Source organism: Enterobacter chengduensis (assembly GCF_001984825.2).
In the GTDB taxonomy this organism is placed as follows: domain Bacteria; phylum Pseudomonadota; class Gammaproteobacteria; order Enterobacterales; family Enterobacteriaceae; genus Enterobacter; species Enterobacter chengduensis.
The window spans coordinates 1,309,775-1,540,460 of record NZ_CP043318.1; the positions used below are offsets into that span (position 1 = coordinate 1,309,775).

General features: G+C 57.7%; 207 protein-coding genes, 8 tRNA genes, 4 pseudogenes and 1 other annotated feature (2 of these 220 cut by a window edge). Of the genes and pseudogenes, 93 read left to right on the plus strand and 126 right to left on the minus strand.

All coding sequences use genetic code 11. The features are described 5' to 3' along the window. From dnaX to FY206_RS06545, 7 genes are all read left to right on the plus strand, one after another. Nucleotides 1–906, plus strand: the 3' portion of a protein-coding gene (gene dnaX, locus FY206_RS06515; protein WP_032638556.1) for a DNA polymerase III subunit gamma/tau. 1,023 nt of this gene lie to the left of the window's left edge; only the last 906 of its 1,929 coding nucleotides appear in the window; the start codon falls outside the window, past its left edge; its stop codon occupies nucleotides 904–906. Continuing rightward, nucleotides 236–300, plus strand: a sequence feature (DnaX frameshifting element). (Overlaps the previous gene by 65 nt.) Before the next feature lie 54 nt (nucleotides 907–960). Continuing rightward, complete coding sequence (locus FY206_RS06520; RefSeq protein ID WP_003858972.1) at nucleotides 961–1,293, plus strand: YbaB/EbfC family nucleoid-associated protein; 333 nt, start codon at nucleotides 961–963, stop codon at nucleotides 1,291–1,293. Then, nucleotides 1,293–1,898: a recombination mediator RecR gene (gene recR, locus FY206_RS06525; RefSeq protein WP_006809843.1), complete on the plus strand. Its 606-nt coding sequence runs from the start codon at nucleotides 1,293–1,295 to the stop codon at nucleotides 1,896–1,898. The genes FY206_RS06520 and recR overlap by 1 nt, the downstream gene beginning before the upstream one ends. A gap of 110 nt (nucleotides 1,899–2,008) precedes the next feature. Beyond that, nucleotides 2,009–3,883 carry a molecular chaperone HtpG gene (gene htpG, locus FY206_RS06530; RefSeq protein ID WP_032638558.1) on the plus strand — a complete coding sequence of 625 codons (1,875 nt, stop codon included), beginning with the start codon at nucleotides 2,009–2,011 and terminating at the stop codon, nucleotides 3,881–3,883. A gap of 229 nt (nucleotides 3,884–4,112) precedes the next feature. Beyond that, nucleotides 4,113–4,757, plus strand: coding sequence for an adenylate kinase (adk, locus tag FY206_RS06535; RefSeq protein WP_006809841.1), 645 nt, complete (start codon nucleotides 4,113–4,115; stop codon nucleotides 4,755–4,757). Between the two features lie 124 nt (nucleotides 4,758–4,881). Next, nucleotides 4,882–5,844: a ferrochelatase gene (gene hemH / locus FY206_RS06540; RefSeq protein ID WP_032638560.1), complete on the plus strand. Its 963-nt coding sequence runs from the start codon at nucleotides 4,882–4,884 to the stop codon at nucleotides 5,842–5,844. A 62-nt stretch (nucleotides 5,845–5,906) separates the two neighbouring features. After that, nucleotides 5,907–7,211, plus strand: a complete 1,305-nt coding sequence (locus FY206_RS06545) for an inosine/guanosine kinase (RefSeq protein WP_032638561.1) — start codon at nucleotides 5,907–5,909, stop codon at nucleotides 7,209–7,211. Nucleotides 7,212–7,316: 105 nt separating this feature from the next. Here the strand turns inward: FY206_RS06545 and ybaL are convergent, their stop codons facing one another. Both ybaL and FY206_RS06555 read right to left on the minus strand, forming a co-directional pair. Then, nucleotides 7,317–8,993, minus strand: a complete 1,677-nt coding sequence (gene ybaL / locus FY206_RS06550) for a YbaL family putative K(+) efflux transporter (RefSeq protein WP_032638567.1) — start codon at nucleotides 8,991–8,993, stop codon at nucleotides 7,317–7,319. Nucleotides 8,994–9,225: 232 nt separating this feature from the next. Continuing rightward, nucleotides 9,226–10,428 (minus strand): MFS transporter, encoded by a 1,203-nt coding sequence (locus tag FY206_RS06555; protein ID WP_032638569.1) that lies wholly within the window; start codon nucleotides 10,426–10,428, stop codon nucleotides 9,226–9,228. Between the two features lie 169 nt (nucleotides 10,429–10,597). On the opposite strand from FY206_RS06555, the gene ushA reads away from it, so the two are divergent. Further along, the gene (ushA, locus tag FY206_RS06560) at nucleotides 10,598–12,250 is read left to right on the plus strand and encodes a bifunctional UDP-sugar hydrolase/5'-nucleotidase UshA (RefSeq protein ID WP_077064106.1); all 1,653 of its coding nucleotides are present in this window, start codon (nucleotides 10,598–10,600) and stop codon (nucleotides 12,248–12,250) included. 121 nt (nucleotides 12,251–12,371) lie between these two features. On the opposite strand, the gene ybaK is transcribed toward ushA, so the two are convergent. The 3 genes from ybaK to copA all read right to left on the minus strand — a co-directional run bounded on the left by ybaK (nucleotide 12,372) and on the right by copA (nucleotide 16,394). Continuing rightward, on the minus strand, nucleotides 12,372–12,851 hold the full coding sequence (ybaK, locus tag FY206_RS06565) for a Cys-tRNA(Pro)/Cys-tRNA(Cys) deacylase YbaK (RefSeq protein ID WP_023343509.1): 480 nt from the start codon (nucleotides 12,849–12,851) through the stop codon (nucleotides 12,372–12,374). A gap of 199 nt (nucleotides 12,852–13,050) precedes the next feature. After that, the gene (locus tag FY206_RS06570; RefSeq protein ID WP_032638574.1) at nucleotides 13,051–13,845 is read right to left on the minus strand and encodes a TraB/GumN family protein; all 795 of its coding nucleotides are present in this window, start codon (nucleotides 13,843–13,845) and stop codon (nucleotides 13,051–13,053) included. A 50-nt stretch (nucleotides 13,846–13,895) separates the two neighbouring features. Continuing rightward, nucleotides 13,896–16,394, minus strand: a complete 2,499-nt coding sequence (copA, locus tag FY206_RS06575; protein WP_032638576.1) for a copper-exporting P-type ATPase CopA — start codon at nucleotides 16,392–16,394, stop codon at nucleotides 13,896–13,898. A 108-nt stretch (nucleotides 16,395–16,502) separates the two neighbouring features. On the opposite strand from copA, the gene cueR reads away from it, so the two are divergent. Then, a complete protein-coding gene (gene cueR, locus FY206_RS06580; RefSeq protein WP_032638578.1) occupies nucleotides 16,503–16,913 on the plus strand; it encodes a Cu(I)-responsive transcriptional regulator in 411 nt (136 codons plus the stop codon). Here cueR and FY206_RS06585 read toward each other — a convergent pair. After that, nucleotides 16,910–17,362, minus strand: coding sequence for an NfeD family protein (locus FY206_RS06585; RefSeq protein ID WP_032638581.1), 453 nt, complete (start codon nucleotides 17,360–17,362; stop codon nucleotides 16,910–16,912). The genes cueR and FY206_RS06585 overlap by 4 nt on opposite strands. Further along, nucleotides 17,359–18,273, minus strand: a complete 915-nt coding sequence (locus tag FY206_RS06590; protein ID WP_008499312.1) for an SPFH domain-containing protein — start codon at nucleotides 18,271–18,273, stop codon at nucleotides 17,359–17,361. The genes FY206_RS06585 and FY206_RS06590 overlap by 4 nt, the downstream gene beginning before the upstream one ends. Nucleotides 18,274–18,409: 136 nt before the next feature. Between FY206_RS06590 and fetA the strand changes: the two genes are divergently transcribed. After that, entirely contained in the window at nucleotides 18,410–19,087 is a 678-nt protein-coding gene (gene fetA / locus FY206_RS06595) for an iron efflux ABC transporter ATP-binding subunit FetA (RefSeq protein ID WP_032638583.1), read from the plus strand. Beyond that, a complete protein-coding gene (fetB, locus tag FY206_RS06600; protein ID WP_032638584.1) occupies nucleotides 19,074–19,856 on the plus strand; it encodes an iron efflux ABC transporter permease subunit FetB in 783 nt (260 codons plus the stop codon). The genes fetA and fetB overlap by 14 nt, the downstream gene beginning before the upstream one ends. A gap of 49 nt (nucleotides 19,857–19,905) precedes the next feature. On the opposite strand, the gene FY206_RS06605 is transcribed toward fetB, so the two are convergent. From FY206_RS06605 to tesA, 3 genes are read right to left on the minus strand one after another with little or no spacing between them, the layout of a single operon-like run. Then, nucleotides 19,906–20,760 carry a co-chaperone YbbN gene (locus FY206_RS06605; RefSeq protein ID WP_023310624.1) on the minus strand — a complete coding sequence of 285 codons (855 nt, stop codon included), beginning with the start codon at nucleotides 20,758–20,760 and terminating at the stop codon, nucleotides 19,906–19,908. 58 nt (nucleotides 20,761–20,818) lie between these two features. Beyond that, nucleotides 20,819–21,589: an SDR family oxidoreductase gene (locus FY206_RS06610; RefSeq protein WP_032638587.1), complete on the minus strand. Its 771-nt coding sequence runs from the start codon at nucleotides 21,587–21,589 to the stop codon at nucleotides 20,819–20,821. Nucleotides 21,590–21,617: 28 nt separating this feature from the next. Next, nucleotides 21,618–22,241 (minus strand): multifunctional acyl-CoA thioesterase I/protease I/lysophospholipase L1, encoded by a 624-nt coding sequence (tesA, locus tag FY206_RS06615; protein WP_032638589.1) that lies wholly within the window; start codon nucleotides 22,239–22,241, stop codon nucleotides 21,618–21,620. Between tesA and ybbA the strand changes: the two genes are divergently transcribed. The 3 genes from ybbA to FY206_RS06630 all read left to right on the plus strand — a co-directional run bounded on the left by ybbA (nucleotide 22,212) and on the right by FY206_RS06630 (nucleotide 26,638). Continuing rightward, a complete protein-coding gene (gene ybbA, locus FY206_RS06620) occupies nucleotides 22,212–22,898 on the plus strand; it encodes a putative ABC transporter ATP-binding protein YbbA (protein WP_032638591.1) in 687 nt (228 codons plus the stop codon). The genes tesA and ybbA overlap by 30 nt on opposite strands. Further along, nucleotides 22,895–25,309: a putative ABC transporter permease subunit YbbP gene (gene ybbP / locus FY206_RS06625; RefSeq protein ID WP_032638593.1), complete on the plus strand. Its 2,415-nt coding sequence runs from the start codon at nucleotides 22,895–22,897 to the stop codon at nucleotides 25,307–25,309. The genes ybbA and ybbP overlap by 4 nt, the downstream gene beginning before the upstream one ends. A 183-nt stretch (nucleotides 25,310–25,492) precedes the next feature. Beyond that, nucleotides 25,493–26,638, plus strand: a complete 1,146-nt coding sequence (locus FY206_RS06630; RefSeq protein WP_032638595.1) for a porin — start codon at nucleotides 25,493–25,495, stop codon at nucleotides 26,636–26,638. Nucleotides 26,639–26,731: 93 nt separating this feature from the next. Here the strand turns inward: FY206_RS06630 and mnmH are convergent, their stop codons facing one another. The 5 genes from mnmH to ppiB all read right to left on the minus strand — a co-directional run bounded on the left by mnmH (nucleotide 26,732) and on the right by ppiB (nucleotide 30,799). Beyond that, nucleotides 26,732–27,802 (minus strand): tRNA 2-selenouridine(34) synthase MnmH, encoded by a 1,071-nt coding sequence (gene mnmH, locus FY206_RS06635; protein WP_032638597.1) that lies wholly within the window; start codon nucleotides 27,800–27,802, stop codon nucleotides 26,732–26,734. 84 nt (nucleotides 27,803–27,886) lie between these two features. Then, the gene (gene purK / locus FY206_RS06640; protein WP_032638599.1) at nucleotides 27,887–28,954 is read right to left on the minus strand and encodes a 5-(carboxyamino)imidazole ribonucleotide synthase; all 1,068 of its coding nucleotides are present in this window, start codon (nucleotides 28,952–28,954) and stop codon (nucleotides 27,887–27,889) included. Next, entirely contained in the window at nucleotides 28,951–29,460 is a 510-nt protein-coding gene (purE, locus tag FY206_RS06645; protein ID WP_032638601.1) for a 5-(carboxyamino)imidazole ribonucleotide mutase, read from the minus strand. Before purE ends, purK begins: the two co-directional genes overlap by 4 nt. Nucleotides 29,461–29,578: 118 nt before the next feature. After that, on the minus strand, nucleotides 29,579–30,301 hold the full coding sequence (lpxH, locus tag FY206_RS06650) for a UDP-2,3-diacylglucosamine diphosphatase (protein ID WP_032638603.1): 723 nt from the start codon (nucleotides 30,299–30,301) through the stop codon (nucleotides 29,579–29,581). A 3-nt stretch (nucleotides 30,302–30,304) separates the two neighbouring features. Then, on the minus strand, nucleotides 30,305–30,799 hold the full coding sequence (gene ppiB / locus FY206_RS06655; protein ID WP_023334762.1) for a peptidylprolyl isomerase B: 495 nt from the start codon (nucleotides 30,797–30,799) through the stop codon (nucleotides 30,305–30,307). A gap of 174 nt (nucleotides 30,800–30,973) precedes the next feature. Between ppiB and cysS the strand changes: the two genes are divergently transcribed. Then, nucleotides 30,974–32,359, plus strand: a complete 1,386-nt coding sequence (gene cysS / locus FY206_RS06660; protein WP_032638605.1) for a cysteine--tRNA ligase — start codon at nucleotides 30,974–30,976, stop codon at nucleotides 32,357–32,359. An 88-nt stretch (nucleotides 32,360–32,447) separates the two neighbouring features. Here the strand turns inward: cysS and FY206_RS06665 are convergent, their stop codons facing one another. From FY206_RS06665 to folD, 5 genes are all read right to left on the minus strand, one after another. After that, nucleotides 32,448–32,975, minus strand: coding sequence for a metal-dependent hydrolase (locus FY206_RS06665; RefSeq protein ID WP_032638607.1), 528 nt, complete (start codon nucleotides 32,973–32,975; stop codon nucleotides 32,448–32,450). Between the two features lie 73 nt (nucleotides 32,976–33,048). Continuing rightward, nucleotides 33,049–34,065, minus strand: coding sequence for a Mal regulon transcriptional regulator MalI (gene malI / locus FY206_RS06670; RefSeq protein ID WP_032638609.1), 1,017 nt, complete (start codon nucleotides 34,063–34,065; stop codon nucleotides 33,049–33,051). Between the two features lie 83 nt (nucleotides 34,066–34,148). Next, nucleotides 34,149–35,648, minus strand: a complete 1,500-nt coding sequence (locus tag FY206_RS06675) for a PTS transporter subunit EIIC (protein ID WP_032638611.1) — start codon at nucleotides 35,646–35,648, stop codon at nucleotides 34,149–34,151. 233 nt (nucleotides 35,649–35,881) lie between these two features. Beyond that, nucleotides 35,882–36,094 carry a ribosome-associated protein YbcJ gene (gene ybcJ, locus FY206_RS06680; RefSeq protein ID WP_004143016.1) on the minus strand — a complete coding sequence of 71 codons (213 nt, stop codon included), beginning with the start codon at nucleotides 36,092–36,094 and terminating at the stop codon, nucleotides 35,882–35,884. Between the two features lies 1 nt (nucleotide 36,095). Continuing rightward, nucleotides 36,096–36,962, minus strand: a complete 867-nt coding sequence (folD, locus tag FY206_RS06685) for a bifunctional methylenetetrahydrofolate dehydrogenase/methenyltetrahydrofolate cyclohydrolase FolD (protein ID WP_032638613.1) — start codon at nucleotides 36,960–36,962, stop codon at nucleotides 36,096–36,098. 310 nt (nucleotides 36,963–37,272) lie between these two features. Here folD and fimA point away from each other — a divergent pair, with 310 nt between their 5' ends. The 6 genes from fimA to sfmF all read left to right on the plus strand — a co-directional run bounded on the left by fimA (nucleotide 37,273) and on the right by sfmF (nucleotide 43,272). Beyond that, entirely contained in the window at nucleotides 37,273–37,824 is a 552-nt protein-coding gene (gene fimA / locus FY206_RS06690; protein WP_032638615.1) for a type 1 fimbrial major subunit FimA, read from the plus strand. Nucleotides 37,825–37,892: 68 nt separating this feature from the next. Then, the gene (fimI, locus tag FY206_RS06695) at nucleotides 37,893–38,438 is read left to right on the plus strand and encodes a type 1 fimbrial protein subunit FimI (RefSeq protein WP_023310642.1); all 546 of its coding nucleotides are present in this window, start codon (nucleotides 37,893–37,895) and stop codon (nucleotides 38,436–38,438) included. 34 nt (nucleotides 38,439–38,472) lie between these two features. Next, nucleotides 38,473–39,165 carry a type 1 fimbria chaperone FimC gene (gene fimC / locus FY206_RS06700; RefSeq protein ID WP_032638617.1) on the plus strand — a complete coding sequence of 231 codons (693 nt, stop codon included), beginning with the start codon at nucleotides 38,473–38,475 and terminating at the stop codon, nucleotides 39,163–39,165. Between the two features lie 14 nt (nucleotides 39,166–39,179). Continuing rightward, the gene (locus FY206_RS06705) at nucleotides 39,180–41,741 is read left to right on the plus strand and encodes a fimbrial biogenesis usher protein (protein ID WP_032638618.1); all 2,562 of its coding nucleotides are present in this window, start codon (nucleotides 39,180–39,182) and stop codon (nucleotides 41,739–41,741) included. Then, a complete protein-coding gene (gene fimH / locus FY206_RS06710; protein WP_032638620.1) occupies nucleotides 41,734–42,741 on the plus strand; it encodes a type 1 fimbria D-mannose specific adhesin FimH in 1,008 nt (335 codons plus the stop codon). Before FY206_RS06705 ends, fimH begins: the two co-directional genes overlap by 8 nt. A 9-nt stretch (nucleotides 42,742–42,750) precedes the next feature. Beyond that, complete coding sequence (gene sfmF, locus FY206_RS06715; RefSeq protein WP_032638622.1) at nucleotides 42,751–43,272, plus strand: fimbria assembly protein; 522 nt, start codon at nucleotides 42,751–42,753, stop codon at nucleotides 43,270–43,272. 51 nt (nucleotides 43,273–43,323) lie between these two features. Here the strand turns inward: sfmF and fimZ are convergent, their stop codons facing one another. From fimZ to FY206_RS06730, 3 genes are all read right to left on the minus strand, one after another. Then, on the minus strand, nucleotides 43,324–43,956 hold the full coding sequence (fimZ, locus tag FY206_RS06720; protein WP_032638624.1) for a fimbria biosynthesis transcriptional regulator FimZ: 633 nt from the start codon (nucleotides 43,954–43,956) through the stop codon (nucleotides 43,324–43,326). Between the two features lie 798 nt (nucleotides 43,957–44,754). Further along, nucleotides 44,755–45,483, minus strand: a complete 729-nt coding sequence (locus tag FY206_RS06725; protein WP_032638626.1) for a helix-turn-helix transcriptional regulator — start codon at nucleotides 45,481–45,483, stop codon at nucleotides 44,755–44,757. 24 nt (nucleotides 45,484–45,507) lie between these two features. After that, nucleotides 45,508–46,206, minus strand: a complete 699-nt coding sequence (locus tag FY206_RS06730; RefSeq protein WP_032638628.1) for an EAL domain-containing protein — start codon at nucleotides 46,204–46,206, stop codon at nucleotides 45,508–45,510. A gap of 277 nt (nucleotides 46,207–46,483) precedes the next feature. On the opposite strand from FY206_RS06730, the gene FY206_RS06735 reads away from it, so the two are divergent. Then, nucleotides 46,484–46,560 (plus strand) — tRNA-Arg (locus tag FY206_RS06735). 15 nt (nucleotides 46,561–46,575) lie between these two features. Here FY206_RS06735 and FY206_RS06740 read toward each other — a convergent pair. From FY206_RS06740 to FY206_RS06750, 3 genes and pseudogenes are all read right to left on the minus strand, one after another. Beyond that, a pseudogene (locus FY206_RS06740) lies at nucleotides 46,576–46,761 on the minus strand (integrase); the annotation flags it as partial. Nucleotides 46,762–47,001: 240 nt separating this feature from the next. Further along, on the minus strand, nucleotides 47,002–47,208 hold the full coding sequence (locus tag FY206_RS06745; protein WP_032638630.1) for a DUF4926 domain-containing protein: 207 nt from the start codon (nucleotides 47,206–47,208) through the stop codon (nucleotides 47,002–47,004). A 10-nt stretch (nucleotides 47,209–47,218) separates the two neighbouring features. Beyond that, complete coding sequence (locus FY206_RS06750; RefSeq protein WP_032638632.1) at nucleotides 47,219–48,313, minus strand: DUF6883 domain-containing protein; 1,095 nt, start codon at nucleotides 48,311–48,313, stop codon at nucleotides 47,219–47,221. 471 nt (nucleotides 48,314–48,784) lie between these two features. On the opposite strand from FY206_RS06750, the gene yahO reads away from it, so the two are divergent. The 8 genes and pseudogenes from yahO (at nucleotide 48,785) to pheP (ending at nucleotide 57,616) form a co-directional block, all read left to right on the plus strand. Next, nucleotides 48,785–49,003 carry a DUF1471 family periplasmic protein YahO gene (gene yahO, locus FY206_RS06755; protein ID WP_032642487.1) on the plus strand — a complete coding sequence of 73 codons (219 nt, stop codon included), beginning with the start codon at nucleotides 48,785–48,787 and terminating at the stop codon, nucleotides 49,001–49,003. 62 nt (nucleotides 49,004–49,065) lie between these two features. After that, nucleotides 49,066–49,212: a transposase gene (locus tag FY206_RS25900; protein ID WP_425535987.1), complete on the plus strand. Its 147-nt coding sequence runs from the start codon at nucleotides 49,066–49,068 to the stop codon at nucleotides 49,210–49,212. A gap of 73 nt (nucleotides 49,213–49,285) precedes the next feature. Beyond that, a pseudogene (locus FY206_RS06760) lies at nucleotides 49,286–49,783 on the plus strand (IS3 family transposase); the annotation flags it as partial. Between the two features lie 336 nt (nucleotides 49,784–50,119). Next, complete coding sequence (locus FY206_RS06765; protein ID WP_032638635.1) at nucleotides 50,120–51,136, plus strand: iron ABC transporter substrate-binding protein; 1,017 nt, start codon at nucleotides 50,120–50,122, stop codon at nucleotides 51,134–51,136. A gap of 24 nt (nucleotides 51,137–51,160) precedes the next feature. Next, nucleotides 51,161–52,735: an ABC transporter permease gene (locus tag FY206_RS06770; RefSeq protein WP_032638638.1), complete on the plus strand. Its 1,575-nt coding sequence runs from the start codon at nucleotides 51,161–51,163 to the stop codon at nucleotides 52,733–52,735. A gap of 1 nt (nucleotide 52,736) precedes the next feature. Continuing rightward, nucleotides 52,737–53,759: an ABC transporter ATP-binding protein gene (locus tag FY206_RS06775; protein WP_032638641.1), complete on the plus strand. Its 1,023-nt coding sequence runs from the start codon at nucleotides 52,737–52,739 to the stop codon at nucleotides 53,757–53,759. 181 nt (nucleotides 53,760–53,940) lie between these two features. Beyond that, nucleotides 53,941–56,124, plus strand: a complete 2,184-nt coding sequence (locus FY206_RS06780; protein WP_045890417.1) for a TonB-dependent receptor — start codon at nucleotides 53,941–53,943, stop codon at nucleotides 56,122–56,124. A gap of 103 nt (nucleotides 56,125–56,227) precedes the next feature. After that, on the plus strand, nucleotides 56,228–57,616 hold the full coding sequence (gene pheP, locus FY206_RS06785; RefSeq protein WP_032638645.1) for a phenylalanine transporter: 1,389 nt from the start codon (nucleotides 56,228–56,230) through the stop codon (nucleotides 57,614–57,616). Nucleotides 57,617–57,708: 92 nt separating this feature from the next. Here pheP and FY206_RS06790 read toward each other — a convergent pair whose 3' ends face one another. Then, nucleotides 57,709–58,953: a mechanosensitive ion channel family protein gene (locus tag FY206_RS06790; protein ID WP_032638648.1), complete on the minus strand. Its 1,245-nt coding sequence runs from the start codon at nucleotides 58,951–58,953 to the stop codon at nucleotides 57,709–57,711. A 65-nt stretch (nucleotides 58,954–59,018) separates the two neighbouring features. Next, nucleotides 59,019–60,455 carry an MFS transporter gene (locus FY206_RS06795; RefSeq protein WP_032638650.1) on the minus strand — a complete coding sequence of 479 codons (1,437 nt, stop codon included), beginning with the start codon at nucleotides 60,453–60,455 and terminating at the stop codon, nucleotides 59,019–59,021. Nucleotides 60,456–60,562: 107 nt separating this feature from the next. Here FY206_RS06795 and FY206_RS06800 point away from each other — a divergent pair, with 107 nt between their 5' ends. Further along, nucleotides 60,563–61,432 carry a helix-turn-helix transcriptional regulator gene (locus FY206_RS06800; RefSeq protein ID WP_032638652.1) on the plus strand — a complete coding sequence of 290 codons (870 nt, stop codon included), beginning with the start codon at nucleotides 60,563–60,565 and terminating at the stop codon, nucleotides 61,430–61,432. A gap of 153 nt (nucleotides 61,433–61,585) precedes the next feature. Next, on the plus strand, nucleotides 61,586–62,188 hold the full coding sequence (locus FY206_RS06805; RefSeq protein WP_032638654.1) for a hypothetical protein: 603 nt from the start codon (nucleotides 61,586–61,588) through the stop codon (nucleotides 62,186–62,188). Nucleotides 62,189–62,215: 27 nt separating this feature from the next. Here FY206_RS06805 and nfsB read toward each other — a convergent pair whose 3' ends face one another. From nfsB to FY206_RS06820, 3 genes are all read right to left on the minus strand, one after another. Beyond that, on the minus strand, nucleotides 62,216–62,869 hold the full coding sequence (gene nfsB / locus FY206_RS06810; RefSeq protein ID WP_024906901.1) for an oxygen-insensitive NAD(P)H nitroreductase: 654 nt from the start codon (nucleotides 62,867–62,869) through the stop codon (nucleotides 62,216–62,218). Between the two features lie 120 nt (nucleotides 62,870–62,989). Further along, the gene (locus FY206_RS06815) at nucleotides 62,990–63,358 is read right to left on the minus strand and encodes an MmcQ/YjbR family DNA-binding protein (RefSeq protein WP_032638657.1); all 369 of its coding nucleotides are present in this window, start codon (nucleotides 63,356–63,358) and stop codon (nucleotides 62,990–62,992) included. Next, entirely contained in the window at nucleotides 63,348–63,938 is a 591-nt protein-coding gene (locus FY206_RS06820; RefSeq protein WP_077064103.1) for a TetR/AcrR family transcriptional regulator, read from the minus strand. Before FY206_RS06820 ends, FY206_RS06815 begins: the two co-directional genes overlap by 11 nt. A 190-nt stretch (nucleotides 63,939–64,128) precedes the next feature. On the opposite strand from FY206_RS06820, the gene FY206_RS06825 reads away from it, so the two are divergent. After that, nucleotides 64,129–65,232, plus strand: a complete 1,104-nt coding sequence (locus tag FY206_RS06825; RefSeq protein WP_032638662.1) for an MBL fold metallo-hydrolase — start codon at nucleotides 64,129–64,131, stop codon at nucleotides 65,230–65,232. 32 nt (nucleotides 65,233–65,264) lie between these two features. Further along, complete coding sequence (locus FY206_RS06830) at nucleotides 65,265–65,606, plus strand: RamA family antibiotic efflux transcriptional regulator (RefSeq protein ID WP_010428317.1); 342 nt, start codon at nucleotides 65,265–65,267, stop codon at nucleotides 65,604–65,606. 54 nt (nucleotides 65,607–65,660) lie between these two features. Here FY206_RS06830 and FY206_RS06835 read toward each other — a convergent pair whose 3' ends face one another. Further along, entirely contained in the window at nucleotides 65,661–65,909 is a 249-nt protein-coding gene (locus FY206_RS06835; protein WP_013097677.1) for a DUF1158 domain-containing protein, read from the minus strand. Nucleotides 65,910–66,386: 477 nt separating this feature from the next. On the opposite strand from FY206_RS06835, the gene FY206_RS06840 reads away from it, so the two are divergent. From FY206_RS06840 to FY206_RS06850, 3 genes are all read left to right on the plus strand, one after another. Beyond that, entirely contained in the window at nucleotides 66,387–69,095 is a 2,709-nt protein-coding gene (locus FY206_RS06840) for a cation-transporting P-type ATPase (protein ID WP_077064101.1), read from the plus strand. 127 nt (nucleotides 69,096–69,222) lie between these two features. After that, nucleotides 69,223–70,287: an efflux RND transporter periplasmic adaptor subunit gene (locus FY206_RS06845; protein WP_032638667.1), complete on the plus strand. Its 1,065-nt coding sequence runs from the start codon at nucleotides 69,223–69,225 to the stop codon at nucleotides 70,285–70,287. A gap of 9 nt (nucleotides 70,288–70,296) precedes the next feature. Beyond that, nucleotides 70,297–73,431, plus strand: coding sequence for an efflux RND transporter permease subunit (locus FY206_RS06850; protein ID WP_032638669.1), 3,135 nt, complete (start codon nucleotides 70,297–70,299; stop codon nucleotides 73,429–73,431). On the opposite strand, the gene FY206_RS06855 is transcribed toward FY206_RS06850, so the two are convergent. Beyond that, the gene (locus FY206_RS06855; protein ID WP_032638670.1) at nucleotides 73,382–74,503 is read right to left on the minus strand and encodes a YbdK family carboxylate-amine ligase; all 1,122 of its coding nucleotides are present in this window, start codon (nucleotides 74,501–74,503) and stop codon (nucleotides 73,382–73,384) included. The genes FY206_RS06850 and FY206_RS06855 overlap by 50 nt on opposite strands. Before the next feature lie 105 nt (nucleotides 74,504–74,608). Between FY206_RS06855 and FY206_RS06860 the strand changes: the two genes are divergently transcribed. From FY206_RS06860 to FY206_RS06875, 4 genes are all read left to right on the plus strand, one after another. Continuing rightward, nucleotides 74,609–75,499, plus strand: coding sequence for an oxidoreductase (locus FY206_RS06860; protein ID WP_032638671.1), 891 nt, complete (start codon nucleotides 74,609–74,611; stop codon nucleotides 75,497–75,499). Between the two features lie 116 nt (nucleotides 75,500–75,615). Beyond that, nucleotides 75,616–76,053, plus strand: coding sequence for a DcrB-related protein (locus tag FY206_RS06865; RefSeq protein WP_032638673.1), 438 nt, complete (start codon nucleotides 75,616–75,618; stop codon nucleotides 76,051–76,053). Nucleotides 76,054–76,070: 17 nt separating this feature from the next. Continuing rightward, complete coding sequence (locus FY206_RS06870; protein WP_032638675.1) at nucleotides 76,071–80,270, plus strand: RHS repeat-associated core domain-containing protein; 4,200 nt, start codon at nucleotides 76,071–76,073, stop codon at nucleotides 80,268–80,270. Between the two features lie 9 nt (nucleotides 80,271–80,279). Next, the gene (locus FY206_RS06875) at nucleotides 80,280–80,657 is read left to right on the plus strand and encodes a hypothetical protein (RefSeq protein WP_077064100.1); all 378 of its coding nucleotides are present in this window, start codon (nucleotides 80,280–80,282) and stop codon (nucleotides 80,655–80,657) included. 156 nt (nucleotides 80,658–80,813) lie between these two features. Here FY206_RS06875 and FY206_RS06880 read toward each other — a convergent pair whose 3' ends face one another. Further along, a complete protein-coding gene (locus FY206_RS06880) occupies nucleotides 80,814–81,233 on the minus strand; it encodes a helix-turn-helix domain-containing protein (RefSeq protein WP_032638679.1) in 420 nt (139 codons plus the stop codon). Continuing rightward, nucleotides 81,230–81,540 (minus strand): annotated as a pseudogene (locus tag FY206_RS25540) (type II toxin-antitoxin system HigB family toxin). Before FY206_RS25540 ends, FY206_RS06880 begins: the two are co-directional and overlap by 4 nt. 441 nt (nucleotides 81,541–81,981) lie before the next feature. Between FY206_RS25540 and FY206_RS06890 the strand changes: the two are divergent. Further along, nucleotides 81,982–83,844: an ATP-dependent nuclease gene (locus FY206_RS06890; protein WP_032638681.1), complete on the plus strand. Its 1,863-nt coding sequence runs from the start codon at nucleotides 81,982–81,984 to the stop codon at nucleotides 83,842–83,844. Nucleotides 83,845–84,008: 164 nt separating this feature from the next. Here FY206_RS06890 and FY206_RS06895 read toward each other — a convergent pair whose 3' ends face one another. Both FY206_RS06895 and FY206_RS06900 read right to left on the minus strand, forming a co-directional pair. Beyond that, nucleotides 84,009–84,464 (minus strand): hypothetical protein, encoded by a 456-nt coding sequence (locus tag FY206_RS06895; protein ID WP_032638683.1) that lies wholly within the window; start codon nucleotides 84,462–84,464, stop codon nucleotides 84,009–84,011. A 229-nt stretch (nucleotides 84,465–84,693) separates the two neighbouring features. Next, nucleotides 84,694–85,575 (minus strand): LysR family transcriptional regulator, encoded by an 882-nt coding sequence (locus tag FY206_RS06900; protein WP_032638685.1) that lies wholly within the window; start codon nucleotides 85,573–85,575, stop codon nucleotides 84,694–84,696. A 108-nt stretch (nucleotides 85,576–85,683) separates the two neighbouring features. Here FY206_RS06900 and budA point away from each other — a divergent pair, with 108 nt between their 5' ends. The 4 genes from budA (at nucleotide 85,684) to FY206_RS06920 (ending at nucleotide 89,556) form a co-directional block, all read left to right on the plus strand. Then, entirely contained in the window at nucleotides 85,684–86,460 is a 777-nt protein-coding gene (budA, locus tag FY206_RS06905; protein WP_032638687.1) for an acetolactate decarboxylase, read from the plus strand. 58 nt (nucleotides 86,461–86,518) lie between these two features. Further along, nucleotides 86,519–88,153 (plus strand): acetolactate synthase AlsS, encoded by a 1,635-nt coding sequence (gene alsS, locus FY206_RS06910; protein WP_229267781.1) that lies wholly within the window; start codon nucleotides 86,519–86,521, stop codon nucleotides 88,151–88,153. Nucleotides 88,154–88,173: 20 nt separating this feature from the next. Then, a complete protein-coding gene (locus FY206_RS06915) occupies nucleotides 88,174–88,944 on the plus strand; it encodes a (S)-acetoin forming diacetyl reductase (RefSeq protein WP_032638691.1) in 771 nt (256 codons plus the stop codon). A gap of 138 nt (nucleotides 88,945–89,082) precedes the next feature. Next, nucleotides 89,083–89,556 carry a cold-shock protein gene (locus FY206_RS06920; RefSeq protein ID WP_032638692.1) on the plus strand — a complete coding sequence of 158 codons (474 nt, stop codon included), beginning with the start codon at nucleotides 89,083–89,085 and terminating at the stop codon, nucleotides 89,554–89,556. 69 nt (nucleotides 89,557–89,625) lie between these two features. Here the strand turns inward: FY206_RS06920 and FY206_RS06925 are convergent, their stop codons facing one another. The 5 genes from FY206_RS06925 to FY206_RS06945 form a co-directional block, all read right to left on the minus strand. Next, on the minus strand, nucleotides 89,626–90,330 hold the full coding sequence (locus FY206_RS06925; RefSeq protein ID WP_077064099.1) for an ABC transporter ATP-binding protein: 705 nt from the start codon (nucleotides 90,328–90,330) through the stop codon (nucleotides 89,626–89,628). Next, entirely contained in the window at nucleotides 90,317–91,153 is an 837-nt protein-coding gene (locus FY206_RS06930) for an ABC transporter ATP-binding protein (protein ID WP_032638695.1), read from the minus strand. Before FY206_RS06930 ends, FY206_RS06925 begins: the two co-directional genes overlap by 14 nt. Further along, nucleotides 91,146–91,979 (minus strand): ABC transporter permease, encoded by an 834-nt coding sequence (locus FY206_RS06935; RefSeq protein WP_032638696.1) that lies wholly within the window; start codon nucleotides 91,977–91,979, stop codon nucleotides 91,146–91,148. The genes FY206_RS06930 and FY206_RS06935 overlap by 8 nt, the downstream gene beginning before the upstream one ends. After that, nucleotides 91,979–92,992: an ABC transporter permease gene (locus tag FY206_RS06940; RefSeq protein ID WP_032638699.1), complete on the minus strand. Its 1,014-nt coding sequence runs from the start codon at nucleotides 92,990–92,992 to the stop codon at nucleotides 91,979–91,981. The genes FY206_RS06935 and FY206_RS06940 overlap by 1 nt, the downstream gene beginning before the upstream one ends. Nucleotides 92,993–93,057: 65 nt before the next feature. Continuing rightward, nucleotides 93,058–94,626 carry an ABC transporter substrate-binding protein gene (locus FY206_RS06945; protein WP_032638702.1) on the minus strand — a complete coding sequence of 523 codons (1,569 nt, stop codon included), beginning with the start codon at nucleotides 94,624–94,626 and terminating at the stop codon, nucleotides 93,058–93,060. Nucleotides 94,627–94,827: 201 nt separating this feature from the next. On the opposite strand from FY206_RS06945, the gene FY206_RS06950 reads away from it, so the two are divergent. Further along, nucleotides 94,828–95,526 (plus strand): GNAT family N-acetyltransferase, encoded by a 699-nt coding sequence (locus FY206_RS06950; RefSeq protein WP_032638704.1) that lies wholly within the window; start codon nucleotides 94,828–94,830, stop codon nucleotides 95,524–95,526. Between the two features lie 33 nt (nucleotides 95,527–95,559). On the opposite strand, the gene FY206_RS06955 is transcribed toward FY206_RS06950, so the two are convergent. From FY206_RS06955 to betI, 8 genes are all read right to left on the minus strand, one after another. After that, the gene (locus FY206_RS06955; protein ID WP_032638707.1) at nucleotides 95,560–97,254 is read right to left on the minus strand and encodes a thiamine pyrophosphate-binding protein; all 1,695 of its coding nucleotides are present in this window, start codon (nucleotides 97,252–97,254) and stop codon (nucleotides 95,560–95,562) included. 33 nt (nucleotides 97,255–97,287) lie between these two features. Next, nucleotides 97,288–97,548 carry an SDR family NAD(P)-dependent oxidoreductase gene (locus FY206_RS06960; protein ID WP_032638709.1) on the minus strand — a complete coding sequence of 87 codons (261 nt, stop codon included), beginning with the start codon at nucleotides 97,546–97,548 and terminating at the stop codon, nucleotides 97,288–97,290. 275 nt (nucleotides 97,549–97,823) lie between these two features. Next, a complete protein-coding gene (locus FY206_RS06965; protein ID WP_032638712.1) occupies nucleotides 97,824–98,471 on the minus strand; it encodes an anti-sigma factor in 648 nt (215 codons plus the stop codon). Further along, nucleotides 98,468–99,022 (minus strand): RNA polymerase sigma factor, encoded by a 555-nt coding sequence (locus FY206_RS06970; protein ID WP_023334832.1) that lies wholly within the window; start codon nucleotides 99,020–99,022, stop codon nucleotides 98,468–98,470. Before FY206_RS06970 ends, FY206_RS06965 begins: the two co-directional genes overlap by 4 nt. Before the next feature lie 43 nt (nucleotides 99,023–99,065). Then, nucleotides 99,066–99,629, minus strand: coding sequence for a fasciclin domain-containing protein (locus tag FY206_RS06975; protein ID WP_023334833.1), 564 nt, complete (start codon nucleotides 99,627–99,629; stop codon nucleotides 99,066–99,068). A 143-nt stretch (nucleotides 99,630–99,772) separates the two neighbouring features. Continuing rightward, nucleotides 99,773–101,437 (minus strand): choline dehydrogenase, encoded by a 1,665-nt coding sequence (gene betA, locus FY206_RS06980; RefSeq protein ID WP_032638714.1) that lies wholly within the window; start codon nucleotides 101,435–101,437, stop codon nucleotides 99,773–99,775. A 13-nt stretch (nucleotides 101,438–101,450) separates the two neighbouring features. Further along, the gene (gene betB, locus FY206_RS06985) at nucleotides 101,451–102,923 is read right to left on the minus strand and encodes a betaine-aldehyde dehydrogenase (RefSeq protein ID WP_032638716.1); all 1,473 of its coding nucleotides are present in this window, start codon (nucleotides 102,921–102,923) and stop codon (nucleotides 101,451–101,453) included. A 13-nt stretch (nucleotides 102,924–102,936) separates the two neighbouring features. Next, nucleotides 102,937–103,524: a transcriptional regulator BetI gene (betI, locus tag FY206_RS06990; RefSeq protein WP_032638719.1), complete on the minus strand. Its 588-nt coding sequence runs from the start codon at nucleotides 103,522–103,524 to the stop codon at nucleotides 102,937–102,939. 128 nt (nucleotides 103,525–103,652) lie between these two features. On the opposite strand from betI, the gene betT reads away from it, so the two are divergent. The 7 genes and pseudogenes from betT to FY206_RS07030 form a co-directional block, all read left to right on the plus strand. After that, complete coding sequence (betT, locus tag FY206_RS06995) at nucleotides 103,653–105,686, plus strand: choline BCCT transporter BetT (protein WP_032638721.1); 2,034 nt, start codon at nucleotides 103,653–103,655, stop codon at nucleotides 105,684–105,686. Between the two features lie 1,058 nt (nucleotides 105,687–106,744). Beyond that, the gene (locus tag FY206_RS07005) at nucleotides 106,745–107,326 is read left to right on the plus strand and encodes a hypothetical protein (protein WP_229267708.1); all 582 of its coding nucleotides are present in this window, start codon (nucleotides 106,745–106,747) and stop codon (nucleotides 107,324–107,326) included. Nucleotides 107,327–107,441: 115 nt separating this feature from the next. Beyond that, a complete protein-coding gene (locus tag FY206_RS07010) occupies nucleotides 107,442–107,996 on the plus strand; it encodes a fimbrial protein (RefSeq protein ID WP_032638725.1) in 555 nt (184 codons plus the stop codon). Nucleotides 107,997–108,056: 60 nt separating this feature from the next. Further along, nucleotides 108,057–108,734, plus strand: a complete 678-nt coding sequence (locus tag FY206_RS07015) for a fimbrial biogenesis chaperone (protein WP_032638727.1) — start codon at nucleotides 108,057–108,059, stop codon at nucleotides 108,732–108,734. A 172-nt stretch (nucleotides 108,735–108,906) separates the two neighbouring features. Then, a complete protein-coding gene (locus FY206_RS07020; protein WP_032638729.1) occupies nucleotides 108,907–111,270 on the plus strand; it encodes a fimbria/pilus outer membrane usher protein in 2,364 nt (787 codons plus the stop codon). A 73-nt stretch (nucleotides 111,271–111,343) separates the two neighbouring features. Then, nucleotides 111,344–112,327 (plus strand): fimbrial protein, encoded by a 984-nt coding sequence (locus tag FY206_RS07025; RefSeq protein ID WP_243144152.1) that lies wholly within the window; start codon nucleotides 111,344–111,346, stop codon nucleotides 112,325–112,327. Nucleotides 112,328–112,351: 24 nt separating this feature from the next. After that, nucleotides 112,352–112,450: pseudogene (locus FY206_RS07030) on the plus strand (metal ABC transporter permease); the annotation flags it as partial. A 21-nt stretch (nucleotides 112,451–112,471) separates the two neighbouring features. Here the strand turns inward: FY206_RS07030 and entD are convergent. Together entD and FY206_RS07040 are read right to left on the minus strand one after the other, a co-directional pair. Beyond that, on the minus strand, nucleotides 112,472–113,137 hold the full coding sequence (entD, locus tag FY206_RS07035) for an enterobactin synthase subunit EntD (RefSeq protein ID WP_032638732.1): 666 nt from the start codon (nucleotides 113,135–113,137) through the stop codon (nucleotides 112,472–112,474). A gap of 480 nt (nucleotides 113,138–113,617) precedes the next feature. Beyond that, nucleotides 113,618–115,867 (minus strand): TonB-dependent siderophore receptor, encoded by a 2,250-nt coding sequence (locus FY206_RS07040; protein ID WP_032638734.1) that lies wholly within the window; start codon nucleotides 115,865–115,867, stop codon nucleotides 113,618–113,620. Between the two features lie 145 nt (nucleotides 115,868–116,012). Here FY206_RS07040 and fes point away from each other — a divergent pair, with 145 nt between their 5' ends. The 3 genes from fes to entF are packed head-to-tail and all read left to right on the plus strand — an operon-like array spanning nucleotide 116,013 to nucleotide 121,286. After that, a complete protein-coding gene (gene fes / locus FY206_RS07045; protein ID WP_032638736.1) occupies nucleotides 116,013–117,209 on the plus strand; it encodes an enterochelin esterase in 1,197 nt (398 codons plus the stop codon). Between the two features lie 10 nt (nucleotides 117,210–117,219). Next, the gene (locus FY206_RS07050) at nucleotides 117,220–117,432 is read left to right on the plus strand and encodes an MbtH family protein (RefSeq protein ID WP_032638738.1); all 213 of its coding nucleotides are present in this window, start codon (nucleotides 117,220–117,222) and stop codon (nucleotides 117,430–117,432) included. Next, a complete protein-coding gene (entF, locus tag FY206_RS07055; protein WP_032638740.1) occupies nucleotides 117,429–121,286 on the plus strand; it encodes an enterobactin non-ribosomal peptide synthetase EntF in 3,858 nt (1,285 codons plus the stop codon). Before FY206_RS07050 ends, entF begins: the two co-directional genes overlap by 4 nt. 86 nt (nucleotides 121,287–121,372) lie before the next feature. On the opposite strand, the gene FY206_RS07060 is transcribed toward entF, so the two are convergent. From FY206_RS07060 to fepD, 4 genes are all read right to left on the minus strand, one after another. Next, nucleotides 121,373–122,515, minus strand: a complete 1,143-nt coding sequence (locus FY206_RS07060; protein WP_032643811.1) for an IS481 family transposase — start codon at nucleotides 122,513–122,515, stop codon at nucleotides 121,373–121,375. 155 nt (nucleotides 122,516–122,670) lie between these two features. Then, nucleotides 122,671–123,471, minus strand: a complete 801-nt coding sequence (fepC, locus tag FY206_RS07065; protein ID WP_032638745.1) for an iron-enterobactin ABC transporter ATP-binding protein — start codon at nucleotides 123,469–123,471, stop codon at nucleotides 122,671–122,673. Beyond that, nucleotides 123,468–124,457, minus strand: coding sequence for an iron-enterobactin ABC transporter permease (gene fepG / locus FY206_RS07070; protein ID WP_077064588.1), 990 nt, complete (start codon nucleotides 124,455–124,457; stop codon nucleotides 123,468–123,470). Before fepG ends, fepC begins: the two co-directional genes overlap by 4 nt. Next, nucleotides 124,457–125,461, minus strand: a complete 1,005-nt coding sequence (fepD, locus tag FY206_RS07075; protein ID WP_032638749.1) for a Fe(3+)-siderophore ABC transporter permease — start codon at nucleotides 125,459–125,461, stop codon at nucleotides 124,457–124,459. Before fepD ends, fepG begins: the two co-directional genes overlap by 1 nt. Nucleotides 125,462–125,569: 108 nt before the next feature. Between fepD and entS the strand changes: the two genes are divergently transcribed. Then, the gene (gene entS / locus FY206_RS07080; RefSeq protein ID WP_032638751.1) at nucleotides 125,570–126,805 is read left to right on the plus strand and encodes an enterobactin transporter EntS; all 1,236 of its coding nucleotides are present in this window, start codon (nucleotides 125,570–125,572) and stop codon (nucleotides 126,803–126,805) included. Nucleotides 126,806–126,888: 83 nt separating this feature from the next. Here the strand turns inward: entS and fepB are convergent, their stop codons facing one another. Then, nucleotides 126,889–127,848 carry a Fe2+-enterobactin ABC transporter substrate-binding protein gene (gene fepB, locus FY206_RS07085; protein WP_032638753.1) on the minus strand — a complete coding sequence of 320 codons (960 nt, stop codon included), beginning with the start codon at nucleotides 127,846–127,848 and terminating at the stop codon, nucleotides 126,889–126,891. 186 nt (nucleotides 127,849–128,034) lie between these two features. Here fepB and entC point away from each other — a divergent pair, with 186 nt between their 5' ends. Genes entC through entH form a run of 5 tightly spaced genes read left to right on the plus strand, consistent with a single transcriptional unit; the run spans nucleotide 128,035 to nucleotide 132,861 of the window. Beyond that, nucleotides 128,035–129,210 carry an isochorismate synthase EntC gene (entC, locus tag FY206_RS07090; protein WP_032638756.1) on the plus strand — a complete coding sequence of 392 codons (1,176 nt, stop codon included), beginning with the start codon at nucleotides 128,035–128,037 and terminating at the stop codon, nucleotides 129,208–129,210. A gap of 9 nt (nucleotides 129,211–129,219) precedes the next feature. Beyond that, a complete protein-coding gene (entE, locus tag FY206_RS07095; RefSeq protein WP_032638758.1) occupies nucleotides 129,220–130,830 on the plus strand; it encodes a (2,3-dihydroxybenzoyl)adenylate synthase EntE in 1,611 nt (536 codons plus the stop codon). 10 nt (nucleotides 130,831–130,840) lie between these two features. Beyond that, complete coding sequence (locus FY206_RS07100) at nucleotides 130,841–131,695, plus strand: isochorismatase (RefSeq protein ID WP_032638760.1); 855 nt, start codon at nucleotides 130,841–130,843, stop codon at nucleotides 131,693–131,695. Further along, nucleotides 131,692–132,447 carry a 2,3-dihydro-2,3-dihydroxybenzoate dehydrogenase EntA gene (gene entA / locus FY206_RS07105; protein ID WP_032638762.1) on the plus strand — a complete coding sequence of 252 codons (756 nt, stop codon included), beginning with the start codon at nucleotides 131,692–131,694 and terminating at the stop codon, nucleotides 132,445–132,447. The genes FY206_RS07100 and entA overlap by 4 nt, the downstream gene beginning before the upstream one ends. Beyond that, nucleotides 132,448–132,861 (plus strand): proofreading thioesterase EntH, encoded by a 414-nt coding sequence (gene entH, locus FY206_RS07110; RefSeq protein ID WP_032638764.1) that lies wholly within the window; start codon nucleotides 132,448–132,450, stop codon nucleotides 132,859–132,861. It begins immediately after the preceding gene. A gap of 90 nt (nucleotides 132,862–132,951) precedes the next feature. Here the strand turns inward: entH and FY206_RS07115 are convergent, their stop codons facing one another. Genes FY206_RS07115 through FY206_RS07125 form a run of 3 tightly spaced genes read right to left on the minus strand, consistent with a single transcriptional unit; the run spans nucleotide 132,952 to nucleotide 135,252 of the window. Beyond that, nucleotides 132,952–134,064: a M20 family metallopeptidase gene (locus FY206_RS07115; RefSeq protein ID WP_077064585.1), complete on the minus strand. Its 1,113-nt coding sequence runs from the start codon at nucleotides 134,062–134,064 to the stop codon at nucleotides 132,952–132,954. Nucleotides 134,065–134,077: 13 nt separating this feature from the next. Further along, nucleotides 134,078–134,542, minus strand: a complete 465-nt coding sequence (locus tag FY206_RS07120; RefSeq protein ID WP_032638769.1) for a YjiG family protein — start codon at nucleotides 134,540–134,542, stop codon at nucleotides 134,078–134,080. Then, complete coding sequence (locus tag FY206_RS07125; RefSeq protein ID WP_032638771.1) at nucleotides 134,539–135,252, minus strand: nucleoside recognition domain-containing protein; 714 nt, start codon at nucleotides 135,250–135,252, stop codon at nucleotides 134,539–134,541. The genes FY206_RS07120 and FY206_RS07125 overlap by 4 nt, the downstream gene beginning before the upstream one ends. A 279-nt stretch (nucleotides 135,253–135,531) precedes the next feature. On the opposite strand from FY206_RS07125, the gene cstA reads away from it, so the two are divergent. Then, the gene (cstA, locus tag FY206_RS07130) at nucleotides 135,532–137,637 is read left to right on the plus strand and encodes a pyruvate/proton symporter CstA (RefSeq protein WP_032638775.1); all 2,106 of its coding nucleotides are present in this window, start codon (nucleotides 135,532–135,534) and stop codon (nucleotides 137,635–137,637) included. Nucleotides 137,638–137,755: 118 nt separating this feature from the next. Beyond that, nucleotides 137,756–137,953: a YbdD/YjiX family protein gene (locus FY206_RS07135; protein WP_014169079.1), complete on the plus strand. Its 198-nt coding sequence runs from the start codon at nucleotides 137,756–137,758 to the stop codon at nucleotides 137,951–137,953. Here the strand turns inward: FY206_RS07135 and FY206_RS07140 are convergent. From FY206_RS07140 to FY206_RS07155, 4 genes are all read right to left on the minus strand, one after another. After that, on the minus strand, nucleotides 137,950–138,354 hold the full coding sequence (locus tag FY206_RS07140; RefSeq protein WP_032638778.1) for a helix-turn-helix domain-containing protein: 405 nt from the start codon (nucleotides 138,352–138,354) through the stop codon (nucleotides 137,950–137,952). The two genes, FY206_RS07135 and FY206_RS07140, sit on opposite strands and share 4 nt — an antisense overlap. Beyond that, complete coding sequence (locus FY206_RS07145; protein ID WP_077064584.1) at nucleotides 138,326–138,631, minus strand: type II toxin-antitoxin system RelE family toxin; 306 nt, start codon at nucleotides 138,629–138,631, stop codon at nucleotides 138,326–138,328. The genes FY206_RS07140 and FY206_RS07145 overlap by 29 nt, the downstream gene beginning before the upstream one ends. A gap of 183 nt (nucleotides 138,632–138,814) precedes the next feature. Further along, entirely contained in the window at nucleotides 138,815–139,558 is a 744-nt protein-coding gene (locus FY206_RS07150) for an SDR family NAD(P)-dependent oxidoreductase (protein WP_032638782.1), read from the minus strand. Nucleotides 139,559–139,614: 56 nt separating this feature from the next. After that, nucleotides 139,615–140,703, minus strand: coding sequence for an oxidoreductase (locus FY206_RS07155; protein ID WP_077064587.1), 1,089 nt, complete (start codon nucleotides 140,701–140,703; stop codon nucleotides 139,615–139,617). A 158-nt stretch (nucleotides 140,704–140,861) separates the two neighbouring features. Here FY206_RS07155 and FY206_RS07160 point away from each other — a divergent pair, with 158 nt between their 5' ends. The 5 genes from FY206_RS07160 to FY206_RS07180 all read left to right on the plus strand — a co-directional run bounded on the left by FY206_RS07160 (nucleotide 140,862) and on the right by FY206_RS07180 (nucleotide 147,034). Then, a complete protein-coding gene (locus tag FY206_RS07160; protein ID WP_077064583.1) occupies nucleotides 140,862–142,364 on the plus strand; it encodes a sugar ABC transporter ATP-binding protein in 1,503 nt (500 codons plus the stop codon). Next, the gene (locus tag FY206_RS07165) at nucleotides 142,361–143,356 is read left to right on the plus strand and encodes an ABC transporter permease (protein WP_032638787.1); all 996 of its coding nucleotides are present in this window, start codon (nucleotides 142,361–142,363) and stop codon (nucleotides 143,354–143,356) included. The genes FY206_RS07160 and FY206_RS07165 overlap by 4 nt, the downstream gene beginning before the upstream one ends. 20 nt (nucleotides 143,357–143,376) lie before the next feature. Next, nucleotides 143,377–144,441, plus strand: coding sequence for a sugar ABC transporter substrate-binding protein (locus tag FY206_RS07170; protein WP_032638790.1), 1,065 nt, complete (start codon nucleotides 143,377–143,379; stop codon nucleotides 144,439–144,441). Nucleotides 144,442–144,524: 83 nt separating this feature from the next. Then, nucleotides 144,525–145,766: an LVIVD repeat-containing protein gene (locus FY206_RS07175; protein ID WP_032638792.1), complete on the plus strand. Its 1,242-nt coding sequence runs from the start codon at nucleotides 144,525–144,527 to the stop codon at nucleotides 145,764–145,766. A gap of 125 nt (nucleotides 145,767–145,891) precedes the next feature. Further along, nucleotides 145,892–147,034 carry an IS481 family transposase gene (locus FY206_RS07180; RefSeq protein WP_032643811.1) on the plus strand — a complete coding sequence of 381 codons (1,143 nt, stop codon included), beginning with the start codon at nucleotides 145,892–145,894 and terminating at the stop codon, nucleotides 147,032–147,034. Between the two features lie 84 nt (nucleotides 147,035–147,118). On the opposite strand, the gene mtnK is transcribed toward FY206_RS07180, so the two are convergent. After that, nucleotides 147,119–148,318 carry an S-methyl-5-thioribose kinase gene (gene mtnK / locus FY206_RS07185; RefSeq protein ID WP_032638794.1) on the minus strand — a complete coding sequence of 400 codons (1,200 nt, stop codon included), beginning with the start codon at nucleotides 148,316–148,318 and terminating at the stop codon, nucleotides 147,119–147,121. A gap of 104 nt (nucleotides 148,319–148,422) precedes the next feature. Here mtnK and mtnA point away from each other — a divergent pair, with 104 nt between their 5' ends. The 3 genes from mtnA (at nucleotide 148,423) to FY206_RS07200 (ending at nucleotide 151,113) form a co-directional block, all read left to right on the plus strand. Further along, on the plus strand, nucleotides 148,423–149,439 hold the full coding sequence (gene mtnA, locus FY206_RS07190) for an S-methyl-5-thioribose-1-phosphate isomerase (RefSeq protein WP_032638796.1): 1,017 nt from the start codon (nucleotides 148,423–148,425) through the stop codon (nucleotides 149,437–149,439). Between the two features lie 42 nt (nucleotides 149,440–149,481). Beyond that, complete coding sequence (locus FY206_RS07195; RefSeq protein WP_032638798.1) at nucleotides 149,482–149,952, plus strand: SRPBCC family protein; 471 nt, start codon at nucleotides 149,482–149,484, stop codon at nucleotides 149,950–149,952. 225 nt (nucleotides 149,953–150,177) lie between these two features. Further along, nucleotides 150,178–151,113, plus strand: a complete 936-nt coding sequence (locus FY206_RS07200) for an IS110 family RNA-guided transposase (protein WP_032638800.1) — start codon at nucleotides 150,178–150,180, stop codon at nucleotides 151,111–151,113. 104 nt (nucleotides 151,114–151,217) lie between these two features. Here FY206_RS07200 and FY206_RS07205 read toward each other — a convergent pair whose 3' ends face one another. The 4 genes from FY206_RS07205 to FY206_RS07220 all read right to left on the minus strand — a co-directional run bounded on the left by FY206_RS07205 (nucleotide 151,218) and on the right by FY206_RS07220 (nucleotide 154,312). Then, nucleotides 151,218–152,360 (minus strand): IS481 family transposase, encoded by a 1,143-nt coding sequence (locus tag FY206_RS07205; RefSeq protein WP_423751906.1) that lies wholly within the window; start codon nucleotides 152,358–152,360, stop codon nucleotides 151,218–151,220. A 112-nt stretch (nucleotides 152,361–152,472) separates the two neighbouring features. Further along, nucleotides 152,473–153,015, minus strand: coding sequence for a 1,2-dihydroxy-3-keto-5-methylthiopentene dioxygenase (locus FY206_RS07210; RefSeq protein WP_032638802.1), 543 nt, complete (start codon nucleotides 153,013–153,015; stop codon nucleotides 152,473–152,475). Further along, nucleotides 153,012–153,701 carry an acireductone synthase gene (gene mtnC, locus FY206_RS07215; RefSeq protein WP_032638804.1) on the minus strand — a complete coding sequence of 230 codons (690 nt, stop codon included), beginning with the start codon at nucleotides 153,699–153,701 and terminating at the stop codon, nucleotides 153,012–153,014. The genes FY206_RS07210 and mtnC overlap by 4 nt, the downstream gene beginning before the upstream one ends. Beyond that, complete coding sequence (locus tag FY206_RS07220) at nucleotides 153,698–154,312, minus strand: methylthioribulose 1-phosphate dehydratase (RefSeq protein WP_032638805.1); 615 nt, start codon at nucleotides 154,310–154,312, stop codon at nucleotides 153,698–153,700. The genes mtnC and FY206_RS07220 overlap by 4 nt, the downstream gene beginning before the upstream one ends. A 247-nt stretch (nucleotides 154,313–154,559) precedes the next feature. On the opposite strand from FY206_RS07220, the gene FY206_RS07225 reads away from it, so the two are divergent. Then, nucleotides 154,560–155,720 carry a pyridoxal phosphate-dependent aminotransferase gene (locus tag FY206_RS07225; protein ID WP_032638807.1) on the plus strand — a complete coding sequence of 387 codons (1,161 nt, stop codon included), beginning with the start codon at nucleotides 154,560–154,562 and terminating at the stop codon, nucleotides 155,718–155,720. Here FY206_RS07225 and FY206_RS07230 read toward each other — a convergent pair whose 3' ends face one another. The 3 genes from FY206_RS07230 to citR form a co-directional block, all read right to left on the minus strand. Beyond that, a complete protein-coding gene (locus FY206_RS07230) occupies nucleotides 155,721–156,347 on the minus strand; it encodes an IbrB-like domain-containing protein (RefSeq protein ID WP_032638809.1) in 627 nt (208 codons plus the stop codon). Further along, nucleotides 156,332–157,555, minus strand: coding sequence for a phosphoadenosine phosphosulfate reductase (locus tag FY206_RS07235; protein ID WP_032638811.1), 1,224 nt, complete (start codon nucleotides 157,553–157,555; stop codon nucleotides 156,332–156,334). Before FY206_RS07235 ends, FY206_RS07230 begins: the two co-directional genes overlap by 16 nt. 174 nt (nucleotides 157,556–157,729) lie before the next feature. Continuing rightward, complete coding sequence (citR, locus tag FY206_RS07240) at nucleotides 157,730–158,629, minus strand: DNA-binding transcriptional repressor CitR (protein WP_032638813.1); 900 nt, start codon at nucleotides 158,627–158,629, stop codon at nucleotides 157,730–157,732. A 640-nt stretch (nucleotides 158,630–159,269) separates the two neighbouring features. On the opposite strand from citR, the gene ahpC reads away from it, so the two are divergent. The 6 genes from ahpC to FY206_RS07270 all read left to right on the plus strand — a co-directional run bounded on the left by ahpC (nucleotide 159,270) and on the right by FY206_RS07270 (nucleotide 165,946). Beyond that, the gene (ahpC, locus tag FY206_RS07245; protein ID WP_077064524.1) at nucleotides 159,270–159,833 is read left to right on the plus strand and encodes an alkyl hydroperoxide reductase subunit C; all 564 of its coding nucleotides are present in this window, start codon (nucleotides 159,270–159,272) and stop codon (nucleotides 159,831–159,833) included. 189 nt (nucleotides 159,834–160,022) lie between these two features. Beyond that, entirely contained in the window at nucleotides 160,023–161,588 is a 1,566-nt protein-coding gene (gene ahpF / locus FY206_RS07250) for an alkyl hydroperoxide reductase subunit F (protein ID WP_032638817.1), read from the plus strand. A gap of 257 nt (nucleotides 161,589–161,845) precedes the next feature. Next, nucleotides 161,846–162,352: a TorD/DmsD family molecular chaperone gene (locus tag FY206_RS07255; protein ID WP_050488769.1), complete on the plus strand. Its 507-nt coding sequence runs from the start codon at nucleotides 161,846–161,848 to the stop codon at nucleotides 162,350–162,352. Then, nucleotides 162,349–164,625, plus strand: a complete 2,277-nt coding sequence (locus tag FY206_RS07260; RefSeq protein WP_032638820.1) for a molybdopterin-dependent oxidoreductase — start codon at nucleotides 162,349–162,351, stop codon at nucleotides 164,623–164,625. Before FY206_RS07255 ends, FY206_RS07260 begins: the two co-directional genes overlap by 4 nt. Further along, complete coding sequence (locus tag FY206_RS07265) at nucleotides 164,622–165,179, plus strand: 4Fe-4S dicluster domain-containing protein (protein WP_032638822.1); 558 nt, start codon at nucleotides 164,622–164,624, stop codon at nucleotides 165,177–165,179. The genes FY206_RS07260 and FY206_RS07265 overlap by 4 nt, the downstream gene beginning before the upstream one ends. After that, a complete protein-coding gene (locus FY206_RS07270; protein ID WP_032638824.1) occupies nucleotides 165,179–165,946 on the plus strand; it encodes a dimethyl sulfoxide reductase anchor subunit family protein in 768 nt (255 codons plus the stop codon). The genes FY206_RS07265 and FY206_RS07270 overlap by 1 nt, the downstream gene beginning before the upstream one ends. Nucleotides 165,947–165,985: 39 nt before the next feature. On the opposite strand, the gene uspG is transcribed toward FY206_RS07270, so the two are convergent. The 3 genes from uspG to rnk form a co-directional block, all read right to left on the minus strand. Continuing rightward, the gene (gene uspG, locus FY206_RS07275; protein ID WP_032638826.1) at nucleotides 165,986–166,414 is read right to left on the minus strand and encodes a universal stress protein UspG; all 429 of its coding nucleotides are present in this window, start codon (nucleotides 166,412–166,414) and stop codon (nucleotides 165,986–165,988) included. A 91-nt stretch (nucleotides 166,415–166,505) separates the two neighbouring features. Then, entirely contained in the window at nucleotides 166,506–166,595 is a 90-nt protein-coding gene (yldA, locus tag FY206_RS25695; RefSeq protein WP_272930168.1) for a small membrane protein YldA, read from the minus strand. Nucleotides 166,596–166,732: 137 nt separating this feature from the next. After that, on the minus strand, nucleotides 166,733–167,143 hold the full coding sequence (gene rnk / locus FY206_RS07280) for a nucleoside diphosphate kinase regulator (protein ID WP_023310734.1): 411 nt from the start codon (nucleotides 167,141–167,143) through the stop codon (nucleotides 166,733–166,735). A gap of 246 nt (nucleotides 167,144–167,389) precedes the next feature. On the opposite strand from rnk, the gene FY206_RS07285 reads away from it, so the two are divergent. After that, nucleotides 167,390–168,007, plus strand: coding sequence for a flavin reductase family protein (locus FY206_RS07285; protein WP_032638828.1), 618 nt, complete (start codon nucleotides 167,390–167,392; stop codon nucleotides 168,005–168,007). Here FY206_RS07285 and rna read toward each other — a convergent pair. Both rna and dcuC read right to left on the minus strand, forming a co-directional pair. Beyond that, nucleotides 168,001–168,774, minus strand: a complete 774-nt coding sequence (gene rna / locus FY206_RS07290) for a ribonuclease I (RefSeq protein ID WP_374206924.1) — start codon at nucleotides 168,772–168,774, stop codon at nucleotides 168,001–168,003. The two genes, FY206_RS07285 and rna, sit on opposite strands and share 7 nt — an antisense overlap. A 130-nt stretch (nucleotides 168,775–168,904) precedes the next feature. After that, nucleotides 168,905–170,272: an anaerobic C4-dicarboxylate transporter DcuC gene (gene dcuC / locus FY206_RS07295; protein WP_032638832.1), complete on the minus strand. Its 1,368-nt coding sequence runs from the start codon at nucleotides 170,270–170,272 to the stop codon at nucleotides 168,905–168,907. A 393-nt stretch (nucleotides 170,273–170,665) separates the two neighbouring features. Between dcuC and pagP the strand changes: the two genes are divergently transcribed. Next, entirely contained in the window at nucleotides 170,666–171,283 is a 618-nt protein-coding gene (gene pagP, locus FY206_RS07300) for a lipid IV(A) palmitoyltransferase PagP (RefSeq protein ID WP_045890469.1), read from the plus strand. Nucleotides 171,284–171,473: 190 nt separating this feature from the next. Beyond that, nucleotides 171,474–171,683, plus strand: coding sequence for a transcription antiterminator/RNA stability regulator CspE (gene cspE, locus FY206_RS07305; protein WP_002439184.1), 210 nt, complete (start codon nucleotides 171,474–171,476; stop codon nucleotides 171,681–171,683). A 219-nt stretch (nucleotides 171,684–171,902) separates the two neighbouring features. Here the strand turns inward: cspE and crcB are convergent, their stop codons facing one another. Continuing rightward, nucleotides 171,903–172,286, minus strand: coding sequence for a fluoride efflux transporter CrcB (gene crcB / locus FY206_RS07310; RefSeq protein WP_032638836.1), 384 nt, complete (start codon nucleotides 172,284–172,286; stop codon nucleotides 171,903–171,905). Nucleotides 172,287–172,353: 67 nt separating this feature from the next. On the opposite strand from crcB, the gene FY206_RS07315 reads away from it, so the two are divergent. Beyond that, nucleotides 172,354–173,142, plus strand: coding sequence for a deaminated glutathione amidase (locus tag FY206_RS07315; RefSeq protein ID WP_032638839.1), 789 nt, complete (start codon nucleotides 172,354–172,356; stop codon nucleotides 173,140–173,142). A gap of 125 nt (nucleotides 173,143–173,267) precedes the next feature. Beyond that, entirely contained in the window at nucleotides 173,268–173,471 is a 204-nt protein-coding gene (gene tatE, locus FY206_RS07320; RefSeq protein WP_023310742.1) for a twin-arginine translocase subunit TatE, read from the plus strand. Between the two features lie 81 nt (nucleotides 173,472–173,552). On the opposite strand, the gene lipA is transcribed toward tatE, so the two are convergent. From lipA to leuS, 14 genes are all read right to left on the minus strand, one after another. Further along, nucleotides 173,553–174,518 carry a lipoyl synthase gene (gene lipA, locus FY206_RS07325; protein ID WP_008501032.1) on the minus strand — a complete coding sequence of 322 codons (966 nt, stop codon included), beginning with the start codon at nucleotides 174,516–174,518 and terminating at the stop codon, nucleotides 173,553–173,555. A 207-nt stretch (nucleotides 174,519–174,725) separates the two neighbouring features. Beyond that, nucleotides 174,726–175,679: a YbeF family transcriptional regulator gene (locus FY206_RS07330; protein ID WP_032638841.1), complete on the minus strand. Its 954-nt coding sequence runs from the start codon at nucleotides 175,677–175,679 to the stop codon at nucleotides 174,726–174,728. A gap of 291 nt (nucleotides 175,680–175,970) precedes the next feature. Continuing rightward, nucleotides 175,971–176,612 (minus strand): lipoyl(octanoyl) transferase LipB, encoded by a 642-nt coding sequence (lipB, locus tag FY206_RS07335; protein ID WP_032638842.1) that lies wholly within the window; start codon nucleotides 176,610–176,612, stop codon nucleotides 175,971–175,973. A 97-nt stretch (nucleotides 176,613–176,709) separates the two neighbouring features. Next, nucleotides 176,710–176,973, minus strand: a complete 264-nt coding sequence (gene ybeD / locus FY206_RS07340) for a DUF493 family protein YbeD (protein ID WP_003858718.1) — start codon at nucleotides 176,971–176,973, stop codon at nucleotides 176,710–176,712. Nucleotides 176,974–177,079: 106 nt separating this feature from the next. Further along, the gene (gene dacA, locus FY206_RS07345; protein ID WP_032638844.1) at nucleotides 177,080–178,291 is read right to left on the minus strand and encodes a D-alanyl-D-alanine carboxypeptidase DacA; all 1,212 of its coding nucleotides are present in this window, start codon (nucleotides 178,289–178,291) and stop codon (nucleotides 177,080–177,082) included. A 139-nt stretch (nucleotides 178,292–178,430) separates the two neighbouring features. Further along, on the minus strand, nucleotides 178,431–179,537 hold the full coding sequence (rlpA, locus tag FY206_RS07350) for an endolytic peptidoglycan transglycosylase RlpA (RefSeq protein WP_032638846.1): 1,107 nt from the start codon (nucleotides 179,535–179,537) through the stop codon (nucleotides 178,431–178,433). A 16-nt stretch (nucleotides 179,538–179,553) separates the two neighbouring features. After that, complete coding sequence (mrdB, locus tag FY206_RS07355) at nucleotides 179,554–180,666, minus strand: peptidoglycan glycosyltransferase MrdB (protein ID WP_008501037.1); 1,113 nt, start codon at nucleotides 180,664–180,666, stop codon at nucleotides 179,554–179,556. 2 nt (nucleotides 180,667–180,668) lie between these two features. Further along, the gene (gene mrdA / locus FY206_RS07360) at nucleotides 180,669–182,570 is read right to left on the minus strand and encodes a peptidoglycan DD-transpeptidase MrdA (protein WP_032638848.1); all 1,902 of its coding nucleotides are present in this window, start codon (nucleotides 182,568–182,570) and stop codon (nucleotides 180,669–180,671) included. 28 nt (nucleotides 182,571–182,598) lie between these two features. Further along, nucleotides 182,599–183,066, minus strand: a complete 468-nt coding sequence (gene rlmH, locus FY206_RS07365) for a 23S rRNA (pseudouridine(1915)-N(3))-methyltransferase RlmH (protein WP_003858701.1) — start codon at nucleotides 183,064–183,066, stop codon at nucleotides 182,599–182,601. A gap of 3 nt (nucleotides 183,067–183,069) precedes the next feature. Beyond that, nucleotides 183,070–183,387, minus strand: a complete 318-nt coding sequence (gene rsfS / locus FY206_RS07370; protein WP_023334893.1) for a ribosome silencing factor — start codon at nucleotides 183,385–183,387, stop codon at nucleotides 183,070–183,072. A gap of 269 nt (nucleotides 183,388–183,656) precedes the next feature. Then, on the minus strand, nucleotides 183,657–184,322 hold the full coding sequence (gene nadD / locus FY206_RS07375) for a nicotinate-nucleotide adenylyltransferase (RefSeq protein ID WP_032638850.1): 666 nt from the start codon (nucleotides 184,320–184,322) through the stop codon (nucleotides 183,657–183,659). After that, the gene (holA, locus tag FY206_RS07380; protein ID WP_032642497.1) at nucleotides 184,315–185,346 is read right to left on the minus strand and encodes a DNA polymerase III subunit delta; all 1,032 of its coding nucleotides are present in this window, start codon (nucleotides 185,344–185,346) and stop codon (nucleotides 184,315–184,317) included. Before holA ends, nadD begins: the two co-directional genes overlap by 8 nt. Continuing rightward, on the minus strand, nucleotides 185,346–185,915 hold the full coding sequence (lptE, locus tag FY206_RS07385) for an LPS assembly lipoprotein LptE (protein ID WP_032638852.1): 570 nt from the start codon (nucleotides 185,913–185,915) through the stop codon (nucleotides 185,346–185,348). Before lptE ends, holA begins: the two co-directional genes overlap by 1 nt. 14 nt (nucleotides 185,916–185,929) lie before the next feature. Then, nucleotides 185,930–188,512: a leucine--tRNA ligase gene (gene leuS, locus FY206_RS07390; protein ID WP_032638854.1), complete on the minus strand. Its 2,583-nt coding sequence runs from the start codon at nucleotides 188,510–188,512 to the stop codon at nucleotides 185,930–185,932. A gap of 214 nt (nucleotides 188,513–188,726) precedes the next feature. On the opposite strand from leuS, the gene FY206_RS07395 reads away from it, so the two are divergent. Next, a complete protein-coding gene (locus FY206_RS07395; protein WP_032642499.1) occupies nucleotides 188,727–189,209 on the plus strand; it encodes a zinc ribbon-containing protein in 483 nt (160 codons plus the stop codon). Between the two features lie 185 nt (nucleotides 189,210–189,394). On the opposite strand, the gene FY206_RS07400 is transcribed toward FY206_RS07395, so the two are convergent. The 11 genes from FY206_RS07400 to miaB all read right to left on the minus strand — a co-directional run bounded on the left by FY206_RS07400 (nucleotide 189,395) and on the right by miaB (nucleotide 200,820). Continuing rightward, entirely contained in the window at nucleotides 189,395–190,330 is a 936-nt protein-coding gene (locus FY206_RS07400) for an IS110 family RNA-guided transposase (RefSeq protein ID WP_032638800.1), read from the minus strand. Between the two features lie 209 nt (nucleotides 190,331–190,539). Continuing rightward, the gene (gene rihA, locus FY206_RS07405; protein ID WP_032638856.1) at nucleotides 190,540–191,481 is read right to left on the minus strand and encodes a pyrimidine-specific ribonucleoside hydrolase RihA; all 942 of its coding nucleotides are present in this window, start codon (nucleotides 191,479–191,481) and stop codon (nucleotides 190,540–190,542) included. A 120-nt stretch (nucleotides 191,482–191,601) separates the two neighbouring features. After that, nucleotides 191,602–192,327: an amino acid ABC transporter ATP-binding protein gene (locus FY206_RS07410; protein WP_010428605.1), complete on the minus strand. Its 726-nt coding sequence runs from the start codon at nucleotides 192,325–192,327 to the stop codon at nucleotides 191,602–191,604. After that, nucleotides 192,327–193,001: a glutamate/aspartate ABC transporter permease GltK gene (gltK, locus tag FY206_RS07415; RefSeq protein WP_032638859.1), complete on the minus strand. Its 675-nt coding sequence runs from the start codon at nucleotides 192,999–193,001 to the stop codon at nucleotides 192,327–192,329. Before gltK ends, FY206_RS07410 begins: the two co-directional genes overlap by 1 nt. Then, nucleotides 193,001–193,741, minus strand: coding sequence for a glutamate/aspartate ABC transporter permease GltJ (gene gltJ, locus FY206_RS07420; protein WP_032638861.1), 741 nt, complete (start codon nucleotides 193,739–193,741; stop codon nucleotides 193,001–193,003). The genes gltK and gltJ overlap by 1 nt, the downstream gene beginning before the upstream one ends. A gap of 154 nt (nucleotides 193,742–193,895) precedes the next feature. Next, nucleotides 193,896–194,801, minus strand: a complete 906-nt coding sequence (locus FY206_RS07425; protein ID WP_008501049.1) for an amino acid ABC transporter substrate-binding protein — start codon at nucleotides 194,799–194,801, stop codon at nucleotides 193,896–193,898. 408 nt (nucleotides 194,802–195,209) lie between these two features. Beyond that, a complete protein-coding gene (gene lnt / locus FY206_RS07435) occupies nucleotides 195,210–196,748 on the minus strand; it encodes an apolipoprotein N-acyltransferase (RefSeq protein ID WP_032638863.1) in 1,539 nt (512 codons plus the stop codon). 5 nt (nucleotides 196,749–196,753) lie between these two features. Next, nucleotides 196,754–197,632 carry a CNNM family magnesium/cobalt transport protein CorC gene (corC, locus tag FY206_RS07440; RefSeq protein ID WP_021242574.1) on the minus strand — a complete coding sequence of 293 codons (879 nt, stop codon included), beginning with the start codon at nucleotides 197,630–197,632 and terminating at the stop codon, nucleotides 196,754–196,756. An 89-nt stretch (nucleotides 197,633–197,721) separates the two neighbouring features. Next, complete coding sequence (gene ybeY, locus FY206_RS07445) at nucleotides 197,722–198,189, minus strand: rRNA maturation RNase YbeY (protein ID WP_008501052.1); 468 nt, start codon at nucleotides 198,187–198,189, stop codon at nucleotides 197,722–197,724. Then, a complete protein-coding gene (locus tag FY206_RS07450; protein ID WP_014883007.1) occupies nucleotides 198,186–199,232 on the minus strand; it encodes a PhoH family protein in 1,047 nt (348 codons plus the stop codon). Before FY206_RS07450 ends, ybeY begins: the two co-directional genes overlap by 4 nt. A 163-nt stretch (nucleotides 199,233–199,395) precedes the next feature. After that, complete coding sequence (miaB, locus tag FY206_RS07455) at nucleotides 199,396–200,820, minus strand: tRNA (N6-isopentenyl adenosine(37)-C2)-methylthiotransferase MiaB (RefSeq protein ID WP_032638865.1); 1,425 nt, start codon at nucleotides 200,818–200,820, stop codon at nucleotides 199,396–199,398. 135 nt (nucleotides 200,821–200,955) lie between these two features. Here miaB and ubiF point away from each other — a divergent pair, with 135 nt between their 5' ends. Further along, a complete protein-coding gene (gene ubiF, locus FY206_RS07460; RefSeq protein WP_032638868.1) occupies nucleotides 200,956–202,131 on the plus strand; it encodes a 3-demethoxyubiquinol 3-hydroxylase in 1,176 nt (391 codons plus the stop codon). A gap of 116 nt (nucleotides 202,132–202,247) precedes the next feature. On the opposite strand, the gene FY206_RS07465 is transcribed toward ubiF, so the two are convergent. The 12 genes from FY206_RS07465 to nagB all read right to left on the minus strand — a co-directional run bounded on the left by FY206_RS07465 (nucleotide 202,248) and on the right by nagB (nucleotide 209,112). Continuing rightward, nucleotides 202,248–202,322: transfer RNA gene (locus FY206_RS07465), tRNA-Gln, on the minus strand. Nucleotides 202,323–202,358: 36 nt separating this feature from the next. Beyond that, nucleotides 202,359–202,433, minus strand: a tRNA-Gln gene (locus FY206_RS07470). Between the two features lie 40 nt (nucleotides 202,434–202,473). Continuing rightward, a tRNA-Met gene (locus FY206_RS07475) sits at nucleotides 202,474–202,550 on the minus strand. A 17-nt stretch (nucleotides 202,551–202,567) separates the two neighbouring features. Next, nucleotides 202,568–202,642, minus strand: a tRNA-Gln gene (locus tag FY206_RS07480). 32 nt (nucleotides 202,643–202,674) lie between these two features. Continuing rightward, nucleotides 202,675–202,749, minus strand: a tRNA-Gln gene (locus tag FY206_RS07485). A 23-nt stretch (nucleotides 202,750–202,772) separates the two neighbouring features. Continuing rightward, nucleotides 202,773–202,857, minus strand: a tRNA-Leu gene (locus FY206_RS07490). An 8-nt stretch (nucleotides 202,858–202,865) separates the two neighbouring features. Then, nucleotides 202,866–202,942 (minus strand) — tRNA-Met (locus FY206_RS07495). A gap of 224 nt (nucleotides 202,943–203,166) precedes the next feature. Then, nucleotides 203,167–204,831 (minus strand): asparagine synthase B, encoded by a 1,665-nt coding sequence (gene asnB, locus FY206_RS07500; protein WP_010428626.1) that lies wholly within the window; start codon nucleotides 204,829–204,831, stop codon nucleotides 203,167–203,169. 249 nt (nucleotides 204,832–205,080) lie between these two features. Next, complete coding sequence (gene nagD / locus FY206_RS07505; RefSeq protein WP_023310763.1) at nucleotides 205,081–205,833, minus strand: ribonucleotide monophosphatase NagD; 753 nt, start codon at nucleotides 205,831–205,833, stop codon at nucleotides 205,081–205,083. Between the two features lie 45 nt (nucleotides 205,834–205,878). After that, nucleotides 205,879–207,099: a DNA-binding transcriptional regulator NagC gene (gene nagC / locus FY206_RS07510; RefSeq protein ID WP_032638870.1), complete on the minus strand. Its 1,221-nt coding sequence runs from the start codon at nucleotides 207,097–207,099 to the stop codon at nucleotides 205,879–205,881. An 8-nt stretch (nucleotides 207,100–207,107) separates the two neighbouring features. Next, nucleotides 207,108–208,256, minus strand: coding sequence for an N-acetylglucosamine-6-phosphate deacetylase (gene nagA / locus FY206_RS07515; RefSeq protein ID WP_032638872.1), 1,149 nt, complete (start codon nucleotides 208,254–208,256; stop codon nucleotides 207,108–207,110). A 55-nt stretch (nucleotides 208,257–208,311) separates the two neighbouring features. Next, a complete protein-coding gene (gene nagB, locus FY206_RS07520) occupies nucleotides 208,312–209,112 on the minus strand; it encodes a glucosamine-6-phosphate deaminase (protein WP_008501061.1) in 801 nt (266 codons plus the stop codon). Between the two features lie 325 nt (nucleotides 209,113–209,437). Between nagB and nagE the strand changes: the two genes are divergently transcribed. The 4 genes from nagE (at nucleotide 209,438) to chiQ (ending at nucleotide 215,431) form a co-directional block, all read left to right on the plus strand. Next, nucleotides 209,438–211,390 carry a PTS N-acetyl glucosamine transporter subunit IIABC gene (gene nagE, locus FY206_RS07525; protein WP_032638874.1) on the plus strand — a complete coding sequence of 651 codons (1,953 nt, stop codon included), beginning with the start codon at nucleotides 209,438–209,440 and terminating at the stop codon, nucleotides 211,388–211,390. A gap of 155 nt (nucleotides 211,391–211,545) precedes the next feature. After that, complete coding sequence (gene glnS, locus FY206_RS07530) at nucleotides 211,546–213,213, plus strand: glutamine--tRNA ligase (RefSeq protein WP_032638876.1); 1,668 nt, start codon at nucleotides 211,546–211,548, stop codon at nucleotides 213,211–213,213. Nucleotides 213,214–213,659: 446 nt separating this feature from the next. Then, nucleotides 213,660–215,057 (plus strand): chitoporin ChiP, encoded by a 1,398-nt coding sequence (gene chiP, locus FY206_RS07535; RefSeq protein ID WP_032638878.1) that lies wholly within the window; start codon nucleotides 213,660–213,662, stop codon nucleotides 215,055–215,057. Nucleotides 215,058–215,104: 47 nt separating this feature from the next. Continuing rightward, nucleotides 215,105–215,431 (plus strand): ChiQ/YbfN family lipoprotein, encoded by a 327-nt coding sequence (chiQ, locus tag FY206_RS07540; RefSeq protein WP_032642501.1) that lies wholly within the window; start codon nucleotides 215,105–215,107, stop codon nucleotides 215,429–215,431. A 94-nt stretch (nucleotides 215,432–215,525) separates the two neighbouring features. Here the strand turns inward: chiQ and fur are convergent, their stop codons facing one another. The 4 genes from fur to ybfF all read right to left on the minus strand — a co-directional run bounded on the left by fur (nucleotide 215,526) and on the right by ybfF (nucleotide 218,138). Beyond that, nucleotides 215,526–215,972: a ferric iron uptake transcriptional regulator gene (gene fur / locus FY206_RS07545; RefSeq protein ID WP_014169146.1), complete on the minus strand. Its 447-nt coding sequence runs from the start codon at nucleotides 215,970–215,972 to the stop codon at nucleotides 215,526–215,528. Between the two features lie 290 nt (nucleotides 215,973–216,262). Further along, nucleotides 216,263–216,793: a flavodoxin FldA gene (fldA, locus tag FY206_RS07550; protein WP_061098867.1), complete on the minus strand. Its 531-nt coding sequence runs from the start codon at nucleotides 216,791–216,793 to the stop codon at nucleotides 216,263–216,265. Nucleotides 216,794–216,948: 155 nt separating this feature from the next. After that, nucleotides 216,949–217,236, minus strand: a complete 288-nt coding sequence (ybfE, locus tag FY206_RS07555) for a LexA regulated protein (protein WP_032638882.1) — start codon at nucleotides 217,234–217,236, stop codon at nucleotides 216,949–216,951. A 128-nt stretch (nucleotides 217,237–217,364) separates the two neighbouring features. Further along, entirely contained in the window at nucleotides 217,365–218,138 is a 774-nt protein-coding gene (gene ybfF, locus FY206_RS07560) for an esterase (protein WP_032638884.1), read from the minus strand. A gap of 183 nt (nucleotides 218,139–218,321) precedes the next feature. Between ybfF and seqA the strand changes: the two genes are divergently transcribed. Both seqA and pgm read left to right on the plus strand, forming a co-directional pair. After that, nucleotides 218,322–218,870: a replication initiation negative regulator SeqA gene (gene seqA / locus FY206_RS07565; RefSeq protein ID WP_032638886.1), complete on the plus strand. Its 549-nt coding sequence runs from the start codon at nucleotides 218,322–218,324 to the stop codon at nucleotides 218,868–218,870. A 24-nt stretch (nucleotides 218,871–218,894) separates the two neighbouring features. Then, on the plus strand, nucleotides 218,895–220,535 hold the full coding sequence (pgm, locus tag FY206_RS07570; protein ID WP_045890473.1) for a phosphoglucomutase (alpha-D-glucose-1,6-bisphosphate-dependent): 1,641 nt from the start codon (nucleotides 218,895–218,897) through the stop codon (nucleotides 220,533–220,535). A 103-nt stretch (nucleotides 220,536–220,638) separates the two neighbouring features. Here the strand turns inward: pgm and potE are convergent, their stop codons facing one another. The 7 genes from potE to kdpB all read right to left on the minus strand — a co-directional run. Beyond that, nucleotides 220,639–221,952, minus strand: coding sequence for a putrescine-ornithine antiporter (gene potE / locus FY206_RS07575; protein WP_032638889.1), 1,314 nt, complete (start codon nucleotides 221,950–221,952; stop codon nucleotides 220,639–220,641). Beyond that, nucleotides 221,949–224,147, minus strand: a complete 2,199-nt coding sequence (gene speF, locus FY206_RS07580; RefSeq protein WP_032638890.1) for an ornithine decarboxylase SpeF — start codon at nucleotides 224,145–224,147, stop codon at nucleotides 221,949–221,951. The genes potE and speF overlap by 4 nt, the downstream gene beginning before the upstream one ends. Nucleotides 224,148–224,401: 254 nt before the next feature. After that, nucleotides 224,402–224,506, minus strand: coding sequence for a leader peptide SpeFL (speFL, locus tag FY206_RS07585; protein WP_003858645.1), 105 nt, complete (start codon nucleotides 224,504–224,506; stop codon nucleotides 224,402–224,404). 278 nt (nucleotides 224,507–224,784) lie between these two features. After that, nucleotides 224,785–225,462 (minus strand): two-component system response regulator KdpE, encoded by a 678-nt coding sequence (kdpE, locus tag FY206_RS07590; RefSeq protein WP_032638892.1) that lies wholly within the window; start codon nucleotides 225,460–225,462, stop codon nucleotides 224,785–224,787. Continuing rightward, complete coding sequence (gene kdpD / locus FY206_RS07595; protein WP_032638894.1) at nucleotides 225,459–228,146, minus strand: two-component system sensor histidine kinase KdpD; 2,688 nt, start codon at nucleotides 228,144–228,146, stop codon at nucleotides 225,459–225,461. The genes kdpE and kdpD overlap by 4 nt, the downstream gene beginning before the upstream one ends. Continuing rightward, complete coding sequence (gene kdpC / locus FY206_RS07600) at nucleotides 228,147–228,722, minus strand: potassium-transporting ATPase subunit KdpC (protein ID WP_032638895.1); 576 nt, start codon at nucleotides 228,720–228,722, stop codon at nucleotides 228,147–228,149. 12 nt (nucleotides 228,723–228,734) lie between these two features. Continuing rightward, nucleotides 228,735–230,686, minus strand: partial view of a potassium-transporting ATPase subunit KdpB gene (kdpB, locus tag FY206_RS07605; protein WP_032638897.1) — the 3' portion only. 97 nt of this gene lie beyond the right edge of the window; the window shows 1,952 of its 2,049 coding nt (coding positions 98–2,049); its start codon lies beyond the right edge, outside the window; its stop codon occupies nucleotides 228,735–228,737.

A 230,686-nucleotide genomic window follows, 5' to 3' on the forward strand; every position in this document is an offset into this window, starting at 1 on the left:
GCGCCGGATCCGCGAATGGGCGTAGAAATGACGCTGCTGCGCGCGCTGGCGTTCCACCCGCGCATGCCGCTGCCGGAGCCGGAAGTGCCGCGCCAGTCATTTGCCCCGGTCGCCCCGACGGCGGTGATGTCGCCGCAGCAGGTGCCTCAGCAGCCGACGCCGCCACCGCAGCAGAACGTGCCGCTGTCGGATGCCACCAGTTCGGTGCTTGCCGCGCGCAGCCAGCTGCAGCGTGCGCAGGGAGTAACCAAACCAAAAAAGAGTGAACCGGCAGCGCCAGGAAGAGCGCGGCCGGTGAACAACGCCGCGCTTGAACGACTGGCCTCGGTAACGGAGCGCGTGCAGTCGCGTCCGGCACCGTCCGCGCTCGAGCAGAAAGCCCCGGTGAAAGAAGAGGCTTACCGCTGGAAGGCGACCACCGTTGTCGACACGGTGAAGGAAGAGGTCGCCACGCCGAAAGCGCTGAAAAAGGCGCTGGAGCATGAGAAAACGCCGGAGCTTTCCGCAAAGCTTGCCGAAGAGTCCATTGCGCGCGACGCCTGGGCCGCCGAGGTCAGCAAACTCCAGCTGCCGAAGCTGGTTGAGCAGGTTGCGCTGAACGCCTGGAAAGAGCAGGACGGCAATCAGGTGCGTCTGCACCTGCGCCCGGGTCAACGGCACCTTAATTCCCCTGGCGCGCAAAAGGTGCTGGCCGAGGCGCTCGCCGCTTTACAGGGTGCGCCGGTTGAATTGACTATCATTGAAGATGATAATCCGGCAGTGAAAACGCCGCTCGAGTGGCGCCAGGCCATTTATGAAGAGAAGCTCGCGCAGGCGCGCGAGGCGATTATTGCGGATAACAACATCCAGACCCTGCGCCGGTTCTTCGACGCCGACCTGGATGAAGAGAGTATTCGCCCCATTTGATCGTGAGTCTGACTTACGGTTGTAATCCTTAAACGTGAAAGAAGAGAGAAGCCTATGTTTGGTGGAAAAGGCGGTCTGGGTGGCCTGATGAAGCAGGCTCAGCAGATGCAGGAAAAAATGCAGAAGATGCAGGAAGAGATCGCTCAGCTGGAAGTCACGGGTGAATCCGGTGCCGGTCTGGTCAAGGTGACCATCAACGGTGCGCATAACTGCCGTCGCGTGGAAATCGACCCGAGCCTGCTCGAAGACGACAAAGAGATGCTGGAAGATCTGGTTGCTGCCGCGTTTAACGATGCCGCTCGCCGTATCGACGAAACCCAGAAAGAGAAAATGGCCTCTGTTTCCAGCGGTATGCAGCTGCCGCCGGGCTTCAAGATGCCGTTCTGATGCAAACCAGTCCGCTGCTCACGCAGTTAATGGAAGCGTTGCGCTGCCTGCCGGGCGTTGGCCCGAAGTCGGCGCAGCGCATGGCGTTTACGCTATTGCAGCGCGACCGCAGCGGCGGGATGCGCCTGGCGCAGGCTTTGACCCGCGCCATGTCGGAAATTGGTCACTGTGCGGATTGCCGCACCTTTACCGAGCAGGACGTGTGCAACATCTGTACGAACCCGCGTCGTCAGGAGAACGGCCAGATTTGCGTGGTGGAGAGTCCGGCGGATATCTACGCCATCGAACAAACCGGGCAGTTTTCCGGCCGCTACTTCGTGCTGATGGGGCATCTCTCCCCGCTGGACGGTATTGGCCCGGATGATATCGGTCTTGACCGCCTTGAACAGCGTCTTGAGTCCGAAACCATCAAGGAGGTGATCCTCGCCACCAACCCCACGGTGGAAGGGGAGGCAACCGCCAACTACATCGCCGAGCTGTGCGCGCAGTACGGCGTTGATGCCAGCCGCATCGCCCACGGCGTGCCGGTCGGCGGCGAGCTGGAAATGGTCGACGGCACCACGCTGTCGCACTCTCTGGCCGGACGTCACAAGATTATTTTCTGACCAAACGGAGGCTGCGCGCGCGGCCTCCGCTTGAAAATTTCCCCCCTTATCCCCATCTCTCACTCAACGTTTTACAACCCCATTAAATGGCATTGTTGAGGTCGACTTAGATGAAAGGACAAGAAACCCGTGGTTTCCAGTCAGAAGTAAAACAGCTTCTGCACCTGATGATCCATTCCCTGTATTCCAACAAAGAAATCTTCCTGCGTGAGCTGATTTCCAACGCCTCGGACGCAGCGGACAAGCTGCGCTTCCGCGCGCTGTCTAACCCGGATCTGTACGAAGGTGACGGCGAGCTGCGCGTGCGCGTCTCGTTCAACAAAGAGAACCGCACCCTGACCATCGCCGATAACGGCATCGGGATGAACCGCGACGAGGTGATTGACCACCTCGGCACCATCGCCAAATCCGGCACCAAGGCGTTCCTCGAGTCCATGGGCTCTGACCAGGCGAAAGACAGCCAGCTCATCGGCCAGTTCGGCGTCGGCTTCTACTCGGCGTTCATCGTGGCGGACAACGTCACCGTGCGCACCCGCGCGGCGGGCGACAGCGCGGAGAACGGCGTGCTCTGGGAATCCAAAGGGGAAGGTGAGTACACCGTTGATGACATCACCAAAGCGGATCGCGGCACCGAGATCACCCTTCACCTGCGTGAAGGCGAAGACGATTTCCTGAACGACTGGCGCGTGCGCTCCATCATCAGCAAATACTCCGACCACATCGCCCTGCCGGTTGAGATTGAAAAACAGGAAGAGAAAGACGGTGAAACCGTCGTTTCCTGGGAAAAAATCAACAAGGCGCAGGCGCTGTGGACGCGCAACAAGTCTGAAATTAAAGACGACGAGTACAGCGAGTTCTACAAGCACATCGCCCACGACTTTACCGACCCGCTGACCTGGAGCCACAACCGTGTGGAAGGTAAGCAGGAGTACACCAGCCTGCTGTACATCCCGGCACAGGCGCCGTGGGACATGTGGAACCGCGATCACAAACACGGCCTGAAGCTGTACGTGCAGCGCGTGTTCATCATGGACGACGCCGAGCAGTTCATGCCGAACTACCTGCGCTTTGTGCGCGGTCTGATAGACTCCAACGATCTGCCGCTGAACGTCTCGCGTGAAATTCTGCAGGACAGCACCGTCACCCGTAACCTGCGCAACGCCCTGACCAAACGCGCGCTGCAGATGCTGGAAAAACTGGCGAAGGACGATGCGGAAAAATACCAGACCTTCTGGAAACAGTTCGGCCTGGTGCTGAAGGAAGGCCCGGCGGAAGACACCGCGAACGTTGAAACCATCGCTAAACTGCTGCGCTTCGCCTCTACGCACGCCGACTCCTCCGCGCAGACCGTGTCGCTGGAAGAGTACGTCTCCCGCATGAAGGAAGGGCAGGAGAAGATCTATTACATCACCGCCGACAGCTACGCCGCGGCGAAGAGCAGCCCGCACCTGGAGCTGCTGCGTAAGAAAGGCATCGAAGTGCTGCTGCTGTCCGACCGCATCGACGAGTGGATGATGAACTACCTGACCGAGTTCGACGGTAAGGCGTTCCAGTCCGTAGCCAAAGCGGACGAGTCCATCGACAAGCTGGCGGATGAAGTGGACGAAAGCGCCAAAGAAGCCGAGAAGGCGCTGGAGCCGTTCGTTGAGCGCGTCAAAACCCTGCTGGGCGATCGCGTGAAAGAGGTACGCTTCACGCACCGCCTGACGGATACCCCGGCGATTGTCACCACCGATGCTGACGAAATGAGCACCCAGATGGCGAAGCTGTTCGCTGCGGCGGGCCAGGCGATGCCGGAAGTGAAATATATCTTTGAGCTTAATCCGGATCATCCGCTGGTGAAACGCGCGGCGGATACCCAGGACGACGCCCGCTTTGCCGAGTGGGTTGAGCTGCTGCTGGATCAGTCCCTGCTGGCCGAGCGCGGCACGCTGGAAGATCCTAACCTGTTCATTAAACGTGTGAATGCGCTGCTGATGGCGTAACTCAACACCCGCCCCTCACCCAGCCCTCTCCCCAAAGGGGAGAGGGTATAATCGTCCCCTTTCCCCTTTGGGGAGAGGGATAGGGTGAGGGGGAATCAACCGCACTACCCCAAATAATCTCCCCCCGTTAACCGTTTCAGCCTTCCCGCCTTCCTTGAGCGATGCCCGTTCTGGTGGTATTGTTTAGCGCTTTTGAAAAATTGAAACGACATTTGAGGGGATTTTCGCAATGCGTATTATTCTGCTTGGCGCTCCGGGCGCGGGTAAAGGAACTCAGGCTCAGTTCATCATGGAGAAATACGGTATTCCGCAAATCTCCACCGGTGATATGCTGCGCGCCGCTGTGAAATCTGGCTCCGAGCTGGGTAAACAGGCGAAAGACATCATGGATGCAGGCAAGCTGGTAACCGACGAGCTGGTGATTGCTCTGGTTAAAGAGCGCATTGCTCAGGAAGACTGCCGTAACGGTTTCCTGCTGGACGGCTTCCCACGCACCATTCCTCAGGCTGACGCCATGAAGGAAGCGGGCATCAACGTGGACTACGTTCTGGAGTTCGACGTGCCGGACGAGCTGATCGTTGACCGCATCGTTGGCCGTCGCGTACACGCTGCTTCTGGCCGCGTTTACCACATCAAATTCAACCCGCCTAAGGTTGAAGGCAAAGACGACGTGACCGGCGAAGAGCTGACCACCCGTAAAGACGATCAGGAAGAGACCGTGCGCAAGCGCCTGGTGGAATACCATCAGATGACCGCGCCGCTGATCGGCTACTACACCAAAGAAGCGCAGGCGGGTAACACCAAATACGCCAAAGTCGACGGTACCAAAGCCGTGGCTGACGTACGTGCAGAGCTGGAAAAAATCCTCGGCTAATCGCGCGCCTCTCACCCGGGCCCCCGGGTGAGAAATATTCTCATCTTGCCTATTACAGCAATGGGTTTCGTTTAAACGCATTTCCGCTACAATTGACAACCTATCAAATGGTTAAGAGGCGTGAATGAGTCAGGCGAAAACCGGCATCCTGCTTGCCAATCTGGGCACTCCAGAAGCACCTACATCAGACGCGGTAAAACGCTACCTGCGACAATTTTTAAGCGACACGCGCGTCGTGGATTTTCCACGGCTGCTGTGGTGGCCGCTGCTGCGTGGCGTCATTCTGCCGATTCGTTCGCCGCGCGTCGCCAAACTCTATCAGTCCGTCTGGATGGAGGAGGGCTCGCCGCTGATGGTCTACAGCCGTCGCCAGGAAAAAGCGCTGGCTGCCCGCCTGCCGGATACGCCCGTCGCGCTCGGCATGAGCTACGGCAAACCGTCCCTGGAAAGCGCGGTAGAATCCTTGCTGGCGCAGGGCGTGGACCACATCGTCGTGCTGGCGCTCTATCCGCAGTACTCCTGCTCGACGGTGGCCGCCGTCTGGGACGAGCTGGCGCGCATTCTGGCGACCCGTCGCCGCATTCCGGGCGTGACCTTTATTCGTGATTACGCCGATAACGATCTCTACATCAACGCGCTTGCCAACAGCGCCCGCGCGTCGTTTGAAAAGCACGGCGAGCCGGATCTGCTGCTGCTCTCCTATCACGGGATCCCGCAGCGTTTCGCTAACGAAGGGGATGATTATCCGCAGCGCTGCCGCGATACCACCCGCGAACTGGTTTCCGCCCTTGGCCTACCGCCGGAAAAGGTGATGATGACCTTCCAGTCGCGCTTCGGCCGCGAGCCGTGGCTGACGCCGTACACCGATGAAACCCTCAAAATGCTCGGCGAGAAGGGCGTGAAGCACATTCAGGTGATGTCGCCGGGCTTCTCGGCAGACTGCCTGGAAACGCTGGAGGAGATCGCGGTGCAAAACCGGGAGTTTTTCCTGGAGGCGGGCGGCGAAAAGTACGAGTACATTCCGGCGCTTAACGACTCGCCCGAGCATATCGACATGATGGTCTCGCTGGTGACGAACAGCCGCTGATCGCACTCGGGGCCGGGTTTGTGCTACCATTCCCGGCCCATATTCTTCGCACAGTTCAGACCATGAAATTTCCCGGTAAACGCAAATCCAAACACTACTTTCCCGTCGATGCCCGCGATCCGCTCCTGCAGCAAATCCAGCCAGAAAATGAAACCAGCGCGGCGTGGGTCGTCGGTATCGACCAGACGCTGGTGGACATTGAAGCGAAAGTGGATGACGCGTTTGTCGCCCGCTACGGTCTGAGCGCCGGGCACTCGCTGGTGATTGAGGACGACGTCGCCGAAGCGCTGTACCAGGAGCTGGTGCGCGAAAATCTGATTACCCATCAGTTCGCCGGCGGCACCATCGGCAATACCATGCATAACTACTCCGTGCTGGCAGACGACCGTTCGGTGCTGCTCGGCGTGATGTGCAGCAACATTGAAATCGGCGGTTATGCCTACCGCTATCTCTGCAACACCTCCAGCCGTACCGATCTCAACTACCTTCAGGGCGTCGACGGCCCGATTGGCCGCTGCTTTACGCTGATCGGCGAATCCGGCGAGCGTACCTTTGCCATCAGCCCGGGTCACATGAACAGGCTGCGCGCGGAAAGCATTCCCGAAGAGGTGATCGCGGGCGCCTCGGCGCTGGTACTGACCTCATACCTGGTGCGCTGCAAGCCCGGCGAGCCGATGCCGGAAGCGACCATGAAGGCGGTTGAGTACGCCAAAAAGTACGACGTGCCCGTCGTTCTGACGCTGGGCACCAAATTCGTGATTGCCGATAACCCAGAATGGTGGCAGGCCTTCCTGAAAGAGCACGTCTCGATTCTGGCGATGAACGAAGAAGAGGCCGAAGCGCTGACCGGCGAAAGCGATCCGCTGCTGGCGTCTGACAAAGCACTGGACTGGGTGGATCTGGTGCTCTGCACTGCCGGCCCGGTTGGGCTGTATATGGCGGGCTTCACGGAAGAAGAGAGTAAACGCAAAACCCAGCACCCGCTGCTGCCGGGCGCGATCGCCGAGTTCAACCAGTACGAGTTCAGCCGCGGCATGCGCTACAAAGATTGCGTGAATCCGCTGCGGATCTACTCCCACATCGCCCCGTATATGGGCGGACCGGAGAAGATCATGAACACCAACGGCGCGGGCGACGGCGCGCTGGCCGCGCTGCTGCACGACATCACCGCGAACGCCTACCACAAAACCAACGTGCCGAACTCCAGCAAGCACAAGTTCAGCTGGCTGACCTATTCGTCGCTGGCGCAGGTGTGTAAGTACGCGAACCGCGTGAGCTATCAGGTGCTGAACCAGCACTCCCCGCGCTTAACGCGTGGCCTGCCGGAACGGGAAGACAGCCTCGAAGAGGCGTACTGGGACAGGTAAAAGAAACCCCTCACCCTAACCCTCTCCCCATAGGGGAGAGGGAACTTGAACACCCTCTCCCCTAAGGGGAGAGGGCTGGGGTGAGGGGACCAGACCGCACAAAACTTACCCCGTCACCGCCTCTTCTACCGGCGGTTTCTCCAGCAGCGTCAGCATGGTGTTCGCAATCTCGCGTTCACCCATCACCACCTTATCCGCGCCGCGCTCGGTAATGTACTCCACCTCGTCGTCATAGTGCGCCCGGGCGATAATCTCAATCGTTGGGCACTTCGCGCGCGCGGAGGCCACGATTTCACCCGCTTCATAGCCGTTCGGTATGGTCAGCAGCAGCCAGCGGGCGCAGTCCAGATGCGCCAGGTTCATGATCTCTTCGTTCGCCGCGTTGCCCAGCACCGCGCGGATACCGCGCTCGCGCAGCTCGTCGACGCGCGTGCGTGAGGTCTCTATCACCACCAGCGGAATCCCCTGCGCCATCAGCTTCTCGCCGAGCAGGCTTCCCACGCGGCCAAAGCCCACCAGCAGGGCGTGATTGCAAATATCGACCGGGATCTGCTTCTCCTCTTCGATGGCCTCTTCCAGCGTCTGTTCTTCCAGCGTCTCGGTTTTATCGAGGTATTTTTCCAGCAGGGCAAACAGGACCGGGTTCAGCATAATCGACAGAATCGCCCCCGCCAGCACCAGGTTTTGTCCGGCCTGGGGCAGCAGGTTCAGGGCCATGCCCAGACCGGCGAGAATAAAGGCAAACTCACCGATCTGCGCCAGGCTGGCGGCGATGGTCAGCGCCGTCCGCGGGGAGTGGCCGAACATTCGCACCAGGAAGAAGGCGGCGAGCGACTTACCAAAGATGATGATCGCCAGCGTGCCCAGCACGGCCAGCGGTTGATGAATCAGGACCATTGGGTCAAACAGCATGCCGACGGAGACGAAGAACAGTACGGCAAACGCATCGCGCAGCGGCAGCGTGTCGTGCGCCGCGCGGTGGCTCAGCTCGGATTCGTTCAGTACCATCCCGGCGAAAAACGCGCCCAGGGCAAAGGAAACGTCAAACAGCTCAACGGCACCGAAGGCGATACCCAGCGCCAGCGCAAGAACGGAAAGCGTAAACAGCTCGCGCGAGCCGGTCGCCGCGCTGCGGGACATGATCCACGGCACCAGACGGCGTCCTACCAGCATCATGATGGCGATAAACGCCACCACCTTACCGATGGTAATGCTCATATCCAGCGCCAGCGAGGCAAAGCCGACGTTGTCTTTTTCTATCATCCCGGCGACGGCGGGCAGCAGCACCAGCGTCAGCACCATGACCAGGTCTTCAACAATCAGCCAGCCAATCGCGATCTGCCCGCGCTGGCTGTCAATCAGCTGTCTCTCCTCAAGCGCGCGCAGCAGCACCACGGTACTGGCGGTTGAGAGACACAGCCCAAATACGATACCGGTCATTAACGACCAGCCCAGCACCGCCGAAAGCGCCATTCCCAGCAGCGTCGCCACCCCTATCTGGGCGATCGCTCCCGGTATGGCAATCGACTTTACCGCCATCAAATCCTTCAGGGAAAAATGCAGGCCGACGCCAAACATCAGCAGAATCACGCCTAATTCCGCCAGCTCAGGGGCCAGTTTGGTATCCGCGACGAAACCTGGCGTGAACGGTCCCGCCAGGACACCTGCCAGCAGATAGCCGACAAGAGGAGAAATACGCAGTTTATTGGCAATCATGCCGAGGATAAAAGCGAGCACAAGTCCACCAACAATGGTGGTGATAAGCGGTGTGGCGTGGTGCATTCCGTCTCCTTTCGCGGTGAGTGTTCCATTTTTGGCGTGAATACCAAAAGACCAGGTAATAGTTTATGACAATTTTTGCCCTTATGTTTATGAATAATTGTTGAAGTTTGAATAAAACGGCAATATACGCGTAAAAAAGCGCATATTGATAAATTCAGGTCAGGGATGGAGAGGAAACCCTTATGGCATAAGGGTGGCAGGTAGCCAAAGTTTTACTTTGGCTACCCGTAATTCACGCTTTGTGACGGTTATCAGGCAGGAATATGGTCAACATCCCCAGAAGCGGCAGGAAAGCACAGATTTTGTAAACCAGGAAGATGCTGGTGTGATCCGCAACCATCCCCAGCACCGCTGCACCAAGCCCGCCCATGCCGAAGGCGAAACCGAAAAACAGTCCGGAAACCATACCGATACGGCCGGGCAGCAACTCCTGGGCATAGACCAGAATGGCGGAAAACGCGGAGGCGAGGATGAAACCAATAATCACGGTTAAAATTCCCGTCCATTCGAGGCTGGCGTACGGCAAAATGAGGGTAAAGGGCGCCACGCCGAGGATAGAGCCCCAAATCACGTATTTACGCCCAATCTTATCCCCCACAGGCCCGCCAATGACCGTGCCGGCGGCGACGGCGAACAGGAAGGCAAACAGGTGGAACTGCGCGTTTTGCACCGATAATCCGAATTTTTGCATCAGATAAAAGGTGTAATAGCTGCTGATGCTCGCCATATAGAAGTATTTCGAGAAAATCAGCACCAGCAGCACCGAAACGGCCAGGATAACCTTATTGCGCGGGAGGGGATTGATAACCTTCGCTTTAGGTTTCCCTTTGTTTACCCGATGCTGCGCGGCATACCAGCGGCTGATCTGCGCCAGCACGATAATCGCCAGCAGCGCGGCCAGCACAAACCACGCCACGTTGCCTTTGCCGTACGGGGCGATAATCACCGCCGCCAGCAGCGGGCCGAGGGAACTGCCGAAGTTACCGCCGACCTGGAAAAGCGACTGCGCCAGCCCGTGACGGCCACCGGAGGCCATGCGCGCCACGCGGGAGGACTCAGGGTGGAAGACGGACGAGCCGGTGCCCACCAGCGCGGCGGCAATCAGCACGGCTTCAAAACTCCCGGCCATGGCCAGCAGCACCAGCCCGCTTAGGGTAAAGCACATGCCGATCGGCAATGACCACGGCATCGGGTATTTATCCGTCCAGTAGCCCACCACCGGCTGCAGCAGCGAGGAAGCCAGCTGGAAGGTCAGGGTGATCGTCCCGATCTGCACGAAGGTTAACGAAAACTCGGCCTGCAGCAGCGGATAAATAGCCAGAATCAACGACTGGATCATGTCGTTGAGCAGGTGCGAAAGGCTGATTGCGCCTAATACTTTAAAGGAGGTGCGCGATTTTGGCGGCGACGCCGGGGTTGATTCACTGATTGCCATAGAGAGAAGTACCACGTCTATTGTTATTAGAGATGCAGGGCGTAATTATTATCCGACTAACATACCCGGCCCGGACATTTGAAGAAAGTCGCAATTATGAAAACTTATTTGTCTATTATTGTGAGTCACTGTAATTTCTGCCTTTGTCTATGGGTCAGGGAGAGAGAAGATGAAGTTAATGAAGCGGGGCGTCGCGCTGGCGCTCATCGCGGCGTGGGGGCTGGTAAGCCTGCCCGCGCAGGCGTATGAAAAAGACAAAACCTATAAAATCACCATTCTGCACACCAACGATCACCACGGTCATTTCTGGCGCAGTGAGTACGGCGAATATGGCCTGTCGGCGCAAAAAACGCTGGTGGACGGCATTCGCAAAGAGGTGGCGGCCCAGGGCGGCAGCGTGCTGTTGCTCTCAGGTGGCGATATCAACACCGGCGTACCGGAATCTGATTTACAGGACGCCGAGCCGGATTTCCGCGGCATGAACCTGATTGGCTACGACGCGATGGCCGTGGGTAACCATGAGTTCGATAACCCGCTGACGGTGCTGCGTCAGCAGGAAAAATGGGCCAAATTCCCGTTCCTTTCCGCCAACATTTACCAGAAAAGCACCGGCGAACGGCTGTTTAAACCCTGGGCGCTGTTTAAGCGTCAGGATCTGAAGATCGCGGTGATTGGCTTAACCACCGACGATACGGCAAAAATCGGCAACCCTGAGTTCTTCACCGATATCGAATTCCGCAAGCCGGCAGACGAAGCGAAGCTGGTGATTCAGGAGCTGCAGCAAAACGAAAAGCCGGACGTGATTATCGCCACCACGCACATGGGGCACTACGACAACGGCGAGCACGGCTCTAACGCACCGGGCGACGTGGAGATGGCGCGCAGCCTGCCTGCGGGCTCGCTGGCGATGATTGTGGGCGGTCACTCACAGGATCCGGTGTGTATGGCTTCCGAAAACAAAAAGCAGGTGGACTACGTGCCGGGCACGCCGTGCGCGCCGGACCGTCAGAACGGTATCTGGATTGTGCAGGCGCACGAGTGGGGCAAATACGTGGGCCGGGCGGACTTTGAGTTCCGTAACGGCGAGATGAAGCTGGTGCACTATCAGCTCATTCCGGTCAACCTGAAGAAGAAAGTGACCTATCCGGACGGGAAAAGTGAGCGCGTACTTTACACGCCAGAGATCGCTGAAAACCAGCAGATGCTCTCCCTCCTGACGCCGTTCCAGAACAAAGGCAAGGCGCAGCTGGACGTGAAAATCGGCACGCTGAACGGTCGTCTGGAAGGGGACCGCAGTAAGGTTCGCTTCGTGCAGACCAACATGGGCCACCTGGTACTGGCGGCGCAGATGGCGCGCACCGGCGCGGACTTTGGCGTGATGAGCGGGGGCGGCATTCGTGATTCCATCGAAGGTGGAAACATCACCTATAAAGACGTTCTGAAGGTGCAGCCGTTCGGTAACGTGGTGGTTTATGCCGACATGAGCGGGAAGGAGGTTGTTGAGTACCTTACCGCCGTGGCGCAGATGAAGCCGGATTCCGGGGCCTATCCGCAGTTTGCCAACGTCAGCTTTGTGGCGAAAGACGGCAAGCTTAACGACCTGAAGATCAAAGGCGAACCGGTCGACCCGGCCAAAACCTATCGTCTGGCGACCTTAAGCTTTAACGCCACCGGCGGCGACGGCTATCCGCATATCGATAACAAACCGGGCTACGTGAATACCGGCTTTATCGACGCGGAAGTGCTGAAGCAGTTTATCGAGCAGAATTCGCCGATTGACGTGAACGCGTATGAGCCGAAAGGTGAGGTGAGCTGGCAGTAGCGTTGTGCGGCCTGATGCCCTCACCCCAACCCTCTCCCACCGGGAGAGGGCGCAAACACAAAAAACGGTAACGCCTGTTACCGTTTTGCTTTTACCTCGTAGCCGCCACCGGGCAATTTTCTCAATCCCGGCGCGCAATATCCGCAAACTTCGCGTCCAGCATTTTTGCCAGATCGCCCGCGGCCAGCTCAATATCCAGCCCGCGTTTGCCCCCGGATATAAAGATGGTGTCAAATTCCTGCGAAGGGGCATCGATCAGCGTCGGCAGGCGTTTTTTCTGCCCGAGCGGGCTGATCCCGCCCACCAGGTAGCCCGTGGTGCGTTGCGCTACCATCGGGTCCGCCATATCTACCTTCTTCGCCCCCAGCGCCTTCGCCACTTTTTTGAGATCGAGCTGTCCGGCGACGGGCGTGACCGCCACGGCGAGGTGTTTCATGTCGCCGTTTACCGCGACCAGCAGCGTTTTATAAACCTGGTCCGCGTTCAGCCCCAGCTTGCGCACCACTTCATCACCAAAGTTGGTTTCATTCGGATCGTGATCGTATGTGTGGATCCGGAAGGAAATGTTGTTTTTTTCGAGTAATTTAACGGCGGGAGTCATAGCTATCCTTCTTACGACAGACCAATTATGCCAACAGCATACGCCTGACGTTTGTCTAAAAAATAGCACCATCTTGCGCAATAGTATTGGCAGTGATGGTCACTTTGAGCGACAATCGGCTCAACCGAAGGTCTCCTTCGGCATAATAAAAACGATGAAATTCCTCTTTGACGGGCCAATAGAAATATTGGCCACTTTTTTATTTCAGCAGCGACGGCAAATTCCCTTCTCCATACAAATGTAGCGCCCCAACCGCCACCACGTAACGCCCCGCAGGTAACGCGTGTAGCGTCTCCCGCCAGGCTTTGTTACGCGCGTTCATCAGCACATCATACAGCGATTCGCTGAACGTCGACGGCAAGATCGGCTTACCGTCTTCAGGCGGCGCATCCAGCCACCAGCCAATCATGGTCTGCAGCAGGCGGGCGTTGGTGTGCCAGTGGGTTAGGGTGTCATCCAGGAGCATCAGACCGTCGTCGGGAAGCTGCCGCAGGAGCGCAATCTGGCTGTCCGTTCCTTCCAGCTCGATGATCGGCAGGCTGCGCGCCCTTGCCAGATTGAGCAGCTGGTAATCAATGCCGTAATCACCGCGCAGGCCCAGACGCTGCGCCTGCGTGGCCTGCAGCACCATGGCAATTTGCCAGAGCGGAAGGGCGTCAATCATGGAGAGCGAGACGCCGGTTTCCTCGGCGACGCGCGTCAGTTCCGCCAGATGGGCTTCGTCCAGACGTTCCGCCAGCGGCAGGTCGCTCTCGAGCCCTGCAAACGGCGATTCATGCCCCGAAATGTCCGCCTCAACGACCAGCGCGTCGGCATGTTTCAGCAGTTTAATCAGGCCGGGGGGCAGGGGAGACATATCCTGCGTACCCATATGAATGCTGCCGACCAGGTGCAGATGTTGCCCGCCGGGGAGCGAGATATCCAGGCCGGGCCAGGCGTAACGGCGAGGAAAGAGGGCGCGAAACGAGGTTTTTATACGATTAAACAGGCCCATACGCGCTCCATGAACGGAAAAGTTCATGCTAGCGCGTACGGGTACAAGGTTCAATCCTTCGGTTTAAAGCGCAGCAGCCGGTTGGCGTTGCTGACCACGGTGATGGAGGAGAGCGCCATCGCCGCACCCGCGACCACCGGGTTAAGCAGCGTGCCGGTCAGCGGCCACAAAATGCCGGCGGCAATCGGGATGCCGAGCGAGTTATAGATAAACGCCCCGAGCAGGTTCTGCTTCATGTTGCGCAGCGTGGCTTTCGAAATGGCCAGCGCGTCGGCGACGCCCATCAGGCTGTGGCGCATCAGGGTAATGGCCGCGGTTTCGATGGCGACATCGCTCCCGCCCCCCATCGCAATCCCCACGTCCGCCTGGGCCAGCGCCGGGGCATCGTTGATGCCGTCGCCGACCATCGCTACCTGACGTCCCTGACTTTGCAGTTTCTTGACGGCGTCCGCCTTACCGTCCGGCAGGACGCCCGCAATGACCTCATCAATACCGGCTTCTTTCGCGATGGCGTTAGCCGTCGTCGGGTTATCCCCGGTCAGCATCACCAGGCGATAGCCCGCACGGTGCAGGCGCTGCAGGGCGTCCACGCTGTGCTGGCGAAGCGGATCGCGCACGGCCAGCAGCGCGGCGGCTTTGCCATCCACCGCCAGCAGAACCGGGGTGGCCCCCTGAGACGCCTGCGCCTTCAGCTCGCTCTCCAGCGCGGTGGTATCAATGCCGCTTTCATTGAGCAATGCCTGGTTGCCCAGCAGCAGCGCGTGGCCTTCGGCTTCACCGCTGACGCCAAGCCCGCGCAGGGTACGGAAATGGCTCACCTGCGGCAGGGCAGACGCATTGGCTTTATCGAGGATGGCGCGCGCCAGCGGATGGCTGGAGCCTTGCTCCAGCGCGGCGGCGAGGCGCAGCGCGTCCGCTTCCGCAATGTCCACGGTGTGGACGGCGACCACCTGCGGTTTGCCTTCGGTCAGCGTGCCGGTTTTATCAAACACCAGCGTATCCAGGGTGCTGGCCCGCTGCAGCGCGTCCGCGTCCCGCACCAGCACGCCAAATTCAGCCGCGCGGCCAACGCCGGAGATAATTGACATCGGGGTCGCCAGGCCAAGAGCGCAGGGACAGGCGATGATCAATACCGTGGTGGCGATCACCAGGGTGTAAACAATCTGCGGCGCGGGGCCGAAGACATACCAGATCGCCGCGCTCAGCAGGGCAATGCCGACCACAACCGGCACAAAGATGGCCGAGATCCGGTCAGCAAGCTGGCCAATCTCCGGCTTGCTGCTCTGCGCCTGGCGCACCATGCGGATAATACGCGACAGCGTCGTGTGGCTGCCGACGGCGCTGGCGGTAAACAGCACGCTGCCGTCCTGTACCACCGTACCGGCATGGACGGCATCGCCGTTTGATTTCTGCTGGGGGATAGGCTCACCGGTCAGCATCGCTTCATCCAGCCAGGCGTCGCCCTGGGTTATTTTGCCGTCAACGGGCACGCGGTCGCCGGTGGTCAGGCGCAGCGTCATGCCGGGCTGCACCTCCGCCAGCGGGACGCTTTTTTCCCCCTCGTCCGTGACCACGCGGGCCGTCGGCGGGGTTAAATCGAGCAGGCGTTCCAGCGCTTTCGAGGAGCGCTGGCGGGCGCGGGCTTCCAGCATATGGCCCAGGTTTATCAGGCCGATAATCATCGCGCTCGCTTCATAATAGAGATGGCGCGCCTCCATCGGGAACCACTGGGGCCAGACGTTGACGCTCATCGAATAGAGCCACGCCGCGCCGGTGCCGAGGGCGACAAGGGTATCCATCGTCGCGGTGCGGTTTTTCAGGCTCTTCCAGGCGCTGGTATAGAAGTGCCCGCCTGCAAACACCATGACCGCGAGGGTAATCAGGCCAATCACCAGCCACAGCGTGCGGTTGTCGTCGGTGACCATCATGTTGTCGCCGAGCATGCCCCACACCATCACCGGAATCCCCACCAGCAGGGCGACAATCGCCTGCCAGCGGAAGCGCTTCATGGTGGCGATAGCCGTTTCCTGCTGGCGCTCGCGGCGTTCGGCATCGTCTTCGATGGCCTCCGCGCCGTAGCCCGCTTTCTCAACGGCCTGGACTAATTCTGCGGCGGAGGCGCTACCCATCACCAGCGCAGTGCGCTCCGCGAGGTTTACCCGTGCCTGCGCGACGCCCGGTACGGCCTGCAAGGCGTTTTGTACCCGGGAGACGCAGCTGGCGCAGCTCATGCCGTTGATCAGCAGCTGTTGGCTGTCATCAATATCATCCGCTGCCGGAAGCTCAGGAGTGGCCGCTGTCAGTGCTTCCGACGGGGACGATGACTCTGCCAGCGGTTTAGCCTTTGGGTGGCTTAACTCCGCCCCATAACCCGCTTGTTTAATGGTATCGATCAGCGCATCCGCGCTGGCGCTGCCGGTCACGGCGGCATGGTCGATCGTCACCTCAGCGCTTTCGACGTCAGGACGCTGTTCCAGGCTTTCTTTAACGCGTTTGACGCAGTGGCCGCAGGAGAGGCCGTCCAGCGTCAGGTCAATAGTGTGAGACATAACAAAACTCCCGTATAATGGACTGGTCAGTAGTTGACCGGAGTAACGCTTTTCGCTAACTGTTATAAAGGTTAAACCTTCCATCAAGGGGAAGGTCAAGGGGGAATTGTGAATATCAGTGACGTGGCAAAAAAAACCGGCTTAACCAGCAAGGCGATCCGCTTTTATGAAGAGAAGGGGCTGGTAACGCCGCCGCTGCGCAGCGAAAACGGCTACCGCAGCTATACGAAACTGCACATTGATGAGCTGACGCTGCTGCGCCAGGCCAGGCAGGTCGGGTTTAATCTGGAAGAGTGCGGCGAGCTGGTTAACCTGTTTAACGATCCAAAGCGCCACAGCGCCGACGTAAAAAAACGCACGCTGGAAAAGGTGGCCGAGATTGAACGCCACATCACCGAGCTGCAGGCGATGCGCGAACAGCTGCTGCAGCTTGCGGAGTCCTGTCCGGGGGATGACGGCGCCGACTGCCCGATTATCGACAATCTCGCCGGCTGCTGCCACCGCAAAACCCCCGCCTAGCAGGCTTTCACCCGCAGGGTAATGCCTTCCACCGCAATGACCTCAACCCGCGTGCCGGCGCTGAGGTCGTCGTCGGCCACCACCGGCCACGAGCTGTCGCCCACGCGCATATGCCCGCGCCCGTTCACCAGCGCGCTGTCGAGCGTAAAACGCTTGCCGACAATCTGCTGCCCGCGCTGGTTGAGATGCGCGTCGACGGGTTTCTGCTCGTTAACCCGTCGGTTAAGCCAGCGCCACCACAGCCACGCGGCCACCAGCGTCAGCGCGGCAAACAGCGCGCCCTGCCACGCCCAGTCCAGGGGAAGGATCCAGACCAGAAGACCCGTAATGACGGCGGCGATACCGCTCCAGAGCAGGTAGCCGTTGCCGCCCAGCATCTCCGCCGCCAGCAGTAAGCCACCGAGGCTTAGCCAGAAGGCATGGGGATGTGCAACAATCAGCTCAATCATTTTTTACGCTCGTTTCCGCTGTCTTTAATCAGTTCGGCAATACCTGCGATAGAGCCCATCAGGCTGCTGGCATCCAGCGGCATCATTACCACTTTGCTGTTGTTCGCGGAGCCGATCTCTTTCAGCGCGTCGGTATATTTTTGCGCGACGAAGTAGTTCACGGCCTGAATATCACCGGCGGCAATGGCTTCAGACACCATCTGGGTGGCGCGGGCTTCCGCCTCTGCGGAACGTTCGCGCGCTTCTGCCTGCAGGAAGGCGGACTGACGATCGCCTTCCGCTTTGAGGATCTGCGACTGTTTTTCCCCTTCGGCTTTGAGGATCTCCGCCTGACGCACCCCCTCGGCCTCCAGAATATAGGCGCGCTTGGTTCGCTCGGCCTTCATCTGGGCGTTCATGGAGGCGATCAGCTCCGCCGGCGGGCGCACGTCGCGGATCTCAATACGGGTGACTTTGATCCCCCACGGGTTGGTGGCCTCGTCAACAATGTGCAGCAGGCGGGTGTTGATGCTGTCGCGCTGGGAAAGCATCTCGTCCAGCTCCATCGAGCCGAGCACGGTACGGATGTTGGTCATCGTCAGGTTGACGATCGCCAGCTCCAGGTTGCTGACCTCATAGGCCGCTTTCGGCGCATCAATTACCTGAATAAAGCAGACCGCGTCGATGGTGACGTTGGCGTTATCCTTGGAGATCACCTCCTGGGAAGGAATGTCCAGCACCTGCTCCATCATGTTGATCTTGCGACCAATGCGGTCCATGAACGGAACAATCAGGCTTAACCCTGGCTGGAGCGTGTTGGTGTAGCGACCGAAGCGCTCAACGGTCCACTGATAACCCTGCGGGACAATTTTGACGCCTGCGCCGACGATAACCAGCGCAACGAAGATCAGGACCGGAACCACGATGAGCATAAAAACCTCCTGTTTTGCATGCTGTGACAGAAATAAAATCACTTTTTGTTGATCCTCAGTATACGAGGAAAGTCGCTTTACTATCACTCCTCGCCGTAAACTACTGCTAAATATTGGGATGAAGGCAGAAAGAAACATGAAGGATAACAGCGCGGTGTTAACCCTCGAGGACGTGGGCTACCGCACAGGCGGCACCACCATTTTGAACAACGTCAGCTTTAGCCTCTTGCCGGGCGAGTTCCGACTGATTACCGGCCCTTCGGGCTGCGGGAAAAGTACGCTGCTTAAAATTATTGCGTCGCTGCTCACGCCAACGTCGGGAAAAATCGTCTTTGAAGGGAAGGATATTTCAACGCTCTCACCCGAGGCCTACCGCCAGCAGGTCTCTTACTCGGTGCAAACGCCGAGCCTGTTCGACAGCACGGTGTATGACAACCTGATTTTCCCGTGGCAAATCCGGCACAAGACGCCCGATCCTGAACGGTTTTCTGCCGATCTGGCGCGCTTTAATCTGCCGCCGGACACCCTGACAAAGTCCGTTTCCGAACTGTCGGGCGGCGAAAAGCAGCGGGTGTCGCTGATCCGCAACCTGCAGTTTTTGCCGAAGGTGTTATTGCTGGACGAAATAACCAGCGCGCTCGATGACGCCAACAAGCGCAACGTCAACGAGATTATCCATCGCTACGCCCGGGAGCAGAATATTGCCGTGCTTTGGGTAACGCATGACGCAAACGAAATTACCCATGCGGATGACGTAATTACGCTCCAGCCGCACGGCGGAAAAATGCAGGAGGCCAACCGTGGGCGAGCATAACATTACGAACGAATCCCTGGCGTTTTCGATGGTGCTGGTGCTGATTGCGATTGTGGTCAGCTATCGGGAAAAGCTGGGGCTGGAAAAAGATATCGTGTGGAGCATCTGCCGGGCGGTGATTCAGCTCATCATCGTCGGCTATGTGCTGAAGTATATTTTCAACGTCAACCACGCGGTGCTGACGCTGCTGATGGTGCTCTTTATCTGCTTTAACGCGGCGTGGAACGCGCAAAAACGCAGTAAATACATTGATAAGGCGTTTATCTCGTCGTTAATCGCCATTACCACCGGGACGGCGCTCACGCTGGCGGTGCTGGTGTTCTCCGGCTCGATTGCGTTTACGCCGATGCAGGTTATCCCTATCTCCGGGATGATTGCGGGCAACGCCATGGTGGCCGTGGGGCTGTGCTATAACAACCTCGGGCAGCGCTTCAGCAGCGAACAGCAGCAGCTTCAGGAGAAATTAAGCCTGGGGGCGACCCCGAAAGTGGCTTCCGCGCGGCTGATCCGTGAGAGCATTCGCTCATCGCTGATCCCGACGGTCGATTCCGCCAAAACGGTGGGGCTGGTGAGCCTGCCGGGCATGATGTCGGGGCTGATTTTTGCCGGTATCGACCCGGTAAAAGCGATTAAGTATCAGATCATGGTGACGTTTATGCTGCTTTCTACGGCAAGCCTCTCCACCATCATTGCCTGCTACCTGACCTACAGGAAGTTCTACAACGCGCGCCACCAGCTGGTGGTGACGCAGTTAAAGAAAACGGGTTAAGCCTGTTTTGTCGGCCCGGTAAGCGTCAGCGCCACCGGGCATTTTTTTGTCAGTACAGCAGCGCGTAAAGCTGACGGCGATACTTCGACGCCAGCGCGTCGCCGGTGCCCAGCGCGGCCAGGATCTCCTGGAACATCTTGCGCGCCTGACCGTCTGCGGCAGCCAGGTCTTTTTGCAGATGGCTGAACAGCAGCTCGAGCGCCTCTTCGTTACGCCCCACCTGGTGCAGCTGCAGCGCCAGCTGGCTTGCCAGCGCGGCGTCCGCCGGGTTGTCGGCAACCTGCTGCTGCAGCTGCTGAATTTCCGGGGTGTCCGCCGCCTGCTTCAGCAGCTCAATCTGGGCAACCAGCCCCTGATAGCGGGTGTCCTGATCCTGCAGCGGAACGGTCTTGAGTACGGCTTCCGCGTCCTCTGAACGGTGCAGGGCGATCTGCGTTTCCGCCAGCAGCAGGCCAATCTGGCTGTTCTGATTCGACAGCTGCCACGCCTCTTTCAGCAGCGGCAGCGCCTCGTCGTATTTGCCTTCCTGCATCAGCGCCATGCCTTCCTGCGCCTTCAGCTCCTCTTCGCGCGGCAGCACTTTATCCAGCAGGGCGCGGATAGCCTCTTCCGGCTGCGGCCCCTGGAAGCCGTCAACAGGCTGACCGTTCTGGAACAGATAGACGGTTGGAATGGCGCGCAGACCAAACTGAGACGCCACCATCGGCTCGGCGTCGCAGTCGAGTTTCGCAAGAATGAACTGACCGTTGTACTGGGCGGCAAGGCTTTCCAGCACCGGCGTCAGCTGCAGACAGTGCTGGCTGCGTTCAGACCAGAAGTAGAACAGGACCGGTTTGGTCATCGACTGTTCAAGGGTCTGTTGCAGGTTTGCTTCAGTGATATTGACGATATTCTGTACGGACATGCGGCTTTCTCTTTTGTCGGTTTGTTCTTTACATGGGGATGCGCGTCGCCGCTTCAACTCAGCCGTGTAAAATTTTGTCCATCATCCGGCCCGGCAGCAGGCGTTTTAACCAGCCTACGGCGTGGGTGACCAGCGTCACCGGATAGCGCATTTTGGGATGTTCATTCTCAAAAGCATGGCGCACTTTGGCCACCACCGCCTCGGGCCCGAGGGTAAAGCGTGCGGCGATGCCGGGGTTCTCGACCGGTTTATCCGCCTGCGTCTGGTTCACGTTTTCGGTAAAGCGGGTGCGGATCGGGCCGGGTTCAATCAGGCTGACCTTAATGCCGCTGTGGCGTAGCTCCATGCGCAGGGCGTCGGACCAGGCCTCCAGCGCATATTTGCTGGCGGCGTAGGCGCCGCGGCCCGGGGTGGAAATCAGCCCCATCACCGACGACGTCATCACGATGCGCCCTTCACCGTGCGGCAGCATCGCGGGGAGCAGGCGCATGGTGAGCTGATGGACGCCGAAGAAGTTGGTCGAAAACTGCTTCTCCAGCGTGTCGCGGGAGAGGGTATCCAGCGGGCCATATACGCCGTAGCCGGCATTGTTAAAGAGCCCGTACAGACGATTGTCGGTCAGCGCAATCACTTCATCAGCGGCACGCTCAACGCTTTCCGGCGAGTCCATATCCAGCAGCACGCCGGTAAAGCCCAGCCCGTTCATGCGTTCGACATCGTCGGGTTTGCGGCAGGCCGCCAGCACCCGAAACCCCTGGCGCTTCAGTTCGAGCGCGCTTTCCAGGCCGATTCCGCTGGAACATCCTGTAATTAAGACCGATTTTTGCATAACTTTACCTGTCAGGATCTCCGCTTAATCAGGAGTCATGTTTAACTAAAGGAGCCAGCCGCGTTGCCATCCAGTCGGCAATAAACGGCTGCGCATCGCGGTTGGGGTGGATCCCGTCGTCTTGCATCCACTGGGGTTTGAGATAGACCTCCTCCATGAAAAATGGCAGCAGCGGAATATCAAACTCTTTGGCAAGCTTAGGGTAGATCGCGCTAAAGGCTTCATTATACCGACGACCGTAGTTAGCGGGCAGGCGAATTTGCATCAGCAGCGGCTGGGCGTTTGCCGCCTTGATGTCCTGCAAAATGGTGCGCAGCGTCTGTTCCGTCTGCTGAGGCTGGAAACCGCGCAATCCATCGTTGCCGCCAAGCTCCACCAGCACCCAGCGCGGCTGGTGCTGTTTGAGCAGTGCAGGCAGGCGCGACAGGCCCTGCTGCGAGGTATCGCCGCTGATGCTGCCGTTGACTACCGTCGTTTTGCTCTGCCATTTGTCGTTGAGCAGGGCGGGCCAGGCCGCGCTGGCCGCCATGCGATAGCCCGCGCTCAGGCTATCGCCCAGAACCAGTAACGTGTCCGCTGCCGCCGCGCGGAAAGTCATCAGAATCAAAAACAGGAAGGGCAAATGCCAGCGGAAAACAGTGTTGAAGTTCATCATCTTAAGAAGTCCGTCGGTCAGGGGGAACACGAGCTTTCCATCCTTACCGGAGTTGAACTCGTTGTCAAACGCGCTGAAACCATCGCGCTGATTGGCGAATCCGGTTCCGGTAAGTCCACGCTGCTGGCGATTCTGGCCGGCCTCGACGACGGCAGCAGCGGCGAGGTCCACCTTGTCGGGCAGCCGCTGCACCAGCTTGATGAAGAGGCGCGGGCCGCGCTGCGCGCGCGTCACGTTGGTTTTGTCTTTCAGTCCTTTATGCTGATCCCGACCCTGAACGCGCTGGAAAACGTCGAACTCCCGGCGCTGCTGCGCGGTGAAAGCAGCCGTGAAAGCCGCGCTCACGCGAAGGCGCTGCTGGAACAGCTCGGCCTGGGTAAACGTCTTGACCATCTTCCCGCCCAGCTCTCCGGCGGCGAGCAGCAGCGCGTGGCGCTGGCGCGGGCGTTTAACGGCCGCCCGGAAGTGCTGTTTGCCGATGAGCCCACCGGCAACCTTGACCGTAAAACCGGAGACCGGATTGCCGACCTGCTGTTTTCGCTCAACCGCGAGCACGGCACTACGCTTATCCTCGTGACCCACGATCCGCAGCTGGCCGCACGCTGCGACCGTCGCCTGCGGCTGGTCAACGGTACGCTTCAGGAGGAGGCATGATTACCCGCTGGTTCTGGCGCGAGTGGCGCTCCCCCTCACTGCTGATTGTCTGGCTGGCGCTAAGCCTGGCGGTGGCCTGCGTGCTGGCGCTCGGCAGCGTCAGCGACCGCATGGAAAAAGGGCTCAGCCAGCAGAGCCGGGAGTTTATGGCCGGGGATCGGACGCTGCAAAGCTCCCGTTCCGTGCCGCCGGGCTGGATTGAAGAAGCGCGCAAAGAAGGGCTGAAGGTAGGCGAGCAGATTACCTTCCAGACCATGACGTTTGCGGGCGACACGCCGCAGCTGGCGAGCGTCAAGGCCGTGGATGACGTCTACCCGATGTACGGCGAACTGCAAACCAGCCCGTCGGGGCTAAAACCCGCGCCCGGCACGGTGCTGCTGGCATCGCGTCTGATGGCGCTTCTGAACCTGAAGCCCGGTGACAGCATTGACGTCGGCGATGCCACGCTGAAAATCGCCGGGGAGGTGGTGCAGGAGCCTGACTCCGGGTTTAACCCATTCCAGCTCGCGCCGCGCCTGCTGATGAACACGGCGGACGTCCCGGCAACCCATGCCGTGCAGCCGGGCAGCCGCGTCACCTGGCGCTATAAGTTTGGCGGCACGCCTGCCCAGCTGGACGCGTATGAGAAATGGCTGCTGCCGCAGCTAAAACCCGAGCACCGCTGGTACGGGATGGAGCAGGACGAAGGGGCGCTCGGTAAATCACTTGAGCGTTCTCAGCAGTTCCTGCTGCTGTCTGCGCTATTGACCCTGCTGCTGGCGGTGGCGGCGGTGGCCGTGGCGATGGGGCACTACTGCCGCAGCCGTTACGACCTGGTGGCGATCCTCAAAACCCTGGGGGCGGGCAGGGCGCAGCTGCGCAAGCTGATTGTTGGCCAGTGGCTGATGCTGCTGGCCCTGTCGGCGCTGACCGGCGGAATAATGGGGCTGCTGTTTGAAAAACTGCTGATGGTGATGCTTAAACCGGTGCTTCCGGCCGCGTTGCCGCCCGCCAGCCTCTGGCCGTGGCTGTGGGCGATGGGCGCGATGGCGGTGATTTCGCTGCTGGTGGGGCTACGGCCTTACCGCCTGCTGCTTGCGACGCAGCCGCTGCGCGTGCTTCGCAACGACGTGGTGGCGAACGTCTGGCCGCTGAAGTTCTACCTGCCGGTGATTATCGCGGTGGCGGTTGGGCTGCTGGCCTGGCTGATGGGGGGCAGCACGCTGCTGTGGGCGGTGCTGGCCGGGGCGGTTGTGCTGGCGCTGCTGTGCGGTGTGCTGGGCTGGATACTGCTCAACGTCCTGAAACGCCTGACCGTGAAATCCCTGCCCGTGCGCCTGGCGGTCAACCGCCTGCTGCATCAGCCGTGGTCAACGCTCAGCCAGCTGTCGGCCTTTTCGCTGTCGTTTATGCTGCTGGCGCTGCTGCTGGTGCTGCGCGGCGATCTGCTCGACCGCTGGCAGCAGCAGCTTCCCCCGGAAAGCCCGAACTATTTCCTGATCAACATCGCGCCTGAGCAGGTTGCGCCGCTGAAGGGTTTCCTGTCGGAGCATCACATTATTCCCGAGTCGTTCTATCCCATCGTTCGCGCGCGTCTGACGCAGATCGACGGTCAGCCAACGGAGGGGAACAAGGACGAGTCGCTGAACCGCGAGCTGAACCTGACCTGGCAGGAGAAACGTCCAGACCACAACCCTATCGTTGCCGGCACCTGGCCGCCGAAAGCGGGGGAAGTGTCGATGGAAGAGGGGCTGGCGACGCGCCTGAACGTGAAGCTGGGAGACAGCGTCACCTTCACCGGCGATACTCAGGATTTTACCGCCAAAGTCACCAGCCTGCGTAAAGTCGACTGGGAAAGCCTGCGGCCCAACTTCTTCTTTATCTTCCCGCCGGGGGCGCTGGACGGACAGCCCCAGAGCTGGCTGACCAGCTTTCGCTGGGAAAACGGCAACGGCATGCTGACCCAGCTTAACCGGGAATTCCCAACGGTCAGCCTGCTGGATATCGGCGCGATCCTGAAGCAGGTGGGGCAGGTGCTGGAGCAGGTGAGCCGGGCGCTGGAGGTGATGGTGGTGCTGGTGACGATCTGCGGCGTGCTGTTGCTGCTGGCCCAGGTGCAGGTAGGCATGCGCCAGCGCCATCAGGAGCTGGTGGTTTACCGCACGCTGGGGGCCGGAAAGCGGCTGCTGCGAATGACGCTCTGGAGCGAGTTTGCCCTGCTGGGGCTGGTGGCGGGTTTAGTGGCGGCCATTGGCGCCGAGACGGCGCTGGCGGTGCTGCAGACAAAGGTCTTCGACTTCCCGTGGGAGCCTGACTGGCGTCTGTGGCTGATCCTGCCTCTGTGCGGCGCGGGGCTGCTTTCTCTCTGCGGCGGCTGGCTCGGTACGCGGCTGCTGAAGGGCAAAGCCCTGTTCCGTGAGTTTGTGAATTGATTCGATGTAGTGATAATGACGCACCGGATATACGTGCCGGTGCGTCATGTTTAAATAGCACAAAGTGATAATACCCACTCATTTAGTAGCACAAAACATTAAAAACCCGTCCACACAGCCCGATTATTTCCAGTTAATATTCACGCGCTAAATATTTAGCAGCGTGTCTATTAAGGAAAAATAATGACTATAAAAAAATCAGCGCTGGCGGCAACGATCGGCGCGGCAGTGGCATTAACGACCTTCGCTTCTCAGGCGGAAATCACCGTTCTTAAGCAGGATCCGCAGGCGGGTAACCCGCTGAGCCGCCTGAACTTCACCGTTGGCGGCAGTATTCGTCCTCAGTTCCAGAACATGACCGGCGACGACGGTAAAAACAGCTACAAGCGTAACGGCTTTGACGGCGGTACCCGCTTCCGTTTCGCAGCAGACTACTACCTGTTTGATGACATCAGCTGGGTAAGCTACTACGAGCTGGGCGTGAACATTCCCGCGCAGTTTAACTGGGATAACCACTACGCCGACGGCGCACACGACACCACGCGTCGTATGCTCTACACCGGCCTGAAGAGCGACACCTGGGGTACGCTGACCTTCGGTCAACAGAACAGCGTGTACTATGATGTGGTGGGCGCGAAAACCGATATCTGGGACTACGACATGATCGGCCAGGCACCGGGCAACGGGATCAACGGCGACTACGACGGTTCTTACCGTTCACGCCAGATGCTGAAATACAAGAAAACCGTGGGCGATGCCGACATCTATGCATCCTACCTGTTTGAAGACAGCGAATACCTGCCGGGCAACGGCCTGCGCTACAAGCGTAAAGGCGGCGGCTCGCTGGGTCTGGACTACCACCTGACCGCCGATCTGACCTGGGGCGCCGCGTGGAACTACACCCGCGCCGACATGCGTAACCCGGACAACGGCGACAGCAAAACCTACGACCAGAACATCCTCGGTACCGCGCTGAGCTGGACGCCGGACAACTGGACCTTCTCCGCAGGCGGCGGCTGGTACCAGAACTTCCTGACCACCAAAAAAGTGTCTGTTAACGACTACTTCGCGGGCGACGCGTGGGGTATTGAGTACTTCGCAGGGTACAAATTCCCAATCGGTCAGTACGCGGTGAAATCCATCCAGCCTTACTTCATGGGTGACCGTATTCAGTACGTAAATGGCCGTAACTACCAGCGCATTGATAACGGCGTGGGGATCAGCTTCCAGCTGGATTACGGTTTCCGCGTGGATTACGAACACGTGTTCACCTCCAGCACCGACAACCTGGGCGACATGAACCTGGTGCGTCTGCGTTACGACTTCTGACCCTCACCCTAACCCTCTCCCTGAAAGGGAGAGGGAACAGACGGGGAGAACATGTAGGCCGGGTAAGGCGTAGCCGCCACCCGGCTTTATTTTTCAGCGATCAAGCCACTCAGCAATCTCTTCGTACGTCCCGCGATACACAATCTTCTCCGCCTTTTTCTCCAGCTGATAGCCGTACATCGGGTCGTAATAGTCCTTTAACAGCGGCACAAGCCAGCTGAAGTGCGCGTCAGTGCTGCCAGTACGTTGCTGTTCCAGCAGCGCGGAATCTAACAGCGCGGTGAACTCAGCGTACCGCTGCAACCCCAGACGGCGGCGGATGGCGAACAGGCCGTGGTGCAGGTATGCGCTGTACTCTTTCCAGCCTGCTTCTTCACCGTAGGCCGCAGAAAAATCTGCCCACATATGGTCGAAGTACTCTTCGCGCAGGCGCTCAAGACGGACGTCAAACGGGTCCTCGACCACAACGATAGGGGCTTCAACCATGCGGTCGCGCAGGCACTCCGGCAGGTGGTTGGATCCAATCATCCGGCCCTCGTCCTCCAGCACCCAGCGCGCGGCATCTTTCTTCAACAGCTCGACCGCAAGGTAATTTTCAAAGCTGGCCTGGGAGAGCTGCGGCGTGAGCGTGCGGCCAAACGACGAACCGCGGTGGTGCGCCAGCCCTTCCAGATCGATACCCTGCGCGTGCTGCTTGACCAGCAGGGTTTTCCCGTTTCCGGTACAGCCGCCGATAAGCACCATCGGCTTTTGCGACTGCTCAATCGTCACCTGAATCGCCGTCTGGCGCAGGGCCTTATAGCCGCCGCGGATGAGCGGGTAGTCGACACCCGCCGCTTTTAGCCAGGCCTGCGAGATGTGCGAGCGCTGACCGCCGCGCGCGCAGTAGAGAAAGCCCTCAGGATGGGCCTGGCTGGCTTCGCGCCAGGCGTTGATGCGCGCCTCGCGCGTCTCGCCGCTCACCAGGCGGTGGCCGAGCGCCAGCGCGGCCTCGGGGCCCTGACGTTTGTAGCAGGTGCCGACGGCGGCGCGTTCGTCGTCGTTCATCAACGGCAGGTTAAGGGCGGCGGGCATCGCGCCCTGGGCAAATTCGATCGGCGCGCGAACGTCGATTAAAGGGGTATCAGACGCGAGGATCGCGCGATAGTCCGTTCCATCGTTCATGGTTATTCCAGAAGAAAACTCAGCAGCAATGGGCGGGGATTGTACGCCGGGGAAGGGGAAGGTCAACTCCCCGGCGCAGATGTCTTACTTAAGCTTTGACTGTGCCCAGACGATGCCGCTCGCGTATTCCGGCGGCAGGAGCGGGACCATCGCTTCCAGCGTGGCGCTCAGGCGGCCCGTGTCGCTGTCGTTCAGGTTCAGGTGGCCGACCTTACGACCCTCGCGCACCTCTTTGTCATACCAGTGCAGATGCACCAGCGGCAGCTTCAGCCAGTCGTAGTTCAGATCGGTCCCGATCAGGTTGATCATCACCGACGGGCTGTTCACCACCGGCTGCGGCAGCGGCAGGTCCGTAATGGCGCGCAGATGCAGTTCGAACTGGCTGATGGACGCGCCGTTTTGCGTCCAGTGGCCGCTGTTGTGCACGCGCGGCGCCAGCTCGTTAATCAGCAGGCCGGACGGCGTAACGAAACACTCCATCGCCATCACGCCCACGTAGCCCAGTTCGTGCATGATGGCCGAGAGCATATCTTCCGCCTGCGCCTGCTGGTCAGCGTTGGCGTGCGGGAAGGCGACGCTGGTGCGCAGAATGCCGTCCTGATGCAGGTTATGCGTCAGCGGATAAAAGACGGTGTGCCCGTCGTGCCCGCGCGCGCCAACCAGCGACACTTCGCCGCTAAAGTTAATGCCCTGCTCAACGATGCACTCGCCGTAGCAGTCGTCCGGCAGTTCGGCAGTCTCGTTCGCGCGCAGACGCCACTGGCCGCGGCCGTCGTAACCGCCCACGCGGCGCTTCACGATTGCCAGCTCGCCCAGCATGGCGAAGACGTCGTTCCACTCGCGCTTGTCGGCCAGGAGCTGCCACGGCGCGGTCGGCAGGCCGAGCTTGTCGAACAGCTGCTTCTGCGTCAGACGGTCGGCAATAATCGGGAACACGTCGCGGTTAACAAAGGCGTTATGACGCGCCAGCTCGCGCGTCAGGGCGGTTTCCGGCCAGCGTTCGATCTCGGCGGTGATCACGCTCTGGTGGAACGGTACCGCTTCCGGCTCGGCGTCCAGCCCGACGGGCCAGACGGCAATACCCAGCGGCTCGCCGGCCTGACGCAGCATGCGGCCTAGCTGGCCGTTACCGAGGACGCAAACCTGCTTCATGCCGCACCCCGCGGGTCCGGGTTGTCCAGCACCTCGTCGGTCTGGGCTTTACGCCAGTCCGCCAGACGCTGGCGTAAGTCTTTATCGTGCGTCGCCAGAATCTGCGCCGCCAGCAGGGCTGCGTTTGCCGCACCCGCTTTACCAATCGCCAGCGTGCCGACGGGAATACCGCGCGGCATCTGGACGATAGAATAGAGGCTATCCACACCGCTTAACGCGGCGCTTTGTACCGGGACGCCGAGAACCGGCACCAGGGTTTTCGCGGCAATCATGCCGGGCAGATGTGCTGCGCCGCCCGCACCGGCAACGATCACCTCATAGCCGTTCTCTTCGGCGCTTTCGGCGAAGCTGAACAGTTTGTCCGGGGTACGGTGCGCGGAGACCACTTCTACGTGGTGCGGAACATTCAGGATTTCAAAGATTTCGGCGGCGAACTGCATGGTGGCCCAGTCGCTTTTGGACCCCATCACGATGGCGACACGCGCCGGATTATTGCGGGAAGACATGCGTCTTAAAACTCCTGTGGTGCGAAACACACTGCTTTCGAGGGCACAGAGAATAGCATGGAATATCGGCAAGGAAAACGGTTGCGCGGTTAAAGACGCCGCAAAATCGCGCGGATAATCAGAACGGAAAAGCGATAAGTTCGACGCCGCCGGGCGTGACTTTCACCATCGAACCTTCGCTGTGCCACGCGCCTAATACCACACGGTGTGCGGGCTGGCCGTTGGCGATAAGGGTATGTACGTCAGGACGATGGGTATGGCCGTGGATCAGCCACTGAACGCGGTGCTTTTCCATGACGTCCACCACGGCCTGCGGGTTCACGTCCATGATGGTCATGGATTTGCTGCTGTTGGCGGCTTTACTGCCCGCACGCATTCTGGCGGCGATACGGTTGCGAATAAACAGCGGCAGGGCAAGGAACACCTTCTGGATCCACGGGGTGTGGACCTTGGCGCGAAACGCCTGGTAGCCGGTATCGTCAGTGCAGAGCGTGTCGCCGTGCACGATCAGGACCTTGCGGCCATAGAGGTCGAGCACCTGCTCTTCCGGCAGCAGCGTCATGCCGCTTTCGCGGGCGTAGCGCTTGCCGATCAGGAAATCGCGGTTGCCGTGAATGAAGTAGCAGGGAACGCCGGACTCAACCAGCGCCTTTATAGCGGAGGCCATTTCGCGGTGCAGCGGGTTAGGGTCGTCGTCGCCAATCCAGGCTTCAAAGAGGTCGCCGAGGATGTACAGCGCGTCGGCGCTTTTCGCTTCACCGCGTAAAAAACGCAGAAAACCGGCGGTAATCGCCGGTTCTTCTGTTTGCAGATGCAGATCCGCAATAAAGAGTGTCGCCACGAATTACTCGCTGACGGTCACGCTTGTAATCACAACGTCTTCTTTAGGAACGTCCTGATGCATGCCGCTGCGGCCGGTAGAGACGGCTTTGATCTTGTCGACCACGTCCATACCTTCAACCACTTCTGCGAATACGCAGTAGCCCCAACCCTGCAGGCTTTCGCCGGAGAAGTTAAGGAAGTCGTTGTCAGCCACGTTGATGAAGAACTGCGCGGTCGCTGAGTGAGGCGCCTGAGTACGGGCCATCGCCAGGGTACCACGGGTGTTTTTCAGGCCGTTGTTGGCTTCGTTTTTGATCGCTTCTTTGGTCGCTTTCTGGTTCATGCCAGGTTCGAAACCGCCGCCCTGGATCATAAAGCCGTTGATCACGCGGTGGAAAATGGTGTTGTTGTAGAAACCTTCGCGGCAGTAGTCCAGGAAGTTTTTAACTGTTTCAGGCGCTTTGTCATCAAAGGTTTTGATTACGATATCGCCATGATTAGTGTGGAAAGTAACCATTTTTGCATCCTGTTCCGTTATTGTGGTACGTCGACCCGCCTTCGGGTCATCTATAGGGGCCTGTTATAGCATAACCACAGGATGCGATCACCTTGCATTGTGTGCTGCTTCGGGTTTGAATTACGGGTAGAATAGCCGGTTTTCAACCACACACGTGTTTACATGGAATCTTCGATGTTAAAAATCTTTAATACAATGACGCGCCAAAAAGAGGAATTTAAACCTATCCATGCCGGGGAAGTCGGCATGTACGTGTGTGGTATTACGGTTTACGATCTCTGTCACATTGGCCATGGCCGTACCTTTGTCGCCTTCGACGTGGTGTCGCGCTACCTGCGTTTTTTGGGCTATACCCTGAAATACGTGCGTAATATCACCGACATCGACGACAAAATCATCAAGCGCGCTAATGAAAACGGCGAAAGCTTCGTTGCGCTGGTGGATCGCATGATCGTCGAAATGCACAAAGATTTTGACGCCCTGAATATTCAGCGTCCGGACAGCGAGCCGCGCGCAACTCACCATATTCACGAAATTATCGAGATCACCGAAAAGCTGATCGCACGCGGTCACGCCTACGTTGCGGATAACGGCGACGTGATGTTCTCGGTGCCGACGGACCCAACCTACGGCGCGCTTTCCCGTCAGGATCTGGACCAGCTCCAGGCCGGCGCGCGCGTTGACGTGGTTGACGTGAAGCGTAACCCGATGGACTTTGTGCTGTGGAAAATGTCGAAAGAGGGTGAACCAAGCTGGCCATCCCCGTGGGGCGAAGGCCGTCCGGGCTGGCACATTGAATGTTCCGCCATGAACTGCAAACAGCTGGGCAAACATTTCGACATTCACGGCGGCGGTTCAGACCTGATGTTCCCGCACCACGAAAACGAAATCGCCCAGTCCACCTGCGCCCACGGCGGCGAATACGTGAACTACTGGATGCACTCCGGGATGGTGATGGTTGACCGCGAGAAGATGTCGAAATCGCTGGGTAACTTCTTCACCGTGCGCGACGTGCTGAAATATTACGACGCGGAAACCGTGCGCTACTTCCTGATGTCCGGCCACTATCGCAGCCAGCTGAACTACAGCGAAGAGAACCTGAAGCAGGCCCGCTCGGCGCTGGAGCGTCTGTACACCGCGCTGCGCGGTACCGACAGGTCTGTTCCTGCGGCTGGCGGCGAGGCGTTCGAAGCGCGCTTCATTGAGGTGATGAACGACGACTTCAACACCCCGGAAGCGTACTCCGTGCTGTTTGACATGGCGCGCGAAGTGAACCGCCTGAAGTCAGAAGATATGGCCGCGGCGAATGCCCTGGCGTCCCATCTGCGTAAGCTCTCCTCCGTGCTCGGCCTGCTGGAGCAGGAGCCGGACGTGTTCCTGCAGAGCGGTGCGCAGGCGGACGACGGCGAAGTGGCGGAGATTGAAGCGTTGATCAAGGCGCGTCTGGAAGCGCGTCAGGCGAAAGACTGGGCGGCGGCAGATGCGGCGCGTAACCGTCTGACCGAGATGGGGATTATTCTGGAAGACGGCCCGCAGGGCACCACCTGGCGCCGTAAGTAATTTTTCCCTCACCCTAACCCTCTCCCAAAGGGAGAGGGAATTGTTAGGTTTTCTCCCTCTCCCCGTGGGAGAGGGCCGGGTGAGGGCATCAGCGCGCACGCATTCTCCACCACAGCAACCCCATCAGCACCACCCCCGGCAGCCACACCCACATCAGTTCAGAGAGAATGGCCTGATGTCCGTACGGCGTGGCGTAGCGTGAGAGCGCAAACGGCGCGACCTTTATCACCTGCCACGGCGCAAAGAAGCGTTCATCAGACCACGGCCACAGCCAGCCGACGCCTTTCCCGCCGGTCGTCACGGAATCCAGCAGGCTGTGCGACAGCAGTGACACGGTTAAAAACAGCCAGCAGCGCGTCAGGCTGGCCCTGAACCATCGTCGTCCAGTCAGCACGCACAGTATCGGCACCACAAAGGCAAACAGCAGGGAGTGGGTAAACCCGCGATGGCCGAAAACGTTGCCGTACGCCACGCCGAACTTGAACGCCAGCACGTCGGCGTCCGGCAGCATGGCGAGGACAATCCCGGCAAACAGCAGGCGGGGAGGAATAACTTTGGTTCCCAGGCCTAAGCCCAGACAAAGCGGAACGGCAGCGTGCGTAATAACGGTAGGCATTGTCATTATCCATGGCAAATCATGGAAATATAGCAGTAATCCCGCGCCAGCAGACCTGTGCTAAATTCTGATTTTACGCCGACTCGCGTGCAATAAGCTGCCCGGAAAGGGTAATGCGCTGGGTTTGCAGATCCGGCTCTTTCAGCTTGCGGATAATCAGCCCCGCCGCCTGACGCCCGGTTTCATCGCTCGCTGAGGAGACGTAGGTAAACGACGGTGAGGTGAGGTTAACGTGGAGCATATCTTCAAAACCGACCAGCGCGACCTGCTGGGTCAGAAACACATCCTTTCCCACCGTGCGCCCCACCTGATGAATGCCGGAAATCGAGCCGATCATGGCGTCCGGCGAATGGCAGAGCAGGGCGGTGATGGTGTTGTTTTTCTCAAGCAGCTGACGCGTTGCCATCGCCGCCGCCTGCGTATCGTCGGTGCAGGCGGGGGACGATTCGTCACGCCAGACCAGCCCGCTTTGCGTCATGGCGCTGCGAAAACCGAGCAGGCGTTGCTCGCGAATAAGACAGCCGTCGCGTCCGCCAATATAGGCGATATTGCGGTGTCCCCGCTCAATAAGATAGCGCGCGGCCAGGTTGGCGGCCTGGCGGTTATCGCGCATCACCAGATTACATTTTTCATCCAGCAGCGACTGGGAAACCGCCACCAGCGGCAGCGGGCAGTGGCGAATGTGCTCTGGCAGCGTTGAGGTGCGGGTGTCGGACGCCAGGTAGATGACCCCGGCCACGCCCTGCTGCTTAAACGAGAGCAGGGTGCGTTCGAGATAGTCACGGTCGTTCAGGGGCTGACCGAGAAACACCATATAACCCTGCTTCTCCAGCTCCTGAACGATGCTCGCCATCACTTTGATAGAGAAGCTGTCGCTGAAGTCCCGCAGGATCAGGCCGATTAAATTAGAGGTGTTGGCGCGAAGGTTGGCAGCGGCGACGTTATGAACATAGCCCAGCGTATTGATGGCAGCGTTGACCTTCCCGATCGTTGCCTCTGAGATTTTCCCTTTCTGGCGCAGCACCAGCGAGACGGTGGAAACCGACACGCCCGCGTGCTTTGCGACATCAATAATGCTGACTTTCTTCAAAACCGCTCCTTGAAATTTGCCGATTATCAGCCAGATAAAACACGTCTCCCAGCGTACAGGAGACGTGTCGTTCAGGCATCTTATTATTTGCCGATCATGGTGGACATGGTCTGGGCGATAAACTGTGCTCTGGCACCAAAAATCACCTGAATACCGTTGTCGCCGACGAAGACCACGCCGCGCGCGCCGAGCCCGTTCAGGCCGTCTTTATCGACCGCCTCACTTTTTGACACTTCCAGGCGAAGGCGGGTGATGCAGGCGCCGACGGAGTCGATGTTATGCGCCCCGCCCAGCAGGGTGATGATCTCGGTCGCGAGTTCGGAGTCCGATTTCTCATCCGCGTTGGCGGTCACTTCCGTACGGCCCGGCGTCTTCACGTCGAAGCGACGGATCACGAAGCGGAACGTAAAGTAGTAGATCAGCCCCATCGGGATGCCGATGATAATGGCGTTCAGGAAGTTGGTCTGGTAACCGTTAAAGGACGGCAGGATCCCGAACGACAGGTAGTCGATAAAGCCCGCCGAGAACGACTTGGCGATATGCGCATGCATCAGATACATGGTCATGTAGGCCAGACCCGCCATGATGGCGTTAAAGACGTACAGAATCGGCGCCACGAAGATAAAGGTGAACTCAACCGGTTCGGTGATCCCCGTCAGGAAGCAGGTGAGCGCCGCGGAGAACAGGATGCCGGCCGCGATTTTCTTATTCTTCGTGTGGGCTTCGTGATACATCGCCAGGCACGCGGCGGGCAGCGCGAACAGCATCAGCGGGAATTCACCCTGCATGAACTTACCGGCGTTCTGGTAGGTATCGCTGCTGAAGGATTTCACACCTTCTTCCAGCATCTTGAACCAGATGGTCTGGTCGCCGTGGATCACCTGGCCCGCCTGGGTGGTGTAATCCCCGAACGAATACCAGAACGACGGATACCAGATATGGTGCAGACCGAGCGGAATCAGCGCGCGCTCCACCAGGCCAAAGATAAAGGTCGACGCCGCCTGATTATCGCCGTTAACCACCACGGAGAGCGCGTCGATACCGGCCTGAATATGCTGCCAGACGTACGGCAGCAGCAACCCCATCAGGAACGACAGAAACGCCGTTGCAATCGCCACGAAGCGCTTTCCGGAGAAGAAGCCGAGGAACTCCGGCAGCTGCATGGTGTGGAAGCGGTTATAGCACCAGGCCGCGAGGATACCGCAGATCAGGCCGCCGAAGACGCCCATCTGCAGCGTCGGGATGCCGACCACCATGGCGTATTTTCCGCCCTGAGAGGCCATTTCCGGCGTGATGCTCAGCACGGTGCTGATGGTGATATTGGTGACAAAGACCGAGACCGCTGCAGAGAGCGCAGCAATGCCGGACTCTGACGCCAGGCCTACGGCAGAGCCAATGGCAAACAGCATCGGCAGGTTATCAAAGATCACCCCGCCCGCGTTCATCATCAGCGGCAGATGAAACTTATCGCCGAAGGCCAGCAGCAGGCCCGCAGCGGGAAGCAGTGAAATTGGCAGCATTAAGGCGCGACCAATCATCGATAACTTAGACAGCGATTTAACAAACCCTGATATCAGACTCATGCTGATTTCCCCCGAGTAGCGCTTTTTTTGGCGCTGTTATTGTAAGTAGAACGTTTTAGTAGAACGTTCTACTTATCGTGGGCAAAGAGTGAAAAACGCGCAACAGAATTTTCACGTTTCAACAGATGAAATAGTGATTATTTGAAGTGGATCGATAATTAACCGTGATGGGTGTGAGGGGATTCTATCCCCTCTCCCTGTGGGAGAGGGTTAGGGTGAGGGCAACAGACGGCTCAGGCCGTAACCGTCACGCTCTGGCCTTCAAAGCTCACGGTCTGGCCCGCGACAATCTTGCAGCGCTTGCGAGTTTCTACCGCACCGTCCACTTTGACCAGCCCGTCGGCAATGGCGATTTTCGCCTGCGCGCCGCTTTCGCTCCAGCCTTCCAGCTTGAGCAGATCGCACAGCTCAACGTGCGGGTGTTTTCCTAATGAAAAAGTCGCCATCTTAAGCGTCCTCTACGTCGTGATATTCTTCGCACGCCTGCAGGGTATTCTGAATCAGCGTGGCTACGGTCATCGGGCCTACGCCGCCCGGTACAGGGGTAATGTAAGACGCGCGCGCGGCGGCATCGTCATACACCACGTCGCCAACCACTTTGCCGCTTTCCAGACGGTTAATGCCGACGTCCACGACAATCGCACCCTCTTTAATCCACTCGCCTGGGATAAAGCCCGGCTTACCGACCGCCACGATCAGCAGATCGGCGTTCTCAACGTGATGGCGCAGGTTTTTGGTGAAGCGGTGGGTCACGGTGGTGGTGCAGCCGGCCAGCAGCAGCTCCATGCTCATCGGGCGGCCCACGATGTTGGACGCACCGATGACCACGGCGTTCAGGCCGTAGGTGTCGATGTTGTAGCGCTCCAGCAGCGTCACAATGCCGCGCGGCGTGCACGGACGCAGGCGCGGCGCGCGCTGGCACAGGCGACCCACGTTGTACGGGTGGAAACCGTCCACGTCTTTATCCGGCGCGATACGCTCCAGCACCTTCACGTTGTCGATGCCTGCTGGCAGCGGCAGCTGAACCAGAATGCCGTCGATCGCTTTATCGGCATTCAGGGTGTCAATCAGTTCCAGCAGTTCTGCTTCGCTGGTCGTTTCCGGCAAATCGTAAGAGCGGGAGACGAAGCCGACCTCTTCACACGCTTTGCGCTTGCTGCCGACATAAATCTGCGATGCCGGGTTGCTGCCAACCAGCACAACGGCGAGCCCGGGTGCGCGAAATCCTGCCGCTTTACGCGCCTTCACTTTTTCCGCGACCTCAGAGCGCACCTGCTGCGCAATCGTTTTACCGTCAATAATCTTTGCTGCCATCAGAGAGAAGATTCCGTCTGTAACGTTTGAAAGGGGGGATGGCCTGTATTTTGTCAGAAGCGAGCGTCGCTGTCAGTCACCCTTTACGCGTTTTTATCAGCGAGGCGCAAAAACCCTTCTTAGGGGATGGTCAATTTCTTAGGCGGTATTAGGATGTGACCTGGCGAAATGGCAGCGTTTTGACATATTTAAAAGTCTATTCCTGAGCTACTTTGTCTCCTCCGAAATAAGCTTTCAATTTTTCAATTGAACGTATTTCTTATTCCCGATTATTGGCGGGAAGGGTTATTTACATTTTAAAGGAATAGACATGAAACTCAGCAACATTGCTTCTACTGTTATTGCAACTTTGGCCCTGGTCGCGGGTGCCGCTCATGCAGATGCGGTTTCCGTCAATGGCGGTACCGTGCATTTTAAAGGGGAGCTGGTTAATGCTGCTTGTTCAGTAAATACTGATTCTTCCGAGCAGACCGTTAATCTGGGCCAATATCGTACCGCGAAATTTACCAAAGTGGGCGACACCACCTCGAATATTCCCTTCAACATTGAACTGAATGACTGCGATCCGCAGGTTGCTCAAACGGCAGCGGTTGCGTTCACCGGTCAGATCGACCCAACGGACAAAACCCTGCTGGCCGTCACTTCCGGTAACAACGACAACACCGCGAAAGGCGTGGGCATTGAGATCCTCGACAGCAAATCCAGCGTGCTGACTCCAGACGGTGCGACCTTCTCTGCTGCGCAGACGCTGATCGAAGGGACAAACACCCTGAAGTTCACCGCGCGTTATAAATCAACGGCTGCCACTACCGAGCCAGGCCAGGCGAACGCTGACGCCACCTTCGTAATGAAATACGAATAATTCCTCCGCACAGGGATGTTCAGGCCTCAGGGACGAGGCCCGTCATACGCTATTGCCAGGAACGAAGGATGACAAGGACTGGAACACTACTGCTGTTAACCCTTGCGATGGCTTGCCCGGCATCGGCGCATACCGTGGTGATCGAGGGCGGCAAGGTTCATCTCAGAGGTGAGCTGGTGAACGGCGGCTGCGCCGTGGCGCCCGACAGCCAGAATATGCGCATCGACATGGGGCAGTACCGAACCAACTCATTTTCCGGCGTGGGCAGCTTTTCCACGGTGAATGTGCCTTTTACCGTGCGGCTGCTGGACTGCAGCGTTGATGTGTCGCGCACCGTGGGGATCCAGTTTCAGGGCGTCACGCCCGCAGAAGATCCGCAGGTTTTTCTGGCGACATCGCGGCCGGGTGAAACACCCGTCAGCAGCGGCGTTGGGCTGGCGCTCTTTGACGAGCAGCAACGTCAGATTATCCCAAACGCCACGGCCGTCAGCTGGCTGCCGATCGATACCCGCGAGCTCGCGTTCCATTTTAGCGCCCGCTACCGGGCTATTTCCGAACACCTCGAGCCAGGCAAAATTCAGTCGGATGTCTGGTTTACGTTGATTTATCCATAACACCTGCGAACACATTATTAAAGGTACGGTTGTGATGAATACCCTAATTAAACCAGGATTGTTTTTAGCGTTTATTTTGATGATGGTTTCTGCCTGCGCAAATGCATCCGGCGGTATTGCACTGGGGGCCACGCGCGTTATTTATCCCGCAGAGGCAAAGCAAACGTCGCTGGCGATCACCAACAGCAACAAGCAGGAACGCTATTTAATTAACGCGTGGATTGAAAATGCGAGCGGGCAAAAAGAAAAGACCTTTGCCGTCACCCCGCCCCTGTTTGTTAGCGAGCCCAACAGTGAAAACACGCTGCGTATCATTTACGCGGGGCCCGCGCTGCCTGCCGATCGCGAATCGCTCTTTTACATGAACGTGAAGGCCATCCCGTCGGTGAACAAAGCGAAAACGGAAAACAATAACGTGCTGCAGCTGGCGATCCTGTCACGCATCAAGCTGTTTGTGCGCCCGAACAACCTGGCGATGCAGCCAGAAGAGGCGCTTTCCCAGCTGCGGTTTGAACGCGCGGGTAACCATCTCAAAGTCAGCAACGCGTCGCCGTATTACATCACTCTCGTCAATCTGACGCTGGGCGGGAAGAAGCTGGAAAACCTGATGGTGGCGCCGAAAAGCGCGGCGCAGCAGGTGTTGCCGGCCGGTGCCGGCGGTACGCTTTCCTGGCAGAGCGTGAATGACTACGGCGCCATCACCCCGGCGCGTAGCGTCAACCTGTGAGCAGAGTCAGGGCGATGAAAAACCACCAGAGACGTTACTGCCCGGTTGCGCTGGCGCTGATGGCTGCGCTCTGGCCGCAGGCTGGCTGGAGCGAAAGCTATTTCAACCCGGCCTTTTTGTCCGACGACACCGCCAGCGTGGCGGATTTGTCGCGTTTTGAGCAAGGACACCAGCAGGCGCCCGGCGTTTATCGCGTGGATATCTGGCGTAACGATGAGTTTATCGGTACCCAGGACGTGCGCTTTGAGCAGGCCGAGAACACGCCGCCGGTGGCGGGCGGGCTATCGCCGTGCGTTACGCGCGCGATGCTCGATCGCTTTGGCGTCAACGTTGCGGCATTTCCCGAGCTGGCTAAGGTGCAGGGCGAGACCTGCGTGCCGTTGACCACGGCCATACCCGGCAGCGAAACGGTATTCAACTTTGCCTCACAGCGTCTGGACGTCAGCCTGCCGCAGGTGGCGTTGCAAAACAGCGCCCGGGGCTACATTCCGCCTGAACAGTGGGATGAAGGTATCCCCGCCGCGCTGGTGAACTACAGCTTCACCGGAAACCGGGGAAGCGAAGACGACAGCTATTACCTCAACCTGCAGAGCGGGCTGAACTACGGCGCCTGGCGCTTGCGTAACAACGGCGCATGGCGGTACACGCAGACGAACGGGCAGCGGCGCAGCGAGTGGCAGAATATTGGCACCTGGGCGCAGCGCACCGTTATCCCGCTGAAAAGCGAGCTGGTGCTGGGCGACAGCAACACCGGGAATGACGTCTTCGACAGCATGGGGTTCCGCGGCGGGCGGCTCTTCTCGGCGGACAGCATGTACCCGGACAGCCTGCAGGGCTACGCGCCGACCGTGCGCGGGATCGCCCGGACGCCCGCCAAAGTGGTGGTGCGGCAGAATGGCTACGTTATCTATCAAAGCTACGTTCAGCCCGGCGCCTTTGCGATTACCGATCTCAACCCGACCTCATCAAGCGGTGACCTGGACGTCACGGTGGAAGAGAAAGATGGCAGCCAGCAGCGCTATACCGTGCCGTACTCCACCGTGCCGCTCCTGCAGCGTGAGGGGCGCTGGAAGTACGACCTCGTCGCGGGGGATTACCGCAGCGGCAACAGCGATCAGGATACGCCGTTCTTCACCCAGGGCACCCTGGTGACCGGGCTCGCCAACGGCTTTACCCTGTATGGCGGCACGCAGCTGGCGTCACGCTACACCGCGGTGGCCGTCGGGGCCGGGAAAAACCTGGGCGACTGGGGGGCGGTCTCGCTCGATATTACCCACGCCCGCAGCCAGCTCGCGGACGACAGCAGGCACGAAGGGCAGTCGCTGCGCTTCCTCTATGCGAAATCCCTTAACAGCTTCGGCACCAACTTCCAGCTGCTGGGCTACCGCTACTCGACAAAAGGGTTCTACACCCTCGACGACGTGGCCTGGCGCACAATGGAAGGCTATCAGTATGCCGATAGCCAGAACGATAACGATGTGCCGGACGTCCAGAGTTATCACAACCTGACGTGGAATAAAAAAGGCCGCTTCCAGCTCAACGTGTCGCAGTCGCTGGGGGATTACGGCTCGGTCTACATCTCCGGTAGCGAGCAGACCTACTGGGGAACCGACGAGACGAACCTCTGGTACCAGCTGGGCTACGCGGGTGGCGTGAAGGGAATTAACTACTCCGTATCGTGGTCGTGGAACAAATCCGTTGGGATCGACGGCACCGACCGGATCGCCTCGTTTAACGTCTCCGTGCCGTTCAGTATCTTTACCCGTCAGGGGTATCGCCGTGATAGCGCGATTGACCGCGCCTACGCCACGGCATCCGCCAGCCGAAACAGCGATGGCGACACCAGCTGGCAAACCGGCGTCAGCGGCACGCTGCTGGAGGATCGCAACCTCAACTACAGCGTGACCCAGGGACACGCCAGCACCAACGGCTCAAGCGGAAGCGCCAGCGCCAACTGGCAGGCGACCTACGGCACGCTGGGCGTGGGCTACAACTATAGCCGCGACCAGCACGACCTCAACTGGCAGCTCTCCGGCGGCGTGGTTGGCCACGCTGACGGCGTGACCTTCAGCCAGCCGCTGGGCGACACCAACGTGCTGATCAAAGCCCCGGGGGCATCGGGCGTCAGCATTGAAAACCAGACCGGCGTGAAGACCGACTGGCGCGGCTACGCGGTGATGCCGTATGCCACCGTCTATCGCTACAACCGCGTGGCGCTGGATACCAACACCATGAGCAACAACACCGATATCGAAAATAACGTGAGCAGCGTGGTGCCGACCAAAGGCGCGCTGGTGCGCGCCAGCTTTGATACCCGCATTGGCGTACGCGCGCTGCTGACGGTGACGCGCGGCAGCCAGCCCGTGCCGTTCGGCGCGGTAGTTCGGGAGATCAAAAGCGGCGTCACCAGCATGGTGGGGGATGACGGGCAAATTTACCTGAGCGGGCTGCCGCTGGAAGGCGAGCTGCTGATCCAGTGGGGCGACGGGGCGCAGTCCCAGTGCCGTGCGCCATACAGCTTGTCTGAACAGAGCCTGCAGCAGGCAATCACACTGAAGGGGATTCGCTGTGAATAAAATCCACATTCTTGCCTTGTCGCTTCTGGCACTACTGCCCGCGACAAACGCATTAGCGACCGTGTGCGTCAATGAAAAAGGCGTGCCGACCGAGGTGCATTACGACCTGACGGATAAATTTAATAGCTCGAACAACCAGGTCGGGCAGGTCGTGACGCTCAGCGAGAAGTCGCAGTGGGTAGGGGTGAATGCCGTCTGCCCGAAAGGCACGACCGGGAATACCACCAGGCGTAGCTATGTGACCGATTACCCGGTGACGGGAACGAGCGACGGCTATCAGTACCTGAAGCTCAACGACTATCTGGACGGGGCCATGAAAATCACGGACAGCTATGCTGGCGTGTTTTACCCGCCCAAAAACTATATCCAGATGGGGAACCATCCCAACGTTTCCAAAAACAAACCGTTTGGCGTGCAGGATTCCAGCCTCGTCTTCCGCCTGAAGGTGACCCGGCGCTTTATCAACATGGTGGTGATCCCGCGCGCCACGATGTTCCGCGTTTACGTGACCACCACCGCCTCTGACCCGTTAACCACGCCGGTCTACACCATCAGCTACAGCGGAACCATCCAGGTGCCGCAAAGCTGCGCCATTAACGCCGGTAACGTGGTGGAGTTTGATTTCGGGGACATTGGCGCCTCCCTGTTCAGCAAGGCGGGCGCGGGCAACAAGCCGGAAGGGGTTTCATCGCAGAGTAAAACCATCGCGATTAAATGCACCAACGTAGAGGCGAACGCCATGTTGACGATGCGCGTTGAGGCTGAAAAGGTCTCCAGTAATGCGCTGGTGTCGGATAACCCGGACGTAGGGTTCATCATTGCCAACGAGAGCGGTGCGCCGCTCACGCCCAACAACCTGACGAGCAAAATTCCGTTCCGCCTCGACGACAGCGCGCAGGCGCAGGTGGGGATCCGGGTCTGGCCGGTGAGCGTAACGGGCAATAAGCCCGCGGAAGGGCGCTTTACCTCGCGCGGGTATCTGCGCGTGGATTACGACTAAGGAGCCAATATGCGAAACGGGATCCGTTTTATCACCGTGGCGCTTTTTGCGCTTTGCACTCAGGCCCGGGCGGACACCGCGCTGGGCGAAATTAACATTCAGCTCTACGGCAACATAGTTGATTTTACCTGCGTTGCCGAGGGCAGCGACAGCGACAAGACCGTCACGCTGGGCACCTGGCCCACGAAACAGCTCGGCACCACCGGGAGCCGCACGCAGCCTATGCCGTTTACGCTAAAGCTGACCGGCTGTCCGCCGGGCGCGGCGTCCATTACTTTTTCGGGAAAAGCAGACGGGAGCAATAGCGGCTTGCTGGCGCTGAATGACGCCAGTACCGCAACGCATGTCGCCGTTGAGATCAGGGATGCGGATAAAACGCGTCTGGCTCTCCAGCAGGCCAGCCAGCCGGTCCCGGTGGATGCGCAGGGGAATGCGATACTGTCGTTTTATGCCAATTATATTGCCACTGCCGATAACCCTCAGCCCGGACGGGCCGATGCGGATGCCACCTTCATGATTAACTATAATTAGCACTGACCGCACTCCCTGCAGCTCAGATAAGCTGCAGGGAGTGAATTCAGGTTAAAGCAGTTCGTGCGCTTTGGCGTAATCAATTAATTCCACGATGCTTTGCACACCCAGCTTGGAATAAATATTGGATTTATGTGCGCTAATGGTTTTGTTGCTTAATAGCAGCTGTTCAGCAATTTCCTTATTGGATAATCCATTCGCCAGGTAACGTAATACCGTGACCTCGCGGTTCGATAATGGCATATCGACTGCCATCCCTTTCCCTGAACCCAAATGGTTTATAAAGTTCAGCGTTTCAGATGGGAAAAAGGAATAGCCCATCAGGATCATTTCTACGGCGTTGTAGATCTCACCCAAATCTTTTCGTTTACTGACGAAGCCATTTGCCCCGGCGCGAATGGCGCGACCCGCGTAAAACAACTCTGATTTAGACGAGAGGAACAGAACCTTAATCTCTTTGTTTAAGTTTCTGATTCTCTTGAGTAAAGAGAATGCATCCGTGCCCGTGAGTTCAATGTCAAGGATCACCAGATCGATAGGGTGATTGCGGATACAGTCAAGGACTTCATGGCTATCGCCAGACTTGAGCTTGACTGTGATATTCTTATTTTTCTGTAGCAGGACTTCTATCGACATTCTGACGATAGGATGTTCGTCCATAATGATAACGGATGCCGGTTTCATTTTTAATGCCTCAGATTGTTAAAAGCGTTATGCAGAGTTTGTAAAACTCTCGAAGTGCCGGAAGGATATAAAGTGCAGATCCCTATACCGTAGTATTTCCCTGGAAAGAGCGAAAGCATCCTTGTTTACGTAATGAAAAGAACTGTGCCTCAGCGCGGTCATCTCATTTGGCTGGTGTTGGCAAAAGATTTTTCTTATTCAGATTTGGTACGCTTCTTATTATACAGGGTAAGTTTTTTCCGAAAACCCTGTAAATTAATATCCGCTTATGGGTTTGTATTATCTTCTGGATCTGAATCGCTATTTTTTTAAATTTAGCGGAAATATCCTGTTATCCCATTTACCGCATATTTTCATCTTTATGTAATAACAAAAAATAACAGATATCTCTGTATGTTGATCAATTGTTAACAAAAATACGCATCATTTGACGGGATAAACCCACGCTGATGAGGTTAACAATTGCCCTCGCAGGCCGTCATACCTTCATCTGAAAGCGCATGAGCGGACCCGGAGGTTCGGGTCTCCTGTACAGGAGAAGATGCTATCCGCTTCGTTTTTTCCTCCCGGATGATGTCGCTGAGCTGCTTGTTTTTACATCATTATCATCTTATTAACGCTCTCTGCATTCACTTAACGGATGGAGGAAAGTGCTGCCGTTCGTTCAATTTGCGGCATTTCAGAAGGTTAGCGCCCATAAATTAGGAATAGTTATAATTTCGACGTTATTGTTAATAATTAACATTTTTGCAACATGAATGGTAAGTAAATTCCTAAAGCGCTTTAGGAAATAAGGGGTTAGGGCGTGAGTGAAAAGGTGCAGTCTGAGAGGTTGTTGAGAAGGTGGAGCAATTCCTGCCGATGGCTCAACCCGAGCTTCACCAGGATGCAGCTGAGACGATAGATAATGCGGCTATAGGGACGATTCTGCATAAGCGCAATCTGGCGTAACGTTTTGCCGCGGGAAAGTTCCTGCAGGATCGGCCATTCATTGCGCGAGAACCAGTCTTTATCGGATCCCTGTGGGGGCGGCGTATCCAGCAGGCTGTGCTGGAGCGCCGCGGCGTTCAGCTGGCGCTCGAGCACGTGAAAGGGACCTGCCGCTTTGCAGAAGAGGCGGGTGTCATAGTTATCGGCGCGGACTAACAGCCAGGGCGTAAGGAAAGGAGGAAACAGGCTATGCCTTCTCAACTGATCCAGTTTATCAAGAAGCCCCGTAGAGCGGCTTTCAATATCCACGACCAGACGGGCGGAGGGCCATTGCGCCTGCGCGATAAGGGCGTCGTCCAGCGTGGCGTAGTCGCAGCAGCTGCTCAGGGGAAACTGCCCGTTGAGAAAACCGGTGCGCAGGTAATGATCTTCCGTCACCAGAAGGATAAACGGGGCGTCTGTTTTGCGGGGCTGGCTGATGGACTGGCTCAAAAATTCGAGCCGGTCGAAAAAGGGGGGAGCAAAAGGTGAGCGCGTGAATCCCAGTGCATCACTTCCTGTACGCCGCCGCCGGTAACGGCGCACTGTCATTCGCATGGCCTCCCTCCTGGAAATGGCGTTTTAATCCTCCGGCCATGTCCAGGACGGCCAGTAATATCCCTGGCCGAGGTCTGCGCCTGCCTGCAGTGCCCAGGTACGATCGCGTTCAGTCTCAATACCTTCGATAAGCACTTTCCCGGCCAGCTGAAAGCAAAGGGAAACCAGTTGTCTCAGGGCAGGGGTATCGCGTAAACGCCAGAATGCTTCCTTATCTATCTTGATGCCGCTTAACGGGAGTCGGCAGGATAAAAACGACGTGATTAAGTCCTCATCTACGTCATCCAGCCAGACAGCGTGCCCCTGTCTGCTGAGCTGCTGCAGGTTTCGAACGACCCGCTCCTTCTGCGCGCAGGGCAGCGCCACAAAAGAGGCGAGGTCGACCAACTCAATATTGAGCGGCGCGCCTTTCATCCGGATAAGCCGCTGAAAAGACGCAGGCTCTGTCAGGACGGTTATCGGCAGATTAATAAAAAGGTTATGAGCGTGCGGCGTATTTTTTAACGCGGCCAGCTGTGCCTCAAGCAGCGTTAACGACCAGTCTGCTGACCGATCGCCAAAAAAGTCCTCGCTGCGCCGCGTATCTGACAGAACGCTCAGCACCTCCACGCCAGCCCGGCGCAAGGAGGTGAGGGCGACGATGGGCTCAAGCTTAATGCCGACGATGTCCTGAGAAATGTAGTGTAACCGGGGGGGCGTATCGATCGGGTTTTGCGCTGTCACTCCATTGTCCTGTTTTCTGTCAGCCTCCAGGCGGCTGGGATACCTGACTCTAGTGTGACGAGCAGTCGTTCAGGAAAACAGCAGGCGTTACTTAAATGCAACTAAGCCTTTTCGCAGCGCTAAATTTTACGGTGAAACAGGAGGAAATGTTGAGAAAATAGCCGTATTTACAATCGGCTAGCGGTAATTGCCCCTGAAAACGGAAAAGGCATTGACTCACCTGCCATTGACCGTATAATTCTTCGCGTTTCACACCGCGAAGTTCACTCTTCTCAGTGCGCCCTTAGCTCAGTTGGATAGAGCAACGGCCTTCTAAGCCGTAGGTCGTAGGTTCGAATCCTACAGGGCGTGCCATTAAGAAACAGGCACTTACGCCAGCTTCAAACCAGCCTGATTTCCTCCCTGTGTCGTATTTGTGTCATGGTTGCCAAAAATGGCATCTATTTTCCGCGCGTGTTCGCTTAAATGGTTCGGCGCCAGGTGAGCGTAACGACGGACCATTTCGATCGACTCCCTGCCGCCCATTTCCTGCAGAACGCAACAAGGAAAGGCAGAACCGCACCAGAGCGCAGGGGAAGAAGATTGGACGCCAGGAAGCCACATAGCGCCGCGCCGCCGTTCATAGCTGCAAAGTCGAAGGGCTGAACCAGACCCAGACCGCAAAACTGCTGGGTTGTGCGATCCGTACTGTGGCAAATCACTGGAATGTATAGACAGACCGTTGTGGACTGATAAGCGGGAAAGGCATGATTGTCATCTTTCCCGTGTGGTTGTGTTGAATTAGCTCTACTGCAATCATTCTGGCGGGATGTAATCCGTTACTTGCTCAGGTAAAAGATCTGGCATTGCAATAGTTCGCCCTTCATCATCTACAAATTCAACCATGTAGGCCAGATATGGTTTTTCATGTATGAATACTATGGCACCGACCATGCCTTTAGTTAACCCTTTATCCGGCAAATCTTCCGCTAATACAACGACTTCAAACTCTTCTCTTCTCATGTCCTGCGTCTCACTTAACAAAAATTGTCGTCATGCGTGGAACGACGGCATCAGGTTCATATATCCAACCGCTACGTACTATCACTGTCTCACCGTTGGCGCCTAATATCGGCATATCTACGGCCATTCGCTGCCCGTGCTGGTTTGCCTCCAAAACTTTAGCGGGGGCGGTTAATATACCCTCTTGGACTCGACTCCCTAGCACGTCTGAATTTGTCGGGTTATAACCCAGCGCAGACTCGAATACTCTGGCCTTATGCCCTCCGACTGGGTGGTTAACATCTAAAGAGTAAGTCGCTAGTTTTCTGTAATCCACAACGGCGTGTTCGGCATTTAGCAATGCTCCTGACTCCGAGGTAAACCCCTTTAGTGCAGGAGATTCAAAAGTTGGAATTTTGCTTAACGACGATAATTCTTCTAGTTCGCCAGCAACGTTAATTTTTCCTATCGCTAGCCCAGCTGCTACTGATGCAGCGGTAATCAGTAATCCTTTGTTATCCATGACTTGATCGTAGCCCGCTAGCGCATCGCCTCCCAACTGTTCGGCTGTCTGCCTGAATCCCTCAATGTTGCCGTTGTAAACACCGCCAGCCGCAAGCAGTCGCCCGGCAGCTTTGGTGTTGATGGTTTTCGCCACCTGTGCGTACTGCACTGGCTCTCCGGAAGGTTGAAACTTTTCAGTTGCAGCGGGTTTCCTGCCGTTCTGGTTGCTGATGGCGAGCCGGAATGCACGCTGAAAATCACTGACAATCCAGCAGAACGGATCTGCGTTATCAAAAATCAGTTCACCATCAGCGCTGATATGGAACGGGTTTACTGTTTCGTCCCAGTGTACATCGGTATCAAGGCCGATAATCCAACCCTCCATCAGGTTTATTTCCAGATCATCATAAATTGGATCGTAGTCCGTTCGCTGATAGGGTTTGTTGTTAAGTCCATCTAGCGGTCTGGGAGCTTCGTTTACTGGTGCTGACGTGTATTTCCTGTAGTCCAGGTCATAGCAGTATGCCGCCTTTTCCATTGCAGCTTCAGGGGTCAGGATATGTTGGAACTTATCGGGCGACACTTCCCGTTCAAGTTCCCACAGTGTGTAGAGTCTGAGCATCAAACGTCCTGTTAGTCCATGATATTTGTATGGATTTTCCAGGCGGCAAGTCTATAAATCAATCATTTTGTTACCCAGTCAGTCATTGACATTACTTGCCTAAAGTATCCCCAGCTAAATGTTTTTATGGTGTTTTTCGTTGTAACTGATTGTTTTTTTGCTATTCGTTTGCGGTGATATGTGCCACATTAAAATAATTGTTAATCGGTGTTATCACTATTTCTTGATTGTTGGAAAGTCAGCCAACATTGAAAGGAGGCACTGTTTGGGGGGGCAAATATTATATTATTGTAACCTGAAGGGCTGGCCCTGTGCGCATTTACAACTATTCTTAATATTCGTAAGTTATTTCATGCAATGGGTTGTTATAAAAAAATCTCCTTAACATGTGGAATTTCCTGAAATTCTCTACCTTGCTCAATACACCTCGTCATCGTTGGGAGGATTTTCGTCGTTGCTGATTAAAAGGTTATGAAAAAGACGACTGCTATTTTGTTGAGAGCCGCGTTTCTGTTTACAACCAATGCCTTTGCTGCTGAGCTGCTGACGAAAAATGAATTCGAGAAAATAGCATCGCAGTATGAAAAAACCGGTACTGTTAACACTTTCAATGAAGTGTCGATTGATGATGCAAGACAAGTACTGATTGAGAAAGCAGACAAACAGAGCGCTGATGTCCTGGTGCTGTGATCTTACCCAGTAATAGTGGACAAGCGACTAAGTGAGTAAACTCTCAGCCAGAGGTGACTCACATGACAAAACCAGCATCAACCACCAAAAAGCCACGCAAGCAGCACTCGCCTGAATTCCGTCAGGAAGCCCTTAAACTCGCTGAGCGCATTGGTGTTGCCGCTGCAGCCCGCGAGCTCGGCCTGTATAAATCGCAGCTCTATAACTGACGCAGTAAACAGCAGCAACAGCTCTCATCCTCTGACCGCGAAAACGAACTCGCCGCTGAAAATGCCCGTCTCAAACGCCATCGGCCCGAACCAGAAGCGGGCAGGAGACATCAATTATCTTCGCACTGATGAAGGCTGGCAGTATCTGGCTGTCGTCATCGACCTGTGGTCGCGTGCCGTTATCGGCTGGTCAATGTCATCTCGGATGACGCCACAGCTGGCCTGCGACGCGTTACAGATGGCGTTGTGGCAACGTAAACGCCCGGACGATGTCATCGTCCACACAGATCGTGGCGGGCAGTACTGCTCAGCGGATTATCAGGCGCTACTGCAACGGCATAACCTGCGCGGCAGCGTGAGCGCAAAGGGTTGCTGTTACGATAATGCGTGTGTGGAGAGCTTCTTCCACTCGCTGAAAGTCGAATGTATCCACGGTGAACGCTTTATCAGCAGGGAAATAATGCGGACGACGGTATTTAATTATATCGAGTGCGATTACAATCGGTGGCGCCGTCACAGTGCCTGTGTCGGACTCAGCATGGAACAGCTTGAAAACCAGAACCTCGCTTAGGGCTGTGTTCACATTACGTGGGTAGGATCACTTCTCTCACTATTCCCTTTCGAACGGCCACGGGCACTCTTATTTTCTCATTCCAGATAAATAACCGCGTAATCAATAGACGCCTAATTAATATTCCTTAGCTCTGCTCTTAATGTTTTCTTAATCTTTATTTAATCCGTTTTTTAAATCTGGATTTTTATCATTTAAACCCCAGCCATAAAGAAATTTTACACTTTTACGCGTAAAGTGGATTGATACTAATTATCATTAGCGTTGTTGTATGCTTTAATCCTGTCCCACAAAGCTATGCGTCATTATTTCCGTTGCTCTATTAAGGATATGTTCATGAATTCTCGCCTGCTGTCCTGCTTCTCGCTTGCCTTGTTGTCTTCATCCCTTTTCCTTTCTACACAATCGGCTGCCGCCGACAACAGCGAAGATATCGTTGTTTATAACGCGCAGCACGAAAACCTGGTGAAGTCGTGGGTGAACGGTTTTACCAAAGAAACCGGGATTAAAGTTACGCTGCGTAATGGTGATGACAGCGAGCTGGGTAACCAGCTGGTTCAGGAAGGCAGCGCCTCGCCTGCAGACGTGTTCCTGACGGAAAACTCGCCGTCGATGGTGCTGGTGGATAACGCCAACCTGTTTGCCCCGCTGGATGCAGGCACCCTGAATCAGGTACCGGCAGAGTTCCGCCCGGCGCACGGCCGCTGGATCGGCATTGCCGCCCGCAGCACCGTATTCGTCTATAACCCGGCAAAACTGAGTGAACAGCAGCTGCCTAAGTCGCTGATGGATTTGGCAAAACCCGAGTGGAAAGGCCGCTGGGCGGCATCGCCGTCAGGCGCGGATTTCCAGGCCATCGTGAGCGCAATGCTGGCGCTGAAGGGCGAAAAGGCTACCCTGGAATGGCTCAAGGCGATGAAAGCCAACTTCGTTGCCTATAAAGGCAACAGCACCGTGATGAAAGCGGTCAATGCCGGTCAGATTGATGGCGGCGTGATCTATCACTACTACCGCTTTGTCGACCAGTCCAAAACCGGCGAAAACAGCAAAAACACCCAGCTCTACTACTTCAAACACCAGGATCCGGGCGCGTTTGTGAGCCTCTCTGGCGGCGGCGTGCTGGCGTCGAGCAAACACAAAGCGCAGGCGCAGGCCTTCATTAAATACATTACCGGCAAAGAAGGTCAGGAAAGCCTGCGCACCAACAATGCCTTTGAATATGCGGTGGGCGTGAACGCGGCCTCCAACCCGAAGCTGGTCCCGCTGAAAGATCTGGATGCACCGAAAGTTGAACCTTCAACGCTCAACGGTAAAAAGGTTATCGAGCTGATGACGCAAGCCGGTCTGCTGTGATCCTGAGAGTGAAGTGAAGGTCTTATGTCTGGTCTGAGTCTCGACATCGGAAAAAACAGCGTGCAGGCGCCTGCCCGCAGGCGCCCTGCGCTGCCGATGGTTGCGTTAGCCGTATTGTTTTCATTAATGGCGCTTCTGCCTTTGGGTTTTATCATTGCCATTGGCATTGAGACCGGCTGGGAAACCATTAAGACGCTGGTGTTCCGCCCCCGCGTGGCCGAGCTGCTCAGCAACACGCTGTGGCTGACGGCCTTAGCGGTTCCGCTGTGTATCGTGACGGGCGTGGCAATCGCCTGGCTCACCGAGCGCACGCAGCTTGCCGGGCGACGCCTCTGGTCCGCGCTGGCGGTTGCGCCGCTGGCGATCCCGGCGTTTGTGCAAAGCTACGCCTGGGTGAGCGTGGTGCCGTCCATGCATGGCCTTTCCGCGGGCGTGTTCCTCTCCGTTCTGGCCTACTATCCGTTTATCACTATGCCGGTTGCGGCGGTGCTGCGTCGCCTTGACCCGACGCTGGAAGATGTCGCCGCGTCGCTCGGCACGCCGCCGTGGCGGGTCTTTTTCCGCGTGGTGCTGCCCCAGCTCAAGCTGGCTATCTGCGGCGGCGCGCTGCTGGTGGCGCTGCACCTGCTGGCGGAGTACGGCCTGTACGTGATGATCCGCTTCGATACCTTCACCACGGCCATTTACGATCAGTTTCAGTCTACCTTCAGCGGCCCGGCGGCGAACATGCTGGCGGGCGTGCTGGCCTTGTGCTGTCTGGCGATCTTAGTGCTGGAAGGGGTGACGCGCGGGAAAGCACGCTACGCGCGCATTGGTGCCGGGGCCGCGCGCGAGCAGAAACGCTGGCCGCTGAAGCCAGCGGCTGCCGCGCTGGGCCAGCTGTTTTTCATTGTGCTGATCGTTCTGGCGCTGGGCGTGCCGTTAATCGTCCTGTGCCGCTGGATTTGGCTCGGCGGCGTGCAAAACTGGATGAGTGCCGATCTCTGGCACTCGCTGCGCCAGACGCTGATGCTCGGCGTGGGCGGCGCACTCCTGACGACGGCGTGCGTAATCCCCATCGCGTGGCTTGGGATCCGCTATCCCCGCCGTATCTTCCGGATGCTGGAGGGGTGCATCTATATCACCAGCTCGCTGCCGGGGATTGTCACCGCGCTGGCGCTGGTCACCGTCACCATTCACTACGCCCGTCCTGTTTATCAGACGGAAATCACCCTGTTCCTGGCCTATCTGCTGATGTTTATGCCCCGTGCGCTCATCAACCTGCGGGCGGGCATTGCGCAGGCGCCGGTTGAGCTGGAAAACGTGGCGCGCAGCCTGGGCAGCACGCCTGCAAAGGCGCTCTGGAGCGTCACGATGCGGCTGGCCGCGCCGGGTGCGGCTGCGGGTGCGGCGCTGGTTTTCCTCGGCGTCAGCAACGAGTTGACCGCCACGCTGCTGCTCTCTCCCCTGGGCACGCGCACGCTCTCCACCGGATTCTGGGCGCTGACCAGTGAAATTGACTATGTTGCCGCCGCGCCTTACGCGATGCTGATGATCCTGATTTCACTCCCGCTGACCGCCATTCTCTATATGCAGTCGAAAAAAATTGCAGGGCTATGACATGCTTGAATTAACCGCCATTTCTAAATCGTTTTCTGATGTGCAGGTGCTCGACAGCTTAAACCTGAGCGTTGCGCCGGGGAGCAGGACGGCGATTGTCGGGCCGTCCGGGTCGGGAAAAACCACGCTGCTGCGCATTCTTGCCGGGTTCGAAACGCCTGACACGGGGCGTATTGTCATGCAGGGGAGCACGCTGTTTGATGAAAACCGTTTTGTTCCCGCCCACCTGCGCCGGATTGGCTTTGTGCCTCAGGAGGGCGCGCTGTTTCCGCATCTCAACGTGGCAGACAACATTGCCTGGGGGCTGGACGGCACCCGTCACGAGAAGCGCCAGCGCGTTGAGGCGCTGATGGAGATGGTCTCTCTGGACCGGCAGCTCGCAACGCACTGGCCCCATGAGATTTCCGGCGGACAGCAGCAGCGCGTGGCGCTTGCCCGTGCGCTGGCCCAGCGTCCTTCGCTGATGCTGCTTGATGAACCGTTCTCGGCGCTGGATACCGGCCTGCGCGCCATGACGCGTAAGGCAACGGCGGACCTGCTTGCCGAAGCGGGCGTTGCCTCGATTCTGGTCACCCACGATCAGAACGAAGCGCTGTCTTTTGCCACGCAGGTGGCCGTCATGCGCGCCGGACGCTTCACGCAGGTCGGTACGCCTTATGACGTCTACACGCGTCCCGTTGATGAAGAGACGGCGCTATTTCTTGGCGATGCCGTGATCATGCCTGCCCAGCTGGGTGCCGGGTATGCCCTATGCGCGCTGGGTAACGTGCCAACGGATAGCGCCCATGCGGCTGGAGAGGGCAAGGTGATGATGCGCCCTGAGCAACTACTCGTGACGGCATGTGCATCGCACGAAAGCCCGATCTCGATTCTTGATGTGGATTTTACCGGCCAGCTGTCGACGCTCACCCTGGGGCTACCCGGACAGCAGCAGCCCGTGATCCTCAAGACCATCAGCCAGCCAGGATGGAACCCGGGCACGGCGGTACGTATAGATATTACGGGCACCGCGCGCGTTTTATGATTTTACCCACCCCGAAACGGGGTGGTTGTTCCCCTGACTTTCTCTCCACGCCTCCCTCATGAGCGCGGTGACGCTTGCTAACGCATGGATAATGCGTATAGTTCTCATTTGCATTGCAGTCAACATACTCTAAGGCCCGATAACGGGTCGTTTTTTGCGCGCACTTTCAAATGAGTTAACGATGAACAACACCAACATACACAAAACGCTGCTGGCGCTCGCCGTTGGCGCGGTGACGCATTCCGCCTTCGCGGCGGAGGATCAAAAAGAGGACACCCTCGTTGTGCAATCTGCCCCTGCCGGCGATTTCAAACCCGGTGGTGACCAGCTGGTACCGGCCTTCCTTGACGGACAGGTGGCGAACGGCGGGCGTATGGGGATGCTGGGCCAGCAGAACGCCATGGACGTGCCGTTTAACATCATCAGCTATACCTCGAAGCTGGTAGAAGATCAGCAGGCGAAAACCATAGCCGATGTCGTCGCTAACGACGCCGGGGTGCAGTTCGTTCAGGGGTACGGCAACAGCGCGGAAACCTACCGCATCCGTGGCCTGAAGTTTGACGGCGACGATATGACCTTTGGCGGCCTGTCCGGCGTGCTGCCGCGCCAGGTGGTGGATACCCAGATGGTCGACCGCATTGAGATCTTCAAAGGGGCTAACTCGCTGATGAACGGCGCGGCAAGCTCCGGCGTGGGCGGGATGATCAACCTTGAGCCAAAACATGCGGGGGAACTCCCGCAGGCTAAAGTCGGCGTGGACTACACTTCGGATTCCCAGATAGGCACGACGCTGGATGCGGGCCGTCGCTATGGCGACGACGACCAGTTTGGCGCGCGGGTGAACCTGGTCCATCGCGAAGGGGAAACCGGCATACCGAACGACCGCCGCCGCACCACGCTGCTTTCAACCGGTCTGGATTACAGCGGTGACCGCTTCCGCACCTCGCTGGATCTGGGCTATCAGAAGAAAACCTTCCACGGCAGCCCGACCAGCGTGAATATTTCGGCGGTCGATTTCGTGCCCGAACCGCCGAAAAACGATCGTAACTTCTCGCAGAAGTGGGCCTACAGCAACATCGAAAACGAATTTGGGATGTGGCGCAGCGAGTACGACATCACCGACGGCTGGACCGCCTACACCGGTCTTGGCGCACAGCACGCGCACGAAGAAGGGATCTACAGCGCGCCGAAGCTGGTTGATAAAAGCGGTAAGGCAACGGTCAGCCGTCTTGATACCAACCGCATCAGCGATGCCGTCAGCGGCATGGCGGGTATTCGCGGCAACTTCACTACCGGCTTCGTCTCGCACAAGGTTAACGTTGGCTATTCGGCGATGACCAAAAACGAAAAAATCGCGTGGAAAATGTCGGCGGCGAAGGATAACCCGACCACCAACATCTATCACAACACAGGCGTTGATATGCCGGACAGCACCAACTTCAACGGCTCAGGCGGCAAATACAGCGATCCGCTGACCAGCGGGCGCACCCGCACCCAGGGCTGGCTGCTGAGCGATACGCTGGGCGTACTGGACGACAAGCTGCTGTTCACCGCTGGCGCGCGCCATCAGAAAGTGGTTATCCGCGGATATAACAAAGTGACTGGTGCAGAAAATGCGGCGGACGGCTTCGACGGCAGCCGCTGGATGCCCACCTACGGCGTGGTCTATAAGCCGTGGGAGCCGATTTCTCTTTATGCCAACCACACCGAGGCGCTACAGCCGGGCAAAACCGCGCCCAACAGCGCCACCAATTACGGCCAGAGCACCGGTATCGTCCACTCGAAGCAGAACGAAGTGGGCGTGAAGGCGGACTTTGGCCGCGTGGGCGGATCGCTTGCGCTGTTCGAAATCAAAATGCCGTCGGCGATCCTTGACGACAGCGGTCACTATGGACTGGACGCCGAACAGCGTAACCGTGGCGTGGAGCTAAACGTCTTCGGCGAGCCAGCGCTGGGGATGCGCCTGAACGCCAGCGCCACCTGGCTGCAGGCCGAGCTCACCAAAACCAAAAATGGCGTGAATCAGGGTAACGATGCGATCGGTGTCCCGAACTTTTACGCCGTGCTGGGTGCAGAGTACGACATCAAGCCGATTGACGGTCTAACCGCGACCGCGCGCGTGAACCACTCCGGGGCACAGTACGCTGACCTGGCAAACACCAAAAAGCTGGACAGCTACACCACGCTGGATCTGGGGATGCGCTATCGCTTCGCGGTGAACCACAATGCAAACCAGATGACCGTCCGCGCGGGCATCGACAACGTGACCAATGAAAACTACTGGGCTAGCGTGGACGATTCCGGTACCTACATCACGCAGGGTGAACCGCGAACCTTTAAGGTCTCGGTTGGCTACGCGTTTTAAGCGTTCCACCTCGTTATCCGGGGCACGGATGCCCCAATCCCTTGCTACCTCCAGCATGAAGTGTTAAAACGTGCCCCTTCTAAAAAAGAGACAGGGGTAGGACGTGAAAGACGCGTCATCCGCTTCAGGCCAGGGTAGTGCCGAAGCCACGTCGGACCAGAATCCGACGCTGCAACGTGGTTTGCAAAATCGACATATTCAGTTAATTGCCCTCGGCGGTGCCATCGGTACCGGGCTGTTCCTCGGCATTGGCCCCGCGATTCAGATGGCTGGCCCGGCGGTTCTGTTGGGTTACGCTATCGCCGGGATTATTGCCTTCCTGATCATGCGCCAGCTTGGCGAGATGGTTGTTGAAGAGCCGGTTTCAGGCTCCTTCGCGCACTTTGCCTATAAATACTGGGGCCCGTTTGCCGGCTTCCTGTCCGGCTGGAACTACTGGGTCATGTTCGTGCTGGTGGGGATGGCGGAGCTGACCGCCGCAGGCATTTACATGCAGTACTGGCTGCCGGATGTCCCGACGTGGATCTGGGCGGCGGCCTTCTTCATCATTATTAACGCGGTTAACCTCGTCAACGTGCGCCTGTATGGCGAAACCGAGTTCTGGTTTGCGCTGATCAAGGTGCTGGCGATTATCGGGATGATCGGCTTTGGGCTGTGGCTGCTGTTTTCCGGCCACGGCGGCGAGCGCGCCACGATCGACAACCTGTGGCAGCACGGCGGCTTCCTCGCCACCGGCTGGAAAGGGCTGATCCTCTCCCTGGCCGTGATCATGTTCTCTTTCGGTGGATTAGAGCTGATTGGTATTACCGCCGCGGAAGCGCGCGACCCGCATAAAAGCATTCCAAAAGCGGTTAACCAGGTGGTGTACCGTATTCTGCTGTTCTACATCGGCTCGCTGGTGGTGCTGCTGGCGCTCTACCCGTGGGTGGAAGTGAAGTCCGACAGCAGCCCGTTCGTGATGATTTTCCACGATCTGAACAGCAACGTGGTCGCCTCAGCGCTCAACTTCGTCATTCTGGTGGCGTCGCTGTCGGTCTATAACAGCGGGGTTTACTCCAACAGCCGTATGCTGTTCGGCCTCTCCGTGCAGGGCAACGCGCCGAAGTTCCTCACCCGCGTCAGCCGCCGAGGCGTGCCGATCAATTCGCTGCTCCTTTCCGGGGCGATTACGTCTTTAGTTGTGCTGATCAACTACCTGTTGCCAAAAGCGGCGTTTGGCCTGCTGATGGCGCTGGTTGTCGCCACGCTGCTGCTGAACTGGATTATGATCTGCCTCGCGCACCTGCGCTTTCGCGCCGCGATGCGCCGTAAGGGACGCGAGACGCAGTTCAAAGCGCTGCTTTATCCTGCGGGGAACTACCTCTGTATCGCCTTCCTGGGGCTGATTCTGGTGCTGATGTGCACCATGGACGAGATGCGTCTTTCGGCGATGCTGCTGCCGGTGTGGGTGGTGTTCCTGTTTGTGGCGTTTAAGCTTTCCCGTAACAAGTAGCACGGTTTTCTCCCTCTCCCCGTGGGAGAGGGCGCCAGACCGCACCCGTCTTCACGCCCGGTGGCGCGTCGCTTACCGGGCCTACAAACGGATTATCTGGCGATAACGCCCGCCAGGGATCGAATATCATTCCCGGTCGGGGACTGGTGAATACGCAGCCCAAACTCATCCACCACCGCGAAAATATGGTCGAAAATGTCGGCCTGAATTTCCTCATATTCCGCCCAGACCACCGTATTGGTGAAGGCATATATTTCAATCGGCAGACCGTTCGCGTCTGGTGCCAGCTGGCGCACCATCAGCGTCATATCTTTACGAATGCGCGGATGGTTGCGCAGATATTCATTCAGGTAGGCGCGAAAGGTGCCAATATTGGTCATCTTGCGCAGGTTTAATACCGACTCCCCTTCGCCGTTTTTCTGATTCCACAGGTTTATTTCCTCGTGTCGCGCGGCGAGATAGGGCTTCAGCAGTTTTGCCTGAATAAGTTTCTGCTGCTCCTGCTCGTCGAGAAAATGAATGCTGGTGGTATCGATATTCAGGCTGCGCTTAATGCGTCGCCCGCCGGAGGCAGACATCCCGCTCCAGTTGATAAAGGCGTCGGAGACCAGCGCCCACGTCGGAATGGTCGTAATGGTATTATCGAAATTGCGCACCTTAACGGTGGTCAGCCCAATGTCCGTCACCGTGCCGTTGGCGCCGTATTTCGGCATCTCCAGCCAGTCGCCAAGCTTGAGCATGTCGTTGGCGGAAAGCTGAATGCCTGCGACAAGCCCCAGTATCGGGTCTTTAAATACCAGCATTAATACCGCCGCCATGGCGCCCAGGCCGCTGATCAGAATCGCCGGGGACTGGCCGATCAGCAGGGAGATAATCAATATCCCCACCAGGATCGCGCTCACCAGCTTGATGCCCTGGAAAATCCCTTTCAGCGGCAATTGTGACGCGGTGGCCATTTTCTGCGACAGATTAAAAATCACGTCCAGCAGCGAGAAGAAGGAGAGCAGGGCGTACACCATCACCCACAGCTTCGCGCAGGTGGTGAGGATCTCCGCCGCTTCGCTGCCTTTTTGCAGCCACAGTACGGCCTGTACGTTGACGATTATCCCCTGAAGGGTAAACGCCAGGCGGTGAAATAATTTATTCTGGGTAATGATCTGCAGCCACAAATGGCTGCTGGCCTGCGCGCGCTTTTCGAAAGCGCGAAGCACCACTTTGTGCAGAATAAAATGAAGGATGATGGCGGTAAGAAAAATAATACCAAAGATAATCACTAAAGAGGTGGTGTGATTAATTTCAATGCCTAACTCTTCAACCTGAGCAATTAATTCCTGCATAACGTCTCCTGTATTGTTGCAGCCCCATAATGGCGGCTGCGGATCTATTATGCAAATTCGCGAACCTATTTGGCGGTCTGACAGACTTTCGCGACGGGCAGGCACAGGCGATGGCGCATGCGCAGCGTCGCCAGGGCCAGCACGACCATCATGGCCGTTTCCACCGTCAGGAAGACGTTCACTGCCTGGGTGTAATCTCCGTGATGGTTCTGCAGCGCGTGCAGCAAAATGGCGCCAAAAATGGCCGGTCCAAGCCCCAGCGCGGCCTGCTGCAGCGTGCTGAGAATGGCGCTCGCGGCGCCCGCGTCGTCAGGCTTGATATCGCGCATCCCGATGCGGTAGAAGCTGTTCACGATCAGCGCCTGCCCATAGCCAACCAGCCCGGTCGCAGGTGCCAGCGTCAGGGCCGTATTTTGCACGCCCCAGTAGCGGAACGTGGCGATCAGCGCCAGCAGGCCAGTAATCTGGATCGCCAGCCCCGTCAGCAAAATGGTGCCGGTGCTGTAGCGAGCAATCAGCCGCGGCGCGAACCATGCGGAGATAAAATAGGTCACCCCAAGGGCGATAAAACTGTTCCCGGACTGCCAGGGCGCCATCCCCAGACCGGTTTGCATGGTCAGCGCCATACAGAACATAAATCCGGACCAGACGCTGAAAAAGAGCACCGCAATCAGCGTGCCAAAGCGGACGCTGCGAAGCGCAAGCAGGCGCGGCGGGATCAGCGGGTGGGCATTCTCGCGCTCTTTTTTACGCGCATTGAGTGCCATCAGCCAGGCCAGCGGGACGAGTGCGAGCAGCATCGCCTTCAGCGGCCAGGACCAGTGCCACTGCGGACCGAGCGCCATCGGGAACAGCAGGCAGCAAAGCATAATCGCCAGCAGCACGGTACCCGTCCAGTCGATGCGTGACGGCGTCTCGCGACGGGTTTCAGGCACGTAGCGGCGGCTCAGCGCCAGCACCGCCAGGCAGATCGGCACGTTGATAAAGAAGGCGTTACGCCAGCCCAGCCCGGCGATATCCGCCGACACCAGCCAGCCGCCGCCCATCTGGCCCACGATAAACGCGATCCCACCGATGCCGCCAAACAGGCTGATGGCCTTCGCGTGCGCCGTACCTTTCAGCGTCACGTGCAGCGTGGCAAGAATTTGCGGCACGATCAGGGCGGCACCCGCACCCTGTACGATGCGCGCGGCCAGCAGCTGCTCAATGTTCCCCGCCAAACCGCACAGCAGCGAGGCCAGGCCAAAGCTCGCCACGCCCCACATAAACAGGCGACGGCGGCCCAGGTTATCCCCCAGCTTGCTGCCGAGCGCGAGGCAGACGGCGAAGGCCACGCCGTAGAGGGCGACAATCAGCTCCAGCTCGGTGGCGGTGGCCTGCAGTGAATGGGTGATGGCGTCCAGCGCCACGTTGGTGATTGAGGTATCAATCATCGGCAGCATCTGGCCGGTAAGCAGCAATATCAGGCCAGCGCGGCCCGGTGAAACAACTGACGTATTCATGGTAACTCCATTGCGTCATTCATCAGATGGTCGTAGCATCAACCATCTGATAAACGGGTACCAGTTCTTGCTTATACTGGTACTGGTACTACCATGCAGGGGGATTTATGGCCTTGATGTCTGAACCTGTTACCTCACTTCAGGATGACACGCGAAAGCAGCTGGGCGCATTTTTACGCGCGCGGCGTGAAAGCCTCGACCCGCAGCGACTCGGGCTGCCGCGCAGCGGTCGCCGCCGCACGCCGGGTCTGCGGCGGGAAGAGGTGGCGATGCTCGCTGACGTGGGCGTGACCTGGTACACCTGGCTTGAGCAGGGCAGGGACGTCAATCCGTCCAGCGCGGTGATGGCCGCGGTGGCGAAAGCGCTGCAATGCACCCCGACCGAGGCCCGGCACCTGTTCGTGCTAGCCGGGCTGCCGCCGGGTGAAGCGCCGCAGGCGGTCTGCTGCGAGGGGATCAGCGAAGGCACGCGCCGCCTGCTGGATACGCTGATGCCGAAACCGGCCAGCATCCAGAAACCGAATTTCGACATCGTGGCGTGGAACGACAGCTTCGGGCACCTGATGGGTGTGGATTTCAATGCCATCCCGCCGGAAGATCGCAACTGTATTTACCTGTTCCTCACCCATCCGGCGTGGCGCGCGCGCCTCGGCAGGCGCGACGACGTGCTGCCCATCTTTGTCTCCTATTTCCGCGCGGCGATGGCCGAACACCGGGGTGACCCGCTGTGGGAAGCCAAACTGGCGCGCTTCTTTGCGGTGTCTGAGGAGTTCAAAACGCTGTGGCACCAGCGCAACGACGTGCGCGGCGTGGAGAACCAGCTCAAGCTGTTTACCCATCCCGAGCTGGGGGATTTTACGCTGCAGCAGATGTACTGGTACTCCGCGCCGCGAAACGGGTCCCGGCTGCTGGTGTACCTCCCGGTGGATGAAGCGGGGGAGCGGGCAATGGCATGGCTGTCGTCGCAGGGGAAATAGGTTTTTTGCGAGGGGCTTTCAGGGAATCAGCACGGCTCCTGCCGTGTCGGTTCACATTGCGTAAGATAAGGTCTGAATGAGACCAACCTGCTGAATCTACATCATTTAGATGAGTAGTGAAGTGGACTATACTTACGCAATGAGAAACCACCGATGTCGCCACTAATGATTGATTCCGCAGAATTTAGCCAAAAACTTGGGCTTACCACTCAAAACGTTGAACATACTGAAGCGTTTCTGTTGCGGGGCACGGTGGATTTTCATCTGCCAGGTTTTTTGTTGCCTGTGGGGTATCGGCTTCTGAAGTCGCGCTATAGCGATGAATACCGTCTCGTGATGACCGACGACGGTAAGCCTTATACGGCATATGCCGTGAAGCTGACGTTTCATAGAGAAATTACCTTTCCTCACGGGGCCGCCACGCAAGTGATGGTCTGGCGTACGCCCCGCGCGGTCCATCAATCCGTTATCAGCGGGTTGCCACAACTTTTCTTTCAGTGGGTGCTCAGTGAATACGACATCGTGGTCTCAGACAGCGAGCAAACGGGAGACGGGCAGCGGTTTTGGTTGCGGATGATAGACTGGGCGTTCAGCATGAATTACCAGATAAGCGTGGCGGACGGTACGGTAGGCGCAGAGTGGGAATTAACACCAGTGAGTTCATACGCTGAACTGGAAGAGCGCTGGATTGCGTTTGCCTGGGGAAACGATCGTGATGTCCATCCGCATCGCAGACTGGTCATCAGTAAAGCGTAACGGGCCGCGCGGGGCGGCCCATCGGGATTAGCACTCGGTCACAATCGTGCTCAGCGGCAGGCGAGACTTCGGCAGCGTGGCGTTGAAATCTTCCACGCTGTGATGGCCAACCGGTACCACCACCAGGCTGGTAAAGCCTTTCTCTTTCAGGCCAAACTCTTCGTCGAGAATTGCGGCGTCGAAACCTTCAATCGGTACCGCGTCCAGACCCATTGCGCCCACGCCCAGCAGGAAGTTGCCGACGTTCAGGTAAACCTGCTTCGCCATCCACTGGTCGTCATCTTTCAGGTCTACGCGGTGCATGTCGGCGAAATAGGTGCGGCCCTTATGGTTCGCGGCTTTGGCTTCTGGCGTGTTAAAACGGCCATCGGCCTCTTCCTGATCCACAACGCGCTCCAGCCAGGCATCGTCCATCGCGGTTTTCGCGCAGAACACCACCACGTGAGACGCATCCAGCATTTTGCGTTCGTTGAACACATAGGTTCCCGCGGCGGATTTCGCCACGCGCGCTTTTCCTTCCTCGGTGCTGGCAACAATGAAGTGCCACGGCTGGGAGTTGGTGCTGGACGGGCTGTACTGCAGCAGGGTTTTGATTTTTTCCGCTTCTTCTGCGGTCAGTTTTTTGCTTGCGTCGAACGCCTTGGTTGAGTGGCGTTTCAGGGCGACAGAAATGATATCCATAACAACTCCTGGTGATGAAATTCGCCCGCTCGCGGGCGCGAAAGGAGAGCAGATTACAGCGGGACGCGAAAAAAGATAAGTGCAATTCGAGCGTTTAATCTGTTCGTCTCAGACGAACAATCAGGCCGGGCGTATCCACTTCTGGTCTTTTTTCGGCAGCTTATCGACGACCAGATTCCAGGAATCATTAATGAGGTCGGCAACCAGTTCTGGCGTCACGTCCTCGGTGCCGTACAGCGAAATCCAGTGCTTTTTGTTCAGATGGTAACCCGGCTCAACGCCCCGGTAGATCTGCTGATTTAACAGTGATTTTTCCGGATCGGATTTCAGGCTAACGTGCGGCCGTCCGCGTACGGTTGCCATCAGCATGAAAATTTTCCCGCCGACTTTGAAGACGTCGTACTCCGGGCCGAACGGCCAGCAGTGTTCGGTAAAAGGCATCTCCAGCGCGACGCGCTTCGCGTGCTCCTGCAGGGACTTACTGTCCATCGCTCTCCTCCTGAGCCAGCCCGCGCCACATGGCCTCAAAACCCAGCGATTTAAAATCAACGGCACGGGAAGGATCGCGGGTGGCAAACTCCATGGTGGTTTCCGCCAGCGATAAGAACAGCGCATCGCCAAAGGTCTTAAATTCATCCGACATAAACACCGGGCGCACCGAACGACGGCACAGTTCATGGAGCTCCGGGAACATCTCTTTCACCGCCAGTTCCGTCTCGGCGCTCAGCTTTTCACTGACGCCAATCTGGCGAATCGCCGCATGCGCAACCGGGTTACGAATGCCCCAGTCCACATAGCTGTTCCAGATATTGCGGGTATGTTCTTTAGGCAGCGTGATGGTGCGATCGAGGTTCGCCAGCATGGTCTGGCAGAGATCCTGCTTCAGGTGCAGATAGAGGGCATTCAGCAGATCGTCTTTCGTAGCAAAGTAGCGGAACAGGGTGCCTTCGGCGACGCCCGCCCTGCGGGCAATAAGCGCCGTTGAGGCGGCAATGCCTGACTGTGCAAACGCCGCCGTTGCGGCTTCCAGTAAGGCCTGTGTTTTATCTTCACTCTTCGGACGTGCCACTAAATTTTTCCTCCTGTCAATTATAAAAACCCTGATTGAAACACGTGCTTTGACACGCTGCAACGCGGAATGTCAAAGATCGAAAACGTCTTGACGACTTTATCATCATATCTATAATGAGTGCTTACTCACTCATAATCAAGTTTACCCTGCGCACACCGTCGGATGGGGCGCGTTTTCGGGTCAGGATATGAAAAAACCTCTCTTCATCTGCGTGGTGTTAATCATGATTATTGCTTCAGCCGCGAGTTTGCCGTTTGTTCTGAATGCCGGATTCGGCCAGCCGCCTCAGGGTGAACGGCTCACTGAAGTGGAGGCCTCCCCACAGTATCGCGAGGGGAAATTCCACAATACGCTGCCGACGCCTGGCTTTACCGGGCAACAAAATATGCTTGTGGCGTGGTGGCAATTTCTGACCCGTAAAACCGAAAACGCCCGCCCGGCTCAGCCGCTGCCGCTGGTGAAAACCCATCTGGCGAGCCTGCCTCTGGAGCAGGACACCCTGGTGTGGCTCGGCCACTCCTCGTGGTATCTGCAGCTCGCGGGCAAACGCATCCTGATCGATCCGGTGCTCGGCAACTATGCCGCGCCGTTCTCGTTTCTCAATAAAGCGTTTGACGGCGAGTATCCGTGGCGCGCTGAAGGCATGCCGGCGATCGACCTGCTGATTATCTCGCACGATCACTACGATCACCTGGATTACGCCACCATCCGGGCGCTACTGCCGAAGGTGAAGCGCGTGGTGACGCCGCTTGGGGTAGGGTCACACCTGCGCTACTGGGGGATGAAGCCTGAAATTATTGACGAGCGCGACTGGAACCAGTCGGTACGCATCAGCGATGAATTGACGGTGCACGTGCTGCCGGCGCGCCACTTCTCCGGGCGCGGCATCAAGCGTGACCAGACCCTGTGGGGCAGCTTTATGTTCGTCACGCCAGCCCAGAAGGTTTACTACAGCGGGGATTCCGGTTACGGCCCGCACTTTAAGGCCATCGGCGAGCAGTTTGGCGGCGTGGATTTAGCCATCATGGAAAACGGCCAGTACGACCAGGACTGGAAATACATCCACATGCTGCCGGAGGAAACGGCGCAGGCCTCGGCGGATCTGAACGCGAAAGCCGTGGTGCCCGGGCATAACGGGCGCTTCGTGCTGGCGAAACACGCGTGGAACGATCCGCTGATCCAGCTGGCAAAAGCCAGCCAGGGTAAAAATTATCGGTTGCTCACGCCTGAACTGGGCGAGCCCGTCCGGGTGAATGACGCCACGCAGACCTTTCGCGCGTGGTGGGAATAATGTTTAAGCAAGAAGCAGAGGGGGACAGCAGTATGACCATTTCCGCTCAAGTCATCGACACTATCGTCGAATGGATCGACGACAACCTGCACCAGCCATTACGTATCGAAGAGATTGCCCGCCACGCGGGTTACTCGAAGTGGCACCTTCAGCGGTTGTTTATGCAGTACAAAGGGGAGAGCCTGGGGCGCTACATCCGTGAACGCAAGCTGCTGCTGGCGGCACGCGATCTGCGTGAGTCCGACGCGCGGGTGTACGATATCTGCCTGCGGTACGGGTTTGACTCGCAGCAGACGTTTACCCGCATCTTCACCCGGACGTTCAACCAGCCGCCTGGGGCGTACCGCAAAGAGAACCATAGCCAGACGCATTAACATGCCGCATCCAGGCCGGGTAAGGCGTAGCCGCCACCCGGCTTTTTTGTGGGCTCACGACGCCAGTGAAAACCAGCGGCGCCAGACGAAACGCAGTACGAAGAATTCGATGGCGCCCAGCAGTAAAAACCACACGCAGAACAGAATGGTGTAAAGCTGGTTCAGATCGACCATGTGAAAGGTCTGAACCAGCTTCTGCGCCAGCACCAGGCCCAGCGACGGCGCGGGTAACAGCAGGCAGGAGAGCAGGGCCAGCAATAAAATGCCGCCTGCCGTAAGCAGCGATTCTAACGGGTGTTTCATCGTAATGTTAATCGTCAGTTAAAAATGTCATTGTCCGGCATCCTGTAACGTAAAGCAATATCAGCCACTCTGGCGTCATTGAATAATATGAAGAGATTATTTTGCGAATAAATAACAAAACGCAGCCCGATATTTATATTAATATCGCGTTGTGTAAATAAATGTCTTTATCAGGAAAATAATTTTACAAATGTATAGGTGCTATAACCAATTAACGTGGCAATAACAATGGCTGCGATGATATATAACACCAGTCGGCGTCCGCGATAAATACCCCACATGGTTCCCCCTCGTTTAGTATTGGTTTAGAAACATTTTGTAAAAATCAGGTCGTCAAATTAGTTTTAATCAGTTTTGAATAACCGAGAAGTCATTATATTGCGGTAGATCAAATTTACCCGCAAGACTTTAAAGCGAATTTATTTAGCCAGAAAGGAATTCAGGCTTCTGTTCACCGGATATTGAAGGAAAAATACGATGACCGAAAAAAAACGCTCCCCAAACATGCCGCCTTCCGGCGGGCTGGCATACCAGCAGACCATAGAGCAGGTGCTCGCTCACGCGCAGAGCCAGGCCAGCGGTCTGGATCGTGCAGAGGCGCAGGCGCGTCTGCAAAAAACAGGGCCCAACGCGCTGCCGGAGAAAAAAGGCAAGCCTGCCTGGCTGCGTTTTTTAGCCCATTTTAATGATGTATTGATTTATGTCCTGCTGGCCGCCGCCGTATTAACGGCAGTAATGGGCCACTGGGTCGATACGCTGGTTATTTTGGGCGTGGCGGTAATCAATGCCTTAATTGGCCATATTCAGGAAAGTAACGCGGAAAAATCGCTGAAGAGTATTCGTAATATGCTCTCCAGCGAGGCGCGCGTTATTCGCAATGGCAACCATGAAACCATACCGACGACTGATATAGTCCCGGGCGATATTATTGTATTACGCGCCGGGGATCGTATTCCGGCGGATATGCGTTTAATTGAGGCGCATAATTTACGCGTGGAAGAGGCGATTCTGACCGGCGAATCCACCGTGGTGGATAAACACGTTAATCAGCTGAGCGGCGAATTACCGCTGGGCGATCGCACCAACATGGTCTTCTCCGGGACGACCGTGAGCGCGGGCGGCGGCGTTGGCGTGGTCACCGCGACCGGTCAGGAGACGGAACTCGGCCATATCAACCAGATGATGGCGGGCATTGAAAAACATCGCACGCCGCTGCTGGTGCAGATGGACAAGCTGGGTAAGGCGATCTTCGCGATTATTCTGGCGATGATGGCCGCGCTGTTTGTCTTCAGCCTGGCGTTCCGCGAGATCCCGATGGGCGAGCTGCTGCTCTCCCTGATTAGCCTGGCGGTGGCCTCCGTGCCGGAAGGTCTGCCTGCGATTATCTCTATTATTCTCTCCCTGGGCGTGCAGGCGATGGCGCGCAAGCGGGCGATTATCCGCAAGCTGCCGACGGTTGAAACGCTCGGCGCGATGACCGTAGTCTGCTCGGATAAAACCGGCACCCTGACGATGAACGAGATGACGGTTAAAGCCATCATCACCGCCGACGCCTGCTACCGCGTGGACGGCAACAGCTACGAGCCGGTAGGCAACATCTACCTGGAAGGCAGCGACGAGCCGGTCCACATCCAGCCGGGCACCGTGCTGGAGCAGTACCTGCGCACCATCGACCTGTGTAACGACAGCCAGCTGATTCAGGACGAGCGCGGCCTGTGGGGCATCACCGGCGGCCCGACCGAGGGCGCGCTGAAGGTGCTGGCGGCGAAGGCCAGCCTTGAGCCGGTCATGACCACGCTGGTCAATAAGATCCCGTTCGACTCGCAGTACAAGTACATGAGCACCCACTACCAGATTGGCGGTGAGGAGCAAATCCTGATCACCGGCGCGCCGGACGTCATTTTCGCCCTGTGCGCGCAGCAGCAGACCCGCCACGGTGCGGACGCCTTCAACCGCGTGTACTGGGAAAGCGAGATGGAGCGCTATGCGCGTCAGGGGCTGCGCATGGTTGCGGCGGCGTTTAAGCCTGCAAACGGCGAACAGGAACTGACGCACGACGACCTGAGCCACGGCCTGATCTTCCTCGGCATAGCCGGGATGATGGATCCCCCGCGCCCGGAAGCGATTGACGCCATTAACGCCTGCCAGCAGGCGGGGATCCGCGTGAAGATGATCACCGGGGATCACCCGCAGACGGCGATGAGCATCGGCCAGATGCTGGGGATCAGCAACAGCGAGCAGGCGGTCACCGGCTATGAGCTGGAGAAGATGGACGACGCTACGCTGGCGGACGCGGCGGTGAAGTACGACATCTTTGCCCGTACCAGCCCCGAGCATAAGCTGCGCCTGGTGAAAGCGCTGCAGGACAAAGGTGAAATCGTCGGCATGACCGGTGACGGCGTGAACGATGCCCCGGCGCTGCGTCAGGCTGACGTCGGCATCGCCATGGGCATCAAGGGCACGGAAGTGACCAAAGAGGCGGCGGATATGGTCCTGACGGACGATAACTTCGCCACCATCGCCAGCGCGGTGAAGGAGGGGCGTCGCGTTTACGACAACCTGAAGAAGACGATTCTGTTCATCATGCCGACCAACCTGGCGCAGGGGCTGCTGATTGTGATTGCGCTGCTGGCGGGGAACATCATTCCGCTGACGCCGGTGCTGATTTTGTGGATGAACATGGCGACCTCCGCCACGCTCTCCTTCGGGCTGGCCTTTGAGGCCGCCGAGCGCAACATCATGCGCCGTCCGCCGCGTCAGACCGGACAGCACGTGATGGACGCCTACGCCGTCTGGCGCGTGGCCTTCGTCGGCACCATGATTGCCATCGCCGCCTTCGCGCTGGAAGCCTGGCTGGCCCCGCGCGGCCACAGCGCGGAATTCATCCGCACCGTGCTGCTGCAGATGCTGGTCTGCGCCCAGTGGGTGTACATGATTAACTGCCGCAACACCGAAGGGTTCTCCCTCAACCGCGGCCTGCTGGCGAATAAAGGGATCTGGCTGGTGACGGGCGTGCTGTTCCTGCTTCAGGCGGCGATTATCTACCTGCCGTTTATGCAGATGCTGTTCGGCACCGAAGCGCTGCCGCTGCGCTACTGGTTTGTGACCCTGGCGGTTGCAGCGGCGATGTTCTTCGTCGTCGAAATCGAGAAGCGACTGACCCGCAGGTTCCGTAAGGCTGCATAACGAAAACCTTACCCCTCACCCTAACCCTCTCCCCACCGGGGAGAGGGGACCGCCCGGTGCTGTTTTCTCCTTCGCCCCTTTGGGGAGAGGGCCGGGGTGAGGGGTGAAATCACGCTGAGGTACCCCCATGAAACTCCCGCTCCTGTTCGCGCTCCTCGCCTGCACCCTGCAGCCCACATTTGCCGCCGCCATTCCCGTGCGCGTTGCCACCGTCGAGCAGACCGCCCACGCCGCCGAACGGCAGATCCCGGGCCGCATCGAGGCCATCCACACCGTTGAGCTGCGCGCGCGTACGGAAGGCGTCATTACCAAAATTCACTTCCGCGACGGGCAGTACGTGAAAAAAGGCGACGTGCTGTTCGAGCTGGACGACGCCGAGCCGCGCGCCGCCCTGCGCCTCGCGCAGGCCGAAGTGAAAAGCGCCGAAGCCACGCTGCGCCAGGCTCAGCAGCAGCTGTCCCGCTTTGAAAGCCTGGGCAGCAGTAAGGCCATCAGCCGTCATGACGTGGACAACGCCCGCATGCAGCGGGACGTGGCAAGCGCCGCGCTGGAGCAGGCAAAAGCCCGGCTCGACGCCCGCAACGTGACCCTGACCTACACCCGAATCGCCTCGCCGAATGACGGTCGCGTGGGGCATAGCCAGTTCCACGTTGGCAGCCTGGTGAATCCCGCAAGCGGCGTGCTGGTGGAGGTCGTACAGCTTGACCCGATCCGCATCGCCTTTGCGCTGGAAGAGGGCGCGTTTGCCACCAAAGCCGGAGAGCATGCGGATATCCGCGCCATGAAGCAGGCCTGGCAGGCGCTGATCGACAGCAACGGCCAGCGCGTCAGCGGCGAGCTGACGTCGGTGGATAACCGCATCGACCCGCGCACCGCCAGCGTGATGCTGCGCGCCGAGTTTGCCAATCCGCGCCATCAGCTGCTGCCCGGCGGCAATGTGAACGTGTATTTGCGCCCGGCAAGCGAGCAGCCGGTACTGATCCTGCCCGCCGCCGCCGTACAGCAGAACGGCGACGGTTTCTTTGCCTGGGTGGTGAATGCCGACGGTAAAGCCGAAATGCGCCCGCTGAAGGTTGCCGGACAGATCGGCCAGCAGTTTCAGATTGCCTCCGGCGTAAAGTTCGGTGAGCGAGCAATTACTGACGGCGCGCAGCGCGTGCAGCCCGGCGCGGCCGTTCAAATACTGAATTAAGGAGCCATCATGCTGACGTTTTTCATCAAACGCCCGCGCTTCGCGATGGTGATTGCGCTGGTCATCACCCTGCTGGGGGCCATCGCGCTGAAGATTATTCCGGTAGAGCAGTACCCGCAGATCACGCCGCCGGTGGTGAACGTCTCGGCCAGCTGGCCGGGTGCGAGCTCGGCCGACGTGGCGGAGGCCATCGCCACGCCGCTGGAGACCCAGCTGAACGGCGTGGATCATATGCTGTACATGGAGTCCACCAGCTCGGACGACGGCTCCTATAGCCTGAACATCACCTTTGCGGCGGGTACCGATCCGGACCTCGCCGCCATCGACGTGCAAAACCGCGTGGCGCAGGCCGTGGCGCAGCTCCCCACCGAGGCGCAGCAAAACGGCGTGCAGGTGCGCAAGCGCGCCACCAACCTGATGATGGGGGTAAGTCTTTACTCACCGAATAACACCCACACGCCGCTGTTCGTCAGCAACTACGCCAGCACCCAGGTGCGCGAGGCGCTGTCGCGCCTGCCGGGCGTCGGTCAGGTGCAGATGTTTGGCGCGCGCGACTACAGCATGCGCATCTGGCTGCGTCCGGACCGCATGAACGCCCTCAACGTCACCACCGATGACGTGGCGCAGGCGCTGAGCGAGCAGAACGTGCAGGGCGCGGCAGGCCAGGTCGGCACGCCGCCGGTGTTTAACGGCCAACAGCAGACCCTGACCATCAACGGGCTGGGGCGCTTAAGCCAGGCCGAAGACTTTGCCGACATCATCATCCGCGCGGGCGAGATGGGCCAGCTGGTGCGCCTGAAGGACGTGGCGACAATCGAACTCGGCTCGCGCAGCTACAGCTCCGGCGCGCAGCTGAACGGGCACGACTCCGCCTATCTCGGCATCTACCCGACGCCGTCCGCCAACGCCCTGCGCGTGGCCGACGCGGTGCGCGCGGAGCTGGAGCGCCTCTCGACGCGCTTCCCGGACGATCTGGTCTACGAGGTGAAATTCGACACCACCGCCTTTGTGGCCGCCACCATTAAAGAGATCGGCGTCTCGCTGGCGCTGACGATGCTGGCGGTGGTGGTCGTGGTGTCCCTGTTCCTGCAAAGCTGGCGCGCGACGCTGATTGTCGCGATCGCCATTCCGGTGTCGCTGGTGGGCACCTTTGCGGTGCTCTATACGCTCGGCTACTCCGCCAACACGCTGAGCCTGTTCGCCATTATTCTGGCGCTCACCATGGTGGTGGATGACGCCATCGTGGTGGTGGAGAGCGTCGAAACGCTGATGGCGGAAGGGCAGAGCCGCACGGCGGCGACCGCGCTGGCGCTGCGCCAGATTGCCGGTCCGGTCATCGCGACGACGCTGGTGCTGCTGGCGGTGTTTGTGCCGGTGGCGCTGCTGCCGGGGATCGTCGGCGAGCTGTACCGCCAGTTCGCGGTGACGCTTTCCACGGCGGTCACGCTTTCAAGCCTGGTGGCGCTGACACTGACGCCCGCCCTGTGCGCGATGCTGCTGCGTCCGCGCCCGGAGAAGCCTGCGGCGATTTATCGCGCCTTTAACCGCGGGCTGGACGCCACGCGCAGTCGCTATAGCCGGATCGTGAGCCTATTCACCCTGCGCCCGTGGCTGGCGCTGCTGGCTACCGCAGGCGCGGCGGCCGTGGTGGCGTTCAGCTTTACGTCAATGCCAAAAGGCTTCCTGCCGCAGGAGGACCAGGGCTACTTCTTCGCCAGCGTTCAGCTGCCGGAAGCGGCCTCGCTGGAGCGTACCGAAGCGGTAATGACCACCGCGCGCGCGCTGATCGCCAAAAATCCGGCGGTGGAGGACGTGATTCAGGTTTCCGGATTTAACATCCTCAACGGCACCAGCGCGTCCAACGGCGGGTTTATCTCCATCATGCTCAAAGACTGGAGCGAGCGCCCGCCGCTGGACGAGGTGATGGGCACCCTGCAGCGTCAGCTGCTGGCCCTGCCGGAAGCCACCATCATGACCTTCGCGCCGCCGACGCTGCCGGGGCTCGGCAACGCCTCCGGCTTCGACCTGCGCATCCAGGCGCAGGCGGGGCAAAGCCCGGCGGAGCTGGAGCGCGTCACGCGCGGGGTGCTGATGAAGGCCAACCAGCACCCGCAGCTGAGCCGCGTGTTCACCACCTGGAGCAGCAGCGTGCCGCAGCTGACCCTGACCGTTGACCGCGAGCGCGCTGCCCGCCTCGACGTGCCGGTGTCGCGCATCTTCAGCAGCCTGCAAACCGCCTTCGGCGGCACGCGCGCCGGGGATTTCAGCATCAACAACCGCGTCTACCACGTGGTGATGCAAAACGAGATGCAGTGGCGCGAGCGCGCCGAGCAAATCAGCGAGCTGTTCGTGCGCAGCAACAGCGGCGAGCGGGTTCGCCTGAGCAACCTCGTCACCATCACGCCGAGCGTTGGCGCGCCGTTCCTGCAGCAGTACAACCAGTTTCCGTCCGTGTCGGTGAGCGGCTCGGCGGCGGAGGGGGTGAGCAGCAGCACCGCGATGGCGGTGATGAGCGAGATTCTGGCGGAGAGCCTGCCTGCGGGGTACGACTACGCCTGGAGCGGCATGTCGTATCAGGAGCAGCAGACCGGCAACCAGGCGATATGGATCGTGCTGGCGGCGGTGGTGATGGCATGGCTGTTTCTCGTCGCCCAGTACGAGAGCTGGACGCTCCCGGCGAGCGTGATGCTCTCGGTGCTGTTTGCCATCGGCGGGGCGCTGGTCTGGCTGTGGCTGGCGGGCTATGCCAACGACGTCTACGTGCAGATTGGCCTGGTTTTGCTGATCGCACTCGCGGCGAAAAACGCGATACTCATTGTGGAGTTCGCCCGCGCGCGGCGCATGGACGGGATGACGATTGCCGATGCCGCGCGGGAAGGGGCGTCGCGCCGCTTCCGCGCGGTGATGATGACCGCCGTGTCGTTTATTATCGGCGTCCTGCCGATGATGCTGGCGACCGGGGCGGGTGCCCAGAGCCGCCGCATCATCGGCACCACGGTCTTCAGCGGCATGCTGGTGGCGACCGTGGTGGGGATTGTGTTCATCCCCGCGCTGTTCGTGCTGTTCCAGCGCCTGCGCGAGTGGGGCCACGGCCTTACGGACTCGTCGCCCACAGCTCGCAGTGCTTCTGAACCAGAGAAATAAGCGAGCCGCCGTCGGCGATAAAGTCCCGCATGCGCTGCGCCTCGCTCTTGCCCTGCCTTAACAGCAGGGCAATTTCATTGATAGCGCTCGTCGCGCCGAGCTTCTCGGCCGACGGCGCAACCTGCTCCAGCAGCCAGGCGATATCTTCCGCCACGGTTTTGTGCTCGCCGGTATGCACGTCCGTCAGGATCCCCTCCAGCCCGTAGCGGCACGCCTGAAAACGGTTAAAACGGTACAGCAGAAAATCCCGTTCCTGATGCTTAAAGGGCCGCGCGGTCAGCAGCCAGTGCGATGTGGCCTGGATCAGCCCGGCGACGTTAATCGCGTGGCCGAGCGTCAGCGGCGTATCCATCACCCGCACCTCCACGGTACCGAAGTGCGGGCTGGGGCGGATGTCCCAGTGAAGATCCTTAATGCTGTCGATCATGCTGGTGCTGCTCAGGCGGCGGAACAGCCCCTCGAATTCCTGCCAGCTGTTGACCCACGGCATCAGGCCGTTATCCGGGAACCCCGAAAAAATATTCAGACGCGATGAGGCGAACTTCGTGTCCGTGCCCTGCATATAGGGCGACGCGGCGGCGAGGGCGATAAAGTGCGGCACAAAGCGCGACAGGCCGTGCACCAGGTAAATGGCGTCGTCCCCGGTCCGGCAGCCGACGTGCACGTGCTGGCCGAAGACCGTTGCCTGCAAAATCAGGTAGCCAAAGCGCTCCAGCGTGACGTTATAGCGCTCGTCGTCGCACACCTCCTGCCGCTGCCACTTCTGGAACGGATGCGTCCCGCCGCCGCAGATCTGGATATGCTGCTCCGCCGCCGCGCGCAGAATGCTTTGCTGCATCACCGAGAACTGCGCTGCCGCCTGGTCGATGGTCTGACACACGCCGGTGGCGATTTCGAGCATGCTTTCGGTGATGTCGTGTTTGACTTCACCGCCTTTGACGTCGTCCTTGACGGCGGCGATCAGCGCGGAGGAGTCCTGGCTCAGATCGTAGCCCGGCGGGTTAACCACCTGCAGTTCGAGCTCGATGCCGAGGGTGAACGGTTCAGAGGACTTGAAATCGGGTAAGGGCATGGCGCACTCCGTTGTCGGTTGTGTGTTGAGTATAGCCAACGGGTGTGGCGTGCTCGTCTCTGGGTGGTATAACTGATAGCAGGCTTAGCAAAAGGGGAGTGATTCATGTCTGACTATCCAACCATTGCGCTGATCGGACCGGGGGCGATTGGGACCACCATTGCCGCGGTGCTGCATGACGCGGGCCGCACGCCGCGGCTCTGCGGGCGCACCGCGCATCCTGAACTGCGTTTGCGTTACGAGGAGGGCGAAACGGTGGTGCCCGGTCCGGTATTAACCGATCCGACCGTCATCAGGCAGCCCGTGGATCTTGTTTTTATCGCGGTGAAAACTACCCAGAACGCCGACAGCGCCGGATGGCTGCGCGCCCTGTGCGATGAAAACACCGTGGTCTGCGCCCTGCAAAACGGCGTGGAGCAAAAAGCCCAGCTTGAACCTTTGGTCAACGGTGCGACGGTGCTGCCGTCGGTGGTGTGGTTCCCGGCCCAGCGCGAGCCGGATGCCTCCGTCTGGCTGCGGGCGAAGCCGCGCCTGACGCTGCCGGACGTGCCGCAGGCGCAGCGGGTGGTTGAGGCGCTTTGCGGTACGCGCTGTGACGTGGAGCTCTCGACCGATTTCGCCACCGTCGCCTGGCGCAAGCTGCTGCAAAACGCGGTCGCCGGGCTGATGGTGCTGGCCAACCGCCGCGCCGGGATGTTCAGGCGCGAGGACATCAGCGAGCTTGCGCTGGCCTATCTGCGCGAGGGGCTTACCGTCGCCCGCGCCGAGGGGGCGAAGCTTGACGATGCGGTGGCCGGGGAGATCCTGGCGAACTTCCAGCGCGCGCCAGTGGATTTAGGCACGTCGATCCTGGCCGACCGTCAGGCGGATCGTCCGATGGAGTGGGATATCCGCAACGGCGCGATCCAGCGCTACGGGCGCAGGCACGGCATTGCGGTGCCCATCAGCGACGTGGTGGTGCCGCTGCTGGCGGCGGGGAGCGAGGGGCCGGGCTAACGGCGGCTGTTTTTCCGTTCGGCGAGGGCTGGCGTGAGGCAATAATCTGGGGATAGTCAGCCTTAAACACATATGCGAAACTTACCGCTTCTGAAAAATGTGGTGGGACCCGCTCAATGTCAGAACCAACTTCGCAGTGCCTTTTCAGTGAAGGACTGATCGCTTTTCCTGAAGGTTATCAGGATCGTACCGTCAACGTCTTCGCGCCGCCCGCAGCGGACGCGCCGGCGTTTAACCTCTCCCGCGATGCCCTCAACCCCGGCGAAGCGCTTTCCGCGTATATCGATCGCCAGCTCGCCCTGATGGAAAAACACATCAAGGGCTGGAAGCAGGGTGAGCGCAGCGCAGCGACCCTGGGCGACGGCCTTTTGCAGGGTGAAACCGTCCATGCGAGCTACCTGCGCGACGGAAAACGCATCTGGCAGCAGCAGGCCGTATTTAACGTCGAGAACGATAAAATTCTGGTGTTCACCATGACCTGCACCCGCGCGCTGGGCGATGCCGACCGCGCGCTGTTTGGCGATCTTCTCAGGAGCTTTCGCTTCCACCATTAACATCAGGGACCGTTGTTATGTTTGAAGCTGCACGCGTAGGTGATGATATCGGCCACTCCGGTGCGCTGGCCGGGATGATTGCCGGAACGATTGTCGGCGGCCTGATTGCCGCCGCCGGGGGCATCCTGGCGGGGGCAATGTTTATTGCCGGACTCGGCGCATCCTGCCTTGGCGTGGGCGTCCTGCTCGTCGGCGCGAGCCTGGCCGTGGGCTACTACACCGGGGAGCTGGCGACCGCCGCCCGCGACGGCATCGCGGACGCCGGGGCATCCAGCATGACGAAGAAAGGCGTCATCACCTCCGGCTCGCCCAACGTGTTTATCAACGGTAAACCCGCCGCCATGGCCACGGACAGCGCGGTGAAGTGCTCTGACGACGGCTCGCAGCAGATGGCCGAAGGCTCCTCGCGTGTTTCCATTAACGGCCTGCCTGCGGCCCGCATCGGGGATCGCACCACCTGCGACGCGAAGGTGATGACCGGTTCGGACAACGTCATTATCGGCGGCGATCCGCAGCAGACCCTGCCCATTCAGCCTGAAGTCCCCGAGTGGCTGTATAAAGTCTCCGACCTTACCCTGCTGTTCGCCGGGCTGATTGGCGGGTGGGGCGGTGCCGCCGGCAAAGTCGGGGCGCTCTCTAAGCTGCTGGGAAAAATCCCTGGTATCAACAAGCTGGCCCGTATCGCCTGCCGCGCCGGCACGCTGATGACCGGCGTGGCCGCCGCGGGGATCATCGCCCGCCCGGTGGATATCGTCAGCGGACAGAAGTTTCTCAGCGGGGATGATGAACTCGATTTCGTTCTGCCTTCCCGTCTTCCGGTGCGCTGGCAGCGCTACTGGCGCAGCGGCAACCCCGGCGACAGCGTGCTGGGCCGCGGCTGGAGCCTGTTCTGGGAAAGCCGCCTGGAGCCTTATCAGGACGGCCTGGCGTGGCGCGCGCCGTCCGGCGATTACGTCGCCTTCCCGAAGGTCCCAAAAGGGATGCGCACCTACTGTGAAAGCGAAAAGAACTGGCTTGAACATCACTCTGACGGCAGCTGGTCGGTGTATGATGTCAGCGGCGAGCGCTGGCACTATGCGCCGCTTAAGGATGATGCCCCGTCGCTGCTCCAGCGCATCTCTGAACCCTGCGGCAACGAGATCCTCTTCGAGTGGAATGCGGATAATACCCTGCATGCCCTGACCGACAGCGCGGGCCAGCGCGTGGTCTGCCGCTACGACCGCGACAGGCTCGTCGGCGCCTGGCTGGATGACGAGATCTGCCTGGTCAGTTACGCTTATGATGAACAGCGCCAGCTGGTCTGTGTGACCGGCCGGGGCGGTAGCGTGCGCCGACGCTTCCGCTGGCAGGACGGGCTGATGAGCGCCCATGAGGACGCCAACGGCCTGCTGAGCGAATACCGATGGCAGGAGATTGACGGCCTGCCGCGCGTGGTCGGCTTCCGCCACAGCGGCGGCGAACGGCTGACGTTCGAATACGATTTTGATAACGGCACCCGCCGCGCGACCCGCGAAGACGGCGCGCAGGCGCACTGGCTGGTGGACGACGACGACAACGTCGCGCGCTTCACGGATTACGACGGTCGCCAGACGACCTTTGTCTACCGCGACGGCGAGCTCTGCGACGTCATCCTGCCGGGCGGGGCGATGCGCCGCAGCGCGTGGGACAAATACGGCCGCATGACCAGCGAGACGGACCCGGCGGGCCGCCGCACGGAGTATCACTGGTATCGTCTGACCGACCGCATCACCCGCACGGTCTACCCGGACGGCACCTCATCGCAGGCCGTGTACGACCTTCGCGGTCGCCTGCTGTCGGAGACGGATCCGGCCGGTAATGCCACCGCGTATCGCTATCCCGACGATCTTGAAAACCTGCCGGAGAGCATTACCGACGCCATCGGCGGCGTGGTGCGCCTGGTCTGGAACCACCAGGGGCTGCTGACGCAGCGCACCGACTGCTCCGGCAGCGTGACCCGCTTCACCTACGACCGCTTCGGGCAGCTGATTGCCAGCGAGGATGCGGAAGGGAACATCACGCGCCGGGAGTGGGGCCGTGCCGGGCTGCTGAGCGCCGTGATCCACCCGGACGGCAGCCGCGAGTCGCTGGTGTGGAACGAACGCGGCCAGCTTACGGGCTGGCGCGACCCGCTGGAAAGCGAGGTGAGCTGGGCCTATAACGCGCTCGGCCTCCCGGTCAGCCTCACCGACCGTATTGGCCGCGTGCGCCAGTGGCGCTACGACCCGCGCGGTAACCTGCTGCGGCTCGATAACGGCAACGGGGCGGAATACCGCTTCACCTACGACGCCGTGGGCCGCCCGCTCAGCGAAACGCGCCCGGACGAGACCGTGCGCCATATGGAATGGGACGCGCGAGGGTTCCTCTGCGCGCTCGAAGAAAACGGCAGGCCTGCCGCCGACGGCGGCATCGCCCGTCGCGTCCAGCAGTTCAGCTATGACGACAGCGGGCTGCTGATCGGGCGCACTCAGCGCCACGCGGAGTACCGCTACTTCCGCGACCTGAGCGGCCAGATCGCCCGCATCCGCCGTACGCCGACGGCCGAAGGCGTTGCCCTGGGTATCGAAAGCGATGAGATCGCTTACCGCCACGACGCAGCCGGGCGCGTGCTGAGCGAGTCCGGCATTAACGGCGAGGTGTGCTACGAATGGGATGCCCTGAGCAACCTGACCGGCCTGACGCTGCCCGGCGAGCAAAAGCTGGCCTGGCTGCACTATGGCTCCGGCCACGTCAGCGCCATCCGCTTCGGGCAGCAGCTGGTGACCGAGTTCACCCGCGACCGCCTGCACCGCGAGGTGCGCCGCACCCAGGGCGCGCGCGAGCAGTTCCGTCAGTATGACAGCCTGGGCAGACGAACCCTGCAGCGCAGCGAGCTGAACACGGACGTGGCCCTGCCGGAGCAGACGCTACTGGAACGCCTGTATCGCTACACCGCGCGCGGCGAGCTTTCCGGCGTCAGCGACACCCTGCGAGGTGAGGTGGATTACGGCTACGACGCCGAAGGGCGTCTGCTGAAGCACTACGAGGCCCGCCAGGGGTACAGCCGCGCGCAGTTCAGCTATGACGCCGCGGATAATCTCGCCGCCAGTGACGATCCGGCACCGGTCACGGATAACCGCCTGCAGCACTGGCAGGCGCTGTTTATGAAGTACGACCACTGGGGCAACCTGGTCAGCCGCCGCAACGGGCTGTATGAACAGCATTATGCCTATGATGCCGAGAATCGGTTGGTATCCGCCCGCGGAACCGGGCCGGAAGGGCGGTTTAAGGCGAGTTATCACTACGACGCGCTGGGCCGCCGCACGCGCAAAACCGTCACCACGACGCACGGCACCACCGAGACCCGCTTCCTGTGGCAAGGCTATCGCCTGCTGCAGGAGCAGCAGGAGAGCAGGCTGTGCAGCACGTATATTTACGACCCGAATGAAGCCTGGGGCCCGCTGGCGCGGGTGGATCACCTTCATGACCAGAGCAGCGGTGAGATTTACTGGTTCAACACCGACCTGAACGGCGCGCCGCTGGAGGTGACCGACGAGCGCGGAGCGGTGCGCTGGAGCGGCCAGTACGGCAGCTTTGGCGAGGTGCGCCATCAGAGCGAAGGGTTCTCACGGGTTGTGAATCGCTCGGCAATGGCGCGCCAGCCGCTTCGCTATGCCGGGCAGTACGCTGACGGTGAAACGGGGCTGCACTATAACCTGTTCCGCTACTACGACCCGCAGGTCGGGCGGTTTATTGTGCAGGATCCGATTGGGCTGAATGGCGGGTGGAACCTTTATCAGTATGCGCCGAATCCGTTGGGGTGGATTGATCCGCTTGGGTTGTCATTTGGCACTGGCAAAGGCACTCATACCGCCCATGCAACGCTTTTTGACAGTGAGGGTAATGTCAAAGCTCAAGGTATTTGGCAGAGCGGTAACATGACTCCAGAGGAAAAAGCTTTAGGCTTCCCACAGAGTTCCCTGGCAACACACACGGAAGCAAGAATCACCAGAGAACTTGACCAAATAGCGTCGCCTGGGGATAAACTGGTAATCGATGGACAGTATCCACCGTGTACATCATGTCGTGGTAAGATGAACACCTTTAAATTGAATACTGGCGCAGATGTCGTCTACAACTGGCCTTCCGACACTGGTCAGATTAATGAATGGCAGGCTTCTGGTAAAAAATCAGCTAGGCGAAAAAACTGCTCAGGATGAGGATAGCGAATGCGTAATGTTAGAAAATTTGCTGCAACATACATCAATTGCACTGAAGAAGATGATGTTCTTACCATTGGGGTAGGAGATGACGACTATGATCCTAAAAACTTTATCATTATCGGACGATTCGATGAGGATGAGTTACCAGTTAATGAATGTATTGGATTCCAGAGTGAGTCAACGGAATATGAGTTAACAGACTCTATTCGTTCCGTTCAACTCACAGATGACAAACTTGTGATCGTGCTTAATGATGATGCCGCAAAAAAAATTGGCATCAGCGAATATCACGTGGTCATTCCTGCTGCAAAAGATTCTAAATCGCTTGCAAAGTATTTAAGGGAAATGTTTGATGGCAGTGATGTGCCGCTACAATTACCGTAAGGGTTTAGCCACTAAATGGCTATCTTAGCACCCGTTCTTTAAAATCATGCAGGCGAGCCATTTCGAGTAGAGTGCATATGTGTTGAGCCAACGTTTAACGGCGAATAGGATTGCTACGTCACTTTTTTCTTAATAAATAGAAATATGCCATCCTAATCATTTCCCCACAAATGCACTTACCGACACGCCAAAACGCTTCGCCAACGCTCGCATATGATCCAGCGTTAACGTGCGCTGTCCGTTGAGGATTCGACTCACCAGAGACTTCTTGCCTATTTCGTTTTCGAAATCGCTCTGAGTGAGTTGATACTGATCCATCAGCGTTCTCAGCAGCGCAACGCCTGACGGAATGCTGGCAACACGTGCGTTAAATTCTGCAAACTCCGGAGACTCGTTTTCATATTTATCGATTTTCGCAGTGAACATCTCTACCAGCGGGCTATCGGGGTCATGCTCAATCAGATATTCCACCAATCCCAGAGCATCCTCGTAATCTTGACGTGACGGGCTTGAACCCAGGAAAGGGAGCTCGCTTGTCAGATCGTTTGACGCTTTGATGGCTGCCGCATAGTTCATTCTTTCGTTCTCCGGTAGAGGTCCGTGAGCTTGTCATGCTCTGCGTGAGTGTTGAGATGTTTGATGAAGCTCATTCCACGCTCAAAATCAGCAAAAATATCATTCTTAAATGCCCGCCACCCACGTCAACGACCCATCATTTTTACCGGTATTTCATTCTGTCCAGGCTGGGGAAGCGCTTTCGCATATCGTCTGGTGACGGATAATGCTCCTTTTTTAGTACCCGCTAAAGATCGTCCAAGGCGAGTGCTTGATTGGGAAAGTGTCTGGTCGCTGTGTAGAAAGGCGCTCTTGAGACTACGTGCATCCATGCCCCTTGTTTCCAGGTTGGAAACATTTTGGATGGTGGTTGGTAAGTTTACAATGTGGAAACTGTTATGGGCTGCACTTTCCACATCCTAGTGATAACGGCGCTCAAGTATTGAGTGCGCATACTTTAAGAGGTAGTGATGAAAGATAAAAGTATGTGGAATGGCTCGGTTTTAGGTATTTGTTTGATTTGCGTAGCGTATTCAGGAATTGCTTGGTGAAAAGGATTGCTGTGGGTGATAGCTTTGCTTACAGAAGAATATGGGAGTGTGCAAGATGCGTCCGATTTGTGCCAGGAGCGGACTTCCTTTGCAAGGCTACCCCACCAAAATTTTAGTTACTTCCGATTATTATTAAAAATTTAGGGCATAAGGGATAACCTCTAATTAAAGCATGGAAACCCTTTTGCTGAAAATGTCATGCATAAGGAGTGATGTAAGTGAGTTTCCCTCTAGAATTGACAGCACAAATTGCTGGTCACAATGAAAACTTTATTCGTAAGGTCATCTTAAACAGAGGTCTTACAGTTCTACTCGGACCAAATGGTTCTGGAAAAACACATCTTTTGAGGGGGCTAAAGCAAAGTCTAAGTCAGCATACGAATGGAAAGCGTGTGCGCTTTCTATCTGCCGGGCGAATGGGTATGTTGGAGCAGTTTAGATCAGACTATGACGGGTATCGTGGAGGCTCACCACAGTACGACAACGCATCTTATGGTAGCAAGAGCGATGCTGTTCGTAGACATCAGATGGAAACTATTAATGGCGATTTCCAAACACTTGCTGAACGGACTGATATTTTAATTAAAATTCAGGAGAGGCTTCGGAAATTATTCAAGCGCGACATTCTTATTGAATGGGATGGTGGATCCCTAAAAATATTATTTTCGCGATTGGACATAGAAGCAAAATCATACTCGTCAGGCAGAGAAGCATCTGGATTGATGCATCTAGTTGGGATTTTAGCTGCACTTTATGATGATGATGTAGGGGCGCTTCTTCTAGATGAACCAGAGGTTTCCTTGCATCCTCAGTTACAGGCATTTCTTCTTCATGAAATCCTAAGTGTATCGGGCCATCCGTCTGAGGGAGGTAACAAAAAGATTGTTATCATCGCTACTCATTCAACAGAAATGCTTCAAATTCAGAAACCGGAAGATTTACTATCTCTTGTTTTCTGTTATGACCTGATTAGTGAGCCAGTGCAAATCCCAGCTGACGCTGGAGAGATCAAGAACAAAAAAGTACAAAACTTAATTGCTCGTCTCGGACAAGAGCATAAGTTATCATTGTTTTCTAAACAGCCTTTATTAGTTGAAGGTCCCTCTGATGTAATGATTTGCAGTGCGCTAGCAAACAAGCTGGATATACATCTTGAAGCTGCCGGATCACAGTTACTACCTGTGATTGGTAAAGGACAGATGCCAACCGTGGCAAAATTATTGCGTTTACTCGGCAAAAGCCCTGTTGCGTTGGCGGACGCTGATGGAATCGCTGATGGCCTTGATCTTGTAAACTCATACCTTAATGATAATCCCACCGCAGAAAGGCGAGCAAGTGAGCTAGGGTATCGATCCTCGCAACAAATGGTTAGTGCTATATTCGCAGATTTTTGCAAATTGGTAGATTCCCGATGGAATGAAATTTCTGCAACCGCCGAATTGCACCCGTATTGGGTGAACAAGAAAGCCGAGGAAGAGGCGCAAGCAAAGCGTCGCTCTGCTTTCTGTACACTTTTCATTATCGATGATAATGAATTAGAAAATTTAGCTAAGGATAATGAGTGGAGTAGTATAAAGACCCGTTTAAAAGTGCTACTTGACTTGCTGGAACAGTGTGGCCTATTTATTTTACGCAAAGGTTCAATAGAGTCTTACTACCAAAATTCAGATCCATTTACTTCAATTGGAAAGCCAAGTGCGGCTGTTGGTGAAATTGACTATATCAATCAGTTACCGCATGACGGTGTTAACACCGCATATGCAGATTTGATCCGCTGCATCCAGCATGCCTCGAGCACTGAAGTAATATGTGAGGCTGATGCACTGAGAGATCTTTTACTTTCAATTGTTGCCCCTGCACATGCCAGACTAAAGAGTGGTGAATCCTCAACAAACTTCAATATTTTGGCTCGTTCAATTTTGGGTGAGCGTTCTAAAATATTTGGCTTGGTTATTGAAGGTGAAAAACTTGTTATTTCAATCGAGAGTAACATTCTTAACGTTAAAGGTTTTCCCGTATCTATTGGTAAAGATGATGATGTGCTGAAATGTATCAATGCAGCCCTTGCCTCTAATCTTTAGCTAATTACTTAGCAGACCTGCGTGAAAAGCCCCCTCTAGTAGGTTATTCAATGTAGACGTCTGCTCCTCGCTATTAACGGACATTCAACAAACAACGTTGTACTTTGCGTAAGGCCGAACCCCTGCTTTTTACCCAGCAGAACCCCGGCCTTCCATCACCCGTCTCAGTGCGCCGCGATATACGGCTCCTTCACAAACTCCGCCAGCAGCCAGACCATATCGTGCAGCAACCCGGTGAGTTCTTTCGCCACGCGCGCAGGCAGTGTCCCGCCAATCACCGCCAGCGTTAACGCCACGGCATAATCCACCTGCAACGTCGTCTCCTGCCAGCAGTCTGGCACGCAGGAAACGATCTTTTCTCCTGCGATGAGCCTTTCAACCAGATGCGGGGGAAGTTCTGTATCGCAACATTCACGCAGGCGTTTAAGCAGTGCCAGCAAGCGCTCGCAAAGTATAGAAAACGTCACGGGATCGTCAGTTTCAACCAGCACGCTCACACAGGCGGCGCAGGTGTCAGCCAGTTCGAAGAGATCTGCGGAATCGCAAAGTTGAAGATCGATGAGGTGGTGAACAGCGCTTTCTTCAGAGAGCGCATAAGAAAACTCAGGGACAGTAGCCATTTAGCATCCTCTTTAAGTAAAAATGTCACGTTATGCTAACGGGTTCCTACGCCCGGTTACGGATGGGCCGCAACGCAGGCACTTTACGGCGGTGAAAAAAGGATGGAAAGGGGATAACCCTGAATTACATAAGGTTGCTTGCAGGTTTGCGAGGCGGCTTCCAGAAGGGCATTGCCGGGTGGTGGCTACGCCTTACCCGGCCTACAAAAACCACCAACCAAACCGGCCGCTACCCCTCGCTCATCATCGCCAGAAACCGCTTCACCGTCCGCGAGCGTTCAAAGCGCCGCCAGCAGAGCGCGATATCGGTATAAAGCTCCGGCGAGCTCAGCGCGTGGTAGGTGACATTCGGCGGAGAAATGGCCGCCATGGATTTCGGCACCAGCGCAAACCCGCCGCCGGCGGAAACCATGCTCAGGGAGGATGAAAGCTGTGACGACTGCAGCGCGTGCTGCACGTCGATCCCGGCCCGCTCGCAGCAGCCGTGAACCCGGTCGTACAGGCCGGGCGCGACCTCCTGCGGGAACAACACCACCGGCGTATCCCGAAGCTGCTCTAACGCCAGCGAATCGCACGCCGCCAGCGGATGATCGCGATGCAGCGCCACCACCATCGGCTCCCGGTCGAGGATGGTTAACTCGAACGCCTTGCTGCTCTCGCACGGCAGGCGCACGAAGGCGATATCCAGTTCACCCTCCGCCAGCATCGTCGTCAGCGAAGACATATTCGCTTCCACCTGATGAACCTGCACCGCCATGTTCTGCACCTGAAACTGACGGATCAGCGCGAAAATCTGAGGATGAAAAGCGTCGGAGCTGGTGATGCCAATCGACAGGCTGCCGTTCAGCCCGCGCGCGATGCCGCGGGCTTTCTCCAGCGCGGCGTCGCTCAGCGCCAGGATCTTACAGGCGTCCTCATAGAAGGCTTCTCCCGCCTCGGTCAGCTCCACGCCACGCGTCAGGCGCCTGAACAGCGGGGTGCCCACTTCCTCTTCGAGCCGTTTGATCTGCTGACTCAGAGGAGGCTGTGAAATACCCAGCGCTTTGGCCGCTTTGGTGAAGTGCCGCTCGCGTGCAACGGCGACAAAATACCGCAGATAACGAAGTTCCATATCTAAAACGTCTCAAACCAGCATGGTTTCTATATTGGAACTCTCTGCTGAATCGGGTCAACATTTATTTAACCTTTCTAAATAAAGTTGAAGAGGACAAGCACGATCATGCATTCATCTGCCTGCGACTGTGAGGCCAGCCTGTGCGAGACCCTGCGGGGGTTCTCCGCCCAGCATCCTGACAGCGTGATCTATCAAACATCGCTAATGAGCGCCCTGCTAAGCGGCGTGTACGAAGGCGAGACCACCATCGCCGATCTGCTGGCGCACGGTGATTTTGGTCTGGGCACCTTCAACGAGCTGGACGGCGAAATGATTGCCTTCAGCAGCCAGGTGTACCAGCTGCGCGCCGACGGCAGCGCCCGGGCCGCGAAGCCGGACCAGAAAACGCCGTTTGCGGTGATGACCTGGTTTCAGCCGCAGTACCGTAAAACCTTCGATGCGCCGATCAGCCGTCAGCAGATCCACGACGTTATCGATCAGCAGATCCCGTCCGATAACCTGTTCTGCGCGCTGCGTATCGACGGCAATTTCCGCCACGCCCACACCCGCACCGTACCGCGCCAGACGCCGCCGTACCGCGCGATGACCGACGTGCTGGACGACCAGCCGGTGTTCCGCTTCAACCAGCGCGAGGGCGTGCTGGTCGGGTTCCGCACGCCGCAGCACATGCAGGGCATCAACGTGGCCGGCTATCACGAGCATTTCATCACCGACGACCGTCAGGGCGGGGGACACCTGCTCGACTACCAGCTGGAGAGCGGCGTGCTCACCTTCGGTGAAATTCACAAGCTGATGATTGACCTGCCCGCCGACAGCGCGTTTTTACAGGCCAACCTTCACCCCAGCAATCTGGATGCCGCGATCCGTTCCGTCGAAAACTAACAGGAGAACTACCGTGAACAGTGAGAAACAGTCACGTCAGTGGGCGCACGGCGCCGATATGGTTGTCGGCCAGCTGGAAGCGCAGGGCGTGAAGCAGGTGTTCGGCATCCCGGGCGCGAAAATCGACAAGGTCTTTGACTCCCTGCTGGACTCCTCCATCGAAATTATTCCGGTGCGTCATGAGGCCAACGCGGCGTTTATGGCGGCCGCGGTAGGACGGTTGACCGGCAAAGCGGGGGTGGCGCTGGTGACCTCCGGTCCGGGCTGTTCCAACCTGATCACCGGCATTGCCACCGCCAACAGCGAGGGCGATCCGGTGGTGGCGCTGGGCGGGGCGGTCAAACGCGCCGATAAAGCGAAGCTGGTGCATCAGAGCATGGACACCGTCGCCATGTTCAGCCCGGTGACCAAATACGCCGTTGAGGTCAGCTCGCCGGACGCGATTGCCGAGGTGGTATCGAACGCGTTTCGCGCCGCCGAGCACGGCAGGCCGGGGGGCGCGTTCGTCAGCCTGCCGCAGGATATCGTTGACCAGCCCGCGACGGGGGCGATTTTGCCCGCCAGCGGCGCGGCGCGGATGGGCCCGGCACCCGAGTCAGCGATTAACGACGTGGCGAAGCTCGTCGAAAACGCCAAAAACCCGGTCATCTTGCTTGGCCTGATGGCCAGCCAGCCCGCGAACAGCGCCGCGCTGCGCACGCTGCTGGAGAAAAGCCGCATTCCGGTCACCAGCACCTATCAGGCCGCCGGGGCGGTGAACCAGGAGAACTTTACCCGCTTCGCCGGACGCGTCGGGCTGTTCAATAACCAGGCGGGCGACCGGCTGCTCCATCTGGCGGATCTGATTATCTGCATCGGCTACAGCCCGGTGGAATACGAGCCGTCCATGTGGAACAGCGGCGACGCCACGCTGGTGCACATTGACGTGCTGCCTGCCTATGAAGAGCGTAACTACGTGCCGGATCTCGAGCTGGTGGGGGACATCGCCGAAACGCTGAACCTGCTCGCTAACCGCATCGATCACAAGCTGGAGCTGAGCCAACGTGCTTCAGAGATCCTAGTCGATCGCCAGCATCAGCGCGATCTGCTCGATCGCCGCGGCGCCTCGCTCAACCAGTTTGCGCTGCACCCGCTGCGCATCGTGCGCGCCATGCAGGACATCGTGAATAGCGACGTGACGCTCACCGTGGATATGGGCAGCTTCCACATCTGGATCGCCCGCTACCTTTACAGCTTCCGCGCGCGTCAGGTGATGATCTCCAACGGCCAGCAGACCATGGGCGTCGCGCTGCCGTGGGCGATTGGCGCGTGGCTGGTCAATCCGGGCCGCAAGGTGGTGTCGGTCTCCGGTGACGGCGGCTTCCTGCAGTCGAGTATGGAGCTCGAAACCGCGGTACGCCTCAACGCCAACGTGCTGCACATCATCTGGGTGGATAACGGCTACAACATGGTTGCCATTCAGGAAGAGAAAAAATACCAGCGCCTTTCCGGCGTCGAGTTCGGCCCGGTCGATTTCAAAGCCTATGCCGACGCCTTCGGCGCGAAAGGCTTTGCCGTGGAGAGCGCCGAGGCGCTCGAACCGACGCTGCGCGCGGCGATGGATGTGGACGGGCCTGCCGTGGTGGCGATCCCCGTCGACTACAGCGATAACCCGCTGCTGATGGGCCAGCTCCATCTCAGCCAGATTTTGTGACTCAATATAAGGACAGAGAAATGCAAAAAGTTGCTCTCGTAACCGGCTCAGGCCAGGGGATTGGTAAAGCGATCGCGCTGCGTCTGGTGAAGGATGGCTTTGCCGTCGCCATCGCCGACTATAACGCGGAGACGGCCAGAGCCGTCGCCGATGAAATCATCCGCAACGGCGGCAAGGCCGTCGCCGTGAAGGTCGATGTCTCTGACCGCGAGCAGGTGTTTGCGGCGGTCGAGAAGGCCCGCACCGCGCTGGGCGGCTTTAACGTGATCGTGAACAACGCCGGGATCGCGCCGTCCACGCCGATCGAATCCATCACGCCGGAGATTGTCGACAAGGTCTACAACATTAACGTGAAAGGGGTGATCTGGGGCATTCAGGCCGCCATCGACGCGTTCCGCAAAGAGGGGCACGGCGGCAAAATCATCAACGCCTGCTCCCAGGCGGGCCACACCGGCAACCCGGAGCTGGCGGTGTACAGCTCCAGCAAGTTCGCGGTGCGCGGCTTAACCCAGACCGCCGCACGGGATCTCGCCCCGCTGGGGATCACCGTTAACGCCTACTGCCCGGGCATCGTCAAAACGCCGATGTGGGCGGAGATCGACCGTCAGGTTTCCGAGGCGGCGGGTAAACCGCTCGGCTACGGGACCGAAACTTTTGCCAAACGCATCACGCTTGGCCGCCTGTCCGAGCCGGAAGATGTCGCCGCCTGCGTTTCATACCTGGCGGGACCGGATTCCGACTACATGACCGGCCAGTCTCTGCTCATCGATGGTGGGATGGTGTTCAACTAAAAACTCAATACTAATAAGCTCTGACATGAGTTTTCCCCTGCACCCGTGCAGGGGCTTTTTTTTGTCTCCTCCGCCATTGTGCATTACACTGCGCGCTGCAAAACTTTAGTCATTACGATCTGACAGGCGGTAACAGCGATGAACGGTACAATCACAACGTGGTTTAAAGATAAAGGCTTTGGATTTATCAAAGATGAAAACGGCGACAACCGCTATTTTCACGTGATTAAGGTCGCGAACCCCGATCTGATTAAGAAAGATGCCGCGGTGACCTTCGAGCCGACCACCAACAACAAAGGCCTTTCCGCCTATGCGGTAAAGGTGATCCCCGAAAGCAAGCACCTCTATATTGCAGGCGAGCGCGTGAAGCTCACCTCGATTAAATCCTTCGTGGTGTTTACCGAAGAAGAACCGGTCGATACCAAAATCGACAAAGAGAACGCGGTGCTGTCGGTGGGGCTGCTGATGAACAGCATCAAGCCTAAATCTGACAAAAAGCCGGGCGAAATGCGCGCGGTGAAGAAGCTGGCGATCACCACCTTCCAGAACACGACGCTGATCTTCACCGAAGATGAGATCGACATTGATGCCACGGTGAAGCTGCTGAAGTGATTTTTTGCCGGGTGGCGGCTTCGCCTTACCCGGCCTACGAAATCCGCGCGGCACACGCCGCCGCACGGTTTACCCCATCCTGTGCTCGCCCCGCAACATCGCCTCACGATCGAACACCTTCTGGATCTCCCCGTGCGCCATAAACGCCGCCCGGTCGGACATATGGGCAATCACGTCCGCATCGTGGCTCACCAGCAGGTAGGTCATCTCGTGCTCGGTTTTAAGACGCGTCAGCAGGTTCAGAATTTCAGCCTGTACGGACATATCCAGCGCCGAGGTGGGTTCATCCAGCAGCAGAAGACGCGGGCGCAGCAGCAGCGCCCGGGCAATGGCCACGCGCTGGCGCTGGCCGCCGGAAAGCTGGTGCGGGTAGCGCCTGCCCGCGTCGGCGGAAAGCCCCACCTGGTGCAGCGCATCCGCCACTTTTTCAGCAACCTGCGTTTCGCCGTGAATCTTTAACGGCTCCGACAGCGTGCGCGCAACGGTGTGGTTCGGATGCAGCGACGCCCACGGATCCTGAAACACCATCTGCAGGTTGCGGCGCAGCGAGCCGTGAAAACGTTGCCCGGGCGTTAACGTCTCTCCCAGCAGCGTCATGTTCCCGCGCCACTCGCGCTGCAGCCCCGCCAGCACGCGCAAAAGGGTCGATTTGCCGCAGCCGGATTCACCGATCAGGCTGAAGGTTTCGCCTTTCTCAATGGCAAAGCTGGCGGCTGAGACCGCCGTTTTTTCCCCGAAGGTGACCTGAACCCGGTTAACCTCAACGAGCGCCATCGTTGGCCTCCTTCCACGGCTGCGAACGGTCGAGCGTCGGCAGCATCTGCCCATAGGTACTGGCGTCTGGACGGCAGGTCCACAGGGTGCGCGTATACGGATGCGTTGCCTGCGGGAGCTGACGTGCGGCCATCTCGTCAACTTTCTCACCCTGATACATCACCAGCACGCGGTCGCAGTGTGCCGCCACCAGCGGCAGATCGTGGCTGATTAACAGCATCGCCATCTGGCGTTCTTCGCACTGCTGCACCAGCAGTTCGAGGATCTGGTTGCGCAGGCGGGCGTCCAGCGCGGAGGTCGGTTCGTCAGCAATCAGCACCTGCGGGTTGTTGACGAGCGCCATCGCGATCATCACCCGCTGGCCCATGCCCCCGGAAAGTTCGCCGGGATAACGCTGGAGGACGTGCTCGCTCAGCCCGACGGCGCGAATGACGTCATGAACGCGTGCCAGGCGTTCCGCGCGGGGCAGGCGCTGATGCAGGGTCAGCGCCTCATCAAGCTGGGAGGCGACGTTTTTCGCCGGATTCAGCGCGTAGCGCGGGTCCTGCAGGACCATCGCAATGCCGTTGCCGCGCAGCGCCTGCCAGCGGCGGGCGTTCAGGGTCAGCAGGTCGTGGCCGAGCACGTGAAGCCGGTTCGCGCTCACGACGCCGGGTTTACGCACCAGCCCCATCAGGGCGCGGGCGGACATCGACTTGCCCGAGCCGGATTCCCCGACCAGCGCCAGCCGCTCGTTGCCAAGCGTAAAGCTCAGGTTGTTGACCACGCGCGCGGCGGGGTAGTCGATATTCAGCGCATCGACGATAACGCGTTGTTCAGTCATGATGTGGCTCCAGTACGTCGCGCAGGCCATCGCCCAGCAGGTTAAAGGCCAGGCTGGCAAACAGAATGGCTCCGCCCGGAACGGCGGCAATCCACCACTGGTCGAAAATGACCTGCATGCCGTCGGCGATCATCGCCCCCCATTCGGCCATTGGCGGACGCGCGCCAAGGCCGAGGAAGCCGAGACCGGCGGCGGCCAGAATAATGCCCGCCAGATCCAGCGCCAGCCGCACAATCGCGGAGGGCAGGCACAGGGGCAGAATATGGCCGACCAGCAGGCGCAGGCCGCGAATGCCCATCATCTCGGCAGCCGCCAGATAATCGCTGTGGCGCAGACGCTGGATTTCGCTCCGCGCCTGCCGCGCGTAGGCGGGCCAGGTGGTTAAGGCCAGCGCCAGCGCGCCGTTGACCAGCCCCGGGCCGAGCATCGCCACAAACGCGAAGGCGAGGATCAGGCGCGGCATCGACATCACCACGTCGGTAAAGCGCATCAGGATGCGCTCCATCCAGCCGCCGTAGTAGCCGGACAAAATCCCCACCAGCAGCCCGGCGGGCAGGGTAATTACGGTGACTAAGGCCACCAGCCCGAGCGCCGGGCGGGTGCCGTAAATCAGGCGCGAGAGCAGATCCCGCCCGTAGCTGTCGGTGCCCAGCCAGTGCTGGATATTGGGTGCCTGTAAGCGCGCGGCGGCGTCCTGCCAGTTCGGGTCAAGCGGCGCGAGCCACGGTGCGAACAGGGCGATAACCACCAGTAGCGCGATGGCCACCAGCCCGCACAGCGCGGCGGGGGAGCGGCGCAGGCGGCGTAAGAAAAGATAAAACGGCATTAGCGCACCCTGGGATCGGTCGCCCGCACGAGCAGGTCGGTAAGGTTATTGATCAGCACAAAGCAGACGCCAATCAGCAGCGTGCCGCCCATCACGGCGGTGGTGTCGCCGGCGAACAGGGCGGTGGTGAGGTAGCGCCCGATCCCCGACCAGGAAAAGACGGTTTCCGTTAACACTGCGCCCTCCAGCATGCTGGTGTAGGCGAGGGCGATCACCGTCAGCAGGGTGCCGCGAATGTTCGGCAGCACGTGGCGCAGCAGGATAGCCATCTCCCCGGCCCCCTTGGCGCGAGCGAGCAGGATGTACTCTTTGTTCATTTCGCTCAGGCAGGCGGATCGCGTCAGCCGCGTGATGCTCGCCAGCGAGTAATAGGCCAGCAGCAGCACCGGCAGCACCAGGTGGCTGACGGCGTTGCGAAACGCCTCGCGATCGCCGGAAAGCCAGGTATCCACCAGCGCAAAGCCGGTGCGCGGTTCGACGGTGAACTGCCAGATATCGTCCAGCCTGCCGGGGCCCGCGCTCCACTGCAGCTTCGCGTAGAACAGGGCCAGCATCAGCAGGCCGAGCCAGAAGATCGGCACCGAGTTGCCGAGCAGGGTGAGCGTTCTGATCGCTAAATCGAGCGGCGAACCGGCGAAGCGGGCGCACAGCAGCCCGGCAATCACGCCGAGCACGGCGCCGACGATCAAGGCCAGGGTTGCCAGCTCCAGCGTGGCGGGAAACGCGTGCAGCAGGTCCTGCAGCACCGGCTGCCCGGTGGCGCTGGCCGTACCGAGATCGCCATGGGCAAGATTTTGCAGGTAGTGCCAGAACTGCACGGGCAGGGGACGATCCAGCCCAAGCTGGTGGCGTACCTGATCGTACGTGGACTGGCTGGCATGATCGCCGACGATCTGCAGCACGCGATCGACCGGTGAAAACGCCGAAAGCGCAAACGTGACGAGCAGCAGCCCGAAAAGCGTGAGCAGCAGGGTCAGGAGACCCTGCAGCACGCGGGTGGAAAGATGTGGCATGGGAAAACCGTTATCCAGAAAATATGCACGGACGGCTCCCTCTCCCACAGGGAGAGGGGGAAAAGCTACTTCGTAACGCGATCGTACCAGACCATATCCGCGTTCAGCCCCTGCTGATACCCCTTCACGTTATCGCGCACCACGATCTGGGTTTTGCCCTGATCGACGAACACGTACGGCGAACTCTGCTGCAGCTGTTCCTGCATTTGCTTGTAGAGATTCAGTCGCTTCGCCGGATCCGGCTCGGCAACCGCCGCCAGCGTGGCCTTGTTCAGCTCCGGGATTTTCCAGCCGTTCAGACCGGCCACGGTGCTGGATTTACCGTCGTTCCACGCGAAGGCGCTGGCGTTAGAGTGCGCATCAAAGTAGTCCGGGATCCACAGCCGAATCGCCGCCTGATGCTGCTTAGCGCGCACGCGGGCATAAACCTGGCTCCCGGCGGCAGGCAGCAGATCCACCTTCACGCCGCCCTGAGCAAAGCTCGCCTGCATCGACTGGGCAATGGTGATAAACGGCGGCTTGTTCTCCACGTCCAGCGTGAAGTGCGCGTCCTTAATGCCCGCTTTGGCGAGAATAGCTTTCGCTTTTGCCGGGTCAAACTTAAATGGATTGTCTTCCAGCGCGCCCGGCAGCCCGACCGGCAGGAAGCTCTGATGAACAAAATACTGGCCTTTCAGCAGATTTTTAGTGATGCCGTCGTAATCGACCAGCCAGCGCGAGGCTTCCCAGAACGCCGGGTTGTTCAGCAGCGGGTTGGCGCTGTTGCCGGTGTTAAACACCAGGTAATTTTGCTCGGCGGACGGAATGCTCAGCACCTTCACGCCCGGCTTGCCGTCCAGGGCGCTGATCTGATCTGCACCCAGATCGCGCGCCACGTCCGCATCACCCTGCTGGATCAGCAGGCGGCGCGATGCCGGATCGGGGACGTTTTTAATGATGATGCTTTTCAGCTTCGGCGCGCCGCCGGGGGCTGACTCGTTGGCTTCCAGCACGATGGCCTGATGCGGCTGATAGACGCGCATTTTGAACGCGCCGCTGCCCGCCGAGTGCATTTTCAGCCAGGCGTTGCCGAAGTCGTTATCCTTCACGTTTGCCGCGACCTGTTTTTCATCGACGATGGAGGCAATCGGCGTGGAGAGAATATTCAGCGCCACCGACGGGCTAACGTCCGCCGTCCAGTGCAGCTGGAGAGTATGGTCATCCACTTTTTTCAGCTGGCTGGCGATGTTGCTCGCGTCCCAGCCCAGCACGTTGAGGATGAACGCCGGGGATTTATTCAGCGTCACGGCGCGGGTATACGAGAAGATCGCGTCTTCCGGGCGCAGCGGGTTGCCGGAGGCGAATTTCGCATCGGGCTTAAGCTTGATGGTCAGGGTTTTTGCTGCCGCGTCCGCTTCCCAGCTTTCTGCCAGAATCGGGGTGATTTTTTCCGGATTATCGCGGTCCGGCTGTACCAGGCGCTGATACAGGCTCGGCACGGTCTGGATGCTGGAAAGCTCGTTGGCTTCCGCCGGGTCGAGGCTTACGATGTCATCAAGCCCCTGAGCAACCACCAGCGTGTTGGGCGGAGTAGCGGCGTGGGCTGCGCCTGAGAGCGCGGCCAGCACCAGTAACGGCAACAGTTTTTTCGTCATAGCGATCCCTGAGAAGAATATATTGTGATTGTTTTATGCTTCGCTACGTTAGGTCGACTCTGACGTTCCGCAAAGTCGAAATTCAGCTTTGCTTATGCCTTCCTGGAATATCGCATGCGCTCGGGCTATTAGAATGCGCGGCTTTTCGCCCGCTTTTTAACCTGCTATAACAAATGCCTTACCTTTCAGGGAGTCACCGCCGTGCCCGAAATCAATCAACATGGTCAAACCGTTAACGACATCGTTCCCGACTGGAAAGGCGCGCGCGTATTAACCCGAACGCCGCTGTTCGGCCAGTATTGTCGCCTGGAGCCGCTGAATGCCGACCGTCACGCGGCCGATCTCTATGAGGCCTATGCGCTGGGCGACGACAGCGACTGGACATGGCTTGCCAGCACGCAGCCCTCGAGCGTGGAAGCCACCGCGCACTGGATAATGGCGAAGGTCATGGACGATGAGCTGGTGCCGTTTGCCGTCATTGATTTATGCACCGAACGCGCGGTGGGGCTGGTGAGCTATATGGCGAACGAGCGGCTGCTGGGGTCGGTGGAGATCGGGCACGTGACCTGGTCACGCAGGATGAAAGGATCCCGCCTCGGTACCGAAGCGGTGTGGCTGCTGCTGAAAAATGCCTTCGAGCACGGCTATCGGCGCCTCGAGTGGAAGTGCGATTCCATGAACATTGCGTCACGCAGCGCGGCGGAGCGGCTGGGGTTTGTCTGGGAAGGGCGCCTGCGCCAGAAGCTGGTGCGTAAAGGACGAAATCGCGATAGCGATATGCTCTCTATTATTGACGGCGAATGGCCGCAAAGGGACGCGGAGCTGCGCGCCTGGCTGGCGACGGAGAATTTTGACGACGAAGGGCGGCAGATAAAGCGGCTTGAGGCGTTTCGGTTATAAGTCTTTTATGTAGGGTACAGCTGGAACGGATAATTAATCTGCGGAAATGGCGATTTCAATCAGGTTGGTTTCTCCGGACTGGACGCCCTTTGTCACCGCTGCGGCGATATCTGCGGCATCGGTCACCCGGCAGCAGTGGACGCCCATGGCGGTGGCAAGAGACTGAAAATCGATATGCGGGTTCACCAGGTCCATCCCGATAAAACGCCCGAGCTGCGTTGAGCTGTAGCCAGCCTGGCTCTTCATAAAGTTTTTCAGAATGTTGTACTCCCGGTTGTTCATGACGATAAAGGTGACCGGCAGGTTTTCATGCGCCGCCGTCCAGAGTGCCTGTGGGGAATACAGGGAGGCACCGTCGCCCAGCAGGCAGACCACCGGCTCGCGGCCCAGCCCCAGCGAATGACCCACTGCCGCAGGCATACCCCAGCCAAGTCCGCCGCCGCGCATGAAGAAGTAGCGCTGATGTTGCTGGTCGGAGATAAACCGACGGATGTGTCGCGCTGTGGCAATGGCTTCATCGACGATGGTGGTGCCTGGTGGAACGGCTTTAATGACTTCATATGCCGCCACCATCGGTGAGATCGCGGGGCGTAGCCGCTCGGTCGACAGGCGTTCTTCCTGCTGCTGCCACTCTTTTTCACGTTCGCTGCGCGCGGTTTTCAGCAACTGCTGATGAATCAACTTGCCTGCCACCTGGCGCTGCTCAAGCATCGGTAAAAGCGCCTGCAGTGAAAGTTTGATATCCCCCATCACCGAGAGGCGCGTGGCATAGGTGCGACCCAGCTCGTTCATATCGGCGGAGAGCTGATAGACTGCGCATGAACCCGGAATCGCGTCCCCTTCGCTGTATAAAATGGTGATCAGGCTTCTGCCGCCGATGATAAAAATGGCGTCATAGGCATTGACGATGCTGGCGATTTCACTGGCGGTGGTGGGCATATTGCCGCGCCAGAGGGCATGCTGCGTGGGGAAGGGTAAATTCAGTGGCCAGGAAGAACCGTAGACATGAGCGCCGAGGTTTTCCGCCAGCTGGACAATCTCGGACGTCGAGCCGCTGGAGTGCACTTCATCTCCGGCCACGACCATGATCCTGCCGGAGGCGACCTGGCTCAACTCTTCTGCCAGCTCGTCCAGCGAGCCCGCAACGGTGTGATAATTCACTTTGGAGGCCGTTTGTATCCCGGCGTCGCTGAGTTCTTCCATTACGTTCATTGGCAATGAGAGCAAGACGGGACCCGCCGGAGGATAGCTGGCGGCGTGAAACGCGCGGCGCACCAGCACCGGGAGCTGGTCGGCGCTGGTCACCTCCTGCGCCCATTTCATCACCGGGGAACCAATGGAAACAATGTCATCATACAGAAGCGGGTCGCGAACGTAGTGGCGCGTATCCTGCTGTCCGACGGTGACCACCAGCGGGGTTTTCATGATCCGCGAATTAATAAGATTCCCCATGCCGTGCCCCAGTCCGCTGGCGGTATGCAGGTTGATAAAGCCCGTTTTGCCGGAGGCTTTCGCATAGCCGTCGGCAATGGCGACCACGCTACTCTCCTGGAGTGCCAGAATATAGTGAATATTTTCATGGCGAAGCAGGGCATCAATGAGCGGCAGTTCGGTCGTGCCTGGGTTGCCAAATATATATTCCACGCCTTCACTCTCCAGCACTTCAAGGAGAATATCGGCACCGGTTCGCATATTAAGATCTGATAAGGACGTTAATGATTTAATCATAATGACACCTCATTCAGTATTATTTAATGCAGGCTAAAATTCTTCCTGCGTCGGACGAACAACAATTTCATTAATATCAACATTGCCAGGCTGTTCGATGGCAAATAAAACGGAACGGGCAATCGCCTGCCCGCCCTGCTGAATGATTTGATCCACCAGGGCGTTAATTCTGTCCAGGCGGCGCGCCACCAGGACCAGCGAAAACGGTTTATTGGCTAAATGAAGGGCAATGGCCTGACCGATACCGCTGCTGGCACCGGTGATAACAACAACTTTGTTTCCACTATTATTCATGATCTTATCTCACTGTTGTATGATTCAAAATAAATAAAAAGAAGGGCAAGGTTTAAGAATGATGAAGAATTCTTAAACGCTCGTTTTTGATATATTCTGTATCTGGGGTGAAATAATGCTCAATTAAAACTTAATGGAGTGCGGAAGAGAATGTCAATGACGTTTTTTAATAATTAAATTAATTGCAAGCCTAATATTTAATTCTTATATGTAACAATCATATGATCAGAATGAAATTGCATGACCCCCGCGGCCCTGCGAATAAGGCTCGAGGATTATATTTTTCCACTGTAAAGTACGGGGCCGGTGGGGAGGCCTGTGGGCGATCCCCCCTCGGGTTCAAGGCTTATGGCTATCATCGCGTCAGGGGTAAGGGTGTTGTTCCTGATGGCAACACGGGTCGGAACGTCGCTATGCACCAGACCCAGGGATATCGGGGCCTTCCCGGCAGGGATCAGCCAAAGTTGCAGGCTATTTTGCGCCGCAATAGCGTTCGGTCTAAGGGGGGTAATGCTCAGATACTGGCGGCTGTTGTCCGCACTGACGATCCATTGCCCGTGCTGTTGGGCATCGTTGAGTACCATCAGCGGTGCGAGTTCCGGCGTGCGGGTGGAATACCAGGTCACGACGGTAACGGCGGCGAGGCTGGCCGCGACCATCCAGCCGAGATAAGACCGGCTTTGGCGCAAAGGCTTTTTCGGCGGCAGATCGAGCGCGATCCTTTTCCACACCGTCTCGGGTGGATGAACGGGCGCAAGGTGGCTATCGAGCGTGCTCAACATTTCCTGCCAGTGCGCCACGCGGGCGGCCAGATCTGGCTCAGCGGCAAGCCTTTTCTGGAAGTGAATCCGCGCCCCGCCGCGCAGGGTGCCGAGGGCATATTCTGCAGCCAGCATGTCGTCGCGTTTTTCGCTGTCATTCATAGGCCCACGCACTCCCGAAGATGATCCATCGCGCGGCGGATCCAGCTTTTCACCGAGCCCACGGGCTGCTGGAGCCAGTCGGCAATGTCGCTGTGGGACATGCCCTGATAGTAGGCGAGCGTAATGCTCTGACGCTGTTCGTGGCTCAGATGTTCCAGACAATGCCTGAGCCGTGCTGCCTGCGCGTCATCATGCCAGTTGTTCTGCTCATTGTTTTCGCTCAGCAGAATATCTTCCGAATACGACTCTTCACGGGCGGCAGCGCGGGTTTGCCCGCTGCGCAGCCAGTCAATACAGCGGTTGCGAACAATATGCGTAAGCCAGGTCATCGGAGAGCTCAGGGCGGCGTCATAGGTTTCGGCTTTACTCCAGACGGTGACAAAACAGTCGTGAAGGATCTCCTCTGCCCAGGCGCGGTGACGTAGCATGCGCAGCGCGACGGCAAACAGATGCGGTGAAGTGAGTCGGTAAAGTTGTTCAAATGCGCGGCGATCGCCGTTTGCGACCGCCTGCATTAATTTCAACTGCTGTTCAGCCAGCGCGTTATCCATGTTTTTCCCGGAAGGCAACGTCACACTTCCGAAGTATAGACAACTACTTAGGCATCAGGACGGTATCAATGACATCGATCACGCCATTTTTCTGATGGACGTCATAGGTGCTGATATTCGCCACGTTACCTTTACCATCCTTGAGCTGAATATTGTGCGGGCCGTTGCTCATGATCCACAGAGGTTGACCGTTAACGGTTTTCAGCTCCGCGTGGCCGCCGCCCTGTTTAATTTTCTGCTCCAGCGCTTTCATATCGTAATTACCCGCCACCACGTGATAGGTCAGGATGCTGGTGAGCAGCGCTTTATTTTCTGGCTTCACCAGATTGTCGACCGTACCCGCAGGCAATTTCGCAAATGCCGCATCGGTTGGCGCAAAGACGGTGAAGGGCCCTTTGCTCTGCAGCGTATCCACCAGTCCGGCCGCTTTCACCGCCGCCACCAGCGTGGTGTGATCCTTTGAGTTCACGGCGTTTTCAACAATATTTTTGCTCGGGAACATTTCCGCTCCGCCCACCATCACGGAGCCTGACGTCATGGCCGCTGATGCGCCTGCACAGAAGAGCAAAGCGCTGGATACGAATGCAACACTGAGTAGCTTTTTCATCATTTATCCTCGGATTAAGGAGCAAAGGCGTTGCTCACATACTCACATACGAGGGCAAGGGGGAAACTGGATGCAGGCAAATGAAAATAAATTTTTGGCGGGAAAGTGAATTCCCTCTCCCCGGCGGGGAGAGGGGAAACGGCTTAGCGTCGAACCGGCGCGCCGTTCGCCACGTAATACGCCGCCGTGCTTTTCGCCAGCGGCTCGCGCCCGCGAATCGCATCGGCAATCTTCTCGCCAATCATGATGGTGGTGGCGTTCAGGTTGCCGGTAATAATCTGCGGCATAATCGACGCGTCCACCACGCGCAGCCCTTCCAGCCCGTGAACGCGGCCTTCGCCGTCGACAACCGCCATCTCGTCATAGCCCATCTTGCAGGTGCCGCACGGGTGGAACGCGGTTTCGGCGTGGTTACGCACGAACTCGTCCAGCTGCTCGTCGGTCTGGCATTCGACGCCCGGGCTGATCTCGCGACCGCGGTATTTGTCCAGCGCGGGCTGGTGCATGATCTCGCGGGTGATGCGAATCGCGTCGCGGAACTCCTGCCAGTCCTGCTCGTGCGACATGTAGTTAAACAGGATCGCCGGATGCTGGTGCGGATCGCGGGACTTGATGCGCACGTGGCCGCGGCTCGGCGAGCGCATGGAGCCCACGTGGCACTGGAAGCCGTGCTCTTTCACCGCGTTCGAGCCGTTGTAGTTAATCGCCACCGGCAGGAAGTGGTACTGAATGTTCGGCCATTCGAACTCTTCGCGGCTGCGGATAAACCCGCCCGCTTCAAAGTGGTTGCTCGCGCCCACCCCGGTGCCGCCAAACAGCCACTCGGCGCCAATCTTCGGCTGGTTCCACCACTGCAGGGCAGGGTAGAGGGAGACCGGCTCCTTGCACTCGTACTGGAGGTACATCTCCAGGTGATCCTGCAGGTTTTCGCCCACGCCGGGCAGGTCGTGCACCAGCGGGATATCGAACTGCTTCAGCAGCTCGGCGTTGCCCACGCCGGAGCGCTGGAGGATCTGCGGGGAGGCAATGGCCCCGGCGCACAGCAGCACCTCTTTATTCGCCGTCGCTTTTGACGGAATGGTGCTTTCCCCTTCCAGCCACTCGACGCCCACCGCGCGCTTGCCGTCAAAAATAATGTGGTCGGTCATGGCGTGGGTGCGGATGGTCAGGTTCGGGCGTGGCTTTGCCTGGTCCAGATAGCCGCGCGCGGTGCTGGCGCGTCGGCCCTGCGGCGTGACCGTGCGGTCCATCGGGCCGAAGCCTTCCTGCTGATAGCCGTTGAGATCGTCGGTGCGCGGATAGCCCGCCTGCACGCCCGCTTCCACCATCGCCTCAAACAGCGGGTTCACGCCCGGCTTAGAGGTGGTGACGCTCACCGGACCGTCGCCGCCGTGGTAGTCGTTCGGCCCCACGTCGCGCGTCTCGGCCTTGCGGTAGTAGGGCAGGCAGTTGAGGTAGCTCCAGTGCTCCAGGCCATCTTCTTTCGCCCAGTTATCCAGATCCATGGCGTTGCCGCGGATGTAGCACATGCCGTTGATCAGCGACGAACCGCCCAGCCCTTTACCGCGCCCGCACTCCATGCGGCGGTTGTTCATGAACGGCTCTGGCTCGGTTTCGTACGCCCAGTTGTAGCGCTTGCCCTGCAGCGGGAACGCCAGCGCGGCGGGCATCTGGGTGCGGAAGTCAAAGCGGTAATCCGGCCCGCCCGCCTCAAGCAGCAGCACGGTGGTGTTCGGATCTTCGGTCAGTCGGGTTGCCAGCACGTTGCCGGCAGAGCCGGCGCCGATAATGATGTAGTCAAATTGCAAATAAACCTCCCGGTTAAAATATGGACTGGAATTTACCCATCTCAACCTGGATGGACTTCACCTGGGTGTAGCTCTGCAGCGTCATCACGCCGTTCTCGCGGCCAATGCCGGAGTGTTTGTAGCCGCCCACCGGCATCTCTGCGGCGGATTCACCCCAGGTGTTGATCCAGCAGATGCCCGCTTCGAGCTGATGAATGGCGCCGTGGGCGCGGTTCAGATCGGCGGTGACGATCCCCGCCGCCAGCCCGTAGTCGGTGTCGTTGGCGCGGCGAATGGCCTCTTCATCGGTTTCGTAGGTGAGGATGGACATCACCGGGCCGAAGATCTCTTCGCGCACGATGGTCATCTCGTCGGTGCAGTCGGTGAACACGGTCGGGGCCACCCACGCGCCGCTATCAAACCCTTCGCCCTTCAGCACGTCGCCGCCGCACAGCACGCGCGCGCCTTCCTCTTTGCCTTTGGCGATGTAGCACAGCACGCTGTCGCGGTGCGGGAAGCTGACCATCGGCCCGAAGTTTGTTTTCAGATCGAACAGATCGCCCGCGCGGATGCGGCCCACGCGCTCGACGATTTTCTCCTCAAACGCGGCCTTTAATTTCGCGGGCACGAACACGCGGGTGCCGTTGGTGCACACCTGACCGGAGCTGAAGAAGTTGGCCATCATGGCGATGTCCGCCGCCAGATCGAGATCCGCGTCGTCAAAAATAATCAGCGGGGATTTGCCGCCCAGCTCCATCGTCACCTCTTTCAGGGACGAGGCCGCTGAGTTCGCCATCACCTTTTTGCCGCTGGCGACGCCGCCGGTAAAGGAGACCTTCGCGATGCCTGGATGCTCGGTCAGGTACTGGCCGGTCTCCGCGCCCACGCCCGGCAGGACGTTAAACACGCCGTCCGGCAGGCCCGCTTCGGTGTAGATTTCGGCAAGCTTCAGCGCGGTAAGCGGCGTGACTTCGCTCGGCTTGAAGATCATCGCATTGCCCGCCGCCAGCGCCGGGGCAGATTTCCACAGGGCAATCTGGATCGGGTAGTTCCACGCGCCGATACCCGCCACCACGCCCAGCGGCTCGCGGCGGGTGTAGACGAACGAGGTCTCACGCAGGGGGATCTGGCTGCCTTCCAGCGCCGGGATCAGCCCCGCGTAGTATTCCAGCACGTCCGCGCCGGTGACGATATCCACGGTCGAGGTTTCGGAATACGCTTTGCCGGTGTCGAGGGTTTCCAGCTTTGCCAGGTCGTCGTTGCGCTCGCGCAGGATATCCACGGCGCGACGCAGGATGCGCGAGCGCTCCATGGCGGTCATCGCCGCCCAGATTTTTTGCCCGCGCGCTGCGCTTTCTACGGCGCGGTCGACGTCTTCGCGCCCGGCGGCCTGCACGCTCGCCAGGACTTCACCGTTGGCCGGGTTGATGGTCTCGAAGGTGCGACCGCTGGTGGCGGATGTATAACCACCATTGATATAAAGCTGCTGTTCTGCCATTCGGGACATAAATTCTCCTCGGTTATTCGGTCGGTAAATGCTGGCTGATAAAGTGGCTGGTCAGCGATTGCGCCAGGGCCTTATCCAGCGGTTTGCCGCTGAGTGCGGCGCGAAGCCACAGCCCGTCGATCAGCGCCGCCAGCCCGTAGCCCGCCTCCTGGGCCTGCTCGCGCGGCAGCTCCCGGCGGAACTCGTACACCAGGTTCGACAGCAGGCGACGGCTGCTCACCTGCTGCAGACGGTAGAGCATCGGCTGGTGCATGCTGCTTGCCCAGAAGGCCAGCCAGGCCTTCATGGCCGCGCTGCTGACCTGTGTTTCATCAAAGTTGCCGCCAACAATCGCCTGCAGTCGCTGCTCCGCGCTGCCGTTCGGCAGAGCGTGCAGGCGGCTTAATACCGCGTCGCGAAGCTGGCCGGTGATGTCGCGCATGGTCGCTTCCAGCAGACCGTTTTTGTCTTTGAAATAGTGACTGATGATCCCGGTGGAAACGCCCGCCCGACGGGCGATCTGCGCGATCGTCGCGTCATGCATTCCCACTTCATTTATTGCTTCCAGCGTGGCGTTAATAAGCTGCCTGCGCCGGATCGGCTGCATCCCCACTTTGGGCATTGTTGCCACTCCATTCATCAGCGTTGGTTATACATTAAAGCGGTTTTTGATTGGACGTTCAATATAAAATGTGTCTTAATTGTTGCGGATTTGGATTTTAATAGTTACAAAAACAGTGGGGATACTGGATGACAGACCTTTCACAAGACAGAGAAAAAGACAAAATCAACCCGGTCGTTTTTTATACTTCCGCCGGGCTGATTTTGTTGTTTTCCCTGACGACGATCTTCTTTCGTGATTTTTCCGCCGAGTGGATTGGGCGCACCCTGAACTGGGTGTCGAAGACCTTCGGCTGGTACTACCTGCTGGCCGCGACGCTCTATATCGTCTTCGTGGTCTGCATTGCCTGCTCGCGCTTCGGTTCGGTGAAGCTCGGGCCCGAGCAGTCCAAGCCCGAGTTCAGCCTGCTGAGCTGGGCCGCGATGCTGTTTGCCGCGGGCATCGGCATCGACCTGATGTTCTTCTCCGTGGCCGAGCCGGTTACGCAGTATATGCAGCCGCCGGAAGGGGCGGGGCAGACGATGGAGGCCGCGCGCCAGGCGATGGTCTGGACGCTGTTCCACTACGGCCTGACGGGCTGGTCGATGTACGCCCTGATGGGCATGGCGCTCGGATACTTTAGCTATCGTTATAATTTGCCCCTCACCATCCGCTCCGCGCTGTACCCGATCTTCGGTAAAAAAATCAACGGGCCGATTGGCCACAGCGTGGATATCGCGGCGGTGATCGGCACCATCTTCGGCATCGCGACGACGCTCGGTATCGGGGTGGTGCAGCTCAACTACGGGCTGAGCGTGCTGTTTGATATTCCGGATTCGATGGCGGCGAAGGCGGCGCTGATCGCGCTCTCCGTGATTATCGCCACCATTTCGGTGACGTCGGGCGTCGATAAGGGCATCCGCGTGCTCTCCGAGCTGAACGTCGCGCTGGCGCTGGGCCTGATCCTGTTCGTGCTGTTTATGGGCGACACCTCGTTCCTGCTCAACGCCTTAGTGCTCAACGTGGGCGACTACGTTAACCGCTTTATGGGCATGACGCTAAACAGCTTCGCCTTCGACCGCCCGGTGGAGTGGATGAACAACTGGACGCTGTTCTTCTGGGCGTGGTGGGTGGCGTGGTCGCCGTTTGTCGGCCTGTTCCTGGCGCGTATTTCGCGTGGCCGCACCATCCGCCAGTTCGTGATGGGCACGCTGATCATCCCGTTCACCTTCACCCTGCTGTGGCTCTCGGTGTTCGGCAACAGCGCGCTGCACGAGATCATCCACGGCAATGCGGGGTTTGCCCAGGAAGCGATGGCGCACCCGGAGCGCGGCTTCTACAGCCTGCTGGCGCAGTACCCGGCGTTCACCTTTAGCGCCTCCGTGGCGACCATTACCGGCCTGCTGTTTTACGTCACCTCGGCGGACTCCGGCGCGCTGGTGCTGGGCAACTTCACCTCGAAGCTGAAGGACATCAACAGCGATGCGCCGAACTGGCTGCGCATCTTCTGGTCCGTGGCGATTGGCCTGCTGACGCTCGGTATGCTGATGACCAACGGTATCTCTGCGCTGCAGAACACCACCGTGATCATGGGCCTGCCGTTCAGCTTCGTGATCTTCTTCGTGATGGCCGGGCTGTATAAATCGCTCAAGGTGGAAGACTACCGTCGCGTCAGCGCCAGCCGTGATACCGCGCCGCGTCCGATGGGCGCGCAGGACAGGCTGAGCTGGAAAAAGCGCCTGTCGCGCCTGATGAACTATCCCGGCACGCGCTACACCAAACAGATGATGGAGACGGTCTGCTTCCCGGCGATGGAGGAAGTCGCACAGGAGTTGCGCCTGCGGGGTGCCTACGTGGAGCTGAAAAATCTGCCGCCGGATGAAGGCGAAAACCTGGGGCACCTGGACCTGCTGGTGCACATGGGCGACGAGCAGAACTTTGTCTACCAGATCTGGCCGCAGCAGTATTCCGTTCCCGGGTTTACCTACCGGGCGCGCAGCGGGAAGTCGACCTACTACCGGCTTGAAACCTTCCTGCTGGAAGGGAGCCAGGGGAATGATTTGATGGACTACAGCAAGGAGCAGGTGATTACGGACATTCTGGACCAGTATGAACGCCACCTGAACTTTATCCATCTGCACAGGGAAGCGCCGGGGAATAGCGTGATGTTCCCGGATACCTGATTTCCTTCAAACGTCTTCAGATGATCTACGGGCAAGGTTGTTAGCAAACCTTGCCCTTTTTTTTGCCTGCATGAAGCCGCGACCATTATTGTTAATTTGCGGCGAGAAAATTGATCTGGGAGTGGTTAATAACTCAAATTATTGATTTTATTTATTTAAATGTGGTTTTTGGAACTGCCTGGAATGTTTCAATGTAAAGAATGTTCAGTGTTTGTCAGTTTTCATTTGGGAAAATCGCAAAAGATGTCATGAAAAATCCTAATTTAACCCTATTAAGACTAGGTTTAACAGGGGTGGGATATCTTTGTAACTTATTGATTATAAAATAATGTTTATTTTTTGTAGGTTTTATTGCTAATTATTCGTTAATTTTAGATAAACATATTGATGTGAAATTTTTGTTTCTAGATGCGGTAATAAAAAACATAAATGAAACATTTGTGTTTTTAAACTTAAAAAATCAAATTAAGTGGTTTTTTGTATCGCATTTAATGTTTTTGTAGTTTTTTGCTTTGATAAATTAGTCTCATTGTCACATTTTCTTCATTTTAATAACATTTCAGTGCATTAGATGAACACCGAAATCCTTTCGAATGGAGAAGGCGCCGACATGGAAATGAGAACGATAAACTTCTAAGGAGTCTTTGTGCCTTTTGTCTCTGACGAGCTTCTGTATGGATACACGATTTTTCATCATCTTGAGTACCGGCTTTCAACAAGAACGCTTATCAATATCAAGAATGGACGTATTAAAAGATTCGGCATGACGAAAGCAAGACTGTTCGAGTATCTCCTGGCGGGGATGGATAACGAAATTGTCTATGATAATGACATCATCATACACGTGTTTGATGATTATGGACTACGGTGCTCGAAACCCTATTTGTTGTCCATGATGAAGAAAATCCAGAATGCATTTAATACCGTGGGCTTTGAACGATATCCTTTTACAAGAATCTATGGGAAAGCGTACAAAATCGACTGTGGTTCGTTAGAACGGATATATGTTGTAAAACCTTCTTCACATTGACGATGATAAATTTCATAAGGAATGAGTTTTGACGGCGCTATTAGTTTTTTCAAGAAACTTTGCCATGAGGCAGGCAATTAAAACATTGAACTTAGCCAATAGAGAAATATTTTATTTTGACAATCGGCTGGAGTTCTTAGTAAGCGCGACCATTCTGGATAAATCTTACATTCTCATCGATACCATAGGAGAAAGTAGCGAGAATATCCGATGGCTCTATTATCGCCTTGCGGCAAGGGGATTAATGCGCCTTACCTATTTTATTGCGCCAGAGGACAATGCGGAGAACGGCTTTTTAAAATTCTTCCGCCTTGTTACTACGCTTAAGGATCTCAAGCAGCTGTGCGAGCGCGCCTCTAAACATCAGGCGAATGAAAACCCCTGCGTATTAAAAGACGTGCTGTATCAGAGGCTGTCGACGCGACTGTCGGACGACCATTTGAACTTTCTCCTGAAAGTTTATGATAAGACGACGAGCCAGTGTCGAATTAAAAATAAATACGAAATTAATAAAAATTACTATGTTAGAAATCGACTGGCGTTAGGCAATGGTCTGGAGATGAAACAACTTATTTTACTTTTATCATCGCAAAGCCTGAGATGCTCATAACGATATAACGTCTATTTATTGACTTAAACGAACATAAATTTAGCGGTCCAGTTCCGCTCTTCCTGCGCAACAGTGAACGTTGCGCAGATACCTTCAATCCTAAGGATATATAGCTATGCAAATGAAGTTAAACAGTGTCATTCGAAATATGGTCGTGGCAGCAGCCGTTTCTGGAATAACCTTTGCCGCCAGCGCAGCCGATGGACAGATCAACTTTACAGGCACCATTCTGGATTCAGCCTGTACGATTGATACCAATACGGCGAACCAGACCGTTAACCTTGGCAAAATTCCAAAGAGCTCGTTCAACGCGGCCGGGGCCGTTGCTGCCGCAACTCGCTTTAGCATTGTGTTGAATAACTGCCCTGCGGCCGTCACTTCTGCCTCCGTTAAGTTTGACGGCACGGCGGACAGTAGCGACACCAATATTCTTGCGCTGAACAGCGGTCAAACGGCGAAAGGCGTCGGCGTGGCGTTCTATGAAGAAGACGGCATCACCGCAATCCCGCTGGCGACCCAGTCTAAGAGCATCACGCTTGACACCAGCACAGGCGAAGACCCTGCTAACAGCAACAAGATGACCTTCGTGGCTAAATATAAGGCAACGCAGGCTGCCGTGGTTGCGGGTACGGCAAACGCAACGTCAGATTTTACCATTACCTATCAGTAATAAGCCGGGCGTACCCAGGGTACGCCCCATTGTTTCCTGCCGGAATATCGTGGAAGTACGATGAGTCAACTTATTCGAACGATTGTATTATTAGGCGCTTGCCTGCTCTCCCAGCCGGGCCAGGCCAGCATAACCGTTGGCGGAACGCGCTTAATTTATAATGGAGCTGAAAACGAAGCCTCACTACCTGTGAGTAACAGTAAGGATGCTGTCCCTTATTTAATTCAGTCATGGATTGAATTAAGCGAAAACTCGAAGGAGCAGGTTCCTTTTATCGTCACGCCACCGCTGTTCCGCCTCGACGGTGGTCATGAAAATACGCTGCGGGTCATTTATACCGGCGAGACGTCGCTGCCTGAAAACCGAGAGTCTGTATTTTGGCTTAACGTAAAATCAATTCCCTCAATGACCCGGTCAGATGAGAACAGGCTGCTTATTGCCGTTAAGACGCGCATGAAGCTTTTCTACCGGCCTGCGTCTCTGGCGTCGGAAAATGCGGGTGAGGCATGGACGCGATTGGCGTTTGAACCGCACGGCGAACGCCTGGTGATTAATAATCCGACGCCGTTCTACGTTTCTCTTTATTCATTAACGGTTGGCAATAAAACGATTGCGCAGCCGCCAATGATTTCACCCTTTAGTTCAGAAACGGTGGCCGGCAGTGGAAAGCAGGTGGCCTGGAAAGCCATAAATGATTTTGGTGGCGTAACAGCAGAAAAGCGCCAGATGCTGAAATAAAAAATATTAACAACACGCTATGTCACTCGCGCAGGTAAGCAAAGTGAATATTGTTTCTTATTCTCGATATGGTTTTTTCTCTGGCTCGTGGCCTCACCGCGTAAGTCGACTCTCGACGATAGCGCTTTTTATTTCGGGCGTTTTTCCCGCAGGCGCGGGCGAACTCTATTTTATGGCTGATGCGCTTGAAAAAATACACTCGACTTCCCAGGGCATCGATCTGGGCCGCTTCGAGCGCGGAGAGCAGTTACCCGGCACCTACAGGGTAGAAATTTGGCTTAATGAAAATTATATCCGAACGGAAAATATCTCTTTTGTTCCTGTAAACGGCATCGGGCTGGCGCCGGAACTTAATCGCAGAGAGCTTGAGTCGCTCGGCGTCAGGGTCAAAGCATTTCCTGAATTAGCCATGCTGCCGGTCGAGACGATTATTACCGACCCCGGCGCATTCATACCGGACGCTACCGCCCGGCTGGATTTTGACAGGCAGAGGCTGGATATCTCTATCCCTCAATCGGCGCTCAACGCGCGCGCGCGCGGCACCGTTGATCCGTCACTCTGGAACCAGGGCATTTCTGCGCTGCTGGTCAATTACAGCATCAACGGGTCGCGCAGCTGGAGCCGGGACGGTGAGGCGCAGGATCAGCTTTATACCAACCTGCAAAGCGGTATTAACGCGGGACCGTGGCGCCTGCGCAACTACAGCACCGTGACCAAGAACAACGGAAAACAGTCGTTTTCATCACTGAATACGACCCTGAGCCGCGACGTCCAGTTTTTGAGGGGGCAGTTCCAGGTGGGGGAAACCAGTACCCCGGGCGACGTGTTTGACAGCGTGATGTTTCGCGGTGCGCAGATTTTTTCTGATGACACCATGCTGCCGGAAAGCATGCGCGGCTTCGCTCCTGTCATTCGAGGGATCGCCCGCACCAACGCCACGGTCACCGTGAAGCAAAACGGCTACACGGTCTATCAAACCTACGTGGCGCCCGGCAGCTTTGAAATTCGCGATCTCTATCCTACCTCGGCGAGCGGCGATCTGGAGATTGTCGTCACCGAAGCCGACGGCAGCGTCCAGCATTTCGTGCAGCCATTCTCTGCGGTTCCCGTCATGCTGCGGGAAGGCCGCGTGAAGTATGCGCTGAGCGCAGGGGAGTATCGAACAACGAAGCATGGCGCGGAAACCCCCTCATTTGGCCTGGGCACGCTGGCCTATGGCCTCTCCAATCATCTCACGCTGTACGGTGGCGTTTTGGGGGCGAGCAACTATGCGTCCGGCGTGCTCGGTACGGGTCTCAGCTTTGGCGACATTGGCTCGCTGTCGGCAGACGTTACCGTTGCCGACAGCCAACTTGATGATGAGAAAAAACGCCGCAGCCGCGGGCAGTCCTATCGCGTGCAGTATTCGAAAACGGTGGCCACGACCGATACCACCGTGACGCTCGCCAGCTATCGCTACTCTACGGAAGGGTTTTATACCTTCCAGGAAGTGAATGAATTTAGCAGCCAGCGCTACAACAAGCGAAGCCGACTGCAGCTGAACCTCAGTCAGTCGCTGCAAAGCTGGGGGAACTTTTATATTTCAGCATACCAGCAGGACTACTGGAGCAGGCAGGGCTATGAGCGCAACGTCAGCACCGGCTTTAACACCAGTATTCGCGATATCAATTACTCGCTCGGCTACACCTATAGCGAAACGCCGGGCAAAGACCGTAAGGACCAGATTCTGGCCTTTAGCCTGCAGGTGCCGCTGAGCAAATGGCTACCGCAAAGCTGGGCCAGCTACAGCGTGAATATGCAAAAGAACGGTTCTGAAACACATCAGGTGGGGCTGAGCGGCACCGCGCTTGCCGATAACAATCTGAGCTACCTGGTCCAGCAGGGCTATACCTCGTCGGGCGGGGAGTCGAGAAGCGCCGTGAGTGGAACCTATAAGGGCGGCTACGGCACCGTGAGCGTAGGTTACAACCATAGCCGACAGAATAGCCAGCTGAACTTCGGCCTGCAGGGGGGGATCGTGGGTCATGAACACGGCGTGACCTTCTCGCAGCCGCTGGGAGATACCGTTGTGCTGCTGGAGGCGCAGGGCGCGCCCGGCGTAAGGGTACGCAACAACCCCGGCGTTAGAACGGACTGGCGCGGCTACGCGGTGGTGCCCTATGCCAGCGCCTACCAGGAAAACCGGATTGCGATAGACACCGGCTCGCTGGGACCGGACGTGGATGTGGCCGAATCCGTGGTCAACGTTGTGCCGACGCGTGGTGCCGTGGTGCGCGCCACATTCAACGCGCGAACGGGGTACAGGGCCTTGATAACGCTCCTGTATCAAAACTCGCCGGTGCCCTTTGGCGCAATGGTAAAGCTTAACCAAAGCGACACGATGAGCATTGTGGGAAGCGATGGCGAGGTTTATATGAGCGGCCTGAATGATGGGGACACTATCACGGTAAGGTGGGGGGCGAAAACCTGCCGCGCCAAAATAACCTTGAACGCCTTACCGGGGAAAATTCAGCGTACCACCGCGGCATGCCGTTAAATTTCTCATGGCCTCGATGCGCATGATGACTTTGGCGAGAGAAGGCCTACGCCTCACCTAAATGAAGGAACTTATGATGTCCACCGTAATGAAAATCGCGACGGCTGCAGTGGGAAGCGCTATATCTCTGAATGCTTTTGCGCTGTGTTCTGCAAACGACGTCGCGGTGAACGTTGATCGGAATATTGTCGTTCAGCGGGATGCGCCCGTTGGAACGGTTTTAGCGACGATAACCACCGTTAACCCCATGACGTGTGATCCTGAGGGCCAGCAAATTGGATATGATGGCTCGTGGTTTATTCAGCTCTCGGGGACGAATGCGGATTATGGCGCCTCGCCGCTGGCGAACGTGCGGGCGACGGAGGTTCCAGGCATCGGCATCCGCTTGAAGAACTTTTCCAGCACCACGCAAAGCAGCGAGTTTGTCACCCGGATGAACCTCAATAATGCGAGCTGGAGGCGAGGGATCCTCCAGAATGGCGTATCAACGTTCACGGATACCTTCGAGCTGATTAAAACCAGCACTACCCCCGCGACGGGCTCAATACCGGCGCTGACGCTAAATATGGAATACAGCACGCCGGTCAGTAATAACATTAAACGCCTGCCGCTTTATAAATATATCTTTTCGCCGATGAACATCAGCACTGCATCCTGTCAGATTCAGGATAAAAATTTGAATATCAATATGGGGATTGCGCTGTTGCCGAAGTTTAACGGCGTCGGCAGCACCCAGAATCCGGTAACGTTTTCCATCCCGCTTATTTGTGGTGAACAGACCGCGGTGAATGTAACGCTGGATAACGTCAGCCCGCTTGCCGATGCTGCCAACGGCGTCCTGGGGTTAAACAGTAGCTCGACGGCAAAAGGCCTGGGCATTCAGCTGAAATATAATGATTCGCCCGTGCAGTTCGGCAAGCTTATTAAATACGGCACGACGACTTCGCCAGGGGAAGTTGTCAATATTCCCTTTAAGGCCGCGTATTACATGACCTCAGCGAATGCGCAATCGGGTTCGGTGAGCGCCACGGCGTCGTTTACCATGACCTATCGTTAACGCTTTATTTGAAATGGCCTCGCATCCGGTCTGTTCTGCGCGGTCCCCACTGAATACCTGAAAGATAACAGCCGAATCAAGCAGGATACGTTTATGGGGAACATTTTTTCCGGCAGGTTCGGTACCCGTTGGTGGTGATCAGCGTTAAGGCACGCCGACAGGAGAGTGTGGCAGCAGGGTGATGGCCTGTTCGCCGTGCTGTTGCCAGTAAAGTGTGAAGACGGTGCCTTTGACATAGCCCGCGCGTTGACGGGTCAACGCCAGCGTAAGTGACTTATCGTCGAGCTGTGTGACGCTAGCGCTGTCAAAACCCATCCATGAGCGCACCTGCGGGAAGAGGGCCTTAAACAAACTCTCCTTTGCGCTAAACGCCAGCGTCAGCGCCAGCGCATAGGGGTAGCCCGACCGCGTCAGGCACATCGCTTCCTGCGCATCAATGATGCCGTCCTGGATTTCTCGGGCTTCATGGTCTGGAAGAACGGCTTCGCAATCAATACCCACCAGCGCATCTGGATGATGGACGACAACCGCCATCGCCTGCGTGCCGCTGTGGGTGATGCTTCCTGAAAATCCCTCCGGCCAGAGCGGTTCGCCGGAGGGGCCTATGCCGGGCACGGCGTGGTCAGGCAAGGCGTGCGCGGCGGCGATGCGGCCTGCAAGATGCTCGGCTTTGCGTTTGCGTCCGGCGTTTGAAAGCTCAGCGTGGTGGGGGAGCCAGAGGAGATCCGCGTCAGTGAAGGTGGTGGGATCGAAGGTGACGCGGTGGATGGTGCGATCGGCGAGGATGAACGTGCTGTGGGTGGTGTGCATGGTTTCCCCTTTTTCAACGAATAGTGCGGCCTGATGCTCTCACCCCGGCCCTCTCCCACAGGGCTGAGGAATCCCCACAAAGTTATACCTGCACGGACGACCCCCTCTCCCTGGAGGGAGAGGGCTGGGGTGAGGGGGAACATACGGCTGTGGTGGTCATTCCGTTCACGTTATGTTTCTTGCTACTCTGTAACGACACGACCGGTGAACGTGCCAGGGTGGCTCAATCGCCACCTCGCGGTACCTTCGGCTTTTTCCTTCCGGCTTGTCGGGGACGGGCGGAGGAAACGTCCCTTTAAAGCCGCCCTCTCGGCGCATCCATGCGCCTCGCCCCGGCCTACAGAAAACGCCTCAGCGATTTACAGCCGGACCAGGGCATCGCTGTAAGTTATTCATTTATCTGAAGCAATGTTCATCGCTTCAAGAAAAATTACTGGGGATCCCTCAGCCCACAGGGAGAGGGGGAAGTCACTGCCAGTATCAGAATCTTGTATTCACGCTCATATACCACGTGCGGCCCGGCTCATTATACGTATACGCCCCCGCACCATACATATACGCGCCGGTGGTAGCATTCCCGGTCGTCTGGGCATTACCCGCGCGCCACTGGCGCTTGTCGAAGACGTTGTCCACGCCGCCGGTCAGGCTGACGTTTTTGGTCATGTCCCAGGTCGCGCTCAGGCCAACGATGCTGTACGGGCTGACTTCGTCTTTCTCAGACCCGGTCACAGGCTGACCTTTGTAGTTGTATTTCTTCGGCTGCTGCTTGCCGTACCAGGTAAAGGTCGACTGGAGCGACACGTCCTGATGCACCTGCCAGCTCAGGGTCGAGTTCAGCGTGTACTCCGGGATGATCGACAGACGATCGCCGGTCTCCTTGTTCTTGCTCTGCAGCATGTAGGTGATGTTGTTAGTCCAGTTGATGGTGTCGCTGACCGGCACGTTCAGGGAGCCTTCCAGCCCTTCGACCACCGCTTTCGGCACGTTTTCCCACTGGTAGATATCCGTCTGCACCTTACCGGAAGAGGTGTGGCCAATCGGCGCGTAGCCCGCTTCAATCTTGTCGCGGTAGTCGTTGCGGAACCAGGTCACGCCCGCCAGCCAGCCGTCGCGCTTCCACTCCAGACCAATCTCTTTGTTGATGCTGGTTTCCGCCTTCAGGTCGTCGTTGCCCATCATGTAGCAGCCCACGCCGTCGGAGCTGGCGTAGCAGCCCTGGCCTTTGCTGTAGAGCAGGTAGTTCGGGTTGGTCTGGTACAGGCTCGGCGCTTTGTAGGCGCGCGCGATACCCATCTTCAGCGTGAAGTCATCCCCCAGGCCCTGCGACAGGTTCAGGGACGGGCTCCAGTTGTTGCCGACGATGGTGTGGTGGTCGAAGCGCAGGGCCGGGGTCAGCATGGTGCTGTCGGTCAGCTCCATGTTGTTCTCGGCGAACAGGGAGACGATCTCCGCCGAGGTGTACGGGCTGCGGTCGTTGCTCATGCCCGGAATGGCGCCGCCCTGCTGGGTCTGCGTAAAGGAGGTCGAGTCCTTCATGCGCTGCTGGTTCCATTCGGTGCCCAGGGTCAGGTTCTGGTTGACGAGAAAATCAATCGGCAGGTTGATTTCGCTGTGCAGCATCACGTCGGCCAGATCGGTGTCGGTGAATTTATTGCTGTTGAACAGGCCTTCCAGTCCGCCCGCCAGCCCTTCGCCCAGACGGGAGTTGCGGGTGTGTTCGTACTGCGCCCAGCTGCTGGTGGTGATGCCGTTATCCCAGCCGCCGTTCCAGGTCACCGCGAAGTTCTGACGATAAATACGGTTGGTCTCTTTGCCGTAGTTCTTCTTCACCAGACCGCTGGAGCTGTTGTCGTTGTTGGTGTTCTGGGTATCACCCGCGTAGAGGTTATTCTGACGGCTGTAGCCCGCCTCAAATTCCAGCGACTGCATTGGCGCGAAGTCCCAGCGCACCACGCCGTTGATGTCTTTATTTTCCACACCCTCACGGCCTGCCGGCAGCGTGTCGGCGTAGGCACCGGTACGATCGGACTGGTGACCCTGGTTGATGTCCCACGCGTCGGCCTGGGTTTTGTCAAGATTGCCGAACATGCGGAAGCTGAAGTCGCCGCCCAGAGGGCCGCTCAGGCTGAAGTTGGTGCGTTTGGTGGAACCTTCGTCCTTGTGCTCCGGCGCGTTCAGGTAGGTGTTCCAGGAGCCGTGCCACTGGTCGTCGAATTTTTTGGTGATGATGTTGACCACGCCGCCTGCCGCACCGTTGCCATAGCGCGCGGCGGCAGGACCGCGGATCACTTCGATGCGTTCGATCATCTCCGGCGGCACCCAGCCGGTATCGCCGCGCGTATCGCGCTCGCCGCGCCAGCCGAGACGGATGGAGTTACGGCTGGTGACCGGCTTGCCGTCGATCAGGATCAGCGTGTTTTCTGGCCCCATGCCGCGGATATCAATCTGACGGTTGTTCCCGCGCTGGCCGCTGGTGGAGTTCCCGGTCAGGTTAACGCCCGGCATGGTGCGGATGATTTCCGCCACGTCGCGCGCGGGCGGGTTTTTACGGATCTCATCGGCGGTGATGGTTGATACGCCCGGCGCCTGCAGATTCTGCTCGGCGGCGGTAATCACCATCGTGTCTTCGTGCTGTGCAGAGGCGGCGTTGTCGGCTGCCATGGCGGGCAGCGCGACGCCATAAATCCCTAAATTGACCAGCCAGGCCAGAGAGTGAATCTTCTTATTCATTGTACGTCCCGCTTTTATGGTTATTTATGAACGCGCTTCCCACAGCGCGGGCAATACGCTATTGCAAATGCAAATAGTTATCAATAATATTATCAATAAAATTTGTCCTGAGACAAAAAAGTCTGTTAAACATGAGGTTATAAGGGTGACGGCGTTAACAACGGGAAGTGAAGCGTGGTGGCAGTCGAAAAACGGGCCGGAATGGAAGCCTGAAAAGGGAAAATATCGCGTCACGTTCTGGTGGCGAGACCCGAAAGGAACGCAAGATTCGTCACCGATCGAACGCGTATGGCTCTACGTTACCGGCGTGACCGATCACCACCAAAATGCCCGCCCGCAGTCCCTCGAACGCATTCCCGATACCGACGTCTGGCAGTGGCAGGGCGAGTTCAGCCCCGAGTGGCGCGGGAGCTACTGTTTTATCCCTTCCGTGAATGAAAATGATTTTGCCAGCGTCGTGTTTGAAGGCGCGCAGCCGGACCGCATGGCGCTGCGCGAAGGCTGGCGCAAGCTGCTGCCGCACGCGGTTTCCGACCCGCTGAATCCGCAGAGCTGGCGCGGCGGGCGCGGCCATGCCGTTTCCGCGCTGGAGATGCCGCAAGCGCCGGTTCAGCCGGGCTGGAATCATCCCGATACGCCCCACGGCGCGCCGGTCTGCATCGATTGGGACAGCGCACGCCTGAAAAATCGCCGCCGCGTCTGGATTTTTACCACCGGGGACGACAATCCCGAGCGCCCGCTGGCGGTGCTGCTCGACGGCCAGTTCTGGGCCGAAAGCATGCCGGTCTGGCCCGCGCTGGCGTCGCTCACCGCCGAGCGCCAGCTGCCCCCTGCGGTTTACGTATTAATCGACGCGATCGACACAGAACATCGCAGCCGCGAGCTGCCCTGCAACCCCGAGTTCTGGCTGGCGGTGCAGGAAGAGCTTCTCCCCCGCGTAAAAAATCTCGCGCCATTTAGCGACCGCGCCGACCTTACCGTGGTGGCGGGCCAGAGCTTTGGCGGCCTCTCGTCTCTTTATGCTGGCCTCAACTGGCCGCAGCGCTTTGGCTGCGTGCTCAGCCAGTCCGGCTCGTACTGGTGGCCGCACCGCGGTGGGCAGCAGGAGGGGATGCTCATCGGGCAGCTTAAAGCGGGTGAAAAAACCGCACGCGGACTGCGCATCGTTCTTGAAGCCGGGCGCAACGAACCGCTTATCTTCCGCGCAAACCAGGCGATTTACGCCGAACTGCACGCGCAGCAGGTTTACTGGCGTCAGGTTGACGGCGGACACGACGCGCTGTGCTGGCGCGGTGGGCTGACGCAGGGGCTGATGACCCTCTGGCAGCCGTTCATTCACTAACGGAGTCTGTATGGAATTCAGCAATCCTTTCGATAATCCGCAGGGACAGTTTGCCATTTTGCAAAACGACCGGGGGCAGTACAGCCTGTGGCCGCAGCAGTGCGGGCTACCGGCAGGCTGGCGCGCGGTGTGCGAAGCGCAGTCTCTGGAGGCGTGCCAGCAGTGGCTGGCCGGGCACTGGCAAACGCTTGAACCGTCTCATTTTGCGGGGGAGATCGCATGAACCGTCTTCCTCTCGTCGCCGCCCAGCCGGGCATCTGGATGGCGGAACAGCTGTCCACGCTGCCCAACGCCTGGAGCGTGGCGCACTACACCGCGCTGAAAGGGGATATCGACGCGCCGCTGCTGGCAAAGGCCATTGCCGCTGGCATGATGCAGGCCGATACCCTGCGGATGCGTTTTGCCGAAGATAACGGTGAGGTGTGGCAGTGGGTGGATGACGCCGTCATGCTGCCGGCGCCGTCCGTTGTTTGCGTAGATTCCCACGCCGCCGCCGTGGCGCTGATGGAATCCGATCTTAACCAGAACCTGCGCGTCGACAGCGGTCAGCCGCTGGCGTTTCACCAGCTGATTCAGGTCGGTGAAAACCACTGGTACTGGTATCAGCGCTATCACCATCTGGTGGTGGATGGCTTCAGCTTCCCGGCCATTACCCGCCAGATCGCCGCAATTTACGCCGCATGGAAGAAGGGCGACCCTACGCCTGAATCCCCGTTTACGCCGTTTGCCGAGGTGGTGGAAGAGTATCAGCGCTATCGCGACAGCGAGGCGTACCGGCGCGACGGCGCCTTCTGGGCCGAGCAGCGCAAGCGGCTGCCTTCGCCGGTCTCGCTCTCCTCCGCGCCGCTGCCGGGACGCGCCGCTACCACCGATATTTTGCGCCTGAAGATTGCCGCCGACGGCCTCGCCTTTAGCCAGCTTGCTCAGGCGGCAGGACAGGTGCAGCGCACCGATCTGGCGCTTGCGCTGGTGGCGCTGTGGCTGGGCCGCCTGACCGGGCGGCTGGACTACGCCGCCGGGTTTATCTTTATGCGCCGCATGGGTTCCGCGGCGCTCACCGCGACCGGGCCGGTGCTCAACGTCCTGCCGCTGGCGGTCAGTATCGATCCGCAGGAGAACCTCCCGGCGCTGGCGCTGCGCCTGGCAAACCAGCTGAAAAAAATGCGCCGCCACCAGCGCTACGACGCCGAGCAGATCGTGCGCGACGGCGGGAAAGCGGCGGGCGACGAAGCGCTGTTTGGCCCGGTGCTGAACGTCAAGGTGTTCGATTATCAGCTGGATATCGACGGCGTGGAGGCCATTACCCACACGCTGGCAACCGGCCCGGTGAACGATCTGGAGCTGGCGCTGTTCCCGGACGAGCAGGGCGGATTGAGCATAGAGGTCCTCGCCAATAAGCAGCGTTACGATGAAGCGACGCTTTCCCGTCACGTGGCGCGCCTGAACGCGATGCTGATGCAGATTGCGGCCAACCCGGACCTGCGCTGCGGCGAGGTGGAAACGGTATCTGAGCAGGAATACGCGCAGCTGGCGCGCATCAACGATACCGGGCTGGCGCTGCCGTCCACCACGCTGGCGGATAGGGTGGCGGAGCAGGCGAGCAGGACGCCGGACGCCCCCGCGCTGGCGGACGCGCACATCGAGCTGAACTACCGCCAGATGCGCGAGCAGGTGGTCGCGCTGGCAAACCTGCTGCGCGAGCGCGGCGTGAAGCCGGGTGACAGCGTGGCGGTTGCCCTCCCGCGTTCGGTATTCCTGACGCTGGCCCTGCACGGCATTGTGGAAGCCGGCGCCGCGTGGCTGCCGCTCGACACCGGCTACCCGGACGACCGCCTGCGGATGATGCTGGAGGACGCGAAGCCCTCCCTGCTGATTACCACCGACGAGCAGCTTCCGCGCTTTAGCGATCTGTCGATTACGACGTTTAGTTACAACACACTGTTACCGACCGCGGGTGCTGAACCGCTGCGGCTGGCGAAGCCGGAGCAGACGGCGTACATCATCTTTACCTCGGGTTCGACGGGCCGCCCGAAAGGGGTCATGGTGGGGCATACCGCCATCGTCAACCGCCTGATGTGGATGCAGGATCGCTATCCGCTGAATGCGAGCGACGTGGTGGCGCAGAAAACGCCGTGCAGCTTTGACGTGTCGGTATGGGAGTTCTGGTGGCCGTTTATCGCCGGGGCGAAGCTGGTGATGGCCGAGCCGGACGCGCACCGCGATCCGCAGGCGATGCAGAGCTTCTTCGCCCGCTACGGCGTGACCACCACCCACTTCGTGCCGTCGATGCTGGCGGCGTTTGTCGCCTCGCTGACGCCGGAAAACGTCGACTGCTGCAGGACGCTTAAGCAGGTGTTCTGCAGCGGCGAAGCGCTGCCGACCGAACTGTGCCGCGAGTGGGAACAGCTCACCCGCGTGCCGCTGCATAACCTCTATGGCCCGACCGAAGCGGCGGTGGACGTCAGCTGGTATCCGGCTTACGGCCCCGAGCTGGCGGCGGTGGAAGGCAATAGCGTGCCGATCGGCTTCCCGGTGTGGAACACGGGGCTGCGCATTCTGGATGCCATGATGCGCCCGGTGCCGTTCGGCGTGGCGGGCGATCTCTACCTCACCGGCATTCAGCTGGCGCAGGGGTATCTGGGACGTCCGGACCTCACCGCCAGCCGCTTTATCGCCGACCCGTTTGCCCCCGGCGAGCGGATGTACCGCACAGGTGACGTTGCCCGCTGGCTGGATAACGGCGCGGTGGAATATCTGGGCCGCAGCGATGACCAGCTGAAAATTCGCGGCCAGCGCATCGAGCTGGGTGAAATCGACCGGGCGATGCTTGCCCTGCCGGACGTAGCCCAGGCCGTGGCGCATGCCTGCGTCTTCAACCAGGCAGCGGCAACGGGGGGCGATGCCCGCCAGCTGGTGGGATACGTTGTCTCCGAATCCGGCTTACCGCTGGATCGCGTCGCGCTGCTGGAATTGCTGAAGGCGCAGCTGCCGCCGCATATGGTGCCGGTGGTGCTGCTGCAAATCAGCGCGCTGCCGCTCAGCGCGAACGGCAAGCTCGACCGCAAGGCGCTGCCGCTGCCGGAGCTGACCGGTAAAACGTCAGGACGCGCGCCACAAACGGACACCGAAATCGCCGTGGCGCAGGCGTTCGCCGCGCTGCTGGGCTGCGAGGTGAACGATATCGAAGCCGACTTCTTTGCCCTCGGCGGCCACTCGCTGCTGGCGATGCGCCTGGCGGCGCAGCTTAGCCGCGCGTTTGACCGCAAGGTGACGCCGGGGCTGATTATGGTCGCCTCGACGGTGAACAAGCTCGGCGCGCTGCTGGACTCGCAGATGAGCGATGAACAGGCGCAGCGTCTGGGGTATGAAACGCTTCTGCCGCTGCGTCAAAGCCATGGCCCAACGCTGTTCTGCTTCCATCCGGCGTCCGGCTTTGCCTGGCAGTTCAGCGTGCTGGCGCGCTACCTCGGCCCGCGCTGGTCCATTATGGGCATTCAGTCACCGCGTCCGGAGGGGCCGATGCAGCAGTGTGCGGACCTGGACGGGGTGATCGAACATCACCTGAAAACGCTGCGCGCGCGGCAGCCGCAGGGGCCGTACTACCTGTTCGGCTACTCCCTCGGCGGCACGCTGGCGCAGGGGATCGCCGCCCGCCTGCGCGAGCAGGGTGAAGAGGTTAAATTCCTCGGCCTGCTGGATACCTGGCCGCCGGAAACCCAGAACTGGTCAGAGAAAGAGGCCAACGGCCTCGACCCGGCAGTGCTGGCTGAAATCGAGCGCGAGCGTCAGGCGTTTATCGCCGCCCAGCAGGGGCAGGGCTCAAGCGAGCTGTTTAACGCGATTGAAGGCAACTACGCCGACGCGGTGCGGCTGCTCACCACGGCGCACAGCGCGCGCTTTGACGGTAAGGCGACGCTGTTTGTCGCCGAGCGCACGCGAACGATGGATCCGCAGGCCGCCTGGGCGCCGTGGGTGGCAGAGCTTGAGGTGTACAGCCAGGACTGCGCCCACGTGGACATCATTTCACCGCAGGCGTTTGAGAAGATTGGGCCGGTGTTGAGGGAGATTTTGGGATAACGTTAAAACCCCCTCATCCCAGCCCTCTCCCCATGTACGGTCCGGGGACATGGTAGACAGGTGTTCGGGGACATGGTGAACACTTTTTAACATCCTTTACCCATGGTGATCGACTTTTTCTTCAGGTCGATCACCCCCACTTTCGTGCTGTACCACCACACTTCATAGCAGCCATCCTCCTGCGTCTCCTTCAGCCCCACCCGTTCTCCCCTGAACGCCTTTCCTGCATTCAGACTGGCTCCCTGTAAGCTCAGCTTCCCGCTGATATCCACTTTCCTGACCAGCACACCTTCATCGTATTCCGGGGGCGTCACGCTGCTGCTGTACTGCCGCGCAGACGGCTGATAGCGTGAGGCCGGGACCGCCATATCCAGCGCCTCGTGCGGGCGTTCAAGGTTATAGACCGTCCGCCAGTGGTCAAAGGCACGCTGCAGCTCGCCGCTGTCCGCGAACCATTTCCCCTGCAGCACTTCCGCCTTCAGGCTGCGGTGAAAACGCTCCAGCTTGCCCTGCGTCTGCGGATGATATGGCCGGGAGTGACCCACCTTAATACCCAGACGCATCAGCCACAGCTCCAGCGCCGTCCAGATGCCGGTTGTGTCGCCCCACGGTGAGCCGTTATCCATCGTCATCCGGTCCGGCAGGCCGTAGCGTTCAAAGACGCTGACCAGCTGTTGCTGCACGGTCTCACGCCGTTCATCGGTACAGTGTGTGAGGCACAGGGAAAAACGGGAGTGGTCGTCGAGCAGGGTGAGCGGATGGCAGCGGCCGCCGCCAAAGGGGAAGTGCCCCTTAAAATCCATCTGCCAGAGCCGGTTCGGGGCGTCATGTTCGAACCGTCCGGTGGCCGGAATACCCGGAGCCGTGCCGGGCAGCAGGCCGTGACGGGCCATCAGGTTATGGACAGTGCTGAAGGCAGGCATACGGTGTCCCTGGTCTTCCAGCCAGCGCTTAATCTTGCGGGCGCCCCAGCGTTCATGACGGTCATGGGCCATGCGCAGCAGGGCGGTGACGTCGTCAGACGAGCGGTTGGGGGAATGATGCGGCGTGCGGGGGCGGTCCTGCAGGCCGGGTTCGCCCTCGACAGCCCAGCGCTGAAGCCACTTGTAGCCGGTAGCAGGTGAAATGCCGTAGCGGCGGCAGAGGGAACGGATGTTCGCCCCGTCCTGCGAGGCGAACAAAACAAACTCGGTACGTAATGACATGGTATCTCTCGCATCCCACGGCATAAGCGACTCCATAAACGGGTTCTTATGCCTTAGTTGTAAGTGTCTACCATGTCCCCGAACAAGTGTTCACTATGTCCCCGGACTGTACACCCCAGAGGGGAGAGGGTGTAATCGTCCCCTCTCCCCTTTGGGGAGAGGGTCAGGGTGAGGGGACATCAAACCGCACGCTTGCCCAGCGGCACCACCAGCGGCGTACCCGCCACCGGATCGTCGATAATCATGCAGCGCATGCCGTAGATCCGCGCGATCAGATCCGGCGTGACAATCTCTTTCGGCGCGCCCTGCGCCACAATCTCCCCGTCGCGCAAGGCAATCAGGTGCGTGGCGTAGCGGCACGCCTGGTTTAAATCGTGCAGCACCGCCGCCAGCGTATACCCCTGCGTGCGGTTCAGCTCGCTCAGCAGCTCCAGCAGGTCTATCTGATGGCTGATGTCGAGCCAGGTTGTCGGCTCGTCCAGCAGCATGATCGACGTTTCCTGCGCCAGCACCATCGCAATCCACGCGCGCTGACGCTGTCCGCCGGAGAGGGTGTCTACGCTTTGCAACGCAAGGTCGGTGATGCCCGTCGCCTGCATCGCGCGGTTCACCGCCTCGTCGTCCTCTTTGCGCCAGCGGGTAAACAGCGGCTGGTGCGGGTAGCGCCCGCGTGCAACCAGTTCCTGCACCGTGATGTCCCCCGGCGTGGTGGCGTTTTGTGCCAGCAATCCGATGCGCCTGGCCACCTCTTTGCTGGCGAAGCGCTGGATCTGCTCCCCGTCCAGAAACACGCTCCCTTCAACCGGCGTCATCAGGCGGCTCAGCGTGCGCAGCAGGGTCGACTTCCCGCAGCCGTTCGGGCCGATAATCGCCGTGAAGTGGCCGTCCGGAACAGTGACGGATAAGTCACGGGCAATGATTTTTTTGCCGTAGCCAAGGGTAAGGTTTTCGCCGCGCAAGCGGGTGGTTGTGTCTGTCATTTCTTGCGTGACTCCTGAACGAGCAAGACGATGAGGTAAATCCCGCCGAGGCTGACGGTTACCACGCCCACCGGCAGTTGATAAGGCATAAACAGCCGCTGGGCGCAGAGGTCGGCGGCCAGCAGCAATAACGACCCGCACAGCGCCGCCTGGGCGAGTCCCCAGCGCGCGGTGCCGCTAAGCCGCCGCGCGATGTGCGGGGCGACGAGAGCAATAAAGGAGATTGGCCCGGCAATCGCGGTGGAGGCCGCGGTCAGCAGTACGGCGACCAGCATCAGCATCAGGCGCGAGCGCTCAACGCTTACCCCCAGCGCGCAGGCGCTGTCGTCGCCCATCTCCAGCAGGCGCATGCGCCGCACCAGCAGCAGCGCGCCGATAAACATCAGCAAAATCAGCGGCGCGGCGGGCCAGGTTTTGCCCCACGTCAGGCCGTTGAGGGAACCGGCGTACCACAATCCGGCGGAGAGCGCGGTGTCCAGCGAGGCCTGCAGCAGAAGCCAGGTGTTAAAGGCCATCAGCATCGCGCGGATGCCGATCCCGATGATGATCAGACGGAAGGTGTCGATACCGTTGCGCCAGGCCAGCAGCCAGATCAGTAAGGACGTCAGAATGCCGCCCGCCATTGCCGTAAAGGTAACGGCCGTCAGGTGCTGACCAAACAGCACCATCGCCACCAGCACGCCGCTCCAGGCCCCGGTATTGAGGCCCATCACGTCCGGGCTGCCGAGCGGGTTGCGCATCAGCGACTGGAATATCGCACCGCTCACGCCGAGCGCCGCGCCCACCAGAATCGCCATCGCCACGCGCGGCAGTCGCCATTCGGTGACCACCAGGGTGATATTGCGCGGCGCGCTGCCCGTAAGGGCGTGAAAGATCTGCCCGAAATCAAGCGTTACCGCGCCGCTGCGCAGGCTCCAGACCGCCAGCAGCAGAATGGCAATGCTCAGCAGCGAGACGCTGGTGATTAAGCGACGGGACGGAGCCATCATGCGCCACCTCCGCGTTTACGGCGGACCAGGAATATCAGCACCGGCGCGCCGATAAAGGCGCTGACCACCGAGACGCGCAGCTCGCCGGGCACCAGCAGGCGCCCCAGCACGTCGGCAAGCAGCAGCAGGGCCGGGGTTGCCAGCAGCGCGACCGGGAGCGACCAGCGGTGATCCGCTCCCACCAGCCAGCGTGCCATATGCGGCATCATCAGGCCGATAAAGGCGATTGGCCCGACCACGGCGGTCGCGCTGCCGCACAGGACGGTGATGGCGAGCAGGCCAATGAGCTGCGTGCGGGCTACCCGGTTGCCGAGAGCGGTGGCGGTGTCGCTGCCGAGGCTCAGGCTGTTGAGCGCCCGGCTTAAAAGCAGCGCCACGGCGGCGGCGATGATAACCGGAAGCGCCACCACTTTTAAGGTTTCAAGGGTGCGGATGTCCAGCGAGCCTGCCTGCCAGAAGCGCAGCTGGTCGTAAACGTCCGGGTTGAGCAGGGCGATGCCGTTGGATAGGCCTTCCAGCACCGCCGCGAGCGCCACGCCCGCCAGCGTCAGGCGTACCGGACTTAGCTGACCGCCGCCCCGGCTGCCGGTAAACGCCACCACCAGCGATGCGGCCAGCGCGCCGCAAAAGGCCATCACCAGCTGCTCGGACGGAGAGGTGAAGCCGAACAGCGCCGCGCCGAGCACGATGGCAAAGCTGGCGCCAGAGTTGACGCCGAGAATGCCGGGGTCCGCCAGCGGGTTGCGGGTGAGGGTTTGCATCAGGGCACCGGCAAGGCCGAGCGCGCCGCCGGCCAGCAGCCCGGCGAGCGTGCGCGGCAGCCGGGCGTCGAGCACGATGACGCAGTCGGCGCTCTGGCAGGTACCGGAGAGTGCATCAACGATAGCGGACGCGGGCAGCGGCTTCGCGCCGACCAGCAGGCTGAGCGCAACCGCAAGGATTAACAGCAGCAATAAAACGGGCACGGCAATGGCGCGCACCGAAAAAGGGGAAAACGACATAGCAACATCCATGAATTGATAATGATAGTGATTATCGTTATCTATCTTGTTTGGCTATGTTAGCATGTGCGCCCATGGAATGGGTAGAATTACACTCAAGGCTTTGTCATGAATCAAAAATCCTGGCTGCTCAACCTCAGCCTGCTCAAAACGCACCCGGCCTATCGCGCCGTGTTTATCGCACGCTTTATCTCCATTTTGTCCCTCGGGCTGCTCGGTGTGGCCGTGCCGGTCCAGATCCAGGCCATGACGCACTCCAGCTGGCTGGTGGGCTTATCCGTCACCTTAACCGGCGGGGCGATGTTTATCGGCCTGATGGTCGGCGGCGTGCTGGCGGATCGCTACGAGCGTAAAAGGCTGATCCTGCTGGCGCGCGGCACCTGCGGCGTGGGCTTTATCGGGCTGTGCCTGAACGCGATGCTGCCGGAGCCGTCGCTGATCGCGATTTATGCCCTGGGGCTGTGGGACGGCTTTTTTGCCTCGCTGGGCGTGACGGCGCTGCTGGCGGCCACCCCCGCGCTGGTCGGGCGTGAAAACCTGATGCAGGCGGGGGCGATCACCATGCTCACCGTGCGCCTCGGCTCGGTGATTTCGCCGATGGTGGGCGGCCTGCTGCTGGCGACCGGCAACGTGGCGTGGAACTACGGCCTGGCGGCAGCGGGGACCTTCATTACCACGCTGACGCTGCTGCGCCTGCCGCTGCTGCCGCCTCCGCCGCAGCCGCGCGAGCATCCGCTTAAGTCCCTGATGGCGGCCATTGGTTTTCTGTTCAGCAACCGGCTGATTGGCGGCATTGCGCTGCTCGGCGGCCTGCTGACCATGGCGAGCGCCGTGCGCGTGCTCTACCCGGCGCTGGCGGGCGAGTGGCGGATGAGCGCCTCGGAGATCGGCATTCTCTACGCCGCTATTCCGCTCGGCGCGGCGTGCGGGGCGCTGACCAGCGGCAACCTGGCGCAGAGCGCGCGTCCGGGGCTGATTATGCTGCTTGCCACGCTGGCCTCGTTTATCGCCGTGGGTTTCTTTAGCCTGATGCCGGTGTGGGCGCTGGGGGTGATGTGTCTGGTGATTTTCGGCTGGCTGAGCGCCATCAGCTCACTGTTGCAGTACACCCTGATCCAGACCCAGACGCCGGAAGGGATGCTCGGGCGCATCAACGGCCTGTGGACCGCGCAGAACGTCACGGGGGATGCCATCGGTGCAGCGATCCTCGGCGGGCTGGGGGCGATAATGAGCCCGGCGGCATCGGCGAGCAGCAGCGGTTTCGTATTGGCGATTATTGGCGTGATTTTATTGGCGACGCTGGCGGAATTGCGTCGGTTCAGGAAGGAGAGTGCTCCGGCGTGATTTGCCGGGTGGCGGCTGCGCCTTACCCGGCCTACATTTTGCACCCGTAGGCCCGGTAAGCGAAGCGCCACCGGGCGCAGTTATTACCTGAAAATTGCCTCCAAACGCTGCAACACCAACATCGCGCTGTAATAATCCAGGCGGAACGTCTCCGTGCCCAATGCCCACACGCGCTTGTTCTGCACCGCAGGCAAATGCGCCAGCAGCGGGTTGGCGTAAATCGCCGCCACGTCTTTCTCGTCACCGGCAAACACGAACAGCCCTTCGCCGTTCAGCCCCGTCGCCAGGTTTTCTCCACCCAGCTGAATAATGTCGTGGCGTTTCCCCTGGCTTTGGGAGGTGTGCAGCCCGGCGGGCAGCTCCGCCAGCGTAAAGCCCAGCTGGTGCAGCAGCTTGCCCTGCGCGGATTCGGCGGTCCACAGGTTGGCGGAATGCGCGGCGGCGGTGTAGACGATGGCGTTGACCGGCTGCGGCGGCAGCGTCATCTGCTGTTTCACCTGGGCGAGCCGTTTATCAAATGCGGCTATGCGCCCGGCGGCCTGTTTTTCCTGTCCGGTGAGGGTGCCCAGCTGGGTCAGCAGCGCCTGCCAGCTCTTGTCGTCGTAGTTGATGATAAGCGTGGGGGCGATGGCGGAGAGCTGATCGTACAGCGCCAGCGCCGAATCCCCGCCGGTGGCGCTGATTAAAATCAGATCCGGCATTTGGGCGGCCACCGCCTCTGCGCTGGGTTCACCAATGTACAGCCGCGCCACCTTGCGCTGTTTTGCAATATCCCCCCACTGGCGCAGGAAGCCCTGCGCATCCGCAACGCGGTTGTTCGGCGTGGTCGCGCCGCTGGCGATGACCGGTGCGTCAATCGCCAGCAGGGAGCCGGTTAAGGTTACGCTGGTCGAGACAATGCGCGTCGGTTTGCTCTCAAGCGTGTGCACGCCGCGGCTGTCGGTCACCTGACGCGGCCAGTCGGCGGCAGCGGCTGAGGCAAGTCCTAAAACAAAAAGTCCAGGTAAAAGCAGGGTATTACGGAAAAGAGCGGGGAATTTCACAGCGCACATCCTGTTTCTGTTGAAGATAATGCTTCTCATTTTCATGGTTGCGGCAACGGGATGCAAGCGTTTGTCGCAGAAGTTGTTTGCCCGACGGTTGACAGCGGGGCGCTGTGGGATTAGGTTAGCCGACGAAAATATAAATGATAATCATTATTGCTTCTTTTATCGTTTGTGGAGGATGATATGGACACGTCCCTGGCTGAGGAAGTTCAGCACGCCGCGACCACGCTGCCGTCAGACAGCTTTTTCTTTATGTCGCCTTACCGCAGTTTTACCACGTCCGGCTGTTTTGCTCGCTTCAGTGAACCCGCCGTCGGCGGCGACGATCCGATGGGTCACTTCCAGCAGAAATTAGCCCAGGCTTTCCGAAATGCAAAAGCCAGCGGTATTGCTCACCCGGTGATGGTGGGAGCCATTCCCTTTGATACCCGCAAGCCGTCGTCGCTGTTTATTCCGCAGCGCTGGCAGAGCTTTTCCCGTCCTGCACGACAGCAGTCCGCGCGCTATTTTTCCGGCCTGCAGGCGCTGAAGGTGGAACAACGCACCGAGATCCCGCCGCAGCCCGTGTTCGAAGAGATGGTTGCTCGCGCGGCGTCGCTCACCGCCACGCCGCAGGTCAACAAGGTGGTGCTGTCGCGCCTGATTGATATCGCGACCGACAAAAAGCTGGACAGCGGTGCCCTGATGGAGCGCCTGATCGCCCAGAACCCGGCGAGCTTCAACTTCCACGTGCCGCTGGAGGACGGGGGCGTGCTGCTGGGCGCCAGCCCGGAACTGCTGCTGCGCAAAGAGGGCGCGCATTTTAGCTCGCTGCCGCTGGCAGGCTCCGCGCGCCGCCAGCCGGACGACGTGCTGGATCGCGAGGCGGGCAACAAGCTGCTGGCGTCCGAAAAAGATCGCCACGAGCACGACCTGGTCACTCAGGCGATGAAGGCCATTCTGGCGCCGCGCAGCCATCACCTGAGCATGCCGTCTTCTCCGCAGCTCATCACCACCCCGACGCTGTGGCACCTGGCGACGCCGGTAGAAGGCGAGGCGCGTGAAAACGAAAACGCCCTGACGCTGGCCTGCCTGCTGCACCCGACCCCGGCGCTGAGCGGCTTCCCGCATCAGGCGGCGAAGGAGCTGATTGCCGAGCTGGAGCCGTTCGACCGCGAGCTGTTCGGCGGCATCGTCGGCTGGTGCGACAGCGAAGGCAACGGCGAGTGGGTGGTCACCATCCGCTGCGCGCGTCTGCATAAAAATACCGTTCGCCTGTTTGCCGGCGCGGGCATCGTGCCCGCCTCCTCGCCGGTGGGCGAGTGGCGCGAGACGGGCGTGAAGCTCTCCACCATGCTCAACGTGTTTGGCCTGCACTAAGGAAGACTGATGACCATTCCCTTCACCCGCTGGCCTGAGGATTTTGCCCGCCGCTATCGTGAAAAAGGCTACTGGCAGGATCGGCCGCTGACCCACATCCTGACGGATCGTGCGGACAGCGACGCGGTGGCGATTATCGACGGCGAGCGTCACATTACCTACCGCGCCTTTAATCAGGCGGTGAACAACCTCGCGTACGTGCTCCAGGCGCAGGGGCTGCACCGCGGCGAGACCGCGCTGGTACAGCTCGGCAACGTGGCCGAGTTCTACATCACCTTCTTTGCGCTGCTGCAAATTGGCGTCGCGCCGGTCAACGCGCTCTTTAGCCACCAGCGCAGCGAGCTGAACGCCTACGCCGAGCAGATCAAGCCCGCCGTGCTGATTGCCGATCGCGACCACGCGCTGTTTGCGGGCAATGATTTCCTCAACGCCTTCGTAGATGACCACCGCTCGGTACGCGTCGTACTCCTGCGCGGCGATAGGGGCGAACACGCCCTGGAGGCGGCAATTGCGCGCCCGGCGGACAGCGTTATCCCGAACCCGACGCCCGCCGACGAAGTGGCGTTCTTCCAGCTCTCCGGCGGCAGCACCGGCACGCCGAAGCTTATTCCGCGCACGCACAACGATTACGACTACAGCATCCGCCGCAGCAACGAGATCTGCGGTATTACCGCGCATACCCGCTATCTGAACGCGCTGCCCGCGGCGCATAACTACGCCATGAGCTCGCCGGGATCGCTCGGGGTCTTCACCGCGGGCGGCTGCGTGGTGCTGGCGAACGATCCGAGCGCCACGCTCTGCTTCCCGCTGATCGAACGGCATCAGATTACCGTCACCTCGCTGGTTCCCCCGGCGGTGAGCCTGTGGCTGCAGGCGATTGCCGACGGCGCGGGGAGCGCGCAGCTTGCCTCCCTGACGCTGCTTCAGGTGGGCGGCGCGCGGCTGTCCGCCACGCTCGCGGCGCGCATTCCGGCCGAAATTGGCTGCCAGCTGCAGCAGGTGTTCGGCATGGCGGAAGGGCTGGTGAACTACACCGCCCTCGACGACGCGCCGGAACGCATCATCCATACCCAGGGGCGTCCGATGTGTCCGGACGACGAAGTGTGGGTGGCGGACGAGCAAGGCAACCCGCTGCCGCGCGGGGAGGTCGGGCGTCTGATGACGCGCGGGCCGTACACCTTCCGCGGCTATTTCAACAGCCCGGAGCACAACGCCAGCGCCTTCGACGCCGACGGTTTTTACTGCTCCGGCGATCTGATCGCCATCGACGAGCAGGGCTACATCACCGTGCAGGGGCGCGAGAAGGATCAGATCAACCGCGGCGGCGAGAAGATCGCGGCTGAAGAGATCGAGAACCTGCTGCTGCGCCACGAGTCGGTGATCCACGCCGCGCTGGTGAGCATGGAGGACAGCCTGCTGGGCGAAAAGAGCTGCGCGTATCTGGTGGTGAAACAGCCCCTGCGCGCGGTGGAGGTGCGCCGCTTCCTGCGCGAGCAGGGCGTTGCCGAATTTAAGCTGCCTGACCGCGTGGAGAGCGTGGATGCGCTTCCGCTGACGCCGGTCGGCAAAGTCGATAAGAAACAGTTGCGCCTGTGGCTGGCTGAACGCGCCCGGGGCTGAGGAACAGAATATGGCCATTCCAAAATTAACCGCTTACGCGCTGCCGACCGCCGCAGAGCTGCCGACCAGTAAAGTGAGCTGGGCGTTCGAGCCCGAGCGTGCGGCGCTGCTGATCCACGATATGCAGGAGTATTTCCTGAACTTCTGGGGCGAAAACAGCGCCATGATGCAGCAGGTGGTGGCGAACATCGCCAGGCTTCGCGCGTACTGCAAAGCGCACAATATTCCGGTGTACTACACCGCGCAGCCAAAAGAGCAGAGCGACGAAGATCGCGCCCTGCTGAACGACATGTGGGGGCCGGGCCTGACCCGCTCCCCCGAGCAGCAGCGCATCGTGGCTGAACTGACGCCGGACGAAGCGGACACGGTGCTGGTGAAGTGGCGCTACAGCGCGTTTCACCGCTCTCCGCTGGAGCAGATGCTGAAGGAGACGGGCCGCAACCAGCTGCTGATTACCGGCGTGTACGCCCACATCGGCTGCATGACCACCGCCACCGACGCCTTTATGCGCGACATCAAGCCGTTCTTCATTGCCGACGCGCTGGCGGATTTCACCCGCGACGAGCATCTGATGTCGCTGAACTATGTGGCCGGACGCTCGGGCCGCGTGGTGATGACCGACGAGCTGCTGCCGTCCGTTCCGGCCTCGAAGGCCGCGCTGCGCGAGCTTATCCTGACGCTGCTGGACGAGTCCGACGAGCCGATGGATGACGAAAACCTGATCGACTACGGTCTGGATTCGGTGCGCATGATGGCGCTGGCCGCCCGCTGGCGCAAAGTCCACGGCGATATCGACTTCGTGATGCTGGCAAAAAATCCCACCCTCGACGCCTGGTGGGCGCTGCTCTCCCGCGAGGTGAAGTGATGGGATTGGATTTCACCGGTAAAACCGTCTGGGTGACCGGGGCGGGTAAAGGCATTGGCTATGCGACGGCGCTGGCGTTTGCCGAAGCGGGCGCGCAGGTGACCGGGTTCGATCTGGCGTTTCCGCTGGGCGATTATCCGTTTACCACCGAAACGCTGGACGTGGCGGATGCCGGGCAGGTGCAGGAGGTGTGCGGGCGCGTGCTGGCGTCGCGTGAACGCCTGGACGTGCTGGTCAACGCGGCGGGCATTCTGCGCATGGGGGCGACGGACCAGCTCTCGCAGGCGGACTGGCAGCAGACCTTCGCGGTCAACGTCGGCGGCGCGTTCAACCTGTTCCAGCAGACGATGGGCCAGTTCCGCCGTCAGCAGGGCGGGGCGATCGTCACCGTGGCCTCTGACGCGACACATACGCCGCGCATCGGCATGAGCGCCTACGGTGCGTCGAAAGCGGCGCTGAAAAGCCTCGCCCTGACCGTGGGGCTGGAGCTGGCGGGCAGCGGCGTGCGCTGTAACCTGGTGTCGCCGGGCTCAACGGACACCGACATGCAGCGCACCCTGTGGAAAAGCGACGATGCGGAACAGCAGCGCATTCGCGGCTTTGGCGAGCAGTTCAAGCTCGGCATTCCGCTGGGAAAAATCGCCCGTCCGCAGGAGATCGCCAGCACGGTGCTGTTCCTGGCCTCCGATGCCGCCAGCCACATCACCCTGCAGGATATCGTGGTGGACGGCGGCTCCACGCTGGGGGCATAAATGATCTGGAAACGTCATTTATCGCTCGACGAGCTGAACGCCACCAGCCTGAACACAATGGTGGCGCATCTCGGCATTGTCTATACCCGCATCGGTGACGACACGCTGGAAGCGGAGATGCCGGTGGACGCGCGCACCCACCAGCCGTTTGGCCTGCTGCACGGCGGGGCCTCGGCGGCGCTGGCGGAAACGCTGGGCTCAATGGCCGGATTTCTGATGACCCGTGACGGGCAGAGCGTGGTGGGAACGGAGCTGAACGCGACGCACCACCGTGCGGTATCTCGAGGCAAGGTGCGCGGGGTGTGCCAGCCGCTGCATCTGGGGCGTACCAGCCAGAGCTGGGAGATTGTGGTCTTCGACGAGCAGGGAAGGCGCTGCTGCACGTGTCGGTTGAGTACGATGGTGCTAGGCTAGTATTGTGCTGAATTGCCGGGTGACGGCTTCGCCTTACCCGGCCTACGCGCCAAATGTAGGCCCGGTAAGCGAAGCGCCACCGGGCGGTGTTTACAGCATCGACACAACCCGCTTCAGCAACCGGATCCTCGGTTCAATGGATGCTTTATCCAGCCACTCCGCCGGGCTGTGGAAGCCCGCGCCTATCGGCCCTAAGCCGTCGAGGGTAGGAATGCCGAGCGCGGCGGTGTGGTTTGCATCGCTCCCGCCGCCGACCGCCTGCCAGGTGATGGCGATCCCCTCTTCGTTACCCGCTTTTTCGACGAGCTGCATCAGCTGCTGCGTGGCTTCACTCGCCGCCATTGCCGGCTTGTGGTTGACGCGCGTCAGCGATGTGGTGACGCCCTCTAAAAAGCCTTTTCTGCACAGCGCGTCCAGCGCCTGATTCACCCGGTCATACTCGTCGTTTTCCCAGAAGCGCACGTCGAGTTCGGCCACGGCGCTGTCCGCCACCACGTTGGCCGCGCTGCCGCCGTGAATCACCCCGATGTTGAGCGTGGTACCGCGATCCCAGTCGGTGAGCGCGTTAATCGCGGCAATGCTGTTGGCCAGTGCGGTAATCGCCGATCGGCCTTTTTCCGGGTCGTTGCCCGCGTGCGCCGCCACGCCGCTGAAGGTGAGGTGGTAGCCCGCCATGCCCTTGCGCGCCTTCACCAGCGAGCCGTCGGCGCGCGCCGCTTCGCACACCAGCACGCGGCGCGAGCGCCTGGCCAGCTCGCCGATCCACGCGTGGGAGTGGACCGATCCGGTCTCTTCGTCCGGGTTCATCGCGACCGCAATCGCGAGACGATCTTTGTCCGCGGCGTCGAGCCCGCGCATCGCCCACAAAATATTCAGAAGTCCGCTCTTCATATCCGAGACGCCGGGGCCGTACAGGCGGGTATCGTCCCCGCTCATCGGACGCTCGGCCACCGTCCCAGGGGCAAATACGGTATCAAGATGACCAACCAGCAGCACGTCGAACTGCTCGGCCAGCGGCCTGTTGCTCACGAACACGCCGGGGCCAACCTTATCGCCCAAATCAACCTGCTCTGCGTGCCAGCCCTCGCGCTGCCAGAGCGCCTGCATAATGCCCGCGACGGTGGCCACGCCCGCGATCGTCTGGGTGCCGCAGTCCACGTTTACCAGGGTTTTTAGCTCTTCAATATAGTGGTCAAGATTCATGGTTACGTCCTGTTCAGAGAATGATGCGCATCAGCAGCATGGCTAAGAAGGCGTTGATCACCGAGAGGGCGATCATCAGCGGAATGCGTTTGGCGCGGGTGCCGATCACGCCGAGTATGCGGCCCAGGTATTGCACCTGCGAGCCCATCAGGTAGATCGCCGGGGCGAGAATGGCTAAGTGCTCCCCGGTCAGAATGCCTTTATCAAAAAGGCCAATCGCCACGCCGATGCCGCCGCCCATCGACATCCAGCCGCCAATCAGCACGGCGGCCGCTTCGCCCGGCAGGCCAAACAGCCCCATCAGCGGCGCGAAGATCATGCCGAGCCCTTTCAGCGCGCCGGTAATTTCCAGCGCCTTGATGATGATAAACGCCATCACCACGTTGGGCAGGGTGCTGCTGGTGGCGATGCCCCAGCCCTTGCGCGCGCCCTCCACGAAGACATCGGTAATAACGGGATTCGATTGTGGCGCACTCATGCGGTTTCTCCTTGCTTCACGGCGGCGGGTTTTCCAGTCAACGTCACGATCAGGCGCAGCAGGTTTGCGCCCACGATTTTCATAATGAACATCACGGCGATGCAGCCGCCTATCGAGGCCGGAACCGCCGCCGTGCCGTCAACGGCGACCAGGGTGAAGAGGATCGCCCCGGAAGAGAAAAAGTTGGTGATCATCGCCCCAGCTGAAAACTGGAACATGGCGAAGACGTCTTTTTCCGTTTCGCTGATCTGCCCTTCGTCGGCGAGGTTACGCGTGAGCGACGCGCCGACGTCGGTGCTTTGCAGGCTGCCTATCAGCGCCAGACCGGCGGTGCCGGGGATGCCCAGCAGCGGGCGCAGCAGCGGGGTTAACAGCTTGCGCGCCGCACGCAGTGCGCCGTAGTGCTCCAGCACGTTGATCGTGCCGAGCGCAAACATGACCGCGGGAATCAGCCCGAGCGCGAACAGAAATCCGTCCATTGCGCCGCTGCCGCCCGCGCCGCGAAAGGCGCTGGTGGCGGTGGTCAACGTGCCGTCGTCCAGACTGGCTTTGCTAACCACTTTGCCAAATGCACCGTTGAGGGTGGTGAAATCAAACACGCCGTACCACTCTTTTCCACCCAGCAGGCCGGAGAAGAAAACGGCTGCGAAAGCCAGCGCAAAGTACGCGCCGGGCCCGACCTTATACTCCTGAGGTTCTGAACTTTTCATATCCTTTTCCTTGTTAATGCGCGGGTGCGCAGCCTCATTCTGGCGATGTTTTGCCCAAAAAAGATGATGTAAATCATTTCGTAACGGCGTCAGGGGATGAAAAAGATAAAAATGTGACCGGCAACGGAGCGGGGGAAGAACGAAAGTGATCGGCTTAACACTGTGGTGTAAATCTCTGGTTAGACCACGCATTATTGCGTTTCAAAGTTGTTAAATTTTGCCGGTTGTTCTAGAAACAAAATGTAACATCTCACTGTTTCACAACAACGGACAACAACTATGAACAACTCAGGGAAATACCTTATATGGGCAGGGCTCTCCGTTGTGGGAGCCTTTGCCCTGGGCTATATCGCCCTCAACCGGGGGGAACAGATCAACGCGCTCTGGATCGTTGTCGCCTCCGTCTGCATTTATCTGATCGCCTACCGTTTTTATGGCCGCTATATCGCGAAGAACGTCCTCGGCGTTGACGCGACGCGCATGACGCCTGCCGTTCGCCATAACGACGGGCTGGACTATGTGCCGACCGACAAGAAGGTGCTGTTCGGTCACCATTTTGCGGCGATTGCCGGGGCGGGCCCGCTGGTGGGACCGGTGCTGGCGGCGCAGATGGGCTACCTGCCGGGGATGATCTGGATCCTTGCGGGCGTGGTGCTGGCGGGTGCGGTGCAGGACTTTATGGTGCTGTTCGTCTCCACCCGTCGCGACGGGCGTTCGCTGGGGGAGCTGGTGAAAGAGGAGATGGGGGCCACCGCCGGGGTGATTGCGCTGGTGGCGACCTTTATGATCATGGTGATCATCCTCGCCGTGCTGGCGATGATCGTGGTGAAAGCGCTGACCCACAGCCCGTGGGGAACGTATACCGTTGCCTTTACCATCCCGCTGGCGCTGTTTATGGGGATCTACATTCGCTATCTGCGTCCGGGCCGCATTGGTGAAGTGTCGGTGATTGGCCTGGTATTCCTGGTGTTCGCCATTATCTCCGGCGGCTGGGTGGCGGAAAGCCCGACCTGGGCGCCGTTCTTCGACTTTACCGGCGTACAGCTGACCTGGATGCTGGTGGGCTACGGGTTCGTGGCGGCGGTGCTGCCGGTGTGGCTGCTGCTGGCCCCGCGTGATTACCTTTCCACCTTCCTGAAAATCGGCACCATCGTCGGTCTGGCGATTGGTATTCTGGTTATGCGTCCGACCCTGACCATGCCGGCGCTGACCAAATTTATCGACGGCACCGGTCCGGTCTGGACCGGCAACCTGTTCCCGTTCCTGTTTATCACCATCGCCTGCGGGGCGGTGTCGGGCTTCCACGCGCTGATTGCCTCCGGCACCACGCCGAAGATGCTGGCGAATGAGAATCAGGCCTGCCTGATAGGCTACGGCGGCATGCTGATGGAGTCCTTTGTCGCCATTATGGCGCTGGTCTCCGCCTGTATTATCGACCCGGGCGTCTACTTTGCGATGAACAGCCCGATGGCGGTACTGGCCCCGGCGGGCACCGTTGACGTGGTGGCATCCGCCGCGCAGGTGGTGAGCGGCTGGGGCTTTGCCATTACCCCTGAAACGCTAACGCATATCGCTAATGAGGTGGGCGAGCAGTCCATTATCTCCCGCGCGGGCGGGGCACCGACGCTGGCGGTGGGCATGGCCTATATTCTCCACGGCGCGCTGGGCGGGCTGATGGACGTGTCGTTCTGGTATCACTTCGCCATCCTGTTTGAGGCGCTGTTTATCCTGACGGCGGTGGATGCGGGAACCCGCGCGGCGCGCTTTATGCTGCAGGACCTGCTGGGGGTCATCTCCCCGAACCTGAAGCGCACCGATTCGCTCCCGGCTAACCTGCTGGCGACGGCGCTGTGCGTGCTGGCGTGGGGCTATTTCCTGCACCAGGGCGTGGTGGATCCGCTGGGCGGCATTAACACCCTGTGGCCGCTGTTCGGTATTGCCAACCAGATGCTGGCGGGTATGGCGCTGATGCTCTGCGCGGTGGTGCTGTTCAAAATGAAGCGCCAGCGCTATGCGTGGGTGGCGCTGTTGCCTACCGCATGGCTGCTGATCTGTACCCTGACGGCGGGCTGGCAGAAAGCCTTCAGCCCGGACAACAAGGTGGGCTTCCTGGCGATTGCCAATAAGTTCCAGGCGATGATCGACAGCGGCAAGATCCCGGCGCAGTACACCGAGTCCCAGCTGTCTCAACTGGTGTTTAACAACCGTCTGGATGCCGGGCTGACCATCTTCTTTATGGTGGTGGTCGTGGTGCTGGCGTTGTATTCTCTTAAAACCGCGCTGGCAGCATTGAAAGTGGATAAGCCAACGGCGAAAGAGACACCGTATGAGCCAATGCCTGAAAACCTGGAAGAGATTGTCACCCAGGCGAAAGGGGCGCATTAATTTAATCAGACATACCCCTCACCCCGGCCCTCTCCCCAAAGGGGAGAGGGTGTTGTAAGTTCCCTCTCCCAAAAGAGGAGAGGGCTAGGGTGAGGGGGAAACAAACGAGAAATGACCTATGTTCGACACCCTCTCTAAAGCAGGTAAGTACCTGGGCCAGGCCGCCAAAATGATGATTGGCGTGCCGGATTACGACAACTACGTCGAGCATATGCGCGTCAACCATCCGGACCAGACGCCCATGACCTACGAAGCATTTTTCCGCGATCGTCAGGACGCCCGCTACGGCGGCAAGGGCGGGGCGAAGTGCTGTTAACCCTCTTTCGGTAAATAGAGGCTGATCTGCTCCTGCTTACAGCCGTAAAGCGCCGCCAGCTTTTCGCGGGTGCGCTTTTGCGGACGGGAGTCCACTGCTTCCAGCTGCGACACGGCGGACTGGGTGATGCCAAGTTTCTCCGCCACCTCCTGCTGGGACATGCCGCGCAGGATACGCCACGCGGCCTGCAGGCTGACGTTCTGCCAGGTCATGATGCTGCACACCTCTCCGGGCAATTCCACGTCATCCAGACTATCGTGTTCGACCTCGATATCCTCTAGATCGTCATCGGTTTCGTCGTCAATTTCTGACATCTGTAAGAGCATACGAAAATATTCGTGATAGGGAATAACGGCGTACTGCGTTTTCCCGTTATCGTCCTTGATTAGCTGTACAGCCATAGGTTGCACTCTCCTCATGCAGGTAAGTCGTTGACGTTCTGCGCTTGACGGCCAAAACATAACAATGGTTATCGGGCTCGTCCCGAAGCGTATAGACGATGCGGTAATCGCCAACGCGTAGCCGGAAATGATCTTCTGTCGCCGATATTTTTTTGATATCGGGCCGGGGAGCTGAACGGTCATCCAGCTCAGTAAGCTTTACCTCAATGCGTCGCTGATACCGCTCGTCAATCTTTGAAAACGCTTTCTTTGCACCATTGGACCAGACAATCTTCATCCGTACCTCCACTGTACGCCCACACAAAATATAAGGAAATAATAAGACTATTAGATAAATTCCGAATTTCTAATGGGGTACTGTAGAGCGGAGAAAAAACGCGAGAAAGCGGCAAAATGCGAACCGCCGAGGCGGCTCGAAAAGGCCTCTGCCGGTCGACAGAGGCTTGCAGGAAAATTGCGATCAGGCGTTCAGGCCGCCGTCCACGTCCAGACCGGTACCGGAGATCTGCCCGGCGGCCGGGCTGGCAAGAAACGTGACCGCCGCCGCGACGTCTTCCGGCTGACCGTAATGGCCCAAAGCAATAAGCTGACGCTGAGAGTCAGCCTGTTCCCCGTCTTCCGGGTTCATATCGCTGTTGGTCGGACCGGGATGCACCAGGTTGACGGTAATGCCGCGCGGCCCCAGATCGCGCGCCAGCCCGCGGGTAAGGGAGTTCAGGGCAGACTTGGTCATCGAATAAACGGCAATGCCCGGCTGCGCCACGCGGTTCGCCAGACAGCTCCCGATGTTGATAATGCGCCCGCCGTCGGACATATGCACCAGCGCTTCCTGAATGGCGATCACCACGCCGCGGATGTTGACGTTGATCAGGGCGTCGATGTCCGCCAGGGTCATGGACTCCAGCGGGCCGCCGCGCGCGATCCCGGCGTTATTGACCAGAATGTCCAGCCCGCCAAGGGAACGCGCCGCATGGGTGACGGCATCCTGTATCGCCTGCGCGCTGGCGCTGTCGGCCTGCACGGCTTCGCCGTGGCGTCCCAGCGCCTTTATCTCATCGGCGACCGCCTGGGCTTTATCGGCAGATTTTTCATACGTAATAATCACATCCGCACCGGCGCGCGCCAGCGACAGCGCGATAGCCCGACCCAACCCGCGGCTGGCGCCGGTAACAAGCGCCTTTTTACCTGTTAAATCGATCTGCATGATGACCTCGTGACGAGAGTGGTAAGAATCATCATTAGGTATAGACGGTCAGGCGATTAACGGCTGAAGGATTCCACTTTCTCAAACGCGGCGCGCAGAACCTCAGGCGTTAACGCAACGGGTAAATAGTGAATCGACTCCACCGGGCGCAGGGTGTGGGCAATCACCTTATCCAGCTCGTCACGGCTGTTAATGTCGACGTCCAGCTCGCGAAGCGTGGTCGGCAGGTTAAAGCGCCGGTACGCCGCCACCAGCTGCGCCAGCACGTCGTCCTGGCCGAGCAGGGCGCTCTGCACCAGAATGCCGTAGGCCACCTTGGTGCCGTGCAGGTATTTTTCCGTCTGCGGCAGCACGGTTAAACCGTTGTGCACCGCATGCGCCGCCGCCACGCGGGTATAGCGCTCGCCCATACCGCCGACCATCCCGCCGCCGGCGATAATCGCGTCCACCACGTCCCGGAACGCCTGCGTCAGCTCGCCGCGCTGCTGGTCGGCCAGCGCCTCCTCGCTGCGCTCAAGCAGCACGTCGCGGATCGCCAGCGCGCCGTTGATGCCCAGCCGCACGGTCAGCGGCAGGTTTTCGGGCTGCGGAGCAAGCACTACCGCTTCGTACCACTTCGCCAGCGTATCGCCGATGCCCGCCAGCAGATATTCCGCCGGGGCGTTAAGGACGATCTGCGGCTCCACCAGCACCAGGAAGTTGGCGTCGTCGAAGATCTCAAACTGCAGCGCCTGGCCTTCATCGTTGTACCAGACGGAGAGCGGAGTCCACGCCGCGCAGGTGGCGGCAATGGTGGGGATGCCCACGAACGGCACCCCTAAGCGGCGCGCCACGGCCTTGACGGTATCCATCACCGCGCCGCCGCCGACGCCAATCACCACGCTGGCGTCGCCGCCGGATTCATTCACCAGATGGCTGACGTCGCGCTCGCTGCAGTGGCCCTTAAACAGCAGGCGTTTCGCCCCCGGCGCGTTAAAGCTCTCCGGCAGGTAAGGTCGCGCGGCGTCGATGGCGCGTTCGCCGTAGATCCACACCGCCCGGGACAGCTGTTCCGGGGTAAAGAAGTCATTCAGATGCGCAAGGCTTCCGGAATGGGAGAAGTAGTTCGCCGGGCCGGGCACGACGCGGATATCGGTGTTGCTCATGGTGTTGTCCTTTTTAGGCTGCGCTAACCCGATGTTATGTCTGGACATCCGGATGGCTAATAATATTTCGCTTTAACTTATGCCTTTTCCGTCGTTGTCAGTCAACCGGAGCTGTGAAAAATTCGATAAATCAGAAGAGTAATGAAGGATTTACGCGGATGGTTTCCAGTCGCCTTGAGATGCGCGGTATCAGCCTGGCCTTTTCCGGCTTTCAGGCGCTGTCGCGCGTCAATTTTACCTTAGCCGGCGGATCGGTACACGCGCTGACCGGCGCCAACGGCGCGGGGAAATCGACGCTGATGGCGGTGCTGTGCGGCACGCACGACCACTATGAGGGTGAGATCAGCATTAACAACCAGCCCGTGACGATCCGTGAACCGCTTGACGCCAAACGGCTGGGGATCCACCTGGTGCAGCAGGAGGTGGACGTGGCGCTGATCCCGGGGTTAAGCATCGCCGAGAACATCATGCTCGACCAGCTGGCGCAGCCGGGGCACCGCTTCAGCTGGCGCGCGATCCGCCAGCAGGCGAGACGGGCGCTGGCCCAGCTGGATGTCGCTCTGGACGTGCGCCGCTCCATCGACGGCTGCACGCTTGCCGAAAAGCAGCAGATTTTGCTGGCGCGGGCGCTGTCACACCACTGCCGTTTTTTGATTCTTGATGAGCCCACCGCGCCGCTGGACGCGCACGAGAGCGAGCGCCTGTTTGCGGTCGTAAGACGCTTAAAGCAGCAGGGCATCGGCGTGGTGTTTATCTCCCACCGCATTCACGAGCTGAAGGCCATCTGCGACACCCTGACGGTGCTGCGCGACGGCAAGCTGATCGAGTCCGGCCCAATGGCCGATCTCAGCGGCGAAGCGATCGTCGAGAAGATGCTCGGCCACGTGCTGAGCGATATCTATCCGCCCGCGCGGCCGCCGCATAGCGAAGAGACGCTGCTGCGGGTGGAGGGGCTGCACGACGACGCGCTGCTGAAGGATATCTCCCTGCACCTGCGCAAGGGTGAAATCCTCGGCGTTGCCGGGCTGGCGGGGGCGGGGAAAACCGAACTCTGCAAGGCGCTGTTTGGCGCCAGCAAAAGCCGCGTGGCGCGCGGTGAGTTGAATCAACAGCCCTGGCAACCGCGCGACCCGGCCGACTCGGTGCAGCGCGGTCTGGCGCTGGTGCCGGAGGAGCGGCGAAAAGAGGGCATTTTTATCGACGAGCCGGTGAGCATGAACCTCGCCGTGACGGCGGATAACAGCTTTTCGCGCTGGAGCCTTTTCGGCCATCGTCAGGCGTGGCGCTGGGCGGAAGAGGTGATTGCTCGCGTCGGCGTGCGCGCGCGTGGGCCGGGGCAGGTGCTGCGGCGTCTGTCCGGCGGCAACCAGCAGAAGGTCGCCATCGGCAAGTGGCTGCGCAATGAGGCCAGCGTGCTGATTTTCGACGAGCCGACCAAGGGCGTCGACGTTAAGGCCAAAACCGAACTGTTCCAGCTGATTGACGGCCTGGCGCGCGAGGGCAAAGGGGTGATTTACGCCTCGGGCGAATTTGCTGAACTGGTGGGATTGTGCGACCGCATCTGCGTGCTGTGGGACGGCCGCATCGTGGCGGAAATCGCCGGGGCCGAGGCCCGTGAAGAGACACTACTTTATTATTCAACCGGAGGAACGGCGTCGTGAGCAAGGCCCTTTCAGTAAACGCGGCGGCGTCGGGCCGTCAGCAGATTTTCGATTTTCTCTACAGGTGGGGCATGCTGTTGACCGTCGTCGCGCTGGTGGCCGTCTTTGGCCTGGCGTCGGACAGCTTCCTCGATCCGAACAACATCATCAACATTTTGCGCTCGATTGCCATCGTGACGGTGATAGCCATTGGCGTATCGATTTCGCTGACCGTCGGCGGGTTCGATCTCTCCGTGGGATCGACCGCCTCGCTGGCGAACGCGCTGGTGATTTCACTTTTCGTCTGGCACGGCTTCGGCACCACCGAGTCGATTCTGATTACCCTCGCGCTCTGCACGCTGGTGGGGCTGTTTAACGCCTTCCTGATCGTCATCCTGCGCATTCCGGACATGCTCGCGACGCTGGCCAGCCTGTTTGTGATCCAGGGCGTGGCGATGACCTACAGCTACGGCGGGTCGATTACCGAGAACATGGTGCTGCCGAGCGGCGACATGGCGGAAGGGACGATTCCGGCGGCGTTCAGCCTGCTGGGGCAGGTGCCGACCATCGTAATCGTGATGCTGGTGGTGACCGTGCTGGCGCAGCTGGGGCTCTCTTTGACCACTCACGGACGCCGCATGTACGCCATTGGCGGTAACCCCGAGGCCGCGCGTCTCTCCGGCATACGCACCACGCGCTACAAGGTGGCGGCCTACGTGATCGCCTCCCTGCTGGCGGGGCTGGGCGGCATTCTGCTGGCCTCGCGTATCGGTTCGTCGCAGGTGAACGCGGGCGGCGGCTACCTGATGGACGCGGTGGCGGCGGCGTGGATCGGCTTCTCGCTGGCCGGATCCGGCAAGCCGAACGCGCTGGGCACCCTGGTCGGGGCGGTGATTCTCGGCGTGCTGTCGAACGGGCTGGTGATGCTCTCCGTGCCGTATTACGCCATGGACATTATAAAAGGGCTGGTGCTCGCGGTAGCGCTGGCGATTACCTACATACAAAAACGCTGACAACACAACGGGATAAAAAAATGAATAAGATTGCTCTCTCTTTGGTGGCACTTGGGTTATTCACCGCTCTGCCTGGCTTCGCGGCCACGCCCGCGCCGCTTCCGGCGGCCATTGCCAACCATGACGGCCCAATTCGCATCGCGGTGATCCGCAACCTCGGCTCAGACGACAACACCACGCAGTTTATTGCCGGGGCCATTCAGGAAGGTAAGAAGCTTGGCTTTAAGGTCAGCACCTTTTTAAGCAACGGGGACGACGCCAAATTCCAGGACTTCGTGAACCAAGCCATCAGCCAGAAGTACGACGGGATTATCCTTTCTCAGGGCCGCGATCCGTACTCCACCGCGCTGGTGAAGAAGGCGGTGGATGCCGGGATTAAGGTCGCCGTGTTTGATACCGCCGTGAGCGGCGAGATCCCGGGCGTGACCGTCACCCAGCAGGACGATGCCTCCCTGACGAACCTCTCCTTCGGCCAGCTGGCGAAAGATTTCAACGGCAAGGCCAATATCGTCAAGCTGTGGGTAGCGGGGTTCCCGCCGATGGAGCGTCGTCAGGCGGCGTACAAAGCGCTGCAAAATCAGTATCCGGACATCAAAGAGCTGGAGTCAATCGGCGCGGTCTCCTCTGACGTGCAGGGCGACACCGCCAACAAGGTGGGCGCGATCCTGGCGAAATACCCGAAAGGCAAAATCGACGCCATCTGGGGCACCTGGGACGCCTTCAGCCAGGGCGCGTATAAGGCGCTGAAAGAGAATGGCCGCACCGAGATCAAGCTCTACAGCATCGACATCTCTAATCAGGATCTGCAGCTGATGCGCGAGCCGGGCAGCCCGTGGAAGGTGAGCGTGGCGGTGGATCCGAAGCTGATTGGCGCGACCAACGTGCGTCTGGTGGCCAATAAGATTGCCGGAGAAGCCACGCCTGCGACCTACGATTTCAAAGCGGCCGCGATTCCCCAGGCGCTGCTGGCCGCCCAGCCGGGCCCGGTGAACGTGGCGTCGCTGGGGAAAATCATTCCGGGCTGGGGCCAGACGGAAGACTTTATCGCGCCGTGGTTTGCGACGCTGGAAGCCAGGTCAAAATAATGCCCGGTGGCGCTTCGCTTACCGGGCCTACGGTGTTGTAGGCCGGATAAGGCGCAGCCGCCATCCGGCGAAAGGACTTATACATGTCTGCATTACCTCAACCCGAATACAGCCGCAACATGCGGCTGATTGGCCATAGCGACCAGGGCGGTCGTCCGGACGGCGTGCAGCTTATGGTCCATCGCGGTTTCGCCTATATCGGCCATATGGTGTCGCAGGGCTTTTCGATTGTCGACGTGCGCGACCCGAAAAAACCGAAAGCGGCGGGCTACGTGCCCGCGCCGCCCGGCACCTGGAACGTGCACCTCCAGGCGCATGACGACCTGCTGCTGGTCATCAACGCCCGGGATCTGTTTGCCGATGCCCGCTTTGCCGATGAGAAGGTTTACTACACCCGTCAGGTGGGGGAGACCGTCAGCGACGTGCAGGACAAAGGCTGGAGCGCCGGGCTGCGCGTCTTCGATATCTCCACCCCGGACAGGCCGCGCGAAATCGGCTTTCTGTCGCTGAACGGTATCGGGATCCACCGCATCTGGTACGTCGGCGGGCGCTGGGCGTACGTCTCGGCGCTCATCGACGGCTTTACCGACTACATCTTCCTGACCATCGACCTTGCCGACCCGCGCAAGCCTGAAGTGGCGGGGCGCTGGTGGCTGCCGGGGATGAATCAGGCCGAAGGCGAAAAGCCGAACTGGCCGGAAGGCAAACGCTACGCGCTCCATCACGCGATTATCGCGGGGGATACCGCCTACGGCAGCTGGCGCGACGGCGGCCTGACGCTGCTGGACGTGAAGGATCGTACCCAGCCTAAGCTCATTAGCCACCGTAACTGGAGTCCGCCGTTTGGCGGCGGCACGCACACCGCGCTGCCGCTGCCGGACCGCGAACTGCTGGTGGTGCTGGACGAAGCGGTGCTCGACAACCAGGAGGACGGGGAGAAGCTGATCTGGCTGTTTGATATCCGCGAGCCGTCGAACCCGGTCAGCATCTCGACTTTCCCGCAGCCGGATGAAACCGACTACGTGGCGAAAGGGGCGCATTTCGGCCCGCACAACCTGCACGAGAACCGGCCGGGGAGCTTTGTCAGCTCAACGCTGATTTTTGCGACGTACCAGAACGCGGGCGTGCGTGCGTATGATATTTCCAATCCGTATCGCCCGGTGGAGACCGGCGCGCTGGTGCCAGCCGCGCCGGAGAGGATGATGGATACGCGGCCAAACCGCCCGCAGGTGATCCAGTCCTGCGACGTGTTTGTGGATGCGCAGGGAATTATTTACAGCACGGATTATAACGGCGGGCTGTCGGTGATTGAGTATTTGGGGTAAGTGCGGTTTGGTGCCTTCACCCCGGCCCTCTCCCACTGTACAGTCCGGGGACATAGTGAACACTTGTTCGGGGACATGGTAGACACTTACAACTAAGGCATAAGAACCCGTTTATGGAGTCGCTTATGCCGTGGGATGCGAGAGATACCATGTCATTACGTACCGAGTTTGTTTTGTTCGCCTCGCAGGACGGGGCGAACATCCGTTCCCTCTGCCGCCGCTACGGCATTTCACCTGCTACCGGCTACAAGTGGCTTCAGCGCTGGGCTGTCGAGGGCGAACCCGGCCTGCAGGACCGCCCCCGCACGCCGCATCATTCCCCCAACCGCTCGTCTGACGACGTCACCGCCCTGCTGCGCATGGCCCATGACCGTCATGAACGCTGGGGCGCCCGCAAGATTAAGCGCTGGCTGGAAGACCAGGGACACCGTATGCCTGCCTTCAGCACTGTCCATAACCTGATGGCCCGTCACGGCCTGCTGCCCGGCACGGCTCCGGGTATTCCGGCCACCGGACGGTTCGAACATGACGCCCCGAACCGGCTCTGGCAGATGGATTTTAAGGGGCACTTCCCCTTTGGCGGCGGCCGCTGCCATCCGCTCACCCTGCTCGACGACCACTCCCGTTTTTCCCTGTGCCTCACACACTGTACCGATGAACGGCGTGAGACCGTGCAGCAACAGCTGGTCAGCGTCTTTGAACGCTACGGCCTGCCGGACCGGATGACGATGGATAACGGCTCACCGTGGGGCGACACAACCGGCATCTGGACGGCGCTGGAGCTGTGGCTGATGCGTCTGGGTATTAAGGTGGGTCACTCCCGGCCATATCATCCGCAGACGCAGGGCAAGCTGGAGCGTTTTCACCGCAGCCTGAAGGCGGAAGTGCTGCAGGGGAAATGGTTCGCGGACAGCGGCGAGCTGCAGCGTGCCTTTGACCACTGGCGGACGGTCTATAACCTTGAACGCCCGCACGAGGCGCTGGATATGGCGGTCCCGGCCTCACGCTATCAGCCGTCTGCGCGGCAGTACAGCAGCAGCGTGACGCCCCCGGAATACGATGAAGGTGTGCTGGTCAGGAAAGTGGATATCAGCGGGAAGCTGAGCTTACAGGGAGCCAGTCTGAATGCAGGAAAGGCGTTCAGGGGAGAACGGGTGGGGCTGAAGGAGACGCAGGAGGATGGCTGCTATGAAGTGTGGTGGTACAGCACGAAAGTGGGGGTGATCGACCTGAAGAAAAAGTCGATCACCATGGGTAAAGGATGTTAAAAAGTGTTCACCATGTCCCCGAACACCTGTCTACCATGTCCCCGGACCGTACACCCACAGGGAGAGGGAGAAAACCAAATGTAATCAGCTGTACTGCCGCACGCGTGCCACCAGATCTTCGGCGCTGTCGATGCGCTCGGCAATGACAATCAGTGCCTTGCCGAGCGTAATCGCGTGGCGCAGGCATTCGTGGCGCATGGCGTCATCCTGGATGGTGTCAATATCCGCCACGTGGGAAAGCCCGACGCTGCGGCGAATGAGCTCGGTGCCGCAGAAGCCAATGGCGTCATGCCAGACCTTTTTCAGGAACGCGGAGGCGTAGCCCGGCGCGCCGAGCGCGGCGTCGCGCGCTTTCTCGTTTGCCAGCGCCTGGAAGCGCTCCGCGAAGGTGTTCCACAGCGCCTGAATATCGGTCAGGCGCTGCTCGCGCGCGGCGGCGGCATCGCGAATGCCCAGATGCCCCGGCAGGCCGCAGAAGTTGAGCAGCAGGTTGCCGATAGCGGTGCCGACGTCAAAGCCAATCGGCCCGAAATAGCCGAACTCGGCGTCGATGGCCTTCAGGCTGCCGTCCGCCACAAAAATCGACCCGCTGTGGATATCACCGTGCAGCAGCGCCTCGGCGTGCGAGAAGAAGCGGTGCTTCAGGGAGGCCACGGCAACCTTAAGCTGGGCGTCATCGCGCAGGGCGGCGACGTCACTTTCCAGCTCGGCCGGGTAGCTGTTGCGTTCGTGGATCTGATACGGATCGTTGAAGAACAGATCTTCGGTGATCTCGCACATCTCCGGGTTGATGAATTTCGCCACCTGCGCTTTCTTCTCGTGCGGGTGCAGGTAAAAGTCGCTGGTGTGGAACAGCGCGTGCGCGAGGTATTCACCCAGCTGACGCGCCGCCTGCGGGTAATAAATGTTTTTAATCAGCTCGCCGCGCCAGATGCGATGGCTGGAGAGATCTTCCATCACCATCACCGCCAGCTCCGGGTCGAAGTGGTGGATTTTCACGGTGTGCTGCGGGCTGTGCCGGTAGTGTTCGACCAGGGTTTGCGCCTCCAGACGGGCGCGGTCCAGCGTCAGCGGCCACGACTCGCCGACGCAGCGCACGTAGGGCAGCGCCTGCTTGACGATGATGCGGCTCACGCCCGCGCTGTCGAAGATTTTGAACACCAGATTGAGGTTGCCGTCGCCTACTTCCTGCGCCTCTACCAGCGTTAACGGATCGTCAAGGCCGCCAAACTGCCTGGCATACTCCACGGCGTCCTGAGCGGTAAAGGTACGGTATTGCGACATGGCCTGCTCCTCACGAGATTGCTAATAAAGACATGTAGACGTCTATACATCTGGATTTCATCCTGACACAATGTGCTACAACAACGCAACAGGGAATTAACGACATGCAGACATTACAGACGACCAGCCTGCGGGTGGCGGATAATCAGCTCTTTATTCTCGACCAGCAGGCGCTTCCGCAGGAGAAACGCTGGCTGGAGGCCTCGACGGTGGAGGCGCTGGTGGGGCATATCCATGCTCTGCGGGTGCGCGGCGCGCCGCTGATTGGTCTCTCTGCAAGCCTGCTGCTGGCCCTGCTGGCGGAAAACGGCAAAAGCCGCGACGAGCTGGCGGCGGCGCTGGAAGCCCTGCGCGCGTCTCGCCCGACGGCGGTGAACCTGATGAACAACCTCGACCGCATGAAGCTGGCGCTCTGGCAGGAAGATTTCGTTTCGGCGCTGGTGGCGGAGGCGCTGCGCCTGATTGACGAAGACAAACGACTCTGTGACGCGATTGCGAAAGCGGGCAGCGCGCTGGTGAAGCCCGGCAGCCGGCTGCTGACCCACTGCAACACCGGCGGCCTGGCAACGGCGGGTGTCGGCACCGCGCTAGGCGTGATTGCCCGGGCGCATCAGGAAGGCAACGTGAGCAACGTCTGGGTGGATGAAACCCGTCCGCTCTTACAGGGCGGCAGGCTGACGGCGTGGGAGCTCGGCGAGCTGGGGGTGCCGTATCGGCTTATTACCGACTCCATGGCCGCCAGCCTGATGGCGAAAGGGCAGGTAGACGCCGTGTGGGTAGGCGCAGATCGTATTGCCGCCAACGGCGACGTGGCGAACAAGATTGGGACCTATTCTCTGGCGGTGCTGGCGAAATTCCACGGCATTCCGTTCTACGTTGCCGCGCCGCAAACGACACTCGACCCGAACTGCCCGAACGGTGACGCGATACCGATTGAGCAACGCGCCGCCAGCGAGGTGACGGGCGTCGCGGGGAGCTTTGGCGCGGTGCAGTGGGCGCCAGTAGACGCGCAGGTCTACAATCCGGCATTTGACGTTACGCCAGCCTCGCTGATTAGCGGCTGGGTGCTGGATACGGGCGTGGTCACGCCGCAAGAGGTCGCGGAAGGGAAATTTGCCTGAGCCGGGCTATCCTTTAAGGGTTTCCCTTTAGAGGACATCATCGTGACGCTCGATCCTGAAACTGACTTAAAGCTGGAGCGCGTGGTGGATGCACCGCGCGACATGCTGTGGCTCTGCTGGACCACGCCAGAGCACATCAAAAACTTCTTCATTCCTGCTCCCCATAAGGTGACCGAATGCGAGCTCGATCTGCGCGTGGGCGGGCGGTTCAACACCGTGTTTGAGGTGGACGGGCAGCGGATGGATAACCGGGGCGTCTTCCTGGAAATCGACCCGGGGAAAAAGCTGGTCTTTACCGACGGCTATACCGAAGGCTGGAAACCGGCCGAGAAGCCGTTTATGACGGCGATCCTGCTGCTGGAAGATGTGGGCGAGGGCAAGACCCGCTACACGGCGATAGCGCGTCACCCAACGAAGGAAATCCGCGAGCAGCATGAGCAGATGGGCTTCCACGAAGGGTGGGGGATTGTGCTGGATCAGCTGGTGGGGTATGTGAAGGGACTGGAGCGTTGAAGCCCGAGCGGCCTGATGCCCTTGTATGTTTAAAGTCACTTCAGTTACCCGTCAACAGACGGGTAAACTGTCACTGAGTTTGACCTGATGCCACAGCCCGTTAGCCCTCTGGGTTTCCAAGCCCGCGGGTGAGCTCATGGCGTGGCATCAGTTTTCCTGTTAACCCGAACAGCTGCCTGGGCGGCCTGTGCCAGCCCGTATATTACAAGGCCGGGAGACTCGAACATGACTGAACATACCAACGTTGGCATCGATATCGCCAAAGAGACCTTTGATGTATTTATCAGTCCTGACGGGATTTTTCTTCATCTGGATAATACCCCTCAGGGCCATCAGCTACTCCTCGACGCCCTTTCATCCCGTACCGTTACACGCATCGTGATGGAAGCCACGGGGCGCTACCACAACCTGCTTGCTGCCACGCTTGAACTTGCCGGGCTGCCTGTCGCCGTCGTTAATCCTGCTCAGGTCAAACACTTCGCCCGCGCTCTCGGGACGCTGTTCAAGACAGACCCGAACGATGCCCGCATCATCTGCGAGTTTGGCCGCAGGATGACACCGGATATCAGACCCGCTCCGGACGAACAGACGCAGCGTCTCGCCATGATGGTATCCCGCCGCCGCCAGTTGGTGGACAACAGAACCATGGAGCAGAACCGCTACGGCTCCTGCACTGATGAGCTTATCCGGATGGGTATCAAACGGCATATTGACTGGCTTAACGCAGAGATAAAGGACACGGATGACGACATCGACCAGCAGATAAAAGTGATGCCGCTATGGCAGGAGAAAGTGAAGCTGCTGGAAGAAGTCAAGGGTATAGGACGGACAACGCTGGCGGTTCTGCTGTCGATGCTGCCGGAGCTGGGACAACTTAACAGACGTAAAATCAGCGCACTGGTAGGCGTGTGTCCTTATGCCCATGACAGCGGAAAGATGAAAGGAAAACGATGTATCTGGGGAGGACGAAGTGCGGTGCGTGCAGCGCTGTACATGGCGGCAATGTCAGCGGTGCGTTATAACCCAACCATACAGGCTTTTTTTGAGAAACTGAGAAGCAAGGGAAAAGCCTTTAAAGTGGCGATGACAGCCTGCGTCAGAAAGCTGGTAACAATCCTGAATGCGATGGTGCGGGACAATAAAAAATGGGCGGCAGCTTAGTCGTCAGCTGTTGACTTTAAACACAGCTGCTCACCCCGACCCTCTCCCACATGTACGGTCCGGGGACATGGTAGACAGGTGTTCGGGGACATGGTGAACACTTTTTAACATCCTTTACCCATGGTGATCGACTTTTTCTTCAGGTCGATCACCCCCACTTTCGTGCTGTACCACCACACTTCATAGCAGCCATCCTCCTGCGTCTCCTTCAGCCCCACCCGTTCTCCCCTGAACGCCTTTCCTGCATTCAGACTGGCTCCCTGTAAGCTCAGCTTCCCGCTGATATCCACTTTCCTGACCAGCACACCTTCATCGTATTCCGGGGGCGTCACGCTGCCGCTGTACTGCCGCGCAGACGGCTGATAGCGTGAGGCCGGGACCGCCATATCCAGCGCCTCGTGCGGGCGTTCAAGGTTATAGACCGTCCGCCAGTGGTCAAAGGCACGCTGCAGCTCGCCGCTGTCCGCGAACCATTTCCCCTGCAGCACTTCCGCCTTCAGGCTGCGGTGAAAACGCTCCAGCTTGCCCTGCGTCTGCGGATGATATGGCCGGGAGTGACCCACCTTAATACCCAGACGCATCAGCCACAGCTCCAGCGCCGTCCAGATGCCGGTTGTGTCGCCCCACGGTGAGCCGTTATCCATCGTCATCCGGTCCGGCAGGCCGTAGCGTTCAAAGACGCTGACCAGCTGTTGCTGCACGGTCTCACGCCGTTCATCGGTACAGTGTGTGAGGCACAGGGAAAAACGGGAGTGGTCGTCGAGCAGGGTGAGCGGATGGCAGCGGCCGCCGCCAAAGGGGAAGTGCCCCTTAAAATCCATCTGCCAGAGCCGGTTCGGGGCGTCATGTTCGAACCGTCCGGTGGCCGGAATACCCGGAGCCGTGCCGGGCAGCAGGCCGTGACGGGCCATCAGGTTATGGACAGTGCTGAAGGCAGGCATACGGTGTCCCTGGTCTTCCAGCCAGCGCTTAATCTTGCGGGCGCCCCAGCGTTCATGACGGTCATGGGCCATGCGCAGCAGGGCGGTGACGTCGTCAGACGAGCGGTTGGGGGAATGATGCGGCGTGCGGGGGCGGTCCTGCAGGCCGGGTTCGCCCTCGACAGCCCAGCGCTGAAGCCACTTGTAGCCGGTAGCAGGTGAAATGCCGTAGCGGCGGCAGAGGGAACGGATGTTCGCCCCGTCCTGCGAGGCGAACAAAACAAACTCGGTACGTAATGACATGGTATCTCTCGCATCCCACGGCATAAGCGACTCCATAAACGGGTTCTTATGCCTTAGTTGTAAGTGTCTACCATGTCCCCGAACAAGTGTTCACTATGTCCCCGGACTGTACACCCACAGGGAGAGGGAGAAAAGATCAGGCCAGGCGCGGATACGCATCCGCAATGGCGTCACCGGTAAATTGCGCCACCCAGCCTTCCGGGTTATCGAAAATACGAATGGCGGTAAAGTTCGGCTCTGAGCCCATATCAAACCAGTGCGGCGTGCCCGCGGGCACGGAGATCAGGTCGTTTTTCTCGCACAAGACCTGATATACCTCATCGCCAATGTGCAGGCAGAACAAGCCCGCGCCTTCGACGAAAAAGCGCACTTCGTCTTCGCCGTGGGTGTGTTCGTTCAGGAACTTCGCGCGCAGCGCCTCTTTCTGCGGGTTGTCGGCGCGCAGGCTGATCACGTCCCAGCTCTGATAGCCTTTCTCTGCCACCAGCCTGTCGATCGCGTGCTGATAGGCGTCGATCACCGCGTCGGGAGCTGGATCGTGTCCTAAATCACGGTCAGCCGCCCAGCGTTCGAAGCGCACGCCCTTAGCGTTGAGCCGTTGGGCAATCTCGGCGGCGTCGGTGCTGTGCCACAGCGGCTGGCTGGCGTCTTTGTCGGAATAAACGGTCAATGCGCTCATGAAGGGATCTGCTCCGGATTAATCTCGTCAAACTGGTGGACCTGATGGTGGTGGCTTGCGCCGTCATCATCACCGCGAATCAGCTGCAGGGTACGAAAACCTGCCCGTTCAGCCGCGTCCAGCTCCTGATGAATATCGGACAGGAACAGGATCTGCGACGGGGCGATGCCCGTTTGCGCCGCAATGTTTTGATAAGACTGCACCTCGCGCTTGGCGCCGATGTGGGTATCAAAATAGCCGCTGAACAGATGAGTAATATCACCTTCGTCGCTGTAGCCAAATAACAGTTTCTGCGCGGCGACGGAGCCAGAGGAATAAACATAGAGATCAATCCCTTGCGCTTTCCATTTTTCCAGCGCGGGCAGCACGTCCGGGTAGAGGTGGCCGGTAAAGTCGCCGTTGACGTAGCCGTCGTGCCAGATGATCCCCTGCAGCGCTTTGAGCGCCGTGGACTTGCGGTCTTCATCCATAAAGGCAAACAGGGCGTCGATTAGCTCGCCTACGCTGGCGTGCGGGTTGTCGATTTCATCACGCAGGTTGTCCAGAATGGATTTCACCGGCTCGGCGTACTGCTGCGCGGTCACGAAGGCCGCCAGCCGCTCACGCGCGTAGGGGAACAAAACATCATGGACAAAACGAATATCGCTGGTGGTCCCTTCAATATCCGTCACAATCGCGCGAATCATACTCTCTCCAGTTGGCGTAAACGCATTTCACATTCAAACAGGAATTCCAGTCCTTCCAGATGACGGCGGGCTTCGGCCACATCGCGTCCCCAGCAGGTTAAGCCATGACCGCGCAGAAGAAAACCATAATTAAGCGGGCGTTCCTGCGCGTAATGGGCGATTCGCGAGGCGAGGGCGTCGATATCCTGGTCGTTATCAAACACCGGGATGGATACGGTATCCCGATGCGTGGTCTGTCCGGTAAGCGATTTTTGCATCTCAAAGCCGCTGATGTTGAGCTCGGCTTCTTTGACCAGGCGGGACAGCACCGTGGCGTTAACCGTATGAACGTGCAGGACGGCGTTGGCTTCCGGGAACAGGCGATAAATCAGCGTGTGCAGGCCGGTTTCCGCCGACGGTTTACGACCGGACGGCGCGCGGTTGGTGGCGATTTCCACCTGCAGAAAGTCATCGGTCGTGAGGCGACCTTTGTCTTTACCCGATTCGCTGAGCCAGCACAGATGTTCGTCCTGACGTAGCGACATGTTGCCGCCGGTGGCGGGTGCCCAGCCTTTGGCGCCAATCCAGCGGCAGGCATCAACAAGTTGTGTGAGTTGCAGGTTGTCTGTCATTTCCTTTTACCCTCTCGGCCAGGAATATTCATATTGTTTATACCCGTCATACTTCAAGTTGCAGGTGCGTTGGCTGCACTCACTCACCCCAGTCACGTACTTATGTACGCTCCCGGGGATTCGTTCCCTTGCCGCCTTCCTGCAACTCGAATTATTTAGGGTATAGACGTCTAAGCGTCTTGATTGCTAAAGACTAACATCGTGTTATAGTGTCAGCAACATAAGTATTACAAGCAGGCACAACATAATGAGCAATAACGCTTTGATTCCGCAGAGTAAACTTCCCAATCTCGGGACCACCATCTTTACGCAGATGAGCGCCCTGGCGCAGCAGCACAACGCCATTAACCTGTCTCAGGGGTTCCCGGATTTCGACGGCCCGGCGTATCTGCAGGCGCGTCTGGCTTACCACGTGGCGCAGGGAGCGAATCAGTATGCGCCGATGACGGGCGTGCAGGCGCTGCGGGAAGCCATTGCGGACAAAACGGCGGAGCTGTATGGCCATAAGCCCGATGCGAACAGCGACATCACGGTGACGGCAGGGGCGACCGAAGCGCTGTATGCGGCCATCACCGCGCTGGTGCGTGCGGGCGATGAAGTCATCTGCTTTGACCCGAGCTACGACAGCTATGCGCCTGCGGTTGAACTCTCCGGCGGCGTGGTGAAGCGCGTGGCGTTACGGCCGCCGCATTTCCGCCCGGACTGGCAGGCGTTTGCCGCGCTGCTGAGTGATAAAACCCGCCTGGTGATTCTGAATACGCCGCATAACCCGTCCGCGACGGTGTGGCAAAAAGCCGATTTTGCCGCGCTGTGGCAGGCGATTGCCGAACGGGAAATTTACGTCCTGAGCGATGAAGTCTACGAGCACATTTGCTTTGCTGAGGAAGGGCACGCCAGCGTGCTGGCCCATCCCCAGCTTCGCGAGCGCGCTATCGCCGTCTCTTCGTTTGGTAAGACCTACCATATGACCGGCTGGAAGGTAGGGTACTGCGTGGCTCCGGCGGCCATTAGCGCTGAGCTGCGCAAGGTGCATCAGTACCTGACCTTTGCCGTGAACACACCGGCTCAGCTGGCGCTGGCGGATATGCTGCGTGCAGAACCTCAGCATTACCGCGAGCTGCCGCATTTCTATCGCCATCGCCGGGATCTGTTTGTGTCCGCGCTGAGCCAAAGCCGTCTGGAGCTTTTGCCTTCGGAAGGGACCTACTTTCTGCTGGCGGACTACAGCGCCATTTCCGATCTGGATGACGTCAGCTTCTGCCAGTGGCTAACCGAAGAGGTGGGCGTTGCGGCAATTCCGCTCTCTGTTTTTTGCGCCGATCCCTTCCCGCATAAGCTGATTCGTCTCTGCTTTGCGAAACAGGAATCGACGCTGCTGGCGGCGGCGGAGCGCCTTAGCGCGCTCTGATTATTTTACCGTCCAGGCTTCGGAGTAACGACGGTCTGCAAAGAGTTCCAGCAGACCGCTGATCTGCTTGAGTCGAAGGACCTCGTCGCGGTCCATACCCAGTTCTTTGCCGATTTTCTCGTCATTCCAGCCAAGCTGAGCCAGTTCGCGGACGATATCGGACATCGCGTTAATCTGGTGTCGGCCTCTCGCCCGGTTATGGCGGATGGTTGCCGCCATCCGGTCGAGCTTTTTCTGCCGCGCTTTGCGCAGGCAGGTCACCGGCAGGTAACCTTTCAGCTGGCGCTTTAGTACCGCCCGGTGTGAACCAATCTCGTGACGATGAAAGCCGTCGACGATTTCATAATGCCGGGCATCGTTCTCCGTCACCACGATGGGCTGCGTGAAGCCATCTATCTCAAGTGATTTACAGAGCAGCCGCTTTTCCGGCGGCGCGACGTTATTGGGGTTATAATCATTTGCGGTAATCTCATCCTGCTTTATCCACAGCACGCAGTCGACGGGCTGCTCGCGAAAAGGGCTGTTTTCATGGATGGCCTGGCGAAAGGCATTGATGGCTTCAATGCGATTTTCTTCGGGAAGAGACTGAAGATAGCGCTCCATTTCTTTAATCAATCGTTGTTGCATAAGATCCCCCATTCCTTACGTTTTGACTTTATCCGTTCGCTGTAACGTTGATAGTGCTTTGGTTTGTTAGGACTGAATGAAAGGGCACGACACCAGTAGTCATTGTTGAGTAATACCTTGCACACCCGTCGCCAGGACGGAATATCTTTTGTCCCGATGTCGGCCTCCTGGGCGTCGGGGATATCATCCATGCCTCTCTTTTGATACCAGTGCAGGTACACTGCAATTTTATTGCGGTAATGCTCTGCCGTCGTTTGCGGCATGCTGTCGAGAAGCAGCATGGCGTATTCGCGCCAGCTGAGCGCGTCGGGTTTAAGGATTTTACGGTGGCCATAAAAGTGATTGTCCTGACCTGCATAGATCCCTCCGCTGTGCACGCCGCTTACCCGCTCGCACATCGCCGCCCAGCGTTCGGGCTCAACAATATGATAAAGCCACAGTCCCTGGCGCTGTTCCGGGCCAAACGGCTCACAAATGCGCATGTAGCGTGGTGGAACGCCTGCCTGGAACATCAGATCGTAAAGAGGGTTGTAGCATCCGCCCGTTTTAGCGAACCATGTCCAGATGTCGGCGGTCTTCCAGTCGTAAAGGGGATAGATATACCAGGCGTGGCCGCCCGGGGAGGCGCTGGTCCAGGGTTTGTCATCGGCAAAGCGCCGCTTACGCGCGTTAGCGATAGACAAAAAACGATTGTAGGATTCATCGGCGCGAATGCCGACCATCATTGCCGCCGGGCGGTTTGCGGCAAACCAGTCTGAAAACGCGCGGACAAAGGCTTCAAACGTCATGCCAGGCTGGTAGAAATCGAAGTCATCAGGATCGGTAATGGCCCCTGCGGGCGGCTGGCGCACCCATTGTTTACCTGGCTCCCAGCACTGCCATTCGGGGTTAAATTGCGTAAGGCCATTTTGCGTGGTGAGCGGTAGCGCAACCCACCAGCATTGCTCAATCACATCGGCGTATTCCGCCACCATGTTATTTATATGCTGAATGGTATAAGTGAACTGTACTTCCCAGTCGATAAAGAGCAGAGAGATTTTCTTTCCCATTTTTCGGGCCTGTTGGGCCGTCAAATGCAGCATAACGGTTGAATCCTTCCCGCCTGAAAATGAAACACAAACTCTGGGTAGATTCTCAAGCGTCCATGTAATGCGCTCTATCGCGGCCTCAAGGACATTTTGATTAAGCGGATACTTATACATTGACATAGCCAAACGCCTCCCTGGATATAAATACCTTTTGGGGTGTCAATAATGGAGAGAGAATAATAGTAGTGGAAAAAAAACGCAGGTAAATGAAAAAGAGAAATGATTTTGTTATCTATAAATACGGCTTATGTTTTAACGAAAAGTAAAGGGTTGTGATAGTCACAACCCTGAAGTTTATTTTTGAGTGATTTGTTCAATAAACGTTGAGAAAACCGTATTGTTGAGCGCTGAACGGTTATAAATCATAAATACATCCAGCGGAGGAGGCGTGAACGTGACATTTACTTTCTTGAACCGCAGTACGTCTTTGTATTTTTCATATAATACTTCTGGCACGTATCCGATTAAATCGGAGGCGCTAATCATGGCCAGAATGGTAGACGCTGAATCACAACGGAAAATAACATTTTTTTCGGCATGCACTTCCGCAGACTGGGCGTGGTAGTTCTTGATGCCGGGTTCATCACTCATGAATAACGTAAATTTCTCTTCCTGGAGATCCTCCATTGTAACAACGTCTTTGATACGCGGATGATCCTCGCTGCATATTAAAATGACCTTAAAGGATGCATAAGGAACACAAATCATTGAACGGTTGTTAATTGGCGCCATTGAGAAGATAAGATCCGCTTTGCGGTACGCCAGCAGATCTTCTGCAGAATCCGCGCTCAGCAGCATATTGTGAAGCTCTATTTCATAATTATGATTGCTCATTAATAGCGTAAGCGGAGAAAGCAGGTTTTGCGTCGTCAGGATCTGCGGGCTGTAAATCACAAAATTCTTCTTAAGCGTAGACGCATTCATGATGTTAATAGTCTGCTCAAGCTGATTGAGGTTTTGCTCAAGATGATGGTGAAGATTGACACCCACCGTCGTGGGGGTAATGCCTTTTCCCGAACGGATAAAGAGAGGATCGCTGAGCTGGTTGCGCAGCCGCTGCAGCGATTGGCTCACTGCCGACGGGGTAATATAGAGCGTTTCTGCTGCCTTGCTGATGCTCAGATGCTGGTAGATACATTCGAAAATGACCAGCAGGTTGAGATCGAATTTTTTGAGGTCGTAGAGGTTTGCCATGTTTCATCCTGAGTGTGCTGCGGTTCGTTATCACATCATTGATAACTATAGAACTAAGTTAACCATTTACCATCCATGATAGTTAACTAACTTAATTTTTATTGAAAACCGACTTAATATATCACGAAAATAGATTAATGAAATAGAACTTAAAGAGTAGTTAAGATATTTTTATCTTGGAAAAAGAAAATAAAATTGAATATAAATGTTCTGATTTATATATCGACAGGGAATTATCACAAATTTTTATTTTTTACACCGATCTCGATGGCGACCACGCGACCTGCACCGTTTGGTAAAACCTATCGCAATCATAGATAAGATTACCGCTTACGTCCATTGCCCTGTGTCATTCCGGGTGCTGTAATCAGGGGGCTGTTACCGCCTTGATATAAAGGTAAGTAGAGCGCAACGCAACGCCAGCCCAGGCTGGCACTGAAAGTTCCTGTGGAAAGTTCAGGTATCAGGGCCGCCCACCAGGGCGGCCTTTTTACGTTTGGGCCTTCCATTAATTCAGTTCACCACGTTGTCTTGTTGGCGTTGTAAGGTTTGGCTGATTGATTTGATAAAGCATACGCATTAGCCCCGATGGATAAAGTTGGTTACCTTACACCTCAACGAAAACACGGAGGAAGTACAGATGTCTTTGATTAACACCAAAATTAAACCTTTCAAAAACCAGGCATTCAAAAACGGTGAGTTCATCGAAGTTACCGAGAAAGATACCGAAAGTCGCTGGAGCGTCTTCTTCTTCTACCCGGCTGACTTCACCTTCGTTTGCCCGACTGAACTGGGCGACGTGGCGGACCATTACGACGAACTGCAGAAGCTGGGCGTGGACGTTTACTCTGTGTCTACCGATACCCACTTCACCCACAAAGCATGGCACGGCAGCTCTGAAACCATCGCAAAAATCAAATACGCGATGATCGGTGACCCGACTGGCGCCCTGACCCGTAACTTCGACAACATGCGTGAAGATGAAGGCCTGGCTGACCGCGCGACCTTCGTTGTTGACCCGCAGGGCATTATCCAGGCTATCGAGGTTACCGCTGAAGGTATCGGCCGTGATGCGTCTGACCTGCTGCGTAAAGTGAAGGCCGCTCAGTACGTGGCTTCTCACCCAGGCGAAGTGTGCCCGGCGAAATGGAAAGAAGGCGAAGCAACGCTGGCTCCATCTCTGGACCTGGTCGGCAAGATCTAAGCCTGTAAAGCCTGGCGGCGCGGCGCTGGCGCAGGCCTACAAAAACCGTAGGCCGGGTAAACGACGTGCCACCCGGCAATTCATGGGCGCACCCCGCGCCCATTTCATTCCAGCACCATGATGCAAGTTGCATTCAGGCCGCCCGCACAAGGCAGCTTGCATGATGACGTCTTAAGAGAGGGAAGAACAATGCTCGACACAAACATGAAAACCCAGCTCAAGGCCTACCTTGAGAAACTGACCAAACCCGTTGAGCTGATTGCCACGCTGGACGACAGCGCCAAATCGGCAGAGATCAAGGAACTGCTGGCGGAGATCGCCGAACTGTCGCCGAAAGTGACCTTCAAAGAAGATAACGCGCTGCCGGTTCGTAAGCCCTCTTTCCTGATTACCAACCCAGGCTCCGACCAGGGACCGCGCTTTGCCGGCTCTCCGCTGGGGCATGAATTTACCTCGCTGGTGCTGGCGCTGCTGTGGACCGGTGGTCACCCGTCTAAAGAAGCGCAGGCGCTGCTGGAGCAGATCCGCGATATCGACGGAGATTTCGAGTTTGAAACCTATTACTCGCTCTCCTGCCACAACTGCCCGGACGTGGTGCAGGCGCTGAACCTGATGTCGGTACTCAACCCGCGCATCAAGCACACGGCGATTGACGGCGGTACCTTCCAGAATGAGATCACCGATCGAAACGTGATGGGCGTTCCGGCGGTCTATCTGAACGGTCAGGAGTTTGGCCAGGGCCGCATGACGCTGACCGAAATTGTAGGCAAAGTGGATACCGGTGCCGAAAAACGTGCCGCGGAAGCGCTGAACAAACGCGATGCCTACGACGTGCTGATCGTCGGTTCCGGCCCTGCGGGTGCGGCGGCAGCGGTGTACTCCGCGCGTAAAGGCATTCGTACCGGCCTGATGGGCGAACGCTTCGGTGGTCAGGTGCTCGATACCGTGGACATTGAGAACTACATCTCCGTGCCGAAGACCGAAGGCCAGAAGCTGGCGGGGGCGCTGAAGGCGCACGTCAGCGACTATGACGTGGACGTGATCGACAGCCAGAGCGCCAGCAGGCTGGTGCCGGCAGCCGTGGAAGGCGGTTTACACCAGATTGAAACCGCGTCCGGCGCGGTGCTGAAAGCGCGCAGCATTATCATTGCCACCGGCGCGAAATGGCGCAACATGAACGTCCCGGGTGAAGATCAATACCGTACCAAAGGCGTAACCTACTGCCCGCACTGCGACGGCCCGCTGTTCAAAGGGAAACGCGTGGCGGTGATCGGCGGCGGTAACTCCGGCGTGGAAGCGGCTATCGACCTGGCGGGGATCGTTGAACACGTTACCCTTCTGGAGTTCGCGCCAGAGATGAAGGCCGACCAGGTTCTGCAGGATAAGGTTCGCAGCCTGAAAAACGTCGACATCATCCTGAACGCGCAGACCACGGAAGTGAAGGGCGACGGCAGCAGGGTGACCGGCCTGGAATACCGCGACCGCGTGAGCGGCGACGTGCACAGCGTTCAGCTTTCGGGGGTTTTCGTCCAGATTGGTCTGCTGCCGAACACCACCTGGCTGGAAGGCGCGATTGAGCGCAACCGCATGGGCGAAATCATCATCGACGCAAAATGCGAAACCAGCGTGAAGGGCGTGTTTGCGGCAGGCGACTGCACCACCGTGCCGTACAAACAGATCATCATCGCCACGGGCGAAGGGGCGAAGGCGTCGCTGAGTTCGTTTGACTACCTGATTCGCACCAAAACCGCATAATAAAAGAAAGAAGACATGACCTGCAGTAGCCACCTCATCATGAGGTGGCTTTTTTATTGGTTTTTTTTATTCTCAATTATCATCGCGATCGAACGCTTCATGCGTTAACTCCCTGCTTAGATCAAAGAAATTAATAAGGCTGCTGATAATATCCCGTCGTTTTCTGTTGATAAATATTTATATTTGACATGAATGATAAAAATATATTCACCCCTTCAATATATGAGGCATTAACGCCCTTTGAAATAAAGGGGTTAATGTTTCGTGATTTCTTTAACGCGGCGGATATGACATCGCGGTGCGCCTCGTTACGCTATTTTTTTCCTGAGAGTGAGGCCTGGCCGCAGGATGAGGCGTTAGACGTCGAGTATGACTTTAATGCGCTGTTTGTCGGCCCGGCGACGCTGCTGGCGCCACCTTACGCCTCGGTTTATCTGGACGAAGAGCCTCTGCTGATGGGGGCCACGACGCTTAGCGTGCGCGAATTCCTGCAAAGCATTGGGCTGTCCGTCACCGCGGAAAATAGCGTTCCCGACGACCATATCAGCTATGAAATGGAGTTGGCGGTGATGCTATTAGTGCATGCCAGATATTCACCGCAATATCATGATGCACTTGCCCGTTTTGTACGCGCGCATCTCGAATTATGGCTTCCCGCATTTATCGCGAAAATAACGGATTGTGCGAAAACATCCGCAATTAAATGCCTCGCCGTGCAGCTGAATAATTGGTTTGATGAATTAAAAGCGAGAATAATATTATGAGTATTGATAAAGGGCAGCTTAACCGGCGCTCCTTTTTAAAAGGACTGATTGCGCTGGGTACCGTCGCCGCATTACCCGGCGGGTTATTATCCTCCCGATGTGCCATGGCACAGCCGCCCATTCCGTTTAACCCAAAAACCTACAAAATTTTCCGGAATGCCTGTCCGCGTAACTGCTATGACACCTGCAGCCTAAAAACGTGGGTCAAAGATGACGTGATTACCTTCGTCGAGGGGGCAAGCGAATCCACCTTTACCCACGGCGCGCCGTGCGTGAAAGGGCTGACCTACCCGCGCCGCGTCTACTCACCCGACCGGATCAAATACCCGATGATTCAGGACGGGCGCGGCAGCGGTAAATGGCGCCGCATCTCCTGGGATGAGGCCATGCAGCGGATCGCCAGCAAAATGCTGGAGATCAAGAAGAAAGATGGCTCCCTGCTCGGCCTGGCGCTGACCAAATATTCCGGCAACCTGGGCGTAATGAGCTATGCCGTGGAGGGGATGATGTCCTCGCTCGGCTACACCACGCGTTTTGCCGGTACGCCGTGCTGGCCTGCGGGCATCGACGCGCAGCATTACGACATGGGCGACATGTGGTGTAACGACCCGGAAGATTTGGTGAAGGCCAAATACATCATCCTCTGGGGCGCGAACCCGGCGTGGTGCTCCATGCACACGATGAAGTACATCTATCAGGCGCGCGAGAAAGGCGCGAAAGTGGTGGTTATCGATCCGCTGTTCTCGCAAACCGCCGCGAAAGCCGACCTCTATCTGCGCGTGCGTTCAGGCTCTGACGGCGCGCTCGCGCTGGGTATGGCGCGCCATCTGGTGGATATCGGCCGCGTGGACCAGGAGTTCGTCAATAATTTCGCGCACGGATATCCGGAGTTTGAGCAGTACCTGCTCAACAGCATCACGGTAGAGTGGGCATCGGAAATTTGTGGTCTGGCACCGGACGTGATCCGCCAGCTTGCCGAGGAGTTCACGGCGGTTAAGCCTGCCACCGTCTGGATTGGCTACGGTATGCAGCGCCACGTGAACGGCGGCGCGAACGTGCGTGCGATTGATGCCTTTGTCGCCATGACCGGCAATATCGGCGTAGAAGGCGGCGGCGCTCGCTACGGCCATCTGCAGACCTGGGGCTATAACTACCATGCAATGACGCAGACACCACCGGTGGGTTCTGTAGGGATGGAAGGGGCATCAGGCCCGGTGGGTGAGTTCGTCAGCGATAGCGGCGAAAAGAGCAAGTACTCTGACCGCGCGCTCAACCTCAACCAGACCGCGCAGAGCATTCTGGACGCTAACGATCCGCCTATCCGCATGCTGTGGGTGGCCTGTAAAAACCCGTTTGCCCAGGACTTCGACCGCAACAAGATGAAAAAAGCGTTCGACAAGCTGGAAATGGTGGTGTGCGTGGATCAGTTCTTTAACGAGACGGTCCAGCATGCGGATATCGTTCTGCCTGTCACCACGACCTTTGAGCACTGGAGCGCCTCTTCGTCTTACTGGCACTACTGGCTGACGGTGAATGAACCTGCCATCAAGCCGATGTACGAGTGCAAGAGCGACCTGGATATTGCCGTCCTGCTCTCCCGTACCCTTAACAAAATGGAGCCGGGCTCATGCACCTTCCCGCAGGATGTTGACCAGAAAAAATGGCTGGATCTTGAATTCAACGACGGGCTGGCGAAGCAGTTTGGCATCAGCTCCTGGGACGATCTGCTGAAGGGGCCGGTGAAGGCCAAAATGCCGAGCAGCGCAGCCTGGCACGATCGCAAATTCAAAACGCCGTCAGGCAAGTATGAGTTTTTATCCGAGCGCTGTGAGCAAAACGGCCATAAGGCGCTGCCGGAATATCTGCCAGCCGCTGAAGGTAAGCTGCCGTTCCAGCTCTTTACGCCGCACCTGCAGTACGGCCTGCATTCGCAGTTCGTTAACCTTGACTGGATGCAGGTCTTCTGGCCTGAGCCCTTTGTGTATATCCACCCTGTTGCCGCTAAGAAAAAGGGGATTCGTGACCTGGCGACAGTGCGGGTATTCAACGAGATTGGCGAGGTCCAGCTTCGTGCCAAAGTGACCACCAACGTACCGGAAGATTTCCTGGTGATGTACGAGTCCTGGTTCAACAAGCTCAGCTATAACGTGCAGAACGTGGTGAAAGATACCCCGGCCGATATGGGCAAAATGGCCACCGGTGCACCGGGCGCGGCCATTCACGATCAGTTTGTCGATATTGTCCTCATTGCCAATGAAGGAGCGGACGCATGAGACGCGCATTTTTAGTGAACAGTGATAAATGTATTGGCTGCCGCGGATGCGCTATGGCCTGTAAGAGCTTCAACCAGCTCGAGCCCGAGCGTTTCTGGCGCTATGTCTATCCGCTGGATAAAGAAATTTATCCGCATGAGGAGCGTGCATTCTTTTCGCTGGCCTGTAACCACTGTGAAAATCCTGCCTGTCTGGCCGCGTGCCCGGTGGAGGCCTATACCAAACGTGATGATGGCGTGGTGGTGCATAACCCTGAACGCTGCATCGGCTGTAAAAACTGCATTCGTAACTGTCCGTATGGCGCGCCGCGTTTTAACGAAGAGACTAAAAAAGCCGAAAAATGCAGCATGTGCTACGAGCGTCTGGATATCGGCATGAATCCCGCTTGCGTGAACGCCTGTCCGGTGGGGGCGCTGACGCTGATCGACCTGGATGCCGATCCGCTGCCGAACAATGCTGTGCAGTATCCGCCGGGCTTCCCCAAAATGCCGCAGCTTAATCCTGGGACGCGCTTCATTTTGGCCCGTCAGCCGAAACAGCCGGGGGATAAATAATGGAAAAGTACGAACTGCCGTTGGTTATTTTTACCGTGCTGAGCCAGATGTCCGTCGGGATGACGCTGATGCTGACCTGGCGCACGCTGCGTGGCGAAGTGCAGGGCAACCGTCTTCACTGGCTGATCGCTGGGCTGATTCTCGGTGCCGCTTCCGTCGCTGCTGTACTGCATTTGGCGCATCCGGAACACGCATATAATGCGTTAATCAACCTGAAACACGCCTGGCTGAGCCGTGAAATTCTCGGCGCGACGCTGTATGGCGGCACAATTGGCCTGGCTTTTCTCACCAAAGGCAACAAAGGCGCAGCGCTGCTGGCATCCCTGTTCGGAATACTGCTGGTGGTGGTACAGGGGATGACCTACGCCGCGCCGGCAATGCAGGCCATTGCCAACGGCATCACCATGATGCTGTTCTTTGCGACCGTTTGGGTGCTGGGCTGTGCAGCGACGCCGCTGCTCGGGGTGAGGGCGTCAACGGCTGCACTGCGTCAGGGGATTATCGCCCTGATGGCGCTGCTGATTGCTGCACCGGTACTCTGGCTCAGTGGCGGTACCATCATGAAAATGACCGCTCATGCCTGGCTAAGCTCGCCGCTCTATCTGGGCAGCCTGCTGTGCTGCGTCGTGGGAATGGCATTGTCGTTAATGCGTCAGCCGATGCAAAAAGCGGTGTTTGTTATTCTGCTGGCGGGCGTGGTGTTGAGTCGTCTGACCTTCTTCGGCGATACCGTCAGTACCATCGTCAATATTGGTCACCTGTACTGATAAACAAAACCCCGCGAAAGCGGGGTTTTTTGTGGGCGGTTAGCGGACCACCATCACCGGAATGTGGGTATGGCGGATCACGCTGGAGGCGTTAGAGCCCAGCAGATGGGTGGTAATGGAAGGGTTGCGCGAACCGATGACCACCACGTCGGCGTTCAGTTCGTTCGCCAGTTCATTTACCGCATCGCGTACGCTGCCGAATCTGACGTGCGTTTTGATCCGTGAAGGATCGATGCTGAAGTGGCTGACCATGGTTTGCAGGCGCGTTTCCGCTTCATGCTGCAAATGCTCCTCGAAGCGACGCACGTCGGCGGCAAAGCGGTGAAGGCTCAGGCTGGCGGAGCCCGGCAGAACGTGCAGCAGATGGATAACGCCGTCCTGCTGCGCCAGGAACTCCGCATGGCGAACGGCCTTGTCGCTCAGCTCCATCTCAAAAACATCAACCGGCATAATGATTCTCTGATACATACCCGTTTCTCCTTGTTTATAAACACAGAAATCATTCAACCACAAAATAGTAATGGTTTCTGTAAGCGTTCCGTCAGTTTTCTTATATTGCTTACCGGTGGCGCTCAAGATAGAGCACGGCCGTGACGATAATCGCCACAAAAATCATAAAAATAAGTGTGATAGCCAGTATCTCACTCATGACCGTCCCCGCGGCACCAAAACAGATTAAGCGTGGATTAAGGCCATTTTGCGCGGTATAGGAAATTTGGGTGAATTTGCGGAAAGAGGATGCAGCTGCATCCTCTGTGCAACGCGGAGGCGCTTGTTCAGAAGAGGTTAACGCAGGTAATCGCCCGCGGCTTCCGGCTGGTAGAGCAACGCCAGCACTTCCAGATGAGCAGAGGCGCCGCCGGGCAATTCCCAGTGGATGGTATCGCCCGTGCGGAGGCCCAGCAGTGCGGCACCCACAGGCGCAAGTACGGAAAGCTGTGCGCTGCTGTCGGTCATCTGAGCCGGGTAAACCAGCGTGCGGGTCAGCTCTTCACCGGTCGTCAGGTTGCGGAATTTCACCTGGCTGTTCATGGTGACCACGTCATGCGGCATCGTTTCAGGCGTGCACATCTGCGCCCGGTCGAGCTCCTCATTCAGGGCATCGGCCACGGGAAGTGAGGCAAATTCTGCTTTTTCCAGCAGCCTGTCGATACGTTCTGCATCAAGCTCGTTGATGATAATGGTAGGTCTGGACATTTTTACTCCATGTCGTTAATGCTGCGTCTAACGCAGAAACGGTTCCAAAAGAAAACCCTCGCCGTCTGGCAGCGAGGGTTTAACTATCCCGATGATACTGGCTGAGGGCACAAGTTTGAAGTGATGAAGGTCACATTCATAGCCCATATGAATATTCGCTGAAATTTATTCAGTCTTCATTCCGGGCGGAATACGTTACGCTGAGCGTCCTGAAACCCGGGCGTTGCCCATCAACGAGAGAGAGCTATGTACTTCTACCAACCGTCTCAGGGGCACGGCCTGCCGCACGATCCGCTGAACGCCATTATTGGTCCACGTCCTATCGGCTGGATCGCCTCATGCGATAAGGCCGGTCAGCTGAACCTCGCGCCGTATAGCTTCTTTAACTGCTTTAACTATCGCCCGCCGATCATCGGCTTTTCCAGCAACGGCTGGAAGGACAGCGTGCGTAATATTACCGAAACCGGGGAATTTGTCTGGAACCTGGCCACGCGCGATCTGGCACAAGCGATGAACCAAACCTCGGCAATGCTGCCGCACGATCGGGATGAATTTAGCTTTGCCGGGCTGACGCCCGCGGCCAGCCTGTTGGTTAACGCGCCCCGCGTCGCGGAAAGCCCGGTGAATTTTGAGTGCCGCCTGTCGCAGTGCATTCAGCTTACCGGTGCCGACGGCACGCCGATCGATACCTGGCTGGTGTTGGGGGAGGTGGTCGGTATCCACATCGATGAAGCGCTGCTGGAAGAGGGGATCTATCAGACGGCGAAAGCGCAGCCCATCCTGCGTGCGGGTGGGCCGACGGCATACTATGGCATCAGCGATGATAACCGGTTTGATATGGTGCGCCCGGGCGCGGATCAGTAGCCGGCTTTATCAATCACGAACTGTTTTCCGCAGTTACCAGGATGTGGCTGCGGAGCAAATGACGCCGCAGTAAGCGGGTTGTTGACGGTATCAGCCTTCAGCGAAATCTGCATCTCGGTCAGATAGGCCGGATTGCCGTTGCAGGTCAGCTTGATCGCTTTAACGTTCTCCTTGCCCCAGCTTTTGGCAACGGCACCATCAAAGTCGCTGCGGCTGACGGGTTTACCGTAGTTTTCGGCGAGGAATTTACCGACCGCGCTGTTTTTAACCTCCTGGTTCATCCGCACCATCGTGCCGAAATAGGCATCGGGGTCGAAACCAAAGCAGACGCCATGTTTGGCATATTCGTAACGTTCCAGGCAGGAGTTCCCGCCCGCGCCCGGCATCACGTCGTTGAGCTTCGCGGCAGCGGAAAGCGAGAGCCCGGTTTCGGCGGCTTCGCATTTGCGGCTGGCCTTCACTTCCGGCATGTTCGGGATGGGCCGCGTGGCACAGCCGAAACGCATCCATCGGCGTTCATCCACGCCGCGTGCGGCAATCGATTTTGGCAGACCGGGCCAGAGTCCGTGAACGGTGAGAAAATCGGCTTTATTCTCGCGCTCTTTTTGCAGGCGACATTCATCAGGTTCATTACGGTTGCGCTCAACCATGCTCTGGCAAAAACCGGTTTGCCAGGACAGCGCCAGCACATAGCGATCGAAATCGCCATACTGTGTTGCCTTGAGTGGTTCCGACTGTGCGGAGAAGATACAGAGTGCAAGCGCCATTGCGCCAGACGGGATGACGATATCCTTCCTGAACATATGATTTCCTGATCGAATGAGTGTGATTAATTTCTGGGAGTTATTAAAGCACAAAAAGCGCCCGCAGGCGCTTTTTGGATATCCAGAATTTCGCTTAGGCTGCGCCGGGGACCAGCACTTCCGTGGCGATAATCACGATAATCAGACCCACCATAACAGGTACTGAGGTGCGTTTGACAACCTCGAACGGTGAGATTTTCGCCATTCCCGCAACGGCGACGACCACGCCCGACACCGGCGAAATGGTACGGCCCAGGTTTGACGCCTGCAGCATGGGAATGGAGAGATAGGCTGGATTAATACCGGAGGAGTGGGCCAGTTTCGGGATCATCTCTACGAAAGCGTAGAAAGGCGCATTACCGGAACCGGTGGTCATGGCCGCCAGCATGGTGAGCACCACCAGAACCAGCATCAGGATAATACTGGCCGAACCGAACGAGGTGGCGATAGAGATCAGGCTCTGGATAAAGCCGATCGTGCTCAGACCCTGGGCAAAAACGCCGGCGGCAACCAGCAGCATCACCACGCCAGCGAAGGCATCCGCCATACCGCGATAGGCCACTTCCAGACCCGAGAAGACTTTTTGCGTGTTAAAACCGCGCACAAACTCCAGCACGGCGGCCAGCAGCATACAGATTACCAGAATGGTGATGATGTGCAGCTGCGGGCCCCATTTGCCGTCAAAAATCAGCACGCCAATAATTGGCGTAAAGGGCAGGATGGCATAAAACGCGGGCGCGGTGGTGGTGATTTCACTCACGTCCATCATTTCATGGCTGATGTTTTCTTTCTTATCGAGATAGCGCTGCCAGAAGAAATGCGCGACACCCATGCCGACGATGGCAACAATGGAGATCGGTAGCGTGGTTTTAAAGGCGAAGTCGATGAGCGACATCTCTGCCGCCTTTGCTGCGAGCACAACGTCACCGGAGGTGGGGGAGAGAATAATCGCTGCCGGAGACGCGCAAATGGCCGCTGCCGCGCCGCGGCTGATACCGACGTTTACCATGACCGGGAACAGCGTCGCCATGAGCAGCACGCCAAGCCCGGTAGCCGAAGAAACGGCCAGTGACATCAGGCAGGCGAGGAAATAGGCGGCGACCATCAGCAGATACGGCGAGTTGATGTATTGCAGGGGTTTGGAGGCCAGCTTAACGACCATGTCGTTGGCACCGATGTGGGTCATGTAGGCCGCAAAACCACACAGCATCATGATCATCATGCCCAGGTCGCCGCCGCGGCTCATGAGCAGTATCTTAATATATTCAACAATATCGGTCGCGGTATAACCGGTACTGGCCGCGCTGGCAGGTAACACCTGGTGCCCCATTATTGCGCTGATAATCAGCAGCGTTAAACCGCCTACAAATAATACGCCCGTGGCCGAGTAGCCTTTAATGATGTAGCGTGCGACGCCAACAATGACGACGACGCCAATAAGGAGCTCGAATAACGTAAGCATGATTTCCCCTGTATCTCTGCTGTAATGGAGCACAAAAAATCAATAAAAAAAAGAAGGATGAAAATGTGCCGAATAATTGGTCTGCTCTTGCTGATTAAAATCAATAAACAGACGACTAGCGAACAGAGCAACCGCGTTTTGCCATGACCCAGACATTTATGTCATACGGCCCTTGACCGACAGACACGGTGCAACATGCCTCAATAATGATAACAAATTGTTAAGTTTTCGTGTTGTTTTGTATGTTATTGATTAAATGAGTTAAAAACAAAAGACCACATTAAAGGTGGGATTATTTGGCCGTATCGCCCGCTTTATTTAAGAATATTCCCGGAAAGAGGCTGAATAATTAGGAATAACGCCCATGCCGTTAAGCCTTCATTCAACTATTTTATGATAAACTTTGCCTCGAATACTAAGAATGGTAATTGCATTGTGAGCGTACGTAATACATTTTTCTCTATTTTGTTGTGTATTTTTGGGCAGTTAACGTTTTCTTCTGTTGCACAGGCAGAAGGCAACGCGACGGACAAAGGCTGGTTCTCAACCTTTACGGATAATGTTTCCCAGACCTGGACGGCGCCTGAACATTACGATCTCTATGTTCCGGCAATAACGTGGCATGCGCGTTTTGCTTATGACAAAGAGAAAACCGATAAATACAACGAGCGGCCGTGGGGCGCGGGTTTTGGTCAGTCGCGCTGGGATGAGAAAGGCAACTGGCATGGCATCTATCTGATGGCCTTCAAAGATTCGTTTAATAAATGGGAGCCGATTGGAGGTTATGGTTGGGAGAAGACCTGGCGCCCGCTCGCGGACGAGAATTTCCACGTCGGTTTGGGCTATACCGCCGGGGTCACCGCGCGTGACAACTGGAACTACATTCCGATCCCGGTGCTGCTGCCTTTGGCCTCTATTGGCTATGGCCCCGCAACGTTCCAGATGACCTATATCCCGGGGACATACAATAACGGAAACGTTTACTTCGCCTGGATGCGTTTTCAGTTTTAACTGACAAAACGTCGCGTTCTGGTGAAAAAACGCGCAGGTGTTGATTCATAAACGATAAAAATCTGTCAGCGAAAATTAACGCGACTTTAGTCACTTTTTCTCAAAGATCCGCTGGACAAAAGGTCCCACAATTGATGTACTGGTAACCGACACAGCATTTGTGTCGTTTTTTAATGTAAAGGTAATTTTGATGTCTAAGATTAAAGGTAACGTTAAGTGGTTTAATGAGTCCAAAGGATTCGGTTTCATTACTCCTGAAGATGGCAGCAAAGACGTGTTCGTACACTTCTCTGCAATCCAGTCTAATGGTTTCAAAACTCTGGCTGAAGGTCAGCGCGTAGAGTTCGAAATCACTAACGGTGCCAAAGGCCCTTCTGCTGCTAACGTAATCGCTCTGTAATTCAGACGCGTCAGCAAGAATTTCAAAACCCGCTCATCGAGCGGGTTTTTTTCGTTTTGAATCAGCCAAGCAGATACATTTTCAGGAAGCTGGCAACGATCAGCACGCTCAACAACACCATTCCTGCGCTCATCAGGCTCTGTTTCATTCTGTCACCCTCGTTCAGTATTGCCTTCAGAGTGACAGAGAAAAATTAAGCCAACATTAACGGTTCGGCTGTTAATGCGCGGTTGCGGAGGAAAATAGCCAAAATGCGATCCCCGTCATCACAAAAGAGCCGAGCATATTGATCGCCATATTCATCAGCGCCCAGCCGATCCGGCCTTCCTGAAAGAGAAAAACCGTTTCCGCGGAAAAGGTGGAAAAGGTGGTTAACCCGCCGCAGAATCCGGTGGTAATTAATACCTTCCACATGGGGTCGATGTGCGTCATTCGGTTAAACCAGGCCAGCCCCATGCCGATGATAAAGGCACCAATCAGGTTAGCGGCCAGCGTTCCCATGGGGATTGCCTGGTGCAGAGGGTTAAACCGCATGCTCAGGAACCATCTCGCAACGCTTCCTGTGCCTCCACCAATAAAAACTGCCAAAAGAAGTTGTAACACGCTAAATACCTGCTATTTGATGTGTAAGAGAAGCGAGTTTAACGCCGTTTAGGACGAGGGGACAAATATGTATGTGGCGGTAGGGCAGTTTGCAGTCGGGCCAGACTGGCAGGTTAACGCAATGCAATGTGTGAACCTGATGGTGCAGGCGCGGCAGAAAGGCGCGTCGCTGTTAGTTCTCCCGGAAGCGCTGCTGGCCAGGGATGATAATGACCCGGATTTGTCCGTGAAGTCCGCCCAGCCGCTGGAGGGGGAATTTTTACAGCAACTGCTCGCCCAGAGCGTGGGCAATACGATGACAACGATCTTAACGATCCATGTCCCCTCAGCGCCGGGACGCGCGGTGAATACGCTGGTGGCCATCCGCGATGGCGCCATTGTCGCGCGTTATGCCAAGCTTCATCTCTATGATGCGTTCAGCATGCAGGAGTCGAGGCGCGTTGATCCTGGAGACGGCGTTCCGCCGTTAATTGATATTGACGGGTTTAGGGTTGGGCTAATGACCTGCTATGACCTGCGTTTTCCTGAACTGGCGCTCCATCATGCGCTGCAGGGGGCGGACGTACTGGTACTGCCAGCCGCGTGGGTCAGAGGGCCATTAAAAGAGCACCACTGGACAACGCTGCTTGCGGCACGCGCGCTGGATACGACCTGCTATATCGTTGCGTCCGGCGAGTGTGGAAATAAAAATATTGGGCAGAGCAGGGTGGTTGATCCGCTTGGCGTGACGATTGCCGCCGCCGCGGAAGCGCCGGTTTTGCTGATGGCTGAGATATTTTTAGAAAGAATTGCGCTTGCGCGCCAGCAATTACCTGTTCTTCGTAACCGACGTTTTGCGCCACCGCAATTATTGTGATGTTTTTTTCAACAATGCTTGATTCACCTTGTTACAGATTGCTATTGTGTGCACGCGCTAAATGACCGTTAATACAGTCAGGTTTTGGCGCTGAATGCAGCCTGTTTTAAGTAAAGAAGGTATCTATGGGTGAGATTAGTATTACCAAACTGCTGGTGGTTGCCGCACTGGTTGTCCTGCTGTTTGGTACCAAGAAGTTACGCACGCTGGGTGGTGACCTGGGGGCTGCCATCAAAGGCTTCAAGAAAGCGATGAACGACGATGATGCTGCGGCGAAGAAAAGCGCCGAGGACGACGTCCCGGCTGACAAGCTTTCTCACAAAGAGTGACAGCAACGCCTGTGGGCTTGCGAAAAAAAACCGGCACATGAGGCCGGTTTTTTTGTATTACTGTAAATGAATATTACAGCATCATTTAACTTCTTCGCCTTTTGCCTGCATATCGGCATGGTAAGAGGAGCGAACGAATGGGCCGCAGGCTGCGTGGGTGAAGCCCATCGCCAACGCTTCGGCTTTCATTTCATCGAACTCGTCCGGGCTCACGTAGCGCTGTACCGGCAGGTGGTGACGGCTTGGCTGCAGATACTGTCCCAGCGTCAGCATGGTCACACCGTGGCGGCGGAGATCGCGCATTACCTCAATGATTTCATCATTGGTTTCACCCAGACCAACCATCAGACCTGACTTGGTCGGAATATGCGGATGCGCTTCTTTAAAGCGCTCAAGCAGTTTCAGCGACCAGTTATAGTCAGCGCCCGGGCGGACCTGGCGGTAGAGACGCGGCACGTTCTCCAGGTTGTGGTTAAACACATCCGGCGGCGTCGCGGTCAGGATATCCAGCGCGCGGTCCATACGGCCGCGGAAGTCAGGCACCAGCGTCTCAATTTTAATGTTAGGGCTTTTCTCGCGGATGGCCGTAATACAGTCAGCGAAGTGCTGAGCACCACCGTCACGCAGATCGTCACGGTCAACGGAGGTGATGACCACATAGCGCAGCGCCATGTCGGCGATGGTCTGCGCCAGCTTCTGGGGCTCGTTAGCATCAGGTGCGACCGGACGACCATGAGCAACGTCGCAGAACGGGCAGCGGCGGGTACAGATCGCACCCAGAATCATAAACGTCGCGGTACCGTGATTGAAACATTCAGCAAGGTTCGGACAAGAAGCTTCTTCACAGACGGAGTGAAGGCCATTCTTGCGCATCGCCGCTTTGATCCCCTGGATACGCGAAGAGTCGGCCGGAAGTTTGATTTTCATCCATTCCGGTTTTCTTAACAGCGCCTCGCGCTCTGTAGCCACGTTTTTAACCGGGATAAGGGCCATTTTATCGGCATCGCGGTATTTAACACCGCGTTCCATCACAATGGGTTTACTCATAGCGTGCGTGTTCCAGTTGCGAATATCGAAGGAAAGCGTTTCAATTCAAGGGAATGTTGTATTTATCAACTATTTTTGAACGAACGACAGGCAGTATATCATTGAAACGGTCGTTAAAGCAGCCTGCCAGATCGCCAATTTGTAAAATAGTTGTTGTTTTGTGCCTTTTGCCCTGCCTGTTGCAGGGACTCGTGCTGGCTGAACCTGTCAGAAGGCCTGACGGATAATGCGGATGACGTTTTCCAGGACCGGATCGCGCAAGCTCAGCTTGTTATAATGCAGTGAAATCTCAACAGATTCCGCATTAAGCTGACCGAGCGGAATGCTTTCCAGCGGCCAGCATTTGCGTAGCAGGCTGAAGAGCCGTGATGGCATGACGCACAGCATGTCGCTGCTGCCGATCAGGGATGCGGTGGTAAACATATTGTAACTGCTGAAGCTTATCTGACGTTCGGGGAAAATTTCATCAATGCGCTGACGCAGGGCATGATTAGACTGCCCGTCGGTCATGAAGGACGAGTGATCGTAGTTGCGCAGGTTCTCGATGTTTAGCGGTTCGCTAAGAGCCGGATGCTGCTGGCGGCAAACCAGCACCAGGTTATCTGCATAGAGCACATTTTGCCCCAGCGCTCTGGCACTGAAGCTGCCGCTTTCTATGATCAGGTCCGTCTGGAACTGGGCAAGCTGAATGTCTGGTTCATTGAGAGGCACATTGCGAAGCAGGAGCTGCGGAGCATGCTCTTTCACGGCCTTAAAGATCGCAGGCATCACCAGCACACCCACCGACGGGGAGCAGCCGATGGTGATGGTTCTCTGCTTATCATAGCTGCCGGTCAGATCCAGTGCGCCCAGAATCGACTCCAGTCCCTGGCTGATGTACTCATGGAGATGCGTGGCGTAAGCCGTCGGCGTGACCCCCTGGCCCTTACGGATAAATAATGGGTCAGGAAATATAGCGCGTAGCTTCTGAATTGACTGGCTTATTGCAGAAGGCGTGAGATTAAGAATTTTCGCAGCGTTAACGATACCTTTATGGACATATACTGCCTCAAAAATAGTCAATAAATTGAGATCAATATTACGTAAAGTCCGAAAAATTTGCGGCTTGTCTTCGCCACCAGGTTCATTCAGTCGTTTGGCTGGTAAATTATTATACTCCACGCTTTCACTCCGTATACATTCACAATATGAATGATAGTTGAATTTATTTATTATGCTTGTAGAGATTCGTAAAGTGTTGGTTTTGTTTCACTTGTATATCAAAAACAAACAGTTGAGTGATAATTGCTCACGTTACTTATGCCGTGTTTGCTGTGCTTGCTGGAGGCTAAATAATATGTAGCGATAATATTCGAGCGCTTCGAAAATATAGAATCTGTGGATTATTGTAAAGTGCAAAAGCGGTAAATAAACAGTGGCCCGTCAAATTATCGAGCCCTGTTGTACGATATATTAAGCAGGGATATATTCGTGCGGGGGATTGTTAAGTAGTGCTAACACGTTCTTCAACAGCACGGGACGAATAGTATCTGGCGTAGCGGTTTTGACCCACTGGCACATTTGCGTCATTTCCATGCCGGCGTAGCCGCAGGGGTTTATGCGCTGGAAAGGGGCGAGATCCATATTAATATTCAATGCCAGGCCATGGAATGAGCAGCCCTTACGAATACGTAGCCCCAAAGAGCAGATCTTCATTTCCCCAACGTAGACGCCCGGCGCATCGGCGCGCGGGTGGGCGTCAATACCATATTCCGCCAGCGTGTTAACAACCGTTTGTTCCAGCAGGGTGACCAGTTCACGCACGCCCAGCTTTCTGCGTTTCAGATTGAGCAGGACGTACATTACCTGCTGCCCGGGCCCATGATAAGTAACCTGACCGCCGCGATCGCTCTGGATCACCGGGATATCTCCCGTCATCAGCAGATGTTCCGCTTTACCGGCCTGACCCTGCGTAAATACCGGCAGGTGCTCGACCAGCCAGATCTCATCTGGGGTGCTGTCATCGCGTGAATCGGTGAAGTCATGCATGGCCTGGGAGACAGGCTCATAAGGTTGCAGCCCGAGGTGACGGACCAGAATTTTATCCTGATACAAAACTGCGTCTCCGAAGACGAGGGACAAAAGGTGTGGGGGGGAGTATATCACAGCGGGGGAGAGGGGTTACCCGGCAAACCGGGTAACCGCAAAGGGACTACAGCACCATACGAACAATTTCGATATTGCCGAGCTCTTCGTACAGCGTCTCAACCTGCTCAATGTGTGTCGCAGTGATGGTAATAGAAACCGAGTGGTAGTTGCCCTTGCTGCTTGGTTTTACTGACGGAGAGTAGTCACCCGGCGCATGGCGCTGTACCACTTCAACCACCTGATCAACCAGCTCAGGTTTCGCCAGACCCATTACTTTGTAGGTAAATGGGGTAGGGAATTCAAGCAGTTCGTTAAGTTTGGTTTTCATGTCAGCTCCGGCGTAACGTCAAAAAATAATAACTCCCACGTCAGGTGGGAGTTATCAGGATACTTAGTATATGGGGATCAAAATCACACTTTCAAGTGTTCGATTTTTAACCAAACCAGTGGTGGAACATCAATTTAATGTAATCAATGATTTTGCCGAAGAAATTGCCTTCAGGAATTTCTTGCAGAACCACCAGCGGACGCTGATCGATTGTTTTTCCGTCGAGCTGGAAGTTGATGGTGCCCACAACCTGGTTTTTCTGCAGCGGGGCGTGCAGCTCGGTGCTGTTCAGCACGTAGCTGGCTTTCAGATCCTTCATACGGCCGCGCGGAATGGTCAGGTAAAGGTCTTTATCAACGCCGAGAGAAGCGCGGTCGTTGTCGCCGAACCAGACGGGTTCAGACGCAAACTCTTTGCCTGCTTTCAGCGGATTCACGGTTTCGAAGAAGCGGAAGCCCCAGGTCAGCAGCTTTTTGCTTTCGGTTTCACGGCCTTTAAAGGTGCGGCCGCCCATCACGGCAGAGATCAGACGCATCTGGCCTTCGGTGGCGGAGGCCACCAGGTTGTAACCGGCTTTATCGGTATGACCTGTTTTGATACCGTCAACGTTCAGGCTGTTATCCCACAGCAGGCCGTTACGGTTGGTCTGACGAATACCGTTAAAGGTGAACTCTTTCTCTTTATAGATGGAGTATTCATTAGGGACATCGCGGATCAGCGCCTGACCAATCAGCGCCATGTCACGCGCGGAGCTGTACTGTCCGTCTGCGTCCAGGCCGTGTACGGTCTGGAAATGGCTGTTTTTCAGACCCAGCGCGTTCACGTAGCTGTTCATCAGACCCACGAAGGCATCCTGGCTACCGGCGGCGAAATCGGCCATCGCCACGCAGGCATCGTTACCTGACTGCAGGTTGATCCCGCGAATCAGTTGGGAAACAGGAACCTGCATACCCGGCTTCAGGAACATCAGCGAGGAGCCTTTGAAGACCGGGTTCCCGGTTGCCCACGCATCGTTACCGATGGTGACCAGATCCGATTCTTTAAATTTACCTGCCTTCATCGCCTGACCGATAACGTAGCTGGTCATCATTTTGGTCAGGCTGGCCGGATCGCGGCGGGCATCGGCATTCTGTTCTGCCAGCACTTTGCCAGAGTTGTAATCGATCAGGATGTAGGATTCCGCATCGATTTGCGGAACGCCAGGGATCATGGTCTTGATATTCAGGTCATCGGCGTGAGCTGCAGAGAGCGCAGCCGCGCAAAGGGCCGTGGTCAGCGCCATGCGCTGCACAAAACGAGCAGAAAAAGTGGTCTTCATGGTCAGAACTACGACATCCGTGATGGAATTAAAAAAAGTGCCTTACTATAGCAAATGCTATTCAGGCAGGCATCCGACTTTAAGCATGAGTTTGTGAATGTATTTTACACAAACTGACAATTCGGATACCGCCGGTTAATTATTTCGCAACAGCGATAAATGACTGAAGCTGAGCTTCATTCTGCAGCCGCTGCTGCAGGGACGCAGCCTGCGGTTTGCTGGCAAACGGCCCCATCTGAATGCGCCAGACCGCGCCGTTCTGCTCAACGCGTCCGGGTACGCCAAACTGCTGGCTCAGGCGCTGCTGATACTGTTTGGCCCGGGCCTGATCGCTCACTGCGCCTACCTGGACCACATAGCTGCCGCTGGCCGCTGCGGGTGCCGCCGCACTTGGCGTTGCTGCTGGCGCCGTTACGGGAGCGGACTGGGTCGCTGGCGCAGCAACGGGCGCAGGGGCTGGCGCAGGCTCACTGCCTTCCAGCACGCCCGAGGCTAAGGTCGTCGGTGCGCCCAGAAAGCCGCTGCTCTTCACCGGTGCGCCCGTTGAATCGTCGCTTTGCAGCGTGTCGTTGCTGATTGGGCGTATTTCTCCCCCAGGCTGAGCAGGCTCGGCTGGAGATGAAACGCTGCCCATTCCGCCATCCAGATTTGGGCGATCGGGAAGGGCATAGGTCTGCTTCGCTACCGTCGTACACGCGGTACCCGGCCCGGAGAGCGAACCGTCCTGCGCCACGATAATCGGGTCAATGCGGACTTTGGTGTTGTTCGAGGTGTTCAGGCGATCGGCGGACGCGCGCGACAGGGAGATCACCCGGTCATTCCCGTAAGGGCCGCGGTCGTTGATACGCACGACGATCATGCGGCCATTTGCCAGGTTGGTGATGCGGGCGTAGCTCGGGATCGGCAGCGTCGGGTGTGCCGCCGTCAGCTGCATGGGATCGAACGCCTCCCCGGAGGCCGTCAGGTTACTGCCTGGCTCGGCATCATAAATGGCGGCAAAGCCTGCCTGACTGAAACGGGAAGGGTCCTGAACAATTTTATAGCTTTTGCCGTCGCGCTCGTAATCCTGATTGGCACTGGCATTCAGCGGTTCATAAACGGGATCGGCACCGCTGATTTCAACGATCGGGCCATTACATACCGCAGGCTGCGGCGGCGCGACGGTTGCCTGTTGCTGACCATCATCACTTGTGCAGGCCGCAAGTAAACTTGCCGCAATGCAGATCCCCAGCCACTGCTTACGCATTCCGATCCCCTTATTTTTATACGCTTTTTGACAACATTTTTCTGTGGGTATGGATCGACATCACGATACCAAACCCGGCCATCAACACGATCAGTGCCGAGCCTCCGTAACTCACCAGCGGCAGCGGTACGCCTACCACCGGCAGAATACCACTCACCATACCAATATTTACGAAGACATAAACGAATAAAATCAGCATCAACCCGCCCGCCATGACGCGACCAAAGGTGGTTTGCGCGCGCGCGGCAATCCACAATCCCCGCATGATCAGCAGGACGTACAGCGCCAGGAGTATCAGGATGCCCACCAGCCCCAGCTCTTCCGCCAGTACGGCAAAGATAAAGTCGGTGTGGCGTTCCGGTAAAAATTCCAGCTGCGACTGCGTGCCGTGCAGCCAGCCTTTACCGCGCAGGCCGCCGGAGCCAATCGCAATCTTGGACTGAATAATATGATAGCCCGCACCCAGCGGATCGGTTTCCGGATCGAGCAGCATCATGACGCGCTGGCGCTGGTAATCATGCATCAGGAAGAACCAGAGGATAGGGATGAACGCCGCAATCAGCACCACGGCGATACCAATCAGGCGCCAGCTCAGGCCCGACAGGAAGAGAACAAACAGGCCGGAGAGGGCGATAAGGATTGAGGTGCCAAGGTCAGGCTGCGCCGCAACCAGCAGCGTCGGCAGAAAAATGAGCACCAGCGCGATGGCGGTATTTTTTAGCGACGGCGGGCAGACGTCGCGGTTGATAAAGCGTGCCACCATCAGTGGAACGGCGATTTTGGCAATCTCCGAGGGCTGGAAGCGGACAATACCCAGATCCAGCCAGCGCTGCGCCCCTTTTGAAATAGCGCCAAACGCATCTACCGCAACCAGCAAAATAATACAGAAGATGTAGAGGTAGGGTGCCCAGCCTTCGTAGACGCGCGGCGGAATTTGCGCCATCACCACCATAATGATCAGGCCCATCGCGATCTGGCCGATCTTACGCTCCATCATGCCGATGTCCTGGCCGCTGGCGCTCCAGATAACCAGGGCGCTGTAAACCAGCAGCGCCAGCAGGATCAGCAGCATGGCTGGGTCGATGTGGATTTTGTCCCACAGCGATTTTTTATTTGGATTATCCGTCATGATTATTGGTCCTCCGCCGCGGCGGCGGCCGGGTTTTCAGCCGGCAGTTCGGTGTTGTTATCACCCAGCATAATGTGGTCAAGGATCTGGCGCATGATGGTCCCGACCGCAGGCCCGGCACCGCCGTTCTCCAGAATCATCGCCACCGCGACCTGCGGGTTATCATAAGGGGCAAACGCCGTCATCAGCTTATGGTCACGCAGACGTTCGGCAATGCGGTGCGCGTTATAGGTTTCGTTGGCTTTCAGACCAAATACCTGCGCAGTACCGGATTTCGCGGCCACCTTGTACGGCGTACCGGCGAAGTACTTATGCGCGGTACCGTTCGGACGGTTTGCCACGCCGTACATACCGTCTTTCGCAATTTCCCAGAAGCCGGAGTGAATGTCACCCACTGGCGCCTCGTGCGGCTGGTTCCACGGCACTTTTTTGCCGTCTTCAACCGTGCTTTGCAGCAGATGGGGCACTTTCACCACGCCGTCATTGATGAGGATCATCATGGCCTTGTTCATCTGCAGCGGCGTTGCCGTCCAGTAGCCCTGACCGATACCCACCGGAATGGTGTCACCCTGGTACCACGGTTTCTTAAAGCGCTTCAGCTTCCATTCGCGCGTTGGCATGTTGCCAGAGCGTTCTTCTGAAAGATCGACGCCGGTGTAATGCCCGTAGCCGAATTTACTCATCCACTCTGACAGGCGGTCGATACCCATATCATATGCCACCTGATAGAAGAAGGTATCCGCAGACTCCTCCAGCGATTTGGTGACGTTCAGATGACCGTGACCCCATTTTTTCCAGTCGCGGTAGCGCTTATCGGAGCCCGGCAGCTGCCACCATCCCGGGTCAAACAGGCTGGTATTACGGTTGATGACGCCGGCACTCAGCGCAGAGACCGCCACGTACGGCTTAACCGTTGATGCCGGCGGGTAAACCCCTTGCGTCGCGCGGTTCACCAGCGGCGTGTTCGGGTCATTCAGCAGGCCGGAGTAGTCTTTACTGGAAATGCCGTCAACGAAGAGGTTCGGGTCATAGCTTGGCATAGACACCATGGCCAGGATGCCGCCGGTTCGAGGATCGGTGACCACCACCGCTGCACGGCTGCCCGCCAGCAGGGTTTCAATATACTGCTGCAGCTTAAGGTCGAGCGTCAGATAGACGTCATGCCCTGCCTGAGGCGGCACTTCTTTCAGCTGGCGGATCACGCGGCCCCGGTTGTTAACCTCAACCTCTTCATAGCCCGTTTGCCCGTGCAGAACGTCTTCGTAGTAACGTTCGATCCCCAGCTTACCGATATCGTGCGTTGCCGCGTAGTTGGCCAGCTTGCCGTCTTTATCAAGGCGATCGACGTCTTTGTCGTTAATCTTGGAGACGTAGCCAATGACATGCGTCAGCGCGGAGCCGTAGGGGTAGTAGCGACGCTTATATCCTTTTACTTCCACGCCGGGGAAGCGGTACTGGTTCACCGCAAAGCGGGCCACCTGAACTTCCGTCAGATTGGTTTTAACCGGAATGGAGGTAAAGCGGTGAGAGCGGGCGCGCTCTTTTTTGAAGGCGGCGATGTCGTCATCGTTAAGGTCGACAACGCTTTTCAGCGCTTCCAGCGTATCCTGAACATTATCGACCTTTTCCGGCATCATCTCGATTTGATAGATGGTGCGGTTTAACGCCAGCGGGGTGCCGTTACGATCGTAGATAATGCCGCGGCTGGGTGCGATGGGCACCAGCTTAATACGGTTTTCGTTTGAACGCGTCTGGTAGTCGGTGAAGCGGACAATTTGCAGATTATAAAGGTTGGCGATCAGCACGCCGGTAAGCAGCAAAATCCCGGTAAAGGCGACCAGCGCCCGGCGCACAAACAGCGCGGACTCAGCCGTATAGTCGCGAAAAGAATTCTGTAGTTTCATCCGCTGCTTAATCTACCCTGGTCAGTCATTACTCGCGGTGATAGGGGTGGTTGGTAGTAATGCTCCACGCGCGATACAGGCTTTCTGCCACCAGTACCCGAACGAGCGGGTGGGGAAGCGTCAGCGCGGAGAGGGACCAACTTTGTTCAGCCGCCGCTTTGCAGGCGGGGGATAACCCTTCTGGTCCGCCAATCAACAGACTGACGTCACGGCCATCCTGCTTCCAGCGCTCCAGTTCGTGCGCCAGCTGCGGCGTATCCCAGGGTTTTCCTGGAATATCGAGGGTGACGATGCGGTTTTTGCCTGCGGCAGCCAGCATCAGCTCGCCCTCTTTATCGAGAATACGTTTGATATCCGCGTTCTTGCCGCGCTTTCCGGCGGGAATTTCCACCAGCTCGAACGGCATGTCTTTTGGAAAACGACGCAGATATTCAGTAAAACCGGTTTGTACCCAGTCCGGCATTTTGGTGCCGACGGCGACCAGCTGCAACTTCACGCATTAACCCCAGAGTTTTTCCAGCTCATACAGGCGACGGCTCTCGTCCTGCATAACGTGGACGATCACATCGCCGAGGTCGACAACCACCCAGTCAGCCGTCGCTTCACCTTCAACACCCAGCGGCAACAGCCCCGCTGCACGGGATTCCTGAACCACGTGATCGGCAATTGAAACAACATGACGCGTCGAAGTACCGGTGCAGATGATCATGCAGTCGGTAATACTGGATTTACCCTTAACGTCGATAGCGATGATGTCCTGACCTTTCAGGTCATCAATTTTGTCAATAACAAAATCCTGGAGTGCTTTACCCTGCAAGTTTTCCCCCTGGGGTGAATGAGATTGTAAAACGTTGAATTCGTAGCCAGACAGTATACCTGAACTCATGCCTCTGTCGGGACAAATGTCTCCGGCCGGGCTTTTGAAGGCGGGTATCATCCCACCCTCCGCCTGAGATTGCATCGCCATTTTTGTAAAACAATTTCTGTAAAGCAATGATCGGCGGGAAAGTCTGGCAGCGGAGAATAACAGTATGGCTTACCCTGTCAAGGCAGGATAAACAATAAGCCGCTTTTTATGCCCTCCGGCTATTCATCTGCGCTTTTCTGATACAAACCGTGACTGTGGATATAGGCCAGCACGGCGGCCGGCAGCAGATCGTCACATTCCAGACCCTGCTGTAAACGCTCGCGAATGAGGGTCGCAGAGATATCAAACCACGGCGTTTCCGCCAGATAGATCTTCCCGGCAGGCTGACTGTGAAGATCTTCAACGTTATCGGTGAGATGGTCTTCCAGCCACTGCTGATACTGCGCTTCGCGCATGGTCAGCGGATAGCCGGGACGGCGGCAGACGAGCAGATGGCTGTTCTCAAGAATGGTTTCATATTTATGCCACGTGGGGAAGTTCAGCAGGGAGTCCTGACCGATGATAAAAGCCAGCGGCTGGTCTGGTCCCTGTTCGGCTCGCCACTCCTGAAGCGTCTGCGAGGTCCATGAGGGCGTGTCGCGACGCAGCTCACGCTCGTCCAGCCGGAAAAGCGGCTTATCGGCGATGGCCAGGGCGAGCATCTCTTTTCGCTGTTCGCTGGTCGCCTCGGGCTGCGGGCGGTGGGGCGGGACATTATTGGGCATGATGGTGACGCGCTGAAGGCCAATCAGATTTGCCAGAATTTCAACCGGCTTCAGATGCCCGTAGTGTACCGGGTCGAAGGTGCCGCCATACAGGGCCTGTAAAGAGTGCATACTATCCATCAATAAAAACGTCTGCCAGCGCCTTGTGGCAGAGCAGCAGTGAAAGGCTTTCCAGTTCCGCCCAGACCGACTGGCCGTAATCTTGCTTTAGCGTGAGCTCAGCGCGCATCAGAAGCTGTACCGCCTGACGAAGCTGTTCATGACTCAGGCGGTTGACGGCCTCGGTGGTCATTGCGCGGCGGTTTTGCCACACGCGGTGTTTATCAAACAGCGAACGCAGCGGCGTATGGGCAGACTGACGCTTGAGCGTAATCAGCAGCAGTAATTCGCGCTGCAGCGTGCGCAGCAGAATAACGGGTTCGCTGCCTTCAAGACGCAGTTGCTGCAGAATATGCAGGGCGCGTTTGCTTTTTGCCGACAGCAGCGCGTCCACCCAGTGGAACGGCGTGAAGTGCGCCGCGTCGTTAACGGCCTGCTCGACGCGCGGCAAGGTCAGCTTGCCGTCCGGCCAGAGCAGTGAGAGTCTGTCCAGCGCCTGCGCCAGGGCCAACAGGTTACCTTCATAGCAGTAGCAGAGCAGCTGATTCGCCGCGTCATCCAGCTGAAGGTTGTGCTGCTTCGCTCTCGCGGCTACCCATTTAGGCAGATGCGCCTGCTCGGGCGTCTGACAGGTGACCAGCACCGCGTGCGTCGCGAGCTGGGTAAACCACGCCGCGTTTTCCTGTGCTTTGGTGAGCTTGTTGCCACGCACGATTAACAGCAGATCGCTGTGCAGCAGGCTGACCAGCGTGGCGAGCTGCTCATTCATCGCCGCGTTAGGACCGTTATCCGGCAGCAGGATCTGAATCGTCTGGCGCGATGCGAACAGGCTCATCGCCTGACAAAGCGAGAAGAGGGCGTTCCAGTCGGTGTTGTTGTCCAGCTGGACGGTGTGGTGTTCATCGAAGCCCTGCGCGGCGGCGGCGTGCCGCACGGCATCAAGGCTTTCCTGAAGCAATAGCGGATCGTTTCCAAGAAGCAGATACGCCGCGCGCAGCCCTTCATTGAGCTGCGCGCGGAGTTGTTCAGGATACAGCCTGATCATCATTTACCCAAAGAGGTAGCTGCAGGAAGCGTGCCAGCAACCGGTTTTTCAACAATGTCAGATCCTTGTTTGGTTGATGCTGCAATACTTGGTAGCTTGCGGATCAGCTGTTCCGCTGCCTTGTCGTACATTTCGTTGATGATAATCTGCTGTTCGGCATCTTTCGCCAGCGCCGTCTGCGGGTTATCGAAGAACGAACGGTACACTTTCGTGCTGATCGGATAGATGTCTTTACCCGGGATCAGAACGGCTGCGTTGACCGTCATTACCATCTGGTATTCTGCGGTACGACCGTCCTGGAAGATAGATGCTGTATCTTTGCCGAGAGACATCCCCAGGAGACGCAGAGACGGTACATCCTGGCGCAGCGTATCTTTTTCAATCAACTCAACGCCGTTAAGACGCAGCTGATTGCGAACTGCACGGCTGAGTGGACCATTCGGATCGGATGAGTCGAAAATCATCGTTTTCATCTCAGCAGGTATCGCCGTGGTATTGCGTAGGTGCCAGCCACAGCCAGCGGTGACAAGCACCGCCAGAGATAAGAGTATTGTTGCCAGTTGTCGCACGTTTCCTCCCGCGCTTAGCCAACGACCAGATTGAGCAGTTTGCCCGGTACGTAGATTGCTTTACGTACGGTAACGCCCTCAAGATATTTTGCGACCAGAGGCTCCTGGCCTGCGCGCTCGCGAACCTGTTCTTCGGTTGCATCGATCGCCACGGTAATTTTACCGCGAACTTTGCCGTTTACCTGCACCACAACCAGCGTGGTGTTTTCCACCATCGCGGCTTCGTCAGCCTGCGGCCACGGCGCATTGTCGATATCGCCTTCGCCTTTCAGCTCCTGCCACAGGGTAAAGCTCACGTGCGGCGTGAACGGGTTCAGCATGCGAACAACGGCCAGCAGAGCTTCACGCATTAAGGCACGATCCTGCTCGCCGTCCTGCGGGGCTTTCGCCAGCTTGTTCATCAGTTCCATAATAGCCGCAATTGCGGTATTGAAGGTCTGACGACGACCAATATCATCGGTCACTTTCGCGATCGTTTTATGAACATCGCGACGCAGCGCCTGCTGATCTTCCGTCAGCGCAGCGGCGTTCAGCGCCGGAGCATCGCCCTGGGCGGTATGTTCGTAAACCAGTTTCCAGACGCGTTTCAGGAAGCGGTTCGCGCCTTCAACACCGGATTCCTGCCACTCAAGGGTCATATCCGCCGGAGAGGCAAACATCATGAACAGACGCACGGTATCAGCACCGTAGCGCTCAACCATCACCTGCGGGTCGATACCGTTGTTTTTCGACTTGGACATCTTGCTCATGCCGGTGTAGACCAGTTCATGACCTTCGGCGTCTGTCGCCTTAACAATACGGCCCTTCTCGTCGCGCTCGACAATCGCATCAACCGGAGAAACCCAGTTACGCTCGCCGTTCGCGCCAACGTAGTAGAAGGCATCCGCAAGCACCATGCCCTGACACAGCAGCTGTTTTGCGGGCTCGTCAGAGTTCACCATGCCCGCATCGCGCATCAGTTTATGGAAGAAGCGGAAGTAGAGCAGGTGCATGATGGCGTGTTCGATGCCGCCGATATAGATGTCTACCGGCAGCCAGTAGTTTGCCGCATCGGAATCCAGCATACCGTCCTGATACTGCGGGCAGGTGTAGCGCGCATAGTACCAGGATGATTCCATAAAGGTGTCAAAGGTGTCGGTTTCACGCAGCGCAGGCTGACCGTTAACGGTGGTTTTTGCCCACTCAGGATCGGCTTTGATCGGGCTGGTGATACCGTCCATGACCACGTCTTCCGGCAGGATCACCGGCAGCTGATCTTCCGGCGTTGGCATCACGGTGCCATCTTCCAGCGTCACCATTGGAATTGGCGCACCCCAGTAACGCTGACGGGACACGCCCCAGTCGCGCAGACGGAAGTTAACTTTACGCTCGCCCACGCCCAGAGACGCCAGCTTATCGGCGATGGCGTTGAAGCCCTCTTCGAAGCTCAGGCCGCTGAATTCACCGGAGTTGAACAGGGTGCCTTTTTCAGTCAGCGCCTGCTCAGACAGGTCTGGTTCAGAACCGTCAGCCGCCAGGATAACCGGTTTAATGGTCAGGCCATATTTGGTGGCAAATTCGTAGTCGCGCTGGTCGTGACCCGGAACGGCCATCACGGCGCCTGTGCCGTACTCCATCAGTACGAAGTTGGCGGCCCAAACGGGGATTGCTTCGCCCGTCAGCGGGTGAATGGCTTTAAAGCCGGTATCAACCCCTTTTTTCTCCATCGTCGCCATATCGGCTTCGGCCACTTTGGTGTTGCGACACTCGTCGATGAAGGAAGCCAGTTCCGGATTGTTCTCCGCCGCTTTCTGCGCCAGCGGGTGACCTGCGGCCACCGCCAGGTAGGTCGCGCCCATGAAGGTGTCCGGACGGGTAGTGTAGACGGTCAGGGTCTGGTCGTGGTTCTCAACGTTGAAGGTAATTTCTACGCCTTCAGAACGGCCGATCCAGTTGCGCTGCATGGTCTTAACGGTATCTGGCCAGTGGTCCAGCTTATCCAGATCGTTCAGCAGCTCGTCCGCGTAAGCGGTGATTTTGATAAACCACTGTGGGATCTCTTTACGCTCAACTTTGGTGTCGCAGCGCCAGCAGCAGCCATCGATAACCTGTTCGTTCGCGAGAACGGTCTGGTCATTCGGACACCAGTTAACGGCAGAGGTCTTCTTGTACACCAGGCCTTTTTTGTACAGCTCGGTGAAGAATTTCTGTTCCCAGCGGTAGTATTCCGGGGTACAGGTTGCCAGCTCGCGGCTCCAGTCATAGCCAAAGCCCAGCATTTTGAGCTGGTTTTTCATGTACGCAATGTTGTCGTACGTCCACGGCGCCGGAGCCGTATTGTTTTTGACCGCAGCACCTTCTGCAGGCAGACCAAACGCGTCCCAGCCGATAGGCTGCAGCACGTTTTTGCCCAGCATGCGCTGGTAGCGCGCAATCACATCACCGATGGTGTAGTTGCGCACGTGGCCCATGTGTAGTCGACCAGAAGGATAGGGAAGCATCGACAGGCAGTAATACTTCTCTTTGCTCTCGTCTTCGGTTACTTCAAACGTGCGCTTCTCGTCCCAGTGTTGCTGGACTTTTGATTCTATCTCTTCCGGGCGGTATTGCTCTTGCATGGCAGCCAGTGGTCCTGTTTTCAATACAGCTACAAATGTAGCCAATGGATGTGGTAATTCAGATCCGCATAGCATAGCCCAAACGCCCGCGTCAAAACAGCCTTTCGCACAAATGCGCTTTGCAGGAATTTACCGGGTCTGTGCTTCACCTGACAAAGCGGCGATGAAATAAGGTCTATTATTAGAAATAGTTACTGACCCGGGAGGCAAAATGATGAACAAGGTTGCTCAATTTTACCGTGAACTGGTGGCGACACTGACGGAGCGGCTGCGTAACGGCGAGCGTGATATTGATGCGCTGGTGGAGCAAGCGCGGGCCCGCGTGACGCAAACGGGTGAGTTAACGCGAACCGAAGTGGAAGAGGTGACGCGCGCCGTGCGTCGCGATCTGGAAGAGTTCGCGCGTAGTTACCAGGAGAGTCAGGAGGAGGTCACGGACAGCGTTTTCATGCGGGTGATTAAAGAGAGCCTGTGGCAGGAACTCGCCGATATCACGGATAAAACGCAGCTGGAGTGGCGCGAGGTCTTTCAGGATTTGAACCATCACGGCGTGTACCACAGCGGCGAGGTGGTCGGGCTAGGAAATCTGGTGTGTGAAAAATGCCATCACCATATTGCGGTGTACACACCGGATGTCCTGCCGCTGTGTCCTAAATGCGGGCACGATCAGTTCCAGCGTCGGCCGTTTGAGCCCTAAATAAAAGCAAAACGGCAACTACGTTGCCGTTTTTGGTGTCTGCGCCCTCTCCCCGTGGGAGAGGGTTGGGGTGAGGGCATCAGGCCGCACGTGGTAAAAGCAAAACGGCAACCACGTTGCCGTTTTTAGCGTCTGCGCCCTCTCCCTGTGGGTGAGCAGCTGTGTTTAAAGTCAACAGCTGACGACTAAGCTGCCGCCCATTTTTTATTGTCCCGCACCATCGCATTCAGGATTGTTACCAGCTTTCTGACGCAGGCTGTCATCGCCACTTTAAAGGCTTTTCCCTTGCTTCTCAGTTTCTCAAAAAAAGCCTGTATGGTTGGGTTATAACGCACCGCTGACATTGCCGCCATGTACAGCGCTGCACGCACCGCACTTCGTCCTCCCCAGATACATCGTTTTCCTTTCATCTTTCCGCTGTCATGGGCATAAGGACACACGCCTACCAGTGCGCTGATTTTACGTCTGTTAAGTTGTCCCAGCTCCGGCAGCATCGACAGCAGAACCGCCAGCGTTGTCCGTCCTATACCCTTGACTTCTTCCAGCAGCTTCACTTTCTCCTGCCATAGCGGCATCACTTTTATCTGCTGGTCGATGTCGTCATCCGTGTCCTTTATCTCTGCGTTAAGCCAGTCAATATGCCGTTTGATACCCATCCGGATAAGCTCATCAGTGCAGGAGCCGTAGCGGTTCTGCTCCATGGTTCTGTTGTCCACCAACTGGCGGCGGCGGGATACCATCATGGCGAGACGCTGCGTCTGTTCGTCCGGAGCGGGTCTGATATCCGGTGTCATCCTGCGGCCAAACTCGCAGATGATGCGGGCATCGTTCGGGTCTGTCTTGAACAGCGTCCCGAGAGCGCGGGCGAAGTGTTTGACCTGAGCAGGATTAACGACGGCGACAGGCAGCCCGGCAAGTTCAAGCGTGGCAGCAAGCAGGTTGTGGTAGCGCCCCGTGGCTTCCATCACGATGCGTGTAACGGTACGGGATGAAAGGGCGTCGAGGAGTAGCTGATGGCCCTGAGGGGTATTATCCAGATGAAGAAAAATCCCGTCAGGACTGATAAATACATCAAAGGTCTCTTTGGCGATATCGATGCCAACGTTGGTATGTTCAGTCATGTTCGAGTCTCCCGGCCTTGTAATATACGGGCTGGCACAGGCCGCCCAGGCAGCTGTTCGGGTTAACAGGAAAACTGATGCCACGCCATGAGCTCACCCGCGGGCTTGGAAACCCAGAGGGCTAACGGGCTGTGGCATCAGGTCAAACTCAGTGACAGTTTACCCGTCTGTTGACGGGTAACTGAAGTGACTTTAAACATACAAGGGCATCAGGCCGCACTATAGTAACCAAGCCTCTCCGCCAGCAAATCCACAAACGCCTCCCGGTCGATATCCACCATCACCGTCGTATTCGGCTTATTCCCCGTCAGCGAATAGTAGTCCACCACCGTCATGCCCTGGGTGTATTTCCCCTGCGTTTCCACCCCAACCCAGCGGTCTACCGTGGTAAACATCTCCGGTTTTAACAGCCAGGCGATGGTGCACGGATCGTGCAGCGGCGCTCCGTGGAAGCCCCATTTCTCAGCCTTATGGTACTCCATAAAAAAGTCGAGCAGTTCAGCCACGGTTGTCGCCACCGGATTGCCCACGGCGCGGAAACACTCAATATCGCCCGCCATAATCTGCGCGCGGTGGGTCACGTCCAGTCCCGCCATCACAATCGGTAAGCCGGACTGGAAGACAATCTCAGCCGATTCCGGGTCGACAAAAATGTTGAACTCGGCCGCTGGCGTCCAGTTACCCAGCCCCATCGCGCCGCCCATGATGACGATGCGCGCAATTTTAGCGTGCAGCTCAGGATGGCTATTCAGCAGGAGCGCAACGTTAGTTTGTGGCCCGGTCGCCACCAGCGTCACGGGCTCCGCGCTTTCGCGCAGCACCTTCGCCATCAGCTCCACGGCGGTGCAGTTTTGCGGCGTGAAGCCCGGCTCAGGCAGCGCCGGACCGTCCAGCCCGCTTTCACCATGAACGTTGTCGGCAATGATTAGCTCGCGCATCAGCGGCTTCACGGCCCCGCCGGCGACGGGAATATCGGTGCGCCCGAGCAGCGTCAGCATGCGCAAAACGTTGCGCAGGGTTTTATCCGGCGTCTGGTTTCCGGCGGAAGAGGTGACGGCTTTGACGTCGAGTTCAGGGGAGGCAAGTGCAAGAACGAGCGCGATCGCGTCGTCATGACCCGGATCGCAATCGAGAATAATAGGCTGTGCCATAGCGTTCTCCATTCATAGCGTTATTTTGTGACAAGGTTAACGCTGCAATGTGACGCCGACGAGAGGAACTGAACAAAAGCGTGAAGCAGTGCGCAATCCGCAGATTGCGCACTGGGAAGATTAATGCAGGATTTTGGCGAGGAAATCTTTCGCACGATCGGATTTCGGGTTAGCGAAGAACTCTTCTTTCGGTGAGTCTTCAACAATTTTCCCTTCGTCCATAAAGATTACGCGATTGGCCACTTTACGGGCAAAGCCCATTTCGTGCGTCACCACCATCATGGTCATCCCTTCGTGCGCCAGCTCGACCATCACGTCCAGCACTTCGTTGATCATCTCCGGATCGAGCGCCGACGTGGGCTCATCGAACAGCATTGCCACCGGATCCATGCACAGCGCGCGGGCGATCGCCACACGCTGCTGCTGGCCGCCGGAAAGCTGCGCCGGGAACTTATCGGCATGGGCCGAAAGCCCAACGCGTTCCAGGAGCTTCAGACCTTTCTCGCGCGACGCTTTTTTATCGCGCTTAAGCACTTTTACCTGCGCCAGCGTCAGATTCTCAATAATGGAGAGGTGAGGGAACAGCTCAAAATGCTGGAACACCATGCCCACGTGAGAGCGAAGCTGGGCGAGGTTAGTTTTCTTGTCGTTAACCTTGGTGCCGTTGACGACGATCTCACCCTGCTGAACCGGCTCCAGCCCGTTGACGGTTTTGATCAGCGTCGATTTACCCGAGCCGGACGGCCCGCATACCACCACCACGTCGCCTTTTTTCACTTCGGTGGAGCAGTCGGTCAGCACCTGAAAGTGCCCATACCATTTAGAAACATTTTTCAGGGAAATCATTATACCGTCCTTTTCTTCAGCCAGCTGACCAACAGCGATGCGCTTAAACTAATCACAAAGTAGACCGCACCCGCAAAGAGCACCATCTCAACCTGCGTACCATCACGCTCGCCGATGGTTGAGGCGGTACGGAAGAAGTCTGCCAGGCTCAGCACGTAGACCAGCGAGGTATCCTGGAACAGTACGATACCCTGGGTCAGCAGGAGCGGAACCATGGCGCGAAACGCCTGCGGCAGAATAATGAGCTGCATGGACTGCCAGTGCGTCATCCCCAGCGCCAGCGCGGCGCTGGACTGCCCGCGGGAGATGCTCTGAATGCCCGCGCGGATAATCTCCGAGTAGTAAGCGGCCTCAAACATTGAGAACGCCACCATGGCGGAGATCAGACGGATATCGGTTTTCGGCGACAGCCCCAGCACGTTCTGCAGGAAGCCGGGTACGATCAGGTAAAACCACAGCAGCACCATCACCAGCGGGATGGAGCGGAACACGTTAACGTAGGCGGTGGCAAACCAGGCAAGCGGCTTAAAGCTCGACAGGCGCATGACGGCCAGCAGGGTACCCCAGACGATACCGACGATGATGGCAATGACCGTGATTTTTAAGGTAATCACCAGGCCATCCAGCAGGTAAGGCATGGAGGGAACGATAGAACTCCAGTCAAATTCGTACATTATTTGCCCCCCATGTTGCCCGGCAGGCGAATTTTGCGTTCAACCAGGTTCATCACCAGCATGATGAAAGCGTTAATCAGAACATACGCGAGCGTGATCGCGGTGAAGGATTCCCACGCGTGAGCGGAGTAATCCAGCAGCTTGCCCGCCTGCGCGGCCATATCAACCAGGCCGATCGTGGAGGCGATGGCCGAGTTCTTCACCAGGTTCATCATCTCGGAGGTCATCGGCGGAACGATAACGCGGTAGGCGTTAGGCAGCAGCACGTAGCGGTAGGTTTGTGGCAGCGTCAGGCCCATCGCCAGGCCCGCATTTTTTTGTCCGCGCGGCAGTGACTGAATGGCGGCACGCACCTGCTCGCAAACGCGCGCAGCGGTAAACAGCCCCAGACACAGCATGGAGGAGACAAAGAACTGTACGTTCGGATCCAGTTCCGACTTGAACCACATGCCAATATTTTCCGGCAGCAGTTCCGGGATAACCAGATACCAGGTAAAGAACTGCACGATCAGCGGAACGTTACGGAACAGTTCCACATAGAGGGTGCCCAGTGTTGAAAGAAAACGGTTAGGGACGGTGCGCAGAATACCGAACAAAGAACCGACAAGAAACGCGATGATCCACGCCGTTATCGATAATGCCACGGTGACCTGAAAGCCGCTCCACAGCCAGCCAAGATAGGTGGTGTTGCCGAACGGGGCCTGTTGCAGGAATATGCCCCAGTTCCAGTCTATTGACATAATAAACTCCAGAAAAAAAAGGGTAGCAGCGCTACCCTCGAAGATTGGTGAGAAGCTCATTTTCGTGCTGAGTGGGGAACGACCACTCAGCGTATAGTCTGTCCATGCTTCCCGACAATCGAGAGGGCAGGAGATCCCGCCCCTGTTGTTCTAATTAGTTAAGAGCCTTGTCGTTTGGAGATTTGAACAGCGCCTTCATGTCGTCAGACAGTTCAAAGTTCATGTTCAGGTTTTTTGGTGGAATCGGGTTCTTGAACCACTTGTCGAACCATTTTTCCGCTTCGCCGGAGGTCTGCACCTGGGCGATGGTGTCATCAATCAGCTTCTTGAACTGCGGATCGTCTTTACGCAGCATGCAGCCGTAAGCTTCTTTTGACTGCGCGGTGCCGACGATATCCCAGTTGTCTGGTTTCTTCGCTTTCGCACGCTCGCCCGCCAGCAGGGCGTCATCCATCATAAACGCGACGGCACGACCGCTTTCCAGGGTACGGAAGGAGTCGCCATGGTCTTTCGCGCTGATGATGCGCATATCCATTTTCTTCTCGTCGTTCAGCTTGTGCAGCAGCACTTCTGACGTGGTACCGGATGTCACCACAACCGCTTTGCCTTTCAGGTCAGCGAAGTCTTTGATCTCACCGCCTTTCTTCGTCAGCAGGCGGGTGCCCACGACAAAGATGGTGTCAGAGAAGGCCGCCTGTTTCTGACGCTCGAGGTTGTTGGTGGTGGAGCCACACTCGAAGTCAAAGGTGCCGTTTTGCAGCAGCGGAATACGGTTCTGTGAAGTGATTGGGATCAGCTTCACCTGCAGGTCAGGTTTGTTCAGCTTTTTCTTCACGGCTTCAACGATGGCGTTGGAGTAATCCTGTGAATAGCCCACGACCTTTTGCGTGTTGTCGTAGTAAGAGAACGGGACAGAAGATTCACGGTGGCCGACCACGATGACGCCGTTTTTGGCAATCTTGTCGAGAGTGCTTCCTGCTGCCGGTGCATCTTCAGCGTGAACCACGCCGGCAGACATTCCCATAACCAGCATTGCTGTGGCCAGTTTACGTAATTGCATACCCAACTCCTTTCTTATCAGCGCCAGCGACGCATTGATACCCATTGTGATGTTGTTATATCTCGCGCGATGCGAGTGCAGTGTTATGCAAGCTTGTTAACATTTAGTCTGGCTTAATGTAAAGATTTTGCTGCGTTATTGTTTATTTTTGCGAAGCGCGCCGCACCATTCAGAGGCAATAATCTCCCGTTGCACCGTTTCGGTGCTACCGACGATCTACGCTGGTGCGACAAGGTTGCACGTTAAGCCAAACTGCGTTCACCTGAATAAACAAAGCAATAGGCGTGCCAGATTTGAGATTGGGCAGGGATTGTCGGGTGGCGCTGACGCTTACCCGACCTACGGGAACGGAAATGCTGAATGTAGGCCGGGTAAGGCGTAGCCGCCACCCGGCAACGGATGGGAAGGTTATTGACGACGCTGGCGCAGGCTCATCAGCAGCGCGCCAAAGCCGAACAGCGCGGTCAGGATCCACAGCGGCCAGTTGCCGGTACGGGCGTATGGCGTCAGCCCCGTTGTTGGCGTGACGTTAGCGGTCAGCACCTCTCGGGTAAACTGCGGGATCATCGCCTGAATTTCACCCTGAGGGCCAATCACGGCGGTGATGCCGTTGTTGGTGCTGCGCAGCAGCGGACGCGCCAGCTCCAGGGCGCGCATGCGTGCCATCTGGAAGTGCTGCCACGGGCCGATTGACTTACCAAACCAGGCGTCGTTAGAGATGGTCAGCAGATAGTCCGTATCCGGGCGGAAGTTATCGCGTACCTGCTCGCCGAGAATGATTTCGTAGCAGATGGCCGCCGTCAGGGCCGCGCCGTGCGCGTGCAGCTGGGGCTGAACGTACGGGCCGCGGCTGAAGGAGGACATCGGCAGATCAAAGAACGGGGCCAGCGGGCGCAGAATCGACTCCAGCGGGACAAACTCGCCAAACGGCACCAGGTGGTTCTTGTTGTACCGGTCAGTGGAGCGGTAGCTGTACTCGCTGTCTTTGCCGAGCGTAATGATGGTGTTGTAGGTGTCGTAGCGGTTCTGCTGATTCAGACGCGCATCGACAATCCCGGTGATCAGCGTGCTGCCGCGCGCCACCAGCAGGTCGTTCATCATGTTGAGGAACGGCTGCTGGTTAATTTCCAGATCGGGAATGGCGGACTCCGGCCAGATAATCAGCTGCGATTTCCCCATCACCTCTTCGGTGGCGTTGGCGTAGATCTTCAGCGTATTCAGCAGCTCTTTTTCGTCCCACTTCATGGACTGCGGGATATTCCCCTGCACCATGGAAACCTGCATGGCGCGCGCGGGCTCAAGGGTGAACCACTGGATATAGCGCAGCGGGAAGGGCAGGGCAAACAGCACCAGCGCCACGGCCAGCGGTTTCCAGCCGCGCGTGACCAGCGCTAATGCCAGCAGGCCGCTCACTGCCATCAGCAGGAAGTTGATGGCCTCAACGCCCATGACCGGCGCCAGGCCCTTCAGCGGGCCGTCAATCTGGCTGTAGCCGAACTGCAGCCACGGGAAGCCGGTCAGCACCCAGCCGCGCAGGAACTCGGTTACCTGCCAGACCACCGGCGCGGCAACGGCGACGCGGAGCCAGGAGGTTTTAGGCCACAGGCGAGAAAGGATGCCTGCGAACAGGCCGGTATAGAGCGAGAGATACGCGGCGAGCAGCACCACCAGGAAGACGTTAACCGGGCCAGGCATACCGCCAAACTGGGCGATGCTGACGTAGACCCAGTTAATGCCTGAGCCAAACAGCCCCAGCCCCCAGAAGTAGCCGATCGCGGCAGCCTGCACCGGACGACGATTCAGGGTCAGACCCTGAAGCCCCATCAGGGAGAGAATGGCCGCAGGCCAGATATCGTAAGGTGAGAAAGCCAGCGTACCGCTGGCTCCGAGTAACAGCGCCAGCAGCAAACGGACGCGCTGGCGTTCAAGCAATGGGGCAAATGCCATTTACATTAATCTTCCAGTTTTGGCACCGGTGAGTCGTCCGGCGTTCTGACGTGAACCTGTATAATACGTCGGCTGTCGGCCATGGCTACTTTGAACTGGTAACCGTCGATGTCAACGGTCTCTCCGCGCGCCGGGAGGTGGCCAAAGGCCTGCATCACCAGCCCGCCGATGGTATCGACCTCTTCATCGCTGAAGTGGGTTCCGAAGGCGTCGTTGAAGTCCTCGATGGAGGCCAGCGCACGCACGGTCCAGGTATGGCGGCTAAGCTGACGGAAGTCGATATCCTCTTCTTCGTCGTACTCGTCCTCGATTTCGCCCACGATCAGCTCAAGAATATCCTCGATCGTGACCAGGCCTGAAACGCCGCCAAATTCATCAATAACAATCGCCATGTGGTAGCGCTGGGAGCGGAACTCTTTCAGCATCCGATCCACACGTTTACTCTCCGGCACGACCACGGCCTGGCGTAACACTTTTTCCATACTGAAGGCTTCGGCATCGCTGCGCATAAACGGCAGCAGATCTTTCGCCATCAAAATCCCTTCGATGTGATCTTTATCTTCGCTAATGACCGGGAAACGCGAGTGGGCGGATTCGATGATGACATCGAGGCACTCGTCCAGCGTCTGGTTACGTTTCAGGGTGATCATCTGCGAGCGGGGGATCATGATATCGCGAACGCGCTGGTCGGCGATGTCCATCACCCCTTCGAGCATTTCGCGCGTATCTTCGTCGATAAGGTCGTTCTGCCCTGAATCACGAATCAGCTCCAGCAGTTCATCACGGTTTTTGGGTTCGCCGTGAAAAAGCTGGTTCAGAATGAGGGAGAAAAATCCCTTTTTACTGGTTGTCGTGTCGCTACTGTGTGAATTGTCGTCGCTCATGGCGTTTGTTAAGGGTTCTCTTGTTAGTTCAACGTTTACCGCCACGCGTTATCCTTTCGTGGCGGCAGGTGAGTCAGTCAGGTGACGGACTATTCTTTCTCGGCAATGTACGGATCCTCATAGCCCAGAGCAAGCATTATCTCTGTCTCGAGGGACTCCATCTCTTCCGCTTCGTCATCTTCGATGTGATCGTAGCCCAACAGGTGCAGGCTCCCGTGTACCACCATGTGCGCCCAGTGGGCCTCAAGCGGCTTTTGCTGCTCTTTGGCTTCCTGTTCAACCACCTGACGGCAGATGATCAGATCGCCCAGCAGCGGCATCTCAATGCCCGGCGGCGCTTCGAACGGGAAAGAGAGCACGTTGGTCGGCTTATCTTTCCCGCGATAGGTCAGGTTAAGCTCGTGGCTTTCGGCTTCATCCACCAGGCGAATCGTCACTTCTGATTCTTCCTGAAACTGCGGGATAACCGCATCCAGCCATTTCTGGAACTGTGCCTCATCCGGCATGCCGGAATTGTCTTCACAGGCCAGCTGTAAATCGAGGATCACCTGACTCATTTCTGTTCTTGCTCCTGCGCGTCGCGCTTACGTTCTGCGGCCAGTTCGGCCCTACGCTTCTGATCCGCCTCTTCCCAGGCTTCATAGGCGTTAACGATACGCGCGACCACCGGGTGGCGTACCACGTCTTCACTGTGGAAGAAGTTAAAGCTGATTTCGTCAACCTCCGCCAGCACCTCGATGGCGTGGCGCAGGCCGGATTTGGTGCTGCGCGGCAGGTCGATCTGGGTCACGTCACCGGTAATGACCGCTTTCGAGTTAAAGCCGATACGCGTCAGGAACATCTTCATCTGTTCGATGGTGGTGTTCTGGCTCTCATCGAGAATGATGAACGCGTCGTTTAACGTGCGGCCGCGCATGTAGGCGAGCGGAGCCACCTCGATCACGTTACGCTCAATCAGCTTCTCGACCTTCTCAAAGCCGAGCATCTCGAACAGCGCATCGTATAAAGGGCGCAGATACGGGTCGACCTTCTGGCTCAGATCGCCCGGCAGGAAGCCCAGCTTTTCACCGGCTTCAACGGCAGGACGGGTCAGCAGAATTCGACGGATCTCCTGACGCTCCAGCGCATCTACCGCAGCGGCAACCGCCAGATAGGTTTTCCCCGTCCCCGCGGGACCCACCCCGAAGGTGATGTCGTGGTCGAGGATATTGGCGATGTACTGCGCCTGGTTTGGCGTACGCGGCTTGATGACGCCACGCTTGGTCTTGATATTGATTGCCTTGCCGTAGTCCGGCACGCTTTCCGCGCTCTGCTCAAGCACGCGCGCCTCTTTAATGGCGAGGTGAATTTGTTCCGGCTCTATATCCTGAATTTCGCCGCGCATCGGGGCGGTATCGACATACAGGCTGCGCAGGATATCTGCTGCCGCATTGACGCAGATAGGGCGTCCGGTAAGTTTGAAGTGATTATCGCGACGGTTAATTTCGATACCCAGACGTCGCTCCAGTTGTTTGATGTTGTCATCAAACGGTCCGCACAGGCTCAGCAGGCGAGCGTTGTCTGCGGGCGTTAGGCTGATTTCACGCGTATCTATGTTCAAACTGTTCCTCTTTGATTGGTTAACTGACCCGCTGCCACACGGCGTAATAAAACGGTCATTACCGAAATTATTCACGCCACAGAATAAAGGCGCAAGCGTTGCGGAAGATATTGGGGATGATGAGAGGAAATACAAGGCCTGTCGGAAGGGCAGGCCATCAGGATTAAGGCTGGTAAATCCCCACGCCAGAATCGTTCTCTTTGCGGGTACGCGAAATCACGGATTCCGGTGACTCTGCGATACGCAGGCCCATTTCGTCTTCGGTGCGGACCACCTTCGCGCGCAGCGAGTTGGTCAGCACTTCGACGATTTCGACGTCCACAAACTTACCGATCATGTCCGGGGTGCCTTCAAAGTTCACCACGCGGTTATTTTCGGTTCGACCGGAGAGTTCCATAATGCTCTTGCGCGAGGTACCTTCCACCAGAATACGCTGGACGGTGCCGAGCATACGGCGGCTCCACGCATTGGCCTGCTGGTTGATACGCTCCTGCAGAATATACAGACGCTGCTTTTTCTCCTCTTCCGGCACATCGTCAACCATATCGGCCGCAGGGGTGCCAGGACGCGCGGAGAAGATGAAGCTGTAGCTGACGTCAAAATTCACGTCGCCGATGAGCTTCATGGTGCGCTCGAAGTCATCAGCGGTTTCGCCCGGGAAGCCGACGATAAAGTCGGAGCTGATCTGGATATCCGGACGCGCTTCGCGCAGCTTGCGAATGGTGGATTTGTACTCCAGCACCGTGTGCGGACGACCCATCAGGTTAAGGACGCGGTCCGAGCCGCACTGAATCGGCAGATGCAGGAAGCTCACCAGCTCTGGCGTATCGCGATACACGTCAATGATGTCGTCGGTAAATTCCATCGGATGGCTGGTGGTGAAGCGAATGCGGTCGATGCCGTCAATCGCGGCCACCAGACGCAGCAGTTCGGCAAAGCTGCCGGTGGTGCCGTCGTAGTTTTCCCCGCGCCAGGCGTTAACGTTTTGGCCCAGCAGGTTCACTTCGCGCACGCCCTGCGCGGCAAGCTGCGCGATTTCAAACAGGATATCGTCTGCCGGGCGGCTGACCTCTTCACCGCGGGTGTACGGCACCACGCAGTAAGTACAGTATTTGTTGCAGCCTTCCATGATGGAGACGAAGGCGGTCGGGCCATCGGCGCGCGGCTCCGGCAGGCGGTCAAACTTTTCGATTTCCGGGAAGCTGACGTCAACGACCGGGCTACGGTTGCCGCGAACCTGATTAATCATTTCCGGCAGGCGGTGCAGGGTCTGCGGGCCAAAGACAATATCCACATACGGGGCTCGCTGGCGGATCAGCTTGCCTTCCTGCGACGCCACGCAGCCACCCACCCCGATGATCAGGTCTGGGTTTTTTCGTTTGAGAAGCTTCCAGCGGCCTAACACGTGGAAGACTTTTTCCTGTGCTTTTTCACGAATCGAACAGGTGTTCAGCAGCAGCACGTCCGCTTCTTTCGCATTTTCAGTCAGCTGGTATCCGTGGGTGGTATCCAGCAGATCGGCCATCTTGGATGAATCGTATTCGTTCATCTGACAGCCCCAGGTTTTTATATGGAGTTTTTTAGTCATCGACTTGCTCAGCTCAGGATTGCAAGCCGCGTATTGTAATGCTTTGGTGGGGTTGTGACCAGTATGAAGGTTGTGTGCCTCAGGACCGCAAAAATCCGGTAAACTTAAGGGATTCTCCAATAAGGAAAATTGACCATGACACTCCTACACACCGAAGTTGCCGTTGTCGGCGGCGGTATGGTCGGCGGCGCGCTGGCGCTGGGGCTGGCGCAGCAGGGATTTGAGGTAACGGTAATTGAACAGGCTGCACCGCCGACTTTCGATCCCGCCAGCAAGCCGGATGTGCGCATTTCGGCTATCAGCGCGGCGTCCGTCGATCTGCTCCGCGGGCTGGGCGTCTGGGAGACGGTGCAGGCGATGCGTGCCCATCCCTACAGCCGTCTCGAAACCTGGGAGTGGGAAAATGCCCACGTCGCGTTTGATGCCGCTGAGCTGAAGCTGCCGCGCCTGGGCTATATGGTAGAAAACAACGTGCTCCAGCGGGCGCTCTGGCAGGCGCTGGAGGCGCATCCGAAGGTGACGCTGCGCGTGCCTGCGTCGCTTAAGTCACTTCATCCTCACGATCGTGGCTATCTGCTGACGCTCGACAGCGGTGATGAACTGGCCGTGAAGCTGGTCGTCGGTGCGGACGGCGCTAACTCACAGGTCAGACAAAAGGCGGGCATTGGCGTTCATGCCTGGCAGTATGAACAGTCCTGCATGCTGATTACCGTCGAGTGCGAGAATGCGCCGGGCGAGAGTACCTGGCAGCACTTTACCCCGAATGGCCCGCACGCCTTTTTACCGCTGTTTGAAAACTGGGCGTCGCTGGTGTGGTACGACAAACCGGCGCGCATTCGCCAGCTGCAGGGGATGAACATGGAACAACTGCAGCGCGAAATTCTGCTGCACTTCCCGAGCCGTCTGGGCCATGTTACGCCGGTCGCCGCCGGGGCGTTCCCGCTTACGCGCCGTCATGCGTTGCAGTATGCCCGTGAAGGGCTGGCGCTGGTGGGGGATGCTGCACATACCATTCATCCGCTGGCCGGGCAGGGCGTGAATTTGGGGTACCGTGATGTTGATGCGTTACTGGATGTGCTGGGCAGCGCCCGCGGACATGCGGAAAACTGGGCCAGCCATCAGGTCCTGAAGCGCTACCAGACGCGGCGTATGGCGGATAATTTCATCATGCAGTCGGGGATGGATCTGTTCTATGCCGGGTTCAGCAATGACCTGGCGCCAGTTCGTATTCTGCGTAATATTGGATTGATGGCAGCGGAGCGTGCCGGTGGGTTGAAACGCCAGGCCCTGAAATACGCTCTCGGACTTTAATCGCTGCTTCGACCATTCCCTCGCCCCTTTGGGGAGAGGGTTAGGGTGAGTGGGCATCAGGCATTATGAACAACAAAAACAAAAAAGCCCGCAGAGCGGGCTTTTTTGTTACTAAGTGGCTGGGGTGCAGGGATTCGAACCCCGGAATGCTGGTATCAGAAACCAGAGCCTTACCGCTTGGCGACACCCCAATTGCGTTGAGCAAACTGCTTAACGACTTTTTAAATTGGCTGGGGTACGAGGATTCGAACCTCGGAATGCCGGAATCAGAATCCGGTGCCTTACCGCTTGGCGATACCCCAACAATTTGTCTTGATTGCCGATAAATCAACAATCCTAATTTGGTGGCTACGACGGGATTCGAACCTGTGACCCCATCATTATGAGTGATGTGCTCTAACCAACTGAGCTACGTAGCCAGTACTGCAATCTTCGATGGCTGGGGTACCTGGATTCGAACCAGGGAATGCCGGTATCAAAAACCGGTGCCTTACCGCTTGGCGATACCCCAATACCGCGGAGAACCGCAAAATCGAAGAAATATGGCTGGGGTACCTGGATTCGAACCAGGGAATGCCGGTATCAAAAACCGGTGCCTTACCGCTTGGCGATACCCCATCCGTGCAACGCATACTTGGGAATGGTGCGGGAGGCGAGACTTGAACTCGCACACCTTGCGGCGCCAGAACCTAAATCTGGTGCGTCTACCAATTTCGCCACTCCCGCAAAAAAGATGGTGGCTACGACGGGATTCGAACCTGTGACCCCATCATTATGAGTGATGTGCTCTAACCAACTGAGCTACGTAGCCATCTTTTTTCGCGTTACCTTATCGGCGTTGCGGGGCGCATTATGCGTATAGACCCTTGCAGCGTCAACACCTTTTTCAACGAAAATAGCCGGAATGTGACTGTTTGGTTAGGTTGCGAACAGCATGACCGAATATTCGGCAATTATTGGTTATTAATCGTTTTTCGAGAGTGGAATGCAAGGCAAAAAAAAGGCCCCAGAGGGGCCTGATTAGAATCGTCGTGATTATTTGTAGGCAGACTGGTGAACGCCTACCGCGCGTCCTGACGGATCGTTCATGGATTTGAAAGATTCATCCCATTCAATGGCTTTAGCGGAAGAGCAGGCGACGGACGGACCGCCAGGCACACACTCGGCAGCGCTCGGTACCGGGAACAATTCTTCAAAGATCTCGCGGTACAGATATGCCTCTTTCGAACCCGGCGTGTTGTACGGGAAGCGGAAGCTTGCGGTTTCCAGCTGTTGGTCAGAAACCTGTTTCGCCGCGACCTCTTTCAGGGTGTCGATCCAGCTATAGCCCACGCCATCAGAGAACTGCTCTTTTTGACGCCACGCCACGCTCGCCGGCAGATAGGATTCAAAACATTCGCGCAGGATATGTTTTTCCATTTTACCGTTGCCGCACATTTTGTCCTGCGGGTTGATGCGCATCGCGACGTCGAGGAATTTCTTATCCAGGAACGGCACGCGTGCTTCCACGCCCCAGGCGGACATCGCCTTGTTAGCGCGCGCGCAGTCAAACATGTGCAGCGCCTGCAGTTTACGCACGGTCTCTTCGTGCAGCTCTTTGGCGTTCGGCGCTTTGTGGAAGTACAGGTAGCCGCCAAACACTTCGTCAGAGCCTTCACCGGAGAGCACCATCTTGATGCCCATCGCCTTGATCTTACGCGACATCAGGTACATCGGCGTTGAGGCGCGAATAGTGGTTACGTCATAGGTTTCAATGTGGTAGATCACATCGCGGATCGCATCCAGGCCTTCCTGCACGGTGAAGTGAATTTCATGGTGCACGGTGCCCAGGTGGTTTGCCACCTCCTGCGCGGCTTTCAGGTCAGGTGCCCCTTCAAGACCTACGGCAAAGGAGTGCAGCTGCGGCCACCAGGCTTCGGAGCGCTCCTGATCCTCCACGCGGCGAGCGGCAAATTTCTTGGTGATCGCGGAGATCACGGAGGAGTCCAGACCGCCGGAGAGCAGTACGCCGTAAGGTACGTCAGACATCAGGTGGCTTTTCACGGAATCTTCCAGCGCCTGACGCAGCTCGGCTTTGTCCGTGACGTTATCTTTAACCGCGTCATAGTCGAACCAGTCGCGCTGGTAATACTGACGGATCTCGCCGTCTTTGCTCCACAGGTAGCTGCCTGCAGGGAACTCTTTAATGGTGCGGCAGACCGGTACCAGGGCCTTCATTTCAGAGGCAACATAGAAGTTGCCGTGTTCATCGTGGCCCATGTACAGCGGGATAATACCGATATGGTCACGGCCAATCAGGTAAGCGTCTTTTTCGCTGTCGTACAGGGCGAAGGCAAACATGCCCTGCAGGTCGTCCAGGAACTCGGGCCCTTTCTCCTGATACAGCGCCAGGATCACTTCACAGTCGGACCCGGTCTGGAACGCGTAGCGGTCGCCATACTCGGCGCGCAGCGCCTGATGGTTATAGATTTCACCGTTAACAGCCAGCGCGTGCGTTTTTTTCTCGTTATACAGCGGCTGTGCACCGGCGTTGACGTCAACAATAGACAGACGTTCGTGAGCCAGAATCGCTTTGTCACTGGCGTAAACGCCTGACCAGTCCGGTCCGCGATGGCGCATCAGGCGGGACAGTTCGAGTGCCTTTTTACGCAGTTCGCCCGCGTCAGTTTTAATATCCAGTACGCCAAAAATTGAACACATAACCTTCTCCGTTAACCCTGTTGCTTTGTAATGTTGCTTGCTTATGAAAATGCCGCAAAGGGGCAGGGCACGCAAGCGTTTTACGGGCGAAAACGGAAATAGTGCAATGGCGGTTGCGGATCGGTGAAAAAAGCGTATGGCGAGCGCTGATTTATTGATGATTATGCAATTAAACCGCTTTTTTGTTAGATGTGGTGGTGTTTTTCAGGCGAGAAAATAAAAAACCACGCCCTGAGGCGTGGTTAGGTATCAGATAATGTCAATTTCATCGACGGAGGGATAAATCCAGCTCGGCCGGAACGGCATCGAATCAATGTCATCAAGTTGAGAGACGCCGGAGAGAACCAGAATCGTCTCCAGACCCGCCTGGAAGCCGGCCAGAATGTCGGTGCGCAGGTTGTCGCCGACAATCACCGTCTCTTCTGAGTGCGCCTGCATCTTATTGAGGGCGGCACGGATGATCCACGGGCTGGGCTTACCGACAACAAACGGCTGGCGACCAGAGATTTTTTCGATACCGGCGCACAGCGCGCCGCAGGCCGGATAAAAACCGCGACCGTGCGTATCCGGGTTGGTGGCGATAAAGCGCGCGCCGCTGGCGACAAAGTAGGCCGCCTTATGCATCATTTCCCAGTTAAAGGAACGCGTCTCGCCGACAATCACGAAGTCCGGATTCACGTCGGTGATAGTAAAGCCTGCTTTATACAGCTCGTGGATCAGTGCGCCTTCACCGACGACGTAGGCTTTTTTCCCTTCCTGACGCTTCAGGAAATCCGCCGTGGCCATCGCCGAGGTATAAAACACGCTGTCCGGCACGTCGACACCCGCCGTGGCGAAGCGGTTTGCCAGATCCTGACCGGTCTGAGAAGGGTAGTTCGTGAGCAGAACCAGTGGCATTCCTTTGTCGATGATGCGGTGAAGAAACTCCGCAGCACCCGGCACGGCAACGTTATCGTGCATCAGCACGCCGTCGATATCACAAATTACATTCTTAATGGTCATGGACAGTCCGGCATCAAAAAAAGAAGGCGTTACTATAAGGTCCGATCAGCTTTCCAGCAAATGCTGCAGCAGAATTCCGTTGAGCATGGCGCGTTTTACCAGCGCGAATGCGCCAATCGCGGAGCGATGATCCAGCTTTGAACGCACCACCGGAAGGTTCTGGCGGAATGCTTTCAGCGCCTGGGTGTTAATACAGCCTTCAATGGCGGGGAGCAGCACCTTTTCCGCCTCCACTATTTCACCGGCGATGACCACTTTTTGTGGATTAAACAGATTGATGGCGATGGCGATGGTTTTCCCCAGATGACGTCCAACCTGCTCGATCACCTCGCAGGCCAGCGCGTCGCCTTTATTGGCGGCTTTGCAGATGGTGCCTATCTTGCAGTCGTCCAGCGTGACGCGGCTTTGGTAACCCTGTTCAAGGAGATGGCGAACGCGCTGCTCGATGGCCGTGTTGGCGGCAATGGTCTCAAGACAGCCGAAATTGCCGCAGTGGCAGCGCTCCCCGAGGGGCTCAACCTGAATGTGGCCGATCTCGCCAACGTTACCGTTGCGACCAATAAAAATACGGCCATTAGAGATAATACCGGCCCCCGTTCCGCGGTGAACGCGCACCAGAATAGAGTCTTCACAGTCCTGGCTCGCACCAAAGTAGTGCTCTGCCAGCGCCAGCGAGCGTATGTCGTGGCCCACAAAGCAGGTCACCTTAAAACGCTTTTCCAGCGCGTCGACCAGCGCCCAGTTTTCCACCTGAATGTGCGGCATATAGCGGATCACGCCGCTTTCCGGGTCGACCAGGCCGGGCAGAATCACGGAGATGGCGATGAGTTCGCGGATTTTGCGCTGGCAGCTTTCAATAAACGTCGCTATGGTATTCAGCAGCGCATGCTCCAGCGTCTCCTGGGTGCGCTCCGGAAGAGGATAGTGCTCTTCCGCAATGGCTTTACTGCTCAGATCGTACAGCGTGAGCGTGGTGTCATGACGGCCCAACCGGACGCCAATGGCCTGAAAATTGCGGGTTTCGGTGATGATGGAGATGGCGCGGCGGCCCCCGGTGGAGGCCTGCTGATCGACTTCTTTGATCAAACCGCGCTCAATGAGCTGACGGGTAATTTTTGTCACGCTGGCGGGAGCAAGCTGGCTTTGTTCGGCTATCTGAATCCGCGAGATGGGGCCGTGTTGGTCAATCAGGCGGTACACTGCCGCACTGTTAAGTTGTTTAACGAGATCGACATTACCGATTTGAGCTTGTCCGCCAGGTGTCATACTTTTACTTACTCAGTGACGACCTCGTTACCATTAACGATGGTCTTAATAATTTTATAATCGTGTGTGAATGCCGTCAGGTTTGCAACCATACCTGGTGCAATTCCGCCGAGCTTTTTATCCACGCCGATTGCGCGAGCCGGATAAAGGGTTGCCATACGCAGGACTTCATCAAGCGCAATCCCGCAATGTTCAACCAGGTTACGCACCCCTTCAATCATGGTCAGAGAGGAACCGCTCAGCGTACCGTTTTCATCCACACACAGTCCATTGCGGTAGTATATTGTTTTACCGGCAAAAATGAACTGCTCAATATTTGCACCTGCCGGTGCGGTGGCATCGGTCACCAGGCAGAGCTTGTCACCTTTCAGCCGCTTCGCGTTGCGAATGTTGGTGTAATCGACGTGTAAGCCGTCCGCGATAATGCCGCAGTAGACGTCTGGCTCATCCAGAATCGCCCCGACCAGACCGGGTTCACGCCCCGTGATATACGGCATGGCGTTATAAAGATGCGTCGCAAAGGTAATGCCCGCGCGGAAACCGGCTTTCGCTTCTTTCAGCGTGGCGTTTGAGTGGCCAGCTGAAACGATAATTCCGGCAGCAGCCAGTTTGCTGATGACGTCCGTGCCCGTCATTTCAGGCGCCAGGGTGACTTTGGCGATTACATCGGCGTTGGCACACATGTAATCAACCAGCTCCGCGTCAGGTTTACGCACATAGTCTGGATTATGCGTCCCTTTCTTGACCATGTTCAGCCATGGCCCTTCAAGGTGCAGGCCGAGCGCCTGATTCGGATGTTTAGCCAGGTATTCACGCATCACGCGGATGCCCTGCTTCATCAGGTCATCGCTGCTGGTGATGAGCGTTGGCAGATAGCTGGTGCAGCCCGATTTCTCGTTGGCTTTCTGCATGATCTCCAGCGTTTCGACCGTCACCGCATCCGCGGTGTCATTGAATTGCACACCGCCGCAGCCGTTCAGCTGTACGTCGATGAAACCGGGGGAGATTACTGCTCCATTGAGTGAGCGCTGTTCAATCTCCGACGGCAGTTCTGCCAGCGGGCAAACACGTTCAATCAGGCCATTCGCGATAACAATCGCATGGTCATCCAGAATTTCATGGCCGGTATAAATCCGACCGTGGGTTAAAGCGTACATAACGACCCCCGGTTAAAAAAAGCGGCCGCCTCTTGATGCAGAGGCGGTTATTCAATTACAGACCTTTGATGTTCTCGGCTTCTAGCTCGTTGAAGTATTTCAGCGTCTTCACTTTCAGCTCCATCGTGGACGGCTCGTCGCAGACGATGACTGATTTAGGGTGCAGCTGCAGGCAGCTGATGGTCCACATGTGGTTAACGTTGCCTTCAACGGCAGCCTGGAGCGCTTGCGCCTTCACGCCGCCCAGCACCAGAATCATCACTTCTTCAGCATCCAGCAGGGTGCCTACGCCAACGGTCAGGGCGTATTTTGGAACCTGGTTCACGTCACCGTCAAAGAAGCGGGAGTTTGCCACGCGCGTGTCATGGGTCAGCGTTTTAATACGGGTGCGGGAAGCCAGAGATGACGCCGGTTCGTTAAACGCGATATGACCATCGTTGCCCACGCCGCCCATAAACAGGTGGATTTTACCGTAAGAACGGATTTTTTCTTCATACTGACGGCATTCTGCGTCAATATCAGGCGCATTTCCATTCAGCAGGTTAATGTTTTCAGCAGGGATATCAACGTGATCAAAGAAATTACGGTGCATGAAGCTATGGTAGCTTTCCGGATGGTCTTTCGGTAAGCCAACGTATTCATCCATATTGAAGGTGACAACATGTTTGAAGCTAACCTGGCCTGCTTTATGCATCTCAACCAGCGCCTTGTAGGCGGTCAGCGGCGTGCCGCCGGTTGGAAGACCAAGAACGAAAGGACGATCGGCGGTCGGTTTAAACGCGTTAATGCGGTTAACGATATGGCGAGCGGCCCATTTACCGACTTGTTCAGCCGTTGCCAGGGGAATCAGTCTCATTGTTCACCTCAAAGTTTAAGTAGAAGAGTGGGCGGATGGCTTCGGAACCTGATACTAAAGCGTAACCTGGAAACTTTCAGGCCGGATCAATCCGCCTTGATTTTTTGAATGATAAAATAAGTTTTCGCTGTTAGCCAGTGAAAGGGAGGGCTGAATACGATATTTGGTGACAAAAATCACAAAAAATAGGTGTTTAATTTGCGATACGAATTAATTTTTCACACACTCAGACTGCCAGTGAATTATCAACGGTATCTATCGTTAGCGACACAATAAAAACATAGTTTATGCGCGAGCCTGAAAAGGGTCTCGTAGGGGGAATAGGATGAATATTTTAGGTTTTTTCCAGCGCCTCGGTAGGGCTTTGCAGCTCCCTATCGCCGTGCTACCGGTTGCAGCGCTGCTGCTGCGATTCGGGCAACCCGATCTTCTTAACGTACCGTTTATTGCTCAGGCGGGCGGTGCCATTTTTGACAACCTGGCGCTGATTTTCGCCATCGGTGTTGCCTCTAGCTGGTCAAAAGACAGCGCGGGTGCCGCAGCACTGGCAGGGGCTGTCGGTTATTTCATCCTGACGAAAGCGATGGTAACGATTAACCCCGAAATCAACATGGGCGTGCTGGCGGGTATCATTACCGGCCTGGTCGGCGGTGCGGTGTACAACCGCTGGGCGAACATCAAGCTGCCAGACTTCCTGAGCTTCTTTGGCGGCAAACGTTTCGTGCCGATCGCCACAGGCTTCTTCTGTCTGGTACTGGCCGCCATCTTTGGCTACGTTTGGCCACCGGTGCAGCATGCTATCCATGCGGGCGGCGAGTGGATCGTCTCTGCAGGCGCTTTGGGCGCGGGCATCTTCGGTTTCATTAACCGTCTGCTGATCCCAACCGGTCTGCACCAGGTCCTCAATACCATCGCCTGGTTCCAGATTGGTGAGTTCACCAACGCGGCAGGCACGATTTTCCACGGCGACATCAACCGCTTCTACGCGGGTGACGGCACCGCGGGCATGTTTATGTCCGGCTTCTTCCCAATCATGATGTTTGGTCTGCCGGGCGCTGCGCTGGCAATGTACCTGGCAGCGCCAAAGGCGCGTCGTCCAATGGTCGGCGGTATGCTGCTGTCAGTGGCCATTACCGCATTCCTGACCGGCGTAACCGAGCCTCTGGAATTCCTGTTCATGTTCCTGGCTCCGCTGCTGTACCTGATGCACGCGGTGTTAACCGGCATCAGCCTGTTTGTGGCAACCCTGCTGGGCATTCATGCGGGCTTCTCCTTCTCCGCAGGCGCGATCGACTACGTGCTGATGTACAACCTGCCGGCGGCAAGCAAGAACGTCTGGATGCTGGTGGTCATGGGCGCGGCCTTCTTCGTCATCTACTTCGTCCTGTTCACCGCGGTTATTCGTATGTTTAACCTCAAAACGCCGGGACGCGAAGACACCACTGATGACGTTGTGACCAGCGAAGCCAACAGCAATACCGAAGAAGGTTTAACCCAGCTGGCAACCAGCTACATTGCCGCAGTCGGCGGTACCGACAACCTGAAAGCCATTGATGCCTGTATTACCCGTCTGCGTCTGACCGTGGGCGACTCTGCGCGCGTCAGCGACGCAATGTGTAAACGTCTTGGCGCATCTGGCGTCGTTAAGCTGAACAAACAAACTATCCAGGTCATCGTGGGTGCCAAAGCGGAATCTATCGGTGATGAAATGAAGAAAGTGGTTGCCCGTGGCCCGGTCGCAGCGGCATCAGCCGACAGTGCACCTGCGGCGACGGCTGCCCCGGTCGCGAAGCCGCAGGCCGTGCCTAACGCCGTAACGGTTGCTGCTCTGGTCTCTCCGGTAACGGGTGACGTCGTTGACCTTGAGCAGGTACCTGACGAAGCCTTTGCCAGCAAAGCGGTCGGTGACGGCGTGGCGGTGAAACCAACGGATAAAACCGTTGTGTCTCCAGCATCCGGTACCATCGTGAAAATTTTCAACACCAACCACGCGTTCTGCCTCGAAACCGAAAATGGCGCGGAGATCGTGGTCCACATGGGCATCGATACCGTGGCGCTGAACGGTAAAGGCTTTACTCGCCTGGTGGAAGAGGGCGCTGAAGTGGTGGCCGGGCAGCCGGTTCTGGAAATGGATCTGGACTTCCTGAACGCTAACGCACGCTCCATGATAAGCCCGGTGGTTTGCAGCAACATCGACGACTTCAGCGGTCTGGTCATCCAGGCGAAAGGTCAGGTTGTTGCAGGTCAAACCCCGCTGTATGAGATTAAAGGCAAGTAATCGCTCCTGAGTAGAGTCATGCCTTAAGCGGCGGGGGATATCCTCCGCCGCTTTTTTTATTGGTAACGGTTTTTCCGTTACATAAGGGTTGTCTCTTCGTCCGGCTTATAAGATCATATGCCGTTATACGTTGTTTACGCTTTGAGGAATCCACGATGAGTGAGGCAGAAGCCCGCCCGAGTAACTTTATTCGTCAGATCATCGATGAAGATCTGGCCAGTGGTAAGCACACCACAATACATACCCGCTTCCCGCCGGAGCCGAACGGCTACCTGCATATCGGGCATGCGAAGTCCATTTGCCTGAACTTTGGCATTGCGCAAGATTACCAGGGACAGTGCAACCTGCGTTTCGATGACACCAACCCAGTAAAAGAAGACATCGAATACGTTGAGTCCATCAAGAACGACGTGCAATGGCTGGGCTTCAACTGGTCTGGCGATATCTGCTACTCCTCTGACTACTTTGATCGGCTGTATGCCTACGCGGTAGAGCTTATCAATAAAGGTCTGGCGTATGTTGACGAACTGTCAGCAGATGAGATCCGTGAGTACCGCGGCACGCTGACCGCGCCGGGCAAAAACAGCCCGTTCCGCGATCGCAGCGTGGAGGAGAACCTGGCGCTGTTTGAAAAAATGCGTGCGGGTGGCTTCGAAGAGGGCAAAGCGTGCCTGCGTGCCAAAATCGACATGGCGTCTCCGTTCATCGTGATGCGCGATCCGGTGCTGTACCGCATTAAGTTCGCAGAACACCACCAGACCGGCAACAAGTGGTGCATCTACCCGATGTACGACTTCACCCACTGCATCAGCGATGCGCTGGAAGGCATTACGCACTCCCTGTGTACGCTGGAGTTCCAGGACAACCGTCGCCTGTATGACTGGGTGCTGGATAACATCACCATTCCTGTGCATCCGCGTCAGTACGAGTTCTCTCGTCTGAATCTGGAATACACCGTGATGTCCAAGCGTAAGCTGAATCAGCTGGTGACCGAGAAGCACGTTGAAGGCTGGGATGACCCACGCATGCCAACCATCTCTGGTCTGCGTCGTCGTGGTTACACGGCGGCCTCTATTCGTGAGTTCTGCAAGCGCATCGGCGTGACCAAGCAGGACAACACCATCGAGATGGCCTCCCTGGAGTCCTGCATTCGCGAAGACCTGAACGAGAACGCCCCGCGTGCGATGGCGGTTATCGACCCGGTGAAGCTGGTTATCGAAAACTATCCGCAGGGGGCGAGCGAGCTGGTTGCCATGCCTAACCATCCGAACAAACCGGAAATGGGCAGCCGTGACGTGCCGTTCAGCGGCGAGATCTGGATTGACCGCGCTGACTTCCGCGAAGAAGCCAACAAGCAGTACAAGCGTCTGGTGCTGGGTAAAGAAGTGCGTCTGCGTAACGCTTACGTGATCAAAGCCGAGCGCGTTGAGAAAGATGCAGAAGGAAATATCACCACCATCTTCTGTTCTTACGATGCGGAAACGCTGAGCAAGGATCCTGCCGATGGCCGCAAGGTGAAAGGCGTTATTCACTGGGTGAGCGCATCTCACGCGCTGCCGGTAGAGATCCGTCTGTACGATCGTCTGTTCAGCGTGCCTAACCCAGGTGCGGCGGAAGACTTCCTGGCGACCATCAATCCGGAATCTCTGGTCATCAAGCAGGGCTACGCTGAGCCGTCCCTGAAAGCGGCTGAAGCAGGCAAAGCGTTCCAGTTTGAACGCGAAGGTTACTTCTGCCTGGACAGCCGTTACAGCACGGCGGAAAAACCGGTATTTAACCGTACCGTCGGCCTGCGTGACACCTGGACGAAGATCGGCGAATAATATTGCTGCTCTGGTCAATGAGAGACAAACGCCGCACTATGCGGCGTTTTTTTATATAACGATCAGGGTATTAAGCCAGGGCCTAAAGCAGCCTTATGAAAATAACAGGTCAATGAGGTGCTACTTATTTTTCAAAAAAAAGTTTGTGTCATTACGAAAATCAAAAAGGTTATAAAAAAGAAAAGTAATCCCGCGTCTACTAACTGAAATACCTGACAATTCCCCGTCATTCCTCGCTTTACTGCAAATGTTACAAAGCACTACCAATTATGTGCACTTCGTCATAATCCTGACTTTTGCCCGCTGAAAAGCATTGATAATTCGCGTCGCGAAAAATAACCTAAAGACGGTAGTTAATTCGAGGGTATTTAAAACTACCCCTGACCATTTGGTCTTTTTTATTTACGCCGTTTCAGGCGTTTTAATTCGTCAAAGAGGAATAATCTATGCGTACGTTCAGTGGCAAACGTAGTGCGCTGGCGCTGGCTATTGCCGGTGTGACAGCAATGTCGGGCCTGGTGGTGACGCCAGAAGCGAAAGCGGCAGGGTTCATCGACGATTCTACCCTCACGGGCGGTATCTATTACTGGCAGCGCGAGCGTGACCGTAAAGACGTCAACGAAGACAAATATAAAACCAACCTTTCACACTCCACCTGGAACGCCAACCTGGACTTCCAGTCAGGCTATGCCGCCGATATGTTCGGTCTGGATATTGCTGCGTTTACCGCAATCGAAATGGCGGAAAACGGCGACAGCGGCCACCCGAACGAAATCGCCTTCTCCTCCAGCAACAAAGCCTATGATGAAGACTGGTCCGGGGATAAGAGCGGTATCAGCCTTTACAAAGCGGCTGCGAAATTTAAGTACGGTCCGGTATGGGCGCGCGGCGGATACATCCAGCCAACCGGCCAGACCCTGTTAGCCCCGCACTGGAGCTTTATGCCGGGCACCTATCAGGGGGCGGAAGCCGGGGCTAACTTTGACTACGGTGATGCGGGGGCGCTGAGCTTCTCCTATATGTGGACCAACGAGTATAAAGCACCGTGGCACATTGAGATGGACAAGTTCTACCAGAACGATAAGAAAACCAAAGTCGATTACCTGCACTCGCTGGGCGCGAAGTATGACTTCAAAAACGATCTGGTACTGGAAGCCGCATTTGGTCAGGCGGAAGGCTATATCGATCAGTATTTTGCTAAAGCCAGCTACAAATTTGATATCGCAGGCAGCCCGCTGAGCACCAGCTACCAGTTCTACGGTACGCGTGACAAGGTCAGCGACGGCGGCGTCAATGACATTTATGACGGCACCGCGTGGCTGCAGGCGTTAACCTTCGGCTATAAGGTCGGTCAGGTTGATTTGCGTCTGGAAGGCACATGGGTGAAGGCGGAAGGGCAGCAGGGCTACTTCCTGCAGCGTATGACCCCGACCTATGCCTCATCCAACGGTCGTCTTGATATCTGGTGGGATAACCGTTCAGACTTCAACGCCGACGGCGAGAAAGCGGTCTTCTTCGGCGCCATGTACGACCTGAAAAACTGGAACCTGCCTGGCTGGGCGGTGGGCGCTTCTTACGCTTACGCCTGGGATGCAAAACCTGCCGATATGGCAACGCCGGACGCATACTACGATCCCAACTATCGCCTGAAAGAGTCTTCCTACAGCCTTGATGCTATCTATACCCTGCAGGATGGCCGCGCGAAAGGGACGATGTTCAAACTGCACTTCACCCAGTACGACAACCACTCCGATATCCCAAGCTATGCGGGCGGCTACGGCAACATCTTCCAGGATGAACGTGACGTGAAATTCATGGTTATTGCCCCATTCACCATCTTCTGATGAATCGTCCGGCGGGCTGAGCCCCGCCGGTATGGAGACTGCACATGATGAAAAAAATCGTAATCGTCGCGCTGCTGGCGTCGGGGCTGGTGGCGTGTACCCAGACGCAGGCACCGAAAGAAGACTCCCGTCTGAAGGAGGCGTATAGCGCCTGCATAAATACTGCAGAGGGCTCGCCGGAAAAAATTGAAGCCTGTCAGAGCGTGCTGAACGTGCTCAAGAAAGAGAAAGCGCATGAGCAGTTCGCGACGCAGGAGAACGTCCGCGTGATGGATTACCAGGCCTGTATTCAGGCGCGTAAAACCGGTAACGATCAGGAAGTGGCGAAGCGTTGCGATAAGATCTGGCAGGAAATTCGCAGCAATAATAACTAATGAGCTGTTTTACGCCCGGTGGCGCTGCGCTTACCGGGCTTTTTAAGGCAAAAAAAAGCCAACCTTACGGCTGGCTCAGAGTATAAACACTCGATTATTTCGCATCGTGCGCATGGTCGTCTTCGCGGCAATCGCCTTCAGCACAGTGACCGTAAAGGTACAGGCTGTGGTTGGTCAGACGGATGCCGTGACGCGCGGCGATTTCACGCTGGCGCGCTTCGATGGAGTCATCGCTAAATTCAATGACCTTGCCGCAGTCGAGGCAGATCAGGTGATCGTGGTGCTGCTGCTGGGTCAGTTCGAAGACAGATTTACCGCCCTCGAAATTATGACGGGTAACAATGCCCGCGTCATCAAACTGGTTCAGCACGCGATAAACGGTAGCCAGCCCAATCTCTTCACCCATGTCGATAAGACGTTTATAAAGGTCTTCCGCACTGACATGGTGATTGTCTGGACCCTGAAGCACTTCGAGGATTTTTAACCGAGGAAGCGTAACTTTCAGGCCAGCCTTCTTTAATGCGGTATTGTTGTCAGTCATGCGGAATCTGTCCTGTTGCTAAACGATTCACTTCTGTAGGAAGTGACAGAAAATGCACTTGGGATAATGCGTCTCATTATAGAACTGCCATGGCTAAATGAAAACTGCAAGTCTCAGGCAAAATATGCTTATAAAAATGGGGTATCACCAACAAACTTGCTCAATGGAAAACCCATTTTATCAGGGAGACATTGTACAGGTCTGGGCGAAAAAGTTAAAAGATTGTAGCAATTAATTTAATCGGTTTGACCTGGGGCATGGGCGCAACCGCGGTTGCGCCGCGATAAAAATCAGGCGTTAAGAATCGCGTCCAGGTGAAGTTCTTCACGGATCTGCTTCACCCACTTCTCAACGCGCTCGGCGGTCAGTTCTGGCTGGCGGTCTTCGTCGATGGCCAGACCCACGAAGTGATCGTCATCGGCCAGGCCTTTAGAGGCTTCGAAGTGGTAACCGGCGGTCGGCCAGTGGCCTACGATAACCGCGCCATTCGGCTCAATGATATCGCGGATGGTGCCCAGCGCATCACAGAAGTATTCGGCGTAGTCTTCCTGATCGCCGCAGCCAAACAGGGCGACCAGCTTACCGTTGAAGTCCACTTCTTCCAGCGTCGGGAAGAAATCATCCCAGTCGCACTGGGCTTCACCGTAGTACCAGGTTGGGATACCCAGCAGCAGAATGTCATAGCCTTCCAGATCTTCTTTGCTGCTCTTGGCGATGTCATGCACATCAGCAACGTCTTTACCGAGCTGTTTCTGAATGTTTTTTGCGATATTTTCGGTATTGCCGGTATCACTGCCAAAGAAAATGCCGATGATTGCCATGAGTAAAATAACCTCTTGAAACTTAATAGTATGGTGGCGCAATTCGGCCACGGATAAGGGCAATAATAGCAGAACTGGCAACCCTGCGGAAACAGCTATCGCGCAGGACTGCACTCTGTGCTACATGAAAAGGGCGATAAAGGGGATTTTCAGACTTATGCCTGGCGGCGTAACGTCTCAAGCTGGGCGATCAGCATCTCTTCAATGAGCTCGCTGCGGCTGATATTTCGCGCGTCGGCCAGCTCGTTAAGCGCATCGACGGCGTCGGCGTTCAGCTTCAGTTCGACACGCTTAAGCCCACGATTTTTATCGCGTTTAAGCTGGTTGCGTTTATTGATACGCAGCTGTTCATCGCGCGAAAGCGGATTCGTCTTGGGTCGTCCCGGGCGACGCTCGTTCGCGAACAGATCTAGTGTCGTACGGTCCGTTTGTTCTTTGGCCATGATTCTGAGACTTCGGGGGAAACACGCCGCCCTGCTAATGCCCGGGCGATAAGCGCGCCATCATACATCACCAAAAACGGCACGCCAACGACTGGAAGCCCGCAGTCTTCCAGTCGCTTCCTTTTTAATCAATTTGCCGTATCAGCGAGATAGCGGCGGATGGCGCGCAGAACGGCTTCCGGTTTTTCCGCATGCACCCAGTGTCCGGCACCGGCAATCACGTGGGCGCGAGCCTGCGGGAATTGCGCCAGTATGGCGTCGCGGTACGCATCGGTAACGTAAGGGGAGTGACCGCCGCGAATGAAGAGGGTAGGGTGCGGCCAGGCGGGGACGCTTTCCCAGCCTACGATATTGTTGTACTGGTCCCAGAGTACCGGCACGTTAAAACGCCACTGTCCGTCAACAAACGACTTCAGCAGAAACTGCACGACGCCCTCTTCATCAAGATGCTCACGCATGACGGCAGCCGCCTGTTGGCGTGTCGCGACACCCGCTTCTGTGACCGCATCAATGGCGGCAAAAATCTCGTCGTGACGGCGGACGTCATAATCCACGGGCGCGACGTCAATCACCACTAGGCCGCTGATACGCTCCGGCGCCAGCGCCGTCAGGGCCATTACCGCTTTGCCCCCCATTGAATGCCCAATGAGCGTCACCTTTTGCAGACCGTTGGCGTCCAGCGTATCCAGCAGGTCGTGCGCCATCGCGGCGTAGGTCATCTCGTCCGAACGCCCGGAAAGACCGTGATTGCGCATATCGACCTGCACAATATCGTGGTCGGTAACCAGATCGCGCGCCAGCACGCCGAGGTTATCCAGGCTGCCAAAAAGGCCGTGAACCAGTACGATGGGAGAATTATTGTTCGGCGATTGTGCAGTTTGCGCTCGGGTATTCAATTTCATGGCAAAGTTCTTTTTTTACGTATGTCAGGTTAGGGTATCATGTTGACCATTCTGCCGCCCGGCCGCAAGGTTCCAGTTTAATCTGACTTTTGCCGCCAACCTGGTTTGACGCTATCCGCTGTTGGGATTTGACCTTATAATCCCAATGACTTGTATTCAGATAAGATATCGCACTGGATTAAGATGAAAACAATCGAAGTTGATGACGAACTCTATCAGTATATTGCCAGCCAGACGCGGCATATCGGGGAGAGCGCGTCCGACATTTTACGGCGCATGCTTAAAATTTCCGCCGCTTCACAGCCTGCTACCCCAGTCACCAAAGATGTCGTGTCTCAGCCGAGCGTTGTTGCACAAGCAAAACCTGCCGTGACGCCGGTAAAAGATAAAGTCCGCGCGGTGCGCGAACTGCTGCTCTCCGACGAATACGCTGAGCAGAAAAAGGCGGTTAACCGTTTTATGCTGGTGCTGTCTACACTTTATTCCCTGGATAACAAAGCGTTTGCTGAGGCGACCGAGTCGCTGCACGGCCGTACCCGCGTCTATTTCGCGGGCGACGAGCAGACGCTGCTGCAAAATGGCAACCAAACCAAACCTAAACATGTCCCTGGCACCCCATACTGGGTGATCACCAATACCAACACGGGCCGCAAGTGCAGCATGATTGAACACATCATGCAGTCCATGCAGTTCCCTGCGGAATTGATTGAAAAGGTTTGCGGTACAATTTAACCCTTGCATCAGAAGGACCCGGTAATGGCAAATCACAGCCGTGCAGGCCAACCTGCACAACAAAGCGATTTGATTAACGTCGCTCAGCTGACCGCGCAGTATTACGTGCTGAAACCGGTCGTGGGCAACGCAGAACACGCAGTGAAGTTTGGTACATCCGGCCACCGCGGCAGCGCGGCACGCCATAGCTTTAACGAACCGCACATTCTGGCCATTGCTCAGGCCATTGCGGAAGAGCGCGCTAAAAACGGCGTTACCGGTCCGTGCTACGTGGGGAAAGACACCCATGCGCTGTCTGAACCGGCGTTCATCTCCGTGCTGGAAGTGCTGGCGGCAAACGGTGTCGACGTGATTGTTCAGGAGAACAACGGCTTCACCCCAACGCCTGCGGTCTCTAACGCCATCCTGGTGCACAACAAAAAAGGTGGCGCGCTGGCTGACGGTATCGTTATCACGCCATCCCACAACCCGCCGGAAGACGGTGGTATCAAATACAATCCGCCTAACGGCGGTCCGGCAGACACCAACGTCACCAAAGTGGTGGAAGATCGTGCGAACGCGCTTCTGGCTGATGGTTTGAAAGGCGTGAACCGCATTTCTCTGGATGCGGCCATGGCGTCGGGCCACGTGAAAGAGCAGGATCTGGTTCAGCCGTTCGTGGAAGGGCTGGCGGATATCGTCGATATGGCGGCAATCCAGAAAGCCGGCCTGAAGCTGGGCGTGGATCCGCTGGGCGGCTCCGGTATCGAATACTGGAAGCGCATCGCCGAGCACTACAAGCTGGATCTGACCATCGTGAACGATCACGTCGATCAGACCTTCCGCTTTATGCATCTGGACAAAGACGGCGCGATCCGCATGGACTGCTCCTCCGAGTGCGCGATGGCGGGCCTGCTGGCGCTGCGCGATAAATTCGACCTGGCGTTTGCGAACGACCCGGATTATGACCGTCACGGCATCGTCACCCCTGCCGGGCTGATGAACCCGAACCATTATCTGGCCGTGGCGATCAACTACCTGTTCCAGCATCGTCCGCAGTGGGGCAAAGAGGTGGCCGTCGGTAAAACGCTGGTTTCCTCCGCGATGATCGACCGCGTGGTTGACGCGCTGGGCCGCAAGCTGGTGGAAGTGCCGGTGGGCTTCAAATGGTTCGTTGACGGTCTGCACGACGGCAGCTTTGGTTTTGGTGGCGAAGAGAGCGCCGGGGCATCCTTCCTGCGCTTCGACGGCACGCCATGGTCAACCGATAAAGACGGCATCATCATGTGCCTGCTGGCGGCGGAAATCACCGCGGTCACCGGTAAAAACCCGCAGGAACATTACAATGACCTGGCGGCACGCTTCGGTGCGCCAAGCTACAACCGTATCCAGGCCAGCGCGACCTCAGCCCAGAAAGCGGCCCTGTCTAAACTCTCTCCGGAGATGGTCAGCGCAAGCACTCTGGCAGGCGACCCGATCACCGCGCGTCTGACGGCGGCACCGGGCAACGGCGCCTCCATCGGCGGTCTGAAAGTGATGACCGACAACGGCTGGTTCGCCGCGCGTCCGTCCGGTACGGAAGACGCGTATAAAATCTATTGCGAAAGCTTCCTCGGCGCTGAGCATCGCCAGCAGATTGAGAAAGAAGCGGTAGAGATTGTCAGCGAAGTGCTGAAAAACGCGTAAGTGGTGTTTGGTGCGGGCTGATGCCCTCACCCCGGCCCTCTCCCACGGGGAGAGGGAGAAAACATTAAAAACGGCAACCCTCGGGTTGCCGTTTTGCTTTGACCTAACTATGTTTGTTCTTCAACTCAAACCGCGGTGACACCAGACCGTACAGCGTCCAGCCCATAAAGGTCACCATCGCGCCGTAGAGCATCGCTTCCTCGCCGGACGAGTAGAGCGCGTAGAAGCTGTAGATTGCCCCAATCAGCGCCACGATATTCGCCACTCTCGCTTTGCCCGGATCCACCTTCGCGACCTTCTGAATAATCACCAGCGCGGCCATCGACAGAATGTACGGAATGATGTTCGTCACCACCGCCAGGTTGACCAGCACGTTGAACTGGCTGTTCAGCGACGGGCTGATGGTCATCAGCGACAATCCGCTCTGGAAAATCACGATCGCCAGCATGCCCTGCACCGGCGCATCCGCTTTGGTCACGCGGGAGAAGATTTTCGGGAAGTAGCCTTCGTCAGCCGAGGATTTAAACACCTGCGCGATGGTGAACTGCCAGCCGAGAAGCGAACCGCAGCAGGACATCACCATCAGGCCCATAATCACTTTCCCCACTTCCGGGGTGAACATCTGGGCGAAGGCCAGCCCGAACGGCGCCGTGGAGTTAGCCAGATCCATATTCGGCACGATGCCCGCAATCACGTTCGTCGAGACGATATAGATCGCCGCCGCGCCGAGCGTGCCGCCGAGGACCGCAATCGGCACGTTCTTCTCAGGGTTTTCTACCACTTCCGCGTTCGCGCAGGCCGATTCCAGACCCAGGAAGGCCCAGAGCGTCATGGCGATAGAAGAGCCGACCGCGGTAAAGAACGGCACATGGTGCGGGTTCCAGGAGTTGGCGTACAGGGTCGGGCTGAACCAGAACCAGCCGATGACGCACAGGCCGACAACCGGAATAATCACGCCCCAGACGGTGATGCTGCTGAGCTGTCCGGTGATACGCGCGCCGCCAAAGTTAGCCACGGTGCAGATCCACAGCACCCCGATGGTCGCCAGCCCAATCTGGACCGGGCTGAGCGTCGCGCCAAACAGCTCCGTCCCGTAGCCCACGGCGGAGATGGCAATCGCCACGTTGGCGATCAGCAGCGACACGCCGTAGGTATAGTTGGCCATAAAGTTGCCCGACTTGCCAAAGGCGTATTCGGCATAGCCACCCATCCCGCCGGACTTGCGGCTGAACATGCCGCACTTGGCAAACGCCCACGCCAGCGCCATTGACCCCACAGCCGTCACCAGCCAGGAGATAATCGAAATGGTGCCCACTTCGGCCAGCTTGGTGGGCAGCATGATGATCCCGGACCCCATCATGTTGACCATGGTGAGGATGGTCAGCTGCACCACGCCCATCTTGTTAGACTTACTCATACTGTCTCTCCTTTCAGCAGCGCGGGCCGAGCGGCGGGTTGTTTAATGACGTTGCAGCGAACCTGTTTGCGCCCCTCACACTCTTCGACGTACACGCCCTGCAGCTCTGGCGCAAAGCCCGGCAGCAGGTTGATGCCTTCTTCCAGCGCGGTAAAGTAGCGCAGCACGGAGCCGCCCCAGACTTCGCCCGGGACCACGCACAGCACCCCCGGCGGATAGGGCAGGGCGCCTTCGGCGGCGATGCGGCCTTCCGCGTCGCGCAGGGAGACGAGTTCAACCTCACCGCGCAGGTAGGCGTAGTTCGCGTCCTGCGGGTTCATCATCACGCGCGGGAAGTGAGACTTGCGGAACATCTCTTTCTGCAGCTGCTTCACGTTGTGGCGGGCGTACAGGTCATGCATCTCCTGGCAGATCTGGCGCAGGGTATAGTCCGCGTAACGGTCCGGATGCTGTTTGTAGAGAGAGGGCAGGACCTCTTTCAGGGGAGCGTCGCTCTCAAGCAGTTTTTCGAAGCGCACCAGCTGCGCCACCAGCTGCTGCAGTTTGCCCATATCTTCGGCAGGGGTGAGCAGGAACAGGATCGAGTTGAGATCGCATTTTTCCGGCACGATGCCGTTTTCACGCAGGAAGTTGGCGAGGATGGTGGCGGGCACGCCGAAGTCGTCATACTCCCCGGTGCGGGCGTTAATGCCCGGCGTGGTCAGCAGGAGCTTGCACGGGTCGATAAAATACTGATGCTCGGCGTAGCCTTCGAAAGCGTGCCAGTTTTCACCCGGTACGAAGTGGAAGAAGCGCAGCTCGGTCGCAATTTCCGCCGTGTCCCAGCTTTCCCACGGACGGCCATCTACCGTTTCCGGCACGAAGGGGCGCAGATACCGGCAGTTCTCCAGGATCAGCTTGCGCGCTTCGATACCGTTAACCACGCAGTCCATCCACATGTTGCGGCCGCTCTGGCCTTCGTGCATACGGGCGTTGATGTCCAGCGCGGCGAACAGCGGATAAAACGGGCTGGTGGAGGCGTGCATCATAAAGGCGTTGTTCAGCCGCTTGTGCGGGACATAGCGCGGCTGCCCTTTGATGTGGCTGTCTTTCTTATGGATTTGCGAGGTCTGCGAGAAGCCGGCCTGCTGTTTGTGAACGGACTGGGTCACCAGGATCCCCGGGTCGTTTTCGTTCAGCTCCAGCAGCAGCGGCGAGCAGTCGGCCATCATCGGAATAAACTGCTCGTAACCCACCCAGGCGGAGTCGAACAGGATGTAATCGCACAGATGCCCAATCTTATCCACCACCTGACGGGCGTTATAGATGGTGCCATCGTAGGTGCCCAGCTGGATCACCGCCAGGCGGAACGGGCGCGCGTCGCGTGCACGGCCAGGCGCCACCTCTGCAACCCGCTCGCGCAGATAATTTTCTTCAAAGCAGTGGGCATCAATGCCGCCAATAAAGCCGTACGGGTTGCGCGCGGTTTCCAGATAGACCGGCGTTGCGCCTGCCTGGAGGAGGGCACCGTGATGGTTAGATTTGTGGTTGTTACGGTCGAACAGCACCAGGTCGCCCGGGGTGAGCAGGGCGTTTAATACCACTTTGTTGGACGACGAGGTGCCGTTCAGCACGAAGTAGGTCTTATCGGCGTTAAAAACCTTCGCCGCATGCTGCTGCGCAATGCACGGCGCGCCCTCATGGATCAGCAGATCCCCCATCGCCACGTCGGCGTTACACAGATCGGAGCGGAAAAGCGTCTCGCCAAAGAAATCGACAAACTGATTACCGGCAGGATGACGGCGGAAGAACTGGCCGCCCTGATGCCCCGGACAGTCAAAGGCGCTGTTGCCCTGCTTAACGTAGTCGACCAGGGCGCGGAAAAACGGCGGCCGCAGCTGGGTTTCATACTTCTGGGCTGCCGCTTCCAGCTGGCGTCCATAAAAGTTGCTGCCGGTGTCTGAATACTCAAATACGCCATGAATGCGCGATAAATAGTCTGCCGGGATGAACTCTTCTTTATGCGTCGCGACAAAAACAGGAATGCCAAAACCGGTGGCTTCTATTTCGTCCAGGATGCCGCTGGTAATATCCGTGACCGCCAGAACAATGGCGGCAACATCGATATAATCCGAAGCGCGGACATCGACCAGTTCACGCTGGGTAGTGAAGCAGTCCGGACACGCGCGGCTGGCTGCGATTTTTAAATTTTTCATCTTTCTCTCTTTATTTTAGGTAATAAGCGTCCCTCGATTTCTTACGAGAAAGAAATCGATAATTTTCCGGAAAAAAAGCAAAGGATGGCCGCTGATTAAAATCAGTGAATTGCTTTTTTGATGATTGAAATTCAGTCCGCCCGGTGCGGATAAGTCTGAATCAAAGTGAATGAGCGCACGGGTTCACAGGCAATGGCCTGTAAAATAAGGTGTTTATTGATAACCTGTAAGCGAGTGCGCCAGAAGTCGAAGGACTACCGGGCATTAAAGAGATGAAAGTCAAAGCAGTTACGGTGGGCAAACATCATGATATGCGTTGTCCGCCTTATATGGGGCATTAAGCGATTGTTGTTTTCCATGTTTCATTTTCCTTTCAGTAATTGAAAGCACGGTCATTTTATCCAGGAAAACGTGATTAACTGTGAAGGAGATCACCGTTAACCGATCGTTTCAGAAATAATTAGTCGTTTTTGATGAATAACGCAGATCAAAATGCTGATTTGTTGAGATTGGGTTAACAGGATGTGTTGCCAATGTTTTATGTGGGCATAAATAACCCGAAAAATAACGAGAGAGATATTTATGAGATATTCTCCGGGATAATTTGGTGTTATTTAAAAATAAGTTGAATAGTTATTCAAAGCATAAACCGATAACCGATACCGGTTTCAGTTAATAAATGGCGAGGGCGCGCGGGGTCGATTTCGAGCTTCTGGCGGAGATGCCCCATATATATGCGTAAATAATGACTATGTTCCACTGCGTTTGGCCCCCACACCTGACTTAACAGCTGGCGTTGGGTGAGAACCTTGCCGTGGTTATTGAGCAGCACGGCGAGCAGGCGAAACTCGATTGGCGTGAGATGAATCTCCTCATCGCCGCGCACAATGCGTCGCGCGGCCAGGTCAACCCGGATATCCCCAAACGTGTAGGTTGGGTCGGCTGGCGTGGTGGCGCTGTGGCGACGCAGCGCCACGCGAAGGCGGGCCTGCAATTCGCCGATACCAAAAGGCTTGATCAGATAATCATCCGCACCGGCATCCAGCGCGGCGATTTTATCCGTCTCTTCCGTACGGGCGGAGAGCACCAGAATTGGCATCTGGCTCCACTGACGAACCTCACGAATAAAATCGATGCCGTCCCCGTCAGGCAGACCCAGATCGAGGATCACCAGGTCCGGCTTGCGGGTGGCAGCTTCAATTAAGCCCCGTTGAAGCGTACCCGCATCGTGGACGCGCAGACCGTCACCTTCCAGCGCAGCGCGCAGAAAGCGGCTAATGGCAATCTCATCTTCAACAATCAGAACGTTGATCACAAATCCTCTGGTAATTCATTAAGTTCTGGCGGGGTTTCCAGAGGAAGTGTAACACAAAAACGCGCCCCGCCTTCCGGACGATTCTCTGCGGAAATGGTGCCCCCGTGAACGTCAACGATCGCCTGGCAAATGGCCAGCCCGAGGCCCACGCCCGGAATGGCGGACTCCTTATTGCCGCGCGCGAATTTTTCGAAAATAGCCAGCTCCTGTCCGGCAGGAATCCCCGGGCCGGTATCCCAGACGTCAAGATGAAGCGTGCTATCGTCCACCGTCGCATCCACACCAATTTGGGCACGGGCGCCCGCATATTTGCCGGCATTTTCCAGCAGGTTGATCAGCACCCGTTCAAACAGGGGACCATCGACGTGAATTAACGTCAGGGGCTCGGGCATGTTCAGGGCGATATGTCGCCCACCGAGGCCGGGCTCCAGCATTTTCAGGGCGCTGCCTACCACCTCTTCCAGCGTGAGCCACTCTTTTTTGAGGTTAAAACCGCCCGACTGGATACGCGCCATATCGAGCAGGTTATTTACCAGACGGGTGGTATTCAGCACGTGCTGGCGGATCTCGCTGGCCTGAAGGGCGTGTTTAGAGCCTTCCGCCGCCAGGTCCAGCGTCAGGATTTCTGACTGACCGAACAGGACGGTGAGCGGGGTTCGCAGATCGTGCGACAGCGCCGCCAGCAGCGAGTTACGGATGCTTTCACGTTCGCTTGCCAGCCGGGCCTGTTCTTCGCTGGCGGTGAGGGCCAGCCGCTCCAGCGCGCTGGCAACCAGCAGCGTAAAGGTCTCCAGCAGCCGCTGCTGCTCGGGGATCATCAGCTGGCGCAGGTTGGAAGGCTCAACAATCACCAGCCCCTGATTTTTATCGGCGCTGCGCAGCGGCAGAATTTGATAGGGCACGCCGGGCAGGGTGTCGGTACCTGCGCCCGCCGGTAGCCCTTTATCAAAGCTCCAGCGCGCGATGGCTTCGTCCCAGGGCGTCATGCCCGAGGCTGAGGTCAGCGGGCGCAGCTTGCCGTGTTCGTCCGGGAGCAAAATCAGGTTGCTGGCATGAAACGTTGAGCGAATAAACTGCTCGCTGGTCTGCACAATATCCAGCGGCGTGCGGCCCACCGCCAGCGATTTTGACATCTCATAGAGATGGCGCGTGCGCTGTTCGCGATAGCGGGCGATGCGCGCCTGATAGCGCACGCCCGCCGTCAGGTTCCCGATCACCAGGCCGACGGTAAGCATCACCGCAAAGGTGAGAATGTACTGCACGTCCGAGACGGCGAGCGTCCCCCGGGGGGCAATAAAGAAGAGATCGAAGCTGATGACGTTTATCACCGTCGCCAGCACCGACGGCCAGCGCCCGTAAAAGAGCGCCACCACCACCACGCCCAGGAGGTAGATCATCACCAGGTTGGCGGCATCAAAGGCAATCAGCCACTGGCTGGCAATCACGGTTATCAGGGCGCAGAGCACGACGGCGACAAGACAGCCGCGAAGCTGAATGCGCCACCTGTCACCAAAAGTACGGCTGTCCGGGGCGCGGCTGGGAAGGGGCGTGGGTTTATCATCCAGCGCCACGATCACCAGGTCCAGATCCGGCGCGCGGCGGGCCAGCTTGTCGGCAAAGGATTCGCGGCTAAACCAGCGGCGATGCTGGCGACGGCCAATCACGATTTTCCCCAGATTGTGCTCGCGGGCGTAGCGCAGAATGGCTTTATCTTCCTGCGGATCGGAAAGGGTGGCGGTTTCGGCACCCAGCTCCTGCGCCAGGCGCAGCGAACTCAGGATAGCACGACGCTGGTTTTCGGGCAGGGCGTGGAGCTGCGGCGTTTCGACATACACCGCATGCCAGACGCTGCCAAATTTTGCCGCCAGGCGCGCGGCGGTGCGAACAAGCTTTTCGTTGCCGCTGCCGTGACCCACGCACAGCAGGATGGCATCTCGCGTATGCCAGACGCGTTCCTGGCCCTGCAGGTCACGCCAGGCGCGCATCTGATCGTCAACGCGATCGGCAGTACGGCGCAGGGCCAGTTCGCGCAGGGCAATCAGGTTGCCTTTGCGGAAGAAATGTTCGATGGCGCGTTCGGCCTGGCCTGCGATGTAGACTTTGCCTTCATGCAGGCGCTGGCGTAAATCATCCGGCGGCAGGTCGACCAGCACCACCTCGTCTGCGGAATCAAAGAAGGGATCGGGCACCGTCTCGCGCACCTGAATGCCGGTCACGCCGCTCACCACGTCGTTCAGGCTCTCAAGATGCTGAACGTTCACCGTGGTGAAAACATCAATACCGGCTTCGAGTAACTCTTCAACATCCTGCCAGCGCTTGGGATGGCGCGAGCCTGGCGCATTGCTGTGCGCCAGCTCGTCCATCAGGATAAGGGCGGGACGACGGGCGAGGGCGGCATCGAGGTCGAATTCGGTAACTAACCGACCGCGATGGCTGATGCGGCGGGGCGGCTGGGTAGCCAGCCCCTTCAGCAGCGACGCCGTCTCTTTGCGGCCGTGGGTTTCAACCACGCCTATTAAAATATCGAGCCCCTGCGCCCGAAGCCGCTGGGCTTCCGTCAGCATGGCGAAGGTTTTCCCGACGCCCGCGCAGGCGCCAAAGAAAATTTTCAGTTTGCCGCGATGGGCTTCAGCCGTTTGTTCAAGCAGCCTGTCCGGATCCGGGCGCATGGGCTCGTCGGTCATTTAGTTTTTCCTTAGCGCGTCCAGCGCCAGATTCAGCTCAACAATATTTACCACGGGCATGCCGATAAAGCTGACCAGCGGCTTTTGCGTGTGCTCTGCCACAAGCCTGCTCACCTGCTCGACGGTCAGCTGACGGGCGGCAGCGACGCGCGGGATCTGCCAGGCCACGGCTGCAGGCGTCAGGCTGTAGTCCAGCCCGCTGGCCGAGGCGGTTACCAGCTCTACGGGAACCTCACGGCTGGCCTGCGGATTGGCGGCGCGCAGGGCCGCTACGCGCTCGGCGACGGCTTTATCCAGCTCAGGGTTGCTGCCCGCCAGGTTGCTGCCGCCGGATGCCATCGGATTATACGGGCTTTCGGCAGTGGCGGAAGGGCGTCCCTGGAAGTAGCGGGCATCCGTAAAGTTCTGGCCGATCAGGCGAGAGCCGCGGTTTTCACCGTTTTGCAGTATCAGCGAGCCGTTGGCCCGATCCTTAAACCACCACTGGCCCAGGGCGGTGGTGACCAGCGGGTACAGCCCGCCGGTAATGAGGGACAGCAGAATAAACAGAAGTATAGCGGGACGTAACATCGTCATTTGAATCACCTTTTAAACCAGGCCAAACAGCGTCAGCAGCAGGTCGATAACCTTGATACCGATGAACGGCACCACCAGCCCGCCCAGACCGTAAATCCACAGGTTACGGCGCAGCATGGCGGCGGCGGTGAGCGGTTTATAGCTCACGCCCTTCAGCGCCAGCGGGATCAGGAAGACAATAATCAGGGCGTTAAAAATCACCGCGCTGAGAATGGCCGAGGCCGGGGAGTGCAGGTGCATCACGTTCAGCGCATTCAACTGCGGATAGGTCGCAGCAAACGCGGCCGGGATAATGGCGAAATACTTCGCCACGTCGTTGGCGATGCTGAACGTGGTCAGCGAGCCGCGCGTCATCAGCATCTGCTTGCCGATGTGCACTACCTCAATCAGCTTGGTCGGGTTCGAGTCGAGGTCGACCATGTTGCCCGCCTCTTTTGCCGCCTGGGTACCGGAGTTCATTGCCACCGCCACGTCGGCCTGTGCAAGGGCAGGGGCATCGTTGGTTCCGTCACCGGTCATCGCCACCAGTCGCCCTTCCGCCTGGTACTGACGAATCAATGCCAGCTTCGCTTCCGGCGTGGCTTCGGAAAGAAAATCATCCACGCCCGCCTCGGCGGCAATCGCGGCGGCGGTCAGACGGTTATCCCCGGTGATCATCACCGTTTTGATCCCCATCTTACGCAGCTGGGCAAAGCGCTCCTTAATGCCGCCTTTGACGATGTCCTTCAGGGCAATCACCCCGAGGACGCGCGCGCCTTCGGCCACCACCAGCGGCGTCGCCCCCTGACGGGCCACGCTTTCGACCAGGCTGTCCACTTCCGCTGGGAAGTGGCCGTTGTTGGCCTCAATGTGGCGGCGGATCGCGTCAACCGAGCCTTTGCGGATCATGCGATCCTGAATGTTAATGCCGCTCATGCGGGTTTGCGCCGTGAAGGGCACAAACGTGGCGTGCAGGCTCTGAACGTCGCGCTGGCGCAGGTTAAAGCGCTGCTTGGCGAGGATCACGATACTGCGGCCTTCCGGCGTTTCATCAGCAAGCGATGAGAGCTGAGCGGCATCGGCCAGCGTTTTTTCATCCACGCCCGGGGCGGGTAAGAAATCCGACGCCTGGCGGTTACCGAGGGTAATGGTCCCGGTTTTATCGAGCAGCAGAACGTCGACGTCACCCGCCGCTTCAACGGCACGCCCGCTGGTGGCGATGACGTTGGCGCCGAGCATGCGGCTCATGCCGGCCACGCCGATGGCCGACAGCAGGCCGCCGATGGTGGTGGGGATCAGACAAACCAGCAGCGCCACCAGCACCGTGACGGTGACCGCGGTGCCGCCATAGGCGGAGAACGGCCACAGGGTCGCGGTTGCCAGCAGGAAGACAATGGTCAGGGCCACCAGCAGGATGGTCAGGGCAATCTCGTTCGGCGTTTTACGACGCTGCGCGCCTTCCACCATGGCGATCATCCGGTCGAGGAAGGTTTCCCCCGGGTTAACGCTGCACTGGATCACCAGCCAGTCGGAGAGAATGCGCGTCCCGCCCGTCACGGAGGCGAAATCGCCGCCGGACTCACGAATGACCGGCGCGGATTCCCCGGTGATGGCGCTCTCATCCACCGAGGCACCCCCTTCAATGACTTCGCCATCGCACGGGATGATGTCACCGGCTTCCACCAGCACCACGTCGCCTTTGCGCAGTTCATCCGCCGGAACGTGGTCCATCTGCGCACCGTATTTCGGTTCACGTAGCTTGCGCGCGAAGGCGGTCTTTTTCACCCCTTTCAGGCTGTTGGCCTGGGCTTTACTCCGGCCTTCCGCCAGCGCTTCCGCAAAGTTGGCGAACAGCACGGTAAACCACAGCCACAGGCTGATGGCGCCGGTAAACATCGCATTCCCCGGCATGTGGCCCGTTCCCATGGCAATCGCCAGGGCGGTGGTCAGGACGCTTCCCGCCCAGACAATGAACATCACCGGGT

Coding starts and splice junctions, on each gene's coding strand:
- FY206_RS06630 (WP_032638595.1), top strand. CDS start 25,493: ATGACTATAAAAAAATCAGCGCTGGCGGCAACGATCGGCGCGGCAGTG.
- alsS (WP_229267781.1), top strand. CDS start 86,519: ATGGTTGTCGGCCAGCTGGAAGCGCAGGGCGTGAAGCAGGTGTTCGGC.
- mtnC (WP_032638804.1), bottom strand. CDS start 153,701: ATGATTCGCGCGATTGTGACGGATATTGAAGGGACCACCAGCGATATT.
- FY206_RS07125 (WP_032638771.1), bottom strand. CDS start 135,252: ATGAAAAGTTCAGAACCTCAGGAGTATAAGGTCGGGCCCGGCGCGTAC.
- ybcJ (WP_004143016.1), bottom strand. CDS start 36,094: ATGGCGACTTTTTCATTAGGAAAACACCCGCACGTTGAGCTGTGCGAT.
- FY206_RS06675 (WP_032638611.1), bottom strand. CDS start 35,648: ATGAGTCTGATATCAGGGTTTGTTAAATCGCTGTCTAAGTTATCGATG.
- FY206_RS07210 (WP_032638802.1), bottom strand. CDS start 153,015: ATGAGCGCATTGACCGTTTATTCCGACAAAGACGCCAGCCAGCCGCTG.
- rlpA (WP_032638846.1), bottom strand. CDS start 179,537: ATGCGTAAGCAGTGGCTGGGGATCTGCATTGCGGCAAGTTTACTTGCG.
- dacA (WP_032638844.1), bottom strand. CDS start 178,291: ATGAAGACCACTTTTTCTGCTCGTTTTGTGCAGCGCATGGCGCTGACC.
- nadD (WP_032638850.1), bottom strand. CDS start 184,322: ATGGATAGTATGCACTCTTTACAGGCCCTGTATGGCGGCACCTTCGAC.
- fimA (WP_032638615.1), top strand. CDS start 37,273: ATGAAACTCAGCAACATTGCTTCTACTGTTATTGCAACTTTGGCCCTG.
- potE (WP_032638889.1), bottom strand. CDS start 221,952: ATGAGTAAGTCTAACAAGATGGGCGTGGTGCAGCTGACCATCCTCACC.
- ybfE (WP_032638882.1), bottom strand. CDS start 217,236: ATGGCCAAAGAACAAACGGACCGTACGACACTAGATCTGTTCGCGAAC.
- nagB (WP_008501061.1), bottom strand. CDS start 209,112: ATGAGACTGATTCCCCTGGCAACGGCTGAACAAGTCGGTAAATGGGCC.
- kdpD (WP_032638894.1), bottom strand. CDS start 228,146: ATGACCGACGAGCCCATGCGCCCGGATCCGGACAGGCTGCTTGAACAA.
- purK (WP_032638599.1), bottom strand. CDS start 28,954: ATGAAGCAGGTTTGCGTCCTCGGTAACGGCCAGCTAGGCCGCATGCTG.
- FY206_RS06860 (WP_032638671.1), top strand. CDS start 74,609: ATGTCTGACTATCCAACCATTGCGCTGATCGGACCGGGGGCGATTGGG.
- FY206_RS06895 (WP_032638683.1), bottom strand. CDS start 84,464: ATGGCTACTGTCCCTGAGTTTTCTTATGCGCTCTCTGAAGAAAGCGCT.
- pgm (WP_045890473.1), top strand. CDS start 218,895: ATGGCAAATCACAGCCGTGCAGGCCAACCTGCACAACAAAGCGATTTG.
- FY206_RS07225 (WP_032638807.1), top strand. CDS start 154,560: ATGAGCAATAACGCTTTGATTCCGCAGAGTAAACTTCCCAATCTCGGG.
- FY206_RS07040 (WP_032638734.1), bottom strand. CDS start 115,867: ATGAATAAGAAGATTCACTCTCTGGCCTGGCTGGTCAATTTAGGGATT.
- entF (WP_032638740.1), top strand. CDS start 117,429: ATGAACCGTCTTCCTCTCGTCGCCGCCCAGCCGGGCATCTGGATGGCG.
- ybeD (WP_003858718.1), bottom strand. CDS start 176,973: ATGAAAACCAAACTTAACGAACTGCTTGAATTCCCTACCCCATTTACC.
- FY206_RS07255 (WP_050488769.1), top strand. CDS start 161,846: ATGTTTCGTGATTTCTTTAACGCGGCGGATATGACATCGCGGTGCGCC.
- speF (WP_032638890.1), bottom strand. CDS start 224,147: ATGAAAAATTTAAAAATCGCAGCCAGCCGCGCGTGTCCGGACTGCTTC.
- FY206_RS06970 (WP_023334832.1), bottom strand. CDS start 99,022: ATGGATAACGCGCTGGCTGAACAGCAGTTGAAATTAATGCAGGCGGTC.
- sfmF (WP_032638622.1), top strand. CDS start 42,751: ATGCGAAACGGGATCCGTTTTATCACCGTGGCGCTTTTTGCGCTTTGC.
- mrdA (WP_032638848.1), bottom strand. CDS start 182,570: ATGAAACTACAGAATTCTTTTCGCGACTATACGGCTGAGTCCGCGCTG.
- FY206_RS07020 (WP_032638729.1), top strand. CDS start 108,907: ATGGCTGATGCGCTTGAAAAAATACACTCGACTTCCCAGGGCATCGAT.
- fepD (WP_032638749.1), bottom strand. CDS start 125,461: ATGTCGTTTTCCCCTTTTTCGGTGCGCGCCATTGCCGTGCCCGTTTTA.
- folD (WP_032638613.1), bottom strand. CDS start 36,962: ATGGCAGCAAAGATTATTGACGGTAAAACGATTGCGCAGCAGGTGCGC.
- FY206_RS06805 (WP_032638654.1), top strand. CDS start 61,586: ATGTCGCCACTAATGATTGATTCCGCAGAATTTAGCCAAAAACTTGGG.
- mrdB (WP_008501037.1), bottom strand. CDS start 180,666: ATGACGGATAATCCAAATAAAAAATCGCTGTGGGACAAAATCCACATC.
- nagA (WP_032638872.1), bottom strand. CDS start 208,256: ATGTACGCTTTAACCCACGGTCGGATTTATACCGGCCATGAAATTCTG.
- gltK (WP_032638859.1), bottom strand. CDS start 193,001: ATGTACGAATTTGACTGGAGTTCTATCGTTCCCTCCATGCCTTACCTG.
- ppiB (WP_023334762.1), bottom strand. CDS start 30,799: ATGGTTACTTTCCACACTAATCATGGCGATATCGTAATCAAAACCTTT.
- FY206_RS06775 (WP_032638641.1), top strand. CDS start 52,737: ATGCTTGAATTAACCGCCATTTCTAAATCGTTTTCTGATGTGCAGGTG.
- kdpC (WP_032638895.1), bottom strand. CDS start 228,722: ATGACGATGTTACGTCCCGCTATACTTCTGTTTATTCTGCTGTCCCTC.
- ybbP (WP_032638593.1), top strand. CDS start 22,895: ATGATTACCCGCTGGTTCTGGCGCGAGTGGCGCTCCCCCTCACTGCTG.
- tatE (WP_023310742.1), top strand. CDS start 173,268: ATGGGTGAGATTAGTATTACCAAACTGCTGGTGGTTGCCGCACTGGTT.
- leuS (WP_032638854.1), bottom strand. CDS start 188,512: ATGCAAGAGCAATACCGCCCGGAAGAGATAGAATCAAAAGTCCAGCAA.
- entC (WP_032638756.1), top strand. CDS start 128,035: ATGGACACGTCCCTGGCTGAGGAAGTTCAGCACGCCGCGACCACGCTG.
- FY206_RS06960 (WP_032638709.1), bottom strand. CDS start 97,548: ATGAATAATAGTGGAAACAAAGTTGTTGTTATCACCGGTGCCAGCAGC.
- ushA (WP_077064106.1), top strand. CDS start 10,598: ATGAAGTTAATGAAGCGGGGCGTCGCGCTGGCGCTCATCGCGGCGTGG.
- FY206_RS06750 (WP_032638632.1), bottom strand. CDS start 48,313: ATGCTCAGACTCTACACACTGTGGGAACTTGAACGGGAAGTGTCGCCC.
- FY206_RS07155 (WP_077064587.1), bottom strand. CDS start 140,703: ATGAGCAACACCGATATCCGCGTCGTGCCCGGCCCGGCGAACTACTTC.
- fldA (WP_061098867.1), bottom strand. CDS start 216,793: ATGGCAATCATCGGCATTTTCTTTGGCAGTGATACCGGCAATACCGAA.
- purE (WP_032638601.1), bottom strand. CDS start 29,460: ATGTCTTCCCGCAATAATCCGGCGCGTGTCGCCATCGTGATGGGGTCC.
- FY206_RS06545 (WP_032638561.1), top strand. CDS start 5,907: ATGAAATTTCCCGGTAAACGCAAATCCAAACACTACTTTCCCGTCGAT.
- chiQ (WP_032642501.1), top strand. CDS start 215,105: ATGAAAAAAATCGTAATCGTCGCGCTGCTGGCGTCGGGGCTGGTGGCG.
- FY206_RS06765 (WP_032638635.1), top strand. CDS start 50,120: ATGAATTCTCGCCTGCTGTCCTGCTTCTCGCTTGCCTTGTTGTCTTCA.
- FY206_RS06605 (WP_023310624.1), bottom strand. CDS start 20,760: ATGTCCGTACAGAATATCGTCAATATCACTGAAGCAAACCTGCAACAG.
- betB (WP_032638716.1), bottom strand. CDS start 102,923: ATGTCCCGAATGGCAGAACAGCAGCTTTATATCAATGGTGGTTATACA.
- FY206_RS07260 (WP_032638820.1), top strand. CDS start 162,349: ATGAGTATTGATAAAGGGCAGCTTAACCGGCGCTCCTTTTTAAAAGGA.
- rihA (WP_032638856.1), bottom strand. CDS start 191,481: ATGGCACAGCCTATTATTCTCGATTGCGATCCGGGTCATGACGACGCG.
- miaB (WP_032638865.1), bottom strand. CDS start 200,820: ATGACTAAAAAACTCCATATAAAAACCTGGGGCTGTCAGATGAACGAA.
- FY206_RS06520 (WP_003858972.1), top strand. CDS start 961: ATGTTTGGTGGAAAAGGCGGTCTGGGTGGCCTGATGAAGCAGGCTCAG.
- cysS (WP_032638605.1), top strand. CDS start 30,974: ATGTTAAAAATCTTTAATACAATGACGCGCCAAAAAGAGGAATTTAAA.
- FY206_RS06555 (WP_032638569.1), bottom strand. CDS start 10,428: ATGGCAATCAGTGAATCAACCCCGGCGTCGCCGCCAAAATCGCGCACC.
- betT (WP_032638721.1), top strand. CDS start 103,653: ATGACAGACCTTTCACAAGACAGAGAAAAAGACAAAATCAACCCGGTC.
- FY206_RS25900 (WP_425535987.1), top strand. CDS start 49,066: ATGACAAAACCAGCATCAACCACCAAAAAGCCACGCAAGCAGCACTCG.
- holA (WP_032642497.1), bottom strand. CDS start 185,346: ATGATCAGGCTGTATCCTGAACAACTCCGCGCGCAGCTCAATGAAGGG.
- fepC (WP_032638745.1), bottom strand. CDS start 123,471: ATGACAGACACAACCACCCGCTTGCGCGGCGAAAACCTTACCCTTGGC.
- FY206_RS06665 (WP_032638607.1), bottom strand. CDS start 32,975: ATGCCTACCGTTATTACGCACGCTGCCGTTCCGCTTTGTCTGGGCTTA.
- fetA (WP_032638583.1), top strand. CDS start 18,410: ATGAAGGATAACAGCGCGGTGTTAACCCTCGAGGACGTGGGCTACCGC.
- FY206_RS07180 (WP_032643811.1), top strand. CDS start 145,892: ATGCCGTGGGATGCGAGAGATACCATGTCATTACGTACCGAGTTTGTT.
- budA (WP_032638687.1), top strand. CDS start 85,684: ATGCATTCATCTGCCTGCGACTGTGAGGCCAGCCTGTGCGAGACCCTG.
- mtnA (WP_032638796.1), top strand. CDS start 148,423: ATGCAGACATTACAGACGACCAGCCTGCGGGTGGCGGATAATCAGCTC.
- FY206_RS07270 (WP_032638824.1), top strand. CDS start 165,179: ATGGAAAAGTACGAACTGCCGTTGGTTATTTTTACCGTGCTGAGCCAG.
- FY206_RS06705 (WP_032638618.1), top strand. CDS start 39,180: ATGAAAAACCACCAGAGACGTTACTGCCCGGTTGCGCTGGCGCTGATG.
- mnmH (WP_032638597.1), bottom strand. CDS start 27,802: ATGAACGATGGAACGGACTATCGCGCGATCCTCGCGTCTGATACCCCT.
- FY206_RS07115 (WP_077064585.1), bottom strand. CDS start 134,064: ATGAATCTTGACCACTATATTGAAGAGCTAAAAACCCTGGTAAACGTG.
- FY206_RS07170 (WP_032638790.1), top strand. CDS start 143,377: ATGAATAAGATTGCTCTCTCTTTGGTGGCACTTGGGTTATTCACCGCT.
- citR (WP_032638813.1), bottom strand. CDS start 158,629: ATGGCAAACCTCTACGACCTCAAAAAATTCGATCTCAACCTGCTGGTC.
- FY206_RS07025 (WP_243144152.1), top strand. CDS start 111,344: ATGATGTCCACCGTAATGAAAATCGCGACGGCTGCAGTGGGAAGCGCT.
- FY206_RS06795 (WP_032638650.1), bottom strand. CDS start 60,455: ATGAATACGTCAGTTGTTTCACCGGGCCGCGCTGGCCTGATATTGCTG.
- pagP (WP_045890469.1), top strand. CDS start 170,666: ATGATAAACTTTGCCTCGAATACTAAGAATGGTAATTGCATTGTGAGC.
- chiP (WP_032638878.1), top strand. CDS start 213,660: ATGCGTACGTTCAGTGGCAAACGTAGTGCGCTGGCGCTGGCTATTGCC.
- asnB (WP_010428626.1), bottom strand. CDS start 204,831: ATGTGTTCAATTTTTGGCGTACTGGATATTAAAACTGACGCGGGCGAA.
- FY206_RS06940 (WP_032638699.1), bottom strand. CDS start 92,992: ATGCCACATCTTTCCACCCGCGTGCTGCAGGGTCTCCTGACCCTGCTG.
- FY206_RS06935 (WP_032638696.1), bottom strand. CDS start 91,979: ATGCCGTTTTATCTTTTCTTACGCCGCCTGCGCCGCTCCCCCGCCGCG.
- rna (WP_374206924.1), bottom strand. CDS start 168,774: ATGGCGCTTGCACTCTGTATCTTCTCCGCACAGTCGGAACCACTCAAG.
- htpG (WP_032638558.1), top strand. CDS start 2,009: ATGAAAGGACAAGAAACCCGTGGTTTCCAGTCAGAAGTAAAACAGCTT.
- FY206_RS06830 (WP_010428317.1), top strand. CDS start 65,265: ATGACCATTTCCGCTCAAGTCATCGACACTATCGTCGAATGGATCGAC.
- nfsB (WP_024906901.1), bottom strand. CDS start 62,869: ATGGATATCATTTCTGTCGCCCTGAAACGCCACTCAACCAAGGCGTTC.
- uspG (WP_032638826.1), bottom strand. CDS start 166,414: ATGTATCAGAGAATCATTATGCCGGTTGATGTTTTTGAGATGGAGCTG.
- gltJ (WP_032638861.1), bottom strand. CDS start 193,741: ATGTCAATAGACTGGAACTGGGGCATATTCCTGCAACAGGCCCCGTTC.
- nagE (WP_032638874.1), top strand. CDS start 209,438: ATGAATATTTTAGGTTTTTTCCAGCGCCTCGGTAGGGCTTTGCAGCTC.
- FY206_RS06570 (WP_032638574.1), bottom strand. CDS start 13,845: ATGGGCCTGTTTAATCGTATAAAAACCTCGTTTCGCGCCCTCTTTCCT.
- FY206_RS06590 (WP_008499312.1), bottom strand. CDS start 18,273: ATGCTCATCGTGGTTCCGGTCCTGATCTTCGTTGCGCTGGTTATCGTC.
- nagD (WP_023310763.1), bottom strand. CDS start 205,833: ATGACCATTAAGAATGTAATTTGTGATATCGACGGCGTGCTGATGCAC.
- glnS (WP_032638876.1), top strand. CDS start 211,546: ATGAGTGAGGCAGAAGCCCGCCCGAGTAACTTTATTCGTCAGATCATC.
- FY206_RS06930 (WP_032638695.1), bottom strand. CDS start 91,153: ATGACTGAACAACGCGTTATCGTCGATGCGCTGAATATCGACTACCCC.
- ybfF (WP_032638884.1), bottom strand. CDS start 218,138: ATGAAATTGAATACCCGAGCGCAAACTGCACAATCGCCGAACAATAAT.
- FY206_RS06955 (WP_032638707.1), bottom strand. CDS start 97,254: ATGATTAAATCATTAACGTCCTTATCAGATCTTAATATGCGAACCGGT.
- FY206_RS07400 (WP_032638800.1), bottom strand. CDS start 190,330: ATGACTGAACATACCAACGTTGGCATCGATATCGCCAAAGAGACCTTT.
- FY206_RS06770 (WP_032638638.1), top strand. CDS start 51,161: ATGTCTGGTCTGAGTCTCGACATCGGAAAAAACAGCGTGCAGGCGCCT.
- ybeY (WP_008501052.1), bottom strand. CDS start 198,189: ATGAGTCAGGTGATCCTCGATTTACAGCTGGCCTGTGAAGACAATTCC.
- fimZ (WP_032638624.1), bottom strand. CDS start 43,956: ATGAAACCGGCATCCGTTATCATTATGGACGAACATCCTATCGTCAGA.
- FY206_RS06610 (WP_032638587.1), bottom strand. CDS start 21,589: ATGCAAAAATCGGTCTTAATTACAGGATGTTCCAGCGGAATCGGCCTG.
- entE (WP_032638758.1), top strand. CDS start 129,220: ATGACCATTCCCTTCACCCGCTGGCCTGAGGATTTTGCCCGCCGCTAT.
- copA (WP_032638576.1), bottom strand. CDS start 16,394: ATGTCTCACACTATTGACCTGACGCTGGACGGCCTCTCCTGCGGCCAC.
- entH (WP_032638764.1), top strand. CDS start 132,448: ATGATCTGGAAACGTCATTTATCGCTCGACGAGCTGAACGCCACCAGC.
- FY206_RS06585 (WP_032638581.1), bottom strand. CDS start 17,362: ATGATTGAGCTGATTGTTGCACATCCCCATGCCTTCTGGCTAAGCCTC.
- yldA (WP_272930168.1), bottom strand. CDS start 166,595: ATGAGTGAGATACTGGCTATCACACTTATTTTTATGATTTTTGTGGCG.
- fimC (WP_032638617.1), top strand. CDS start 38,473: ATGAATACCCTAATTAAACCAGGATTGTTTTTAGCGTTTATTTTGATG.
- fimI (WP_023310642.1), top strand. CDS start 37,893: ATGACAAGGACTGGAACACTACTGCTGTTAACCCTTGCGATGGCTTGC.
- FY206_RS07100 (WP_032638760.1), top strand. CDS start 130,841: ATGGCCATTCCAAAATTAACCGCTTACGCGCTGCCGACCGCCGCAGAG.
- FY206_RS06900 (WP_032638685.1), bottom strand. CDS start 85,575: ATGGAACTTCGTTATCTGCGGTATTTTGTCGCCGTTGCACGCGAGCGG.
- rnk (WP_023310734.1), bottom strand. CDS start 167,143: ATGTCCAGACCTACCATTATCATCAACGAGCTTGATGCAGAACGTATC.
- FY206_RS07145 (WP_077064584.1), bottom strand. CDS start 138,631: ATGAAGATTGTCTGGTCCAATGGTGCAAAGAAAGCGTTTTCAAAGATT.
- lnt (WP_032638863.1), bottom strand. CDS start 196,748: ATGGCATTTGCCCCATTGCTTGAACGCCAGCGCGTCCGTTTGCTGCTG.
- FY206_RS07140 (WP_032638778.1), bottom strand. CDS start 138,354: ATGGCTGTACAGCTAATCAAGGACGATAACGGGAAAACGCAGTACGCC.
- dcuC (WP_032638832.1), bottom strand. CDS start 170,272: ATGCTTACGTTATTCGAGCTCCTTATTGGCGTCGTCGTCATTGTTGGC.
- FY206_RS06915 (WP_032638691.1), top strand. CDS start 88,174: ATGCAAAAAGTTGCTCTCGTAACCGGCTCAGGCCAGGGGATTGGTAAA.
- FY206_RS06925 (WP_077064099.1), bottom strand. CDS start 90,330: ATGGCGCTCGTTGAGGTTAACCGGGTTCAGGTCACCTTCGGGGAAAAA.
- FY206_RS07285 (WP_032638828.1), top strand. CDS start 167,390: ATGTACTTCTACCAACCGTCTCAGGGGCACGGCCTGCCGCACGATCCG.
- ubiF (WP_032638868.1), top strand. CDS start 200,956: ATGACACTCCTACACACCGAAGTTGCCGTTGTCGGCGGCGGTATGGTC.
- FY206_RS06850 (WP_032638669.1), top strand. CDS start 70,297: ATGCTGACGTTTTTCATCAAACGCCCGCGCTTCGCGATGGTGATTGCG.
- FY206_RS06880 (WP_032638679.1), bottom strand. CDS start 81,233: ATGAACTATGCGGCAGCCATCAAAGCGTCAAACGATCTGACAAGCGAG.
- seqA (WP_032638886.1), top strand. CDS start 218,322: ATGAAAACAATCGAAGTTGATGACGAACTCTATCAGTATATTGCCAGC.
- FY206_RS07230 (WP_032638809.1), bottom strand. CDS start 156,347: ATGCAACAACGATTGATTAAAGAAATGGAGCGCTATCTTCAGTCTCTT.
- fepG (WP_077064588.1), bottom strand. CDS start 124,457: ATGGCTCCGTCCCGTCGCTTAATCACCAGCGTCTCGCTGCTGAGCATT.
- speFL (WP_003858645.1), bottom strand. CDS start 224,506: ATGGAAAACAACAATCGCTTAATGCCCCATATAAGGCGGACAACGCAT.
- FY206_RS07010 (WP_032638725.1), top strand. CDS start 107,442: ATGCAAATGAAGTTAAACAGTGTCATTCGAAATATGGTCGTGGCAGCA.
- FY206_RS07120 (WP_032638769.1), bottom strand. CDS start 134,542: ATGAGTGCGCCACAATCGAATCCCGTTATTACCGATGTCTTCGTGGAG.
- FY206_RS07135 (WP_014169079.1), top strand. CDS start 137,756: ATGTTCGACACCCTCTCTAAAGCAGGTAAGTACCTGGGCCAGGCCGCC.
- FY206_RS07200 (WP_032638800.1), top strand. CDS start 150,178: ATGACTGAACATACCAACGTTGGCATCGATATCGCCAAAGAGACCTTT.
- FY206_RS07235 (WP_032638811.1), bottom strand. CDS start 157,555: ATGTCAATGTATAAGTATCCGCTTAATCAAAATGTCCTTGAGGCCGCG.
- FY206_RS06965 (WP_032638712.1), bottom strand. CDS start 98,471: ATGAATGACAGCGAAAAACGCGACGACATGCTGGCTGCAGAATATGCC.
- FY206_RS07175 (WP_032638792.1), top strand. CDS start 144,525: ATGTCTGCATTACCTCAACCCGAATACAGCCGCAACATGCGGCTGATT.
- FY206_RS07160 (WP_077064583.1), top strand. CDS start 140,862: ATGGTTTCCAGTCGCCTTGAGATGCGCGGTATCAGCCTGGCCTTTTCC.
- FY206_RS06780 (WP_045890417.1), top strand. CDS start 53,941: ATGAACAACACCAACATACACAAAACGCTGCTGGCGCTCGCCGTTGGC.
- FY206_RS06825 (WP_032638662.1), top strand. CDS start 64,129: ATGAAAAAACCTCTCTTCATCTGCGTGGTGTTAATCATGATTATTGCT.
- FY206_RS06845 (WP_032638667.1), top strand. CDS start 69,223: ATGAAACTCCCGCTCCTGTTCGCGCTCCTCGCCTGCACCCTGCAGCCC.
- cspE (WP_002439184.1), top strand. CDS start 171,474: ATGTCTAAGATTAAAGGTAACGTTAAGTGGTTTAATGAGTCCAAAGGA.
- adk (WP_006809841.1), top strand. CDS start 4,113: ATGCGTATTATTCTGCTTGGCGCTCCGGGCGCGGGTAAAGGAACTCAG.
- FY206_RS07410 (WP_010428605.1), bottom strand. CDS start 192,327: ATGATTTCCCTGAAAAATGTTTCTAAATGGTATGGGCACTTTCAGGTG.
- FY206_RS07425 (WP_008501049.1), bottom strand. CDS start 194,801: ATGCAATTACGTAAACTGGCCACAGCAATGCTGGTTATGGGAATGTCT.
- FY206_RS07015 (WP_032638727.1), top strand. CDS start 108,057: ATGAGTCAACTTATTCGAACGATTGTATTATTAGGCGCTTGCCTGCTC.
- nagC (WP_032638870.1), bottom strand. CDS start 207,099: ATGACACCTGGCGGACAAGCTCAAATCGGTAATGTCGATCTCGTTAAA.
- entS (WP_032638751.1), top strand. CDS start 125,570: ATGAATCAAAAATCCTGGCTGCTCAACCTCAGCCTGCTCAAAACGCAC.
- FY206_RS06745 (WP_032638630.1), bottom strand. CDS start 47,208: ATGAGAAGAGAAGAGTTTGAAGTCGTTGTATTAGCGGAAGATTTGCCG.
- mtnK (WP_032638794.1), bottom strand. CDS start 148,318: ATGTCGCAATACCGTACCTTTACCGCTCAGGACGCCGTGGAGTATGCC.
- FY206_RS07395 (WP_032642499.1), top strand. CDS start 188,727: ATGAACAAGGTTGCTCAATTTTACCGTGAACTGGTGGCGACACTGACG.
- hemH (WP_032638560.1), top strand. CDS start 4,882: ATGAGTCAGGCGAAAACCGGCATCCTGCTTGCCAATCTGGGCACTCCA.
- betI (WP_032638719.1), bottom strand. CDS start 103,524: ATGCCCAAAGTGGGGATGCAGCCGATCCGGCGCAGGCAGCTTATTAAC.
- ybbA (WP_032638591.1), top strand. CDS start 22,212: ATGCCAGCGGAAAACAGTGTTGAAGTTCATCATCTTAAGAAGTCCGTC.
- tesA (WP_032638589.1), bottom strand. CDS start 22,241: ATGAACTTCAACACTGTTTTCCGCTGGCATTTGCCCTTCCTGTTTTTG.
- FY206_RS06725 (WP_032638626.1), bottom strand. CDS start 45,483: ATGCGAATGACAGTGCGCCGTTACCGGCGGCGGCGTACAGGAAGTGAT.
- FY206_RS06945 (WP_032638702.1), bottom strand. CDS start 94,626: ATGACGAAAAAACTGTTGCCGTTACTGGTGCTGGCCGCGCTCTCAGGC.
- FY206_RS06790 (WP_032638648.1), bottom strand. CDS start 58,953: ATGCAGGAATTAATTGCTCAGGTTGAAGAGTTAGGCATTGAAATTAAT.
- cstA (WP_032638775.1), top strand. CDS start 135,532: ATGAACAACTCAGGGAAATACCTTATATGGGCAGGGCTCTCCGTTGTG.
- corC (WP_021242574.1), bottom strand. CDS start 197,632: ATGAGCGACGACAATTCACACAGTAGCGACACGACAACCAGTAAAAAG.
- FY206_RS06870 (WP_032638675.1), top strand. CDS start 76,071: ATGTTTGAAGCTGCACGCGTAGGTGATGATATCGGCCACTCCGGTGCG.
- recR (WP_006809843.1), top strand. CDS start 1,293: ATGCAAACCAGTCCGCTGCTCACGCAGTTAATGGAAGCGTTGCGCTGC.
- ybaL (WP_032638567.1), bottom strand. CDS start 8,993: ATGCACCACGCCACACCGCTTATCACCACCATTGTTGGTGGACTTGTG.
- FY206_RS06920 (WP_032638692.1), top strand. CDS start 89,083: ATGAACGGTACAATCACAACGTGGTTTAAAGATAAAGGCTTTGGATTT.
- FY206_RS06855 (WP_032638670.1), bottom strand. CDS start 74,503: ATGCCCTTACCCGATTTCAAGTCCTCTGAACCGTTCACCCTCGGCATC.
- FY206_RS07220 (WP_032638805.1), bottom strand. CDS start 154,312: ATGACAGACAACCTGCAACTCACACAACTTGTTGATGCCTGCCGCTGG.
- FY206_RS07050 (WP_032638738.1), top strand. CDS start 117,220: ATGGAATTCAGCAATCCTTTCGATAATCCGCAGGGACAGTTTGCCATT.
- FY206_RS06875 (WP_077064100.1), top strand. CDS start 80,280: ATGCGTAATGTTAGAAAATTTGCTGCAACATACATCAATTGCACTGAA.
- entD (WP_032638732.1), bottom strand. CDS start 113,137: ATGCACACCACCCACAGCACGTTCATCCTCGCCGATCGCACCATCCAC.
- FY206_RS07265 (WP_032638822.1), top strand. CDS start 164,622: ATGAGACGCGCATTTTTAGTGAACAGTGATAAATGTATTGGCTGCCGC.
- yahO (WP_032642487.1), top strand. CDS start 48,785: ATGAAAAAGACGACTGCTATTTTGTTGAGAGCCGCGTTTCTGTTTACA.
- FY206_RS07315 (WP_032638839.1), top strand. CDS start 172,354: ATGTATGTGGCGGTAGGGCAGTTTGCAGTCGGGCCAGACTGGCAGGTT.
- FY206_RS07150 (WP_032638782.1), bottom strand. CDS start 139,558: ATGCAGATCGATTTAACAGGTAAAAAGGCGCTTGTTACCGGCGCCAGC.
- fur (WP_014169146.1), bottom strand. CDS start 215,972: ATGACTGACAACAATACCGCATTAAAGAAGGCTGGCCTGAAAGTTACG.
- ahpF (WP_032638817.1), top strand. CDS start 160,023: ATGCTCGACACAAACATGAAAACCCAGCTCAAGGCCTACCTTGAGAAA.
- ahpC (WP_077064524.1), top strand. CDS start 159,270: ATGTCTTTGATTAACACCAAAATTAAACCTTTCAAAAACCAGGCATTC.
- FY206_RS07205 (WP_423751906.1), bottom strand. CDS start 152,360: ATGCCGTGGGATGCGAGAGATACCATGTCATTACGTACCGAGTTTGTT.
- FY206_RS06815 (WP_032638657.1), bottom strand. CDS start 63,358: ATGGACAGTAAGTCCCTGCAGGAGCACGCGAAGCGCGTCGCGCTGGAG.
- lipA (WP_008501032.1), bottom strand. CDS start 174,518: ATGAGTAAACCCATTGTGATGGAACGCGGTGTTAAATACCGCGATGCC.
- FY206_RS07060 (WP_032643811.1), bottom strand. CDS start 122,515: ATGCCGTGGGATGCGAGAGATACCATGTCATTACGTACCGAGTTTGTT.
- FY206_RS06975 (WP_023334833.1), bottom strand. CDS start 99,629: ATGAAAAAGCTACTCAGTGTTGCATTCGTATCCAGCGCTTTGCTCTTC.
- FY206_RS06800 (WP_032638652.1), top strand. CDS start 60,563: ATGGCCTTGATGTCTGAACCTGTTACCTCACTTCAGGATGACACGCGA.
- ybaK (WP_023343509.1), bottom strand. CDS start 12,851: ATGACTCCCGCCGTTAAATTACTCGAAAAAAACAACATTTCCTTCCGG.
- FY206_RS06840 (WP_077064101.1), top strand. CDS start 66,387: ATGACCGAAAAAAAACGCTCCCCAAACATGCCGCCTTCCGGCGGGCTG.
- FY206_RS06835 (WP_013097677.1), bottom strand. CDS start 65,909: ATGAAACACCCGTTAGAATCGCTGCTTACGGCAGGCGGCATTTTATTG.
- FY206_RS06865 (WP_032638673.1), top strand. CDS start 75,616: ATGTCAGAACCAACTTCGCAGTGCCTTTTCAGTGAAGGACTGATCGCT.